The sequence below is a fragment of the Bizionia gelidisalsuginis genome, assembly GCF_008086185.1.
Classification (GTDB): domain Bacteria; phylum Bacteroidota; class Bacteroidia; order Flavobacteriales; family Flavobacteriaceae; genus Bizionia; species Bizionia saleffrena.
Map to the genome: position 1 here is coordinate 57,672 of NZ_VSKN01000002.1, position 190,314 is coordinate 247,985.

Sequence of the window (190,314 nt, forward strand, 5' to 3'; positions counted from 1 at the left end):
CCTTATAATACTATTATTAAAGCCTGAAGTTTAGTATAAACTTCAGGCTTTTTTTGTTTTTATAATTCGGCTCGTTTTACTAGTCTCATTTGTTACATTACTCATAATTAAATTATTACTCCACACTCTAACAAAACGTCTACAACAATTTCAAAAAGCTTATTTATAGCGCAACTTAAAGTATCTAGTCGTTGCCAAGTTAAAAAAAACTTATAGCAGTCCATTTAATTGGGTTAAACGAATCCATTAAATCATTAACTGCTTTACATTTATTACATAGTACTTTTATGGCAAGACTGACTCTCAATCAACTACAATAAAGCCTTTAAAGAAAGGTTTTTAACAATTATTTCACATTTACAATATAAATTGCTAAATTCGCAAGTAAAACTAAGAAAAAACCTACAAATTCTTAATTAATAAACCCAAATTATAAAACCTACTTATGAAAATTACTAATTTACTATGCGTATTTGTTATTATATTTAACAGCTGCGGGACTACTCAAAAAATCAATAAAGACAAAATAATAGGATCTTGGACAGTCTCGGATATTAAAAAATTTGATAAAGATTATTTAGAAATCACCGCCGATACTCCATTAGCGTCAGGAAGTGAGCAACTTAATAAAGGTTCTGTGCTGTATTTATTTCCAGACTCGACCTTTACACAATTGGTAGACCAAAAAGTTAAAATTGGACAGTGGTCGTTTCAAAATGACAATGAGATTAAATATAGCAATCAGAAGCTAACAATAGAGCGGTTTGAAGACTTAGAGACCGCTAGAAGCTTATTTGCAAGTATTCCAAGAGAGGATAAAACTGTAGAATCTGAATTAACCCTAGTCGAAGAAGTAATAAAAATAAAAGATTTTAAGAAAGATCCTTTTTATCCAGAGAACAATCAATGGAGAGAACGTCCTTTAAAAAGAGAAAGCAACGCGGAGATTATTAATCGACTATCTAATTACCTACTGCACAATGCCTACATTTTAAAAGCTGCGCACGAAAGAAATGAGAACTCAGTATCCTTTACGCATTCTAAGGGGATTATTAAAGTGTATCAAGGCGGAATAGGTATCGTTAAAGAAAACAGGATTCACCAAGTGTGGTTTGATTATTTTTATAATGAAAAAGATGCTATGAAAGCGTATCACTTATTTAATAGCTATCTTAACAATGAGGGGGTTTATACGAAAAAGTCGACAGGAGATTGGGTAAAGGATGATTATGAAATATTATTAACGCTACATTCTCAAATTAGTAAAACCGAAAAAAAGGACAACCGTAGGTTTATTGAAAAAAAGACCAGCTAAAAATATAGATTTAGAAACCACTTTAGCACGGTTTAATTTGTGCTAATTGTTAAAGAAACAAAAGCCTGAACAATAGCAATAATGTTTAGGCTTTTATTGTTTCTGCAAAAAAAACAGTATCATTTCAGTGTAATAGTCTAATCCTATTTACCTAAACCCAAAATAATATTCGGATCGGGGCAATTATTTTTATAGAACTCTAAATCCTTAATGCAAGTCACGCCAGGATAGTCTCCACTATTGCCTTGAAGGTCTCTAATAACTTGAAAATGTAAATGTGGTGCATATTCACCATTTACTTTAGCATCGCCTAAAATAGCAATCATTTCCCCTTGTCTTATTATATCCCCTACTTTTAATGACGGTAAAGATCCACGACTTAAATGTCCGTATAGCGTATAAAATGTCACCGTCTTAATAGTATGTTTTAAAATGATGGTGGGACCATAATCACCATAATTGGTATTGTCTTTAAAGCTGTGAATTTCACCATTAAAAGCGGCTAAAACAGGTGTTCCGGCTGCAATCCACAAATCTATTCCCAAATGAATATTACGTTCGGTTTCAGGATGTCGTGTGTTAAAATAAGCACTACGCGAATACATACCGCGTTGTTCTAAATAACCGCCATAAGCCACTTGTTTATTATGAAAACCAAGTGTACTTGTAATATAGTCGTGCCAAGCTATAGCTGAAGACATATCAAACTGTTTTAAATCGTCATTAGCTTCAGATAAATCTATGGGCATATACTGCGAAATATCAATGGAAGCATCTATAACAACGATAGGATTGTGAGCTATTTCAGCTAAAAATATAGAAAAGGTAGTGCTAGTCATATCTTAAAAGTAATCTTCAAATGTAAAAAAAGAAACGCATAAAATGATACTATTTTAAATAGATGTCCTAACCGTAAACATTCGGTAAAGAACAAAAAAAAGACTATCATTTCTGATAGTCTTTTTTAGTATATAATAGTTTATAATTTACTCTAAAGATGTTATGCTACTCTTGAGCAAATTCAACGCCATCTAATTTATCCCAACCACCACGAGTAAAATCTGGAATTTCAACAGGAGCCGAATTATTATCTAAAGACAATTCTGTTAACGGTCCTAAGCACGACCATTCTGCTAAATCGTACACGTCCATATCTAGAGGTAATCCTTTTTGAAGACAATGCATTAAACGGTAATCCATAATAAAATCCATACCGCCGTGGCCACCAACTTCTTTGGCTTTGTCTTCGATATCTTTTACAATAGGGTGTTTATATTTTTCCATTAACGCCTTTTTAATGTGATCTGGCGCAAATTGGTGTGTGGTAAAATTATCCGAAGGTTTTACAATATCACTTCCTAAATCTTCAGCATTTAAGGCATACCCTTCTAATGGATATTTGTTAGCATAACCTTTTGTACCGCTTAATTGAAACATTCTAGAATACGGACGCGGAGACGTTACATCGTGTTGAATCTGAATGGTTTTTCCTAATTCAGTTCTAATCATTGTCATAGTATGGTCGCCATTTCTAAAATCGGACACCACTTCTCCGGTTTTCTCTTTAATATAGGCCGGATTCCCCACTGCCTTTGTGTCCATAGACACTAAATAATTCATTTTATCACCACGGTGAATATTCAAAGATAAACACGCTGGCCCCATACCGTGCGTTGCATACACATCACCTCTGTGATCTCGGTTATAGTCCATACGCCAGTTATTCCAATACTCGCCCCAAAATGGTTGTAATTGGTGTATATAAGAGCCTTCAGCGTGTAAGACTTCTCCAAAGACACCTTGTTGTGCCATATTTAAGCTTGTTAACTCAAAAAAATCATAGACACAATTTTCTAACTGCATACAGTGTTTTTGGGTTTGTTCTGAAGTGTTTATAAGCTCCCAAATCTCTTCCATAGTTAAAGCGCCAGGCACTTCTATAGCGACGTGCTTACCGTCTTTCATTGCTTGCACACCCATTTTTGCGTGGTTCTTCCAATCGGTAGCAATATAAATCAGGTCTAAATTTGGTAAAGCGGAAAGGTCTCTCCACCCCTCCTCACCATAAAAGGCTTGTGCTTTTGGCAAACCTAAACTTTCTAAGTTCGCATTGACAGCTTCGGTACGGTCTTCCATAATATCGCAAATGGCAACAATCTCTACATTAGGAATATTAGTAATTCGCGAAACGGCACCTGAACCGCGCATCCCCAAGCCTATAAAACCAACACGAACTACCGGTATTGGTGCTGCAGTGAGTTTTAGCACGTCTTTTTGATCTGCAGGACGCACCGGAACAGTCGTTTTTAAAAGCATAGACGTGGTTGTATCCACCACTTGATTTGTCGTTTTGCAAGACCATACAGTCAGTGCTAATACTAGCAAAAGGACTACTCCTTTTTGAAATGGTAAGTGTTTCATTGTAATTGTTTTAAAGGATTAAATTTACAGAATATTAAACTGTTTATTAAGATAGTGTTTCACGTGCTTAAACAAGTGTAATTGTGTCCGTGTTCGCACTAAATTGTGAGTATCGTAACGCACATCGTAATAGATGTCGTTTCTTAAGTAGTCTTCTAAAAAGCGGCAGGCTTGTTCTAAAAGAATTAAAGGCAAACTAAAATGGATGGCGTTTAATTCTTCGGGCGTTAAAAACGATTGTCCTTCCTTTACATAAGCCATTATAAAAGCATCGTAAATTGCTGCGTTAAAACCGACTTTAGTTAAATCTTGCTCGTCTTCGGGTGCTGTGCTTGCGCCTGTTCGCAAGGCGTCGCCTATATCGTGTAAAACACTACCCGGCATTACCGTATCAAAATCTATGATGGTAAGCAGTTCTCCTGCTGTCGAAAATAAAAAATTACCGACTTTCGTATCGTTATGCACCACACGCTGCGGAATTATGTCTTTGTGAATTGCCTCTGCAATAGTGTGAATGCTTTCGAAGTTTTCTGTGATGTATTCCATTTCCCGATGTGCATTTAAGCGTCTTTCTTCTAAAGCTGAAGCACTACTCGCTAACAAATCGCTGTAGCGTTTTTCTGTATTATGAAAATCGGGAATGGTAATTTCTAGCTCTGAAACAGGAAAATCGGTTAATGCCGAATGAAATCGCGCCAAGTAACCTCCCAATTGCGAAGCCATTTTTGGAGAATCTATTTTATGCTGCACACACGACGAAATATAACCTGATATTTGCCAAATACCATCTTCGGTGTCTACATAAAAAGTGTCTGCTTTTGTCTTTAAAAACTGTATGGTTGAAAAATGATGCGCATTTAAATAGTTCACCACTTTAATTTTATTATTCAGGAGTTCTCCAATATTAGGAAACACCTCTTGATTTATTTTCTGAATAATAAAAGTACCCTGAGACGTTTCAGCCTTATAGGTGCTATTTATCAATCCACTTTGCAACGTATCTACAGTATTAATAATGATCTCATTAAAATAATACAAAAGAATATTATGAAGTCTCGCTTTCATTATAAGTCGTCGTAAATTCCGGTATTGTGTAACTGCTGTAATTGCATCTTCACCATTTCTTTATCCGTTTTGTACGTTACGCCCACCCAATGAGATTGCGTTGGGATAGCTTTTACTTCCATTAAACGGTGCTGTATCATCCTATCGATGACACTTGGTAGTTGGTATTCTAAGTTGGCGTTTTGTTTCCAATTCTCAATAAATTCTGAAATATCATTATCTATAAAACCGAAAATTTCGGGCGTTAATCCCCACATATTCATAGATACCAATGTTCGTTCAGGGAGTTCTTTTTCTCCTCCTTCAATCGTTGAATACACAATCTTACCCTCCTGTCTTCTAATCTTTTCGCGTTCTACTGTGGTTTGTAACCAACCGTTATCGATAGTCGCTTCTGCCCTATTTACCACACCATTACTACTCAATGTTTTATCAATAGGAAATAAAACAGCACAGCAATCACTTTGAGTTTGCAAATAATTAAAGGCTAAACGAAAGGACTCACGGCCATAAAAATCGTCGGCATTAATTAATACAAACGGAGTGTTAACGGCATCTTTTGCGCACCATAAGGCGTGCGCTGTGCCCCAAGGTTTTTCGCGATAATATTTATTATCTCCTATAGTAATATTGGTGTTTTGTATTGCAAAGGTTACTGGCCAGTTTCGGTTTGTTATATAACGCTCGGTTAACGTCGCAACCATAGACTCTTGTACCACCAAAACGACAGATGTAAACCCAATGTGTAAGGCATCGAACAGAGAATAATCCATTATAGAATGTGCGTTGGGCCCCATAGCGTCCAATTGCTTAAAACCACCATAACGCGAGCCTAAACCTGCTGCCAATACCACTAATGTTGTGTTCATCTTCTTTTTTTTGATGTTCAACAAATTTATTCTTTAATTATTGAAATAAACTCTAATTTCAGAATTAGCGTTATTTTTAGTAGTAATGCTTAAAAATTGTAAACTTTTTATTCATACTATTAATATGGTGTTAAATTATAATATTCTATGTAGTAACAAATAGGTTTTAAAGTATCTTTATACCTAAATAAATGCTATAAGTAATGAACACTTTTTTTAAATGGTTTATATTAGTTTTACTGGTTGTTGCAGCTGGTGTATTCTCCTATTCTTACCTTAACGACGGAATTTTTAACGAATCTTTAAGTCCGAAGAAAACAGTGGCCTTTGAAGTTGACGATATAGAACTTAAAGTGGTTTACAACCGCCCATCTAAAAGAAATCGCGATGTTTTTGGAGCGTTAGTACCGTACAATAAAGTATGGCGAACTGGTGCTAACGAAGCGACTACTTTCGAAACAAGTAAAAATCTAACAATCGATAATAAATTACTTCCTGCTGGGAAATATACGTTGTGGACGATTCCAAATGATACGTCATGGAATGTTATTTTCAACTCTAAAATGTATTCTTGGGGTGTGAATGAAACTATGGAAGCTATGCGCGAACCGCAATACGATGTGGCGACTATTAGGGCTGAACCTCAAAAAATAAGCACAACGGTGGAGCAATTTACCATCGCCTTTGATAATTCTACCGATAATTTGTTCTTAACCTTGGCTTGGGATACGACAAAAGTTGCCGTACCTTTGAAATAATTAGCATTAAATCATCTCATTTTTGACACCTTCTAAAAAATCGGCTTTAAAAGAAAACGATGGCGTTTCGCAACCAGAAACAACCAACGCACTATCGATTTCAAAAATTAAAGCAAGCAGAAAAAAAGAACGCTCTGTAGAATCGCTCGTTTCTGCAATTTTAGAAGGAAATATTACTGCTTTAAGTCAAGCAATCACTTTAGTAGAAAGCAAAAACCCCCAACATTTAGAAAAAGCAAACGCCATTATAAAACAGTGTTTGCCACACGCTAACACATCGGTCAGAATAGGAATTACGGGTGTTCCGGGTGTGGGAAAAAGTACGTTTATCGAAGCTTTTGGAATGCATCTTACTGCTATTGGTAAAAAAGTCGCTGTCTTGGCAGTAGACCCCAGTAGTTCGATTACTAAAGGTAGTATTTTGGGAGATAAGACCAGAATGGAAGATTTAGTAAAAAACAAAAATGCTTTTATTCGACCGTCGGCATCAGGGGCATCTTTGGGTGGTGTGGCGCGCAAAACACGAGAAAGCATTATTTTATGTGAAGCCGCAGGTTACAACAGTATTATTATAGAAACCGTTGGTGTAGGCCAAAGCGAAACCGCTGTACATAGTATGGTGGATTTCTTTTTGCTTTTAAAATTGGCTGGTGCCGGCGATGAACTTCAAGGTATTAAACGCGGTATTATTGAAATGGCCGATAGTATCGCTATTAACAAATCTGATGGAGATAATATTAAAGCCACAAAATTAGCGAAAGTAGAATTTAACCGTGCTTTGCATCTCTATCCTGAAAAAGCGTCTAACTGGCAACCTAAAGTAACAACGTGTAGCGCCATTAATGAGGAAGGAATTGATGAAATTTGGACGATTATTTCTGATTATGTTACGTTAACAAAAGGGAACCAGTTTTTTAATGACAATAGAAGAGAGCAGAATAAATTTTGGCTCATTCAAACTATTGAAGAACAACTTAAAAACGACTTTTTTAATAACACCGAAGTAAAAGTAGAACTCGCAAAACAGCTTCAGTTGATAGAAGATAATAAAACGACACCGTTTGTTGCAGCCGATTATCTATTAAAATTGAAAGTATAATACTTCATTTGAAACTCCAATTACAGAAAATTCTTGGTGTACCACGCCACTTGCTTTTCTACCGATTCTAGTAAGGTCGTTTTAGGATTGTAATTCAATAGTCGTTTTGCTTTTTCAATAGTTGCTTTCGTACGCAATTGATCGCCAGCACGTGCAGCGACTTTATTAATAGCAATGGATTGCCCAATCACTTTTTCTACCGCCTCAATCCCCTCTTGAGTGGTATGTTCTACTTCGGTTCCTAAGTTTATAATTTCACCATCTACAGCCGTTTCGCTACCAATAACACTTACAATACCATCTACAATATCGCCAACATAAGTAAAGCTACGCAGGTGCGTCGCACTACCTTGATATAACGGAAAAGCATTACCATTATACGCACAAGCAATGAGTTTGGTGTACATTTTCTCTGGGCGTTCGCGTGGCCCGATAACAGAATATAAACGTAGCGAACACGCTTTAAATAGCGTTTCTCTACTTTTTTGAAGCACCAATTGTTCGGCTGCTAATTTTGTAACACCGTAATGAGATGCTGGTTGTGGCGCCACATCTTCTGGGAACGTTGCTTCCAATCCGTAGATTGACGACGTACCGATGTTTACCAATAACTCTAACGTTTTAAGCTGTGATGCATAATCGATTAATTGCTTCGTTGCTAAGATATTGTTGGTAAAATAATCTTCGAACGTTGACGCTGCCGAAATACCTGGCTGCGCCGCAAAATGAAAGATATAATTAATATCTTGAGGTAAAATCGCACATAAATCATCCGTGCGTAAATCACCTTTTATAATGGCAATCCCTTTCTCACGCAAAGCCTGTTCGTTTAACTGCTTCAATTCTAGACTGTAATATGGATTAAAGTTATCTAAACCAATGACGTCGTGCCCCATTTCTTTCAGTCTTTCGCACGTATGCGATCCAATAAATCCTGCAGCTCCTGTTACTAATACTTTCATAAATTTCAAAATCGTAGTACAAAGAAACATATTTTATTTCATACTCATTTTCAATTCTTAAAAAAACAATACATTTGCAGTGTTAATACTTATTTATGAACTACGATTTTACAATAGTTGTACCGGTTTACAACGAAGAAGATAATTTATTACGTGTTGAAACCGAATTACTAGCGTACACCAAAAAAGCGTCGAAAAAAACTAAAATACTCTTTGTAAACGATGGTTCTAAAGATAAAAGCCAAGAGCTTATTGAACTCATTGCAGCTAGAAATCCTGAATTTTCTTTTATTTCATTCTATGAGAACCGCGGCTTAAGCGCCGCTATTAAAGCAGGTTTCGATTATACCAAAACACCTTTGGTAGGTTATATAGACTCCGATTTACAAACTGCTCCAGACGATTTTAATTTATTGTTAGCGCATATTGGCGATAACGACTTGGTAACGGGCGTTCGCGAGAATAGAAAAGACAGCTTTGTTAAAAATATGTCGTCTACCATTGCCAATGGCATCAGGCGCAGTTTTACGAGTGACGGCATGGACGATACCGGTTGCCCACTAAAAGTTATTAAAACTGATTATGCCAAACGTATTCCTATGTTTAAAGGTTTGCATCGTTTTTTACCGGCAATGATTTTATTGCAAAAGGGACGCATTAAACAAGTCCCTGTACAGCATTTTCCGCGTCTCGCTGGCGAAGCTAAGTTTGGAGTTTGGAACCGTTTGCTAGGGCCATTAATGGACTGTTTCGCCTATTTATGGATGAAAAAAAAGTATATTAATTATACCGTAGCAAAACAGGGATAATGAGCGACTGGATCATTTATAGTATAGGTTTCTTCGCGCAATTATTGTTCTCTGCGCGTTTAGTTGTACAATGGCTTACCAGCGAAAAACAAAAGCGCGTGATAACACCTACACTATTTTGGACCTTAAGCTTAGTCGCTTCGTTTCTACTTTTTATTTACGGATATTTACGTAATGATTTTGCCATCATGTTAGGACAAGGTCTTACCTACTTTATTTACATTAGGAATTTACAATTACAAAACCAATGGCAGAGATATCCCGCGATTATCCGTTATATTTTATTATTTATGCCTGGATTTATAACGATATTTTACTTTAACAATAATAATATTGACGTTACTCTATTGTTTAAAAATGAAAGTATACCTGTCTGGTTACTTATTTTAGGTATTGTATCACAAACTGTTTTCACCTTCCGTTTTGTGTACCAATGGTTATATTCCGAAAAACATAAAACGTCCTCTTTACCTTTCGGTTTTTGGGCCTTGAGTTTAGTAGGATCTCTTCTTATCTTAGCGTATGCCATCTTTCGAAAAGATCCTGTACTGTTAGTTGGTCATATATTAGGAGCGACCATTTATGTTAGAAATTTAATTTTATTAAAAAAACAAGATGCCCAAACTACTTAAAGAATATCCGATACTTACGATTTGTTTATTGGTAGCCTTAATGCTATTACCACAATTAGATGCCATTCAAGTATCTATTATGGAAGCACGAAATTTTGTCACCGCTCGCGAAATGGTTTTAAACGATAATTGGTTGCTAACGACTATGAATGGAGAACCTCGTTACCAAAAGCCTCCGTTACCTACTTGGCTTACTGCCTTCTCGGGATTATTTTTTGGCATTAAGAGTGTTTTTGGTATGCGCTTACCCGCTGTTCTCTTAGTAATGGTAACAGGATCTTTTATGTATAAGCTCTCGAGAAGCATGTTAAAAAGCAGAAGCCACGCTTTAATTAATGCCCTCATTGTTGTAACCTCTTTTTACGTCATCGGGATTGTTATTGAAGCCCCTTGGGATATCTTTACGCACGGTTTTATGTTGGTAGCCATTTTTCATTTGCACAAGTTATTTAAAGCCGAGGGCGTGGTGTGGAAACATACCGTAGTCGCCGGTTTGTTTATCGGTTTTTCTATTTTAAGTAAAGGTCCCGTCTCGTTTTACGCCTTATTATTACCCTTTTTAATCGCTTATGGCGTCACTTTTAAATATAAAAATGCTAAAGCAAAAGTATTCTCCTTTTTTAGTGTACTCGTTATTGCTTTAGTCGTTGGTGGCCTCTGGTATGTTTATGTGCGTTTAAACGATCCTACAACTTTTAATGCGATTACCGAAAAAGAAACTGGCAATTGGACGAGTTATAATGTTAGGCCCTTTTACTACTATTGGAGCTTTTTTATACAAAGTGGTTTATGGACTATTCCCGCATTTATAAGTTTACTTTTTCCATATTTAAAAACACGAGTTAGCAATTATAAAGCTTATAAATTTAGTTTACTATGGACTATTTTAGCCGTGGTCTTACTCTCGATTATTCCAGAGAAAAAATCGCGATACTTAATGCCCGTTTTAATTCCGTTAGCTTTTAATATTGGTTTCTATATTGAATACTTAATCCGTCGTTTTAAAGACATAAAAGACAAGCGCGAAACGTTACCTGTATATTTCAATTTCGGATTAATAGGCACTATCGGTATTGCGTTTCCCATTGTGTTTTATATTCTATTTAAATCGGAATTACAGCAGCATTGGTTACCGTTTGTTTTAGCATCTATCGTATTAGTGACTCTGGGCGTGTTTATTCTATTGCGACTAAAACAGAAAAATATGAAGCACGTTTTTTTATTAACAGTACTCTTTTTTGCTGCTGTGTTTGCTGTGGGATTACCGCTAATGCAATTATTTAAAAATGATAATTTCAATTCCATAGCCACGTTAAAAAATGATAACGATACGCGTGGTATTACTTTGTATTCCTTTAAATACGTCGCTCCAGAAACCATTTGGCAATATGGTGATATGATACCGCGAATTCCTTATAAAAATAACGCTTTTCAATTTCCTTTGGAATCTAAATTTGGAGTGCTGACTAATCTCTTATCGGCTGAAGATTTAAAGCTTTTAAAAGATAATTTTAACGTAAAAGAAGTAGAAACTTACGATTTAAACCAAGCCAAAGAAGGGACGCAACACTACAACGACCGTTTAACAAATACGTTTTATATTCTTAGTGAGAAGTAGAGGTTTTTACGTGTAGAATGCCCTAGGGAGCAGACAGGAATTTCATGTGGCGTTAATCAGCATTTTTGTATTCATTCTTGATAGTTAAAGGGATTATTTTTAATCTAAAGTTGTCAGCGCTGATTAATTAAATTCCTATTATACTTTCGGTAAAACAGTCTGATTTTCATTATCAATCAAATATCCGTTACTATAAATGTGATTGGTTTTATGTTGTCGAAAAACCTCAACTCTTTCTGAGTTCTACTTTCAAATTGGTTATCGATAGCTACATTAATAATTCCTTTATTTTGTTTTTGGCCAGAAACGCATTTGTAGCACTCAATATATATTGTTTAAAAGATAGTTAGTCCTGAAATATTTTCTGGTGGAATTTAGTTTTAGATATCAATACTTATGCTAATAGTAGCATTTATAATCAAAATTCGGCTTTCCAAAATGTAGTACAAACCCTTTATTAATTTGATTTTAACCGTGCATCCCGAATTAAAAGATAGAAGTATAAACACTGTTAATATTTATTTCATTCCATAATTTTCAGCATATAACTAACTACTTAGCCACCGTAAAGCGTTTTTGCACATAGCGTTCTAATCTATAAAACCCATACCCTGAAACTCCTCCGAAAACCATTCCGCTTAAAATATCTAAAGGAAAGTGTACCCCAATATACACACGACTGTACGCCATAAATAACGACCACACAATCATAATATAAATTAAGTATTTAAATCGGTATTGCAGCATTTTCCCTGTAAAAATAGCGACTGCCATACTATTACTAGCGTGTCCAGAGAAATAACCATATCGACCTCCACAATGCGATTTCACTAAACGCATTATATCTACCAAGCTTTCGTCTTGGCAGGGTCTAAGTCGTTTTACACCGTGTTTAAACAAATTGGTTACCTGATCTGTAAACGTGATCATTAATACGATGATGATTACGGTTAGTACAAACATTTTTGAATTCAATTTTTTGTACATTAAAAACACCAAAACGGCATACAACGGAATCCAATTAAATTTGGCAGTAAAAAACATCCAGAAAGCATCCCAATAGACGTTTCCCATTCCGTTTAAGTATAAAAATAAGTCTTTATCTAACTCTACAAGTTGTTCTAACATTTAAAATATTTTGGGCGTTACCATTAGGTCGGGCTTTTGGCAATTGCTTCCCGAAAAAACACGAGAGCATCAACTTCGAAGTAATCTCGAATACTTCTCTATAGTACTAAAATGAATATAATACTTATCGTATTAATCATCGTATCTTAAAACCTCTCTATCGTAAAAAGCAGTCGCTAATTCAATTAAGTTTTCGGTTTCTAATTCTAGTTCTTTCTCATCATCTTGGTCAAACTCTTCTAACCATTCCACCTCATCATCTTCTAAATTTATAATAAACATAGGGAATTCTGTATGTATCACAAAAATAGCATTCGGTAAATCGGTATTATCACCGAGTATAAATTTAGGCAGTTCCATAGATAATTTATTTTTGAGCAATTAATTTTTTTGTAAGGTAATTAAATCGAATATATAATAAAATAGAAGCGGTAGTTAATCCTGCAATTAATCCCATCCAGATACCAAAACTAGAAAAATACGCTTCGGTTCCAAAATAATAACTAATAGGAAACCCTATTAACCAATAAGAAATAAACGTCAAAATCGTCGGTATTTTCACATCTTGCAACCCTCGCAACGCTCCCAAAACGACGACTTGAATACTATCGCTAATTTGAAATACCGCTGCAGCCAACAATAATTTTGAGGCAATACTTACCACTTCCATGTTATCTTCATAGTTAATAACATCATCAAAATCGACATAAATTCGTGGTAAATATTCGCGAAATGCCAAAAATAGTAAGGCGAAAAAGAGCGCTAAGATAGTGCCTAATAAGAAAAGTGAAAAAGCGATACGTCTTAGCTCATAATAGTTTTTTAATCCCTTTTGGTTCCCCACCCGTATCATTGCCGCAACACTTAAGCCTGTAACCACCATAAACGTCATAGAACTTAAGTTTAAAGCAATTTGGTTCGCTGCTTGTGGGTTTTTACCCAGCAACCCACTTAACCATACCGCCGAGGTAAAGATACCGACCTCAAAAAACATTTGCATAGCACTAGGCGTACCTAGATTTATTATCTTTCTAAGCATTAATTTATCTAAAACAAATAATTTTATGTTGGTAACAAAGTAACGGCTTTTGTCTTTCTTCTTTAATAAATACCATAAGTACCACAACATCACGAAACGCGATATTAAAGTTCCGTAAGCTGCACCAACGATACCGTATTCTGGGAAGCCAAACTTACCAAAAATGAATAAATAATTTAAAACGATATTAATTAAGTTCCCAATAATAGACGCATACATTGGGTATTTTGTCATAGACATACCATCGCTAAACTGCTTAAAGGCCTGGAATACTATTAAGGGAATAAGGGAGAACGCCACCAAATCTAAATAAGGCAGTGCCAAATCCACAACCTCAACAGGCTGTTTCATTAAGTACATTAAAGGTTTTGCAAAAAAGATAAGTAAGAAAAGTAAAATGCCTAAAACCGTACATAAGACTAACCCGTGCTTAAATGCCGACTTACCGTCTTCTTTATTATTAGCCGAATCCGCCTCGGCAGCTAACGGCGTAATGGCGGTACTAAACCCGATACCAATAGACATTGCGATAAACATAAAACTGTTTCCTAAAGAAACCGCTGCGAGCTCGGCAGTACCTAACTGCCCAACCATAATATTATCTACAAAACTGACAAAGGTATGACCCAACATACCCAGCATAACAGGCGCTGCGAGTTGCCAATTGTATTTAAACTCTTTAGTGTACTTACTTAAAATCATCGTGCAAAAGTAATACTTAGCGTTGAGCTTTGAGTGATAATAAACAGAGATTTTAGCACTATAATTTAACGTTATCTATAAATCGTTGTTCACATTATAAATTAATAACGTTAGCTTTAGCTTTTTCGAATTCTGCAACCATATCTTCTACAATGGTTGCTACTGGTTTAATATCGTGAATGAGTCCTGATATTTGACCTATTTCTAATTCACCATCCTCTAAGTCTCCTTCAAACATTCCTTTTTTAGCTCGAGCACGCCCTAACAGTTTTACTAAATCGTCTACCGATGGCGAGGATTTATACAATTCTTGAAGCTCGTTATAAAACTTATTTTTTATTAATCGTACGGGTGCTAATTCTTTTAACGTTAATTGCGTATCGCCTTCTTTAGCAGTGACCACAACCTCTTTAAATTTTTGATGTGCTGACGATTCTTCGCTGGCCACAAAACGACTTCCCACTTGTACAGCGTCGGCACCAAGTACCATACACGCCAACATTGCCTTACCAGAAGCAATACCGCCAGCGGCAATTAACGGAATTTGTAACTGTTCTTTCACCATTGGTATTAGCGTTAGCGTTGTTGTTTCATCACGACCATTATGTCCGCCGGCTTCAAAACCTTCGGCTACAATAGCATCGACACCCGCCTCTTGAGATTTTAATGCAAATTTTACGCTGCTTACCACGTGCACAACAGTAATACCGCGTTCTTGTAACCATTTGGTCCACGTTTTAGGATTTCCCGCCGATGTAAAAACAATCTTTACCCCTTCCTCCACTATAATATCCATTATTTCGGTAATGTTGGGGTACAACATTGGCACGTTAACTCCAAACGGTTTATCGGTAGCTTTTTTACATTTCTGAATGTGTTCGCGTAACACTTCCGGATACATACTTCCAGCACCTATAAGTCCTAAAATCCCTGAATTACTCGCTGCTGAAGCTAATTTCCAGCCGCTATTCCAAATCATCCCTGCTTGAATTATTGGATACTTTATATTAAATAGTTGTGTGATTCTATTTTCCAAATCTATAGTTTTTTAGTATTATGATTGTGTTCTATGATGGCATAAACCGCTGAAAAAAAAGGTGATTATAGCATAATGCTTCAGCTTAATTAATTATTAGTTTGATTGTTTTTGAATAGGTTTCAGCTTCAATTTTTAATAGATACATTCCTTTAGAAAACTGTTCGACATTCAATTTTGATTGTGTTGTATTTATTTTAGCATCTAAAACCTTTCTTCCCAAAACACTATAAAGTTTAATCTGTGCTTTTTTAATTTCGGTAGGTAATTTAACGAACACAGTGTGCTTTGCAGGATTAGGATACAACTGAATTTTTGAGGTATTGAAGGTCACTTCTTCCACCGATAATCCGGTTTGTAAAGCCAAAGACAAATCGGGAATACCATACCCTAAAAAATAATCGGGAGTAGTGTATTGCGATGCCGATTCTCGAACCAACTGCATTATTTCGGCATTGGTTAGATTGGGCAATGCTTCCCATAAACACACCAAACCACCCGCTAAAATAGGCGAACTAAATGAGGTTCCGTTTGCTGTAGATAGGCCACCGCTTTCATTAATAACATAACTGGCCTGCCCTTGTGCAACAACGTCTGGTTTTAATGTGGGCTGAAACGTACTTCCTACCGAACTAAAACTCGCATACGTACCGTCGGCTTTTACGGCGCCAATAGTAAATACACCAGCAGCATCGGCGGGAGCAGCTATTCCGTTAGCCCCCGAATTTCCAGCAGAAGTTACGAGCAACATTCCTTTCTCGAACGCAATATTTGCGCCTTTTGTAATGTAGGTCGTATTACCGTCTAAGTCGGCATTGGTATGAGAATAATTAGGATTATCGTAGGTTTTATAGCCTAAAGAGGTATTTATAACATCGACACCTAAACTGTCGGCGCGTTCGGCGGCTTCTACCCACAAACTTTCTTCAATAGGGTTTTCGGTGGGTGCATTTTCAGAAATAAATAAATAATAACTCGCGTCTGGCGCTGTACCTACAAAAGTATTTTCGACGTAACCTGCCATATCACTAAATACTAAGGTACCGTGGTTACTCGTTGTATTGGTGTACACATCGGTATCGCGGTTTACGAAATCGTAAGTTCCCAAAATGTTTCCAGCGTTACGAACACGATCAAAACCGGGATTGGTATCCACACTCGGGAAACCAGCATCGATAACCGCAACGGTTTTACCTGATCCCGTATAATTGGCCAAATGCAAATCGTCACCATTAAACATTTCAATTTGATTGGCTGCATCACCATAATTAAAGGTCGTACTGCCACTTTCTAATTCAAATTTATTTACGATTGTTTCAACACTCGCCCCCTTAGCGTTCAAATTATTATCTGCAAAAATAATAACATCCACAAAAGGAAGGGTAGACACTACATTAATATCGGTTTCTAGGCCGCGAACGTGAACGGCATTAAACCATTTTGATTTTGCCAAAACAGTAATTCCTGATTGATTTTTTAATTGTGAAATATAATTTTCGTTAACAGGGACATCTCTTTCATCGATACCAATAGAGTGCGCCGCTTTACGATCGATAGCCTTTTGCGTTAAAATAGAAATAGGATTTGCTATAGACGTGGCTACATTCTCCTTATCTGTTAAATACACCCAAGCATCTTCTTGCGCATAAATACACAGTTGAAAACATAAAAAAGTAAGGACTAGTAATTTGTTTTTCATAAGACTACAGTTAGACTGCAATTTATGAAATAACTCCCGAACCTACTAATTCGTCTTCTAAATACCAGGCTACAAATTGCCCTTCGGTGATGGCAGATTGTTTATTTTCAAATTCAACATATAAGCCAGCATCGACCTTATGTAAAGTCGCTTTTTCTAAAGCTTGACGGTAACGAATTCTTGCTGAGACCTCTAAAGTTCCCCCCGATAGTAATTGTAAATCTTCACGTACCCAATGCAATTCTTCATTCGTTACAAATAAGGCTCTTTTGTATAATCCAGGATGTTTTTTACCCTGACCCGTATAAATTGTATTGGTATCTACGTCGGTATCGATAACGAATAACGGTTCTACTTTTCCGCCAACCGATAAGCCTTTACGTTGACCTTTAGTAAAATAATGAGCCCCTTGATGGGTTCCTACAATTTCGCCGTCGGTTTCTGAATAGTTTATTTTACGTGATAGATATTCAAGTTCTTCTACTTTAGAGCTGAAGTTGTTTCTCGTGTCTGTATACTCAGAAAATAATTCCGGAATTTCAATAATCTGACCTTGTTTAGGCTTTAATTTCTGTTGAAGAAATTCTGGCAATCTTACTTTTCCTATAAAACATAACCCTTGAGAGTCTTTTTTATCGGCCGTAATTAAATCGGCTTCTGCCGCAATAGCTCTTACTTCTGGCTTTTGTAATTCGCCAATAGGAAATATCGCTTTTGCTAACTGCTCTTGAGATAATTGACATAAGAAATACGACTGATCCTTATTATTATCTTTTCCGGCCAGTAATTTATAGGTTTCCTTTCCGTTTTCTATAAGCGTTCCTTTACGGCAATAATGACCAGTTGCAACATAATCTGCACCGAGATCTAAAGCAATTTTCATAAACACATCGAACTTAATCTCTCGATTACACAACACGTCTGGATTTGGCGTTCTTCCCTTTTCATATTCGTTAAACATATAATCTACAATACGCTCTTTGTATTGCGTGCTTAAATCTACCGTTTGAAAAGGAATTCCTAATTTTTCAGCAACTAACATCGCGTCGTTGCTATCGTCTAACCACGGACAATCATCAGAAATCGTTACAGAATCGTCGTGCCAGTTTTTCATAAATAGCCCAATAACCTCATACCCTTGTTCTTTTAACAAGTAGGCTGTTACACTAGAATCGACGCCACCTGAAAGCCCTACTATTACTCTTTTTTTCATTGTCCTTTTTTATCGCTGCAAAGATACTAACATTTTTGCTATTATGTGTCCCCTTAACACTCAGCAAACCGAAACACTAAGCAACTAAAAAACAATAAGTTAAAAATAATTTAACATAAATTTTAGTTATTTTGTTTAATGTTTTATTAATTTAGCTAAACAAAACAAAGAAATTAATTATTATGAAAACAATCAAAAAATCACCTTTACTGTATGTGCTTGTTGTTTTATTATTTTGGTCGTGTAATAGCGACGATGACAATAGCGCACCACTAAATCAAAATCCAGAAACAGGACTAAACATTGTTCAAACGGCGCAAGCTAATGCTAATTTAAGCAGTTTAGTCGCCGCAGTTATAGAAGCTAATTTGGACGTTACACTAAGCGGTTCAGGACCTTTTACAGTATTAGCGCCAAGCAATGCTGCTTTCGCCGAATTTTTGTCGGCAAACGGATGGGCGACAGTAGCAGATATTCCTGATACGGCTTTAGAACAAACGTTGTTAAATCACGTTATTTCAGGCACAATTACATCTTCAGATCTTGTAGGATTGGGAGCAGGATATACCAGCACGTTGGCTACAGGAGCTGGAGATAATGCAATGAGCTTGTATTTTGAAACTTCTTCTGGGGTCTTGTTTAATAATGTATCTACTGTAACAACAGCCGATGTAGAAGCTACAAATGGCATAATTCACGTGGTTGATAAAGTTATTACCTTACCTAGTGTTGTAGAGCACGCAGCGGCAAACACAAATTTTTCAAGTTTAGTTACGGCATTAGGCGCTGCCGATGGCGAATTAGTAAACGTACTAAGTGGTGTTGGACCATTTACGATATTGGCACCAGCTAATGATGCTTTTACAACGTATTTAAACGGAACAGCTTTAGCCGACGTACCCACAGATGTCTTATCTCAATTATTATTAAATCATGTAATTAATGGAGAATTATCTTCTACACTATTATCAGATTTAGGAAGTGGATACTCTAATACTAATGCCACAGGAGCTGGTAGCAACGCAATGAGTATTTATTACACGACAAATAATAATGTTATGTTTAACGGATCAGCGACTGTTACTACTGCCGATGTTATAGGAACAAACGGAATTATTCACGCGGTAGACACCGTTATTGAATTACCAACTTTAGCAACTTTTGCGACTTCAAACCCTGCATTATCGAGCTTAGTAGCTGCTTTGCAATTAGCGGATTCTGGAACGCCTACAGTACCTTATATAGCAACCCTATCTGATGCCACAAGTGGACCATTCACTGTGTTCGCACCAACAAACGATGCTTTTGCAGATGTACTTTTAGAATTAGATCCCTCAGGAAACACCACTCTAGCCGATGTCGATCCAGTAACTGTTGATGCCATTTTAACTTATCACATTGTTAATGCCAATGTACAATCGTCTCAATTAGTATCTGGAACTGTGACAACTTTAGGTGGAGATATTACGGCTAATGCCGGAACATTTACGTTAACAGATGCCAATTTAAGAGTGAGTACTATAATTCCAACATTAATAGATATACAAGCAACAAACGGAGTAGCCCATGCTATTGATACCGTTATTTTACCACCTCAATAATATTTAGATTACGACTAATAGCTAAAAACCCGCTTTTACATTAGCTTGTAAAAGCGGGTTTTTTATGTTTTAAAAAGGTGTGAAACCACAAGTCTTTTATATTATATTTAATAGAATGTTGCCTATTTTTGTTTGCTCTTATAAAGGTTCTGACTGCGTTTTGTAAAGTCTTTTTCTTTTACCAATTTCCCGTTTTCATAATACTTCCAAATGCCGTGTTTTAAATCGTTTCTATAAACACCTTCCATTGTAACATTCCCTTTAGAATCGTAAGATTTAGAAGGTCCGTCGAGAGCTCCATTTGTATAATTAAATAAACGAATTAGTGTGCCTTTGTCTGAAAACCACTGCGACACGCCATTTAAAACACCGCCTTTAAAAAGAGCTTGTTCTGCGATGCTTCCGGTTTTATAATACGTTTTCTTTTCACCTTCAATTTCGCCGTCGTCGTTATACACCTCTTCCATCATTACTTCACCACCATTGTTATGAAAATAAACCCATTCTCCTATTTGGATCTTATTTTTCATAACCCCTTTACTCACAATGTTTTTATTCCCATCGTAAAAAGTAACCTGAACGACATCATTATTCGGATTAAATTCTCGTGTCACTGAAAGCACCGCTCTTCCATCTACGTTTTTATAGAATTTAAAAGTTCCTAATTCTTTACCATGGTTAAATTCGCCTTCGTAACGTAAGATCTCGGATCCTTCATAATTTTTTGTCCATTTACCATGACGCGCTCCCTGATTATCAAATTGATTAATATCTTGAGCCGAAACAAAGACTGAAAAGGAACAAAAAATAAGTATAAATATAGTTTTCATAAAAACAGTAACGTTTAGATTGGTTGTTTTAGTATTAAAAAAAAAAGCTGCCTATCTTAACATTAAGAGGCAGCTTTTATAATTTTGAAAAATATTACTTTTTCTTATTTTTGTTTTGAGCACTTTTCTGTTGTTCTGCCTGCTCCATCATGTCTTTCATTTTCTTTTGAAAACGATTTTCTTTCTTAGGATTCTTTTTCTTCACTTGAATTTTAGCGTGAATTTTATTCTCATCTAAAACATAGTTCTTTATCACTAATAAAATACCAATACTAATAAGGTTAGAGACGAAGTAATATAAACTTAATCCTGACGCGTATTGGTTAAAGAAAATCATCATCATAATCGGAGCAAAATAGATCATGTATTTCATCATCTTCTGCATATCTGGCATCCCTTCTTGCGTTGGTGCAGACATAGTTTGTTGCCCAGTAGTTAACTTCATATAGAAGAAAATTGCAATTGCTGCTAAAATCGGGAATAAACTTACGTGATCACCATATAATGGGATATGAAAAGGCAACTCGGCGATAACATCGTAAGATGATAAATCGTCTGCCCAAAGAAAACTTTTTTGACGTAATGCAAAAGCCGTTGGAAAGAACATAAACAAGGCGTAAAATACTGGCATTTGAATTAATGCGGGTAAACACCCTGCTAACGGACTCGCACCTGCTTTATTTTGAAGTGCCATAGTTTCTTGTTGCATCTTCATTTTATTGTCTTTATACTTCTCGCGAATCGCATCTAATTCTGGTTTTAACACCTTCATTTTCATTTGCGATAAGTATTGTTTGTATTGCACAAAAGACATCGCTAATTTTATCAATATGGTCATTACAATAATAGCAACACCGTAAGGAAATATACCAGATAGGAAACCGAATAATGGAATAAACAAGTATTTGTTAATCCAACCAAAAATACCCCATCCTAAAGGTATACTTTTTTCCAGTCCTTTTTCGGCGGATTTTAAGGCCTTTACTTCTGTTGGCCCGTAATAGAAACCAAAGTTTTCGTTAAACTCATTTCCGCTTAATTCTAAGGCCGTTTTTGTGTTATACGCTTTGGTAAAAACAGTATCTATTTCTTCGTCTTGAACTAAGTTTCTAGACGTTATAGCTACTTTTTTAAACGCTTTATCGTTCGTTAAAATAGAACTAAAAAAATGCTGTCTGTAAGATAACCAGTCTACATCTTCTTCAATTTCGCTATCCTCATCGCTCTGTCCTAACTTTTCGATATTACCATCTAATTGGTACGTTAAACGGGTGTAACGATTTTCGTAAGCAATACTTTGGTCATGACGAATTGCTTTTAAACTCCAATCTAAATTAACTTCTTGCGCGCTGTTAATAACATCGTTTAACCCTTGAGATTTAACCGTGAAATCTATTAAATAATTATCGGGTTTAATAATGTATCTATATTCTAAAAACTTACTTTCAGAAACCTTCAGCTTCATAGATACCACCGTGTTTTCACCACTGCGGGTTACTTTAGGTTGAAATACTAAATCTTTTGTATTTAAAATGCGGTTGTCTGTTGTTCCAAAATTAATATTGAAAGACGCATTCTTATCTTTTACTAAATAGATAGGAATAGAATCGTAGTTGACGAACTTATTAAGTTTTACCTCAGAAATTTGTCCCCCTTTCGTATCGAATGTAATGGTTAAAAGATCTGTTTTAACTATAGGATTATCTGTATTTGCTGCTTGTGAAGCAGAATAGGCAAACGCACCAAATTTATTTTTTAAAGCTACTGTTTTTAAAGAATCTGGAAGCGTTTCTAATTGAGTGTCTGCAAACTCTTCAGTTTTAGAATTCTCTATTAAAGCATTTTGTTGTATTTTTTCAGCTTCAATTTGCTCTTGTTTAGCTTGCTCTTGTGCTGCTACTTCCTCATCACTTGGCTTACTTTGCCAAAGCATAAATAATAAAATTCCGAATATAATAATGAATCCTATTATCGATTTTAAGTCTAATTTTTTTTCTTCCATTTTAATATATTTAGACATTTAGCCCATTCAAGCTAAAACAATCTATTCGCTCTTTATAGTCAAAAATATGACCGTTAATGTATTTGTGCCAATGTGGCGTATTACTTTTTCTTCTTTGCTGTATGGTACTTTTTAGCAGCCATTACAAACGCCATAAATAAAGGATGTGGATTTGCTACTGTACTTTTATATTCTGGGTGATATTGTACACCAATAAACCAAGGATGGTTAGGCAGTTCTATAATTTCCACCAATTTAGTTTCAGGATTAAATCCTGTGGCAATCATTCCTGCAGCTTCAATTTGCGCTTTAAAATCACTGTTAAATTCGTAACGGTGTCGGTGACGTTCTTTAATCACTTTCTGCTTATAAACAGAACGTGCCAATGTATTCTCCAGCAATTCACAATCCCACTGTCCTAAACGCATCGTTCCCCCTTTTTCGGTAACGCTTTTTTGTTCTTCCATTAAATTGATGACTGGATACTTAGTATTTATATCCATTTCTGTAGAATTAGCATCTTTAAACCCTAAAACATTTCTTGAAAATTCAATTACCGCCATTTGCATTCCTAAACAAATTCCTAAAAAGGGAATATTATTCTCTCTTACATATTTTATGGCTTCTATTTTACCGTTAATACCACGCTCTCCAAATCCCGGAGCGACCAAGGCTCCATCTAAATGCGATAGTTTTAGTTTAATGTTATCTTCATTTAAATACTCAGAATGGATACACTCCACATTTACTTTAACTTCATTTTCTGCTCCCGCGTGAATAAAGGCCTCTAAAATAGATTTATAAGAATCTTGTAATTCTACATATTTACCAATTAAACCAATGGTAACTTCACTTTTAGGATTTTTATGACGTTTTAAAAAGGCGTTCCAATGTTTTAAATCTGGCGTTTCACTTTTTAAATCTAATTTCTTTAATACTATTTTATCCAAGCCTTGCTCCAGCATTAAATTAGGAACATCGTAAATTGTTTTCGCATCGATAGACTGTATAACAGAATCTTGCGTTACGTTACAAAAACGCGCTAATTTAACACGTAAGTCTTGCGGTAATTCGTGCTCGGTACGACACACCAAAATATCTGCCTGCACACCGCTTTCCATTAAGGTTTTAACACTGTGCTGGGTCGGTTTTGTTTTCAACTCTCCGGCAGCCGCTAAGTAGGGCACTAACGTTAAGTGAATAACAAGCGCGTTGTGATCTCCCAAATCCCACTTTAATTGTCTTACTGCTTCTATGTATGGTAAAGATTCGATATCACCTACTGTTCCACCTATTTCTGTGATCACGATATCGAAATCGCCTGAGTTTCCCAAAATTTGGATACGGCTTTTTATTTCGTCTGTAATATGAGGAATAATTTGAACTGTTTTACCTAAAAATTCGCCACGACGCTCTTTGTCGATTACGCTTTGGTAAATACGTCCTGTCGTTACGTTATTGGCTTGACTGGTAGGAACATTCAAAAAGCGCTCGTAATGCCCTAAATCTAGATCTGTTTCTGCCCCATCGTCGGTAACATAACATTCCCCGTGTTCGTATGGGTTTAATGTGCCTGGATCTATATTTATATAAGGGTCTAATTTTTGAATTGTAGTCCTATACCCTTGAGCTTGAAGTAATTTTGCTAAGGAAGCTGCAATGATTCCTTTTCCTAAAGAAGAGCTTACTCCTCCTGTTACGAATATGTATTTTGTTGTTGCCATAGTGCGTTGTTAAACGCGAGCAAATTTACAATATTAAGTTGATAAAATTAATCTTTAATGATTTATTTATTTTGGAAAATTTCGCTGTATGTTTCTTACAATATTCTCGAGTCCGTTAAGCTTTAATGTGTAAACAGTCTCCAACATTTGCCCTAATTTCCCTTTAGGAAAACCTTTGGTATTGTACCACACCACGTAGTATTCTGGTAAATCTATTAAATAACGATCTTTATATTTACCGTAAGGCATTTTGGTATGCGCCAATTGAATTAGAAATTTTTTATCAGGTTGTAGAGCTTCCATTTTATGGGGTTTTAAATGCGGATTGATTTTTTAATGCTGAAGCCACGTAATTTGACCAAAATAATTGTCCTTTTTTATCGATTGAGAAGTTACTCTCATCATCGTATTTAAGTTGGGTGATTTCTAAAGTCTTATTTATAGCGTCGTGTAGCATTTGAAGCTCCTTTACAATAGTATTTGAAGGTTTTAGCTGCTGTACTTGTGCTCTAAAATAGCGGGCGTGTAGTTCGGTAATGTCAAAATGAAGTTGTTCGTGCGCCAAGATATGATCTGTAACACTTTCTTTTTTGCACCAAGAATGTTCTGGATAAAAATCGGCCGAAATATCAACTTTAAATCCAACTATCTGATTATCTCTTTTATTCACCGAATACTTAAAACTTAAACCAGCCGCCGTTACGGCAGCTGCTTTTGTGTTATAACTTGGCTTCCCCTTAAAATCCGTCCACGATAATTTATAATCTTCAGACCACGACATCGTTTTGGTATCGCTATATAACATAGTAATACAAGCAAATATTAAAATATATTTAAACATAACCGATCGCTTTTAAATTATAAATCGTGCGTGGAGATTAACTTATTGCTTAACCTCTTCTATCTTTAAATTGTTATAATGCACAATGTAAACGGCGTCATTAAAATACCCTCCAAATAATTTCTTTTTATATGAAAACTTACTTTCTACGTGTTTAGTTAAAGGCGCATCGTTAACAGATAAATATAAATCGTCTGAAGTTAATAAGCGTAAAGCAACATCCATAGTCACATCAAAACCTCTTACTACATAAGCATTTGGTGTTAAACCATATTGCTTTTCGTAGGTGCGTACAAAGCTATTATTTTCATCTTCATTAACCACTTTAGAGACTGCTGGATACGTGAATTTTAAATTAGATAAGTGATAGTTAGAGACTATATCTGCTTCAAAAGGTTTATTCTGTCCAGAAGTTGCTAACGTAATTTCTCTTTTATCAGAATCGTTTAAAGAGTTTAAAATACTCGTTACGTTAGATATAAATCCTGAATTATCGGTTTCTAAAAACACCACATTTTTCCCCGGTTTTAAGGCTTTAATAATATCTTGGTCGAAAATATAAAAAGCGTCCTTTCCTGTCTTTTTATCGTTGCGCGAACTTACTGAAGAGGCACCAATAAATTCAGTTTTTAACGTATTAGCTTTCGCTCGGTGTTTTTGATCGGATACGAAAACAAAGTTAGTTGCCGGTTGATTTTTGAAATGATGAATAATTGCTTTTTCTAAATCGGCATCTGAAGCTCTAGACTGAAACACATTACTGCCTAAAGTTACCGTTTTGGTAATTGGAGAGACAACGGCAACCGTATCGTTCCTTAGGGCTGAAGCAACCGTATTAAAGTTCTTCGGCATTAGCGGTCCAATTACAGCATCGGTATTTTTAAAGTTGTTATTATCTAAAATAGAAAGCAATTCGCTATGCATATTCTTTGTATCGAAAACAGTCACTTTAAGATTAGCACCTAACTTTTTAAGGGAATCTAAAGCGATTAACGCTCCAGAATAAAAATCTAACGAGATACTTAAGGTTTTATCGTTTTTGATTAATTCTTTTGTATCGGCAGTATCTACATCCATTTTATGTAATCTAAAAGGAAGCATAATCGCTATTTCCTTCACCCCTGCTTTATTAACACCCAACTGCGATGCTAAATTCGTGCTTAATAACTCGTTTCCTGGCATTGGAATGCTTTCAGAATTATTTTCGGCAGCCAAACTTCTATCGTATGGCACTTTAAGCACCATTCCTTCCTTTAAACCCGTTTCAGCTAACCCTGGATTTAATTGCTCTAACACCGCTTGGTCTAATCCGGTTTTCACCTTTAATCTGTAAAATCCTTCTTTTGGCAAAACAGTATAATAACTATATTTTTCATCGACATTCTTAATCGCTTTCGTTTTAAGATTCGGAACTTTTATAGTTTCTCCAGGTTGCAGAATTTCTGGTAAACCGGGATTTAAATCTTCTAACTCTTTAACCGTAATATCATATTTGTAAGCGATTCGCCATTTTCCTTCTTTAGGCTGCACCACATAAGTATTTGTAGTCTCTGATGTGTTTTTTTCAGTCTCCACATTGGTGTTGGTTCTACCCTCTTCACCACCTACAGTTTCAGCAACTTTTTTAAGAACAGGAATTTGTAACTCGTCCCCTTTTCTTAAATTATTAGCATATAAAAAGGTATTGTATTTTTTAATTTCAGCTTGCGGAATATTGTAAGTTTTAGATAAGCTATATAGCGTTTCTTTTCGTTTTACTTTGTGTGAAATAAACTTTTCAACTTCATTGACTACGGCAACATTTCGAATAGGGCTACTAATTAAAGTGCCCTCTTTCGGAATTATTAAAACGGTATTGCTTTTTAATCCTTTTCTCGCGTCTGGATTTAATCCTAAGATAGCAGGAACAGACACTTTATAGTGTTTCGAAATACTTTCTAAGGTTTCTCCAGAAGTCACTTTATGTGTGGAATAGTCTTGTCCTTGCAATGAAGAACATCCTAAAAAACTCAATGCTATTAATGCTGTAACTATTATTTTTCTCATATACTTATTATACTTTAAAAACTACTATACTAACAACTTAACCTTCTTTCTCATTTTAATAATAGAGTTCAAAATGAAGCAAAAGAAAGCGCGCTCTTTAAGATAACGCGCTTACTAATACGATTGTTATAATTAGTCTCTTTAAACGCTATAAAACACGTTTTAATATTTATTCCCACTCAATTGTTGCTGGTGGCTTAGAACTAATATCGTAAACCACTCGGTTTACACCTTTTACTTTATTAATAATGTCGTTAGATGTTTTTTGCAAAAACTCGTAAGGTAAATTTACCCAATCCGCGGTCATTCCATCTGTACTTTCTACAGCACGTAAAGCGACACATTTTTCGTAGGTACGTTCATCGCCCATTACACCAACACTATTTACTGGTAATAGTATTGCACCCGCTTGCCATACTTTATCGTATAACCCTGCGTTTTTTAACCCGTTAATAAAAACGGCATCTACCTCCTGCAATAACCTTACTTTTTCGGGCGTAATATCTCCCAAAATACGAATGGCTAAACCTGGCCCAGGAAAAGGATGACGCCCTAATAAGGCTTTATCCATTCCCATTGAAGCACCTACGCGACGCACTTCGTCTTTAAATAATGCTTTTAATGGTTCAGCAATTTTAAGTTTCATAAAGTCGGGCAATCCGCCAACATTATGGTGACTCTTAATGGTTACACTTGGTCCACCAGTTGCCGATACACTTTCTATAATATCGGGGTAAATAGTACCTTGCGCTAACCATTTTACATCTTGAATTTGGTGCGCTTCGTCGTCGAAAACTTCAATAAACACACGACCGATAGCTTTACGCTTTAATTCTGGATCACTAATTCCTGCTAGCGCATCCAAAAAGCGTGCCGAAGCATCTACCCCTTTTACATTTAAGCCCATACCTTTGTATTGTTCTAATACGTCGGTGTACTCGTTTTTACGAAGTAGTCCATTATTTACAAAAATACAGTATAGATTTTCTCCAATAGCTTTATGCAATAACATCGCGGCTACACTAGAATCTACTCCACCCGAAAGCCCTAAAACCACCTTATCGTTTCCAATTTGTGCTTGAAGTTTGGCGACCGTTTCTTCCACAAAACTATCTGGTGTCCAATCTGGATTTAACTTCGCAATATGAATTAAGAAATTTTCTAATAATTGTTTTCCATCAGTAGTATGATACACTTCTGGGTGAAACTGAATAGCGTACGTCTCTTCACCTTTTATTTTATACGCCGCATTTTTAACGTCTTCGGTACTTGCTAAAAGCTCGCCATTTTCTGGAAGACTTTTAATAGTATCGCTATGACTCATCCAAACTTGACTGCCTTTTTGTATGTTTTTAAAAAATGTTTCTCCTTCCTTAACATAACTCAAATGCGCTCTACCATATTCTCTTGTGTCTGAAGGGGCTACCTCTCCACCTGAAAAATGGGCTAAATATTGAGCGCCATAACACACTGCTAACAGTGGCTTTTTGGCTCTAATCTCTGCTAAATCTGGATGAAAAGCTTCCACCGATCTTACAGACATTGGGCTACCAGAAAGTATGACCGCTTTATATTCTGAGACGTTTTTTGGAATTTTGTTAAATGGGTGTATTTCAGAATAGATGTTAAGTTCTCTAACTCTACGCGCAATAAGTTGTGTGTATTGCGATCCGAAATCTAATATTAATACCTTGTCGTGTTGCATGTGCAAAAATACTATTTAATTATAAAAAAATAAATGATACTCTAATAAAAATTAGTGCATCGAGTTTAATATTAATTCTATGTCTTTTTCTGTGGTGTCTGGATTGATAAAACAAAAGCGCGAAACGGTCTCGTAAGTATCGCCTGTTTTATATTTTGTTGGTGTAACTAAAGCAAACCCTTTTCGATGGTTTTCGTAAGTCCATTCCGTGTAATCTTCTGGCTCCCATCCTATTCTTCTGTATAAAACACACGATAAGCTTGGCGCTCTAACGAGTTCAACATCTGGATGTGCTTCAATCATTTTACCAGCTATTTGCGCTAATTCTAGTCCGCGTTCTACAGCTTTTTTATATCTATCCACACCGTGCATTGCTAAAGAAAACCATAAAGGCAATCCACGAACACGACGTGTTAATTGTATTTGGTAGTCGGCAGGATTAAACCCATGCGCACCTTCATCCTTAAAAATATCTAAATAAGAACCTTGTTGAGAGTGTGCATTTTTTGCTAATTGCGGCTCTCTGTAAATTACCGCTCCACAATCGTAAGGTGAAAACATCCATTTATGGGGGTCGATCGTAATACTATTGGCTCTTTCAATACCATTAAATAAGTGTCTTACAGAATCGGCTACTAAAGCGCCTCCGCCGTAAGCTGCATCCACGTGAAACCATAAATTTTCATCTTCACAGACTTGAGCGATCCCCTCTAAATCGTCAATAATCCCTGCATTGGTAGTTCCTCCAGTAGCTACAATAGCAAATAAGCGTTGGCGCTCTGTAATGGATAATTCTGAAATAGTTTGCTGTAAACTACCGCCTTGAAGTGCCTCCTCAGATTCCACTAAAAGTACGTCGACATCAATAACTTTCGCCATAGCTTTTACCGAAGAATGAGCACCGCTAGAGGTAATCATTAATCCTTTTCTACCTCTATTGCTTTCGTTTTCACGCCAATGTTCGCGAGCCGTAACTAAAGCCGACAGGTTTGCTGCTGTTCCGCCGCTAGTAAAAACGCCAAACGCCCCTTCTGGCAATCCCGTTAAGGAAACCATCCAGTGCATTGCTTCGTTTTCACAATAAATACCACCGGCGCCTTCCATCCAATATGCGCCATGAATACTCGACGCCGAAGTGACTAAATCGAACATTATTGCGGCTTTCGTTGGTGCCGCCGGAACAAACGCTAAATTTCTAGGGTGATCGACCGGTACATTTGCTGCGGCCAAATGCTGTTTCCATAAATTAAAGGCATTTTCGCCTCCAATTCCTTTATCGGTGATAGTTTCGCCAACTAATTTTTTTAATTCTTCAGCTTTTAAGGGTTTCCCTATTTTTCTGTCTGTTGCCGAAATACGATCTATGGCATATTTCATAACATCCATAGTCATTTCGACTAATCCTAAATCTATTTTGTGCATTTTTTTACAATTCTAATATTACGAAATTGTCGTTTAAAGGGTGAAGTTCTTGAAGGAGTTTCGGGATTAATGTATCGCCGAACTCTTCATATAACTGTGAAAAATTTGTAATTCTTTCTTGTAAATTTTCATTCGGGAATAACTCATTTTGAATCGCTGTTGCTCTTGAAATAGCATCTTTCAATTTGCGTTTTTGAGCAGTAAGTAATCGTTTTTCTAAATGTTGCAATCCGTTAATTTGTTTCTTTTCTTGTGCAGAGACAGCACCAACAAAAGACTTATCGGTGTGTTCGGCTACCGCATACAACTCTTTAAACTGTGTTTTTAAAAGCTGAATTTGCTCAGAAAAATCAATTTCAATATTCGATATTTCGCGCACACGCTTGTTTATAAAAGTATTGCGTTTTAAGAATAAATCTTGATTAGAAATAGCCAATTGCTGTTGCTTTTTAGATTGATTTACGGTTTTTATTACTGCCGAATTACGCATTAATAGCATTGGAAAAACAACCCCATTAGCTTTAAAATTATCATGTAACTGAAACCAATACGCTAATTCTCCCCCACCACCAATGTAACATAAATTTGGCAAAATAACTTCTTGATATAACGGACGTAAAATAACGTTGGGACTAAAATGCTCTGGATGTGTATCGACCTCCTTCAACAATTCCTCTTCCGTCCAACAAAGCTGAGTATTTAGCGCTTTATAACTGTCATTTTCAAAAATAATACGCTCCCGTACATTTTTTATGTTGTAGAATAAATTAATCTCTCTAGGAGTAACCTGAAGAGTATAATCGCTATCAACGGCACTCAAAGCCCCACTTGTTTTAGTCACTTCTTGAAAAGCGGTTTGCTTTAATAATTCTTGTTTTATATAAGGGGCAAACTCTTGCTTTAACGTTTTAGAATTAGCATCAATAATAACCAATCCGTAATCTTTAAATAATTCATTTGCAAGAAAACGGGTCGCCTCTGCTAAATTATCGTGCTCTAAATACGCTTTTTTAAAGAGATCGCGAAGCGTATTTGCGTTATCACCCAAACCTAATTCTTTAGAAAACAGGTTAAAAACAGGTTCTAAACCTTCAGTATTTAATTCTCCAACAGCACCGGAAGCGTCTTTATTCCATCGAATTTTTTTTCCATTGAAATTAAAATAATTGATTTCTTCAAAATCGTGATCTTCCGTTGCCATCCAGTAAACAGGCACAACATTGGCTTTAGGATATTCGGTTTTTAATTCTTTGGCCAAATTAATAGTCGATACAATTTTATATAGAAAATATAGCGGTCCCGTAAATAAATTAAGCTGATGCCCCGTCGTTACCGTAAACGTATTATTCTCTCTTAAAGCTGCTATGTTTTCTGAAACGGCAGACGTCGTTTCTGTATTTTTATATTGCGATTGGAGAGCATTTGCCAACACCAATCGTGTTTCGTTAGAAATTGTTTTTTGTTTCGCTTCCATTTGAAGCTTAAAATTTTCAAGTTTCGGAAAGTTATTATAAAACGGTCGAAGTTCTTCTTTTTCAGAAAGATAATCACCGATTAGTTTAGAAAAAAAACCGGTATCTTTAAATGAAATATAGTCTGTTGGCATAGTCAATATCAATTCTCCAACAAAGATAAGGCTCTTTGCATAAAGTCAGCTCTTAAAATTTGTATAAAAGATTACGAATGGAAAGCGTTTTTTTCGTAATTTATGAAGTGAAAAAATACTATTGTTATGAAAGTTCAACAATTTAAAGCGCGCCGCAATAAAGCGATAAAAATTCTCTTTTTTTTATTTTTAGTAGTCTGTATAAGCAGTGTGCAAGCTCAAAATATAGACACTATAAAAGGTGAAATTATAGACGCTCAAACCGACAACCCTATACCGCTAGCACGATTGCAGTTAAACATTTCGAATATTAGTACCGTGTCCAATTCCGAAGGTGTTTTTACTTTAAAATATCCTTCTGAAGCTACTCAAAACTTTGTTACCATTACTGCTTTAGGCTACAATAAACGAGTGATTACGATTGCCGATTTACAAGAAGACTTTACGACCATAAAATTAGACGTTTCTCCTACCGTTTTAGCTCAAGTTGATATAAACACCCCAAATAATGCTAGAAATTTAGTCAAAAAAATGTTATCATTAAAGGATGAAAATTATTTTAATAATGAAGTGATTATGACCGGTTTTTATAGAGAAACCATTAAGCGCCGAAATAGAAATGCGTCTTTATCTGAAGCTGTGGTGTCTATTTATAAAGAACCCTACACGAGTTATAAACAAGATGATATAACGCTTATAAAAGCTCGTAAACAAACTAATTACGCTAGACTGGATACTGTGGCTTTAAAACTTCAAGGCGGCCCTTATAGTGCGCTACATACCGACATAGTAAAATATTCTGAGTATGTTTTTAATGAAAACAATTTAGACAGTTATAACTTTTCATTCGAAAAATCAACACAAATTAATAACAATTTAGTCTATGTAGTCGCTTTTAAACAAAAAGAAAATAATACAGACGCTTTGTATTACGGCAAACTCTACATCGATGCCAATAGCTTCGCACTAACGCGTTCGGCTTTTAACTTAAATGTAGAAAACAGAGTACAGGCGACTAATCTATTCATTATTAAAAAACCACGAAAAGCTGTTGTGTACCCTACCGAAGCGGCATACGTTGTTCATTATAAAAATGACAATAACAAATGGCAGTTTGCGTATAGTAAGATAACATTAGCTTTTAAAGTAAAATGGAAAAACAGAATTTTTAATACCCGCTATACTTTACAAAGTGAAATGGCCATTACGAATTGGAAAGACAACACCGCTAAAAGCACGCTTAAAAACAGAGACAAGCTTAAAACAAATGCTATTTTACAAGATGAAGCGTCAGGATTTTCGGAACCCGATTTTTGGGGCAAATACAATATTATAGAACCCGATAAATCTATAGAGTACGCCATTAATAAAATTAATAAAGAACAAAAAAAAGAGTAATCTAATGGCTTAGATTACTCTTTAATACTATAGTGTTCAACGCGTTTTAGCTTACCACATCGGCATACAAATCAAAATCTGCAGCTTCGGTAATTTTAACCCGTGCAAACTCTCCCGTCTTTAAATACACTTTAGACGCGTTAATTAACACCTCATTATCTACATCTGGCGAATCGAATTCGGTACGCCCCACAAAGTAATCCCCTTCTTTTCTATCGATAACCACCTTTAATTCTTGTCCGATTTTCTCTTGATTCAATTCCCAAGAAATTTGAGATTGAATTTCCATAATTTCATTAGCACGGTCTTGCTTTACATCTTCCGGCACATCATCTTCTAAATTAAAAGCGTGTGTGTTTTCTTCGTGAGAATAGGTGAAACAGCCCATACGCTCAAAACGCATTTCGCGAACCCAGTCTCTAAGTTCTTCGAAATCTTCTTGTGTTTCTCCTGGATACCCCACTATTAAAGTGGTACGAATAGTCATTCCTGGTACGGTTTCTCTAAACGCTTTTAACAAATTTGTCGTTTTTTCCTTGGTCGTACCACGACGCATACTCTTTAAAATAGAGTCGGTAATATGTTGTAAAGGTATATCTATATAGTTACAGATTTTAGGCTCACGATTCATTAAATCTAAGACATCCATAGGGAATCCTGTTGGAAATGCATAGTGTAAACGAATCCACTCAATACCTTCAACTTTCACTAAGTTTTCTAACAGCTCAGCTAAATTTCGTTTCTTATAAATATCTAATCCGTAGTAGGTTAAATCTTGCGCAATCAAAATCAATTCTTTAACCCCGTTTGCTGCAAGCTTTTCAGCTTCAACAACCAAATTTTCTATAGGTGTACTTTTATGTTTTCCTCTCATTAAAGGAATCGCACAAAAACTACATGGTCTATCGCACCCTTCGGCAATTTTTAAATAGGCATAGTTTTTAGGGGTGGTCGTTAAACGTTCTCCTATTAATTCGTGCTTATAATCGGCACCCAATGCTTTTAATAATCCTGGAAGTTCTGTGGTACCAAAATACTGATCTACGTTCGGGATTTCCTTTTGTAAATCTGGTTTATAGCGCTCAGATAAACAACCGGTAACAAATACTTTATCTACTTCGCCATCTTCCTTTTTTTGCATGTACTCTAAAATAGTATTGACACTCTCTTCTTTGGCATTATTTATAAAACCACAAGTGTTAATAACCACAATATTTCCTTCCTCTTCATGCACCACATCTTTTCCGCTCGCTTTTAACTGTCCCATTAAAACCTCGCTGTCGTATACATTTTTGCTACAACCAAGAGTGATCACATTGATTTTGTTCTTCTTAAGTGATTTAGTACGCATATAATAATTTTGGATTGCAAAGATACAACGATATTTAAACCTTTTCGATGTTTTAAGATTTAAAACAAAATAGCACTTTGCAGACGTTTATTTTTTTTATTTTGGAGTGCCTTTGCCACACTTCCGACAGCTTTTTTTGACCGAAATATCTTCAGTTGCCCTAATATTGCTATTAAATTAAAACAAAAATTGAAGCTGTAATAGAGCTTCAATTTTTTATACTGTATTTACTATAGCATGTAAGTGGTGTTTTATTTGAAGAATGAATCTACAAATTCGAATTTATTAAAGACTTGTAAATCTTCAATACCCTCGCCAACACCTATATATTTTACTGGAATTTTAAACTGATCTGAAATACCTATCACCACGCCACCTTTTGCAGTACCGTCTAATTTTGTAACGGCTAGCGACGTCACTTCGGTTGCGGCAGTAAATTGTTTGGCTTGCTCGAATGCATTTTGTCCAGTAGAACCATCTAAAACTAATAACACATCGTGTGGCGCATCGCCAATCACTTTTTGCATTACCCGTTTTACTTTTGTAAGCTCGTTCATTAAGTTTACCTTATTGTGTAAACGTCCGGCAGTGTCAATAATAATAACATCGGCCGCTTGAGACACGCCTGATTGTAACGCATCGAACGCGACACTTGCAGGATCACTTCCCATATCTTGGCGTACCATTGGCACCTCCACTCTATCTGCCCACACCTGTAATTGGTCTATGGCAGCCGCCCTAAAGGTATCGGCAGCTCCAAGTACAACCTTTAAGCCTTTCTTTTTAAACTGATACGCCAACTTCCCAATAGTTGTTGTTTTACCAACGCCGTTAACACCAACCACCATTATAACATACGGTGTTTTTGCACCATTAGCTTGTGGCGCTAATTTTGGGATAGAATATTCTACTTCTTCTCCAGAATTGGTTTCAGATAATAGTCCGGCAATTTCCTCTCTTAAAATTTTATTAAGTTCGGCTGTTCCTAAATATTTATCTTTAGATACTCTTTCCTCGATACGACTAATCACTTTAAGTGTTGTGTTAACACCGACATCACTAGAGACTAAAACTTCTTCTAAGTTATCTAAAACATCTTCATCTACTTTAGATTTTCCAGCGACGGCTTTACTTAACTTTCCTAAAAAGGAGTTACTCGTTTTCTCAAGTCCTTTGTCTAAGGTTTCTTTTTTTTCTGAAGAAAATATTTTTTTAAAAAAACTCATATTGTTGTGTGTTGGCTAAGTAATTAAAGACAGTAATTCCCACTCTATTAAACAAACTGTCTATAGGCTCTATAACAAATTTTGAGCCTTATTTTTACAAACTGAAACTTTGTCATTAAAACTAACGTAAAGTAACACAATATTATATAAAAAACAAAAGCCGCTTTCTAAACGAAAGCAGCTTACTATAAATTGTATATAAGAAGTATAACTTATTTCTTTAAAAACTCGTCTACTAATTCTGGTGCCATAATGGACTCAATAAACATGTAAGCTCCTGTTTTTGGAGACTTTACCATTTTTATTGCTTTTGATAATCTTTTAGATCCTGTCTGTAATGATGCTACTGATTTCTTTGCCATGACTCAATTATTTTATTTCTTTATGAACTGTCATACGCTTAAGAACAGAATTAAATTTCTTAATCTCCATTCTATCTGGCGTGTTTTTCTTATTTTTTGTTGTAATATAACGAGACGTCCCTGGTTTCCCAGATTCTTTGTGCTCCGTACATTCTAATATTACCTGTACTCTGTTGCCTTTTTTTGCCATTTTCTTATGCTTTTAAACCGTATTGGCTATTATTTTAAAAATCCTTTAGATTTAGCATCTTTAATTGCTGCCGTAATTCCAATCTTATTGATTGTTTTTAATGCTGATGCAGAAACTTTTAAAGTTATCCACTTATCTTCCTCAGCAATGAAAAAACGCTTCTTTAATAAGTTCACGTTAAATTTACGCTTCGTTCTATTCTTTGCGTGCGACACGTTGTTTCCAACCATCGCTACTTTTCCTGTAAGTTCACAAACTCTTGACATTACTATATAACTTTAAAAATGATGTTATTAAAAATCGAGGTGCAAATATATAAAATGTTTTAGAAATCTCAATCTGTTTTTCATCAAATTTTAAATATTTCTTTTTGTAAAAGCTCTAAAGCCTTATTAACAGACTTGTTCACGACTCTTTCACGATTGCTTCCTAATTCAAATTTTTGAGAAAAAACACCGTTTTCTGTCGCTAAAGCAATAAAAACGGTTCCCACTTCGGCCTCCGAGTCGCCTTTTGCTGGTCCGGCATTACCCGTTGTAGACAGTGCAAAATCACTTTTATACAATACTCTTGCTTTTTGCGCCATCACTTCTGCAACTTCGGCACTCACCACCGAGTGTGTTGTGATTAGTATTTCTGGCACGCCTAAGATATCTATTTTACTTTGAGTAGCATATGTTACCACACCGCCTTTAAAGTAAGCTGAAGCTCCTGAATGCGACGTAAACAATTCTGCTATTTTTCCACCTGTACAACTTTCGGCCAAAGCAAGTGTTTTTCCTAATTTAGTCAGTTGTTTTGCAATCACCACTTCCAAATCGCCATCTTCTTCTTCAATACCAATATATTCGGTTTTTATTAAGGGTATTACTTTTTGTATCTCGGCATCAACGGCGCGTGTTATACTTTCAAGATCGGCTCCTATTGCCGATAAACGCAATCTCACTTTTCCGAAATTTGGCAAATACGCTAATTTTATAAAAATAGGTAAATTAGTCTCCCATTCTTCAATTTTTTCAGCAAGCATACTTTCTCCAATGCCGTAAGTTATTAGTGTTTTATGAAGAATAGACGGCCGTTTGTATTTATTTTTTAACTTCGGAATGACTTCATTTTCCATCAATAATTTCATCTCATAGGGCACACCAGGTAGCGAGATAAATACTTTATTATTTTTCTCTATCCACATTCCAGGAGCGCTCCCCACAGTATTCATTAAGACTTGTGATTGCGATGGCATTAATGCTTGATCTAAGTTTACTTGCTGCATAGGTTGCTTCACGTAATCCCGCCACAACCGTTCAATATTAATAGTCACCGCTTCATTTCTAACCAAGTGATCATTAAAATAATCGCAAATAGTGTGTTTTGTAATATCGTCTTTTGTAGGCCCCAAACCGCCCGTTACAATTATAATATCAGCATTCGCTTCTGCTGCGGCTAACGCTTTCAAAATATGCGCTCGATCGTCTTGAATGGAAGTGATTTGATAAACTGAAACACCAACGGAATTAAGTATTTTTCCAATAAATGCTGAGTTCGTGTCGACAATTTGTCCGATTAGAATTTCGTCTCCAATAGTTATAATTTCTGCTTGCATTAATTACAAATTAAAATCTGTTTTTAATTCTTCTGCTGCGGCATCAATAGCTTTTAATACCTTATGAAGTTGCATAGATACATCTTCATTTCTTTTTTCGTCTTTTCCCCAATCTTGAATATCGACAAGCTCGTTTAAAACCCCTAATTCGAACACATCGATAGTGGGTTTCATCTTGTGCGCCGTTTGATAGGTTAGCATATAATTTTCATTCTCTACCGCTTCTTTTAATGTATTTGCATCGGCTGGCACTTCCTCTAAAAAAGTCTGTGCTAAAGCCTCTAAAAATTCCTGGTCATTATCGGCTAACTCTCTTAGGCGATTTAATTTATAGTTATTCTCCATTATTTTACTGTAATTGAAAACATTTCGTTTTGTTCCATATAGCCTTTTAATTTATCGTTGTTTTTCACTCTACCAACGCCAGAAGGTGTGCCCGTAAAGATAATATCTCCAATCTTTAAAGTGAAATATTTAGAGACATATTCTATAATCTCATCAATTTTCCAAAGCATAAATTTTGTATTGCCTTTTTGTACAACCTCATCGTTTTTTTGAAGAGAAAAGTTAATATTGTTGAGATCTTCGTAGTCACTTTTAGACCTCCATTTGCCAATTACCGCAGCACCATCAAACGCTTTTGCTTTTTCCCACGGCAGGCCTTTGTCTTTTAATTTCTGCTGTACATCGCGCGCTGTGAAATCTATTCCCAATCCGATTTCGTCATAATATTTGGGAGCGAATTTTTTATCGATGTATTTTCCTACCTTATTGATTTTTACTAAGATTTCAACTTCGTGATGCACATCGTCTGAAAAATCCGGTATAAAAAACGGTTGTTTTTTTAATAAAATCGCAGTATCAGGTTTTAAAAAAACGACAGGTTCTGTGGGCTTTTCGTTTTTAAGTTCTGCTATGTGTTCGGTATAATTTCTACCTATACAAATTAGTTTCATAATTATTAAGAATTAGCAATACTATAGTGGTTTACTTATTTAAATTCAGTTCGTAGGCTTTAAGTGTAGAGACACGTTAACTCTAATAGTGTTAACTCGCCGTAGCTTAAACGCAATTAAAATAAAGCGTAAGTATCTTTTAAATTTTATTGTTGAATGCGCGTAATTTAATAGCCGTTAACACTTTTTTGGTATATAACGGAAAATCGGCATTTAATAACCACCCAAAATAACCAGGTTCTTTTTCTAAAACACTCACTACGGCTTTACCTTTATGTTTCCCAAAAGAGAAGCACTCCACGCCTTCTTTATTAAAATTTATAAAGCCTGCAAAATCTGCAAACTTTTTGTGTGCACTAAACTCTGATAAAAACGCCGTATCGTTTTCGACATCATCATAACGCTCTATTTGCGCTTTCAAAACTTCGTACGTTGCGTTTGTATCTGCCTCGGCAGAATGGGCGTTTTCTAAACTTTCGTTGCAGTAAAACTGATATGCGGCGCCTAAGGTGCGTTTTTCCATTTTATGAAAAATAGTTTGCACATCGATAGCGACTCTGTTTTTCATATTAAAATCGATATCTGCCCGAAGCATTTCTTCTGCTAAAAGCGGAATATCAAATCGGTTTGAGTTAAACCCGGCAAGATCACAATCTTTAATCATTGCATTAATATCTTTCGACAAGGCCTTAAACGTAGGTTCATTAGCGACTTTTTCGTTAGTAATACCGTGTATTTCGGTGGTTTCTGCGGGTATTGGCATTTCTGGGTTTACCAGCCACGTTTTACTTTCTTTATTGCCATTAGGAAACACTTTTAAGATTGAAATTTCTACGACGCGATCCTTAGAAATATTAACACCTGTAGTTTCTAAATCGAAAAAACAAATGGGCTTTTTGAGATTTAATTCCATGTAATTGTAATATGATTTCTGCAAATATAATTTTATTATGTTACTTTTACTTGTAAGCATTTTATAAATATGAAAACTTTAAGCTTATACTCTAAAAATTAATTGATAATGATAATTCGAAAAGCCACAAGAAAAGATTCAGATACCATCGCCACATTATTATTACTTGCAATGGAAGATATTACCTATAAACTAGTCACCGAGAATGACTACGATAAAGCGAGACGCTTTTTGAAATACTTTATTGAGCAAGAAAATAATCAATATTCTTACGAAAACTGTACTGTTGTTGAAGCCGACACGGTAATCATCGCGGCCGTAAACATTTATGATGGCGGACAATTAGAAACCTTGCGCGCTCCTATTATTAAATACATTAAAACGTTTTATAACTCGCAATTACACATTGAAAACGAGACCCAAAATGGAGAATTTTATATTGATGCGTTAGGTGTTTGTAAAACACACCAAGGTCAAGGTATTGGATCGAAGCTTTTACAACATTTAATACAAGAATATGTTGTAAATCGCAAAGAAACCCTAGGTTTGTTAGTCGATAAAAGAAACCCCAATGCTAAAAAGCTTTACTTAAAATTGGGTTTTAAGCCAGTAGGGGAAAAAGAACTTTTAAGTTACCATTTAGACCATTTACAAATAAGACATCAAGAATTACAATCTTAAAACGGCAAAAAACTAAGCCTAAAACGACTTAATTATGACTATAGAAGAACGCATAAAACATTCTGAAACCATTATTTTCAAAGCGGTTTTCCCAAACACAACGAACCATTACGACACCTTATTTGGTGGCACTGCAATGCAACTTATGGACGAAACTGCTTTTATTGCCGCCACTCGATTTAGCCGTCAGCGTATGGTAACGGTAAGTAGCGATAAAATAGATTTCAAAAAAGCAATTCCTGCAGGAACTATTATAGAATTAAAAGGAAAAGTAGCGTACTTAGGCAACACAAGCTTAAAAGTAAAAGTTGATATTTATGTCGAAGAAATGTACTCAGACTCTAGAGAAAAAGCAGTTTCAGGAGAATTTACGTTTGTCGCTATCGATAAAGACAAAAAACCTATAAAGATTATTTAAAATAGAATACATACTCTATTACATAAAAAAAGCACAGTTTTAAAACTGTGCTTTTTTTATGCAATTTCTTTGTTATACTAATCAGTATTACATTTCTCTTTTAGCATCCCATGCTTCTAAGTAATCCTTTACAGCTTTAACAAATTGTCCGCCAAGCGCACCATTTACAACTCTATGATCGTACGAATGCGATAAGAACATTTTATAACGGATACCAATAAAATCACCCTCTGGAGTTTCTATAACGGCAGGCACTTTACGTATGGCACCTAACGCTAAAATCCCTACTTGTGGCTGATTAATAATTGGAGTCCCCATAATACTTCCGAAGGTACCTACATTTGTTACTGTGTACGTCCCGCCTTGAATATCGTCTGGTTTTAATTTATTCTCTCTCGCTCTTCTAGCTAAGTCATTAACCTGTTTGGTCATTCCAACCAAATTAAGCTGATCTGCATTTTTAATTACCGGAACAATTAAATCGCCACTTGGCAAAGCTGCAGCCATACCCAAGTTAATATTTTTCTTCTTGATAATTTTGTCACCTTGAAGTGAAATATTCATCATTGGGAAATCGCGTAACGCTTTTGCAATCGCTTCCATAAATATTGGAGTAAACGTTAAGTTTTCTCCTTCGCGCTTCATAAAGCTATCTTTTACTTTCTTTCTCCAATTCCAGATTGTCGTCACATCGGCTTCAATAAAACTTTGCACGTGAGCACTTTTCTGAACAGATTCTACCATATAATGAGCAACTAATTTACCCATTCTAGTCATTTCAATAATTTCATCGTCACCACTTGCAACGACAGGAGCCACTTGTTTCGCTGGCGCTTGTTTTGGTACCGACGTTGTTGGTGCCGCAGCCGGAGTTGGTTTAGAGTCTTTATTTTCTAAATACGAAATCATATCATTTTTGGTAACACGACCCTCTTTTCCCGTTCCAGTAACCGCATCTAATTCTGATTGCGAGATACCTTCTTGTTTTGCCATATTTTTAACTAACGGCGAATAAAAACGACCGTCGTTAGAGGCTATTGGCGCGGCTGTTTCTTGTGCAGAAGTTACCGTTTGCTCTACGTCCTTAGTTTGCGCAGGCGCTTCTGTTGCAGTCTCTTTTGGCACTTCGGTAGTTGCACTAACCTCGCCTTCTGTTTCTATAATTGCTATGGTTTGTCCTACTTGAACAACATCGTCGACATTAAATAGTTTTTCAACTAAAACACCGTCCACCTCACTTGGGACTTCACTATCTACTTTATCGGTAGCGATTTCTAACACTGCTTCGTCTGCTTCAATAGTATCACCAACTTCTTTAAGCCAAGAGGTTATAGTTGCTTCCGCAACACTTTCTCCCATTTTTGGTAACTTAAGTTCAAATCTTGCCATATCAATAATTTATAGGTCTGTTTTCTTTTTTAGAGTGCAAAATTAATAAAAAATAGTCGATTTCTTTCACTATTCAATATAATTCTGCTGTTATAGTTTTGTTATTTTAGTATTTAAAAGCAATAACTTCCCCTCTAGATTTCGAAGAATTACTTCCGAGGATAAAATTAGAGTTTTTAGGTAGAATTTTAAAAGTGAAATTTTTATTCTTATCAGAACCCGAAATCACACTAATTATTTCACTGAAAGTCAAATAATTAGCATCAAAAATAATTTCAGAATTGGGCGTAGCTTGAGTAAGCTGTTCAATTTGTTTCACCGGAAACGGAAAGCGCGCAGTATAATCATTCTTACCATTTGAAGCGCAGACAAAAATGGCCTCCTTTTTTAATTCTATTGAAGGTTTTTCGGCATTTAAAAGACTTGCCATTTGGATACCCAACCACAAAAACCCATTAAAAACTAGATTACCTTTAAAGTGTTTTTTATAAAAAATTTGCATCGCTCCGTAAAAACGCTTGGCATACACCTTATCTTTTAACGTGCTTTCTCCTTTGTAATGTATTACCGTTGTTTTACCAAAATAGTAGTTAGTGTAACCTGCTTTTAGCACTTTATAAGACAAATCGATATCCTCGCCATACATAAAGTAATCTTCATCAAACCCATTAACTTCATTGTAAACCGCGTATTTCATGAGCATAAAAGCGCCGACAAAAACAGGCGTTTCGCCTACGGCATCTTGGCCTAAAGAATGCACATAATATGTGGTATCTCGTCCAAGCATTTTACTAATCGCCACTTTAGGCGTTGGAATATGGCGCTTACTCTCAGGAAGAAATTGCCCGCTACCATCTACCAATTTACACCCAACAATACCTAAATTAGTTTTAGTATTGGCGTACTCTAAAATACTACTGAACGTTGTTTCGCCAACCACCGTATCGGGATTTAGAATACAAATATACTCGCCTTTCGCTCTTTTAAATCCCAGATTATTGCCTTTCGAAAACCCTGAATTTTCCTTATTTTCAATTAAGATAACATTAGGAAATTTATCTCTCACTATGGCACAACTATCGTCTTGAGAATTATTATCGACCACAATAATTTCGGCGTCGATAGATGAAATAGCTGCTTCCACACTTTGTAGACACACTTCTAAAAAGTAACGCACATTGTAATTTAATATGATAATAGACAGCTTCAAATGCAGGTTATTGTTTTAATGAAGCCTCGAAAGGAATACGGTTTAATATGCTTCGTCCTAAGGTAATTTCATCGGCATATTCTAATTCATCTCCTACTGAAATTCCTCTGGCAATCGTAGACGTTTTAACCTCCAATCCTTGAATCTGTTTAAAAATATAAAAGTTTGTAGTATCGCCTTCCATTGTAGAACTCAGTGCAAAAATGAGTTCTTTTACGTGTCCTGCTTTTACTTTTTCGACTAACGTTACGATGTTTAAATCGTGCGGACCAACGCCGTCCATTGGCGATATCTTTCCGCCTAAAACGTGATAAATCCCCTTGTGAGAAGCTGTGTTTTCTATAGCCATTACATCGCGAATATCTTCTACAACGCAAATAATTTCTTTGTCGCGAAGCACACTCGAGCAGATCTCACAAATATCGACATCGCTTAAATTATGGCACGATTTACAGAATTTTAAATCGTTTCGCATAGCGCTTAAAGCTGTTGTTAACCCTTGCGTTTGCTCTTTTGGCTGACGTAATAAGTGCAACACCAAACGCAACGCTGTACGCTTACCAATACCTGGTAATTGCGATACTTCGCCGACTGCTTTTTCTAAAAGTTTAGATGAAAATTCCATGGTTGCGAATTTACTACTTTTTAAACTTTTGCCGTACAATAGCGGTCTATATTTTAATCCGTTTTTTAAAGCGGTGCAACCAACTTATTTGTATTTTTGGCGCACCGAAATTTATCTAAAACAATGTCTGCAACTCAAATTATACTTTTAATTGCCGCTTACTTTGGCGTTTTAATGTTAATATCGTATCTCACTGGAAAAGAAGATTCTAACGCTGCTTTTTTTAAAGCTAATAAATCGGCGCCTTGGTATTTAGTTGCCTTTGGGATGATTGGAGCGTCACTTTCTGGTGTCACTTTTATTTCGGTTCCTGGCGCAGTAGAAACGAAACAGTTTGGTTATTTTCAAGTTGTTTTAGGTTATTTTTTCGGATATATTGTTATCGCCTATGTTTTGCTTCCCCTGTATTACAAAATGAATTTAACATCCATTTACACGTATTTAAAAGAGCGGTTTGGCGTGACGAGTTATAAAACGGGTTCGGTTGCCTTTTTAATTTCGCGTACTGTTGGGGCAGCATTTAGACTGTTTTTAGTGGCTAAAGTATTGCAGTTACTTATTTTCGACCAGTTTGGAATTCCGTTTCCAATTACTGTTATTTTTACGATTGCTTTAATTTGGTTGTACACCTTTAAAGGTGGTATTAAAACCATCATTTTCACCGATACGCTTCAAACGCTGTTCATGCTTATTTCTGTGGTGGTTACTATTTCATTTTTAGCTTCTGCTTTAGATTTAAATAGTGTTTCAGCTATAATATCGAATGTAAAAGAGAGCGAAATGAGCAAAATCTTGTTTCTAGACGACGTTAATGATGCACAGTTCTTTATAAAAAGTTTTCTTGCGGGTATGTTTATTACTATCACTATGACCGGTTTGGACCAAGATATGATGCAAAAAAACTTAACCTGCCGAAACTTAAAAGACGCACAAAAGAATATGCTCGTTTTTAGTGTGGTGTTGGTTTTTGTGAATATTCTGTTTCTAGCTTTAGGCTTACTACTTACGCAATACGCGCAACAGAATGGTATTACAGCTAATAAAGACGATTTATTTCCTACCATTGCAATGCTCCCAGAGATTGGTTTGGTAACTTCTGCTTTCTTTTTACTAGGATTGATTGCAGCCGCATATTCTAGTGCCGATTCGGCTTTAACCTCGCTAACCACTTCTTTTTGTATTGATATTATTGATTTAGAGAAGAAGCCAGAGAATCAGCAGAAAAGAATAAGAAAGCAAGTCCATATAGTAGTCAGTATCCTTTTAATTATCGTCATCATTTTATTCGATACAATTTTCAAAGACGTTTCTGTTATCTGGGAATTATTTAAAGCAGCCGGGTATACTTACGGTCCGTTATTAGGTTTATTCGCCTTTGGTATTTACACCAAAAAGCAAATAAAAGACCAATACGTGTGGATTATAGCCCTTTTAGCGCCACTGGTTTCGTATGTTTTAAATAGCTACTCTATGCAATTGTTTAACGGGTACCAAATTGGTTTCGAAATTTTAATTGTAAACGGTGTAATTATGGCTTTAGGCTTATTACTTATTTCTAAAAAGAAGAACATTAAACCGATTTAATACTGATGCGTTGATAATAAGACGAGTGTACACGCTATTTCAACGTCAATATTATTGCGTTTCAAAAGATCGTAAAATTCCGGATTTTCTGTGCCCGGATTAAAAATAACGCGCTTAGGGTTTAAACCTATTATGTAGCGGTAATAGTCTTCTTGTCGATTAGGATTTAAATACAAGGTTACCGTATCTATATTTTTATAGTCTTTTAAATCGACATCTATGGAGACACCATTAATGTCGCCCCCTCGCAAACCAATAGCCACGGTCTCGTGTTTGTAATTGGTTAATTTCTGAATAGCCATATTAGAATATCTAATCGGTTTTAAAGAAGCACCTATTACTAGTGTTTTTTTGCTCATATAATATCTATTTAAATTAGGGTTCTTGGGTTTCACTATTTCAATGTAATAAAAAGAGTGTTACACCCACTAAATGTAATAGACTTTTGTAAAAAATCAAATAAAAAATTGTAAAAATATAATATCGGTTAATTAGCCTTAATTACCTGGTTGCAAAGTCATGGTTAGTGTTAAGTATGAGTATAGAAAAGGAAACCTAGAGCTTAATCGGCTTCAGATTTCTAATTTTTTGTAGACTTTTTAGTACTAAAGTAAACTTAATACTAAGTTAAACTTGTCCCAAACCTCTATAAATGAGAATACCACTCGTGTTTCTTACCTTATATTTGCAGTAATAATTTAAATCATACTTCGATTTTTTAATTATTGTTGATTAATAGCAAAAAAATCCTAGACTTATGTTCTAGGATTTTTTATTTAAAGTAATAACAAACAATTAAAACCTCCGACTGTCAAACCTCGTTAAAACCTAACAATCAATACAATAAAAATAAAAGACACACGTAGTATACCGATACAAAAAGCAGTTAACGAATTATATTTTATTTGAATTAGTCTTCCTTTATATTTCAATTCGCAATACAGTAAACGTAAAGTATATAACTTAAAAATCCCGAAGCAAGCTTCGGGATTTTTTGTTTTAATCTTTAAGTATTGTATATTTAGTGTCTTTAAAATTATTACCATTTAATAATAACGCTTCCCCAAGTAAAACCACTTCCAAAAGCCGCTAAAACCACCGTGTCGCCAGTTTTAATTTTTCCTTGCTCCCAAGCTTCAGATAACGCAATAGGAATTGACGCTGCGGTTGTATTTCCATATTTTTGGATATTATTAAATACTTGATCATCGTTTAGCTGAAATTTCTTCTGAATAAACTGAGAAATTCTCAAATTTGCTTGATGCGGAATTAGCATATCAATATGTTCAGGTTTCAGGTTGTTTTTCTGAAGTCCCTCCATAATTACCTCACTAAAGCGAACGACTGCATTTTTAAATACAAATTGTCCATTCATATGCGGAAAATAACTTTCGTCGTTGGGGTCATTATCAGCAATAATATCGTTTACCCATCGCTTGCCCATTCCTGGTGCAATTAGAGCTAATTCTTCGGCGTGTTCCCCTTGCGAATGTAAATGAGTCGATAAAATTCCTTTTGTAGTGTCTTCTTCTCTGCTTAAAATCGCCGCTCCTGCTCCATCTCCAAAAATGACAGAGACGCCGCGACCACGCGTAGTTTTATCTAATCCGTGAGAATGTAATTCGGCGCCTATTACTAAAATGTTTTTGTACATTCCAGTCTTTATAAAATTATCGGCCACAGAAATTGCATAGATAAAACCCGAGCATTGGTTGCGAATATCTAACGCACCAACCGTTTTTATTTTTAAAGCTTCTTGAACTTGCACGCCAGGTCCAGGAAAATACATATCGGGACTTAAAGTCGCGAAAATTATAAAATCGATCTCGTCTTTATCTATTCCCGCACGCTCAATCGCAATTTTTGCCGCTTTAACTCCCATAGAAGACGTGGTGTCTCCAGAATCTTTAACCCAGCGGCGTTCTTGTATTCCAGTACGTTCTTGTATCCACTCGTCTGTGGTGTCCATTAATTGAGATAGCTCTTCATTAGTGACAATATGTTCAGGTACAAAATGGCCTAATCCTATAATTTTTGAATTATACATAGTTTATTTAATCATAAAGGTTACCAATAACGCTTCAATTTAAGACGTTATTCTATCGCAATTTAGTCTTTTCAGTAGTAAGGTTTAAAAAATAAATTCTTATTTATTATGCATGCATAATAATTCAATATTGACAGTTTGTCACTTTTTATCTATTGGCATTTTTGTTGACTATTACTTTTCAAGAGTTCAACAACAAACAACTTCTCGAGATATCGAGAAAAAATAAATTAAATATTATGGCAAAAGGAAATATTAATGTTTCTGTAGAAAATATTTTTCCGCTTATAAAAAAATTCTTGTATAGCGATCACGAAATATTTTTAAGAGAATTAATTAGTAATGGTACAGATGCGACCCTAAAATTAAAGCACATAGCAAGCATCGGGGAATCTAAATCTGAATATGGTAATCCGTTTATTGAAGTAAAAATCGATAAAGAAGGAAAGAAATTACACATTATAGATCAAGGTATAGGTATGACTGCCGAAGAGGTAGAGAAATACATTAACCAAGTCGCGTTTTCTGGAGCTGAAGAGTTTTTAGATAAATATAAAGATGCGGCGAAAGATTCTGGAATTATTGGTCATTTTGGATTAGGTTTTTACTCGGCATTTATGGTTGCCGAAAAAGTAGAAATTCTTACTAAATCTCATAATGCTGATGCACCAGCTGCGCATTGGGTTTGCGACGGTTCGCCAGAATTCACCTTAGAAGAATGCGACAAACAAGATCGTGGAACAGAAATTATTTTACATATTTCTGAAGATTCTACCGAGTTTTTAGAAGAAGCTAGAATAAGCACATTATTACAGAAGTATAACAAGTTTATGCCTATTCCAATTAAATTTGGAACAAAAGAGGAAACGTTACCACTTGCTGAAGATGCTGAAGAAGATGCTACTCCAGAAAAAATTACAGTCGATAACTTTATTAATAACCCTAGCCCAGCGTGGACAAAACAGCCAACGGAATTAGAGGATAAAGATTACAAAAGTTTCTACAAAGAATTATACCCGTCACAATTTGAAGAGCCTTTATTTCATATTCACTTAAATGTAGATTACCCGTTTAATCTTACAGGAATTTTATATTTCCCTAAGATGAGTCAGGATATGGGTATTCAAAAAGACAAAATTCAATTGTACCAAAACCAAGTTTACGTTACCGATAACGTGGAAGGTATTGTACCCGAATTTTTAACAATGCTTCGTGGGGTAATAGACTCTCCAGATATCCCGTTAAACGTATCGCGTTCGTATTTACAAACTGATGGTGCGGTTAAAAAAATATCGTCTTACATTACGCGTAAAGTAGCTGATAAATTAAAATCACTATTTAATGAAAACCGTGAAGATTTCGAAAAGAAATGGAACGACATTAAAGTGGTTATTGAATACGGAATGCTTTCTGAAGATAAATTCTTCGATAAAGCTGATGCTTTTACTTTATACCCAACAGTAGACGGTAAGTATTACACTTACGAAGAGTTAACGACTAAAATAAAAGAGAATCAAACCGATAAAGACGGTAAATTAATACTTCTTTATACCAGTAATACTGATGCGCAACACACCTATATTGAAGCTGCTAAAGAAAAAGGTTACGAAGTGTTATTATTAGATTCTCCAATCATTTCGCATTTAATGCAAAAACTAGAAAGCACGAAAGAAAATATTTCGTTTGCTCGTGTAGATGCTGATTCTGTTGGTAACCTTATCAAAAAAGACGAGACTGCTATTTCTAAATTGAGCGAAGACGAGTCGAAAACGTTAGAAGATCTTTTAAAAGACGTTATTCCTTCTGAAAAATTTATGGTGCAGTTAGAAGCTTTAGATAGCGATGCTATTCCGTTTATGATTACACAACCAGAATTTATGCGACGTATGAAAGATATGCAAGCGTCTGGAGGTGGCGGTGGTATGTTCGGAATGGGTAATATGCCAGAAATGTACAATCTTGTGGTAAATACCAACTCGTCTTTAGTGAGCGATATTTTAGCCACTGAAGAAAAAGAGAGAAAAGAACAATTAATTACGCAAAGTTTAGATTTAGCTTGTTTATCGCAAGGCCTTTTAAAAGGAAAAGAATTAAGCGACTTTATAAAACGTAGTTACGAAATGATAAAATAATACCATTTCTTATTTCTATAAGAACGTTACCAAATAAAATCCACTTCAAAATTTTGAAGTGGATTTTTTTTTTATTTACTGTTCATTTTCTATAAAACACGAAAACCAATCTTATTTCTCGATTCTAAAAGTGAAGCGGTCTTATGTCTTTTATCGAACAATAATGTTTATTTTTACAGCTAATCCTTTTATTCAAAGCGTTACGATTTCGCGCACTGATACACCATCTTAAAAAGACTTTACATAAAATTCCTTTATAATGAAAAAACAAACTACAAGACTAATTGCATTTCTGCTAATTACATTTGTGTCGTTAACAACCACTGCACAAAACAAGATAAAACCCGTCTTCCAAGATGGCGAAGCACAAATAGTTAAAGCGTTTAGCTCACCAAAAGATTGGATTCGTCACGACCTTTGGGTAGAGACAAATACTAATACCGATAGCGATGACCTCCTAGACCGCGTTCACGTTTCGGTAACAAGACCGCAACAAACAGAAACCGAAGGTTTAAAACTTCCAATCGTTTATGTTACAAGTCCGTATTTTGCGGGTGTCGCACCAGATGTTCACGGTATTATGTGGGATGTAAAGCACGAGCTTGGTGAACCCGCTTCAAAAGAGCGCGTGCATCCCGAAGTTACACGTTTAGGAGAACGACCAATTATTTCTAATTCTCATATTTCGAAATGGGTACCACGTGGTTATATCGTGGTACATTCTTCGTCTCCTGGAACTGGCTTATCGCAAGGTGCGCCAACGTTAGGAGGAGAAAATGAAGCCTTAGCACCCAAAGCTGTTATCGATTGGTTAAATGGTCGTGTCGATGGTTACACAACGCCCCATGGTAACGAAAAAGTTACAGCCTATTGGTCTACTGGAAAAGTCGGTATGACGGGGACTTCATTTAACGGAACATTACCTTTAGCAGCGGCTACCACAGGAGTAAAGGGTTTAGAAGCGATTATCCCGATTGCGCCAAACACATCGTATTATCACTATTACCGATCTAACGGATTGGTACGTTCTCCGGGCGGTTATTTGGGTGAGGATATTGATGTTTTATACGATTTTATACATAGTGGTGACACAGCGAATAGAGCGCATAACAATAAAGTCATTAGAGACACTGAGTTGGTTCCAAATATGGACAGATTAACAGGTGATTATAATGATTTTTGGGCCAGCCGCGACTATTTAAATCAGATGAAACCAATGACAGCAGCCTTATTAATGTCGCATGGTTTCAACGATTGGAATGTGATGCCAGAACACAGCTACCGTATTTACAAGCAAGCGGAAGCGCAAGGTATTCCGTCGCAAATTTATTACCACCAACAAGGGCATGGGGGACCACCACCGATGACGATGATGAACCGTTGGTTTACTCATTATTTACACGGTGTTGAAAACGGTGTTGAGAACGATGCTAAGGCTTGGATTGTTCGTGAAAACGACAAAAATGATAATCCTACAGCCTACGCTAATTACCCGAATCCAAGTGCCGAAGATGTTACTTTATATGTGGGTAAAGGCGGAGAAACAAACGGAAGCCTAAACACTACCAAAACGACAAAGAATACTAAAGAAACGCTTACCGACGATTATAATTTTTCGGGTGGAGATTTAGCGCAAGCAACAACATCAAAACATAGGTTATTATACTCTACTCCTATTTTAAAAGAAGCGTTACACCTTTCTGGAGAAGCTAGGATTACTATAAAATTAGCGAGTAGCAAACCAGCAGCAAATTTATCGGTGTGGTTAGTTTCGCTACCTTGGAATCCGGCAAAAAAGGCGAAAATCACTGATAATATTATCACAAGAGGTTGGGCCGATCCTCAAAATCACAAATCAATAACAGAGAGTTCGCCCTTAAATCCAGGTGAATTTTACGAAATAACTTTTAACCTTATGCCAGATGACCAGATTATTCCTAAAGGTCAGCAAATAGGATTGATGGTTTTTTCTAGTGATTCTGAATTTACAATCTTGCCAAAACCGGGTACCGAATTAACTATAGATTTACAAGGCACTGCGTTAACCTTACCAATTGTTGGTGGTAAAAAAGCCTTAACAAAAGCAACACGCAACTAAACGCACTTCATTATTTAGTTTAAACCCACTTTAAGGCTTACCAAAAGCTTTGAAGTGGGTTTACGTTTTAAGATCTCTATACTTTTTTATTTATTTATTTTTGATAGTATACACACTTTTTAAAAATGGAATTCAACTATCTTTGTGGCACATTTTAAATTATGAATTTCAAATTATTGTCTTCACCTTTACAAGGTTTTACCGATTACCGTTTTCGTAACGCGCAACAAAAATATTTTGGCGGCATCGATACGTTTTATGCCCCATATATTCGTTTAAACGGAAAACTAAAAATTAAGTCGTCGTACGCGCGCGATTTATTACCTGAAAACAACACCACTTTGGAGGTTATTCCGCAAGTTATAACAAACGATGCCGAAGAGTTTTTATTTGTTGCCAAATACGTGCGCGAATTGGGTTATAAAGAATTGAATTGGAATTTAGGGTGCCCTTACCCAATGGTTACCAAGCGCGGAATGGGCTCGGGACTCATTTGCGACCCCAATAAAATTGATGCTATTTTAGAGCGTGCTCACAGCGAAACTGATATTTTGGTTTCTATGAAAATGAGAATGGGTTACGAAAATCCTGAAGAAATATTACACACCTTCCCTATTTTAGAAAAATATCCGCTTAAAAACATTGCGATTCACGCGCGCATTGGAAAACAATTATATAAAGGCGGGGTGAATTTAGATGCTTTTCAGAAATGTATTGAAGTGTCAAAACAGAAACTCTATTATAACGGCGATATCACAACTGTTAAAGGGTTTAAAGCAATGCAAGAACACTTCCCATCTATCGATCATTTTATGATTGGTCGTGGCTTAATTGCGGATCCTTTTTTGCCTAGTATGATAAAAAATAACACCACCGAATACCCTAAAAACCGCTGGTCCGTTTTTAAAGACTTTCACGATGAGATTTACCAGCAATACGATGCTGTACTTTCGGGGCCAACGCCTATAAAAATGAAAATGCTCGGTTTTTGGGACTATTTCTCGCAGTCATTTTCTAATCCGCAAAAAACGTATAAGAAAATCAAAAAAGCATCAAATCCCGTAAAATATCAACAAGCCGTTGCGGAGATATTGAATAATGAAAAATAATTATTAGAGAACGCTTTCTCATTCCCAGCAATTTGTAACATCACCAGATTCCAAATACGTATTTAGAGGTTTTTTAGAAATTGAAATAACACCTGTTTCTTTTCGATTATCTTTGCTTCATTCAACTTTAAACTATGCAAAAAGACCTTTTACTTATTACGCCACCTTTTACCCAATTAAATACGCCGTATCCTGCCACGGCGTATTTAAAAGGATTTTTAAATACGAAAGCAATTAGTGCCTTTCAGATGGATTTAGGTATCGAGGTTATTCTTAAATTATTTACTAAAGACACCTTTGCGCAACTCTTTGATTATGCTTATAAAAATGACACGATTGTTACCGCCAACGGGCAACGTATTTATAGCTTAAGACACGAATACTTACAACCTTTGGACGTGGTTATTCGGTTTCTACAAGGAAAAAACAGCACGTTTGCACGACAAATTTGCACTTTAAACTTCCTACCGCAGGCCTCGCGTTTTGAGCAATTAGACGATTTAGACTATGCTTTTGGTTTAATGGGAATGCAAGATAAAGCCAAGCATTTAGCCACTCTATATTTAGAAGATTTATCCGATTTTATTATAGAATGTATCGATCCTAATTTTGGATTTAGTCGCTATGCTGAACGATTAGGCCATAGCGCCAATGCATTTGATGAATTGTATAATGAGCTACAAAAAGAACGAACTCACATTGATACCATTACCGTAGATCTTTTAGAACGCCAATTACATAAGACGAAACCTAAACTCGTTTGTTTTTCGGTACCTTTCCCGGGAAATTTATATAGCGCTTTTAGATGTGCTCAGTATATTAAAACCCACTATCCAACTATAAAAATAGCGATGGGTGGGGGTTTCCCAAATACAGAATTACGCTCGTTAACCGATTCACGCGTTTTTGAATTCTTTGATTTTATTACTTTAGATGATGGTGAATTACCTATAGAATTACTTCACACAAATCTTAGCAAAACAGAAGAACCACAAGAGTATAAACGTACTTTTTTATTAGAAAATGATACGGTTACTTATAAAAACAATGCGGTTACACCCGATTATAAACAAGCGCAAGTAGGCACACCCGATTATAGTGATTTATTACTAACGGACTATGTTTCGGTTATTGAAATCGCCAACCCAATGCACAGTTTATGGAGCGATGGCCGATGGAATAAACTAACAATGGCACACGGTTGCTATTGGGGGAAATGTACCTTTTGCGATATATCGCTCGATTATATAAAAATTTACGAGCCTATAGCTGCCAAGTTACTCGTGGACCGGATGGAAGAGCTTATCGCCCAAACTAGCGAATATGGTTTTCATTTTGTAGACGAAGCCGCGCCACCAGCTTTAATGAAAGCGCTGGCATTAGAAATTATAAAACGAAAGCTCGTAGTGTCATGGTGGACGAACATTCGGTTTGAAAAAAACTTTACCAAAGACCTTTGTTTATTACTAAAAACATCGGGTTGCATTGCTATTTCTGGCGGATTAGAAGTCGCTTCCGATAGGCTTTTAAAATTAATAGACAAAGGTGTAACGGTAAAACAAGTGGCACAAGTTACCCGCAATCTTACCGAAGCCAATATTATGGTGCACTCCTATTTAATGTATGGCTACCCCACGCAAACCGAACAAGAAACGGTAGACAGTTTAGAGATGGTGCGACAGCTTTTCGAAATCGGTATTTTACAATCTGGGTTTTGGCATCAGTTTGCTTTAACAGCACATAGCCCCATAGGTATAAATCCTTCAGATTATGGGGTAACACCACATTACAACACAATTTCATTCGCTAATAACGATGTTCATTTTTCAGATATTACAGGAATTGATCATTCTAAATTCAGTTATGGATTAAAGAAGTCTTTATTCAATTTTATGCACGGTATTGGATTTGAATTGCCGTTACAAAATTGGTTTGATTTTGATATTTCTGAAACCTCTATTCCGCATCAATTTATTGAAGAATGTATCGAAAACGAACAACTATTCAGCACCAAACCTACCGCTAAAATTGTATGGCTAGGACAATGGCCGCTAGTTGAAGAAACGTCTAAAACTAAAAAAGGCCAGACATTTCACCAATTACAACTTACATTTCACTCCAAAACCGATGCGATTACCATTACCTTAAATAAAGATCACGGAGACTGGTTTTTAGATCAACTAGATCTTTTACTGCCGCACAATGCTAAACTGCCCACCTTTTCACAATTAAAAAAGAATTTTGAAACCACGTTTGAAGATTTTGAATTATTCTGGTATTCTAAACCGTTATTAAAACTAAGAGGCGCTGGTTTATTGGTCCTTTAACTACTGAAAGCAAAAAAGGATCACCTGTTTAAAATGATCCTTTTTTGTTGTATAATTCAATTACTATGGACTCCCCTATAGTTTAGAATACGAGGTCATCGCAATAATACACCGATTATTTCTTAGTGAGCGCGATTTTTAATCCCATTAGTATAAAAATAATTCCCGTACATTTATTCATCCAATAATCCGCTTTCGGGTTTTGCATTATTTTTTTTGAAAAGGTACCCGCAAAAAACGTTAGTATTAAATACCAAGCGATTCCAATGATAGCGAAGGTAACTCCTAAAATAATAAAAGGTAACGCACTTTCTAATTGCGCAGGACTTATAAACTGAGGAAAAAAGGCTAAGAAAAACAAAGCGACTTTTGGGTTTAGGGTATTAGTAATTAATCCTGAAATAAAGTTTTCTCGTCCCGTATTCATTTTCTGATCTGCAGCAACTGTTTTAACCATCCCTTTTTTACTAAAAAGACTTGAAATTCCTAAAATGATTAAATAGGCTGCCCCAATATATTTTATAATAGAAAAAGCCATTGCCGATTTTGCTACAATAATCGATAATCCTAAGGCTGCAAACAAGGTGTGGACTAAGATCCCAGTGTTAATTCCTAATGTGGAATATACGCCCGCTTTTTTACCTTGACCAATAGACTTATTTAACACAAAAATAGTGTCTATTCCCGGTGTCATCACAAAAAAAAGTGCCGTGATAATAAACGTCATAAAATTTTCTATTCCCATAATCTTAGTTTTAAATTATTAATAAAAACAGCCTACAAAAGTAAACTTAATTTTAAAGCTCATCCGCTCTTTTTTAAAGATTAACAAATTATTTAGATTCCTTTCTAATTCGGCCGTTATATTCTTTTCTATATAAATTAATTAAGCGACCTTAGAGTTGTATTTTAAAAAACGCCTTACCCAAACGTCCTGCTTTTAATCATAAATTAACATTGCGCTATTAAGCTCGCAAAACAATTAAACTATCTTTGCCATACAATGCAAAACAAGATAAAAAACAACATTAAAACCATAGAGTTATTTTTAAAAGGATCTAGCTTTTACAGAGGGATTGTGCTTACCATTGCGGTGGTCATTCCTTTATTTTTATTTAACTATATCGACATTTTTAAATATGCTCCCTCTATTGTTTTAGGAGCCTTTTTAAGCGCACCTAGTGATATTCCCGGTAGTTTAAAACGTAAAATAAATGGTGTTTTAATTACTATTCTTTTAAGCACGCTCGTCACCTTTATCATTTTAATTTGTAAACCCATTTTTATTGTATTATTACTCGTTATTGCCGCATTGAGTTTTTTAATTTCAATGATTTCTGTGTACGGTTTTAGAGCGTCGTTAATTTCCTTTTCTGGGTTACTAGCTATTGTTTTATCGCTTGCCGTTAGTAAACCCGATATGCAGTCGATACTTATTCACAGTGGTTTAATAGCCGTTGGTGGTATATGGTATTTAGTGGTGTCTTTATTAGCAGGATGGATTGCACCCAAAAAGGATGACGATCAGTTATTATCTGATACACTTCTGTTAACGGGAAAATATTTAAAAATTAGAGCTAAACTACTTTCGAAACCTCATAAACGCGACAAATTCTCGAAAAAAGCACTTATTATTCAAACGCAAATTAGTGAAAAGCACGAGACGCTTAGAGAGTTATTGTTAGAAGGCAGAAAACGTTCAGGACGTTCGCATTCTAACGAGAGACGCTTGCTTATTTTTATCTCTTCGGTAGATATTTTTGAACTGGCTTTAACAAACACCTTGGATTACTCAAAAATCGACACACTTTTCGGGGTTAATAGACAGCATTTAAAAGCCTTCAAAAAAATGAATAAAGTAATGGGAAACCATCTCATTACGTTATCTGAGTTATTAATAAAAAAAGGGCAACTTCCAGACGATACTATCTTAAACACAACGCTAGATGAAACCCTACAAGCTATTCAAGATTACAAGAACGAAATTACGCTACCCAAAGCGAGAGAAGGCGCTATAACATTAAGAAACTTAAACGAATACCAAAAGCAATTATTAGAAGAAATAAAAGCCATTCGTCGTGTTTTAGGCAAGGTTAAAAGCAGTTCTAAAGTACTGTTAAAGGATCAAGAATCGCAACAATTTTTAACCTTACAAGAGTATCGCTTCAATATTATCGTTCAAAATTTTAGCTTAAAATCGCCAATGTTTAGGCACGCACTTCGTATAGCTGTAGCCATCGTTTTTGGTTTTGCTGTTGGTAGTGTATTAGGCGTTAAAAATGCCTATTGGATAGCATTGACCATTATTGTAATTATGCGCCCAAATTATGGTTTAACTAAAGAGCGCTCTAAAAATCGGATTATAGGCACTTTAATTGGGGCCGTTATCGCTTCGGCGATTGTTATAATAACAGAGAACACTACCGTGTATATGGTCCTTGCTATTATCTCTTTAACTTTTGCCTTCTCCCTTATACAGCAAAGTTATAAAGCAGGTGCAGCATTTATTACATTAACCATTGTGTTCGTGTATGCACTTATGGACCCAAATGCGTTTGAGGTGATTCAATATCGTGTTATAGATACTATTTTGGGCGCCGGAATTGCCGTACTTGCCAATTATGCATTACTACCGAGTTGGGAGTATAAAAATTTAGACGGTGTTATTTTTGAGGTTATTCAGGCTAATAATAATTATTTACAAGCCACAAAAACTTTATATCACAAAAAAGGAACTAACCATTTAGAGTATAAAGTATATCGAAAAAAAGCGTTTTTAGCGATGAGTAATCTTAATGCCGCTTTTCAGCGCTTAACACAAGACCCGAAATCGAAGCAAAAAGAATCTGTGTTAATTTATGATATTGTAACGCTTAATCACACCATACTTTCAGCCATCGCTTCAATAGGAAGCTATACTATAAATAATAACACAACTAATCCTTCGGAAGAATTTGATATTCTTATCGCGGGTATTTCAACGTCTCTAAACAATGCGGCCTCCTTATTAAATAAAGACGAGATGCAAAAACTTTACAAGCCGAAACACATACAATGGGCTCAAGAAAAACTAATAGCGAATTACGATACTTTATCGCAGGCTAGAGATAAAGATATCGCAGCAGGTAATGTTGCTATTGATAGTGATTTTTTATTGCATTTGCGAGAAGCCCATTTAATTACCAATCAATTAATTTGGTTAAAAACGTTAAGTAGTAATTTACGAAAAGTTACGGTTAAATATAAAGCTGCTTTTAGTTAAAACGAGTACTGGTCACCGCTTCATTTCCTTGATGCTCTAAATGATCTAAGGCACAACCTACTAAATTTGCTGTACTAAAATAAATGTCACTAATAAAATAAGAAACCACAATCGGTTTTTTATTAGGCTTCCGCACCAATTTTTTCGTTTATCTTTGCGTTAAATATCCATTTATGTCATTTAAAGACTTACAGCTTAACAGACCGATTTTAAGAGCCATTGCCGAAAAAGGTTACGACAACCCCACGTTGGTTCAAGAAAAAACAATTCCTTTAGTGTTAGAAAACAAAGATGTTGTTGTTTCGGCACAAACAGGAACCGGTAAAACGGCTGCATTTGCATTGCCCATTTTACAACGGTTGTACGATAAGCAAGACGCGCCAAAAAAAGGAAAGAAAATTCGTGCGTTAGTTGTAAGTCCTACACGCGAATTAGCCATTCAAATTAATGAAAATTTTGAAACTTATGCGACGTACACCAATCTTAAAACTACAGTCGTTTTTGGTGGTACTTCAATAGAACCTCAAAAGGATATTTTAAAACAGGGAGTCGATATATTAATTGCTACCCCTGGGCGTTTATTAGATTTACACAAGCAAGATATTATCAATCTTGATTTTATTGAAACGTTAGTTTTAGATGAAGCCGATTTAATGCTGGATATGGGGTTTATAGACGATGTTAGAAAAATAGAACGTCTCTGTCCTAAGAATAAGCAAACGCTTTTATTTTCGGCTACGATTCCTTTTAAAGTTCAAGATTTAGCTAAGACTATTTTAAAAGATCCAAAACGTGTTGAAGTGGCTCAAAATTCTTCAACCTCTAAAAATGTCAATCAGGCGCTATATTACGTACCTAAACCTAAAAAAATAGAATTGTGTTTGCATTTGTTACGCAACACGATTAAAGGGCGCATCATTATTTTTCGACGTACAAAATTCGGTGTCGATAAATTAGAAAAAACCTTATTAAGAAATGGTTACAAAGCTAATAGCATACACGGTGATAAAAGTCAAACAGAAAGACAAGACGCCTTAAATAGCTTTAAGAAAAAGGAATTCAATATTCTTATTGCAACCGATGTCGCTGCTCGTGGAATTGATATTTTAAATTTAGACGCGGTTATTAACTTCGATGTGCCAAATGTACCAGAAACGTACGTGCATAGAATAGGGCGAACTGCTCGTGCCGGTAATACTGGTGGGGCGTATTCATTTTGTTCTGCAGACGAAAAAGATTATGTTACTAATATTCAGAAATTAATCCATTTACAGTTGGACGTAATAGACGAACACCCTTATCCTCTAGATCCAAAAGCCGAAGCTGTTATACACAAAAAACAAGGATCTAAACACAGAAAAGGGCGTAAAAGTGAAGGTTCTAAAAAGAAAAAGAAACGCTGGTATTAATTTATAAAGCTTAAATAGAGACGATTTAAAAGTATTTACTATTTTTAGCAGTATGAATTTTAATCACTACTTCTTTTTAGCGCTATTATATGTTCCGTTTTTTGGTTTCTCTCAGAATACAAGTATCATTTCTGAGACTCAAGAATCCGTTTCGTTTGCCTCTATTTCCTTTGGGAATGGTAACGGTATCTTTGCCGATGATGAGGGCAAATTCTATTTTACTAAAAAACTGTACAGCGATATCGATACCCTGTATATTTCTGCTTTGGGATATAAAGATCTTAAAATCACTACTAAAAACTTACCAAACACACTCGTTTTAGAAAGTAGAATTGATAAACTTCAAGAAGTTATCGTAAAAAATAAACCGTCGGGACCGTTTAAAATTGAAGAAATAAAACCAACCACACACGACGATTATTACCAATGTTGGTTACCCACAATAGAATCGGAAATAGCCGTATTCTTCCCCAATGAAACCCAACAAACGAAACGATTAACGACCCTGTATTTACCTATTAAAGTGGAAGCAAAATCTTGGCGAAAAAGAAAACGAGCAAATGCTGAAAAACGATCGTTTTCGACTTTATTTAGAGTTCAGTTTTACGAGAATAACGACGGATTGCCTGGCGACGTTTTAACTTATGATAAAGTCGTATTTATCGCTACTGAAGATTATGAAAAAATATACGAACTCGATATTAAAAAATACGATATTTTTGTTCCGAAATCGGGCGTTTTTGTATCTATTCAAGTTCTAGGTTACACCGACGATAAGGGCAAACTCCTACCTCATAAAAAATACCAAGAAGTAAAAACAACGCGCGGTACTGTAAAAGTATCGACAACCTTTAGACCTTTATTACCTTTTACAAATGCTATTAGTACGAAACAAACGTACGTAAAACGCGTGTTTTTAAATGGTGGGAAATGGGTGCTTTACGCTAAAGAAAACATTAAGAATTCTAATCTTTTATCGTCGGGATTAAATAATTATGGTATGGGTTTAGAAATGGAAGTATATTCTAAAAATTAAGAGCGCTAGTCTCATCTTATAAGCAGTGTTTCCTTCAAATTTGATAGTCTGATTCCTTTTAATGTCGCAGGTTAATTTCCATTACCCTATATTTTGTTTTTCAACGTATAAAAAAGGCTCTTGCACCTTTACGTTTCTATTGGTGAACCGCTTAAAATACTTCAATTAAAAAGTCAAAAAAGACATTGAAAATTTAAAATTTTATGTTATTTTTAAATATATGACAGAAATAGATATTGAGAAGGAAAATGCGGCTATCGCTAAGGCATACAAGAATTTATTAAAGGTTAGTTATACAACACTTTCGGATGACGACAAAAAACTAATTAGAAAAGCATTTGATGTTGCTGTTGATGCGCACAAAGACCAACGACGAAAGAGTGGAGAAGCCTATATTTTTCACCCTATTGCCGTGGCTAATATTGTTGCTTCGGAAATAGGATTAGATGCCACCTCCATTGCTGCTGCCTTATTACATGATGTTGTTGAGGATAGTGATGATTACCAAACCGAGGATATTGAACGCCTTTTTGGGGCTACCGTTGCCAAAATTGTTGACGGGTTAACCAAAATTTCGTCATTAAAAACAGATGCCGATGTTTCGCTACAAGCCGAAAATTTCAGGAAAATGTTATTAACTCTAAATGACGATGTACGCGTAATTATTATTAAAATCGCCGATAGACTCCACAATATGCAAACTATGGAATCTATGCGCCCTGATAAACAGGAAAAAATAGCTAGCGAAACTCTTTATATATATGCACCACTAGCACACAGAATTGGACTTTATAACATAAAAAGCGAACTTGAAGATTTAGGATTAAAATACACCGAACCAGACGTCTACTTCGATATTTTAACCAAAATGAAAGAAAGTAAGCAGGAACAAGATGTTTACATTAAAGAGTTTAATAATATTATTAAAAACTCTCTGGATAAAGAAGGCTTGAATTATGAGATAAAAGGCCGACCAAAATCTATTTTTTCAATTAAAAGAAAAATGGATAAACAAGGGGTGTCGTTTGATGAAGTGTACGACAAATTCGCCGTGAGAATTATCTATAAAGCGGATACCGATGGTAATGAGAAATTTATTGCTTGGAAAATTTACTCTGTAGTTACCGACCACTTCAGACCCAATCCAACACGATTAAGAGACTGGATTTCCTCACCGAAATCTACAGGTTACGAGGCGCTACACATTACTGTTATGGGCCCAAAAGGACGTTGGGTAGAAGTGCAAATTCGTAGCCGAAGAATGAACGAAATTGCAGAAAAAGGGTACGCTGCGCACTATAAATACAAAAACAATGACAAGGAAGACAGTTTAGACGTTTGGATTAATCGTTTGCAGGAAGCATTAGAAAATAATGAAACTAATGCCGTAGATTTTGTCGAGCAGTTTAAACTGAATTTATATTCCAAAGAGATTTTTGTTTTCACACCAAAAGGAGATTTAAAATCGTTGCCAAAAGGTGCGACACCTTTAGATTTTGCCTTTAGTATTCATACCGAAGTAGGAATGAAAACTCGTGGCGCAAAAGTAAACGGCAAGTTAGTACCTTTAAGTCACGAGTTAAAAAGTGGTGATCAGGTCGATATTTTAACTTCTGAAAATGTAAAACCAAATCCTAATTGGTTAGACTATGCAACCACGTCTCGAGCCCGTGGCAAAATAAAATCATTACTTAAAGAGAAAAATAAAGAAATAGCTGAAGATGGCAAGGAAATTTTAAGACGTAAATTAAAACAACTTAAAATTACACTTAACGAAAACTCGGTGAATGAAATGGTAAGCCATTTTAAACTTAAAACCAGTTTAGACTTATTTTATCGCGTAGGTATTGGCACTATTAGCAACCCGATGCTAAAAGAATATGCCGCGTCCAGAAGCAACGCGTTAATGAGTTTCTTTAAAAATAAAATGGCTAGAAAACCCTCTCTTAATAAAGAGGATGTTGAAAAAGATGAAATTACAGACAAGTACGATATGCTTGTTTTTGGTAAAGAAGAAGAAAAATTAGACTATAAATTAGCGACGTGTTGCAACCCTATTCCGGGCGATTCGGTATTTGGTTTTTTAACGATTAATGAAGGTATAAAAATCCATAAAAAGAGTTGTCCAAACGCATTAAGTATGCATTCTAATTATGCCTACCGCATTATGCAAGCCAAATGGATAGACTCTTCACAACAGGAATTCGCAGCTCAAATTATTTTATCAGGCATCGATAACTTAGGTCTTGTAAATGAAATGACTAAGGTGATTTCTTCAAATATGAACGTTAATATGACCAGTTTGAGTTTTAAAACCGAAGATGGTATATTTTCAGGAAAAATCAATGTTATTGTAAAAAACAAAACACTGCTTAAAAAAGTAATGGATAACCTAAAAAAAGTGACTGGTATAGACAAAGTATATCGCACTTAAATTACATTGGTTATAACAATTAATTAATACTATCTTTAAACTCTAAAATTATTAGAGTTCACCTAAAAAAAATATGTAAATTTGCGATGAAATTATGAGCATAGATACAGAAAATAAAAATCAAGAAATAGTTAAAAACGTTTTTACAACTTTTTTAGAGGGTAACGGGCATCGAAAAACTCCCGAACGCTACGCTATACTTCAAGAAATCTATAACAACAAAGAACATTTTGATATTGAGTCGTTATATCTCAGTATGAAAAACAAAAAATATAGAGTAAGTCGCGCAACTCTTTATAATACTATAGATTTACTTTTAGAGTGCGGTTTAGTACGTAAACATCAGTTTGGACAAAATCAAGCGCATTACGAGAAATCGTATTTCGACAAACAGCATGATCACGTTATACTTACCGACACAGGAGAGGTTATAGAATTTTGCGATCCGCGAATTCAATCAATTAAAAAAACGATTGAAGAAGTTTTTGATATTAAAATTAATAACCACTCGCTTTACTTTTACGGAACAAAAAACACAACAACAAAATAATTATATAATGGCAGTAGACTTACTACTAGGATTACAATGGGGAGATGAAGGCAAAGGAAAAATTGTCGACGTATTAACCTCCAAATACAATATCATTGCGCGTTTTCAGGGAGGACCAAACGCAGGTCATACTTTAGTCTTTAACGGAAAAAAACACGTTCTTCATACAATTCCATCAGGAATTTTCCATAAAGAAGCGGCAAATTTAGTGGGTAACGGTGTTGTTATAGATCCAGTTATCTTTAAGAAAGAGCTTGACAAATTAGAAGAGCAAGGTGTAGATTACAGAAAATCACTTTTAATTTCTCGTAAAGCACACATTATTTTACCAACGCACCGTTTATTGGATGCTGCTAGTGAAGCCTCAAAAGGAAAAGCCAAAATTGGCTCTACGTTAAAAGGTATTGGTCCAACATATATGGACAAAACGGGTAGAAATGGATTGCGTGTTGGCGATTTAGAATTAACCAATTGGAAAGAAAAATACAGAGCTTTAGCAGATAAACATGAAGCAATGATTGACTTTCACAATGTTGAAATACAGTACGACTTAGCAGAATTAGAAACTGAATTTTTTGAAGCTGTTAAAGTTTTAAAATCTTTAAAAATCATTGATTCTGAAGAATATGTTCACCAAGCTCAGAAATCAGGAAAAACTATTCTAGCTGAAGGTGCTCAAGGGTCTTTATTAGATATCGATTTCGGTACCTATCCCTTTGTAACCTCTAGTAATACTACCGCTGCTGGTGCCTGTACAGGTTTAGGTGTTGCCCCTAATCAAATTGGCGAAGTTTTTGGCATATTTAAAGCGTACACAACACGTGTTGGTTCTGGCCCCTTCCCTACTGAGTTATTCGACGAAGATGGTGCACAGATGGCTAAAATTGGTCAGGAATTTGGCGCAACAACAGGCCGCGCAAGACGTTGTGGTTGGTTAGATCTAGTAGCTCTAAAATACGCTTGTCAAGTAAATGGTGTAACGCAATTAATGATGATGAAAGCCGATGTTTTATCTGGTTTTAAAACTTTAAAAGTGGCAACTGCTTATACGTACCAAGGCGAAACAATAGAACATTTACCTTATAATATTGAGCCGGAAAACGTAACACCGCTTTACAAAGATTTTAAAGGTTGGAGTGAAGATTTAACGGGTATGGAAGATTCTTCAACGTTACCAGAGGCTCTAAATGAGTACATTGCGTTCCTAGAAAAAGAATTAGAAATCCCTATTACTATTGTATCTGTTGGACCAGATAGAAAACAAACTATTTTTAGGTAATTACTTATTATCAATAAAAACTGAACCTGCCTAGACCAAATCTTTGCAGGTTTTTTTTGTATTAAATTCCTCCTAATACCTCCTCACAAATTATAATTATCGTTATTTTTGTTTAAACTCATTATTGTGAAGATTAATAAAACACACTATATTTTACTCCTTATTTTATGCTTTTCAGTTGGACTAATTCACGCCCAAGAACGAAAAAGTATAGAAATAAAAAACTCTGGTGCTTTTGGTGAAAAAGATGAAAAGAATTTTCCCGGCGCTAGTATTTTAACACGAAGCGACCAAGGTCAAGTTCACGTTTATCACGATGGTATCGATATGTGGTGCGATCAAGCCGTGTTTTACGGAAAAGAAAACTTTATTGAAGCCTATGGAAACGTATTGATGAAACAAGGTGACACCATCCAAATGGTGGCTAAATACGCAGAATATAGTGGTAAAACGAGATTAGCATATGCCAAAGGTGAAGTTGTTTTAACCGAGCCAAGTTCGGTTTTAACTACCGATAAACTCTATTTCGATCGTGCGAAACAAGAAGCTTATTATAATGAAAATGGTAAAGTTGTAAGAGATTCTTCGGGCGTTATTACGAGTACTGTGGGGCGTTATTATATGAATGACAAAAAATACAGGTTTTTAAACACTGTAAAATTAGTAAATCCCGAATATGTATTAACAACAAATCAATTAGATTTTTATTCTGAAACTGGTCACGCCTATATGTACGGCCCGTCGACTATTGTTGGGGAAACGAGCACTATTTATTGCGAACGCGGATTTTATAATACTAGCGACGACACGGGGTACTTTATTAAAAATTCTAAAATAGATTACGATTTTCGTGAGGTTAAAGGCGATAGCATATATTTTGATAGAAAACGCGATTTCGCTTCAGCTTCAAATAATATAAAAATCACTGACACTATTAATAACAGTATTATAAAAGGTCATTATGCCGAAGTTTTTAAATCTAAAGATTCCACATTCATTACCAAACGTGCGTTAGCAATTTCATTACAAGAAAAAGACTCTATTTATATCCACGCCGATACGTTAATGATTACGGGTAAAGAAGATAATAGAATTACGCGTGCTTTTAGAAATGCGAAAATTTATAAATCAGATTTAAGTGCAAAATCCGATTCTATTCATGTGAATCATCACTCGGGATTAACGAAATTGATCAACCTTTCAAAATTGAAGAGCAAAGATGCATTTGCTGTGAAACGTCGACCAATTCTATGGAATTTAGGGAACCAATTAACCGGAGATACCATTCATTTAAAATCGAATGTAGAGACAGAAAAATTAGATTCTCTTATCGTTTTTGTAAATGCTTTCCTTATTAGTAAGGATACGTTAAGTAAAGAGGGGTACAGCCAAATTGCAGGGAAGCGTTTAATTGGACAGTTTAGCGATCAGAATCAACTAAAAAATGTAAATATTTATAAAAATGCCGAATCTATTTTTTATGTTAGAAATGAAGATAATGCTTTGGTAGGTATAGATGTTGGGCGATCGGCAAATATTGAAATAATTTTTAATGTTGGAGATATTGAAGAATACAGACGACTAATTAACCCTGAAGCCAAAACCTATCCTGAAAACGAATTACCAGAAACCTCAAGACGATTGAAGGGTTTCGATTGGCGAGAAGACGAACGCCCCTTAAGTGTTGCGGATTTATTTAGAGACGACCCGCCTTTAAATCTACCCATTATTAAAGGATTAGATCCTTTTGTTCCTGAAGAAGAATTTTTCGATGAAGATTTATTAAATCGCGTAGAACTAGCGGATGAAGAAAGCCGGCCGAAGACGCGATATTTAGATAAAAAACTAGAAAAAAAAACAGGAAAGGCATCACGCCAAATTCCGAAATCTTTCTTAAAAGATTCGCTAATACAAGCGATGCCTAATGCTACTTTAAAGAGAACACCCATTAAAAAACAAAAAAAAGACTTAAATCCTACATTTAAGAAACCCCTTGCTCCTAAATAAATGAAGAACGATTTTTTTCAGTATCAAGCGCAAACATCACCGCACCCTTTAGCTATTGAAATTTCACATGCCGAAGGTTCTTATATTTACGATACTAATAACAAAGCTTATTTAGATTTTGTTGCAGGCGTTTCTGCTTGTAGTTTAGGCCACAGACACCCCCGCGTTGTTGCCGCTATAAAACAGCAATTAGACAGCTATTTACATGTTATGGTCTATGGCGAATACATCCAGAAAACAACGGTAGACCTATGCAAATTACTAGCTAAACATCTGCCTAAATCACTGGAGAAAACCTATTTGGTAAACTCGGGCACAGAAGCCATTGAAGGGGCTATTAAATTAGCACGTCGAGCTACAAAACGTCAAGAGATAATTTCTGCACATAATGCTTACCACGGTAATACTTTGGGATCTTTAAGTTTAATGGATTTTGAAGAACGCAAGGCGCCATTTAGACCACTTTTACCAGAAGTAAATCATATTCGGTTTAATAATGAAAAGGACATCCAGCTTATTACAGAAAAAACAGCTGGTGTTATTTTAGAAACGATTCAAGGTGGTGCCGGTTTTATCGTGCCTGTAAACAATTATTTGACTAAGGTAAAACAGCGTTGCGAAGACGTTGGTGCTTTGCTTATTTTAGACGAAATACAACCCGGAATTGGGCGCACAGGCACCCTCTTTGGTTTCGAGAATTACAATTGTATCCCAGATGTTCTAGTTACTGGAAAAGGTCTTGGCGGCGGTATGCCCATTGGTGCTTTTACAGCATCAACTAAATTAATGGATACGCTTTCCAACACCCCAAAAATGGGACATATTACAACCTTTGGTGGTCACCCCATAATTGCCGCCTCGGCCTTAGCCACCCTGCAAGAAATCACAGAGAGTGACGTAATGGCAGAGGCTTTAAAAAAAGAAGTTTTATTTCGCAAGCACCTTCAACATCCTTTAATTACAGAGGTAAGAGGCAAAGGTTTAATGTTGGCAGCGCTAACGCCTTCCGCAGACATTACCACCAAACTTGTTTTGGAAGCACATAACGAAGGTCTTATTCTGTTTTGGTTACTTTTTGAAACTAAAGCTGTACGGATAACGCCTCCGTTAACCATTTCAAACGACGAAATCATTAAAGGCTGTGGCATTATTATTGCTGTCCTTAATAAAATACAAAAGCGTTTGCAATAATATAACCTTTTATAAATCAAAGTAGAACACCCAAAGCGAACATCATTTTTAAGGATGTTCATTACTTTGTTAAAAACATTTGCGTAAAAGACGCTTTAAACTACAATTGAGCGTTACATTTATTACTAGAATGGTAAACTATGACCTATGGAATTTAGCCAAGAAGAGAATAATAAAATACCGTTATCGAGATTTGAGTCTATGTTGAAAACAAATAATGTTTTGTTTTTTGATTCGAATGAGTTCGAAAATATAATTCACCACTATCTTAACCAAGGAAAAGTTGCTTTAGCAAAAAAAGCGATTAAACTTGGTTTAGAGCAGCACCCCACTTCTGTTAATTTAAAATTATTTAAAACGGAGGTTTTTATTTTCGAAAACGAACTAGATAAAGCAAATAACTTGCTTGATCAATTATATGTTTTAGAGCCTTCAAACGAAGAGATTTATATTCAGAAAGCCAATGTGCTCTCTAAAGAAAATAATCATCAAAAAGCAATTAATGTGCTCAAAAAGGCACTGACTTTAACCGATGACGCCGCCGATTTATATTCATTGATCGGTATGGAGTATCTTTTTCTAGATCAGTTTGAGAATGCCAGAGATCATTTTATGAAATGCCTAGAAGCCGATCCTGAAGATTACTCAGCATTATATAACGTTATTTATTGTTTTGACTTTTTAGAGCAAAGTGATGAAGCGATTGATTATTTAAATCTCTATTTAGAAACAAACCCTTATTGCGAAGTGGCATGGCATCAATTAGGTAAGCAATACGCGTCGTTAAAGGAATATGAGAAAGCATTAAGAGCGTTTGATTTTGCCATAATTTCTGACGATACTTTTGTTGGTGCTTACATAGAAAAAGGTCGCGTTTTAGAACGTTTAAAGCGTTTTAATGAAGCAATTGAGAATTATACCATAACGCTAACCTTAGAGGATCCTACATCGTTTGCACTATTGCGAATTGCTAACTGTTACGAGAAGCTAGGCGAAAAAAAATTAGCCGTTCAATATTATTTTAAAACAGTACATGAAGATCCTTTATTAGATAAAGGATGGATTGCTATTACGAAGTTTTATTGCAAATTAAAAAACTATCAAAAAGCATTATATTACATTAATAAGGCTATTAATTTAGACATGGAGAATGTAAATTATTGGAAGTTGTATGCGAAAATAAATTACCGTTTAAACTTTTTAGAAGAAGCTGAAATTGGTTATAAACGCGCTATAGAACTTGGTAATTATGAATTAGACACGTGGCTACAACGTTCAGATTTACTTAAAATGTTAGGGGAACCCGAAGCGGCAACCTTTAATTTACTCCAGGCTGGTCAGTTTTACCCTGAAAACGCAGAAATAGAGTTTAGATTAGCTGGTTTATATTTTTCACTGTTAGAATTTGAAAAATCAAGTTACCACTTAAATAACGCAATGCGTTTTGATGCGGATCAAATTATTATTTTAGAGGAACTTTTCCCTGATATATACCAGTCTATTGAGGTTAAGAACCTACTAAAAAAACGGTAATATCATAATCGGATACTTTAATTTACATACCTTTGATGGAGTTAAAATTAAAAAATGCAAAGACGATTATCCGATTATTTTATTATAGCGCTTAAAGGCGTAGCAATGGGAGCAGCCGACGCTGTGCCTGGGGTTTCTGGAGGTACCATAGCTTTTATTTCTGGTATTTACGAAGAATTAATTACGACGATTAGTAACATAAATCTATCGTTATTTAAAACACTTAAAAATCACGGTTTTAAAGCGTTTTGGAAACAGGCCAACGGTAACTTTATTTTAGCCCTATTAACAGGAATTATTATTAGTTTTATCTCCTTTATGCGATTGGCTAAGTATTTAATCGAGTACCATCCGGTGCTCATTTGGTCTTTCTTTTTTGGTTTAATAGTGGTGAGCATTTACTTTGTTGGTAAACAAATAACGCAATGGAAAGCCACTACTTTTGCGGCCTTAATAATTGGCGCAATCTCTGCTTACTATATTACTGGCTTACCCGCACTTGCCGGAAACAGCCATCCTTTATACTTATTATTTGCTGGAGCTATTGCCATCTGCGCCATGATTTTACCAGGTATTTCAGGATCTTTTATCCTTGTTATTTTAGGTGCTTATAAAACGTTAAGTGATGCTTTTTACGATTTCAATCTTAAAAAAATTGGTCTATTTGCTTTAGGTGCCGTTATTGGTTTATTAAGTTTTAGTCGTATTTTAAAATGGTTATTTAACAATTATAAAAACACAACGTTAGCTGTGCTAACTGGTTTTATTTTTGGTTCACTTAATAAAGTGTGGCCTTGGAAAAAAACAATGACCGTTATGGCCGACCAATCTGGTGAAGTTGTCTATTTCAGTACAGTTTCAAACCTTGGAACGTTGTCCGTGTTGCAAAAGAGTACCGATGATTTTGAGTCTTACAAAACCATTATTGAAAACAGCGTTTTTCCTATTGAATATTCAGAAATTAATAATCATATAGATCCACAAACTTTACCAGCAATAGGATTCATGATTGCCGGTTTTTTAACTATCTTCATTCTAGAAAAAATCGGTACAAGAGAATAAATGGAGAATACTAGAACCTTTTCAGATAAGTTTTTTCTAGTCTTAAAAGGGCTAGTTATGGGCGCCGCCAATAAAGTTCCTGGTGTCTCTGGTGGAGTGGTCGCGTTTGTTGCTGGTTTTTACGAAGAGTTTATCTATTCGCTACAGAAGGTGAATGGTAAAGCCTTTAAACTTCTAGTTTCGGGCCGATTTAAATCGTTTTACACTTACGTTAATGGCCGCTTTTTAGGTCTTCTGTTTTCAGGAATGATAATCAGTTATTTTAGCATTTCGAAATTATTAGATTATCTTATAAAGCATTACGAGCTCTATGTTTGGAGTGTGTTCTTCGGAATGATAATCGCTTCCATCTACTCTATTGGTAAAGAATTTAAAGATTGGAAAATAACAACCTATTTGGCATTGTGCATAGGTACTCTCATAGGGATAAGTATTAGTTTTTTAGACCCTGCGACCGAAAATGACAATCTATTATTCGTGTTTTTCTGTGGTATTATTAGCGTGTCAGGGATGACACTTCCCGGTTTTTCAGGCTCCTTTATATTAATTCTATTAGGCAATTATGTTTTGCTTCTTGTAGACTCCGTAAACGCCCTATTTGATACTTTCTACGAGATTTTTAGTGGCGATTTCAGTTTTACAAGTAACCTAGAACGTATTAAAATGCTTAAGGTATTAGCTGTTTTTACTTTGGGCTCCGTAGTGGGGTTGGTCACTTTTTCTCATATTCTAAACTATATTTTAAAACATTATAAGAGCATTAGTTTGGCCTCTATTTTAGGATTTATTGTTGGCTCTTTAGGCGTTGTTTGGCCATGGAAAAACACCGTTTTTAAAACAGATGATGCGGGAGTCTTAATGCAAGACACTAACGGTAAACATATTATTGAAAACTACGAACGCTATTTACCGGCACTCAATACCGAGTCAGCCATCGCCGTTTCGTATGTTATTCTAGGTATTATTATTGTTTTGGCGTTAGAGTACTATGGTCATAAAACTAGACAATCTAAACGTATATTTGGGTTAGTAGGAAAAAACATAGACTACTCCTTCTCTAGGACTTATTTTAAAAATAAATTTAAAGCTGAAGCTGTACGCGATGCTTCGTATGTAAACTTTGACATTGCAACTATTAGCGCCTTTGAAAACTCTGTAAAATTAACACCACATTTAAAAGGCTTGAATGTTACTATTCCGTACAAAGAAACGATTATTCCTTACTTGGGTGCGTTGAGTCCCGATGCACAACGTATTGGTGCTGTTAACACTATTAAAATTGATAAAAGCGGAAAATATATTGGTTATAACACCGATTTTTACGGCTTTAAAAAAGTATTGCAACCCTATTTGCAAACAGCACATTCTAAAGCGCTAATTTTTGGTACTGGAGGTGCAAGTAAGGCGGTTGCATTTGCTTTAGAAGAGCTTGGTATTAGCTATCAATTAGTGTCCAGATTAGCTTCAAATAGCGCTACATTAACTTACAAGACACTTTCCGAAGAAGACATTAAAAGCCATTTAATACTCATCAATTGCACACCTTTAGGCACGCATCCAAATACCGATGTTTGTCCAGATATTCCTTATAATAGCATCACAAAAACACATGTTTTATTCGATTTAATCTATAATCCGGAGAAAACAAAATTTTTGGCCTTAGGAGAGAAGCAAAACGCCACAATTATTAACGGTTTAAAAATGTTAGAATATCAAGCCGAAAAGGCGTGGGAGATTTGGAATACATAAACCTACATTAAAAAGTCTTTAATATTAATTACTTAGCCCTTTGTAAATACTGAACTTTTAGTATCTTTAAAGTCTAAAATATTATGTGATAACCCTTAACATTTTAAAAATGTCAGAGCAAGATAACCTGCAAAATGCAGATGGAAAAGAAGAAAATACAGACCAATTAGAGTCTCGTAATACCGTTGAATCTCAACAAGAAAACAACAACGAAAACGCTGTAAATGAAACAGATGTAGACGATGTTCTAAATGAAATCGATGCTTCCAATGCAGAAGATGCAGAAGATGTAGACAATAGTGAAAGGCATTCTATCGAATTGAAAGATTACCCAGAACTATCGTTAGACGAATTGGTTATCGAACTTGAGAACTTGCTTAAAAACCACAAAGTTCAAGCTATAAAAACACAGGTTGAAGGCATTAAAAGCGAATTTAATGACCAATTCAACACGTTATTAGAAGAAAAGAAAGAGGAATTTATTAGCCAAGGTGGCAACATAATAGATTTTAAATATTCTACACCCATAAAACGGGCTTTTAACGACGCTTATAAAGAGTACAGATCTCGCACTAGTGCTTATTATAATGGGCTTGAAAAAAACTTAAAAACTAATTTATCGACGCGTTTAGAAATTATTGAAGAGATTAAAGCATTAACTGACGATGCTGAAACTTCTATGAATTCTAAGTATAAAGCGTTTAAAGACTTACAAGACCGTTGGAAAACCGCTGGGCCAATTCCTAGAGACAAATACAATAATGCTTGGAATAGCTACCACTTTAATGTAGAGCGTTTTTACGAGTTATTACATTTAGATCGCGATTTACGCGATAAGGATTTCGAACATAATCTTATTCAGAAAATAAAAATTATAGATCGTGCTGAAGAATTAGCTACAGACGATAATACCAATCGCTCATTTAGAGAGTTGCAGGTTTTACATAAGTTATGGAAAGAGGATTTAGGTCCTGTAGCCAAAGAACATCGCGATTTAATCTGGGATCGTTTCAAACAAGCTACTAAAGTTATTAACGATAAACGTCAGGCTTATTACGACAAGCAAGATGAAGTATACGAGAAAAACCTTGTTGAAAAAGAAGAAATAATCACTAAAATTGAAGCCCTTTCTACTCAGGAAGTAAAATCGCATAGCGAATGGCAAAATAAAATTAAAGAAGTTGAAGTCTTAAGAAATGCCTTTTTTAAAGCAGGTAAAGTGCCTATTAAAGTTAATGAAGCCACGTGGACTAAGTTTAAAGAAGCGGTACGTGCTTTTAACAGAAATAAAAATGCATTTTACAAAAGTCTAAAGAAAGATCAATTTGATAATTTAAGTCAAAAACAAGCTTTAATTAAAATTGCCGAAGACAATAAAGACACTGAGGATTTCGATACGGTTACGCCACTAATGAAGAAAATTCAAGGCGACTGGAAACGTATTGGCCACGTACCAAGAAAAGACAGCGATAAAATCTGGAAACAGTTTAAAGCCGCTTGCAATCATTATTTTGACAGAGTTCATCATTTAAGAAATGCAGCAAGTGCAGAAGAAGAACAAGCACTTACTGAGAAAGAAGCTCTTTTAAACGAAGTTAAAAATGTTGAATTAAAAGGCATCCAAAAAGAAGATTTAACCACAATAACCGGTTATATCTCTCAATGGAAAAATATTGGTCGCGTTCCTGGTAAAAAACGTAAAATTGAAAATGACTTTAACGCTGTGTTAGATGGTTTATTCAATCATTTAGATATGAATAAAAAAGAAGTTGAAATGCTGAAATTTGAAAATAAACTTCAAGATTTATCGTCGGCTGAAGATTCTAGATTTTTAGACAATGAGCGTTCTTTTATTAGAAAAAAGGTAGATGAAATTAAATCTGAAATTATTCAGTTGGAAAACAATTTACAATTCTTTAATAACCCCGATAAAACGAATCCTCTGGTAAAATCGGTTTACGATAATATCAAAAAGCAAAAAGATGCTTTAGAAATTTGGAAATCAAAACTTAGAAAAATAAAAGACTTATACTAAATATAATACTTAGTTTAACTTATAAAGACTCACTCTGTGGGTCTTTTTTTATGTTTCACAATTAGAAACTATTTAGTTAATAATTTCAATTCTTACAATTGAGGTTACAAAACGTTATAAAAAATCAAATCCTGCTTATCTAAAACGACAAGCAGGATTTTGACTCCTAACTAAACTAACCAATTATTTCTTATATAAGAATAAGAGATAATATATCTATAAAAATGACATCTTAAAAGTTTATGCTATTAACCAATTATTTACCTATGAAAGATGATGTCATTTAATACTATATACGCAGCAAAAACAGTTTTGGATTTTTTAGGCCAAAAAAATTAAAGTTTTTTGGCTTCTTCCCAAAACACATCCATTTCTGCAAGTGTCATATCCTTCAATTCTTTACCTAATCCTTTCGCTTTCCGCTCTAAATACTCAAAGCGCGATTTAAACTTTTTGTTGGTGCGTTCGAGTGCGTTTTCCGGGTTAATTTTTAAAAATCTAGCATAATTAACTAAAGAAAATAAAACATCTCCAAATTCGCTTTCCATAGCGTCTGTATCGTTTTTAGCTATCTCGACTTTAAACTCCTCCAGCTCCTCCTCTACTTTTTCCCAAACTTGTTCTGGTTGTTCCCAATCGAAACCTACACCCGCCACTTTATCTTGTATTCGTGTTGCTTTTACCAAAGCTGGCAAGCTCTTCGGAACCCCCTCTAACACACTATTTTTACCCTCTTTTAATTTTAAATTTTCCCAATTACGCTTTACTTCGTCTTCATCTTTTACGGTAACATCGCCATAAATATGCGGGTGACGGTAAATTAATTTATCACAAATACTGTTGCAAACATCGCCAATATCAAAACTATTCTTTTCGCTTCCTATTTTAGAATAGAATACCAAATGTAATAGTACATCTCCCAATTCTTTTTTTACTTCCTCTAAATCGTTATCTAAAATAGCATCTCCTAATTCGTAGGTTTCCTCGATGGTTAGCGGTCTTAGGCTTGCCATAGTTTGTTTTTTGTCCCAAGGACATTGCGCTCTTAGCTCGTCCATAATTGTTAATAAACGATCGAATGCTTGTAATTGATTGGCTCTAGAATTCATAAAAATAAAGTTTTTGCAAAAGTACAACTAATAATAAAGTAGAAACAAAAAATCCAGCAAATTGCTGGATTTTTAAACGTTTTAAAAGGAGAGAATCTATTCTTCTTCGTCAGCCGTAACTGCTTCTTCTTCAAAATTCAATAAGTCATTTTTTTGTAGCATATTATACCATTGCATCACTTTTTTAATGTCGCTAGCATACACACGATCTTCATCGTAATCTGGCAATACTTCGAAGAAATACTCTTCTAATTTATCTTTACTTTCTTTATGGCTCACGCTCGTTTGTGCACCATTTTCTTTGTCTTTAATTTTATTAAGCACCTCTTTTAACGGTACCTCTGCTGTTAAAGTATAAATAGCGATTTCACTTAACACACTAACGTTTTGTTGTATTCCAACCGATATACGACGGTTATCGATTAATGATTCTGCTACAAAACCGCCTCTAGTTTGTGCGACTAACTTATATAATCCTGGCTTTCCAGAAACTGCTAAAATTTTATCTAATCCCATAGTCTATTATTTTTAAAGATTGCAAATATGAAGTGTTCGTCTCTTATTTACAAATTTTTATCGTTTCTTTTTCATATTTGGAAAACGCATACGGTAATCCACATTAATTTTCCCTTTTGAAATATTGAGTAATTTACTTTTTATAAGGCGTTTTTTTAATGACGACAACCTGTCGGTAAATAAAACACCCTCGATATGATCGTACTCGTGTTGAAATACACGCGCTGCCAATCCTGATAATTCTAAAGTATGCGGTTTAAAGTCTTCGTCTACATATTCCACTTTAATATTTGGTTTTCTAAACACATCTTCTCGAACGTCTGGAATACTTAAACACCCTTCGTTAAAAGCCCATTCGTCTCCAGATTCCTCTAAGATTACTGGGTTTATAAAGGTGTGTTTAAAACTTTCTAGAAATTTACGCTCCTCTTCTTCTAAAACCTCGTCGTCTGCAAAGGGTGAAGCGTCTACCAAAAACATACGTATTGGTAAACCTACTTGTGGCGCCGCTAGGCCAACACCGAATGCACCGTGCATAGTTTCTTCCATATTCGCTATTACCTCCTTTAAATTAGCGTAATCTTCTGCGATTTCTTTTGCTTTTTGTTTCAAAACTGGATCGCCATAAGCGACTATTGGTAGTACCATTACTTATAAATTTTAATATCTTATTCTATTTTTTTACTATATTTTCATCCCTTATCATCTCGATTGTCTTTGGGTCTCTTTTTACTTGTTATACAAGTAACTTTGTAAGATAATGGTGGCGCTAATTTCGTCTAATAACGCTTTATTCTGACGTTTTTTTTTCTTTAATCCACTATCGATTAAGGTCTGTACTGCCATTTTCGAAGTGAAACGCTCATCGATACGTTTTATTGGAATTTCAGGAAAAAAGGTGCGTAATTGACTAACAAAAGGTGCTATTAAAATTTCACTCTCGCTGGCTTCGTTATTCATTTGTTTAGGTTCGCCCACTAAAAATAATTCTACACTATTCTTTTTTGTATAGTCTTTTAAAAAATCAATGAGCTCTTTGGTAGGCACAGTGGTTAATCCCGAAGCGATAATTTGCAGATCGTCGGTAACCGCTAAGCCTGTTCTTACCTTTCCATAATCTATTGCTAGAATTTGAGCCATTTTGTATTTTTTTATGCAAATTTAAGGTTTATATCCTTATTAGATTAATTATTGCGCCAAATTTAAATGTAGTGGTTATATTTGCGTGAAGGATTGTAGTGGCATCCTTTTTAATTTTAACAAAAATTAAAAAGATATAACGAAAAGCCTGACCTTTAGGGCACGCCCAAAGTATTCAAAACGCCTTGCACTCCCCTTTTTACAGATTTACAAAATTATTTATAATGAAAGATTTACAACAAATTATAGAAAATGCTTGGAACGACCGCGCATTATTAAACGACAAACAAACCACCGATGCGATTAGAAAAGTGGTGCAATTACTAGACGACGGCGCGTTACGTGTCGCGGAACCTACAGATTCTGGGTGGCAGGTTAACGAATGGGTGAAAAAAGCTGTGGTATTGTATTTTCCGATACAGAAAATGGAAACAATGGAGGCTGGAATTTTCGAATATCATGATAAAATTCCATTAAAAAAGGGCTATGCAGAAAAAGGCATTCGTGTGGTACCAAACGCGATTGCGAGACACGGCGCCTATATTTCGGCGGGTGTGATTTTAATGCCGAGTTACGTAAATATTGGTGCGTATGTCGATGAGGGTACGATGGTAGATACGTGGGCCACGGTGGGAAGTTGTGCGCAGATTGGCAAAAATGTTCACCTTTCGGGCGGTGTTGGTATTGGCGGAGTTTTAGAACCTTTACAAGCGGCGCCGGTAATTATTGAAGATGGTGCTTTTATTGGTTCGCGCTGTATTGTTGTGGAAGGCGTTCGTGTGGAAAAAGAAGCCGTTTTAGGTGCTAATGTAGTCCTAACGATGAGCACAAAAATTATAGATGTTACGGGAGATGAGCCCGTGGAAACGAAAGGCCTTGTGCCGGCACGTTCTGTGGTAATTCCTGGTAGTTATACCAAAAAATTTCCAGCAGGGGAGTTTCAAGTACCTTGTGCTTTAATTATTGGAAAACGTAAGGAGAGTACAAATAAAAAAACCTCTTTAAATGATGCTTTACGTGAGTATAATGTGGCGGTTTAGAGATTTTTATAATATTAAATTTAGTATTTAAATCTTAGTAATGAGATTTTAAATTGGACGTATGAAAATTTTAGTTATACAGCAAAAAATGATTGGCGATGTGCTTACTACAAGTATATTGTTGGAATCGTTACGTAAAAGATATCCTGCTGCCGAACTGCATTATCTTATTAATTCGCATACTCTGGCCGTTGTAGACAACAACCCCTTTATCGATAAATTTATTTTTGTTACACCCAATATCGAAGCGTCTAAAATTGATTTTTATAAATTTTTAAAAACAATTAAAGCTGAAGACTATGATATTACCATTGATGCTTATGGAAAATTAAGCAGTACTCTTATTTCTTATTTCTCTAAAGCTAAAATGAGGATTGCTTACTATAAAAAATATACTGCGTTTTTACTTACACACCCTATTGAAAGAATTCAAACACCAAAACACCACAGCAGCTTAGCTCTAGAAAATCGCTTCAGGCTACTAGAACCTTTAAATATAAGTTTTAAGGACATACAACCACAAATATATTTAAAACCTAATGAAATTGAAGGAGCAAAAACACTATTAGCGGCATCTGGTATAGATTTGGAAAAACCTTTATTTATGATCAGTGTTTTGGGCAGTAATGCTACAAAAACGTATCCTTTTAAATATATGGCTACCCTTTTAAATACGATTGCACATACAGTCGAAAATGCGCAAATACTCTTTAATTATATACCAAGCCAAAGGGTACAAGCTGAAGCCATTTACAAGAACTGCTTACCTGAAACTAAAGCACATATTTTTTTAGATGTCTATGGCAAAAGTTTAAGAGAATTTTTAGCAATTACAAGTCTATGTACTGCTTTAATAGGCAATGAAGGTGGTGCCAACAATATGGCCAAAGCTTTATCTTTACCAACATTTACCATCTTTTCACCTTATTTAAATAAGAAGAATTGGTTTGGAGATAATGAAACAAAACAACATATCGCCGTCCACCTTTCTGATTATATAGCCTATGATATTAGTTTAGCAAAAAAGCAACCGCGAGAGTATTATTTAAAATTTAAACCTAATTTTATATCTGAGAAGCTTATTTCATTTTTAAAAATCAATATCTAATGCATTATAAATTTCTAATATACATATCGCACAGCTACTCAGTACCTATTGGTTTGCCTTTAGAAAAAGAGATTATAAAAAGAGGTTATAAAGTACAATGGTTTAGCGACATTAAAGAAGGGCACGTTGCTTTACATAGTAAAGAAAATGTATTAGAAAATATTAAAGACGTAATCGCTTATGAACCACATATTGTTTTAACGGCTACAAACGAGGTCCCCGATTTTATTAGTGGGATTAAAGTTCAGATTTTTCATGGGTTTCTTACCTATAAAAGACCTGAAAAGAAAAACGGAGATGCGCATTTTAGAATTCGAGGGTTTTTCGATTTATACTGTACGCAAGGGCCATCGACAACAACAGGTTTTAAACGGCAACAGAAACAAAATCCTTCTTTTGAAGTTATAGAAACGGGCTGGGCTAAGGTAGATCCTTTGTTTCCGTTGGAAGACGTTAGTACCACTAGTGATTTACCAACTATTTTTATAGCCTCCACCTTTACCCCGCGCTTAAGCTTGGCTTACAACGCTGCTGTTTTTAACGAAATTAAGAAGTTATCGAGCACTGGGCAATTTAAATTTATGATGGTTTTACACCCAAAACTTCCTGAGGATATTAAGCAAAAATGGCATGCGTTAAATAATGAACACTTTCAATATTATGACACGACAGACCTTGTGCCTTTATTTAAAAAAGCGGATATTATGTTTGCTGATACAACCTCGGCAATTCAAGAATTTTTATTACAAAAAAAACCCGTAGTTACTTTTAACCATACGTTTAATCATAATTATTTAATTAATATTAGTGAAGCATCTCAAATTAAAGAGAGTTTTAAAACGGCCCTCGCAAAACCTCAAAATTTAATTAAAAATATTGCTACTTTTGTTGCGGAATTGCACCCGTATTACGATGGAAAATCCTCAGAAAGAATTGTAGATACCACCATAGAATTCCTGCATAAAGACAAAAGCTATTTAAAAAGAAAGCCCTTAAATTTAATTAGAAAATACAAAATTAGAAAACGTTTAAACTATTTCACTTTTAAGAGTTATTCTAAACCTTATACTAAAAAGCGTAACCTGTGATTAAATTAACTGCTATTATACCCACTAAAAATGAGATCCACAATATTGAGGCGGTCCTTGCTACAGTTGGTTTTGCTGATGAAATTTTAGTAATTGATAGTTATAGCACAGATGGTACTTTTGAAAAAGCGCAAAGTCTTGCAACAACTGTTTTACAACGTAAATTCGATGCCTATAGTGCACAAAAAAACTATGCTATTTCTCAGGCAAAACACGAATGGATTCTTCTTGTTGATGCCGATGAGAGGGTCACTCCTGAATTGCAACAGGAAATACTTTCAGTTTTAAGTTTAAATAACATACCTCACGAGGCTTACAATATAAAACGTATTAATCATTTTATGGGTCAACGCGTGCAGTATAGCGGTTGGCGCAACGATAGTGTGATTAGACTATTTAAAAGAGATTTTTGTAAGTATAATAATAAACAAGTACATGAATCTCTACTCGTAAATGGCTCTACAGGCGTATTAAAGCAAAAGTTTTTACATTATTCTTACCGTAGTTTTAATCTTTATATGGAAAAGATGAATCACTACGCCACTTTACAAGCTAAAGATTACGATAAAAAAACTGGAAAGCTAACACCCTATCATTTTGTGGTAAAACCCTTTTGGGGATTTTTTAAACACTATATTGTTCAAAGTGGTTTTAGGGATGGTTTAGTTGGTTTTACTATTGGTAATGTACAAGCTTATGTTGTATTTATGAGATATGTAAAGCTTTGGTTATTACGCAAAGGAAGAGATTAAATCATTTATTTTTCCAAAACTTTATTTTTTTCTTTAGTCGTCTTCGTCTCTGAAAAGAGTCTTGAAAATCTTGTGTTTCGTACCACATTAAATTAAAAACTTTCTCATAATCTTCAGTGATTAATTTAGCGTATTCATCACTCATAATTTCAATTATACTTTTATGAATAGTCAGTTTTGCGAAGTTTTTAATACGCTTTTCGAAGGACATTGTTTCAAAATTCATTCGGTTTAAATCTACCAGGAAGAATTCGTAATCACCGTTATTATACTTAATTAGGGTATTGCCTGGAGAATGATCTAAAAAGTTAATGCCTTTTTCATGTAGTTGAAATGTAAAATGTGTGAACGCCCTAAGTATTGCTTCGTGATTTGGTATATCTAAATTTTTACACAATTCTCGATAGGTAATATCACAGTCTAATTGTTCACTTATATAATAACTTTTTTCGAAAATTAAATTATTGTTTAATTCATAAAAGGCCACAGGTTCTGGTGTGCCAATCCCTAACTCTTTCAACTTATTGGCATATTCAAAAGAACGTTGTGCTTTACTCTTCCTAAAATATTTATATACAATTTTATTTATAGCATTGGGTTTTTTAAACGACTTGGCATTTAGTGTTTTGTTGTTTAATTTAAACAGTCGCAAACTATTTCTTTCCTGATCTCCAAAAGGCGCACCCTCAGTCTCATAATTCAAAATAAAATAATCTATGGCGTCACTATGAGTTTGGTATGTTGGATTTATTACTCTATGCATTTTTATAATTTCTAACTGATGTTGCTTGAAGTTGATCTTTCGCTCAATACGGGTTTGATTTAGACTGTAAATTTAGTGTTTATTTAGCGTTCACTCATAAAAAGAGTCTATTTCAAATACTTATCTACCCCGTTATTCGTCCACGTTGATTTTTCGGTAATAGTATGCTGTTCTATTTTATCATTTATTTCCAATTTATTTCTCGATTTTTCATTGTGATAAATATGAAATACGATACCGCGATAGCGTAATCTTCTAGCATGTAATCCTATATTATGGTAGCGTAACATTAATTCTGAGTCTTCACGTCCCCAGCCAGAGATATCTTCGTTATATCCATTTACAGCGATAAAATCGGATTTATAATACGAGGTGTTGCACCCTCTAAATTTATTAGAGAAAGCATCACTTTCTTTATACAAAGCACTTAGTATAGGGATATGTAACGCGCGCGTACGTTTTTTTATACCTTGAGAAAAAGCATTAAATTGCACTTGTTTTTTAGAAAACAGTGTGCCTAAATACGGTTTTTGAATGTTTACTCGCGAACCGAACAAATAGGTGTTTGGATTCGCAAATTTTAAATGATCTTGTATAAAATTAGGATGCATTATACAATCGCCATCCACTTGAATAATATAATCGCCACTGGCCTTTGCAATGGCTTTATTTAAAATTTGTGCTTTGCGAAACCCATTATCCTCTTGCCATTCGTGATGCAACGGCATAGATAGTTCGCTTTTGAAACGATCGATTAAGGCTTTGGTTTCGACTGTAGAACCATCGTCGGCAATAATGATTTCGTTTGGTAAAATCGTCTGATTTTTTACACTAAGCAAAACAAGCTCTAGAGCTTCAGGCCAATTATAGGTCGCTATTATTAAGGTATTTGAAATGTATCGCATAATTTAAAAATAAGATTCGAAAGCTATTTTACTCTTTTTAAAAGGGCCTAAAAACTTAAACCATTGTCCGAAATTTTTCTTTAGCAAAAATGATGTAGAAGGCTGTAATTTAGGGTTGCTTTCAATTAAATATTTTATTTCAGTTACATTCTGAGTCGGAAAATAGTCTAAACTCTTCCAAATATGGGGATCTAAATAAAATAGATTTTTAAGCGTTTTATAATTGTCTTTGTTTGCCTTTTTCCATTTTGGAAAAAACTCTTTATTTACTTGGTGACTGTGGCCCCAATTTTCTAACTTAAACGTTAATTCGGCTTCTGTACGCGATAGACACTCGTGCAGCAATACATTATTAGTATAAATTATACGCTCTTTAGTATTTCGCGCACGCTTATAATTAGGGTAATTTGTAGCCAACATTACTTTTGTTGGGGCATCTACAAATAACAATCCGTCGTCTAAATATTTATATATATTGATTAAAAACCCTGCTATTTGTATGGGGTTTGCCTTGGGGTTTTCTAAAAAATGATTCTTTGATTTTAAAGTATCTACAAACTGCTTAAAATCGATAAAAACCTCATCGGCATCTACTTGAATAAACCAATTGCCTTCGCCCATTTTTAACGATAATAAATGGCGCTCTCGGGTATCGTTTTGTATGGTACTAAGTTCTGGTCTGTAAAAATCATCACGGTAAATTTCGATTTTATTATCGACATCCATATCTTCTAACCATTCGTAAAACTCGGGAACGACTGAAAAAGTCGTTCCTTTCCAGGTACGGTAGTCGTGATCTATCGCCAAGTAAATTTTATCCGCTTCATTATACACTGCTGGTATAGACTGTTTTAGTTTGTCGTAATCGTAAGACATTAAAAACCCAACTATAATATTTTTCATAAATTGATTAACTTAGTGCTTCAAAAATAACAAACAATTGCCGATATACTAAACATTATACTATTTTTGATATTAATTATAAAACCGACTAGATGCCTAAAAAAATATGTATTATCAGTTTTGATCATTGGGATTACGATAAACACATCGCTATTGCGCTTAAAAAAAAGGGTATAGATAGTTACCATATTAAAATTGGAAATTACAAACACGCCTCGGTCTTTGATAAAATTACAAACGCACTTAGTAAAGTGTTTTTGAATAAAAATTTAAAAAAACTAAGACGACAGGATTTTATAGTGCACGAATTAGACCGTTTAGGTTTTCAAGATCAGATACTAGTTATTAATCCAGAAGTAATTGATTTAGAACACCATTTACAAATAAAGAAACGCACGAATAAATATATTGCGTATTTATACGACAGTATGGAAAGGAATCCCATTACACACTTACTAGACGGTATTTTCGACTCTATTTATTCTTTTGATGCCAACGACGTTGCCCAATATAATTTTCTGCCTATTACTAATTACAATTATCTTACGGAAGTTATAGATACAGCCAATGAAGTTTACGATGCCGTTTATGTAGGCTCCTTAGATGATAGAGTGCCAAGGTTGATTGATGTGGCAGCACGGTTTAAAAAAATGGACGTCACTTTTAAGTGTCTGATTTTAGGCAAAAACAGAAAACTCGTGGCACTTAAAACAAAAGGGGCTCAATATATTGAATTTAAAGATGACTATATTTCGCAGGAACACTTGATAGAAGAATATAAAAAAGCAAAAGTTATTGTTGATTTTGTCCGCGAAAACCAAACAGGATTAAGTTTCCGTTTTTTTGAAGCTTTAGCCTTAAAAAAGAAAGTGATTACCAATAATAAAAATGTGCTTAATTATTCGTTTTACAACCCTAACAATATTTTTGTAATGGACGAAAGTAATACACTCCCAAGTAAAGATTTTTTCGCCAAAAATTACGAAGAACTAAAGCAGCAAACCTATAATAAATACACTATCGAGAAGTGGATTGAGAAGGTTTTCAACTTAAAATAAATCGCTTATTTTATTAAACTCAACACAGTATCTTCAGTGCTTTTTAAAGAAAAAGGTTCCAGGATATGTTCAGAAAAAGCACTTAAAGTCTCCCAACTTTCTTTATTAGTGTACACTTCAATTATTTTTGCAGCAATTTCTTCTTTGGTATTGGCAACCATTGTATTATGGTGTTTGCCAAAATTAAATCCTTCGGCTCCAATATCTGTAGTGATTAGCGGTAAACTGTATTCTAAGCTCTGCCCTATTTTACCTTTTATTCCGGCTCCATAGCGCAACGGCGCTATAAATAGTCTCGAATTATAAAAATAATCTTCAACCTTGTCTACAAAACCAATAATATTGAATTGATCTGAATGCAATGCTTTAATATCTTCGGTAGCATAACTCCCAATAATATCCACTTTTAATTCAGGAAGCGTTTTCCAAACAATCGGCATAATTTTATCGTGTAAAAACACAATAGCATCTTGGTTTGGTGTGTGTCTAAAATTACCTATAAATAACAAATTACACCTTTTTTCGAAGGGCTTAAAGTTAGCCGTTTTTGGTAAATATTGATGAATATTACTCAACACTTTTATTTGCTCTGGTTTGTTATAATGTTTTAAAAGTAAGCTTTTATCGGTATCTGAAATAGCAATAGTAACATCTGCTTTTTTACTATTACTAGTTTCTAGATTTAAATATTTCTGAGCCTCAATTTTATTATCTTCATTATTATTTAGCTCGTATTCACGCTGTAATCTAACATAATGAAAATCGACCATATCGTAAATTAACTTCACTTTCGGGTTTGCGTTTCTAACAATGCTTTGGTATTTCTCAAAAATATGCGGTCTGTGTAACCACGCATAATTTAATTTTGGAGCAATTAATTTTATAAAACCTTCAATCGTTAACACCTCATCCTTAAAAATAGCGGGTTGGTATACGTTAACGCCCATTTTTTTATAAACTCCAAAATAATCACTTTTATAACGATGCTGCCTGTAATCTGCCAATAAGAAAACACCTATATTATTTTTTAATAAAATTGAAATAATTTCCTTAAGTCTTCTAGAGCCCGAATCTTTATTAAATTCTGGTATAATTTCATCTATAATTAAAACATTCTTTTTTGAAAAAACCAGCGACTCCTCGTTAAAAAAAACACCCTCTTTTAAGAGTTTATTTTTTAATTTCACAAGTCTGATTTGTTTTTTAATATTTTTATACATGGAAATACCTTCGAATTTTGATTGTTTATTATTTTAATAGCACGCGCAAAAATAACACGATTATTCAATAAATGATTTTAAATAAAAATAAAATTTATTTATTATGCTTTTTGTTTCAATTCTATCGAAACCTGGAGCCATAAATGATATAATTTTTAAAAAACTGATAGTTTTGTTCTCTTTAGATACGTAAGGATACACAATTTCGACGCCGTGACGTTGCCATTTTTTTATGTTTTTTATATTCGCCTTGTCTTTAAGAAGAATAGCAACCTTATGGACTGTACAATCCTTAGCTTTTATTTCCGCTAATAATTTGGGAGTCAAGGCATCTTCTAGTACTAACACTTTCTCACCTATATAATTCTTATTGAGGTATTTCTGATTCAATCGTGTTTTATCGTATGGTGCTTTATCTAAAACGTTTTTCCACTTTTTGTAGAAGTTAATTTTATTTTTAGCGACGAGTTGTCGTTTTTTATCAGTGACCTCTTTACCATAGGATATACTTTCAAAATGAATTAATTTTGCAAAGGGTTGGTAATAAATATCCAATCCATAAGTATGACGTATCTGCATACACAAATCTGTTTCTTCGTAATAAGCAGGTAAAAAGAACTCGTCGAGCTGTACTAACGTTTTATCTGGAAAGAAACGTTTTATCAGCAAGCAATAGCCAGAACAATAATCAACTTTTTTAAGAAAATGATTTTTAGGATTTTCTAGACTGTTCTCTCGACCTATATTATCGACACCGCCATCGGAATAAATGGTAGCTCCTGCTTCTAGTAATACGCCGCTAGGATGAATCCCCATAGCACCGACTCCCCCAACATTTTTCCGGTTTTCAAAAACCGCTAACATTTCTTCTAATAAATGAGGCTCTACAATAACGTCGTTATTTAATAGCAAAACATAGTCCCCCTGAGATGCTTTTATACCTTTATTTATATTTTTTAAAAACCCTAGATTCTCTTCATTTGTAATAACTGTAATACCGTCAACCGTATCTAAACGCTCTAAAGTGTCGTCTGTGCTACAATCGTTAATAACGATAACCTCAACGTCGTTTTGCTCACAATCTTCTTTAATAGAATATAAGCAATTTAACGTATACACTATGTGATTATAAACGGGTATAATTATAGAAACCTTGGGTCGGGAAACGCGTTTAAGAGTTAAAGGGTTACTCTCAAAAAACGCTAATGGTTTCGGTTTTATCGTCTTAATATTTGTATTCATAGTCCAAAAATAGCAATTTTATCAGAACCTCTTTTAGAGTATTCTGTTTTAAACGATTTAAAAGTGTCATTATTTTAAAAAACTTACGTTTATTTCTTGATAACGCCTTTTTTATAGACTTACGAGTGTATATTCTTCAAATTAATTTAATTTAGCTGTTTTAAAATTATAACTTCATCTATGTCCAATCCTGTAGTGTCTATAATTGTTCCTTGTTATAATGTTAAGGATTTTGTTTCCAAAACATTAGAAAGTGTCCATTCTCAAGATTATAAGAACTGGGAATGTCTTATTATAAACGACGGCAGTCAGGATAACACCGCTTCCATTTGTAAGGAATGGGTAGCAAAAGACAGTCGATTTAAATATTTTTATCAAGAGAACCAAGGCCTTTCGGCAGCGCGAAATAAAGGGCTAGAAAAAGCGTCTGGTAGCTATGTTTATTTTTTAGACTCAGATGATTTAATTCCCGATAATACGCTTAGTAATTTATTAGCATTAACTAGTGAAGACACAGATATCGTTTATGGGAAATGCGCTATTACAGAAGGACAGAATAAAACAATAAAAGATCACTTATCGCACACGCCAAAACCGTTTACAGTATTTAAAAACGACTCTAAAAAACTATTAAGTAAGGCCATTGAAGAACCATTTATTTGTGTTGCTTGGAACCGTTTAATTAAAAAAACGTTTATCGATTTCCATAATTTAAACTTTAAAAGAGGAATTTATCACGAGGACGAACTGTGGTTTTTCGAAACGTTATTTCATACTAAAGGCATTATCTTTAATGATCAAGCGACCTATTTTTATAACGTCGCAAATACGGCTTCTATTACCAATAACTTCAACATAAAAAATTTAGAATCTTATCTTTTTATAATTGAGTATCTCTACAAGAACTATTATAAAAACGAAGAGTATAAGACAGATAAAAATATGGTATCTATGTACATTACTTATTTAAAAATGTTAACATTAAGACATTGTTACGAAAAACTAGATACTGAAACGAAACAACAAGCGACACCATTAATTAAAGCCACATTTAAAAACTCCTTTACAGCACGTTCTACTCCAATTTTATCTGAAGGTGAAGAAAAAATGCACTATCATTTTAAACTTGTCGAACTTTTTAGTCCAGAAGAAATATTAGATTATTTAACCTTTTATGGGAGTAAAAAAATTAAAAATAGACTAAAAAGACGATCGGTTTTAAAGCGCGCCAAATTATTAAACGCCACAGAAAACAGAACTGTTACAAAAGTCGTTTAAGATTTAGAAAATAAATGCTTAAAACTGAAAAACGGCTTTTTATTTAGCTTTTTTAATGCCCTTACTTTTTCTTTATATTTTTTATTTAGAGCTGTATTTGCCACTTTAGGTAAGTCTACATTATCTAATATCGGTTTTATTGTATTTATATCCATTTCCAGTCGCTGCTGCTCACTTGCTGAAGACCATATACCTTTATCGTGTATTCTATAAACACACATATAATCGTCAAGTTTCATTATTTTTTTATCTTGAACTTGAATAAAAAACAAAGGCCAATCGCCAACTGGCATCAAGTCAAACCATGGCGACAATTTAAAATCATTGCGCATAACAACAGTTGGAGTGGCTATATAATTATAGTCTGCCAAATCTACCGAAGTTGTTACATTAGGTACCTCTGCCGATGCTGTATTTATCTCAAAAGTATCCGTTCCTTGAAAATACTTTTTACTATTATGAAAACATAATGCAAAATCATTATTGGCTTCTAAAAAATCGACTTGCTTTTGTAGTTTTAAGGGGTCGGTCCAGTAATCATCCCCTTCGCATAACGCGATATATTTACCTTTTGCTTTTGGAAAGACAAAGTTCCTCCACGGTTTTATTTTTTTAGAATATTGGTTTTCATCTTGTAAAATGGTCACTATTCTATCGTCCTTGCTAGCGTATTCTTTAATAATATCTGCGGTTCCATCTGTAGATGCATCATCATGAATTATAATTTCGATAGGAAAATTAGTTTGTTGAGTCAAGAAACCTTCAATAGTTTCTTTAACATATTTTACATGATTAAACGTGGTACAACAAATACTTAATAATGGTCTCATTTTATTTTTTTATAAGTGGCTTAGCAGGGTTACCAATAAGCACAGTGTTATCGGGAAATGATTTTGTAACGTTAGCTTTTGCTCCTACAATACAATCGTCCCCCAATATTAATTTTAAGGGAATAACTAACGCATTCATCCCTAAAAGGACACGTTTCCCTAGTTTACAATACGAGCCAACCATAGATAATGAAGACAAATAACAGCCATTATCCAAGCGCGCGTGATGTGCTACTAAACTATTAAAATCAATGACACAGTCATTACCTAAGGTACAATTAGTACTAATCTTAGCGTTTAAATGTATAAAACATCCTTCTCCAATAACCGCCGATGGACTAATAAAAGCATTAGGATGGATTAAATTTGGAGTGTTAGCTCCTAATAATCTTAACTTCTCCGCAATTTGACATCGCAATTTATTTTCGCCCATAGTTACAGCAAAATTTAAATTACTTATGTCTTCTTTATACACCTCTTCTGTGCATCCAATAATAGGAACACCTAAAACTAACTCACCTATTCTTTCATTATTATAGTGATACAGTCCCTTGACGTCATAACCACAATCCTCAGCAAGCTCGATTATAACTTCTGTGTAATTTCCGACGCCTATTAAATAGATAATTGGTTTCAAAATTATTAAATTGTATTAGTAATTATTGATAGTATTAATTTCACTTCCTCTTCTTTAAGCTCATAATACAAAGGCAAACACAGAATGCGTTTTGAAATAGATTCTGAAACTGGCATTTCTTTATTAGAATGCACGTAGTCTAATGTATTTAAAGACGGATAAAAATAACGTCTGGGTACAATATCTTTATCTTCTAAGGCCTTCTTCACCTTTAAAAGAGTCCCTTCATCTTTAAAAATAACCGGCATATAAGAATAGTTTCGGGTCGCACCTTCTCGAAATCTCACTAATTGAATCCCTTCCAAACCTCTAAATACATTTTCGTAAATCTCCACTAACTGTTTTCTCTTTTCAATAATTGTTTTCATATACGGCAAAACAGCCAATCCCATTGCTGCTTGTAGCTCTGACGCTTTGGCATTAATACCTAGACCGTGAAATTTTTCGCGACCATTGTGTCCGAAATTGTGATGATAAAGAACTTTATCGTATAAAACTTTATCTCTCATAAACATAGCGCCGCCTTCACCAGTATGAAATAGCTTGGTGGAGTGAAAACTAACCGTACTTACATCGCCATAATTAAAAATTGATTGTCCTTTGTATTGCACATTAAAACAGTGCGCACCATCGTATATAACTTTAAGATTGTGTTTTTTAGCAAGTACTGCAATAGCTTCTATATCGCAAGGATTTCCAAAAACGTGAGTAACTAAAATAGCTTCGGTGTCACTCGTTATTGCTGCTTCAATTTTCGAACAATCTATAGTTAACGTTTCTTTTTCTATATCCACAAAAACAGGTGTACAGTTCTCCCAAACAATACTAGAAGTTGTTGCCACATAACTAAAAGGAGTCGTTATTATTTCCTTGGTTATTCCTAACGCTTTTATCGCTATTTGTAAGGGCAACGTACCATTTGTAGTGACAAAGAAATGTTCAACTCCCAAAACATCAGACAACTTAGCCTCCAATTCTATTAAAAGCTCTCCCCTATTGGTAATCCATTTATTCCTCCACGCTCTATTTAAAATGAGCGTATATTCCTCTATTGGAGGTAAAAAAGTTTGGGTTACATTAATCATAAATACAAATTAGCAACTATTTTTACTATTTAAACGACAAATTTAAAATTTAAATATCAATTACAATTACTTTTAATACTATTGAAACGTGTCGTATTAATAGAAAATTCAAGACCTTTGCAGAGATGAAAGAAGAAATATATAAAGTTTACGAAATTTTAAAGTCAGGTGGCATTATTTTATACCCTACAGATACGGTTTGGGGTATTGGTTGCGATGCAACAAATGCCGAAGCGGTAGAGAAAATTTATAAATTAAAGCAGCGTACCGAAAAAAAAGCGATGATTTGCCTTGTACACAATTATGGGTTGTTAGAAAAACACGTGGATAATGTCCCTAACGTCGCCTACGATATTTTAGATTTATCGGTAACACCCACCACTGTTATTTACGATAATCCTGCTGGCGTTGCCGAAAATTTAATTGCCGAAGACAACACACTTGCAATTCGCGTAGTTAAGCACGAGTTTTGCGAAAAATTAATTAGAAAATTGGGTAAACCGTTAGTCTCTACATCGGCTAATATTTCTGGTGATCCTACGCCAAAATCGTTTAAAGAAATAAGCGAGGTCATTTTAAAAGGTGTGGATTATATTGTAAATTCGCAGAGCGAAACTAAAAACACAAAACCGTCTAGTATTTTTAAACTAAGTACTAGCGGATCTATAAAAATTATTCGCGAGTAAGTGGGCAAGAAAGCGATGAATTACAAAGAAGCATTACAGCATACCATATTTAATACCATATCTAAATCTGCAGCCGAATTAAATTTAGACAGTTATGTCATTGGAGGTTTTGTTCGTGATTTTTTATTACATCGCGGCGACGCTAAAGACATCGATATTGTTGCTATTGGCAGCGGTATCGCTCTAGCAAAACAAGTTGCAAAAAATTTGCCTAATAAACCAAAAGTTCAGATTTTTAAAACGTATGGTACAGCAATGTTGCGTTTTCAAGAGATAGAAATCGAGTTTGTTGGTGCCCGTAAAGAATCGTATACACAAGACAGCAGAAACCCGGTTGTTGAAAACGGATCACTTCAAGACGACCAAGATCGTCGCGATTTCACAATGAATGCTTTAGCTTTAAACCTCTCTAAAACTCATTTCGGTGATCTTTTAGATCCTTTTAATGGTATTGAAGATCTTGACAATAAGATTATAAAAACACCTTTAAACCCGGATATAACCTATAGCGATGACCCTTTAAGAATGCTCCGCGCTATTCGTTTTGCTTCGCAATTAGATTTTGAGATTGAACACGAATCGTTACTAGCTATTACAAGAAACAGCGAACGCATTAAAATTATTACCAACGAACGCATTGTTGTCGAGCTTCATAAAATTATTGAAAGTAAAACACCTTCCAAAGGCTTTTTACTGTTAGAGAAAACCGGACTTTTAAAACATATCTTACCCGAACTTACGGCTCTAAAAGGTATTGACGAAGTTGACGGCCAAACCCATAAAGATAACTTTTATCACACCTTGGAGGTTTTAGACAATATAGCGGAACATACCAACGATCTGTGGTTACGCTGGGCGGCTTTATTACACGATATAGGAAAAGCACCGACGAAAAAATTTAGCAAAAAAGCAGGGTGGACATTTCACGCACACGAATTTGAAGGCTCTAAAATGATCTATCATTTATTTAAGCGTTTAAAAATGCCGCTTAATGAAAAAATGAAATTTGTCCAAAAGCTAGTATTTATGAGTTCGCGACCTATTGTTCTTGCTCAGGAGACGGTTACCGATTCCGCAGTAAGACGTCTGGTTTTTGATGCTGGCGAATTTGTCGATGATTTAATGACGCTTTGTGAGGCCGATATCACGACAAAAAATCCTAAAAAATTTAATAAATACCATAACAACTTTAAAATTGTTAGAGAGAAAATAGTTGAAGTAGAAGAACGCGACCAAGTGCGTAATTTTCAGCCGCCAGTTACCGGTGAAGAAATAATGAAAACCTTCAACTTAAAACCTTCTCGCGAAATAGGTGTTATTAAAGAGGCCATTAAAGAAGCTATTATAGAAGGAGATATCCCAAACGAACACGATGCAGCTTTCAATATAATGCTTAAAGTAGGAGAAAAACTGGGGTTAAAACAGATTTAAAATGCATAAAAATTTTAGAACGTTAGTAAAAACAGCATTAATTTTAGTCTATGTTGTAATTATCGCAGGGGCTGTTGTGCGCATGACGGGGTCTGGAATGGGCTGTCCCGATTGGCCAAAATGTTTTGGATACTACATTCCGCCTACCGAAGCTTCAGAATTAGAATTTAAACCTAATTTCGAATACAAAAAAGGCATTGTTATTATTAAAGATGAAGCCCTTTTGGTCGCTAAAACCAAATTCAGTTCTGGCAATGCTTTAAACTCTAGTAATTGGGAAGCGTACACAAAACACGATTATGCCGTTTACAACCCCGTGCATACTTGGGTGGAATATATCAACCGTTTGTCGGGCGCATTGTCTGGAATTCCTATTTTAATTTTTACAGTTATGTCCTTTTGGTTTTGGCGAAAAAATAGTTGGATCCCCATACTTTCAGTCTTAATTCTATTTAGCATGGGTTTCCAAGCTTGGCTAGGCAAAACAGTTGTAGATTCTAATTTATCACCCTACAAAATAACCATTCATATGGTAATGGCGCTCGTTATTGTGGCCCTTAATTTATATTTAATCTACATAACCAAAACCAATAAAAGACCGTTTAAATACAATGCTTTCTTTTATAAGCTACTCGTGTTTTCATCGGTATTAACACTTATTCAAATAGTTTTAGGAACGCAAGTAAGACAGTTTGTCGACGAGCAAATTAAAGCACTAGGTTATGGCACAAATGCCTTGTGGCTTAACGATGCTCCTATAACCTTTTACATTCACCGTTCGTTTTCTATTCTAGTCCTTGCTGTTAATTTCTTTTTACTGTATTTAAATAGAAAGCACCACTTAAAACACAACAAACTAAATGGGGTTATTGTGCTTTTAATTCTAGAAACAATAACGGGTATTGCGATGGCTAATTTCAATTTTCCGTTTGGCAGTCAATCGCTTCACATTGTATTAGCAAGTATTCTATTCGGTTTTCAGTTCTACCTGATATTAGAGGCGTCAAAACCTAAAAACAAAATTGAAACTTTGTAACTTTGCACCTTAATTAAAGATTATGATTTATAGATTTAGAGTCATCTTAGATAACGATACGAAAGAGGATATTTTTCGCGATTTAGAAATACGTGAAACAGACACTTTAGAAGATTTACACAATATTATTACACAATCGTTTGGATTTGATGGTACAGAAATGGCGTCCTTTTACTTAAGTGATGAGCAATGGAACCAAGGTGAAGAAATATCGCTTTTTGATATGAGTGAGGGTGGCAGTGACGTCCGATTAATGAATGAAACCAACCTTTCGGATACTATACACGAAGAACAAACAAAATTAATTTATGTGTACGACTTTTTTAGTTTGTGGACGTTTTTTGTGGAGTTAGCTGAAATTGCTGAAGAAACTGAAGGTGTAGATTACCCTAATTTAATGTTCGTTAAAGGGCAAGTACCAGATGAAGCACCTGATAAAGTGTTTGAAGCTGAAAACTTAGATGAAGATGAAGACGATGTTTTCGATGAATTTGACGACGATTTCGATGTTAATGATTACGATAATCTAAATTTCGACGAAAACTGGAATTAGTCTAACACATTACACTATATTTAAAGTCTTTAAAAGACTGAAAAGCTAAAATAAAGGAGCACATTGTTTTTTTATTTTAGCTTTTTTTATGGCCAATTGTTAGCAATAAAAAGTCTAGAAAGAGTACTTTATAAAAATATAAAATCTATTTTATTAGAAAACGATGTAACAAAAGGCTTATAGTATCGTCTTATTTTTAACGCACCAAAAACCAATTATCTTGAGCACTATTCTTACCATTAATAATCTAACTAAAAAATACGGACTACTTACCGCCGTAAAGAACTTATCGTTTACCATTGAAAAAGGTAATGTCTATGGCATTTTAGGACCTAACGGAAGCGGGAAATCGACCACCTTAGGTATTGCTTTAAATGTAGTCAATAAAACCAGTGGGGATTTTAAATGGTTCGACGGTAAAGTTACCACGCATAACGCTCTTAAGAAAGTAGGTGCTATTATAGAAAGGCCAAATTTTTACCCGTACATGACGGCATACAAGAATCTAGAACTGGTTTGTAAGATAAAAGGTATCGATACTTCTAAAATTTTAGAAAAGTTAGAGTTAGTCGATTTAATAGAACGAAAAGACAGTAAGTTTCAAACCTTCTCTCTGGGAATGAAACAACGTTTAGCCATAGCATCTGCGCTTCTTAACGATCCCGAAATTTTAATTTTAGACGAGCCCACAAATGGCTTAGATCCGCAAGGCATTCATAAAATAAGAGCCTTAATACAGCAAATTGCAAGTAACGGCACCACTATTCTATTAGCGTCTCATTTGTTAGATGAAGTCGAAAAAGTATGCACACACGTTGTCGTACTTAGAAAAGGTGAAAAATTATATTCTGGACGTGTAGACGAAATGATTTCTAGCCACGGTTTTTTCGAACTTAAGAGCGAAGACAGCGCTAAGCTTATCACATTTTTAGAAGCCCACCCTTCTATTAACAAAACAGTAAAGAAAGACGATATGGTTACTGCCTTTTTAAAAGAACCTCTGTCTGCTTCAGAATTTAATAAGCAGCTTTTTAATTCTGGTATCTTCCTCTCGCATTTGGTTATGAGAAAAGAAAGTTTAGAAGAACAATTCTTAAAACTAACCGACAACCCTTCCGCTTAAAACTAAAAAACCTTCTGAACAGGCTTCAGTAAAACTCTTATATATGTTACGACTTTTAAATATAGAATTTATAAAATTATGGAATAATAGAGCGAGCAAAGTACTTATCCTTGCCTATTTTATTCTTTTATCATGTATTGCGCTTATCTCAGCTATAAAATTTGATTTCGGCTTTTTTAGATTTCATTTAGCAGAACAAGGCATTTTCAATTTTCCGTTTATCTGGCATTTTAACACCTATGTTGCTGCGGCCTTAAAATTCTTTTTAGCCATAGTTATTGTAAGTATGATGGCCAACGAATACAGCAATAAAACTATAAAACAGAACTTAATAGACGGTTTAAGTAAAAAGGAGTTTATTCTTTCAAAATTTTTAACTGTTGCCGCTTTTGCGCTTATTTCTACAATTTTCGTCTTTATTATCTCTTTAATTTTGGGTTATATTTTTTCTAGCTTTACAGAAGCCAGTATTGTATTTAGCGATTTAGATTATTTATTCGCCTTTTTTATTAAGCTATTAGGCTTCTTTTCTTTCTGTTTGTTCTTGGGGATTTTAATAAAACGTTCTGCGTTCGCTTTAGGCTTTTTGTTTGTGTGGTATATGGTAGAAGGTCTAGCAAGAATCGTTTTAAACTTATGGGATAAAACTACAGAATACGCCGATGCTATTACGCAATTCTTCCCCTTACAATCCATGTCTAATTTAATTAAACAGCCCTTTTCAAGATTAGGAGCGGTTAAAGAAATGGCTAATCAAGTTGGAGAGCAATTCGATTTCGACTATGCCGTACATTGGTACGATATCGTTATTGTACTATTTTGGACCACCTTCTTTATTGTGTTTTCTTATAAACTATTGCAAAAAAGAGATTTATAATACTGTTAACTGGCAAGCATCTTAAATAACTGCCCCTTTTTAATAATAGTACAGTTAATGTTTTATTTTTAAAATGATACCTTTGATAGGTATTGTTATATTATAAAAATGAAAAGAAATTTTTTACTATTATTTTTGTTGAGTTTTGTATTTACTTACGGACAAAACGAAGCGTCTAACTGGTATTTTGGAGATAATGCTGGAATAAATTTTGATATAAACACAAGTACCATTACCGCTTTAAGTGATGGGCAGTTAGCGACCGTTGAAGGCTGTACAACCATATCTAATGGTAATGGAGATTTAGTTTTATACACAGATGGAACAACGGTTTACAACGCCGCTCACAACACAATGACGAACGGCACAGGTCTTTTTGGGGATGCTTCAAGTTCGCAGTCGGCGATTATTGTACCTAAACCAGGTGATCCTGATATTTACTATATTTTTACGGTGGGCTCTAACCAAAATCTTACAGGTTTAAATTATTCTGTTGTTGATATGACCGCCGACAATGGCAATGGTGCAGTCACTGATAAAAACATAAACTTATTAGCTGCCTGTTCCGAAAAAATTTCAGCAGTTTTAAAAGATTGTGTTACCGGAAATATTTGGGTTATCGCCTTCTCTAGCAGTAGCGGGTATAACACAACGGGAATGAATACCTTTCACGCTTACGAAGTCTCCAATACAGGCGTAAATAGTACAGCGATTACCTCTAGTTTGAACGTTAACGTAAATGATGCGCGTGGCAGTTTAAAGTTCTCGCCAGACGGCAACCGATTAGCTTGCGCAAATGTTAAAGACGGTTTATTTATTGCTGATTTTGATAAACAATCGGGACTTGTCTCTAACCGTCAGAACCTTCAAATAAATACTCAAAATAGTAACAAACCGTATGGTGTAGAATTTTCCCCAAATAGTCAATTACTGTACGTAACCTCTTCTAACGATTTTTTTCAAAGTCCATCGGAAAACAACATTCCCAGTAATCACAAATCATCTCTTATTCAATACAATTTAGCAATTAATAATATTTCTGCAAGCCAAGTCGTTCTTGACGATCGCACACTGTATCGCGGTGGTTTACAATTAGGTCCAGATGGAAAAATTTATCGTGCTTTAAGCTCTACCTACGACGTCGGGCTTCCTTTTTTAGGCGTCATAGACGCGCCAAACATTTTAGGAGTAGATAGTAATTACTTACACAATGCCGTAAGTTTAAATGGTAGAAATGCCCGCCAAGGTTTACCTCCATTTATCACCTCTTTTTTTAGTCAGACTATCGATATTATTCAAAATAATGTTAATACTGTAAGTCTACCATTATGCGATGGAGACACTTACATATTAACAGCCGACAATGTGCCAGGTGCAACGTACAGCTGGACTAAAGATGGCAATGCCATTCCGCCAACAAACCCCGCTACACCTTACGAATTAGAGATTACCGACAACGGCACCTACGAAGTGGTTATCGACTTACAAAACGGAAACTGTAATACGTTGGAAGGTCTTGCAATTGTAACTTACTACGGTATTCCTACTGCTAATCCACCCAACACCATTTCAATTTGTGATGTCGATAATGATAATTCTGAAGCTTTCAATTTAACCCTTTTAAATCCGGAGATTCTATTAACACAAGATCCAACAGCCTTCAGTGTAAAATATTTTAACACGCAAATTGATGCTGATGCCAATGAGAATGAAATTCTAGGTGACTACACCGTAATAACACCAATTGAAACTTTAGTCGCTCGAGTAGAAAATAATGAAAACCCTAAGTGTTACCAAACGACAGCGGTTACTATAACAATGACAACTACCCCAACGCTCTCAAGTTTAGTCGATTTTAATAATTGTGATACCGATGCAAACCCTACAGACGGCTTTTCTGAAACCGACCTAAGTAATTTTAATGCTACTATTTTAAGCGATCAAAATGCTTCCGATTATACAGTGTCTTACCACAGCTCACAAACAGATGCCGTCAACAATACAAACGCATTAACTAATAATTACACAAACCAAACAGCATTTACAGAAACTATTTTTGTTCGTGTTGAAAATATAAATAATATAGTGTGCTTTGTAACGGGTTCATTTGTGCTGAATATAAACCCAATTCCCGATGTTGTAGCGAGTAGCTTATTTCAGTGTGATGAAGATGGCATAAACGATGGAATTACCACTTTTAATTTAACTGAAGCGGATAATACAATTCTAAACAACCAAACAGACACTATTGCAGTTTCGTATTTTTTAACCAACGATAATGCGCAAAACAATGCAAATCCTTTAAGTGCTGATGCCTATAATAATATTGAAAATCCGCAAACACTTTTTGTGCGCGCATCAAACACAGAAACAGACTGTGTTAATTTCACTACCTTAACAATTGAAGTTAGTACGACACAAATTAGTGATTATGTTGCCGACCCTGTGTGCGACACTTTAGATTCGGAAGACGGTATCCACATGTTCGACCTCAGCACGTTTACAGATACTATTCTAACTGGACTACCTCAAGATTTAACTATAAATTATTACGAAAGTTATACGGATGCTTTATTAGAAGTTAATCCTATTATTGAAACGGGCGCCTCAAATTCTAGTTACGAAAACACCGTACCCTACTCACAAACCATTTATGTACGCGTAGAAAATGATAATGCGTGTTATGGAATTAGTGACGTGTTATTAACTATAACCCCATTACCACAATTAGCGAACAATGAATCGTTATTGTATTGTCTTAACGATTTCCCTGAAACAGTAACCATAAATGGCGGCGTTATAAATGCCAACCCAAATAACTTTTTATATGAATGGTCTACAGGCGAAACCACTCAAAACATTGATATAAATGAAATAGGAACCTACACGGTAACCGTTACTAACCCGAACACCAACTGCTCGAAAACACGAACAATTGAAATAGAACCCTCAAACATTGCAACTATAAATGCCGTAGAGATTACAGATAATAGTATTCGTAATAATACAGTAACCGTGCTCACTTCTGGTGAAGGCGATTATGTTTACGCGCTAGTTAATGAAGCGGGAGAAACGACTTCTTTCCAAGAAAATAATACCTTTACACAAGTGTCTCCAGGCATTTATTCGGTAATCGTTACAGATGTAAAAAATAATTGTGGTAGTATTGATCAAACTATTTCGGTCGTTGGTTTCCCGCTTTATTTTACACCTAATGGCGATGGTGTAAATGATACGTGGCAAGTCTATGGTATTAACTCACAATTTCAATCGAGATCTGATATAAAAATATTCGATCGTTTCGGGAAATTTATTACTCAAATAAAACCGTCAAGCCGGGGTTGGGATGGTACTTATAATGGAAAACAGATGCCGACAAGTGATTATTGGTTTTTTATCACTTTAGAAGACGGTCGTAGTTACAAGAGTCATTTTACATTAAAAAGATAATATGAAACACTTTATTTACAGCTTTTTTTTAGCTCTTATTTTGAGTCTAACCAGTGCAAATCTTAGCGCTCAAAATGAAAGTGCTTTTTGGTTTTTCGGTCAAGGTGCAGGCTTGAATTTTAATACTGGATATCCCGTTCCTGAGTTAAATGGAGAATTAAACACCGAGGAAGGCTGTGCTACCATATCTTCAAAATTGGGCGAATTATTATTTTATACCGATGGTGTTACTGTTTGGAATAAGAATCATCAAGTAATGAATAATGGAACGGGATTAACCGGAGATGCCTCTAGTACGCAATCGGCTATTATTATTCCAAAACCAAATAGCGCTTCTATTTATTATATTTTCACCGTAGATGGGCGAGCAGGATCGGATGGCTTGCGTTTTTCGGAAGTTGATATGACGCTTGATAACGACTTAGGCGCTATAACCTCTACTAAAAATGTAATGTTAATTAGCTCGTCTACAGAAAAAATAACAGCCGTTGAAAGTGCCGATGGCGAAAGCGTTTGGGTAATTGGTCATAAATGGAACAGTAATGAATTTGTGTCCTATTTAGTAGGTGCTACTGGCGTAAATACAACACCAATAATTAGTGCGATAGGGTCTTTCCATCAAGGTATTTTAAACAATAGTATTGGCTATTTAAAGGCGTCTCCCAATAAAGAAAAAATAGCTTCTGTAAAATCTTATACTAATGGTATTGTAGAAATTTTCGACTTTAATCCAACCACTGGAGTATTAACAAATCCTTTAATTATTGATAATTTCACCTCTGATGATTTAGGGCCTTACGGTTGCGAATTTTCTCCAGATAGTAGAATACTGTATGTCACCGAAATTATAAGAGATGGTGATAATTTCTCGAAGATCCACCAATATGATCTTACCGCAGGCAGTGCACTACAAATCATTGATTCTGATACAATTATTATTGAAGAAGAGGGGCTTTTAGGCGCTGTACAACAAGCCATAGACGGAAAAATATATGTTGCCAAATCAGGTTCTAACAGTATTGGCGTTATTAATTCACCGAATATTTTGGGCTTAGAGTGTAATTATAGTCCTGAAAGCGTTAATCTAGGACAAAACAACATTTCGTCTTTAGGATTACCGCCTTTTATTCAATCCTATTTCTTTGCAACCAATGTATTTAATAACACTTGTTTTGGAGATACCACACAATTTAGTATCGATACGGCATCTACTATTACTAGTATTTCTTGGGATTTCGGCGACCCAGCTTCAGGCGTAAATAATATCTCAAACAGTATGAATCCTAGCCACGTTTTTACCGCTCCAGGTAATTACAACGTTACTATTACTTTTGAAGTTGAAGGTGAAACACAAATTTTATACCGGATGTTAAGCATTGATAACGAACCTCCCGTTTTAGACTTACCGCCTTTAGTAATTTGTAATCCTGACGATTCTAGCACTACGAGTTTTAATTTAATTAATGCTATTCCTACAAGTATTCAGAATAATCCTGATCTCAATTTTAGTTTCTTCACCACCGAAAACGATGCGATAACGACTACGAATCCTATCTTAAATCCTTTAGCGTTTACAACGACTAGTAATACTACTATTTTTGTAAAATTAGATACGGCGAACGGAAACGGATGTTATAGCATTAATGAACTCGACATTCTACTTTTAGACCGTCCCGATATTGAAGAGTTTGAAGCAGTATTCTTTTGCGATAACGGCAATACCTCTGTTATTTTGGATGTTGGAAATTTACCGCTGCCAATGAGTAATTATTCTTTTATATGGTCTGTTGCGGGAGAAACAAGCTCACAAATCACTGTCGATATGGCCGGAACTTATACTGTAACAATTACCCAAAACGCGTCCATAACCACTGAAAATCCTGACGGGTGCTCGGCAATAAGAACCGTTATTGTAAGCGCTTCTAGCTTAGCCACAATAAATGCCGTAGAAACGACAGGAACTAATGCCCTTATTATTATATCGGGATTGGGTGATTATGAATTTTCTTTAGACAACCCCAATGGGGGCTATCAAAACTCTAATTATTTTTCGAACATAAGTCCTGGAATTCATACGGTTTACGTTCGCGATAAAAATAGTTGTGGTCGCGCAGAAATTTCGTTTTCCATTATAGATTTCCCGCCTTACTTTACACCTAATGGAGATGGCGTTAACGATTTCTGGCAAGTCTATGGTGTTTCTGCTACCGAAGAGCCCAATACCGTTATTCATATTTTTAACCGTTTCGGGAAATTTATTACCGAAATAAAACCGTCAAGTCGCGGTTGGGATGGTACTTACAACGGGAAACCGATGCCAACAAGTGATTATTGGTTTTTTGTAACTTTAGAAGACGGACGCCGTTTTAAAAATCATTTCACTTTGAAACGTTAACAATAAAGAAAAATAAATTGTACTTTTAGGGAAGACTTTTACCAAAATGTTACGAACCGTTTGCTTCTTTATACTGTTATTAGGCGTTAATAATGAAATGTTTAGCCAAGACATCTCGTTATTTCAGCAATTTAACGGGCGTTACGATTACACAGCTATTGGCAACACTTTAAATCCTGCCGAAAATAATATTGTACAAGATTTCTGCGAGATACTTCCGGCCTCCCAAGCCGATTTATACCTGGACACCGACTGCTCTATTATTGCGGCTTATTTATATTGGGCAGGTTCTGGAACTGGTGATTTAGAGGTGAGTTTTAACGGCTCCTCAATCACCGCCGACAACACGTATATTACAGACTATTTAGATTCTAATTACGGTACTCTTAATTATTTTTCCTGTATGGCCGATGTTACCGATCAAATTCTGGCTGCTGGAAATACGTCGTACACGTTTTCAGATTTAGACATTGCCAATTCCCTAGCCAGCAATCCTGGCTATTGCGAAAACCGGACTAATTTTGCTGGTTGGAGTCTCTATGTCGTTTATGAGAACCCCACACTACCTTTAAATCAAATTAATTTATTTCAAGGTCTCGAAATTATAAATCGGAATGTACAGGAAAAAGTAATTCTCTTAGAAAACGTAAACGTTTTAGACAATGAAGATGCAAAAATAGGATTCCTAGCTTGGGAAGGCGATAATGCGTTAAATTATGGCGAAAGCTTATCTATTAATGGCAATATTATTGCTAATCCGCCGTTAAACGCTGCCGATAATGCTTTTAATGGCACCAATTCCTTTACCAATTCAAACACTTTTTATAATGGCGATTTAGATGTCTATAACATTGAAAATAATATAGCTATTGGTGATACCTCGGTTTCCATAAAACTAACGACTGGCGGATTAGACGCTAATGGTTTTTTTCAAGCGGATTTAATTCTACTAAATAACATTATTACCGTTTTAAATAGTCAGTTGCCAGATGCCACAATTACTATTGATGCCTATTATATAAACTGTGGAAACCGCACTCTAGAAATTGACTACACCGTTTACAACCTAAATAGCACTGATATTTTACCAACAAACACGCCCATTGCTTTTTATGCGAATAATACACTTATTGACACTTCATCGACACTAAATACCATCGCGATTGGTGCTTCGGAAACGCATAGTATTAACATTCAAATTCCCAGTACTATTCCAGACAACTTTACCTTAACAATTGTGGTAGACGATAACGGAAGCAGTACTGGAAACGTTGTCGAAATCATTGAAAGCAATAACACAACAACTCAGGAGATAACTCTTATTCCGTTACCTGAAATAAAACCCCTTCAGCCCTTAATGGCGTGTGATATTTCAAACAATACCGCTGTGTTCGATATTACAGCCATTCAAAATCAAATTAATGAGTCGTATTTCAATTTTTATTATTTCACTTCTATTGAAGATTTACAGGCTCACACCAACGTGATCACTTTACCAAATTACTATCAGTCGTTAACAACACCACAAACCCTTTATTTGAAAGCGGAAACTGAAACCTGTTTCGATATCTATACTTTCAACGTACTCACAGAAAACTGTCCGCCATTTATACCTGAAGGCTTTTCGCCAAACAATGATGGTATTAACGATCATTTTAATATTGCAGGCCTTTACACCATTTTCGAAAAACACGAACTTTTGATTTATAACCGCTGGGGGACGTTAATTTTTATAGGAAACAATGACTTAAAATGGTATGGAATTTCCAATCGAGGTTTCAATAAAGGATACCTCGTACCTACGGGAACTTACTTTTACGTCTTACATTTAAATGATGCCAACTATAAATCTATGACGGGTTGGGTCTACTTAAACTACTAATTATAATGTATTTCATCTAATTTATTGGTAATTCAACTATAAAACGGTAAATTCGCACCGTTAGTCGGTTAATATTTAATCGATTTAAGACTAACTTAACACAATGCCCCTTACTTATGTTAAGAAAACTTACTTACTTCACCAGTCTTTTTATTTGTTTTATAACGCATCTAAATGCCCAACAGATAGCCGTAGATAATTCTTTATCTGCGCAACAACTTATTGAAACTAATTTAGCAGAAGGCTGCGTGCAAATTTCGAATGTAACCTCCTCTGTAAATGGTAGTATAAACGGTTTTGCTAGTTTTGGTTATTTTGAACAAGAAGCCTCAAATTTCCCCTTCCAAAACGGTATTGTTTTATCCACTGGAAATGTAAGCTCGGCTGGTGGTGTTAGTAATACTAGCCCTTTAAATGAAGGTGAATCTGATTGGTTAACAGATCCCGATTTGGAAACGGCCTTAGGCATTTCGAATACATTAAATGCAACTTCCATAGAATTCGATTTTATCTCTGCTTCAAGTGCCATTCAGTTTAATTATATTTTGGCTTCCGAAGAATATTTCAGAGAATATCCGTGTATGTATTCTGATGGTTTTGCTTTTTTAATTAAAGAAGTAGGCACCACTAGCCCGTATCAAAACATCGCAGTAATACCTGGTACAAGTACTCCTGTTAACACCAATACCATTCACGATGACATTGTAGGATTTTGCCCTGCGGAGAATGAACAGTATTTTGAAGGTTATAATATTGGTGATACTAATTTTAATGGCCGTACAACGGTACTGTCGGCAACCGCAAACATTACACCAAATACACAGTACCACATTAAGCTTGTTATTGCCGACCAAAACGATAGAAATTTTGATTCGGCAGTCTTTATAGAAGGCAATAGTTTTACAGATAGTATCGATTTAGGTGCTGATATTTTAAGCTGCAGTGCTTCAGCCATTTTAAATGCGGAAACTAATAATCCGCAAGCGGTGTATTCGTGGTATGAGGACGGTGTACTTTTATCCAATGAAACGACTAGTACTTTAGCGGTAAATACCTCAGCCAGCTATATGGTAGAAATCACGGTTCCATTTAGTAACGCAACCTGTAATTTTAACGATACAATTCAAGTGACTTTAAACACGGTGCAAGCGGGCCCAGAAATTAGTGATTTTGAATTGTGTGACGACAACAGTAATGATGGCTCAGAAGTCTTCGAGTTAACCACTAAAGACAACGAGATGCTTGCGGGTTTACCGAATGCTAATTATACGATTTCGTATCATAATTCGCTTCAAGACGCCGAAAGCGGCAGTAATTCTGTGAGTACTATAACAAATGCAACAAACCCAGAAACGGTATTTATTAGAGCGGTCGACACCTCTAGCGAATGTGTTTATATTTCTACAGTAAATCTTATCGTAAATAGTTTGCCAATTATAACAGACCCGGACAATTTGGATGTCTGTAATAACGGTAGCGGAGACGTTTATCTAACCGATAATGACACGACCATTACAAATAACAATGCGCAATTAAGTGTTACATACCATTATATCCAAAACGATGCCACCACGGGAAGCAATGCTATTGCTTCGCCCTACACACCACAAAATACTACCGAAACATTATTTATTCGTGTAGTGAATGTAAACTCTGGTTGTACCGCATTTACAACTATAACTTTAGAACTGCTAGAGAGCCCAAGTGTAAATAACGGCACCCAACAAATTAGCGCTTGCGAACTTGATGATGATGGTTTTGAGTCCTTCGATTTAACGTCTGTTTTAGAGGCCATTATTACCGATACCACAAACACAATAATAACGTATCACATTACTATTGAAGATGCTAATAGCGGTGAAAACCCTATAGATAACCCGTCGGATTTCACTAATACCATACCAAACGTTCAAACCGTTTACGTTAGAATTCAAAACGATTCTAACTCTTGTTACGAAATTGTGGCTATAGAATTACATACCAATATTTTAGAAACGGGTACGAATATTCGAGATTTCAGCACGTGTGATGAAGCTCCCGATGATGGGGCTGCTCCTTTTGATTTAGTGTCAATTACAGATATTATTGCCAACGGACTCCCGGATATTACCATTACTTTTTACGAAACTCAAGAGGATTTAGATAACAACACAAATCCTATAGATAGCTCAGTGTCTTACACGGTACTGACTTCTCAAACGTTATTTATCGCTATAGAAAACCCAGATTGTTTTCACTATGCAAACATTGAGCTTTTTGTAAATCCGTCGGTACACATAATAAACACAGACACATTAACCTTTTGCGATACAGATAACGATGCGCTAACAGCAATAGATTTAGATAGTTTTAACGGCATTCTTAGCGAAGGGATTGCAATGCCATCCGTACGTTATTTTAATTCTGAAACAGATGCCGAAACAGATGTAAATGCTTTACCATCAATTTTTAATAACACGCAGAACCCAACGCAATTGTTTGTTCGTGTTACCAATGACACAACAGGTTGCTACGCTATACAACCTGTAACTATTAACGTGCTTCCGGCACCAGCTACTAATGCTATTTCGGATATTATTATTTGTGATGACGATCAAGACGGGCTTTCGACGGTTAATTTAGAAAATTTAAACACTTCTATTTCCACGGATGATGACATAGAAATAAGTTATTTCCCTACAATAAACGATGCGAATAGTAGCGAGAACGAAATTACAAACACGCTAAACTACCAAGCGCAAACAACGACTATTTATGCAAAAGTAAGTTACACTGCGACAGGATGTTTTGCACTAGTTCCGATTACTTTTATTGTAAATACGTTACCAGAATTTATTCCTATTACAAATTTTATACACTGTGAAAGTGATGGTAACCAAATTGCAGATTTTTTGTTCTCTGAAAAAGACAACGAAATTTTAAACGGACAACAAGGTAAAGAAGTGTTGTATTTTGAAACTGAAAACAACGCCATAAACAACGTTAACCCTATTGATAAAACGGTACTCTATAACAACACGTCGCAAACGCAAACAATCTATATTCGTGTTGAAAATACAACGGACACTTCGTGTTTTGGAGTATCGTCTTTTACTATTGAGGTCGGTTCTATTCCGGTGTATAACACACCTATAAGCGTATTTTTATGTGACGATATTTCTAACGATGCTGTTGCCGAATTTTCACTGTCCGATATCGCTTCGCAAATCGCCTTAAACTCACCTCAAAATCTAGACATCACCTTTCATATAACACAAGAAGATGCCGAAAACCAAGAGAATACTTTACCTGACAACTTTACCAATACTGTAAATCCGCAAGAGCTTTTTGTTAGTGTTGATAATAGCACGTATTGCAAAGGCATAGCGTCCTTTACATTAAATGTTGTACAATCGCCAGAAATAAATCCAGCACCCGATATGCAAGTTTGTGATACAAATAGCGATGGTAGTGTTAGTTTTGATTTAACGGTTGCTGAAGTTGAAGTACTTCAAATACGTCAAGATAATAGTGTCATCACCTATTATGAAAACGCAACAGATTTAGAAAATAATGCGAATCCTATCACCGACCCTACAAATTACAGTAATACGTCAAATCCGCAAACGGTTTATATAGAAGTTACTAATACCGTATCTAATTGTGCAGTGTCAGTGCCTATTGCATTGATAGTTAATCTACCTCCAACTATTGCAACACTTCCGCTTATTGAAGAGTGTGAAAACACCGATAATACTTTCGATTTGAACGCTATGATTCCTGAATTAATAGGTAACCAAGAGAATGTAGCCGTTTCTTTTTATACCTCTCAAGAAGATGCCGTTCTAGAAACCAATCCGTTAAGTACATTTTATATATACCCCACAAACTACGAAACCATTTATGTTCGTGCCGAGTTTATTGCAACGCAATGTGTGTCTTTTAACAATTTCAGCTTTAGAGTTAATCCATTACCAATAGCGAGTTTCGTTCCTGATTTAGAAGCTTGTGATGATGATTATGATGCCCTTTTAATATTCGATTTATCGCAACAAACACCTCTAGTTTTAGGGAGTTTAAATACTAACGACTATACCGTATCTTATTTTGAAACAGAAGACAACGCCGAAAGCAATACAAATGCTATTAGTAGTACTTTGTACCCCGCATCACACAATCAATCCATTTATATTCGCTTAGAAAACAATTCGACGCACTGTTTTACTACCACTCGTTTTACCACGATTATTCACCCGAAACCTATTGTCGATATTACCGATCAAGTTATTTGTTTAGATAATTTACCACTTACCGTTACTGCAGAAACGGGGTATTCAACAGATACTTATTTATGGTCTACTGGAGAAATTACTCCTAATATTATTATTGAAAATATTGGTAGCTATTGGGTAACTGTAACGACAGATTTTGGTTGTATTACAACAGCACCTTTTAATGTTCTAGAATCTGAAAGCGCCGAAATAACCTTCACCGAAACGATCGATTTTAGTAACCCAAACAACATTACGGTTAGTATCTCTGGAATAGGAAATTATCTGTATCAATTAGATGAGCAAAACCCTCAAGAGGCTAACGTTTTCACCAACGTCGCTTTAGGACCGCATACCATTACCGTTATCGATTTATACGGTTGCAACTCGACCACAAAAGATGTTGTCATTATTGATGCGCCGCAATTTGTTACCCCAAATGGTGACGGGTATTTTGATACGTGGCACATTACAGGTGTCAGTCAGTTGCCAGGAACAGTAGTCACTATTTTTGATCGTTACGGTAAATTATTAAAAATACTTAAACACAATTCGAGAGGTTGGGATGGTAATTACAACGGTAATGCGATGCCAGCAACCGATTATTGGTATCTCGCAAAAGTGGTAAAAGGCGCTATCTCGTTTGAAGTGAAAGGCCATTTTGCCTTACGCCGATAACATAACGCTTTAACAGATCTTTTTTAATAACTATTAAGGAGTTACTTATCTTTGTATACTAATTGCTAAAGATGAAAAAGCTCCTTATTATAATTCTGACAGTATTAACCACTTCGGTAAAATCTCAGACTATTACAGCTAATAAACCAACAGACTCCCAGCAACACTGTATTAAAAACGTACTATTTGGAAACAATTACTTTACAAATGTTAAAGTAACCAATACTGCAGTCCGAAATTTTAATGGCACGGACAGAAGCTTAGGTCATTTAGAGGATACTATGCCTTCCTTTTTGTTTAAAAACAGGAGTGCTTTAAACACGGGTAAACTTTATAATGTACAAAACCCGATTAAAGCTTTAAGCGATGACACTGCGCCTAGTTGGAGAGGTGAAATTGATTTAGAAAACAACCTACAAGAACCGAAGACCACGGTTATAGATAGAGACTTTAACCAACAAACAATTAAAACACCATCAACCACGGCACCTAACGAAACATATTTTAATAATTGGAGTTATGCAGACGCACAGCATCACCTCTACAGTTCTCCTATTTTTTTAGGACCTGGCAGTTCTGAGTTGAACCCTAATTTCGATTGTGATAAAATGCTTACTACCAGAAATCCTTTAGGTAGCAATACCGAAAGTAATACACGTATAAAAATTCTTATTTTTAATCGTTATGGCAAACTTCTTGCACTGCCAAACCTAATTAAAGATTGGCTCGGCATATTAGAAGGTTTGTCGCCACCAAACAACAATTATTGGCACATTACAACACCTCCAAATGCGACGTAATATCGCGGATACATTTCACTAGTGAGATAGACTAAAAAATTATGAAATTTAAAATACAATCTGAATTTAGTCCCACGGGCGATCAGCCTTCAGCAATTAAACAACTTGCCGAGGGTCTAAATACAAATGAGAAATACCAAACATTATTAGGCGTTACCGGCTCTGGTAAAACATTTACCGTAGCCAATGTTATTGAAGAGGTGCAAAAACCGACCTTAGTGTTGGCTCATAACAAAACATTAGCAGCCCAATTGTATTCTGAGTTTAAGCAGTTTTTTCCCAATAATGCGGTAGAATATTTTGTGTCGTATTACGACTATTATCAACCAGAAGCTTACATCCCTTCTTCAGGTGTTTACATCGAAAAAGATCTTTCGATAAATGAAGAAATAGAAAAAATGCGTTTAAGCACAACGTCGTCTCTATTATCAGGACGTCGCGATGTTATTGTCATTGCTTCTGTATCGTGTTTATATGGTATAGGAAATCCCGTGGAATTTCAAAAAAACGTGGTCACTTTAGAACGCGATCAAGAGATTTCCCGCACCGAATTATTACACAAATTAGTACAGAGTTTATACTCTAGAACCGAAGCCGATTTTAAACATGGTAACTTTAGAATTAAAGGCGATACCGTAGATGTTTTCCCGAGTTATGCAGATGATGCTTTTCGTATTCACTTTTTTGGAGACGAAATTGAAGAAATTGAACAGTTTAATGTGCAGACCAATGAAGTTATCGACACCTACGACAGACTAACTATTTATCCTGCCAATATGTTTGTAACCTCTCCAGACGTGTTACAAAATGCCATAAAAAGTATTCAAGACGATTTGATGAAACAACACGATTACTTTATTGAGATTGGCAAACATCTTGAAGCGAAACGCTTAAAAGAACGAACCGAATTCGATTTAGAAATGATTCGGGAATTAGGGTATTGCTCTGGTATTGAAAACTATTCACGCTATTTAGATGGTCGTGAACCCGGAACACGCCCCTTCTGTTTATTAGACTATTTCCCAGACGATTTTTTAATGGTGGTCGACGAAAGTCACGTTACCATTTCGCAAGTACACGCCATGTACGGTGGCGACAGAAGTCGTAAAGAAAATTTAGTCGATTACGGATTCCGGTTGCCGGCAGCGATGGATAATAGGCCATTAAAATTTGAAGAGTTTGAAGCGCTTCAAAATCAAGTCATTTATGTGAGTGCGACGCCGGCAGATTACGAGTTACAAAAAACAGACGGTGTGTATGTCGAGCAATTAATAAGACCGACAGGACTTTTAGATCCTATAATAGAAGTCCGCCCCAGTCTGAATCAAATTGATGATTTAATTGAAGAAATTCAGATTCGTGTAGAAAAAGACCAACGTACTTTAATTACAACGTTAACGAAACGTATGGCCGAAGAATTGACTAAATATCTCTCGCGAATTGACATAAGAGTTCGTTATATACACAGTGATGTAGACACTTTAGAGCGTGTAGAAATTATGCAAGATTTACGTAAAGGTATCTTTGATGTGCTAGTTGGTGTAAACTTATTGCGTGAAGGTTTAGATTTACCTGAAGTGTCCTTAGTTGCTATTCTAGATGCCGATAAAGAGGGTTTTTTACGTTCGGCAAGATCATTGACGCAAACCGTAGGAAGAGCCGCCAGACATCTTGAAGGAAAAGCGATTCTGTATGCGGATAAAATAACGAAAAGTATGCAAAAAACGATGGACGAAACGGAATACCGCAGAGCGAAACAAATTGCATATAATACCAAACACAACATACAACCCACAGCACTTAATAAAAGTCTTAATAGTGCGCTTTCTAAAAACTCGGTAAGTACGTATAGCTACCAACTGGAAGCGTTAAAGGCTGCAGAACCAGAAAATGAATACTTATCTAAACCAGAATTGGAAGAGAAAATTAGACAAAAAAGGAAAATAATGGAGCAAGCCGCTAAAGCTTTAGATTTTATTATTGCGGCACAATTACGAGATGAAATTAAAGTGTATCAAGGAAAATTAGAGAAACTTAAAGTTTAATTATATTGCACTTTTGCAGCATCTATTAAGACTTCTTTAGGCACTCTTCTATTCGGAAAACTTTCTATAAGATACAATACTTTAGTTACCAATTCGTGACTGAGGCACATTTTTAAGCCGAATGTAAATAGTTTTTCTAATTCTCTTTGTGAATATTCGATAGGTAATAAAGATACCAAATTGTAAAAATGAAGAATTCTATTGTTAAAATTGTTTGTTTCTGTTCTATAGATAGCATTTGTGATAGCATAGTCAAAATCTTCTTGCGACACTTTTAAAAATTGGGCAATATCAAGTATAAACTCAAAGTCTATACTTTCTATAATCTTATCAGACTTTATGAAAGCCATAATATCAGACAACAAACATATTTTCTCTATTCTATTAGACATATTATCACCTATTTAACAAGTGAGTAAAGTTAGAATAAAACAAAAATATATAATCGTTGAAACAATGTAACTTGTCGAAAAATATGTAGATTTACACCGTGTTTTAAATACTTTTTATCGGTTTTACTTATTAAAAAATACAAAAACCACTCATTATCAAATAGTTAAACAATGACAAATAACGATATTTTTAAAAAATTAAGAGTTGCTCATCAATTAAGAGACGACGATATTATTAAAATTTTAGAGCTTGTAGACTTTAGGCTTTCTAAAAGTGAGTTAGGCGCTTTTTTTAGACGCGAAGACCACCCAAACTATATGGAATGTGGCGATCAAGTATTAAGAAATTTCTTAAATGGTTTAGTCATTCATCTTCGTGGCCCTATGCCTCCAAAAAACAAAGCAAAACCTTCTACTAGAGATAACAAGAAAAGTAAGCCGAAGGTAAAACCAGACATTACATCACAAAAAAAGAGCAACCTTTAAAAGTTGCTCTTTTTTTTGTAACTATTTGTTACACTATATATTTTTAAAGTACTATGCTAAAACAGCTTGAACCTTATCTGCAGCTTCTTGAAACTCTGTTGCACTCATAACATCTAATCCAGAATTATCAATTAATTCTTTTGCTATATCTGCATTTGTTCCTTGTAAACGTACAATAATTGGCACATTCATAGCGTCTCCCATATTCTTGTAAGCCTCTACAATACCTTGAGCAACACGGTCACAACGTACAATACCTCCAAAAATATTAACTAAGATTGCTTTTACGCCTTTATCTTTTAATATAATTCTAAAAGCAGCTTCTACACGAGCAGCATCAGCAGTTCCACCAACATCTAAAAAGTTTGCTGGCTCACCACCTGCTTGCTTAATTAAATCCATAGTCGCCATTGCTAAACCAGCACCATTTACCATACAACCAACGTTTCCTTCAAGGTCTACATAGTTTAATCCTAGTTCTCCTGCTTCCACCTCGATAGCACTTTCTTCACGTAAATCTCTTAACGCTGCTAAATCTTTATGTCTGTATAATGCATTATCATCTAAAGATACTTTAGCATCTACAGCCATTATTTTGTCATCACTAGTTCTTAAAACGGGATTGATTTCAAATAAAGAAGAATCAGACTCTACATAAGCTTTATATAAAGAAGTAACAAATTTTGTCATTTCTTTAAAAGCCATTCCGCTTAAACCTAAGTTAAAAGCGATACGACGTGCTTGAAAAGCTAAAATACCTGTTGAAGGATCTATTTCTTCAGTAAAAATTAATTCTGGAGTTTCTTCAGCGACTGTTTCAATGTCCATTCCACCTTCAGTAGAATACATAATCATATTACGACCTGTACCACGATTTAATAAAACAGACATGTAATATTCTTTTGGTTCGTTAGCCCCAGGATAATAAACATCTTCAGCAACTAAAACTTGGTGCACACGCTTCCCTTCAGCCGAAGTTTGAGGTGTTACCAAATCCATTCCTATAATTTGTCCTGCTATTTCTTTAACTTGGTCTAAGCTTTTTGCTAACTTAACTCCACCACCTTTTCCGCGTCCTCCTGCGTGAACTTGTGCTTTTATAACGTGCCAGCTTGTTCCTGTATCTTCAGTTAATTTTTTTGCAGCAGCTACAGCTTCGTCTGCATTTTGGGCAACAATACCACGTTGAATACGTACGCCAAAGCTGCTTAATAGTTCTTTCCCTTGATATTCGTGTAAATTCATCTTTTAAGAATAAAAAAATTAGTTTTTCTTCGTTATAATATGGTGAAGAGTTTTAATGTCACAAAAGTAATTAACCTTAAGCTTTTTACCAATATTTTTTAGAGTTGTTTATGCACAGCGTCGCATTTTAAAGAAAATGCTCTCTTTATATCGCAAATGAAGATGTCTATTTCTCAATTTCTATTTTCTACAACTTGAAGCGCTTCCTTTTTATAACCAAAAGAGGGCTGCATATAGTCTATAATTCGGCATTTATTCTGAGTACGCTCCCGAAGAATAGGTTAATTCATAACTATGGGTGTAGACCTCGAAAACAATACCAAACGGATCTTCGACATAACACATTTTATACGGTTTCTCGTTGGGATAATACGACCTTATAGGCATACGCTGTTTACCTCCATAAGAGATAATTTTATCTATTAACGTTTCTATATTTGGATCTTGAATACAGAAATGAAAAAGACCTGTGTTAAAAGGATTAAATTCTGGAGCCTCTTTTACCCCATTTGGAAACGAGAATAATTCTATGCCTATCCCATCGGAAGTTGATAAATGAGCAATTTCAAATTCCTCCCAATCGTCTCCAAAAACATCAATACACATTTGCCCAATGGCAGTATCGCTCTCTTTTTTCACTTTTGAAGGTTCCATAATAACGTACCACCCCATAACTTCAGAATAGAAGGAAACGGCTTTTTTAATATCGGGAACTGTAATACCAATATGCGAAAATGATTTTGGATAATTTTTAGTTGTCGTCATAATTATGTTATTTATACTGCAAAATAAAACTATATTTGTCTAAAATACAATAACTTACCTAAAAGTACTATAGTTACCAAAAAGAGTAAACAGAATAATATCAAGTAGTTATACAATAAAATGAATCAAAATAATCCTTGTCCGCTTCACTATACAATGAATTTAATAGGCACAAAATGGAAACCTCTGGTTTTATTCCATTTATTAGAGGGTGCCGCTCGCTCTGGAGTGCTGCAAAAGAGAGTCTCCGGAATTTCTAATAAAATGTTTACGCAAACAGTACGAGAATTACAAAAAGATGGACTCATTTATAGAGAGATTTTTCCTGTTGTTCCTCCAAAAGTAGAATATAAACTGAGTGAGCGCGGACAATCGTTAGAGCTCATTTTGCGACATTTGGACCACTGGGGATTACAAGACTCTGATAATTAATAGTGTGAAAAGCACATTTTTTGCATTTAATTTTATAAATTGGTAGACTGAATATTGTTATTTCATAATTATGTTTGTATCCCTTAATAAAAAAAAACAGAATATTATATTCTGATAACAATAAACGGACTCCCTTAGCCAATGAAAGATTTTTATAAAAAACTATTGTCCATAGATGATGGTTTAAATACTCCGAGTGATACCACAACTTTTTTAAATGCAATTCAAGAGTCCATCACTATAGGCGCTTGGGAAGTAGATTTAGAAACGTTGCGTGTATATTGGAGTCCGATGACAAAACAGATCCACGAAGTAGACCCCGATTATGTCCCAAAGCTTGATGCCACTCGAGATTTTTACACCTCGTTTAAAGACAGAGATCTATTAGATGATCTCTTTAAAACAGCGATCAACACTGGAAAAAAATACGATATAGAATATCAATTAACTACTGCTAAAAATAATTGTAAATGGGTACGCTCTATAGGCTATCCTGTTTTTAAAGAGGGAATTTGTATTAAAGTTATGGGTATATTCCAAGACATAACTGCTAAAACAAATATCTTTAATGAGACCATTCAAAAAGAAAAAGAAATAAGGACTATATTAACACATTCTCCTAACGGAATGGCTGTAGTCGGGTTACATGGTGGTTTTTTATCCGTAAATAAAAGTCTTTGCGATTTTTTAGGCTATTCGGAAAAAGAACTTCTAAGTATTGAATGTAAAACAATAACGCATCCTAAAGATCACGATAAAACTGAGACACAGATTTCAAAATTGCTGGATGGGCATTTTTCTAATTTCCAATTAGAGAAAAGGTATATTCATAAAAGCGGAAAAAAGGTTCACGGTCTTCTATCGACCTCGCTTTTAAGAGATGAGAATAATGTGCCGCTATATTTTATTAAAAGCGTTATAAATATTGGGCCAATGAGAAAGGCTAATAAAACAGTTAAAAAATTACTTAAAACCACAGAAGATCAAAATTTAAGACTTTTAAATTTCGCTCATATTGTTTCTCATAATTTACGATCGCATACTGGAAATTTATCCATGCTTTTAGAATTATTACAAGAAGACATCCCCTCAGCAACCAATAATGAGTATTTCCCACTTATTCAGCAAGCCGTAAATAACTTGGCAGACACCGTAGGGAATTTAAACGAAATCTCGTTAGTAAACAGTAAGAAAGACACCCGTTTAGAGTCTTTAAATCTTCTTGACTTTACTAATAAGGCGGTAAACAGTTCGATAGCTAAAATTATAGAAACCAACACGGAGATAAATCTTAATATTGATAGCTCTATAATTGTCTTAGCTTTACCAGCTTATTTAGATAGTATCTTATTAAACATAATTACCAATGCTATTAAGTACCGAAGAGAAAATATTGCCCCTAAAATAACCATTTCAGCCAGTATTGAGAAAAAACACATTAAATTAGACATTTCTGATAATGGTTTAGGCATAAATTTAGATCTACACAGACATAAAATGTTCGGTCTGTATAAGACATTTCACAAACATGAAGATTCTAGAGGTTTAGGTTTATTTATTACAAAAAACCAGGTTGACGCCATTGGAGGAAAAATTGACGTTATAAGCGAAGTTAATAAGGGCACAACATTCACTGTATATTTTAAATATGAAAACAATTAATTTAATTTGTATCATAGACGATGATCCAATATTTATTTTTACCGCAAAAAAAGTATTGAGGTTATCTGATTTTGGTGGGGACTTTTTAGTCTTTAACGATGGTGAAGATGCTTTCAATCATCTTAAACCACTTTATATAAACGATTCGGAAGTGCCGGATCTTATCTTTTTAGATCTTAATATGCCTATAATGGACGGTTGGCAATTTCTAGATGAATTTATAAAACTAAAATTAAGTAAAGTGGTAACCTTATATATTGTAAGTTCTTCAATAGATCCGGTAGATATCGAAAAAGCTAAAGAATATGAAAAGATTAGTGGTTTTATTATAAAACCTATAGATAAAGCGTCACTAAGACAAATAACTAAAAAATTTATATTGAAAAAATAAATCTCAACTATTTATTAATTGCCATAAAATGTAAGTCTGTTTTGGTGCTTGTTTAGCTCTTGGCAATAAAACAGACTCCCCAATTACCCTATAAACATATCTTAAATCTATGTTTTTGGTTCACACATTCTTCATTTAAACTCTTTATTCACCACCTCTCTAGCTTAAGGAACGATAGCTGAGACTGATCTTACAGTGAAGAGTTCTCACTCTAAAACCGCGTGCTAGTATAACCAAATATTAATAGTACACATTAGTTTACCATGTAGAGCTGTTACTTACAATCGTTTATAAAAGCAATAGAAACAATCCCAATATTACCTTAAAACTCACCGCGCTTCGGCACCATTTTGTACAATAAAACCTCCTATATTTTATACATTATAGTAGAACTGCTAATTTATTTTTTTACTGTTCCTGTAAAATGATTAACCCTTGCGCTAATAGGATTTTTGGTAACACGACGAAAAGTAGCTAATTGTCCGCAATGCCAAACAGCATCTGCTATAGGGCCATTAATGGCATTCCAAAACTCATATTGATGGTCTTCAAAAATGATTTTATACTGAGAAATATCCTCACTTTCTTTAAGTATATCGGAAGCTTTTTTTAGGTTATGCAGGGTTTCACTTCTTAAAACCTGATATGATAGTGAGTCCGTTTCGATTTTAGACTGTGGTTCTTGCATTGTGGCGTTTAAAAGAACACGACTTAAATCGAAAATATGTGCTATGGTTTTAAGCGCCGTCCTTGACACGTCTGACGGTTTATAGTCTAAATCGCTTGTATTTAAATCTTTAGAAGCCCAATAAAACCTAAAACCCAATGCATCCACTTGTCGTGCCGCGACTGTTCCTGCTGTAAATGTTTTTGCAGCTTCGGGTAATTGGTAATACGGTAATTCGTTGTCGCTTTCTTGAGAAAAGGCTACTATTGAAAGGAGTATTGTAAGCAGCGTTATTATTTTCATTGTTTATTTGCGTTAGCGGTTGCAGTGGTATCCTTTTTTTGCTTTAGCAAATGGCAAAAAAAGATATAACGTAAAACGCGACCTTTAGGTAACGCCCAAAACCAACTTAGGTTTAGCGTTATGCACATCGCTATTCTATTTTTAGCCTTATTTTTTGTTTTTCGCGCTGTTTTGTTCGTGGTTTAACTCGTTTTTATAAGCATCGATATTGGCTTTCGTTTTCGCGTCTAATTCCGGTTCTTCAATATCGGTGTAGGTTTTTAAGGTGTCGTATAGAATTTTGGCTACGATATAACGTGCCGTTTTTTTATTATCTGCGGGAATTATAAACCAAGGGGCGTTGGGTTTAGATGTATTATTTATAGCTTTTTCGTAGCACGTCATGTAACTATCCCATAGTTTGCGTTCCTCTAAATCGCCGGAAGAGAATTTCCAGTTTTTTTCTTTTTTATTTAAGCGGCGTAACAAGCGATTTTTCTGCTCATCTTTCGAAATATTTAAAAAGAATTTAAAGATGATTGTACCGTTGGCTGCTATGTGCTTTTCGAAATTATTAATTTGCTCGAAACGCTGAGACCAAAATGCTGGCGTAATATCTTCCAAATTATTAACGTCTGGCAGCTGTTCGCCCAGCAAATACTCAGGGTGTACGCGGGTTACAAGTACATTCTCGTAATGGGTGCGGTTATGCACTCCAAATTTACCTCGCGCCGGCAACGCAATGTAATGACGCCACAAATAATCATGATCGCGCTCTAAACTGGTGGGCACTTTAAAACTATGCACCACGACACCACGCACGTTAAAATCTTTAAATACCTCGCGAATTAAACTGTCTTTTCCTGCCGTGTCCATACCTTGTAAACACACTAAAACGGCATATTTATCGTGAGCATAAAGCGTGTCTTGCAATTTGCCTAGCTTTTTACGAACGTCTTTTAATTCTTTTTTTAAGATAGCGTCATTGGCTTCCATATCGATAGCCGTTAAACGATTTTTGAGATCGATAGTCTCTGTGATTTTAAAGTCGGAAATCGAGATGTTTTTCATAGTAATAGAATCTTATTTTGAAGCAAACAATTTAACGTCTTGCTCGCTAACTTCTTTACCACCAAGAATAATTAAGCGCTCTACCACATTGCGAAGTTCTCTAATATTTCCTGTCCAATCGTATTCTTGCAGCAACTGTATTGCTTTTGGTGAAAACGTTTTTATGGCTGTACCTTGCTCGCTAGATATTTTTGAAGCAAAGTGTGTAATTAGTAATGGAATATCGTCGCGTCTCTCGTTTAAAGCGGGCACTTTAATTAAAATCACTGCTAAACGGTGGTATAAATCCTCTCTAAAAGTTCCTTTTGCTATTTCGGCTTTTAGATCCTTATTGGTTGCTGCAATAATACGAACATCAACTTTTATGTCTTTGTCACTACCCACCCGTTGTATTTTGCTTTCTTGCAATGCACGCAACACTTTAGCTTGCGCCGATAAGCTCATATCACCGATTTCATCTAAGAAAATAGACCCGCCGTTTGCGGCTTCGAATTTTCCAGCGCGCTCTTTTATAGCGCTGGTAAAGGCTCCTTTTACGTGCCCAAATAATTCGCTTTCTATTAATTCGCTAGGTATTGCGGCGCAGTTTACCTCAATCATATTACCTTTAGCCCGGTCGCTTTTTTCGTGTAACCAATGCGCAACGATCTCTTTTCCTGTTCCGTTAGGCCCAGTAATTAATACGCGGGCATCTGTAGGAGCTACTTTATCTATAATTTGTTTTATTTGCGCAATGACATCGCTGTCACCAATCATTTCATATTTTTTGCTCACCTTCTTTTTTAGAATTTTATTCTCTTTTACAAGTTCTTTTTTATCTAAGGCGTGGCGCACGGTGTTTAATAAACGGTTTAAATCTGGCGGTTTCGAGATATAATCGAAAGCACCCAAACGCATTGTATTTACGGCAGTATCTAAATCGCCGTGTCCCGATATCATAACAATAGGGATTTCTGGTTTTATCTTTTTAATCGCCTCCAAGACTTCGACACCATCCATTTTTGGCATTTTAATATCGCAAAGCACGAGGTCGAAATCTTCTCTCTTTATTTTTTCTATTCCCACAAGTCCATCTTCGGCTTCTTCTAATTGGTATTTATCATTTTCTTCGGAAAGAATTTTTACCAAAACGCGCCTTATAGCTGCTTCGTCTTCTATTACTAATATTTTAGACATTATATTTTTAGTTTAATTCCAGTTCGTAAATAAAGCGCATTATCATTATCTAAATTATAGACATCCTCCCGGTCTTTATCTCGTAATCTGTTATTCATTTTTAAAGAATACCCTGCATAGGCATACCATACTATATGATCTGTAAAACAATGCTCGTAACCCAACCCTGCAACAATAATAGACAGAGATACGCTTTCGGCTACTTTGCCATCAATTAACAAAGCCTCTTGTGCATTCGCAAAATAACCGTCGATACTGGCATAGGTTTGAATAATATTTTTCTCGTTAAAAAAGTATTTTACGTTTGTTTTAGGAACACCCAAGTTGTACGACCAGTTGTCGTTTACACGCCTAAAATAGCTAACAAAGGGCAATGGTAGGGGAATTCCCGTTGTACTGTTGTAGGTTAACCCAATTATTAATCGATAGGGCTTATTTAACGATTCATCATCTCTACGATCGGTAATCGCATAAACACCACCATTTAAAAATAAGTCGTTCGCTGTTATTTCATGCCGTAACGTAGAGGCTATTCTCGGTGTTATTTTAGCGCCCAAACGCCATTGTTCTGAAACTTTAAATGTATATGCCAGACTAAAATCTATAATGTGTAAGCGTTTAAAGTTTGACGTATCAAACGGATATTTATCCTCCAAATCTAAAGCAATACGACTGTACTCTCCTCCAATAACTAAATAAGTGTCTTCTTTTAATTTAATAGGATAATTGATTAAACCCCGAAAACGGTTGAAACTGTCTTCAGATTTTGACTTTGGAAGATAGGTATACTCTAATCGCGCCAAATCGGTTAATTGTGCATGGGCAAACTGAAGAGCGAAAAACGCCAAAAAAACAAACGGATATTTAAGTAAAGAATTACTTTTTATAGGTTTTAGCATATGCTTATTTAATTGTTAAAGTTATTTATTCTGTTTTATTGGTATCAGATTCTGAAACGTTCATTCTAAATTTAATATTCTGATCTGGTTTTTGAATAATATGAATATCGCGTTGTGGGTAAGCAATATTAATATTATTTTCTCTAAACAATCTATTGATCTCAAAGCGAATATCACTTTTTGGTATTCTAGCATTAAAACTGTCTTCTAACGTAAACGCTACTCTAAAATTAAGCGTACTCTCTCCAAACTCAATAAATGTAACTTTTGGGGGTGGTGATTTAAATACTAAATCTATAGATTCTGCTGCTTGCATTAGTAATTTTTCTACCAGTTGGATATCGCTGTTAAAACCAACGCCAACATCTACCCACTCTCTGGTGTTTGTCCCATTTTGAGTCCAGTTATACAAACTGTTTGTTAAATATAAATGATTGGGTATAATAAGCACTTTATTATCGAATGTCACCGCTCTAGTTGTTCGCAGTTTTATTTCTTCTACACGCCCTACTTTACCTTCTAACTCAATAATATCTCCTACGTGCACAGATTGATCAATTAGTATAAACACACCCGAAATAAAGTCTTGAAAAAGGGTTTGTAACGCTAGTCCAACACCTATTAAAAGTCCCGCTGAAGCAGCAATAATTGCCGTAACATTAACGCCTATTCCTGATAATGCTATTATTAAAACGATTACATAAATAAACCATCTTGTAAATGAAAATACAGTATTAAATTTAGCTTTATCTTCTTTAGGCAACCGTTGTGATAATAATCGTTTAAAGACTGCTAAAATAAAACTGGTTAGAATTAAAATAACAACAACTACCAATAACAATCCTACCGTTAATGTAATAGTATTATCGTCACTTTGTAACAGCTTTATTTCTAGAAGATTAATAAATTGTTCCCAAAAAGAACTACCGGTTATCGCGTCTTCAATCCTATCTAAGTTTTCAGCTCCTTTATCTTGCATATTAGTATTTCATCCATTTTAATAATTCGCGATAACTAGGTTTCTTTCCATACATTAAAATACCAACCCTATAAATTTTCGCTGCAAACCATACCGTTACTATAAAAGTAGTGATTAAAATAATTAAAGAGACAACTTGTTGCCAAATTGGCACTCCAAACGGAATACGCATTAACATAACAACGGGCGACGTAAATGGTATAAACGAGAATAATGTTGAAATAGTACCGTGTGGGTCTTCGATTACAGTGAAAAACCCAACATAAACAGATAGAATTAAAGGCATTAAAATAGGAAACATAAACTGTTGTGTATCGGTTTCGCTATCCACAGCAGCCCCAATAGCAGCGTACAGCGAACTATACAGTAAATAGCCACTAATAAAGAACAGAAAAAAAGCAATAATTAAGTTCACTAATGGTAGACGTTGAATGGCTGCTAGCCCCAATTCAACCTGCGTATTTATATCTGAATCTGATAGCGATTGTTGAAGCAATTGTTGCTGTGGTGTTTGTAATTGCGACAAATCAATATCGAAAATAAGTGTGACCAACGTAAATAGCACACCGCCTAAAATAATCCAAATAGCAAATTGAGTGACCCCCGCTAAGGAAGTACCTATAATTTTACCCAGCATTAATTGTATTGGTTTTACCGATGAAATAATAACTTCGATAATACGACTTGTTTTCTCTTCTATAACCGAACGCATAATCATATTACCATAAATAATGATGAACATAAACAGTAAATACCCCGAGGCACCACCAAATATAAGTTTGAAAAAACTATCTAATTTTGATGTTCTTTCGCCATCAAAATTTTCCTGTTTAATCGTTATATCGATAGTTGATGATTTTATTAATGAAATATCAACTTCTTTTGCTATTAAATTTAAATCTGTTAATCGCCTTTCGATTTTCATTTCTAAATCTGAAATCACCGAAATAGAAGCAGATTCTTCCGAATAAAACGCGATACCTTTCGTTATATTTTCGGGCGTATCGAAAGCAGAAATATGTAACAAACCATAATCTTCTTGTTCTTTAACAACTACTTTAGCAGCGTCCAAAGACATATTATTAATAATATTATATTTGGTAAACTCTGAATCTTCAAACACATCGTACACCAATCCAGACGTATCTAATACAGAAATATGGCGAACTTTATCGTTATTTATTTGTGATAAATACGCTACTAAAGTCACCAAAGCAATCATAATAATAGGACTTAAAACGGTCATTATTATAAACGATTTATTTCTAACCTTAGTAAGATATTCACGTTTAATTATAAGTGGTAAATGATTCATAAGGTGTTAATTACTTTTTACGGTTTTAATAAATATGTCATTCACACTAGGGATAACCTCAACGAAATGCGAAACGTCGCCTTTACCTGTTAAATAACTTAACAATTCGTTCGACGATCCGTTTTGAGACAGTTTAATATTTAATTTTAATTCGTTACCAAGTGTTCTAAATTCGGCGGGACTAACAATAAATCTCTCTGAAAGACTTTTTCGTACTTGCTCAGGATTATCGGTATTTAACCCCACCTCAAAGGTGTTGGTTTTATATTGTTTTTTTATATCGATTAAATTGCCATCTAAAATTTTATTAGATTGATGTAGTAATGCAATATGATCGCAAAGCTCTTCAACAGATTCCATTCTGTGGGTCGAAAAAATAACAGTGGCGCCTTCATTTTTAAGTCTTAAAATCTCATCCTTAATAATATTTGCGTTAATAGGATCGAAACCTGAAAAAGGCTCATCGAAAATTAACAACTTTGGCTCGTGTAGTACGGTAACCACAAATTGTATTTTTTGTGCCATTCCTTTAGATAGCTCTTGGATTTTTTTATTCCACCAATCCCCTATTTCCAAACGCTCAAACCATTCGTGAAGTTTCTTTTTGGCTTCGGCCTTTGGCATTCCTTTAAGCTGTGCTAAATACATCGCTTGTTCACCAACCTTCATCGTTTTATACAACCCGCGTTCTTCGGGTAAATAGCCAATATCTTTAATATGTGCATTTTTTAAAGGTTCACCATCCAATAAAACGTGACCAGTATCTGGCATTGTTATTTGATTGATAACTCTAAGCAGCGTCGTTTTCCCAGCACCGTTTGGCCCTAAAAGTCCAAAAACACTACCTTTAGGTACCGCTATAGACACATTATTGAGAACAGTATGCTCCCCAAACGATTTGGACACTGAATGCACCTCTAATAAATTGTTCATATAATTATATTTCTATGATTTTCACATTGTAAATATAAAAAAAAGGAATGATTGCTGTTTAGCTGTATAGCGTATTTTAATCTGTTCTATCAAAATAGTTGAAAATTATAAAATAGTTACAAGTAATACGTTCTTAATATCAATTTAGAAAACGACCTAAAAACAAAACCCACCCTTAAAAATAAGGATGGGAAAAAATTGCTATGAAAAAGAAAAAATATTACTGGCGCAATACCAGCAATATACCAAATATACTATTTTTTACTATATTAATCTTTAAAGTGGCTAATAACTTCCTTAAAAACAAAAAAACCCTGAAAAACAGGGTTTTTTTTATATACCATAAAAAATAATTTCTTAACTTAATTTCTTAATTAAGAAAACATATCCTTTACTTTCTCAAAAAATGATTTGTCTGAGTTTTCCGGTTTAGGTTCGAAATGCTCATCATCTTTCATACTTTCGAAAAATTCTTTTTGTGTATTATTTAATGTTTTAGGCGTCCAAACATTTACATGAACCAGTAAATCTCCTGTACCATAACCGTTAATACTTGGTATTCCTTTTCCGCGTAAGCGTAAAATTTTACCAGATTGCATTCCGGCTTCAATTTTAATACGCACTTTACCGTTTACAGTATCAATTTCTTTAGAATTTCCTAAAACCGCATCTGGTATGCTCACATATAAATCGTAATGTAAGTTATCACCTTCACGCTGTAAGGTGGCGTGCTCTGCTTCTTCAATCGCTACTAACAAATCTCCCGAAACACCGTTACCTGGGGCCTCGTTACCTTTACCAGACACTTTAAGCTGCATCCCTTCGACAACACCTGCTGGAATTTTTACAGGAATCGTTTCTTCTTTTATTTTAAAACCTTGTGCATCGGCATCGTCGGGTTTTTTGTCGATAATTTGTCCTGCTCCACCACATGATGTACACGTACTTGCCGTCTGCATACGCCCTAAAATAGTGTTTGTAACACGCATCACTTGGCCAGCGCCATTACATGTAGAACAGGTTTTATATGTTGTACCTGGGGCTTGAACTTTACGTTTTACTTTTATTTTTCTCTCTACACCATTAGCAATTTCTTCTAAGGTAAGTTTTAAGCGCACACGAAGGTTACTCCCTTTAACACGTCGTTGGCCGCCACCGCCTCCAAAACCGCCGCCGCCACCGCCAAAGCCGCCACCGAAAATATCACCAAATTGGCTAAATATGTCATCCATATCCATACCACCGCCACGACCGCCGCCAAAACCGCCGCTACCATCGAATGCTTGGTGACCAAATTGGTCGTAACGCGCTTTTTTATCTGCGTTACTTAAAACTTCATAAGCCTCAGCTGCATCTTTAAACTTACTTTCGGCTTCTGTATCATCAGGATTTTTATCTGGATGAAACTCTATCGCTTTTTTTCGATATGCCTTTTTAACTTCAGCTGCTGTAGCACCTTTCTGTATGCCTAGTATTTCGTAATAGTCTCTCTTTGCCATCGTTTTGTTTTATTGGCCTGTCACCACCTTTGGGAAACGAATTATTTTGTCTCCTAATTTATATCCTTTCTCTAAAACGTCCATAATTTTCCCCTTAAGCTTATCGCTTGGTGCTGCCACCTGCGTGATCGCCTGGTGCACATCGGCATCAAAATTATCTCCAGATTTAACCTCAACTACAGCTAAGCCTTTTTGTTCTAAAGTGTTTTTTAATTTTTTACTAATCAATTCCACTCCTTTTAAAAGGTCTTTTTCTTTAGTCTTAGACATTTCCAGATATGCACGGTCAAAATCATCAAGAACAGGAAGTAGTGACAGTATTACATCTTCACTTGCTGTTTTAAACAACTCTACACGCTCTTTCGACGTTCTTCGTTTGTAATTTTCAAATTCTGCAAAAAGACGTAAAAATTTATCTTTTTCTTGATTTAATTCTTCGGTAAGCTTTTCTTCTATAGAAAGCGCTTCGTTTTCAATAACTTCAGCTGTATTCTCATCCATTGGATGCTCTACCGCTTCTTCGTTTTTATCTATGTCTTCACTCATATTTGTATCCTTTTTAAACACAATGTACTTGTGGCAAAAGTGCTGCCATTCTTATAAAAATGTCATAATGTCACTTTTTAACTTTAAGATTTATTTTGTAAAACTAATAGTCTTATTAATTATATTTGAACTCACTAATCATTTAATACAAATTAAAATTATGAAGAAAAATTTTTTAAATATTTTCGCCGTTGTTGCTATTGGCTTAGCTGTTGTTGGATGTAAAGAAGGGAAAGAAGCTAACACAACAGAACCTGAAGCTGCCGCAGTAACTGAAGTAACGGCTCAAAAATATAAAGTGCTTACAGACGATTCTACTATCGAGTGGAAAGGATTTAAGCCTACAGGAACGCATTACGGAACTATTAAATTAGAGAAAGGTATGCTTAACCTGGAAGATAATGTAATCCAAAGTGGTAGTTTTTTAATCGATATGACGTCTATTACAGTTAACGATTTAGAAGGTGACGATAAAGCAGATCTTGAAGGCCATTTAAAAGGAAGTATGGAAGGTAAAGAAGACCATTTCTTTAATGTTGAAAATTTCCCTACCGGTGCTTTTGAAGTTACAGGCACATCGACTGATGCCGATGGCAAAATGATGTTATCTGGAAACTTAGCTTTAAAAGGAAATAAAAATAATATTACTATTCCTGTAAGTGTTGCTACAAGCGGTGACGATTTAACTTTAACAAGTGAAGCCTTTACTATTGATAGAACAAAATGGTCTGTAAATTATAGTTCTAAATCTGTATTTGAAGATCTTGGAGATAAATTTATTAATGACGAAATTGAATTAAAAATCATTATTAAAGCAACAAAAGCGTAATACTTTATTGTTAATACACACCAAAAAAAAGCCATTCTTAATTTAAGAATGGCTTTTTTTTTATACCGTCGCTATTACTTTTATCTAGATCAGTTCATTTAACGCCGCACTCAAATTGTGGTACTTGAAATGAAATCCTTTATTCTCGATTTTCTTAGAACACACACGCTGACTTTCGAACAGCAGAATATGCATTTCGCCTAACACTAATTTCATTACAAATTTTGGAATGTTTGGTAAAAACAATGGCACATCCAATTGGTTTGCGATTGCTTTTGTGATTTCGGCATTGGTTTTTGAATTTGGAGCAACACCATTATACACCCCTTCTAATTTATGCTCTGTAATATAAATAAATAGGCGCGCTAAATCCTGAATATGAATCCACGAATTCCATTGTTCGCCCGAGCCCATATTTGCGCCCAGTCCGTATTTTATTGGTTTTTTCAATTCTGGAAAAGCACCTCCGTCGTTAGACAGAACTAGTCCAATTCGTACTTTAGACACGGTAATGCCCAAAGAAGAAAAATTATCGACTGCATTTTCCCATAGGGAAACGACCTTACCTAAAAAAGAAGTGCTTACTTGCTCCTCTTCTTCCGTGTAATAATTCGTTAAAGAATCGGGGTATATACCAATTGCGCTCGCCGAAACTATATGTTTAATAGAATGCGCATTATTGGCTAATGCTTTATGTAATAATGCCGTTGTTTTAACACGGCTATCTATAATAATTTTTTTTTGTTCGGTAGTCCATCGTTCAGAAATGCTGGCACCCACTAAATGAATAATGGTGTCCACATCCTTTAAACAATCAACGTCAATTTCTTCAGTTTTAGGATTCCATAAATAACCGCGATAGTTATCATCTTTAGATATTTTGGAAGTACTCGTCGTTAAATAACTCACTAATAAATCCTTATCATGACATTGTTTAACGATTTCACTTCCTATTAATCCAGTAGCTCCAGTAATTAGTACGCGCATTTCTTTTTTTATTTAAAGTACAAAATATCGCACCATCATTCTTTATGTTTAAGTTAGGTTTAACATATTGCTATCACTACTCTTTATGCGCTCTAAGCATATGTCGTTTTCCAGGTGGACCTTCAAGTTTTTCTACAGTAAAACCAGCACTTATCATAGCACGTCTTGCGTGTCCTTGTACACAATACGTTACCAAAACGCCATTTGTTTTCAAGGCGGTGTACATAGTTTTAAAAACGGCTTCGGTCCATAATTCTGGTTGTACTCTGGGTCCAAAAGCATCAAAATAAATAACATCGAATTCTGCTATAGCATCAATCTCTAGAAAACTCTTTTTTTGTTTTTTAAGCTGAAAGACTTCACAAATTGTTTCAAAAGTCTCCCAAGGTACCGAATGCATTGTATTAAACAGTTCTGATGTATTGTCTGAAGCGACCTCTGAATAATTAAGCGACTGAAGCTCTTCAGCCGTAATGGGGTAGGCTTCTACTCCAACATATTTAATCGCTAACTGATGCTTTTCGGCATATAACAAGGTTAAAAAAGCATTCAACCCAGTACCAAATCCTATTTCTAAAATCGATACGTTTGGAATGCTTCCTTGATGTTTATCAGAAGATAAAAACCCTATTAATCCTTTGTCGAGATACACATAATTAGCCTCTTGTATGGCGCCGTGTTTAGAATGGTACTGCTCATTCCATTCTGGAATATGAATAGTTTTAGAACCATCATCGGTGGTTATTATTTGGCGTTTCAAATTACTTTTTTAAAAGTACGCCGTCAGCTTCAAAAGAATAGGTGCGTTTTGGCTCTGTAATTGCGGCGATAGCTTCTGGAGATTCTCCTGCATCCTCAGCATAATGACGCTGTTCCTCTACAGACACTTCTTTAACATACGCTTTTCCGTTAATAATTACTTCTTTTCCCTTACTGTCTTTTGGCATAAAGAAAGCGTAATCTTTAAATTTAACCATTGCTTGTTCTTCATCTCCTAAATCTAATTTCATCCAGCATCCTTTTGCCTGACAAACTTCGTCTATTTTAGCAATAATTTTAGAGTCGATGCTATCACCAATTTTCATTCCTTTATAATGTTCTGCCATAGAAGATGCAGCAATAGCATCGTCTGCTACAATTTCTTTACCGAAAGATTCGTAATCACCTTTCGTCACATTTTCTGGAATTACCATTTCGGTTACGGTCTCTACAACCGCTGCATCTGTAGCTTTGTTTTCCTCTTTACAAGAGACTAAGGCAATAGCTAAAACTGGAATAAGTAAATAGTTTTTCATATTAATTATATTGAATTGTGTTTTATTTAACACGTGTAAATATACTATTTTAAGTGTAAAATCCCTTTTTATACGCCTTAATTCTGTATTTTCGCAGCTGAAAATAATGAATCATGAACACAGAAAAAAAACATAATTTAGAAATAACTAAAGCTAAAGAGTCTAAAATTGATAGCGTAGATTTTAATAATTTATCGTTTGGACGCTCTTTTACCGATCATATGTTCTCTTGTGACTTTAAAGATGGTAAATGGCAAGTAGGAAAAGTAATACCTTATAGTCCATTAACACTTGACCCCTCTGCAAGAGTTTTTCATTACGGCCAAGCGGTTTTTGAAGGAATGAAAGCCTTTAAAGATCAAGATAACCAAGTTTGGTTATTTAGACCGGAAGACAACTTTAATCGTATTAATATTTCGGCTGCGCGTTTAGCTATGCCCGAATTTCCAAAAGAAGTTTTTTTTGAGGGTTTAACAGAACTTTTAAAACTAGACGACGCTTGGATTAAAAACACAAAAGGAAGTGCTATGTACATAAGACCTTTTGTTATTGCTACCGAGCCTGCTATTTCTGCATCGCCAGCAAGCGAATATAAGTTTATGATTATTATGTCGCCCGCTCAAGCCTATTATGCTGGAGAAGTTCGCGTACTTATTGCAACGGAATATAGCCGTGCTACAGATGGCGGTGTTGGTTTTGCTAAAGCTGCCGGTAATTACGCTGCACAGTTTTACCCAACGAGCTTAGCGCATAAAGAAGGTTACCAACAAATTATTTGGACAGATTCTAGCGCTCACGAATTTTTAGAGGAAGCCGGAACAATGAATATATTCTTTAGAATAAACGACACCCTAATTACGGCACCAACTAGTGATAGAATTTTAGATGGTATTACTAGAAAAAGTGTGATTCAGTTAGCTAAAGATAATAATATAGACGTTGAAATTAGACCTATTAAAGTTGAAGAAATTAACGACGCTGCTCAAAACGGAAGTTTAAAAGAAATTTTTGGTTCTGGTACTGCGGCAGTTATAAACCCTATATTAGGATTTAAGCATAAAGAGTTTAAACACGAATTACCAAAACAAGACGCTCCTTACTCTGCTTTCTTTAAAGAGAAATTAAATGCCATACAATATAATTTGGCAGAAGATCCACACGGATGGAGATATAAAATATAATTAAAAAAGGGAATAATTTTTAAATTATTCCCTTTTTTTTATGTAATCTTCTCGCTAACATTGTAGGAGACAATCTGCATTATTCTTAGCATTATTTAAGATCTAAAATCTTAGCAATATTAGGTTTAAAGTAGTCGGGGCCTTTAAGTACTTTACCATCTTCTCGATAGATAGGCTCACCATTTTTTCCTAATTTACTCATATTACTGCGTTGTATCTCATTAAACACGTCTTCAATTTTATATTGCATTCCGTGTTCTATAATGGTACCACATAAAATATAAAGCATATCGCCCAAGGCATCGGCAACCTCAACGATATCGTTATTATTGGCGGCTTCTAAATACTCTTCATTTTCTTCTTGCATTAAATTAAATCGCAACGTATTTTTTGCCTCACCTAAATTGGCTATTGGTGTCTCGCGATGTCCAATTTTAAAGGCGGTATGAAAATCGGTTACTGCTTTTATTTTATTTTTCATAGTTAAAAAAGTAAATTAAGATTGTAATGGTTATTTTTGCATAAAAATAAGAATATGTTTAGTAGAGGACAATTAGTTTTTGGTGTTTTATTTGCAATCGTGTTTATCTGCGCAATTATTTACACTTACAGAAAAGACTTTAAGTTACACAGACAACACTATAAAGGCACACTATGGGTACTACTCGCATTTATAGGTTTTATTAGTTTTATTGCGGGCATAAAATTTATATTTACTTAGTAGTTACTTTATAACTCTACTAATACTCTTATCATTTTTAAAACACTGAAAATACTTATTTAATTTTAGTAAATTTGATAACTAACTCACACCAAATTATGAAAGCTTTCAAATACATTTTCTTTCTCTTACTTATTGCTATAATAGCTCTTTCTATTTACATTGCTGTACAACCAAATTCCTATAACGTTTCGCGTACCCGCACAATTAATGCACCAGCTGCAGTAATTTATGATAATGTTATCGATTTTAAAAACTGGGAATCTTGGTCGTCGTGGGCTGAAAAAGAGGAAAGCTTAAAAATTATGTTACCAGAAAACACAAACGGTGTTGGCGGCTCTTATTCTTGGGAAGGTGATGATGGTATTGGAACAATGCGAACAATTGCAGCATCTCCATATACCTCTATTACACAAGAAATGGAACTTGATGAAGACTACCCAAAATCAAATGTCTCTTGGACATTTGCTCCAAATGCTGAGGGCACAACTGATGTTACTTGGGCTATCTCTGGCGATAACCTTCCATTTATGTTTAAAGCTTACACAGCGTTCTCTGGATCTATGGACGAACAAATTGGCTCAGACTACGAACGAAGTTTAGAAAAATTAGACAGTATTGTGGTTACAGCAATGAAAAAATACAGTATTACAACCGACAGTGAAACAACATCACACAGTGGTGGTTACTACCTCTATAATACAACCTCTACTAAATTAAGTGACTACGTTTCTAAAATGCAGGAGATGTTACCCACAGTAATGGCTTATGCTAAAACAAACAATATTACAATGGCTGGTGCCCCTTTTATTTTATATCACAAAAGAGATGTAGAGAACAATGCCGTTATGTTTTCGTCTGCAGTACCAACTACGGCAAAAGTAATTACTACGGAAACCGATATATTAACCGGACAACTTATTCCATTCACCGCTGTAAAAACGACCTTAAAAGGTGACTATAGCAATTTAAAAGCGGCTTGGGATAGTACGTTTAAATTTATTGAAGCTAACGGATTAAAACCCGATGAAAACGGCCCAATGTTAGAATCGTATTTAAACAACCCCCTGAATACTCCTAACCCAGCAAATTTAGTTACCGAAATTTATATTGCTGTTAAAGAACAGGAACAAGAAATCGAATAATATACAATAGAAAATATAGGTGTAAAAAAGCAGTTCTTTAATGAGAACTGCTTTTTTTATAATTCTATTTTAAAAAACAGCTGCTCACAATTTAATTTAAGGTATTCAATCATTTAAAAACTTAGAAGGATTCTACCCGATTTTACGACCAGATTAAAAAAAATTAAATACTATTGTAGTGTTATAGGGTAATCTTAGAAGAATTATAGCGTATGAAAAACTTAATACTTGTTTTTATTGGAGGTGGTTTTGGCAGCGTTTTACGTTATACCATTGGGAAGCATCTAAACAATCAGTCCACAGGAATTCCTTATGGTACCTTTGCTGCTAATATTATTGGAAGCTTAATTATTGGTATTATTCTAGGCTTGGCGGCTAAAAATGTATTATCAGAAAACCAAATAGTACTTTTAGCAACGGGTTTTTGTGGCGGCTTGACCACCTTTTCTACTTTTGCTTACGAAAATCATGTGTTTTTAAAATCTGGAGACTTTACCAGTTTTGCTCTATACACCATTGCGAGTTTTATTATTGGTTTCTTAGCCGTTTTTGGCGGCGTATTTATAGCTAAAAGCTTCTAATGTTTTTTGTATTTTTTTACTCCAGCTTCAACAATGGTTTCTAAATAGTTTATACTAGGCACTAACGGACAAGAGTACGTTTCGTTATAAGCGCAATAGGGATTGTAGGCCGAATTGAAATCGATAATTAGTGTATCGCTATCCGGTATTTCTAAATCAATGTAACGTCCGGCGCCGTACGTCGCCTCGCCATTAGTTTCATCTAAAAACGGAAGCAATAAGTAATTTTCAAAACCTTCGGTCGTCATTAATACTTTATCTTGATACACGTTAAGTTGGTAGGTGCTATCCTTCAGTTTAAAAGTTAACACGCCGTAAACACGACTTTTAGTCAAGCGGTCGGTAGTGGTTTTCATGTTAAAAAATTCTGAATCTGGTGTTCGTTTTACTGTTGCCGAAACCACAAAATCGTTATCATAGGTATAAAAGTCTAAACTTCTAAACGTCTTTCTATCCTTTGCTTTTAAAGGCGATGTTGTTGCATCTTTAAATTCGGAATTTATCTTTTTCTGAAACGGTGTGTCGCCCATAACAGGTGTTTTATTTTGCGAACAACTTAAGACAAAGACAACTATAACGATAAGGGCACTCAGGTTTTTCATTTGGATTTTTTTTCGATTCACAAATACAATATAAACTTTTTTTGCTTAGTTTTACTTCTTCGAAAGTACAAATATAATGCGATTAGAATTTAGGAATTATAAGCAGATTACCTCTTGTATAAATACAACGCGGACTACTTATGTGCACTGATGCTTTTAAACGTTTAAAAAATACATTTTAAAAAGTCCAGCACCATTGTTGGACTTTCTTATTTCTAAAAATTAAGCGAATGCTTTGGTAAACACACGTAACAATGAAAATTTATAACCTTATTGTACATAAGATCTGGAACCCTTATTTGGACACCTTTAACGGACTGTCTAAAGAAGTATGGTGGCTTGCTCTCATTACACTTGTAAATAGAGCTGGTACAATGGTTATTCCGTTTCTCTCTATTTACTTAACCGAAGAGTTGCATTTCAGTTTTAAAGATGTAGGAAGCATTCTTTCTGCATTTGGTTTAGGTTCGGTAGTAGGTTCTTGGCTTGGCGGTAAATTAACTGATAAAATTGGCTATTACAAAATAATGGTTTTTAGCCTTTTAACTTCTGGTTTTATGTTTATTGGTCTGCAATATCTTAATACGCTTACTTCTATTTGCATTGGTATCTTTTTATTAATGGTCGTTGCCGATATGTTTAGACCGGCTATGTTTGTGGCGTTAAGCGCTTACAGTAAACCTGAAAACAAAACACGAAGTGTAACCCTTATTAGATTAGCAATAAACTTGGGCTTTTCGGCAGGACCAGCAATAGGCGGCTTAATTATTACCACAATAAGTTATGGTGGTTTGTTCTGGATTAACGGTATCTCTTGTATTTTAGCCTCGCTACTATTAGTACGTGTATTGCATCCTAAAAAAACAACAGTACAAGACCAAATCACGGTCCGCAATCCCATATCTGTTTATAAAGATTTCCCATTTCTAATTTTCTTTGTTGCTATGGTATTATTTGGCGTTATCTTTCTTCAATATTTCTCTACGATGCCTATCTATTACAGAAGAGAGCACGCCCTTAGTGAATTCGAAATTGGATTATTAATGGGCTTTAATGGTTTCTTTATTTTTCTATTCGAAATGCCTTTAATTGCCTGGTTAGATAAAACAAAATTTAAAAAAGCAACGCTTATATTGTTTGGAGCCCTATTAACCGCAAGCAGCTTTATTATTCTGATTATGACAAATTGGGTAGGTATATTAATTGTCGGGATGCTATTAATGACGATTGGCGAAATGATTGCTTTTCCGTTTTCTAACGCTTTTGCTTTGCAACGTGCTAAAAAAGGAAACCAAGGGGAATATATGGCGATGTACTCTATAGCTTTTTCATTTTCGCACATTTTTGGTCATAATGCAGGATTACGACTGGTAGATGGCGTTGGCTTTAATAATACCTGGTTGGTGATGACTGGTTTAGGAGCGTTGTGCGTATTGCTACTGATATTTTTGAATAATTATATGAAGAAAACTAGCGACCTATAATCCTTTACTTTAGATTAGAGTACTTAATACAAACACGCTAAGCTGAAGCTTTAAAAACGAGCCTTCTTAAGGTTTACGAAAGCAGGTGTTGCAGAATATATTTGTGTTAATAGCCTGCTTTTTTTATGGTATTATTTTTAACCACGTGCGACAAAACAATTTGGGTTTTGGTCTCACCATAACTAATAAGTTGGTCGATAAATAACTCTAAATGCTTTTGGTTTTTTAAAACAACCTCCATTACAAAGTTTTCATTTCCGGTAATGCGGTAGCAGTTTACAACCTCCTCGTACGTTTTAACCTTCTCTAAAAAAGGCTTCAATTTCCCCATAAAGGCGCGTAAAGTAATTAATGCTTTAAGTTGGTAGCCTGCCTCAAATGACGAGATTGTTGCATTGTAGCTTTCTATAACCCCTAAGTCTTGCATTTTCTTAATACGCTCCGAGACCGCAGGAGAACTCACCCCTACGCGTCGTCCAATTTCGGCATTGGAGAGCCTAGCATTTTCCTGTAAACAGTTTAAAATCTTCCAGTTGAGGGAATCGATGCTCATATTAAAGAATATTAGTATAATTTAGTTAAATATTAAAGCAAATATAATGTTTTGCTTTAATATAAAAAGTATTTTCCGCTTACTTGTGCCTATTTTTGAGTAAAATTGATATACGAATTATGTCTACTATAATGCCTACTTACCTTTCTGAATTGCCTGTTTACAAAAAGGCATTAGAAATTTTTGTCTTATCAAGAAGTATTTCGTCGTATTTAAATCAAGATTTATCGTACTTAAAAGCAGATGGGTCTGAAGACGAGCACATTTATTTTAGCGGTGATATTGTACAGCAGTCGGTATCTTTGGCTCCCGAAATTATTAATGTAGAATTAGAATTGTGTGCCTTAAAAAAGCAAAAACACATTGCCTCTTTAGAGCGCATTACAAATGCATTGTATAGAAATTGTAAGCGTTTAGAAACATCTAAAAGTAATGGAAAGGACTATTTACCAATTTTAAGAAAAGAACTACGAAAGTTTAAAGCTATAAAGAACCACTGGATGTTAACGCTTTAATGCGCACAGACCTTACAATCTGCTTTTTCTTGTAGTTCGCCTACTAGGTACCCTTCATCATTAAGTTTAAACCCGCAGCAATCCATAAACCCTTTAGCAATGAGTGTTCTTGCGCGCTGTATTTGCGACTTTACCGTTGGCAATGGCAATTGTAGCTGTGTTGCTATATCGGCTTGCTTCATCCCTTTTATATCTGCTAAGAATAACGGTGTTCGGTATTTTTTAGGCAGATTTTTTATTATGCCTCGTAAGCAGTCTTTTTCGGTATGCTCATTATCTTCATTATTTTCTGCTAGAAACTCATTATCCGCGATATCGATTGTTAACTTGTTTTGTCTAAAATAATCGTAAACCGTATATCTGGCAATCGAGAACACCCACGATTTCAGCTTGCTTTCATCATTTAAACTCTCGCGTTTGGTGTGTACTTTTATAAAAGTGTCTTGGAGCAAATCATCGGTTACGGCTTCATCCTTCACTTTACTTTGTATAAAGTGTTTAATGGCTTCTGCATATAATTTCCAAATGGCTTTTGTGGTCATAGATAAGGACTAAAAACAGCGTTTACTTTAGCATAAAGCTACTAAAATAAACGCTGAAGTGCATCATTTTAAATATAACTTAACAGTTGCAATTTGCACACGTACAATTCTCGCAAGTACAGTTCGCACAGTTTCCTTCTTTACAATTGGTACAGTTACACGTACATTCGGTAGTTTTCATGGGTATAAAATTTTAAGTTCATATAATAGACGTTGATATCTTTAAAAAGATGCCTTTTTATAGCATTATTTTTTCAGCATTAAAATTTCGCCCCGATAACCTTCTTATACCGTATAAGCTCTTCTTTCACTTTATTACGCAGAATAAACAAACCAATCATGTTAGGAATTAGCATAGCAAATATCATCGCATCAGCAAAATTAATAACTGCTGAAAGGCTCACTGCTGACCCTATTACGGTACTCACACAGAATAAAATTTTATAAGTGTACTCTGTTTTCTTACCTCTTCCGAATAGGAAGCTCCATGACTGATACCCATAATACGACCATGTAATCATAGATGAAAACGCAAATAACACAACAGCAACAGCCAAAACATAGGGGAACCAAGAGACTCCACTTTCTAATGCCGATGCGGTTAAGAGTACACCTTGTTCGAAATTAATCTCCATTCCTGTGGTTACTTGCCCTGTAATAATTAAAACTAAAGCAGTCATAGTACACACCACAACCGTATCTATAAACGGTTCTAAAAGGGCAACTAAACCTTCACTTGCTGGATAATTTGTTTTTACGGCACTATGCGCGATCGAGGAACTACCAATACCCGCTTCGTTGCTAATTGCTGCACGTCTAAATCCTTGAATAATAACCCCCACTAAACCACCTGCCATACTTGAAGGGTTAAAAGCACCATCCCAAATTGCTAAGAACGCATTAGGGATTTTGGTAAAATTAAGAACTAAAATAGTAATAATGGCAAGTAGATAAACAAGCACCATTAGCGGTACTAATTTATCGGTAACATTGGCAATTTTTTTAATACCGCCTAAGATAACAATACCCACAAAAAAGGACATAATTAAACCAAACACCCAAGCATTACCGTGTAGAACACTGTTTTCTCCTCCGGTAACATACTCCACGAGTTTGTAGGCTTGATTAACTTGAAACATATTACCGCCACCAAAAGAGCCGCCAATACACATAAACGCAAAAATAACAGCTAATACTTTCCCAAGCTTAGCGAAACCTTTCTCTTTGAGTCCGTTTTTTAAGTACGACATTGGACCGCCATATATTGTACCGTCTGCAGCGACTTCTCGATATTTTACACCGAGCGTACATTCTACAAATTTCGAAGACATCCCGAAGAGACCAGCAATAATCATCCAGAACGTTGCTCCTGGCCCACCTATGGTTAACGCAATTGCCACACCGGCGATATTACCTAAACCTACCGTAGCAGAAATAGCAGCAGTTAAGGCTTGAAAATGAGTAACTTCACCATTATTTTTATCTTTAGGAGCCTTTGCAGTGTTGCTGCTATTATTTTCGGGAGATTTGAGTTCTTTGTCTTTGGAAGACACCTCGTCTATAGCATCGTATTTACCTTTTACTACATTAATAGCGGTCCGGAATCCTTTTATGTTAACAAACTTAAAGAACACCGTAAAATAAAGCGCTCCCAAAATAAGGATAATTACTGCCCACGGTACACTAACACCGTCGGTAATAGGGATTTCGTAAAAAACAGCATCTACAAACCATTGGGTTGCATTGCCAAAATAGTAGTTTATAGTATCGTCTAGAGAATTCTGCATTACTAAAAGTGGCTGCATTCGTTTTTTTTACCAAATTGAGATAAACCATCGCAAGCAGCAAGGTTAACCAATGTTTAAATTTAGGTTAACGCTACTTAAGCATATGGTTAAGTAGCGGGGTTTTGGTCTAAATTAATGCGAAGATTTTGTACTAAGGCGTAGGTAATTAGCTGCTCCTTACCTGCATTCCCACTAATATTTAATATTTTTTTAACTTGATAAATATGGGTTTGAAATCCGTCGACACTAATGTTCATTATTTCTGCTATTTCACCATACGATTTTGTGGTGCCGTAGTGTGCTAAGTACGCTAAAACTTCTTTTTGGCGTTCGGATAATACTGTTTTTTGAGCTTCACGTAGGCCTGTAATTTCCTTTTTTATCGTTTTTATGGTATCTAAATGACTTTCGCTTGCTATTTCAAAGTGATCTAACTTAGAATACAGTGCTTTATTTTCGGCAGTTAACCTATTAACCTGACTTTCTTGTTGTTCATTTTCAGATAAAAATTTCCAACTATATAATAAGATCGAGAATAGAAATATGAATAAAAACTTAAACGAAATAGCAGTAATGGTCCCCATTAAAGACCAAAATTCCTGATCGACGATAGCAACAACACGGTCTTGTGGAATAATGCGTTGCAAAACCGCAATCATTATAAGTGTAAACAAGGCAAACGTTGGCAAATACATAAACTGCATTTGTCTGCTTTTAAAAGCTTTATTTAATTCAAAGAATAACGATAATGCTACAAACACCGAAATAGGGATATCGATTAGCCAAATAAAATTATTACTAATGGCACTATTGCTATATGATGCGGCCACAAACACAAAGGCAATCATTCCTAGAACTGCACAATATAATCCTACAAATTCTCGGGTTGAAAAACGTTGCACCACCCTAACAATTAAACTCCGTTTTGAGTCGTGTTCTATAGATTGTAAAGACAACAAGATAAATAGGGAATTCGCTAACGAAATAATCACCCCTAAATATATAAGGATTTTGTTTGACGTTTCCCAATTAAATAAGGTAATACACAACACGTTTATAAACGCACCCAATCCCCAAAAAAAGATGGCTAACCCAAACCATTTTATACCTTCAATCTCTTCCTTATCCGTTCCACGACGCAATTCTTTTATAAAAATACGCTGAATAATGACAGCGGAAATTAAACACACGATAGCGGTAACGTTATTTTCTATAAGGGGTAACATAACTATTGTTTTAAGCCGATAAAGATACTGCTAATTTTGGTGTCGCTTATACAATTACCTCTTGCTATTAAAGTATCCGCTATATTGGCACATTTTTTTATTTTAAGTTAATTTTAAGAATAACCCACCTCCTTTCTTTTTAAATCAGGAAATATAAAGCCACCATTAACGCCTTATAAGTCTCTTACTATCAATCTAAAAACGCACTTTCCCTATTACTATTTAAAATAAACATTTTAATCATGCTGCGCTGGCGTTGTAAATATTTAACGCTATTTATGGATAACAGTACATAAGTGTGTTGCTAAAGTGTTTTATAATCTTTAAATTGCTTTGAATTAAAATCAAAAATTATGAAACAAAAAATAGTACTTTTAGCAGTGTTATTTATGAGCACAATGTCTTATGCTCAATTTGAAATATCTGCTAGTACAGGTTACGCAATGGGTAGTGCGGGTATGAAATTAGGCGAAACGGTTACAGCCTCTGAAAGAGAAAACTCTTATGGCAGTTACGGTGAGGGCGCTAATGTTCAAATAAGAGGGACTTACTTTTTCAACGATTCATTTGGGGCAGATATCGCTATGGGGTATCTTCATGGTACGGACCAAACTATTTCTGAAGTGAATGTACCAGGTCAACAGGTAGATGCAGTTGCTAGAGCACGTGCTTTTGGAGCATCAGCTTCTATAGTTTACAAATTTACAAATAATCTTTACGGTCGTTTTGGAGCGTTAATTAAAGTTGGGGGTAAAACTGAAGCTGTAGTTAACCAAAGATCTACATTCTCTCCTGCAGAAGCAAATGCTCAAGGCCTGCCAGAAGGTTCGTATTCTGAAACGGATTACGTAGAAGATTTTCACGGCCAATTTCCTTTAGGATTTGTTGGAGCGCTTGGGTATAAATTTGACTTAGGCAATAACTTTGGTTTATTTGTGGAAGCAGAATACTATGGTATTAGCTTAAAACGTAAAGATTCTGAAATTACAGAGTTTAATACAGACATCAAATTACCAGACGGTACCGTTGCTCAAAGCGGATTTTACAGCTTAGATAATTTACCAGCAGGCTATGTTAAAAAAACAACTTACGTAGATGAGTTATCGAATGACAACACTGATCCTTCTAAAAAATTAGCTGAAAAAGTACCTTATTCTTCTTTCGGAATTAATTTTGGTGTGACTTACAAATTCAACTCAGCAACAAAATAAAACAGTCTCTTAAAAAAAAAGCTGATAATTATGTTTTCCAACATTCTTATCAGCTTTTTTTTTTGTTTTTTAACGCCCCCTATTTCCTTTGTTTAAACCAATTAAACTCGTTACTTTTTATAACGTAACCTAAGCGAATTATACTTCGCGATTGTTGGTAATCTAATAAAGTTTCGGCCTGGCCCAAATACCATTCTAACATTATATATTGATTGGATAGATTACGTTTAAACGGATTATAATAAATACGCGATCTCACAACTCCTTTGCCATTAAAATTTAAACCTTTACGCACCATCACCTCCGCATAAAGTTTATTCCTTTTTATTTCGTGGGAGATATTAATCTCTCCTAGCCCCACATATTCCAGCAAATCAGCATTATTTTCTTTATACATAAATGGCAGCCACACCTCAAAACTTGCGGTCGTATTTTTTAAAATAGTTGTGGTATAATTTGCCGTTAATCGGTTCCAACTTCTAGATGCTATACTATCTCTACCATTAGATTCGTGCTCCAGAGACAGTCCCAAAATACCTTGCAATTCATTATTTTTATTGAATATAGCTTTACCAACGTCCACTGAAGGGTTAAAATTAATATCGCGAAACGGAAGCGACTCTTTGTAAATATCCCAAAAGGCCTTTTGCGTATAAGTTATAAATAAATAAGCGTCCCACGGCAGGGCGTCTCGAGAGATCATTTGTTTAAAACTTATTTGGTATTTTGCATTTGCCGTATTGCGGTCAATATGTTTATTGGTGGGCACACCCGAAATAAAGTAATTGTTTTTGTGAATAGAAAAATACGGTAGTTTACGTATGGAATCGTTATACTCTTCTTTCAAAATAGACTGCGCACTACAAAGAGTAGATGAAAGCACAACTATTACTAGCGCAATAACAAAACGACTTGAGTGTTTAACTTTATTTTTTTTCATATAATATGGAGACTGTTTTATTTATAATGCAGAAGTTTTTAAGTACTTATTTATTTTTCAAGCACTCTTTTTAGATAGTTATAACTATGCAAAAAATAACACAACAAAACTATTGATTTAATCTAATGGAAAAAAATAAATTTTTATATACTTAAACTACTTATATCACACCGTAAATTTATAATAACCACAACCACATTTAGTCCATAAACGAGTAAAGAAGCGACAATTGCGATTTTACCATTATTAGAGACGACAGAGAAATGCCCTATGAGTACAACTGCTAGATTATCCTGAAACAGTCTTTCTATTATACACCGCATAAAATTTCTTTATTATACTTAGTATTGGTATATTACTGTATAAAAAATATCTTATATGCTAAAAAAGACGGTATTAATTGAACGAAAAAGTAAAGTCTCATGTAAAAACCTTCAACTTATAATAAAAAACGAGACTCGAGAAGGCAGTATACCCATTGAAGACATTGGGTTTATAGTTATAGATAGCCCAGAAGTTTTTATTAGTATTCCCACCTTAAATTTACTCATTGCTAATAACGCTGCCGTTATAATATGCGACGCTTCTCATTTACCAAATGGTTTATTCTTAAATTTAAATAGCCACCACAAACAACAACAGCTTTTTAGACATCAAATTATGGCTAGTCTTCCCTTAAAAAAACAACTTTGGCAGCAAACAGTGATCGAGAAAATTAAAAACCAGGGATTTCTTTTAGAACAAATAACACAACAGAATAATAAATTCGATTTTATTGCAAGTAAAGTATTAAGCGGAGACACTAGTAATATGGAAGGCGTTGCTGCTAACTTTTATTGGAAATCGTTTTTTGAGCAAGACTTTAAACGTGAGCGTTATGGTAATTACCCCAATAATTTTCTGAATTATGGTTACGCTATTTTAAGAGCAGCAACAGCGAGAGCTTTGTCAGGAAGTGGATTATTAAACACCTTAGGCATACATCATAAAAACAAATATAATGCCTTTGCTTTGGCAGACGATATTATGGAACCCTTTAGACCAATAGTGGATGAAGCGGTCCATTTTATAATGGAACATTATGATGAGCAAGAGCTAACTACGGATATTAAATCGGAACTACTAAAAACACTTACGCGAACCGTATTTTTTAAAAATGAAAAAAGCACAGTAATGGTAGGCTTGCAAAAAACAGCGAGTTCGTTGCAGCAATGCTATACCGGACATAGAAAAAAAATTAAGTTTCCACAGTTATGGAATTAAACGCTTATAGAATTATGTGGTTATTTGTTTTTTTTGATTTACCTACCGAGACTATTAAAGACAGACGTAATGCGTCAGGATTTAGAAAAAACCTTTTAAAAGACGGGTTTACAATGATGCAATATTCTGTATATATGCGACATTGCGCCAGTAGTGAAAGTGCTGATGTGCATGAAAAACGAATTAAACGCTTATTACCGCCGTTAGGTAAGGTTAGTATTTTGCGTATTACAGATAAACAGTTTGGAAACATTATGAATTTTTGGGGTAAAGCTGCAGTCTCTAAAGACCCTTTACCCACGCAACTGGAGTTGTTTTAACGATTTATTTTTTTTTCATTCTAGAACGATAATAGACATGAGACCGCTGTACTCTTAGAACCAAGAACAATACTTGATACTAACTAACAAATAGGATAGACTTTAAAAGAAAAAACACCTTCAATATCTTCTCAAAATAATTTACTAAAAGCAAGATGTTATTTTAAAAAGTAAGAGACATCTTTTATTTTGAAAGGGGGCTAATAAAATTAAACTCTTTTTAATTATACACTACTATTTTTTAAAAAATAGCACTTAAAAAACTGTTTAAAACTAAAAAATGCCTCAAGAGTGCCTTATCAGAACAAAAAAGAAGCATTTTTTAAAACAATATCCTTACCTAAACAGCTTACTATAAGTCGATAACAAGCCGACTAATATCGTGTTTTCTAATCTTTAATCAAACCACAACAGGATTACTCGTGCCGTGTGTAGTAAAAGAAATATCGTGTTTTCTAATCTTTAATCAAACCACAACTGGCTCATTTGGTGGTATTTAGTTGGTGTGAATATCGTGTTTTCTAATCTTTAATCAAACCACAACTTGTGGTCTTCTACAGTTAAAAAAGTTGTTAATATCGTGTTTTCTAATCTTTAATCAAACCACAACAAGGCGAAAAGAATATGGCTATCGAGAAAGAATATCGTGTTTTCTAATCTTTAATCAAACCACAACTCTTTTCCTTGACGCTTATAAACACTCTCAAATATCGTGTTTTCTAATCTTTAATCAAACCACAACTAATCCCCTGATACTGATAAAGTAAAATCAAATATCGTGTTTTCTAATCTTTAATCAAACCACAACTTAATAAGGCTTTGGCGCTGCTTTTCTATTAATATCGTGTTTTCTAATCTTTAATCAAACCACAACCTTCCTTGAGGTTCTCTATCTGGAGCCTGAAATATCGTGTTTTCTAATCTTTAATCAAACCACAACCTTTGACTCTTACGTATTCCGTCGGTTGTTAATATCGTGTTTTCTAATCTTTAATCAAACCACAACTGAAAAGATACAAGATGTATGGTTTAGATAAATATCGTGTTTTCTAATCTTTAATCAAACCACAACTGCACCTTATCAATATCAAACACCTCAATCAATATCGTGTTTTCTAATCTTTAATCAAACCACAACGACGCACCGACAACATCAATAACAATGTAAATATCGTGTTTTCTAATCTTTAATCAAACCACAACATATTCAAAGGCTGTGTATCTAACTCTTCAATATCGTGTTTTCTAATCTTTAATCAAACCACAACCCTAAATTAATAAGTGGGGTTTAATAATTAATATCGTGTTTTCTAATCTTTAATCAAACCACAACAGACTTGACGAACTTAAGCTCCAGAAAAAAAATATCGTGTTTTCTAATCTTTAATCAAACCACAACCAAACAGTTAGAGAGTATCTAAGAGCGTGTAATATCGTGTTTTCTAATCTTTAATCAAACCACAACTATATCGTATAAAAATATGAACAAACTAATAATATCGTGTTTTCTAATCTTTAATCAAACCACAACCTCACGGTTATTTTAACAGAAAGCCCAAAGAATATCGTGTTTTCTAATCTTTAATCAAACCACAACAGTAGAAGAACGCGAAAACTTCTCTAAAAAAATATCGTGTTTTCTAATCTTTAATCAAACCACAACTCAAATAGCAAACACAAAAAATGGGATTGGAATATCGTGTTTTCTAATCTTTAATCAAACCACAACCAGACGGGTTTGCTGAAGAGTTCGCTGTTAAATATCGTGTTTTCTAATCTTTAATCAAACCACAACCCGCAATCGCTAATACAACTTTTACGGTTAATATCGTGTTTTCTAATTAAACCACGAGGCACAATGCTTATACTAATCATAATAATGGCGATTTGTTCGCTTTGCCTGCTTCGAATCTCGTACCTCATTTTCCAATCTTTATCGAAGACAACTAAAAACGAAATGAACTCGACACATTTTCTAGTAACTTATAAATGTTTTAAAAAACTTAGTTTTCCTGCAGGCGATATTTTAAAATCATAACCTTCCACTAAGCAATCAAAACTATTAACACCAACTTTTAGCCAAGGAAATTTTTTATATTCACCTATATTTTTACCGCCTTTCATACCAGATTTCAAACCCATAAATGATGTTATCACCTTCTTTTCTCTAGCTTCCGTATGGTGCAAAAGTTTAATACAGGAAGCTTCAACATCCAACTGTGTAATTTTAAATAAATGTTCCAGCAATTGTTGTTGCTCCATTTCATACAATTCCTTAGGGGTTTTATCATAAATAAGCACCATTTTACCTTTTGTTAAAATATATTTTAAAGGATTATTATTCTCATCTTTTTCTGGGACTATTGGGTAAATCTTATTATCAGTATTACTCTTTTTAAAATAGCTTCCTGCATCTAGATTATTAACTAAAGTATTAGAACGCTCCACTTTATCTTTTGGATTAACACCTTCATAAATGGCCATACAATAATTACTGTCGTTTTTAGTGAAATAATGTTGCTTATGCTCGTGTCTTGAAATGTCACGATGTTTTTTAATTTCTAGAGGAACTTTTACATCGGTTGTAAAATATCTGATTTTTTTTATTGGAACTGGATCCCCTTTTTGATTAGGCAAAACATAAAGTTCGTTTTCAATTATGTTTGTGAATGCTTCTATTTGTGTTATTAAAATCGCTTCTTCAGTGTCATCTACTTTATTAATCTGCTTTTTTAATGCCTCAATTTCTTTCTTTAATAGTTTTTCTTGTTTACGGCCACTAATAACAATTTCTTTAACTGTGTCGTCTACAATATTCTTTAAATCTGTATCAGAAAAATCTTCTAAAGGTTTTCTAAATACATATTTTATAACCTCTTGTACTTCCCCTTTTTTATTTTTTTCTTCTCGTTTTATTGCACCATAAAAACTTTCTTTATGCAATGCACCTCTTACAGTGTCTCCTTGTTTGTATTTTATTTCCCCGTTTTCATTTCTTTGTATAATACCTCGCTTACGTATTGCTTTTTTACTTTGAATTGGTAAAACATCTGAAGTATGATGGCTAATTAACGTATTATCATCAAAATTATTGACATCGTTATTAAAACCTTTCCATGGAATTCTGTGCTTAAACGATGGCTTTGGTTTGCCATAAAACTTATAATCTTCGTAATTATGATAGTATTCTGCCAAAGCATCATTTATATCTTTAGAACAACATGCTACTACAACCGCATCTTTGGCATGATGTGCGTGATTTATTCGCTCCTTTTTATCTAATCCCCAAACCTCTCTAAGATTGGATGTTGTTTTTCCTTTTACTGGGTATACTTGTGCAAACAAAGACTTTAAAAATAAATTACCATATTTGCTAATGATTCCAATATCTACAGATTGACTATTTTTAAACCCTCTCGGGACTTCTACCATTGTAAAAGTTTTATATTTATTACGATAGTAGTTGTACTCAAAACGTAATTTTGCTCTTTTTTGAATGTTAGTATCTCTATTCTCTTTTGTAGTAGAGGCTCTTACCTTTTTATTAATATCTCTTATTTGATTTTCTAAACCTTTGTATTTTGCATACCAATGTTTTATTCTTGGTAAAATTTCGTTATGGTTATTACATTCGGAAGGTATTTTGTTCTTTTTAATATCTCTGTTATACACCGAACAACAGAGTGTTTTATTATTTTGTGAATTATCTAAACTTTTACTTCGAGGAATAGTGTGTTCAATATCAAATTTTGGATTTGCACCAATAAAATCACAAATACTAATATTCTTTCCCGTATACAAACAAACTTTATTTTGCTCTATCCACAGTTGAAATTTTAAAACCTCATCTTCAGAGGGCTCTATGTCTAATCCGCAATCTTCTTTATAAAGCTTTTTTATGTCTTCAATATAATAGTTTCTATTGTTTTGTAAACCGTTCTGCCATTGCCTTATAGCACCTCTCTCATTGGCACTCTTTAGTTCCCTTGCCATCTCTATACGAATGGTTGTATTCTCATCTATAACATCATCATTTATAAGTTGGTTAATCACTTTTCGTAATTGATGCAAAGCGCGCATTGCCATTGGATTTTTAATTGCTGATATTAATGGACTACCCAAATAGAGTTTACCGTCTTTATCGCTACGTTTTGCTTTATTATAAACTTCAATTGCAGAGGGATGATAAAGGCTTTTAAGTTTTTCTTCATCAACGTTAAAATTATCACGCAAAAAAATTTTTACGCGTTCGTCTAAGGTTTCTTTTTTATGAATTCTCCTTGACCAGAGTTTAATTTCATTTGTTTTGAAAAAAGTTCGAAATTATCTTTTAAAACAACTTCCTTATCATCTTCAGAAAAAGAATCCCATCGTTTTAAACCATAATAATCTTCTATAACAGTGTTTAGGTCTTTTTTATAAGCCTCTATTACAAAAGCATTTGAACTGTTCCAAGTTTCTTGGTTAGTCTTTACATTTTTAATTAAACCGTTTACAATGTTAATCGTGTTTTTATAATTTGTATAGTTGTCTATTATTGAAAACACTTCTTTGTTAATAATCTCTCTATCATTTTTATTACTCCAAATATCCTTTGGAAGTACAGATTTCATATTAGCTAAAAATACTGCGTGAGAATAGAGTAAGCCTGTTTCTAGATAGGGTAAAATATTACGTATCGCTTTTAAACTTAACGAACCATAATCTTGTTTCAATTTTATTTTTGAAAATTTTGAAGCCGTTTCTTCATCGCAATCCAAATTATCTCTTACAAACTGTTTTAGTTTTTCGGTATTATCAAATCTAAAAAGCACATGCCAAATAGCATCAATAATCTGATGGTCAGATTTATTAGAATCATCCTTGTTTTGTTTATTAAAATTATTAATTAAATACGTTTTCCAGTCCTCACCAAATACATACCTCAAATTTGCAATCGTAGGGCAACCACTAACATTTGCATAGTTTCCAAAATTGAATAACACATTAAAATCCTTTGCATTTTTATCTTTGTAGTATCCGTAGATTAAATGTTTTGGCGTTAACTTTTTTGCTATCTCTGAAAAATCAAAATTAGGTTTAGATTTTCTAAAAAAGAGTGGTTCAATAATTGCTCTTTCCTGAAAATTTAAAACTCTTAACTTATCGTCTTCTAACGTTCTAATTTTAATGGTATTCAAAAAACTTAACATTCTAAATACTTCGAAATCAGGATGAGAAACAGGCATGCAAGCTTTGTCATTTTCTAACGGGCATTTTGCCACTAGTCCTTTTTGAGATTTTAAAGGTCTTTGATAAAATATGGCATTTTCAATATCTTTTTTTAAGGCCGTTGGAAGATTTTGTTTATCGCAAATGGTGTTAAACTCATGCAGATAATGTTCTTCTCTATGCGTGTAATTATTTCTAATTCTTTCTCCTTCTTTATGTAAACCATAAAAATATTCACCTAAAGTATTACAATTGGTGTCTTCTATTTTAGCAGATAAATCGCTAATAGCACTCTTAACTTTACCAAGAAATTCTTTACGGTTTAATCTTTCGGTCAGTTTTTCTTTTACATTTTCAAAAGCTTCCTCACTATTCTCTTTCAAAATAGATTTAAATGCTCTGCCTAATGTAAATAATGCTTTACTGTTAGTATCTGCCTTATCATAAGATTCCAAAAAATCCTTGTAAACTTCAAGCAACTCTTCAGAGGAATTAGAGTGCCGAATAACATCTTCAATTTCCGCATTTTTTTCCTCAATAATTGAATTATCTGATGTATCCAGTCTATTACTTAAAAAACCACGTCTTTGTGCTATGTGGTAAAAAGCTCTACCTAACTCTTGCTTGTCAATTATTTTATTTAAATCTAATTTTTGTGTTGAAGCTTTAAAACGAAAAGCATATGGGTTTTTATTTCGCTGCTTTCTATCTAGCTTATCGTCTTGATTATCAGTACGTAGCCACAATCTAAATTCATCATTATTAGGATAAACTTTTTTATACCTCCAAAGTTTTAGTTCTTCAGAGGATAACTCAGGACATAAATTATTATCAGATAAAACTTTTAACACTTCTAATTTCCTCAGCTTTCTTCTGTATTTTAGTTTTCTGCCACTTCTATAATCTGTTCGTTGCGCAGCTTTTGAGCTTTCACTACTTGTCTTCGCCTCTATATTTACTCCTTCGGTAAATATCCTAACCCCTTTATCAATTAATGAATATTCTTTTTCGCTTTTTTCCTTTTCTACTACTGCCCAACCAATCGAGTTGGTTCCTAAATCTAATCCTAAAATCTTCGCCATAAATACATTTTGTTATTTCGAACCCTAAAGCTACAAAAAACATAATTCTCCACATTACGGTTTTCCACATTGTATATTTAAAACTTATTCACTATATTTGTAACTGATTAAAATTTCTAATCTTTAATCTTATCACAATAAGGCTATATGCCGTAGATGAAAATCTTTAGTCCTGCTTCGGTAGGACTTTTTTTTGTTTAAAAGAATATTACAACCCCACCGCACAATTATTATTGTGGTAAAACACACAACAACTCTCATTAAAATAATCCCTAAACTTCTATTATCACAAACTAAAACAGTGTATACAGCGTAGTAACGATACTTCCTTTACCTTCTTTTAAAGTGATAGATAACAATTGTTTTTCGGCTGTTATCTTTAAATTAAAGGGTGGAGCTAATACATTTAAACCACTATGTTTTTTCAGTCTAGTCCCTTGTCCCGAAATAATGTCTGTATTACATATAAAATCGCCATCGGGGAGATGTTCTGTTATAATAACATATTTAAAGCCGCTTAACTTACACAGTATATTTTGCACCTCTGCATTCGATAAATGCTGGAGCACTTGTCGCAATAAAGCACAATCTCCCAAAGGCAATTCGTCTACGGCAATATCCAAACAGTAAAATTCTAAATTTTCTGCTTTAAACTGTTTTTTATTATGCTCTATTAGGTCTGTTACAATATCTACCGCAGTATAGCTCTTGGTATACTTTACCAATTTTTTTCCCACATTAAAATCCCCGCAACCCAAATCGCACACTACTATCGGACTTTCAAAAGCTGTTAAAAATGAGGTTACCGCATCTATATATGGATTTACTATTTCTGGCGCATGCGATCCTGCACCAGAATAGAAACTAGCACTATTACCACCCCAAAGTTTCATTTCGTAAACCTGCGCCATTGCCATTTTGGTTGGCCAGGCCGTCTTTATTTTTTTAGTCTCACTCTCTTTCTTTTTCATAAATACTTTAGCGTTATTTGTAAACTATAACGGTATAATTACGCGTTTATAAATGTAATATTAATACAATCTACTACATAATATGCAATAAAGTATTATGAGGTTTAACCTCCTGTTTTATGCGTATTTTATAGCTTATAAAACTATGGTGATGCTTTGTTACAAACCTCAAGGTTGGTAAGCTTCCTATTTACTCGCCCCCCCTCAGCAACGCCTTTATCAGTATTTTGAAAAATGCACACTCTTCTTCATATCATTTTTAGCGCTCGTAGTAATTGGTCTTTTAGTTCCGCAGAATTTAAAAATGCCAGTAAACGGTGCTACCACTTCCGACTTTAATTCGAAATCGTATTGGTGTTATCCTTGGAGGAAATCGGTAACTCATAAAGGGGTGGATATTCTTGCTAAAAAGGGAACTAAGATTAGCGCTGCCACGTCAGGTCTTGTTTTATGTTCTGGCACAATAAGAATGGGTGGAAATATAGTGGTTATACTAGACCCCAAATGGCGTTTACATTATTACGCGCATCTAAACGATTTAAAAACAAGCACACTATCTATGGTTACCAAAAAACCAACCATTGGAACCATTGGAACTAACGGAAATGCAGCCGGAAAATCACAACATTTACATTATGCAATAGCACCTATTATCCCTTATATTTGGCGCATAGATACGGATAGACAAGGTTGGCGTAAAATGTTTTATTTAAATCCTATTGATTTTTTAAAAGGTGCTTAACACTACCATATTTGAAACCAAGAAATTCACAAGATTAAATATAGAAAATGAACTCCTTTTAATTAGTTTAGCCTACTTATGAAGTATTATTTACTCTTATTTTTATGTGTAACCAGCATTTCTATGCACGCGCAAAGTGTTTACAAAACACCTTCCGGCAAGAAATACCATTTATCATCGTGTAGAATGGTTGAAAACGTCTCGAAACAACTTTTAGGAGCGAACGACATTTCAAAATCCAACTTAGCGCCTTGCAAAATTTGTAAACCTTCCGTTTTATCTTATCGTTCGCGCACTTATTCCGCTTCAAACAAAGCGGTAGAACAATCGGAATCGGAGAGATGTAGAGGCTTTACTAAAAAAGGCTCCAGATGCAAACACAACACCAGAATTGCAAACGGATATTGTTATCAGCATACAAAACAAAACAACTCTTCTTCTATTAAAGCTTCTAAATACCCCAACACTACAACTGCTACTTGTGGCGCGCGTACCCAAGCTGGCAACTCCTGTAAAAGAAAAGTAAAAAGCGGCGGACATTGCTATCAGCATCAATAAAAAACACTTTTAATATCCTGAATTATAGTTGTTTAAGCTGAAAGAGAGAAAACTATCAGATTTTTCCTCAAATACAATAAGATTAAATCTAAAACCAACTGAAGCCATAAGGATTAAACCTAATTACTTATTTTTGCGCAATAATTAACGTACCACGAACACGCTATGCCCAATAACACCCTTACCATTCTATTTCTATCACTTTATGTTTTAGGAATAATTACTATTGGAATACGAAATAGGAAAAGTAAAAACAGCGAAGATTACTTTTTGGGTTCTCGAAAATTACCGGCTTGGCTACTTGCCATTACATTTATTGCGTCTTGGTGGGGTGGTGGTTCCGCGATAGATTTGGTCGATCACGCCCACCAAAACGGATTGAGCTCTTTCTGGATTTACGGTGTTCCCGTGCTTATTGCCACCGCATTAATGTTTCTGTTTGCCAAAGGTATTAGAAATATTGGCAGTCTCTCGCAACCGCAGTTAATGAGGGAGCGCTACAACGATAATGTTGCCCTATTATTAACCGTATTTATTATTATCTTTATGGTAATCGCTTCCGCCATTCAAGTCATTGTTATCGGGAAGTTTTTTAATGCTTTTTTTAATATTTCTTACGAAATGGGCGCGCTAATAGGCACCGTAATCGTATTAACGTATTCTTTATTTGGTGGATTTCGAGGTGTTGTTATTACCGATTTCCTACAGTTTATTTTCTTTCTCTTTACAGGAATTTTTCTGTTTTATCTTACCTACACACAATCGGGAGGGATGGAAGCTGTAAAGTCTACTGCAATAGCCAACGGTAACACGGGCTACACTTCATTTTTTAATAAAGTATCAGATAATCTAGCTTATGTGATCACTTTTGGAACCTCGTGGATGATTCAAGCGAATATTTGGCAACGTATTTCGGCAGCAAAAAAAGCCTCCGATGCAAAAAAAATGATGGTTATTAGCTTTTTGGCCTTTATCCCGCTATACCTTATGGTTACTTACACAGGAATGTTTAGTAGTGTCATTTATGATACTGTTCCTCAAGTTGGTATTGTACCAGATCTTATTAGTAAAATAGAAAACCCATTACTTAGTGCTCTGCTTTTTTTGGGTTTATGCTCGGCGATGATGTCTACGATGGACTCTTTAATTAACACGGGGGCCTTATCGCTTACTGTCGATATTCATAAAAAATACATAAATCCCGAAGCCACAGAGAACCAAAGTGTAAAAATTGCGCGCTGGTCCACCTTAATAATGTGTACCATTGCATTATTTATTGCACTTAAAATTAAATCGGTATTAACCATTTCTTGGATTGGTTCCGACTTTCTTACTAGTGGGGCATTTGTACCTTTAATTTTCGGCTTTTTATGGGCTCGAGGAACTGCAAAAGCCGCAACTATTTCTATGGTTTTCGGACTCTTATTCTCGACATACAACCTCTTGGTTGCTTTAGGTGTAGATTTGCCCGTCGATTGGGACATTGCATCAGCAAAACAAGCGATTATCGGACTTTCAGCATCGTTAATAGTGTACGTGGTTTGTAGTCTTTTTACAAGTCCCGATTTTGAAAGAAGCAGACGTTTTATTCAAAAAGCTAATATTTTAAACCGAAAAACAGTCGTATTGAAAAAGTATAATTAATTTGTTTTCTTCGGAAGTAATCCTTCTAATTTAGAGCGTATTTACGACTATCTCCGGCTGAATTTCAATCGGAAAATTACAAGAATTAGCAATAAAACACAAGTGATGTGCTTTCTCGTGCAATTGTATCGCCAAGTCTTTTTTTGAAGCCTCTGTAATAGTTACTAATGGTTTTAAAATAGCGCGATTAAAGAACCCGCTTCCAGAAGGGTTAACTTTTAAAAAAGCTTCGGCATTATCGGTGTAGTGTATCACTTCAATACCATTTTGCGTACAAACATATAAATAAGACATCATATGACAAGAAACTAAAGCCGAAAGTAACAAATCTTCAGGATTGTAACACGAGTCGTCACCTCGAAACGCTTTGGCAGCAGAAACCGACAAATCTGGCTTAAAATCTGAAATATGAACACTATGATTCCGACTGAAAGTTCTTGGTTTACTAGTACTTTCTCCTTCTTTTAGTGTCCAAACTACGGTGGCTTTAAAAGTATGATTTAAATGCATATTTATTTTTAAAGCTAAAGATAATGAAATGCGCTGCCATAAAAGAGGTGTGCTCTTGTTAACGTCTTTGAAAAACCAAGATCAATAAAACAGATACTCTAGAACCCATAATTAAGACGTACTATAAAAGGTGTCTTCATATCATTTCTCAGGATTTTTAGGACTATAATTTGAAATATTCCGATACCCTTTTTGATCTCTAATAATAGCATCGTGAAAAGAGCGCTGCCATTTAAATGCACTAAAACCAGAAAGATGAATGTGTTAAGATGTCGATGTTTTAAAAGCACCGACTACACTTGACAACGATTTTATTTTAACCTCTTTTCCAGAAGCTTTCAAGCTGTCTATCTCTATAATAACGTGTACGTGATTTGGCATTACCACACTAGCGTGAAACACAACATATTCCTATTGGGTTGGTAGCCATTGCAAGCGTTCTAAAACTATTTTGCCATACGCCTTTAAGTACATTACGATATTAGATTTTTCAAATGAAGAAATATTCAAAACCTCAGCAAAACAACATACTTTATCTTGCACACAGATCGTAACGCAATTAAATTATCTCGCTAATAATTATACGCTTCTAATCTATTCCGTTTTCTATTTTTCATATTCCATCCGTAAATATAAGAAAATTCTGGATAGATTAAATTCGAGATTTCTGAAGCAATTTCGAGCGCAATTTCTAGAAGAAAGAAAGAAAGAAAGAAAGAAAGAAAGAAAGAGAGAGAGAGAGAGAGAGAGAGAGAGAGAAGAGCTACGGAAAGCTCGCGAACTGTTCTATGCCATCGCGAGAATTATCACGAGAACCCAACGCAGCCCCACCAACGACTCGCAGCAAAATATTCCATCAGAGAATTAAATCCAAAAAAAAAGACAGCCCTAAGGCTATCTTTTTAATAGTTATATGAGAAAATAAATCTCTAATTTAATTACATATTTCGTCTATACTGCCCTCCAACTTCGAATAGTGATGACGTGATTTCTCCAAGAGAACACACTTTACACACCTCCATTAAGGCTTCAAATATATTCTCGTTATTAACCGCTCTATCTTGAAGGTCTTTTAATAACGCTGAAGTATCATTTGATTCTTGTAAATTACGAAGTGTGTTAATCTGAGATTCTTTCTCTTCTTCTGTAGCTCTAATAACTTCCGCTGGCACCACCGTTGGTGATCCTTTAGAACTTAGGAACGTATTTACACCAATAATTGGGAATTCGCCATTATGTTTCAGTGTTTCATAATACAAACTTTCTTCTTGTATTTTACTACGTTGGTACATTGTTTCCATCGCCCCTAGAACACCACCACGCTCGGTAATTCTATCAAACTCTAATAAAACCGCTTCTTCCACTAAATCGGTTAACTCTTCAATAATGAAAGAGCCTTGAATTGGGTTTTCGTTCTTCGCTAAACCTAATTCTTTATTAATAATTAACTGAATAGCCATGGCACGACGCACAGACTCTTCTGTTGGCGTTGTAATCGCTTCATCGTAAGCATTTGTATGCAACGAGTTACAGTTGTCGTAAATTGCGTATAACGCTTGCAGTGTTGTACGAATATCGTTAAAATCAATCTCCTGAGCGTGCAAACTACGTCCAGACGTCTGGATATGATATTTAAGCATTTGTGCTCTTGCATTGGCGCCATATTTATGCTTCATAGCTTTAGCCCATATTTTACGAGCCACACGACCGATTACCGCATATTCTGGATCGACACCATTAGAGAAGAAAAACGATAAGTTTGGTCCGAATTTATTAATATCCATTCCGCGACTTAAATAATATTCCACGTAAGTAAAACCATTAGATAACGTCAATGCTAATTGTGTAATAGGATTGGCGCCAGCTTCGGCAATATGGTACCCAGAAATAGATACCGAATAGAAGTTACGCACATTATTCTCAATAAAATACTCTTGCACATCTCCCATTAATCGCAATGCGAATTCTGTAGAAAAAATACAAGTATTTTGTGCTTGATCTTCTTTTAAAATATCGGCTTGCACTGTACCACGAACTTGAGCGATAGTATTCTTTTTAATCTCTGCATAAACCTCTGCCGGTAACACTAAATCTCCGGTAACCCCTAAAAGCATCAAGCCTAAACCGTCGTTAGTTTCTGGTAATTCGCCGCGGTATTGCGGGCGTTCTTTACCTTTATATATTTCAGTTATTTTAGCTTCGACGTCTTCTTCTAATTCGTTTTCTTTAATATAAAGCTCACATTGCTGATCGATAGCTGCATTCATAAAGAACCCTAATAACATAGGAGCTGGACCATTAATAGTCATACTCACCGATGTTAATACGTGTGCTAAATTAAATCCTGAATACAGTTTTTTAGCATCGTCCAAACAGCAAATACTAACCCCTGCATTTCCAATTTTACCATAAATATCCGGACGTAAATCGGGATCGTTTCCGTACAGCGTTACACTATCGAAAGCGGTAGACAAGCGTTTTGCAGGTAAACCGGCACTTACATAGTGAAAACGGCGATTTGTACGTTCTGGCCCACCTTCTCCGGCAAACATACGTGCTGGATCTTCTCCCGTTCTTTTAAACGGGTATAATCCTGAAGTGTACGGGAATTCTCCTGGCACGTTTTCTTGTAAACACCATCTTAGGATATCGCCCCAAGCCTTGTATTTAGGAAGCGCTATTTTTGGTATTTGTGTGTGTGATAGCGACTCTGTATGCGTTTCAATTTTTATCTCTTTATCACGAACTTTAAACGCATAAATAGGGTTTTTATATCTATTTACTTTATCGTTCCACCCGGTAATAATTTCCCAGTTATAAGGATCTAAATTTAATTTGACCCGGTCGAATTCTGCAATAAGTAATTTTACAAAATCTTTTGATTCTTCTGTTACCTCTTTATTAATCTCATCGTTAATTCCAGATTTATCTAAAACCGGTGCAGTACCGACCACAGACTGTATGGTTTTACATAAGCCGTAAAGTGTTTGTGCGACTTCAACTTGCGTATTCGCTGTTTTATCGTAGGCACGGTTGCTCTCGGCAATTTCAGAAAGGTAACGCGTACGACTCGGTGGAATTACAAATATTTTCTCACTCATTTCATGCGCCACCTCAAAAGTAGATTTCATTTCTGAGTCTGTTTTCTCCACTAACTTATCCATAATCGCTTTGTAAAGCGTGTTCATTCCTGGATCGTTAAATTGAGACGCAATAGTGCCATATACTGGTAACTTATCTTGAGGGATATCCCAAAGATTATTGTTACGCATATATTGTTTTTTAACATCGCGAAGCGCATCTAGCGAACCGCGTTTGTCGAATTTATTAATCGCTACTAGATCGGCAAAATCTAGCATATCAATTTTTTCTAATTGCGTTGCGGCTCCAAATTCTGGAGTCATAACATATAAAGCAACGTCTGAGTGCTCCATTATCTCGGTATCCGATTGCCCGATACCTGAGGTTTCTAATATAATTAAATCGTATTCTGCAGCTTTTAACACTTGTACTGCTTCGTTTACGTATTTTGATAAGGCTAAGTTAGATTGACGCGTTGCCAAGCTACGCATATATACTCTCGGTGAATTAATGGCATTCATACGAATACGATCCCCTAAAAGAGCACCTCCAGTTTTACGTTTTGAAGGATCTACAGAAATCAACCCTACTGTTTTTTCTGGAAAATCTATTAAAAAACGGCGCACAAGTTCATCCACTAAACTCGATTTCCCTGACCCGCCGGTTCCCGTGATTCCTAGAACTGGTGTTTTAGAGGTTTTATTTTTAATATGAATTTTATCTAATGCGTCTTTTGCTACTTCCGGAAAGTTTTCAGCCGAAGAAATAACACGAGCAATGGCTTGTGAATTTTTCTCTGCTAATTTATCTACTTCATTATTTAAAACATCTCCAATAGCATAATCCGATAGTTGTACTAAATCGTTAATCATACCTTGAAGACCCATGGCACGACCATCGTCTGGCGAGTAAATTCGTTCAATACCGTAATCCATTAATTCTTTAATTTCTGAAGGCAAGATAACACCTCCACCACCTCCGAAAATTTTAATATGCTCTGCTCCCTTTTCTTTTAAAAGGTCGTACATATACTTAAAATACTCATTATGTCCTCCTTGGTACGACGTTAAGCAAATAGCATTTGCATCTTCTTGAATTGCTGTATTGACCACTTCTTCTACACTACGGTCATGACCTAAATGAATCACTTCTACTCCTGTAGACTGAATAATACGACGCATAATATTTATGGAGGCATCGTGGCCATCAAATAAAGACGCTGCGGTTACTATTCTAACTTTATATTTTGGTTTGTATGGTGTTGCTTGTTTCATTGGTGTTATAATCAAAAATTAAGTAGGCGCAAATTTACGGAATATTAAAAAAATACAGGCTATTATCTTTAAATATCTAATGATAGGGCACACTATTGATTTGTAGAAGCACAAAATATGGCATTCGTTTTGTAATTTGTAATCCACAATTAATCGGTGTTATAAATAAATACCGTTTTGCAGTAAAAAGTAAAAACGGCTTTCAAGGCAAAAAAAGAACGATAAGCATCACTTTTATACAGATAGCTTATCGTCTTTTTTATAAATAAAAAATATTTTGCTCTATTGTCTTAGCAAGCTTGGGTCTATAGTAACTCCTAAACCTTTAGCTACTCCCATTCCTAATTCTACATTTGCTCTAAACCAGTGGCATAATTGTCTATTAATAATTTCATCTTTTTTATCGCCCTCAATACCACTCATAGCCCCCACAATATTACTAATTGTATTGGCTTTTTGTTCTGGCGTAAATATTCTAAACAAATCTCCAGGCTGTGTATAATGATCATTCTCGTTTCCATCAAAATACCCTACTAAATTACTTTCTAACGCATAGTTAATACCTTTTGCCTGGTCATCGACTTCAATATCATCAAAACTATTTGGGAAGTAATTTGGAGCGCTTCCCCCATTTCCATCACTACGCATTGCGCCATCTCTATGGTAATTATTAACCATAAATGGGCATTTATTTACTGGTAAAGCATCAAAATTAACGCCTATTCTATAACGGTGCGCATCGGCGTAAGACAATATTCGACCTTGTAACATTTTGTCTGGAGAAAACCCTATTCCATCCACTAAATTAGAAGGTGCAAAAGCAGATTGTTCTACGTGAGCAAAATAATTATCGGGATTTTCATTGAGTTCTATCACCCCTACATCTTGTAACGGATAGTCGTTATGCGACCATACTTTTGTAACATCGAAAGGGTTCCATTTAAACGTTTTTGCCTCCTCTAAAGTCATTACTTGAATTTTTAATGCATACTTTGGAAAATTCTTTTCATCTATAGATTTTACTAAATCACGCTGAGCGTGGTCGGGATCTATTCCTCGCATTTCGGTCGCTTCAGCATCGGTAAAATTCTCGATACCTTGCATCGTTTTGTAATGAAACTTAACATACACTCGTTCGTTATCGGCATTAATCATAGAAAAAGCATGGCTTCCGTAGCCATTCATATGTCTAAAGGTTTTTGGTGTTCCTCTATCGCTCATTAAAATTAAAACCTGGTGCAAACTTTCTGGATTTAGCGACCAGTAATCCCATACCATTGTTGCCGATTTACAATTTGTATAAGGATCTCTTTTTTGTGTATGGATAAAATCTGGAAATTTTTTAGCATCTTTTATAAAAAACACAGGAGTATTATTCCCTACTAAATCCCAGTTTCCGGCTTCGGTATAAAACTTTAAAGCAAAACCTCTTGGATCTCTCTCTGCATCTGCCGACCCCTTTTCGCCACCTACAGTAGAGAAACGCGTAAACATTTTAGTCTGCTTCCCAATTTCTGAGAATATTTTTGCTCGGGTATATTTTGTAATGTCGTGTGTTACCGTAAACGTTCCATAAGCGCCAGAACCTTTTGCGTGTACAACACGTTCCGGAATGCGCTCTCTATTAAAATGCGCTAATTTTTCCTGTAAAAAATAATCTTGCAATAAAAGAGGCCCTCTCTCTCCTACGCTTTGAGAATCTTCATAATTATTTACAGGCGTACCTGCTTGTGTGGTAAGTGTTTTTTTAGACGACATAATCAATTATATATTAGTTACTAGTGTTTAATTTATTGATTGCAAATCTAATTAAACACTGTAAAACTAATCTATAATTATAATTGATTGACTGTATTCAATAATAACAATAAACTATCGTAAAAGAATTATTCATACCTAAAAACTATCCTTTTTACATTAATTTTGAATGGACATATAAAACTATATATAATGAAAAGAGGACTTATTATTTGCATCGCGCTATTTACCTTAAATTCTTGTGCAGAATTACAACAGGTGGTTAACCAATATCCGCAACAAACTGGCGGCATTTTAAGTAACACAGATATTGCTGCCGGTTTGCGCCAAGCTTTAGATTTAGGAATTGATAAGCAAGTCTCTAAACTAACGTTAGAAAACGGTTATTATAATAATGACTTAGTAAAGATTCTATTACCAGAAGAATTGCAGAAAGTCGATAAAGCTTTGCGCGATATTGGTTTAGATAACCTTGCAGATGAAGGACTAAAAGTTTTAAATAGAGCGGCTGAAGACGCTGTTGGTGAAGCGACCCCAATTTTTATTACTGCTGTAAAAGGCATCACATTTAACGATGCCAAAACTATTTTATTAGGTAATGATACTGCTGCAACACTCTATCTAACTAGTAAAACACAGACTGAATTATACAACAAGTTTAACCCTATCATTAAAAAATCTTTTAGTAAAGTAGGTGCCGATAAAATTTGGGCAAACTTAATTAATAAGTACAATAGCATTCCTTTTACAAGCACTGTTAATCCTGATTTAACCGATTATGTCACTAATGAAGCTTTACGGGGCGTTTATAAAATGATTGCTATTGAGGAACAAGACATTAGAAATAAAGTTGGATCTAGAACTACAAGCTTGTTAAAACGTGTTTTTGCACTACAAGATTAGCGTAACAATTATCACTATTTGATTACAATAATTTGAAGTATTAAGATTCTCTTTCGAAACAAAGTAATTAGTACGTTAGTTTACAAAACGGACTCTGTTAAAGTTTCATTGACCCTTTAAATTAGAGTAAGTCGGAGACATTATTATTCAATATTTTACGTATATTTATGAACGTGAATTCCCTAAAGATAGTTGATAATGAAACAAAAGAACATTTCTAAAAATCGAATAAAACTCGACTTAAGATATAATCAATTAATGGAGCAGGCTTATAATTTACGCCAAACAGACCACGCAATGAGCGATGTCTCTGAGTTTAGAGCCTTAAAAACGCTTAATAAACTGAATCGTTTAGAGTTTTTAGCTCGAGGAGAAAGCTCACAACCTATTTCTTAGCGTTCTAAAATAATCGAATGCACCAATTAATCGGGATCCGTACCAAGAGAAATACTCTCCATCTACAAACACTGTTTTTGAGTGATGAGAAAATCGGCCCAATTCAAAAGCATGCTCATCTTTAAACGGATACGGCTCGCTAGAAAGTAATACCAAATCTGGATCGCCTTGTTGTTGTAATTTATTTATTTCGACCTCTGGATAGCGTTCTAAATTAGCATAAATATTCTTGAAGTTATTAAGTTCCAATAAATGGTTTATAAAGGTGTTATTGGCAGCTACCATCCAGGGCTCCCTCCAAATAAAATAGGCCACTTTTAACACTGGTTTATCTTTTATAAACTCTTTGAACTCGTTTAAATTATATTCAATTTTAACACTGATTTTCAGCGCTTCCGTGCGTTTATTAAATAAAACACCGTATTCTTTAACCAATGCTATTGTGTCTTCAAGAGTGTACAATTCTGAAACGTGAACTTTGCAGATTTCGGAGCACGCTTCCACGATCTCTTTCGTGTTTTCCTCTTTATTACAAAGAATAATATCAGGCTTAAGTGCTTTTATTTTTTCAATTTTAATTTGTTTCGTTCCGCCAACACTCTTTTTTGTGTTTTTAAAGTGAATAGGGTGCACACAGAATTTAGTAATGCCCACAATATTATCTTCTAAACCTAAATCGTATAACAATTCCGTTTGGGACGGTACCAAAGAAACGATACGTAATGGTGTTTGTTTTACTATAATCATAACCTCCGTTTAAAAAATTAGCTTCTCATTTCTAGGAAAGCGTCAATAAAACAGCTTCCATTTCTTGTTGTAATTGTAGCGCTTTACTTGCCGCTTCAGAAGCAAAATCTTTGTCATTTGAAGCGTAAATAATCCCACGAGACGAATTTATAAGCAAACCGACTTGGTCGTTCATACCGTATTTACAAACGTCCTGCAAGTTTCCGCCTTGAGCGCCAACACCAGGAACGAGTAGAAAACTATGAGGCACTATTTTTCTAACATCTGTAAAATATTCGGCTTTGGTTGCCCCAACTACATACATTAAACGCTCTGAATTCTCCCATTGTTTAGAGGTTTCCAAGACGTGTTTGTACAACGCTTTATCGTCAATTTCTTGAGTCTGAAAATCGAAAGCTCCTGTATTTGACGTTAGTGCCAACATAATAGTGTGCTTATTGTTAAAAGCTAGAAACGGTTCGACAGAATCTTTACCCATATAAGGAGCGACCGTAACACTATCGAAGGCTAAATCCTCGAAAAAAGCCTTAGCATACATCGTACTTGTATTACCAATATCGCCACGTTTCGCATCAGCGATTGTAAAAATCTCCGGATAATTAGCATTTAAGTATTCTATCGTTTTCTGTAACGCTTTCCATCCTTTTAAACCGTAAGCTTCATAAAAAGCAGTGTTGGGCTTATAAGCGACACACAAATGGTGAGTAGCCTGTATTATGGCTTTATTAAATTCGAAAATAGGATCTTCTAGTTCTAATAAATGTTTAGGAATTTTATCTAAATCGACATCTAATCCAATACATAGAAACGAGTTTTTTTTGCGTATTTCGCTAGTGAGTTGTTGTGTAGTCATTACCGATTCCCCCAAAAACAGGGTGTTTTTTATCTGTTTATTTTTGAAGTAAGCATAGGTAATCTATGCTTATATGTTATTAAAAAAAGCCTCAAAATAGAGGCTTTAGTATTAAATTGTATTGCTATTAGCTTTCAGTTTCTGAGTGTTTTCAGCTAACATTAATTCGTCTAGAATTTTTTGTATGTCTCCATTTACGATGTTAGACAGATCGTAAAGTGTTAAACCAATTCTATGATCGGTAACACGACCTTGCGAGTAGTTATAGGTTCTAATTTTAGCACTACGATCCCCAGAAGTTACCATTGTACCGCGCAAAGCGGAGTCTTCTTCTTGTTTTTTTGCTAATTCCATATCGTAAAGTCTAGAACGTAATACTTTAAACGCCTTTTCTTTATTTTTATGTTGCGATTTTTGATCCTGACATTGCGCCACTAAACCAGTAGGAATATGTGTTAAACGCACCGCAGAATATGTTGTATTTACTGATTGTCCTCCTGGGCCAGAAGAACAGAAAAAATCTACACGAACCTCTTTCGGATTAATCTCTACATCAAATTCTTCAGCTTCCGGGAATACCATTACTGTTGCTGCACTAGTATGAACACGACCTTGTGTTTCTGTTTGTGGTACACGCTGTACACGGTGCACACCAGCTTCAAACTTTAATATACCGTAAACGTCGTTTCCAGTAACTTCAAACTGAATCTCTTTAAAACCACCATTTGTTCCTTCACTATAATCTACTGTACTTACGGTCCAACCTCGACTTTCACAGTACTTTGAGTACATTCTAAACAAGTCTCCAGCAAAAATACTTGCTTCATCTCCTCCAGTTCCTGCACGTAATTCAACCACAGCATTCTTAGAATCCTGAGGATCTTTAGGGATTAATAACACTTTAATTTCTTCATCTAAAGCTGGAATTCCTTCTTTAGCTTCGTCGTATTGCATTTTAGCCATCTCTACCATTTCAGGATCGCTACTTTCGGAAATAATGGCCTCCGCTTCAGCTAAATTACCATTCAATTCTAAATACTGCTCACGCTTATCCATTAGGAGACGCAAATCTTTATATTCTCTAGTAAGTTCTACATAACGTTTTTGATTTGAAATAATATCCGGTTGAATAATTAAATCACTAACCTCATCAAAACGTTGCTTTACTATTTGTAATTTCTCTAACATTTAAATTTCTATTGTGTAACAAAAATACGATAATTTATTAATTCGCAATATGTATTAGGTATTTAGAGTTTGAAAAATTTTCATCTTTTTGTTATTTTACTTACTATACGCTACCGTGATTTAAAACAGTTTTATTAACTAGAATACTTTTGGAAACCGTTATATTTTTGAATTTTTATTTCGCTTTCTCTTCTAAAAAAGATTCGTCTTCAAAAACAACTTCTTCCCCAAAATCTGAAATTGAATACCAAACTAACATAGAAGTGCCTAATAGATAAAAAATACGATTTGGAAAATAGAAGATTTCGAAGTCTAAATAATAGGCCATTAACACAAAGATATCAGATAAGAATAATCCTAAAACAAAGTATACACATAGTGTAGATTGTAAAGAGTAATATCTAAAATTATAGATACTCACTAAAATTAGCATAAAAATAATAGCAATCCCATAAATATAAAATAGCAGTTTATGAATAATACCACTGAGCTTAAAATCTACCACATCGATAATTGTTACTAACATAATAGTCAGTGCTGTTAAACTAACTGCAACCACTAGAAATAAGCCTTTTTTAGTTTTAATTTTATTAATTTTAAGAAATATGTGAAGCGAAATAAAACTATAACCAATGATAATAGACAAAAGGGTAAGGTTTTTATTTATAATGTTTTCAAAGTTCAACATTAATATATCTCCAAGTATTAAAAATAAAAATGCTATTAGTAATTTCTTATTTTTAAAACCTCTGTACGCTAAAAAGAAACACAGTAATACTAAATTACTAATTAAGCACGCTCTTCTACTAACATCTAACCCATAAAATTGAATGACGTAAATATTTACTAAGAATAATACTATAGTTATCGCAAATAAAAGATGTTTCTTCAAATCTTAATGTTTGAAGCAAAATACAAACAAAGAGTTAAAAAGCGCTTATTTTAATATAAATATTATGAAATCTTATAGAAAGCGTAATTATAACTGTTTTAAAAATCGAAAATAACCCCTACACCAAGAATCTGTTTCCATTGCATTTTTGGACCTTTCTCTACTTGCATACCATCGATTTCTTGGTAAGTACTAATATCATCATCGTAAATAAGATGCGAACCTAAAGCCGTTTTTACGTAATCATTGACTTTAAAATTAACCAAAAGCTCCCAGTTTACATCTACATTCCCAAAGCTATTTACATAGTCTGTATACAATTCTATTAGACTTTTAAAGTCAATATTTTCGAATAAATTAGTCTCGTAAGCACTCGTTATTAAAATCCCAAGTTCCGACCGCACACGTTCTCCCTCTCTAATAGTATTCCCATTATCGTCGTAAACTGCTGGCTCCACTCCAAAAGACCCTGCATTAGATAAATCGCGATCTAATACAATGGTACCTTTATACGTTAATGGCGATAAGTATAGCGACATTTTCTCTATATTTTTACCGTACTCTGCGCCCGCACCAACAAAGCTATAACCAGGTGCCATAAATTTAGAAATGGGATTATCGCGATTGGGGTAACTATACCCGTGGAGAAATTGTGATTTGAAATTAAATCGTGCTGAATAATACCAGTTAGACAATGTATCTTTCTGATAACCAAATTTAGAAGAAATCTCTAAAACATCGTCTGTTTTGCGCAGTTTTTGAGACTCTTGTTTATTGCCGCCCAATCTAATAACAGCTCTATTTTTCCAGGTAATTTTATCTTTCTTGTAATCTAAATTGGTTATAAAACCACTTAAAGCCGAAATAGAATTACTCCCTCCTGCATTCCAGTTTACAAAGGTTACTTCACTTAAATCCAGACCCACTTTATTTTTATTAGTCCACGTTTTAATTGAATCTTTTTGAACTATAGAATCTTGTTCTTGCTCACTTTTAACAGTAATAATGTTTTCTTGAGCACCTACATTTATGCTAATACATAACGTAAGTAATAAAATAAAAACTCTCATACGACAATAAAATATTTGCATTTAATAGGTAAACGTACCAAATTCACTTTTAATTGTAAGCTTTTTATCTTCGGAAGCTTCCACGCGCCCAACAATCTGAGCATTAACATTATAACTTTTAGATATTTCTATAATTTCGGTTGCAACCTCTGGACTAACATACAATTCCATTCTGTGCCCACAGTTAAACACTTGGTACATTTCTTTCCAATCCGTTTTAGATTGTTCTTGTATTAATTTAAAAAGCGGTGGTACGGGGAATAAATTATCTTTTACAATATGAAATTGATCTACAAAATGAAGAATTTTTGTTTGTGCACCACCCGAACAGTGAATCATTCCATGAACATCTTCACTTGTATATTTCGACAATATATTTTTAATAATGGGCGCATACGTTCGCGTCGCAGATAATACTAATTTTCCGGCATCTATTGGCGAATCTTCAACAGTATCTGTTAACATCATTTGTCCGGAATACACTAAATCACTTGGTACTGCAGCATCAAAGCTTTCTGGGTATTTCTTAGCTAAATAGTTATGAAACACATCATGTCTGGCCGACGTTAGCCCGTTGCTTCCCATTCCTCCGTTATACTCTTTTTCGTAAGATGCTTGTCCGAAACTCTCCAATCCAACGATAACGTCACCCGCTTTTATATTAGCATTATCAATAACATCGCTACGTTTCATTCTGGCTGTAACTGTAGAATCTACGATAATAGTTCTTACCAAGTCACCAACATCGGCAGTTTCACCACCAGTAGAGTGGATTGTAACCCCGAAGGTTTTTAATTCTTCAATGAGTTCTTCCGTTCCGTTAATAATTGCTGAAAGCACTTCCCCTGGAATCAAATTTTTATTTCTCCCAATGGTAGACGACAGCATAATATTATCGGTAGCACCGACACAAAGCAAGTCGTCAATATTCATTATTAAAGCATCTTGCGCAATACCTTTCCAGACAGAGATATCGCCTGTTTCTTTCCAGTACATATAGGCTAAGGCACTTTTGGTACCTGCTCCATCGGCGTGCATTATTAAGCAATAATCGTCGTCGTTGGTTAAATAATCTGGAACGATTTTACAGAATGCTTTAGGAAACAATCCTTTATCGATATTTTTTATGGCATTATGAACATCTTCTTTTGAAGCTGACACTCCTCTTTGACTGTAACGTTTACTTATTTCAGAACTCATAGTATGTTGTTGAATTGCAAATATATTTATAAATAAAAAGCACACAAGTATATTGTGTGCTTTTAGGTTTAAATTGTGAAAAAAGTGGCTTTTATTTCCAGTCGGGCATAGAACCCGCGCTAAATAATTGCTTTTCTTCTATTGTGGTATCAAACTGTAATTTAAAAACACTAGGAATAGCTCCTATATTATTACCAACTCTAGTAAAAATAACAGCACCTTCATTCGGCGCGTATTTTACATCTAAATCGTTTTCACCTAGTGCCGCATCTGTTGATAGTTGAGCCCCAACCATTGATGGTATATCGAAAACAAACATACGACTCTCAAAAATTCGATAATTTAGATTTTCGCTTCCAGAAACATCGCGCGTATAAACCACTCTTTGCCCATTTGCAGTAATATCTATACCGCCTAAAGCGCCAGGCACCCCTTGCGTTACAATCGTCTCTTCTGTATTTAAAGATAATCGATAGGTAAAAATTCTTGCATTGTACCCACTATAATCATTCGTTTTTATAAGCAATAAATCGGTATCGAATGCGGCCTCTTCAACTTCCGTTATGAAAGATCCATCAGTTGTTTGATACATTAGAACCGTACCGCTTCCATCTGCATTTACTCTGTACAACTTATCGAGGTTCGGGTAATATAACTGACTCCCGTTTTGTGCCCAGCAAAAATCGGCCTCATCTATTCTAAATCCATTAACTGGGATTACTGAAGTTATCTGTGTTTTATTTCCACCACCAGTGTCCATAGTGAAAATCTGTGTATTCCCTCCCACATTTCGTAGATACGCAACTTTATTAATTACGGGGTTTGAACGAGGTCTAAAGCTATTATTCGCAGCACTCGTCAACTTTAACACACTAATATCAGCTTCTGATTCGTTACCATTTAGGCCATCTTCATTGCCGGAATAAATAACACTATTTCCTTCCTCTCTCTTAACAAAAAAGTAAGGATTGTTAGGTAAAGCAATTGTTGTAAACTGACTGATTTGAGAGACCACATCGTCATTAACGCCATCATTTACTTTTACTTGCCAGAAATACGTTGTTGCTAAATCCAAGTTAGATGCTAAATAAAAAGTGTCTTGAGCAGTTTCATAAAGTTCTATATTGTTTGTTGCACCATTTCTCAACTCCAGTATGTAACTTAAATCATCATCTGTATCTGGATCAGACGATTCCCAAGTAAATTGTACCTCGAAAGGAACGTCTGTTTGTAAATCTTCAGGAAACACTAAAACTGGCACACTAGGTGGTTGGTTATTCGCGTTACTTAAGGCTAACTCAAATGCTACTACAGCTACTGTATTCTCCAACACTGCAACCGACTCAAAAGCTGTGACATAGCCCGCTAACTCAGCTTGAACAGCGTACGTATTTACTACCGCATTCTCAATCATAAAGTTTCCTTCCTCGTCGGTGAAAACAGTACTAGACACAGGATTGGTTGATACTTTTACGTTCTCTAAGGGTGCATTGGTTCCTTTTGCCACAACTTTACCGTTGATTGTTCCAATGCGATCACCATCTATTTGTTCTTCACTACATGTTGTAAATACTAGTAACAAAAGTGGTAAGAATACTAAGGTTTTTAAATGTTTCATCATCACATCTTTTATATTAGTTACTATCATTGCTTACCGGTTTTAATTCACTTTCATTTGTTTCTTCTTTATAAAAACTTTTCTCAATATTATTCCTTTTTATTCTTCTTAATTCTTTTTTACGTGCTCTTTTTTCTTGTTTTTTAGGATCGTTATTTCCTAAATAAAAATTTAAACCAACTCCTGCTCGTAGATACATATCATCTCTTTCCCCTCTAACAACACCGTCCAAATCATCGCTAAACACAAAATTATTATCTAAAAATAGGGAAATACCAAGATTATTTAGAGCTAGATACTCAAGACCTCCGCCAAAAAACAATTTGGGGTGGATGCCATTAAAATCGTTAGAAATATTTGTTCCCGCGCCCGCAAAAACAAAAGGCGATAATTTATCGAATGGTAAAATAGTGTATTCTAAATTTGCATCTAAAGCATAAAAACTCTGATTAAAGATATTCTCGTTAGCGAGATTAAATCTGTTAAGGTTTAAGTTTAAATTAAAATGATTATTGAGATAGCGCTTATATCCTATTCTCGAATTTAACTTCCATTGAGAATTCACGTAGTCTCCGTTAATAAGCGCACCCCCCAAAGACAATTGAATGGCACTAATTGGCCGTCTCTTATAAAGTTTACGGTTATAAAGATCCGTTAATTTAGAGTCATCTAATTCTGCTACATAGTTTTCGACTAATTCTTTGTCTATTTCCGGTCCGGCTTTAGTAGACCAATAGCCATCTTTAATACCTTCAAGTATTAAATCATGAACTGCTTTCTCCACGGCATCTTTTACAGCTAACTGAACGGGCTCATTTCGAGTAAATCCAGTCTCGGCTTCTAGTAGTCTTTGAAACTTTACAAAGCGAAACAAGCTAACATCTACCGCTTGAGATAAAATCGTTTTCGAAACATAGATGGTCTTCAAAATCTCTCCATTACTCGTAGAAACAGCTCTTAAATAGACCGTAATACGATCTTGTCTATACTTGGCGGAACCTCCAACACCAAAATAACGCGCTCCTGCACCACCTGTAATAATATTTGTATCATAAGAGACTATTCCACCCTCAAGCATTAATCCCGCATAAAGCAATGGCGGCAATGGCGGCTCGTTAGGATTCAATCCTTTAATATATTCTTGTTTTGTGTTTCTAATAATATTTCTTTCGGTAGAAAGATTACTTAAATTTTCTCTTTCAATAGGTACAAACCATCCCGAATCTCCTAAAGCTTTTATTAAAATTGTGGTTGCTCCTTGAGTCACAGCTGTACTAAACGTACTTCCGTTTTCTACGGCTTTATATTGACCTGTTTGATCACTAAAATTATACACCGCAACCTCTACAGGTGTTTTTGCCGGAGGTAAATCTAGAAGAATGTTAGTAGACTTCGAGTCTTCTCCTATCCTAGCAGCTTCTTGAGTAAATGGCTGATTGAAGTATGTTCCACAAGAACACATTAGCATACAAATAGATAAGTAGGCAATACATTTGTGATTAGTTAGCATAGAATATTATTCTTAAATTATGGATTTGGAACAATTACTTGGGTTTGCTCACCATTTGAGGTGTCTAAAATATTAATAACTAAGCCTTCGTCAGACTCAAAAACCTCAACGTTCAGCGTTCCAAAAGTAAAGGTTCCTTCTTCATCGAAATTCCCAACAGCTTGGACTTGTTGCGCCAGTAGCACTCTCGAAATCTGACTTAACACTTGTTGATTTAGTCTATTTCCAAATTGATCCAACTCAGATTGCTGAGTGCTTTCTGCTCTTGGCGCTGTAAAACCATTTTGAGCAGATGCAGAACTAAGTAACCAATTATAATTAAAGGTGTCTCCTCCAAATGCAGGATTTAAAGGCTTATAACTAAACTGCTGAGAGAACGAGCACATTATTACACCAAAAAATAGCAGGATAAACAGTTTGAATTTCATAATTAATAGCGTTTTAATGACTCTTTTTGTTGTGCTAATTGCTGTAAATACATAATACTTCTATCTAAAGCTCTATCTGCCATATCTTTTAAAAACTCTTTTTGTGGTCTTGAAAAAAACTGCCAAACGAGCTGACCATCTACTTTCACTGATATTCTTGTGCTACGTCGTTGTCCTGGCACTTCTTCTATAAGAATATTCTTTCCTGTCTTAATTTGTTTATTATAATACTCTGAATAAAAATACCTATAGAAATCTCTTCCCGGTTTCGTCAATGTTTTTTGAAGAACTAGTCCATTTAAAAAAAAGCCATCTTTTGCTGAAGTATCTTGATCTTCAGGCTGTTCTTTTACATTTACCTTTTGTTCATTATCCAACTCAATCTTCAAACCTCCTTGTCCATCATTATAAACCACTAGGCGATCCTTTCCTATCGCTCCTTGATTTTTATCTGAGGATTCTAATGGATAGATTAAAAGTAAGAGAATAGATTTATCATCGGAGTTATTATTTATTGTTACTGAAGATAGTATTTTTTTTTCATTTCCTTTTAAAAAGAAACGATTAGCCTGTGAAGTTTTCGATGAATTGTTATTTCCATCGACTTTAAACACCATAAATTCATATCGCAAACTAAAATCTGAAAAGTCTAAGTTTTCAGCTGTTGCTGTAAAGGTTACAAATTCACTTGTTCTTTCAATATTAATTTGAGCTTTAACTTCTTGATTATATATTTCTTGCGCCAACAAGCTTGTTGACAACATAAAAAAAACAATCAAAGAGCACACGCTCTTAATCACCATTTTCATTGTGCTACTATTATTCGAAACTCCTAATAATAATTGTAGGAGAAGCGTCAGTTTGAGTAAATTTAATATTTTTTGTGATTTCATTACTTCCAAAACGTTCGAATTTTAAATTATCACCATTCTGAATTAAATCTAAGGAAATTTCTGCATTTCGATCTAAAACATAATCTTTAATGTTATTATTATTTCCTATTTGCTTTAAATCTGCAACTACCTTATTAACTTCATAATCTAACTGCACCTTATTTAAATCTCCGTTTTGAGCAATTCTAATTTCACTAGCATTAGATGTAACATCTGCCGCTATGGTATTATAAGCGCCTATCTGAGTAACAAACACTGAATTACCCTGAACTATTGATAATTTAGGATTAACAGTTGTAGTAAAAAAGGAGCTAAAAATCTCTGGGGAGACATTTTCTCCATTTAACTTTGTTACCGTGGTTTCACTTTCTGTATTTTCTTTATTATAGTTTTGACAAAAACTTATTTGAAAAACAGTCATGAATAAAACAGAAGCAAAAACTACTTTTAAATTTATTGTTGTTTTCATTGTTATTTATTTTAAAAAAAAAGAGGGCAACCTGCTATATAGTGCACCCTCTTTTAATATTAGATTATTTTAATATTTCAACTTTTTATTATTAATAAAAAACTGAAATTAGATATTAACATCCATCACATGGTGCATCAATATTAAATGTTGGCACTGGAACTGGACAGCTAGGGTCTAATTCTGTCTCAAAACCACAATCTATACCATCTGTTGCAAAGTTACCGTTAGGACCTAATTGCAATACATCAATTACGTTGTTACCGTTAGACCAAGCATCATTTAAGTTCTGCTCAGCTACATAGCTTTGTCCATCTCTTTGAACAATTAAGATTTGGTTATCGTGACCTCTTTGAGCACTTGTTACAGCGTTCTTATCACCCATTTGCCATGTATTTAATAAATTAGCAGTTCCTCTTTGTGTCGCCATTGCATAGTTTTTATCACCATGTTGTTCTTGTCTAGCTTTGTTGTCATTACCTAATTGAACTAATCCAGCCTCGTTCTTGTCACCATCTTGACGTTGTTTCGCATAGTTATTACCACCTGCTGAAGTACCCCAATTGTTTTGAACAATTAAAGCATCGTTATTGTCACCGTCAACATCTTGCTCTGCATAATTACCGTCTGTTGGAGCATCTGCACCGAATTGGAAAATTGATGATTGATTAGATTCACCATTTTGATTTTGAATAGCTAATGCATTGTAAGAACCTGGACCGTTAAAAGTTCCAACTCCAACAACAGCATCAAGAGCAGATACATCTCCGTAAAGAGCTGTCGCATCTTGAGCAATCGCACCGTCATTACCAACTGTACCCTGATTAATAAAAGCCTCGTTAGCATTCGCGCCACCACCACTTGCAGTATTCACTTGCGTTTGATGAGACTCATTACCGTTACCAGTCTGAGTTGAAGCAGATCTATTACTAGCACCGGCACCACTTTGTGTTACATGACTCTCGTTAAAGTCTCCATACTGCTCTACTAAAGCTGAATGACCACTAGAGTTATTAGGCCCTGCATTTTGGTTAATGTTAGCTTTGTTGTTATCTCCTTCTTGAACAGTTCTAGCCTCACTGTTATCGTAAGTCTGTAGAGTTAACGCCTTGTTGTTAGCCCCATCTTGCTCAATCGAAGCGTAATTTTTCTCCGCTTGTTGTCCAGTACCTTGACGTATTTTAGCTCTGTTGTTTTCAGACACACCTAAAGTACCTTCTTTTAAACCTTGTTGAGTCACAGCGTGGTTTTTATCACCTTCTTGCTGAGTCGTCGATTGGTTATTTGTACCTAGCTGTTTAACCATAGCAGCATTTTTGACACCACTAGTAGCTTGAACAGCTCCTGTTTGCCAAATACGTGCAGCGTTGTTACCTGTACCTAATCCATTATCTTGTTCAGTATATACAGATTGTTTAGTCCCAGCTTGACGAACCCATACTTTGTTGTCATTACCATTTTGGTAAGATTCCCCAGCATTCGCTGATGAAGGTGCTTGTGATAAAGGTGTTGCGATAGTCGGACTAATCGCACTTCCATCCTTGTTATCTAACATGGTAGATGGATTCTGGGCCATCATAGCGCCCGTAAATAATAGTGCCGAAGCACAAAGAATTACTTTTTTCATAATTAAATATATTGATTAATAGCATTGTAAAGATATGTTTTATTTTCAATGAAACATATTAACTAACGTAAAAACCAAGCTTTTTAACACTTTATTCGACTACTAGAGTCCAAAAATCGTTAAAGCGCATTTTTGTGTAAGAAGAAAGCTACTAATTTGTTGTGACACAAAAAAGGCTTCGATTTCTCGAAGCCCTATATACACTGTCTTTATACGTATATCTACGTAGTAAAGAGTAATTCTCTATATTTAGTTAATGGCCAAAGTTCGTCGTCCACCAACAATTCTAATTTATCACAATGATACCTAATTTCATCTAACATTGGTTTCACCTCATTACAGTATACGGTAGCCTTTGTTTCTAAATCTTCAATAGTATTGGCGTCTTTACGTTTATTAATCATTTTGGTAACTGTTGTATTAATAACGTCTACGTGCTCCGAAATATCTTCAATCAATTCTAATTGCGCGTGTGCCACCCTTTTAAAATCGGCTTCATATATCGCTTTTAAACCTTGCACATTACTAATTAACGTATTTTGATACTTAATAGCGGTTGGTACAACATGATTTCTAGCTAAATCGCCTAGAACACGTCCTTCAATTTGAACACGTAAAATATAGTCTTCCATCTCTATATCGTAACGCGATTGTACCTCAACACAATTCATAACCCCAACACTCTTGTACAACGCGATGGTTTTCTCAGATATTTTAGCTTTTAAGGCTTCCGGTGTTGTTTTATTATTACTTAACCCTCTTCTAGCCGCTTCTTTTTCCCAAGCTTCACCATAACCATTACCTTCAAAAAGAATATTAGATGATTTTTTAATATACTCTCGTAATATATTAAAGATTGCTTCATCTTTCTTCAATTCTTTTTTAGAGATTAGCGCATCCACTTCACTTTTAAAATCCACTAATTGTTTTGCTACTATAGAATTAATTACAGTCATTGGGTTAGCACAATTTGCTAAAGACCCTACGGCTCTAAATTCAAACTTATTACCTGTAAATGCAAATGGAGAGGTACGGTTTCTATCTGTGTTATCTAATAGAATCTCTGGTATTTTACCAACCACGTTTAATTTAAGATCTGTTTTTTCTTTTGGAGATAATTTACCATTGGTAACATTTTCTAATTCCTTTAAAACGCTGGTTAATTGCTCTCCTATAAATATCGATATTATTGCTGGCGGTGCTTCATTCGCTCCCAAACGATGATCGTTACTCGCCGAAGCAATTGTTGCTCTTACTAATTCTTCGTTATCGTGTACTGCTTTTATTGTATTTATAAAAAAGGTTAAAAACTGAAGATTACTCATTGGCGTTTTACCGGGACTTAATAAATTAACTCCTGTGTTTGTACTTAAACTCCAATTGTTGTGTTTTCCAGATCCGTTTACGCCTTTAAATGGCTTCTCGTGGAAGAGCACTTTAAAGTTATGACGCTCTGCAACTTTGTTCATAACATCCATTAATAATGAATTATGATCGACTGCTAAATTTGCTTCTTCATATATAGGTGCTAATTCAAACTGATTTGGCGCAACTTCATTGTGTCGTGTCTTTAAAGGAATCCCCAATAACATACATTCTATCTCCAAGTCTCGCATATAAGCGTTTGCACGTGATGGAATGGTTCCAAAATAATGATCGTCTAATTGCTGACCTTTGGCCGAAGAATGCCCTAATACGGTTCTTCCGGTTAATAAAATATCTGGTCTCGATGACACTAAAGCACTATCTATTAAAAAATATTCCTGCTCCCAGCCTAGAGACGCATTTACCTTTTTAACATTTTTATCAAAATATTTACACACGGCCACCGAAGCATTGTCAATAGCAGCCAATGCACGCAATAACGGTGTTTTATTATCTAAAGCTTCCCCTGTATAAGACACAAAAACGGTGGGTACATACATAGTAGTGCCAAAAATAAATGCTGGAGATGTGGGATCCCAGGCACTGTAACCTCTAGCTTCAAAAGTGTTTCTAATCCCCCCATTTGGAAAACTAGATGCGTCTGGCTCTTGCTGCACTAGCTGACTACCTCCTAATTTCTCGATTGCACCACCATCATCAATAGTTTCAAAAAAGGCGTCGTGCTTTTCTGCAGTCGTACCTGTTAAAGGCTGAAACCAGTGTGAGTAATGCGTAACCCCTTTTGATAAAGCCCAATCTTTCATAGATTGCGCTATTTGATTGGCTATATTTCTATCTATTTTCGTCCCTTTCTCAATAGCACTATTTACACTGTCAAACGCATCTTTTGTCAGTGATTGGCGCATCGTTTCTTTATTAAATACGTTTTCTCCAAATAACTCAGAGCGCCGTTTTCCTTCTATAATTTCAACCGGTTTTCGATTTAAAGTTTCTTTAATTGCAAAAAAGCGTAATGTAGACATAGATTCTATTTATTTTTTTACAAATATATAAAAAAAATGATTTTATCTGACAGTTTTTATTTTCACCCCTATAAAATTTAGGGGTAAAACCCTATTTAATCAGAAAAACGAACTTTTAATTGTGTTTTTTCATAGTTAAAACCAAAATCGCATATATTTGCAGCCTTAAATGATAATACTATAAATGATGAGTAAATCTAAATTAGAATACATCTGGCTCGATGGTTACGAGCCTACTCAGAATATGAGAAGCAAAACTAAAGTAGAAGATAACTTTAGTGGAAAATTAGAAGACTGCCCCTTATGGTCTTTTGATGGCAGCTCTACCCGGCAAGCTGAAGGCACCGCGTCTGACTGCTTATTAAAGCCGATTGCTATTTACCCAGACCCCGCACGAAAAGAGGGTTATTTAGTAATGACAGAAGTTTTAAATCCTGACGGCACCCCTCATATTTCTAATGGTAGAGCACTAATAGATGACAACGAAAACGATTTCTGGTTTGGTTTTGAACAAGAATACTTTATAATGGACAGAAAAACGCTGTTACCACTTGGTTTTCCAATTGGAGGCTACCCTGCACCTCAAGGTATGTATTACTGCTCGGTAGGTGGCAGAAATACGCACGGTAGAAATGTCGTTGAAGAACACGCTGATTTATGTATTGCTGCGGGTTTGAACTTTGAAGGTATTAATCAAGAGGTGGCTTCTGGACAATGGGAATTTCAATTATTTGCTAAAGGTGCAAAAAAAGCTGGAGATGAAATTTGGATAGCGCGCTATTTACTAGATCGTTTAACCGAAAAATATGGTTACTATATAGAGTACCACCCAAAACCACTTGGTGACACCGATTGGAATGGCTCTGGAATGCACGCTAATTTCTCTAACCACACACTGCGTACTTGTGGAAGCAGAGAGACTTACGAAAAAATATGTGAAGCATTTAGGCCCGTTGTAAAAGAACATATTGCTGTCTATGGTGAGTTTAACGAACAACGTTTAACAGGAAAACACGAAACGGCTTCTATTGACGATTTTAGTTATGGCATTTCAGATCGTGGCGCTTCAATACGAATTCCAATTATTACGGTTCAAAATGGCTGGAAAGGATGGCTTGAAGATAGAAGGCCCGCTTCTAATGGTGATCCTTATAAAATTGCAGGACGCATTATAAAAACAGTAACTTCTGCGAACATTACATAATTTACAGATTGATAATTCCGCAAAAAAGGCTTTCAACATACCATTGAAAGCCTTTTTTGTTACTATAATACTATTAATTTTTATACAAAAGCAAGATAGATAAATGCGATATACGCTACGACCAGAAACAATCCTTTATAGCGACTAATTTCTAAGCGCTTCGGAATCGCAATTAAAAGGATTAAAATAGCAGAGAAGCCAATCATCCAAAAGATATCGCTATTAAGTATTTTGGCATCCGTAATTGGAATTTCTTTTATAATTGCTGTAACTCCTAAAACGGAGCCAATATTAAAGATATTAGAGCCAATTAAATTTCCTAAAGAGATTGCTTTCTCTTGTTTCGCAGCTGCAATTACAGAAGCTGCCAACTCCGGCACGCTAGTACCAATTGCGATAACTGTTACCGCTATAACGGCATCGCTAACACCTATGGCAGCTGCTAATTCTTTTGCCCCATCGACTAACCAAACAGAACCAAAATAGAGGGCTAAGGCCCCTAAAATTAACCAGGCAAAAACCTTTCTATTACTAACCATTGCCAAAGCCTCGTCTACCTCCTCAGGAATTTCAGTTTTTGAAGCTTTATTTACTTTTCTAGAATCGCGAACAAGCACAACTAAAAACACCATTAAACCTACCAATAAAATCACCCCTTCCATTCGAGATAACAAGTTATCGTTGTACATAAAGTAATATAAAACGACAGAAAAAATCATCATTGCAGGCCAGGTTAGTCTGTAAAATGTTCTATCTACCGTCATTGCCCCAATCACTGCAGTAATACCGAGCACTAATCCTATATTAGCAATATTAGACCCCACCACATTATTAATAGCAATGGCTGGTGACCCTGATAACGCCGCGTTTAAACTTACTAATAATTCTGGTGCAGAGGTTGCAAAGGACACCACCGTCATACCAATAACCAATTTAGAAATACTAAACTTGAGAGACAGGCCTACTGATGCTTTTACTAAGAAGTCACCCCCAATTACAAGTAGTATTAGTCCTGAAATCACCCAAAATATGCTCATTGTTCTATTTTTTCAGCGAAGATACTATAAGATTTAATAAGGACTATTTAGACCTGATTATTTTATTAACGACAATTAATAAAAACGACTAAACCAGTTATATAACTATAAAAATAGTTGTGTAACTAGAATTATAGTTATATGTTTGTAACTATAAACCAAAAAACTATGCAAAAACTAACTAATAAAGAGGAAGAAATAATGCACATATTATGGGCCTTAGAAAAAGCATTTGTAAAAGAAGTTCTAGCAGAAATAAAAGACGAAAAACCACATTATAACACACTTTCTACTATTATTAGAAATCTAGAAGAAAAAGAATATGTTGCTTATAACGCCTATGGAAAAACCCACCAATACTACCCTATTATTTCGAAAGAAGCGTATAAAAAACGTTTTATGACAACCGCCATAGAAAATTACTTTAACAGCTCGTATAAAAATATGGTATCCTTTTTTGCTAAAGAAGAAAAAATTAGTGTAAACGAGCTTAAGGAAATTATTGATTTAATTGAAAATAAAAAATAATTATGGACTACATCGTTAAAGCAAACGTTCTACTAATTATTTTCATTCTGTGTTACAAGCTATTTTTACAGAATGACACTTTCTATCAAGCCAATCGTTTCTTTTTATTCTTTGGATTAGTTTTATCGTTAACCACGCCTTTTATAATTATCCCCATTGATGTTGAAATGATTGCTAATAGTAATGGTATTGATTTTGCAGCATTTAACACCTTGTCACAAGAGACTGAATCCGTTTCTAAGGCCTTTAGTTTTTTTACCATTTTAAAATGGAGCTACAGTGCGGGAGTGCTTTTCTTTTTAATTCAATTTTTAATTGAATTAGTTTCGGTATTCAAAATTATTAAAACGCATAATACACTAAAAGAAGAGAGATTCACTTTCATTAAAACAGATAATAACTATACTGCTTTTTCATTCTTTAAATATATTGTTTACAATCCAAATCACTTTAAAAACCAAGAGCTCACTTCCATTTTACTACACGAAAAAATTCATGCGAAACACTGTCATTCTATAGATGTTTTATTTGTTAAACTTATTTCTATCTTCTTTTGGTTTAATCCTATGGTTTGGGTTTACAAAAAACTTTTGCATCAAAATTTAGAATTTATTGCCGACGATATAACGGCTTCTCAAATCGAAAATACTTCCAGTTATCAAAACTTACTATTAAAAACCTTTTTGTCTAATCCGCAATTAACGGTGGTTAATACTTTTTATAATTCATCAATCAAAAAACGAATCATTATGTTACAAAAATCAAAATCAAATCCAGTTAGCGCTTTTAAGTTCGCCATTGTTTTACCTTTTTTAGCTCTTTTTTTAATGAGTTTTAATACTGAAGACGTTTATGTGCTTTCAAAAACAGATCAGACTACAAAACTATTAAGCGATCAAAAGGAATTTTTAGTCACTCCCAACACTTCGGATGATGAACTCTCTATCATCGAGGATTACTTTAAACCAACAGAAAGAATATTAAAATTCAAAACCGTAAAAAGGAATACTAATAATGAAATAACACATTTAATTTTAGCTAGCAGAAGTCCTTCAAACAAGACACTTATAGACCATCTGAATATGAGTGATGATGCTTCAAAAGAGCCTATCAAATCGTTCAAATTAGCATTAAGCAATGACGGCAAAGGAATAAAATTCGCTAGTTTATTGCCTGGGGGAATTGAAGAGTTAATTATAACAGAAAAGGTGACTGTAACAAAGTTTAGTCCTAACAACGAGAAACAAGAAACAAGCAGTACTGAAAAGAAAGAAAAAAAGGAAATCATCACCTATTATTTGGAAAACAAAGGCGATGATTTAAAATTAGACTCAAAGAAAGAAGAAAACACAAACTATACCTTTAAAATAAACACCGCAAAACACCTCAGTAAAAAGAGCAAAGTGAAAATTACTGAAACAGGAGAAACACCTTTATATATAATAGATGACAAAGAAGAGACTAAGGAAAAGGCAGACCACCTAAACGCAGAACTAATTGATTCAATTAATATTTTAAAAGGAAAACAAGCACTTACGAAATATGGCGATAAAGGTATAAATGGCGTTGTCATTATCACCACCAAAACGTATGCGAACAAAAAAAATGCAAGCGTATTTATAACGTCATCGAAAACAGAAATCACTCCGAAAGACATTAAAGCGCCACTCTTAATTTTTATTAATGACAAAGAAAGTAGTCAAGAGCAACTAGACGCGATAAACCCTAATTCTATTGAAAGCGTAAACGTACTAAAAAAAGAAAAAGCATTATCTCTTTATGGTAAAAAAGGAAAAAACGGCGCTATTATAGTTAAAACAAAATAAGATAATAGTCTAAAGCCATACTTTTAACCAACTAAAGAAAGCCCAAACATTTAAAAGGTTTGGGCTTTTACATTGCTTTCTTAAATAACTATTTCACTATAAGCTTCTTTATTACCGAATTAGTTTCAGCATCTATTTTTATTACATACATACCCGCAGGTAAATTGAGCTCTAAATAGGTATTGCCAGAATAGTTTTTGGACGCTATTTTTCGGCCTTGAGCTGTAAAAACAGACAGCATATACTTGTTTTTAATTCCAGCAATATAGACTCCATTGGTTGCAGGATTTGGATACATTTTTACACTTATAGAAGTAAAACTATCTACAGTTAACGTTGCGTTCCAAACATCTCCGCTATTATCTCCCCAAATATATTCGACTAAATCTGGATGATCTATAAATGGATTTCGGTTGATTTGCCACGTGTAAACGACGTTATTTCTATTCATTTCAAAATCGTCTGGCGGATCATTTCTGTGCCAGTCTAAAAGTGTTGCTAAATCCCCCATTTGCCCTGTTACCGAAGGATAGCCGTTAACCACCTCTAGGCCATTATAACGCAGCGCTAAAAACAAAACGCTCCGCGCCACATCGCCTTTAAAACTACTTAAATTCCCTGAAGGGCCATTGTATTGTCCGTAATGCTGATTCCCTCGACTACTATTTTCCGGACCATCGGCAGCACGTAAAGCATGTGCATCGGAATTAGCGTGACGCAATGAATCTGCATTAGTAATCCAATATACATCTTTACCATCGGCAATCTCATCCAAATCGATACTTCCGAAACCGCCTAAAGATCGCGGAAACGTATGTTCTCTATTCCATTTACCAGTACTACTACCCAGCACTTGATAATCTAATTTTGGTCTTCCTTGCTCTCTGTAAACCAACCAGACCTCATTACTATTTGCTGGATTCACGTCGGCTTCTTTTAATATTTCGATAACATCTGTATACGTTTGAGCCCGCACCGTTGATTGGTCTGCAACTATATTTTGTAACGCCTGACGTAAATCTACGCCCGAGAAACCGTTTGCACTATCATAATACCCATCAGGTTGTGTGCTTTGCACAATTAAAGGATTTGGTGCTGGGTTTGGATATGGGCTGGCCGTTGGACTACCATAATTAGTAATAGTAAAATCGTTATCTACAACGCGCCGCAACATATAATTATTGGCAATATATGGCAGTTGAAGGTCTAAAAAACGCACTACAAGTTCCTCATCACCTTCATCTAAAGTGTCTTCTATAATCGTCAGTGGCACACTGACTGTCGTTTGGCCACTTAGCATAGTTACCGTTGTATTTCCTGTAAAATCGGAAACATCAAAAGTGCCATTATCTAAAGAAATACTAAAGGTTAGATCGCCATCGATAGGCATTTCGGTTGTAAAAACAATAGTGATACCATCGCCTTCGTTATACTGCTCTTGCGCTGTAGAAATGGTAATTGGGTTATGCACATTTCCTGAATTATCATTTAACACGCGAGGAGTTGGTACACCGATTGCATAGCTTATGCCATCGTTATTTAACTGAATAGAATTCGTATTATTACTAGCGCCTTCACTTACCTGGATCGTTTCACCTAAAAGCGCTAAAAGCCCATTGTCGTCTGCATCATTTGTACTGTAAACCAAAACATCAATTAAATTAGTTGTGGTTGCAAGCGTACCCTCTATAAAATCGTCCATTTGTGCTTGGTAAATCGCCACGGCATCGGCGCCATTTTGAATAACGTTAGGCGGAATAATTAACTGTGGAAGAGGTGTAACCGTCTCACTTCCTATTAAAAGCAATCCGTTATCATCGGTGATACTTCCGTTTAAATCAATTCTGAAATAGCTAGAATCGCCTCCCGAATTCGAACCATTAAACAACACAATAATATAGCCGTCTAAAGAAAAATTGGGTACAATCTCTAAACTTGACGGATTGATAGACTTAATTTCTATAAACTCCTTATCGTCCAAACCCGTATTATCGCAGTCTAATTCGTTAATTACGAGTTGCGCTATTCCATATTGTGACCATAGCAGTAAAAGAAATAGAATCGCATTTTTTTTCATAATTAAATGTATTACAAGGTTAATTAAAAGGCCTATGTCTTTTACTTTAAATAGGGTAACCCATAGACTTATAACGGTTTAGTAATATACTCAATTATTGGCAATACTAGAAAAACACTTTTTTTACACTTTTTTGAAATGATAAGTCGTCAGTTATTAAAAACACCATAAAAGAAAGGTACGGCAAAAGCACTGTTCTCTATACTTTAATTAATAAAAGGCCTTATTGAAACGCTCTATCTTTTAAATATAACCGAAAAGATTTATAATTTCGGCTTATTGCTCTTGTCTTTGCAAGAGCTGATGAGCGATAAAAACCAATTAACTAACAATAGTAAAACAGAAATAAATGATTAGATTGTGTTACAATTATATCGAAAATGGCTTAAAACACACTCTAAAAATGAATTTAGAAGACATTTTGCACTATTTAAAAGCTAATAGATGATTGCAAGGGAACAATTAATACTATAATTTTATCACTAAATTAACACCACCAACGCATAATACCGTATTGCAACTATGAGGAAAACACTATTTAAACTACTTGCAAAAATTAATAAAAGCGTATTGCCGAGCTACACTAAAAAGCGCCTAGATTTAAGCAAAGCTACTAAATTACAGATGGTTATAATGGGATGGAAAGTCTACGTCACTAAGAACGCTTTAGATTAAATAAAATAATCTTACTTTTCTATTGAAAGTTCTATAAAAAAGTAATACATTTGCACCCGAAACAAGCTATTTATGGCATTATTGTTTCAAAATGGCCTCGTGGCGCAACTGAATAGCGCACTTGATTACGGCTCAAGAGGTTACTGGTTTGAATCCAGTCGAGGTCACTACTAAAACCAACACTTTACAAAGCTTTTGTAAATGTTGGTTTTTTTATTTGCCCACGTTTTGCCCACAATTCCCGATTTAATTAGAGCTTTCGCAATGAATTATAAACCCCCAATTCATTTAAAGGTTTGACCTCTACACCTCTCCTATTTTTTAGAACCATAGCTCTGTTAGCTCAAACTTTAATTAGTTTAAAGCAACTACACCTTCTACCTTCTGTTAACTAACTCGGAAAGCAAATAGTTATTTACGGCAAACCATAATGGCAACTCAATATATATTACTATTTTTAAAGATTAAATAAACATATAGCTATTAATGTCATTATTTCAAACCTCAGTATTAAAGCAACATTTAAGTTTACAAGATCAAGATGTTGTTGCCAAAGCCTATAAAAAATATACTAAGTATTTCTTAAACCCAACCATTCAAGAAAATATCCGTGGATCTAAAGAAGAAGAATATCAAGGAATATTTTTAACAGAGTTATTTGTAAACATATTAGACTACACATTAAAACCTAAAGCCGATTTTAACCTTGTAGCAGAATATAAAAACCAAAACAACGCACGTAAAGCAGATGGCGCAATATTAAATAACGATGTTGCAATTGGTGTAATAGAATTAAAAGGAACAAACACTAAAGATTTAGAGAGCATACGTAAACAAGCATTCGATTATAAAGCCAATCAAAAAGGATGCGTATATGTAATAACCTCAAACTTCGAGAAACTACGTTTTTACATAAACGATGCTACCGAGTTTGAAGAGTTTAACCTTTTCGAATTATCTCCAGAGCGTTTCGCCATATTTTATTTATGCCTGCAAAAAGACAATGTTTTAAATAATAATCCCTTAAAAATAAAGGAAGCGTCTGTAGTTGTAGAAGAACAGATTACTAAGCAATTTTATAAAGATTACTCCTTATTTAAAAGAGAGCTATTTAGAGATTTAGTAAAGCGTAATGTAAAAAGAATTAAAACCGAAGCGTTATCGCGTGCAAACCAATCGCAGTTAACAGAAGTAGAAAACGAAGACGAAAAAGCAGAACAGCTTAAACTAGAAAAAAATGTTAAACTAACATTATTTAAAAAGTCTCAAAAACTAATAGACCGTTACCTCTTTATTTTCTTTGCAGAAGATCGTGGTTTATTACCGCCAAACAGCACACAGCAAATATTAGACAAATGGAAACGCGATGTCGATTTTGGAGACGAAAGACCGCTTTACATACTCTTTAAACAATACTTTAATTTCTTAGATCAAGGAAGAAAAGGCACAACTAGTAGAGCCGAAATATACGCCTACAATGGTGGTTTGTTTAAAGAAGACAAAACATTAGATAATTTAGAAATTGATAGCGCCTTATTATACAAACACACCAGTAAATTAGCAGCTTACGATTTTGAAAGCCAAGTAGATGTTAATATTCTTGGGCATATTTTTGAAAACTCATTAAACGAAATTGAAAGCGTTAATGCCGAAATTGAAGGTGGCGATTTTGATAAGCAAACATCCAAACGAAAAAAAGATGGCGTATTCTACACCCCAAAATACATTACAAAATACATTGTAGAAAATACAATAGGTAAACTTTGCGACGAAAAGAAAATTGAACTCGGTTTTAAAGAAGAAGAATATTTTAAAGGTAGAAAAAACAGAAACAAAGCTACAATAACCAAGCTAGTAACAACTCTAGACGATTATAGAGATTGGCTATTACAACTAACCATTTGCGATCCTGCGTGTGGATCTGGGGCATTTTTAAACCAAGCCTTAGACTTTTTAATAAAAGAACACACTTACATAGATGAGCTTAAAACCAAAGTATTAGGTGGTGGTTTACAGTTTCCAGATATAGAAAACACCATCTTAGAAAATAATATTTACGGAGTAGACCTTAACGAAGAATCTGTAGAAATTGCAAAACTATCCTTGTGGTTACGTACCGCACAACCAAGACGTAAATTAAACGATTTAAGTAGTAATATTAAATGTGGTAACTCTTTAATAGATAGCAAAGCCGTTGCAGGAGATAAAGCTTTTAATTGGGAAGAACAATTCCCGAAGGTTTTTGAAAAAGGTGGTTTTGATGTGATTATTGGCAATCCGCCTTATGTTAATTTAGAAAGAATGAAAGAAGTTTCTATAGCTCTGCAAAAGCAAGGTTATGAAACCTACAATAAACGAGGTGATTTATATATTCTGTTTGTTGAAAAAGCATTTAGTTTAACAAAAGAAAAAGGCTATTGTTCTTATATTATGCCGAACAAATGGCTTCAAGCGGGGTATGGCGAAAATTTAAGAGCATTTTTTCTAAATAAGGAATTACAGCAATTAATCGACTTTGGTGACATTCAAATTTTTGAAGGAGCAACAACATATCCTTGTATTTTTATTGCAAAAAATAATGAGCCAAAGAAAAAAATTAATGTTTCAGTTTTGAAATCAACAAACGTATTTGACTTTGAAACTATTGTAAATAGTAGTAATGAAGTTTTTGAAATTACAGATTTCAGCAAAGATACTTGGATTATCTCTTCTAAATTAGAGAAGAACCTTTTAACTCGTTTATCTACAAATAAATCATTAGAAGAATTTGTAAATGGTGAAGCAAATTATGGAATAAAATTTGGTTTAACCGAAGCTTTTTTAATAGACAAACAAAAAAAACAAGAATTAATTAATGAAGATTTCAATTCACAACAAATAATTGGTTCAATTTTAAGAGGAAGAGATTTAACAAGATATGGCAAACCTGTAAGCGAAAATCTTGATAGTATTATTTTGGCTGGTTTTGGGAGTTATAAATTCATTGAAGATAAGTATCCTGCTATTTATAATCACCTTATTCAATATGAACAAAAACTAAAGAAAAGAGGACAATGTAACGGTAGTAAAATGACTGATGAAAAACCATTCACAGGTCAACATCATTGGCTTGAGTTAGATAATAATCCATCGGAATCCTATTTGTCTTTATATAAAAAGCCAAAAATAATGTATCAAAAATTTCAAGTAAAACCTTGTTTTATATTTGATGAACAAGAATTGTATTGTAATGATTCTATGTGGATAATACCAACAGATAACAAAGCGCTTTTAGGTGTTTTGAATTCTAAAATGGGTTGGTTTTTAATTACAAAATATTGTACCCAAATACAAAATGGTTGTCAATTAATTTGGAAATATTTTGGTAAAATACCTGTTCCTGTATTAAATAATTCTGATTTAGATTTAGCGGTTGATGAAATGCTTTCTATAAATGAAGATTTTCAGAATATTTCTAACAAATTTCAAAATTATCTCAAACATAAATTTAGTTTAGAAAAGTTATCAAAAAAACTACAAAACTGGCACGAGCTAGAATTTGGAGACTTTATAAAACAACTAAACAAGGCCATAAAAGCAAATAATAAACTTCGTATTAAAGAAGGTTTAGAAGAAGTGTCAACACTAACCAAAAAAGACGAGTTTGAGTGGTTAGACCTCTTCGAAGACAACAAACAAAAAGCACAAGCCTTACAAGCTCAAATAAACCAAACAGATAAAGAAATAGATGCCATGGTTTATAAGTTGTATGGGTTGACTGAGGATGAAATTGCAATTGTAGAGAATAGTTAAGACATGGGAAAATTTGCAATTCCAATTCCAGAACAAATAAAAAAATTCGAATCGAGGGGTTTGAGCCTTGATTGTTATAGTGAAGATAAATTGAAAGAAATATTACTAGACATTGGTTATTACCGTCTTGGTTATTATTGCCATCCTTTTATAGATAAAAAAACGGATAAATTTAAGGAAAATATTAAAATATCTGATATTGTTACTTTATATTATCTAGACTCCGATTTAAAACATTTGCTTTTAAAATATATTAACAGAATAGAAGTGAATTTTAGGACTAAAGTGATTTATTACACTTCAATGAAGTATAAAGAAGACCCTAAGTGGTTTGTGAATAGAAATGTAATGAACACTCGATTTATAAAAGATTTTGATAAAATTTATAATGTAAAATTTAAAACAGACAATCTAACCATAAAAAAACATCACAAGAAACACCCTAATGATGACTTTGCTCCCGTTTGGAAGACATTTGAATATTTAACTTTAGGAGCAGTGATAACAGCTTATGCAAATATCAAAAATGAAGATATAAGAATTAGAATATCAAATTGTTATCAAATTAGAGATTTAGATAAATTTATGCGTTTAATTCATACAGTAAGACAAATGAGAAATATTTGCGCTCATGGAGCCGTGTTATTTGATTTTCACTTACCTCAAAGTATTAATTCTATTCCTCAGATTACATTCAACAAAGGGGATAGAAACTCTGTAGACGCTTGTATAAAAGTTATTAGTTTTTTTACGAAATGTATCTCTACTAATAGACATGCTGATATAGAAGAAGAGGTTGGATGTGCTAATTTAGCGGACAGTACAAGTTAAGCATAAAGTCTTACATTTAACTTATGACACAAGAGCGAAAGAAATATGATCCAGCTTTTAAACGACAAGCTGTAGAATTAAGTAAGGACAGAAAGAACCTGTCAGAACTAGCAAGAGAACTAGGTATCAAGGTTACTCTTTTATACAAGTGGCGTAAAGAATTTGAAGCTTTTGAATCGGGAAGTTTCCCAGGCAATGGTAATT

General features: G+C 34.8%; 159 protein-coding genes, 1 tRNA gene, 1 pseudogene and 1 CRISPR repeat array. Of the genes and pseudogenes, 71 read left to right on the forward strand and 90 right to left on the reverse strand.

The window, feature by feature from the left end:
- The first annotated feature begins 445 nt into the window (after nucleotides 1-445).
- Nucleotides 446-1,315 (forward strand): hypothetical protein, encoded by an 870-nt coding sequence (locus ES677_RS02275; protein ID WP_148380317.1) that lies wholly within the window; start codon nucleotides 446-448, stop codon nucleotides 1,313-1,315.
- Between the two features lie 143 nt (nucleotides 1,316-1,458).
- On the opposite strand, the gene ES677_RS02280 is transcribed toward ES677_RS02275, so the two are convergent.
- From ES677_RS02280 to ES677_RS02295, 4 genes are all read right to left on the reverse strand, one after another.
- Nucleotides 1,459-2,154: a peptidoglycan DD-metalloendopeptidase family protein gene (locus ES677_RS02280; protein ID WP_148380318.1), complete on the reverse strand. Its 696-nt coding sequence runs from the start codon at nucleotides 2,152-2,154 to the stop codon at nucleotides 1,459-1,461.
- A gap of 166 nt (nucleotides 2,155-2,320) precedes the next feature.
- Nucleotides 2,321-3,736 (reverse strand): Gfo/Idh/MocA family protein, encoded by a 1,416-nt coding sequence (locus ES677_RS02285; protein ID WP_148368074.1) that lies wholly within the window; start codon nucleotides 3,734-3,736, stop codon nucleotides 2,321-2,323.
- A 24-nt stretch (nucleotides 3,737-3,760) separates the two neighbouring features.
- Nucleotides 3,761-4,801: a phosphotransferase enzyme family protein gene (locus ES677_RS02290; RefSeq protein WP_148368075.1), complete on the reverse strand. Its 1,041-nt coding sequence runs from the start codon at nucleotides 4,799-4,801 to the stop codon at nucleotides 3,761-3,763.
- On the reverse strand, nucleotides 4,801-5,670 hold the full coding sequence (locus tag ES677_RS02295) for a glycosyltransferase family protein (protein ID WP_148380319.1): 870 nt from the start codon (nucleotides 5,668-5,670) through the stop codon (nucleotides 4,801-4,803). Before ES677_RS02295 ends, ES677_RS02290 begins: the two co-directional genes overlap by 1 nt.
- A 203-nt stretch (nucleotides 5,671-5,873) precedes the next feature.
- Between ES677_RS02295 and ES677_RS02300 the strand changes: the two genes are divergently transcribed.
- On the forward strand, nucleotides 5,874-6,428 hold the full coding sequence (locus ES677_RS02300) for a DUF2911 domain-containing protein (protein ID WP_148368077.1): 555 nt from the start codon (nucleotides 5,874-5,876) through the stop codon (nucleotides 6,426-6,428).
- Between the two features lie 22 nt (nucleotides 6,429-6,450).
- Entirely contained in the window at nucleotides 6,451-7,527 is a 1,077-nt protein-coding gene (gene meaB / locus ES677_RS02305; protein ID WP_148368078.1) for a methylmalonyl Co-A mutase-associated GTPase MeaB, read from the forward strand.
- 20 nt (nucleotides 7,528-7,547) lie between these two features.
- Here the strand turns inward: meaB and ES677_RS02310 are convergent, their stop codons facing one another.
- Complete coding sequence (locus ES677_RS02310; RefSeq protein WP_148368079.1) at nucleotides 7,548-8,489, reverse strand: NAD-dependent epimerase/dehydratase family protein; 942 nt, start codon at nucleotides 8,487-8,489, stop codon at nucleotides 7,548-7,550.
- Nucleotides 8,490-8,584: 95 nt separating this feature from the next.
- On the opposite strand from ES677_RS02310, the gene ES677_RS02315 reads away from it, so the two are divergent.
- The 3 genes from ES677_RS02315 to ES677_RS02325 are packed head-to-tail and all read left to right on the forward strand — an operon-like array spanning nucleotide 8,585 to nucleotide 11,548.
- Nucleotides 8,585-9,298, forward strand: a complete 714-nt coding sequence (locus tag ES677_RS02315) for a glycosyltransferase family 2 protein (RefSeq protein ID WP_148368080.1) — start codon at nucleotides 8,585-8,587, stop codon at nucleotides 9,296-9,298.
- On the forward strand, nucleotides 9,298-9,930 hold the full coding sequence (locus tag ES677_RS02320; RefSeq protein WP_148368081.1) for a lipid-A-disaccharide synthase N-terminal domain-containing protein: 633 nt from the start codon (nucleotides 9,298-9,300) through the stop codon (nucleotides 9,928-9,930). The genes ES677_RS02315 and ES677_RS02320 overlap by 1 nt, the downstream gene beginning before the upstream one ends.
- Nucleotides 9,914-11,548: an ArnT family glycosyltransferase gene (locus ES677_RS02325; protein ID WP_148380320.1), complete on the forward strand. Its 1,635-nt coding sequence runs from the start codon at nucleotides 9,914-9,916 to the stop codon at nucleotides 11,546-11,548. The genes ES677_RS02320 and ES677_RS02325 overlap by 17 nt, the downstream gene beginning before the upstream one ends.
- Before the next feature lie 552 nt (nucleotides 11,549-12,100).
- Here ES677_RS02325 and ES677_RS02330 read toward each other — a convergent pair.
- The 6 genes from ES677_RS02330 to mnmA all read right to left on the reverse strand — a co-directional run bounded on the left by ES677_RS02330 (nucleotide 12,101) and on the right by mnmA (nucleotide 18,365).
- Nucleotides 12,101-12,676 (reverse strand): phosphatase PAP2 family protein, encoded by a 576-nt coding sequence (locus tag ES677_RS02330; protein WP_148368083.1) that lies wholly within the window; start codon nucleotides 12,674-12,676, stop codon nucleotides 12,101-12,103.
- 132 nt (nucleotides 12,677-12,808) lie between these two features.
- Entirely contained in the window at nucleotides 12,809-13,036 is a 228-nt protein-coding gene (locus tag ES677_RS02335) for a hypothetical protein (RefSeq protein WP_148368084.1), read from the reverse strand.
- A 7-nt stretch (nucleotides 13,037-13,043) separates the two neighbouring features.
- Nucleotides 13,044-14,417: an MATE family efflux transporter gene (locus ES677_RS02340; protein ID WP_148368085.1), complete on the reverse strand. Its 1,374-nt coding sequence runs from the start codon at nucleotides 14,415-14,417 to the stop codon at nucleotides 13,044-13,046.
- 94 nt (nucleotides 14,418-14,511) lie between these two features.
- The gene (locus ES677_RS02345; protein ID WP_148380321.1) at nucleotides 14,512-15,453 is read right to left on the reverse strand and encodes an NAD(P)H-dependent flavin oxidoreductase; all 942 of its coding nucleotides are present in this window, start codon (nucleotides 15,451-15,453) and stop codon (nucleotides 14,512-14,514) included.
- 85 nt (nucleotides 15,454-15,538) lie between these two features.
- On the reverse strand, nucleotides 15,539-17,152 hold the full coding sequence (locus ES677_RS02350) for a S8 family serine peptidase (protein WP_148380322.1): 1,614 nt from the start codon (nucleotides 17,150-17,152) through the stop codon (nucleotides 15,539-15,541).
- A 22-nt stretch (nucleotides 17,153-17,174) separates the two neighbouring features.
- Nucleotides 17,175-18,365, reverse strand: a complete 1,191-nt coding sequence (gene mnmA / locus ES677_RS02355) for a tRNA 2-thiouridine(34) synthase MnmA (RefSeq protein ID WP_148380323.1) — start codon at nucleotides 18,363-18,365, stop codon at nucleotides 17,175-17,177.
- A gap of 182 nt (nucleotides 18,366-18,547) precedes the next feature.
- On the opposite strand from mnmA, the gene ES677_RS02360 reads away from it, so the two are divergent.
- Entirely contained in the window at nucleotides 18,548-19,966 is a 1,419-nt protein-coding gene (locus ES677_RS02360) for a fasciclin domain-containing protein (RefSeq protein WP_148380324.1), read from the forward strand.
- A gap of 122 nt (nucleotides 19,967-20,088) precedes the next feature.
- Here the strand turns inward: ES677_RS02360 and ES677_RS02365 are convergent, their stop codons facing one another.
- The 9 genes from ES677_RS02365 to bshC form a co-directional block, all read right to left on the reverse strand.
- The gene (locus ES677_RS02365) at nucleotides 20,089-20,796 is read right to left on the reverse strand and encodes a toxin-antitoxin system YwqK family antitoxin (RefSeq protein ID WP_148380325.1); all 708 of its coding nucleotides are present in this window, start codon (nucleotides 20,794-20,796) and stop codon (nucleotides 20,089-20,091) included.
- Between the two features lie 94 nt (nucleotides 20,797-20,890).
- On the reverse strand, nucleotides 20,891-22,798 hold the full coding sequence (yidC, locus tag ES677_RS02370) for a membrane protein insertase YidC (protein ID WP_148380326.1): 1,908 nt from the start codon (nucleotides 22,796-22,798) through the stop codon (nucleotides 20,891-20,893).
- A 101-nt stretch (nucleotides 22,799-22,899) separates the two neighbouring features.
- A complete protein-coding gene (locus ES677_RS02375) occupies nucleotides 22,900-24,522 on the reverse strand; it encodes a CTP synthase (RefSeq protein ID WP_148368092.1) in 1,623 nt (540 codons plus the stop codon).
- Nucleotides 24,523-24,588: 66 nt separating this feature from the next.
- Nucleotides 24,589-24,825, reverse strand: coding sequence for a DUF3820 family protein (locus tag ES677_RS02380; protein WP_148368093.1), 237 nt, complete (start codon nucleotides 24,823-24,825; stop codon nucleotides 24,589-24,591).
- Nucleotide 24,826: 1 nt separating this feature from the next.
- A complete protein-coding gene (locus tag ES677_RS02385; RefSeq protein WP_148380327.1) occupies nucleotides 24,827-25,363 on the reverse strand; it encodes a DUF922 domain-containing protein in 537 nt (178 codons plus the stop codon).
- A gap of 42 nt (nucleotides 25,364-25,405) precedes the next feature.
- A complete protein-coding gene (locus ES677_RS02390) occupies nucleotides 25,406-27,409 on the reverse strand; it encodes a LysM peptidoglycan-binding domain-containing protein (RefSeq protein WP_148380328.1) in 2,004 nt (667 codons plus the stop codon).
- A gap of 169 nt (nucleotides 27,410-27,578) precedes the next feature.
- On the reverse strand, nucleotides 27,579-29,114 hold the full coding sequence (gene guaA, locus ES677_RS02395) for a glutamine-hydrolyzing GMP synthase (protein ID WP_148380329.1): 1,536 nt from the start codon (nucleotides 29,112-29,114) through the stop codon (nucleotides 27,579-27,581).
- A 51-nt stretch (nucleotides 29,115-29,165) separates the two neighbouring features.
- Nucleotides 29,166-30,536: a pyridoxal phosphate-dependent decarboxylase family protein gene (locus ES677_RS02400; protein ID WP_148380330.1), complete on the reverse strand. Its 1,371-nt coding sequence runs from the start codon at nucleotides 30,534-30,536 to the stop codon at nucleotides 29,166-29,168.
- 4 nt (nucleotides 30,537-30,540) lie between these two features.
- A complete protein-coding gene (bshC, locus tag ES677_RS02405) occupies nucleotides 30,541-32,142 on the reverse strand; it encodes a bacillithiol biosynthesis cysteine-adding enzyme BshC (RefSeq protein ID WP_148380331.1) in 1,602 nt (533 codons plus the stop codon).
- Nucleotides 32,143-32,268: 126 nt separating this feature from the next.
- Between bshC and ES677_RS02410 the strand changes: the two genes are divergently transcribed.
- Nucleotides 32,269-33,540, forward strand: coding sequence for a carboxypeptidase-like regulatory domain-containing protein (locus tag ES677_RS02410; RefSeq protein ID WP_148380332.1), 1,272 nt, complete (start codon nucleotides 32,269-32,271; stop codon nucleotides 33,538-33,540).
- Between the two features lie 46 nt (nucleotides 33,541-33,586).
- Here the strand turns inward: ES677_RS02410 and rimO are convergent, their stop codons facing one another.
- From rimO to ES677_RS02455, 9 genes are all read right to left on the reverse strand, one after another.
- Complete coding sequence (rimO, locus tag ES677_RS02415) at nucleotides 33,587-34,891, reverse strand: 30S ribosomal protein S12 methylthiotransferase RimO (protein WP_148380333.1); 1,305 nt, start codon at nucleotides 34,889-34,891, stop codon at nucleotides 33,587-33,589.
- 251 nt (nucleotides 34,892-35,142) lie between these two features.
- The gene (gene ftsY, locus ES677_RS02420; RefSeq protein WP_148368101.1) at nucleotides 35,143-36,117 is read right to left on the reverse strand and encodes a signal recognition particle-docking protein FtsY; all 975 of its coding nucleotides are present in this window, start codon (nucleotides 36,115-36,117) and stop codon (nucleotides 35,143-35,145) included.
- A gap of 212 nt (nucleotides 36,118-36,329) precedes the next feature.
- Nucleotides 36,330-36,479 (reverse strand): DUF4295 domain-containing protein, encoded by a 150-nt coding sequence (locus ES677_RS02425; protein WP_148368102.1) that lies wholly within the window; start codon nucleotides 36,477-36,479, stop codon nucleotides 36,330-36,332.
- A 7-nt stretch (nucleotides 36,480-36,486) separates the two neighbouring features.
- Nucleotides 36,487-36,669, reverse strand: a complete 183-nt coding sequence (rpmG, locus tag ES677_RS02430; RefSeq protein WP_148368103.1) for a 50S ribosomal protein L33 — start codon at nucleotides 36,667-36,669, stop codon at nucleotides 36,487-36,489.
- Nucleotides 36,670-36,698: 29 nt separating this feature from the next.
- Nucleotides 36,699-36,935, reverse strand: coding sequence for a 50S ribosomal protein L28 (rpmB, locus tag ES677_RS02435; RefSeq protein WP_148368104.1), 237 nt, complete (start codon nucleotides 36,933-36,935; stop codon nucleotides 36,699-36,701).
- An 83-nt stretch (nucleotides 36,936-37,018) separates the two neighbouring features.
- Nucleotides 37,019-38,269: a CinA family nicotinamide mononucleotide deamidase-related protein gene (locus ES677_RS02440; RefSeq protein ID WP_148380334.1), complete on the reverse strand. Its 1,251-nt coding sequence runs from the start codon at nucleotides 38,267-38,269 to the stop codon at nucleotides 37,019-37,021.
- Between the two features lie 3 nt (nucleotides 38,270-38,272).
- Nucleotides 38,273-38,614, reverse strand: coding sequence for an Hpt domain-containing protein (locus tag ES677_RS02445; RefSeq protein WP_148368106.1), 342 nt, complete (start codon nucleotides 38,612-38,614; stop codon nucleotides 38,273-38,275).
- Entirely contained in the window at nucleotides 38,614-39,225 is a 612-nt protein-coding gene (locus tag ES677_RS02450; protein WP_148380335.1) for a fumarylacetoacetate hydrolase family protein, read from the reverse strand. Before ES677_RS02450 ends, ES677_RS02445 begins: the two co-directional genes overlap by 1 nt.
- 139 nt (nucleotides 39,226-39,364) lie before the next feature.
- Nucleotides 39,365-40,138, reverse strand: coding sequence for a 3'-5' exonuclease (locus ES677_RS02455; protein WP_148368108.1), 774 nt, complete (start codon nucleotides 40,136-40,138; stop codon nucleotides 39,365-39,367).
- Between the two features lie 108 nt (nucleotides 40,139-40,246).
- On the opposite strand from ES677_RS02455, the gene ES677_RS02460 reads away from it, so the two are divergent.
- Together ES677_RS02460 and ES677_RS02465 are read left to right on the forward strand one after the other, a co-directional pair.
- Entirely contained in the window at nucleotides 40,247-40,819 is a 573-nt protein-coding gene (locus ES677_RS02460; RefSeq protein WP_148380336.1) for a GNAT family N-acetyltransferase, read from the forward strand.
- A 34-nt stretch (nucleotides 40,820-40,853) separates the two neighbouring features.
- A complete protein-coding gene (locus ES677_RS02465) occupies nucleotides 40,854-41,237 on the forward strand; it encodes an acyl-CoA thioesterase (RefSeq protein ID WP_148368110.1) in 384 nt (127 codons plus the stop codon).
- An 87-nt stretch (nucleotides 41,238-41,324) separates the two neighbouring features.
- Here the strand turns inward: ES677_RS02465 and ES677_RS02470 are convergent, their stop codons facing one another.
- The 3 genes from ES677_RS02470 to recR form a co-directional block, all read right to left on the reverse strand.
- Nucleotides 41,325-42,626 (reverse strand): dihydrolipoamide acetyltransferase family protein, encoded by a 1,302-nt coding sequence (locus ES677_RS02470; RefSeq protein WP_148380337.1) that lies wholly within the window; start codon nucleotides 42,624-42,626, stop codon nucleotides 41,325-41,327.
- Between the two features lie 106 nt (nucleotides 42,627-42,732).
- On the reverse strand, nucleotides 42,733-43,836 hold the full coding sequence (locus ES677_RS02475; protein WP_148380338.1) for a glycosyltransferase family 2 protein: 1,104 nt from the start codon (nucleotides 43,834-43,836) through the stop codon (nucleotides 42,733-42,735).
- 7 nt (nucleotides 43,837-43,843) lie between these two features.
- Nucleotides 43,844-44,461, reverse strand: a complete 618-nt coding sequence (recR, locus tag ES677_RS02480; protein WP_148380339.1) for a recombination mediator RecR — start codon at nucleotides 44,459-44,461, stop codon at nucleotides 43,844-43,846.
- Nucleotides 44,462-44,584: 123 nt separating this feature from the next.
- Here recR and ES677_RS02485 point away from each other — a divergent pair, with 123 nt between their 5' ends.
- The gene (locus ES677_RS02485) at nucleotides 44,585-46,045 is read left to right on the forward strand and encodes a sodium:solute symporter (protein ID WP_148368114.1); all 1,461 of its coding nucleotides are present in this window, start codon (nucleotides 44,585-44,587) and stop codon (nucleotides 46,043-46,045) included.
- Here ES677_RS02485 and ES677_RS02490 read toward each other — a convergent pair.
- Together ES677_RS02490 and ES677_RS02495 are read right to left on the reverse strand one after the other, a co-directional pair.
- Nucleotides 46,042-46,404: a CoA-binding protein gene (locus tag ES677_RS02490; RefSeq protein WP_148380340.1), complete on the reverse strand. Its 363-nt coding sequence runs from the start codon at nucleotides 46,402-46,404 to the stop codon at nucleotides 46,042-46,044. The genes ES677_RS02485 and ES677_RS02490 overlap by 4 nt on opposite strands.
- Nucleotides 46,405-47,084: 680 nt before the next feature.
- Nucleotides 47,085-48,092 carry a 3-oxoacyl-ACP synthase III family protein gene (locus ES677_RS02495; protein ID WP_148368116.1) on the reverse strand — a complete coding sequence of 336 codons (1,008 nt, stop codon included), beginning with the start codon at nucleotides 48,090-48,092 and terminating at the stop codon, nucleotides 47,085-47,087.
- Between the two features lie 239 nt (nucleotides 48,093-48,331).
- Here ES677_RS02495 and htpG point away from each other — a divergent pair, with 239 nt between their 5' ends.
- The 4 genes from htpG (at nucleotide 48,332) to ES677_RS02515 (ending at nucleotide 55,758) form a co-directional block, all read left to right on the forward strand.
- Nucleotides 48,332-50,224 (forward strand): molecular chaperone HtpG, encoded by a 1,893-nt coding sequence (gene htpG, locus ES677_RS02500; RefSeq protein ID WP_148380341.1) that lies wholly within the window; start codon nucleotides 48,332-48,334, stop codon nucleotides 50,222-50,224.
- 259 nt (nucleotides 50,225-50,483) lie between these two features.
- Entirely contained in the window at nucleotides 50,484-52,322 is a 1,839-nt protein-coding gene (locus ES677_RS02505; protein ID WP_148380342.1) for a Xaa-Pro dipeptidyl-peptidase, read from the forward strand.
- A 161-nt stretch (nucleotides 52,323-52,483) separates the two neighbouring features.
- A complete protein-coding gene (locus ES677_RS02510) occupies nucleotides 52,484-53,431 on the forward strand; it encodes a tRNA dihydrouridine synthase (RefSeq protein ID WP_148368119.1) in 948 nt (315 codons plus the stop codon).
- Between the two features lie 134 nt (nucleotides 53,432-53,565).
- On the forward strand, nucleotides 53,566-55,758 hold the full coding sequence (locus tag ES677_RS02515) for a B12-binding domain-containing radical SAM protein (protein WP_148368120.1): 2,193 nt from the start codon (nucleotides 53,566-53,568) through the stop codon (nucleotides 55,756-55,758).
- Nucleotides 55,759-55,873: 115 nt separating this feature from the next.
- On the opposite strand, the gene ES677_RS02520 is transcribed toward ES677_RS02515, so the two are convergent.
- Nucleotides 55,874-56,503 carry a LysE family translocator gene (locus tag ES677_RS02520; protein ID WP_148380343.1) on the reverse strand — a complete coding sequence of 210 codons (630 nt, stop codon included), beginning with the start codon at nucleotides 56,501-56,503 and terminating at the stop codon, nucleotides 55,874-55,876.
- A gap of 258 nt (nucleotides 56,504-56,761) precedes the next feature.
- Between ES677_RS02520 and ES677_RS02525 the strand changes: the two genes are divergently transcribed.
- From ES677_RS02525 to ES677_RS02580, 13 genes and pseudogenes are all read left to right on the forward strand, one after another.
- On the forward strand, nucleotides 56,762-59,020 hold the full coding sequence (locus tag ES677_RS02525; protein WP_211357856.1) for an FUSC family protein: 2,259 nt from the start codon (nucleotides 56,762-56,764) through the stop codon (nucleotides 59,018-59,020).
- Between the two features lie 173 nt (nucleotides 59,021-59,193).
- Complete coding sequence (locus ES677_RS02530; protein ID WP_148368122.1) at nucleotides 59,194-60,429, forward strand: DEAD/DEAH box helicase; 1,236 nt, start codon at nucleotides 59,194-59,196, stop codon at nucleotides 60,427-60,429.
- Between the two features lie 52 nt (nucleotides 60,430-60,481).
- Entirely contained in the window at nucleotides 60,482-61,465 is a 984-nt protein-coding gene (locus ES677_RS02535) for a carboxypeptidase-like regulatory domain-containing protein (protein WP_148380344.1), read from the forward strand.
- A 220-nt stretch (nucleotides 61,466-61,685) separates the two neighbouring features.
- On the forward strand, nucleotides 61,686-63,899 hold the full coding sequence (locus tag ES677_RS02540) for a RelA/SpoT family protein (protein ID WP_148380345.1): 2,214 nt from the start codon (nucleotides 61,686-61,688) through the stop codon (nucleotides 63,897-63,899).
- Between the two features lie 94 nt (nucleotides 63,900-63,993).
- The gene (locus ES677_RS02545) at nucleotides 63,994-64,449 is read left to right on the forward strand and encodes a Fur family transcriptional regulator (protein ID WP_148368125.1); all 456 of its coding nucleotides are present in this window, start codon (nucleotides 63,994-63,996) and stop codon (nucleotides 64,447-64,449) included.
- A gap of 7 nt (nucleotides 64,450-64,456) precedes the next feature.
- The gene (locus tag ES677_RS02550; protein ID WP_148368126.1) at nucleotides 64,457-65,728 is read left to right on the forward strand and encodes an adenylosuccinate synthase; all 1,272 of its coding nucleotides are present in this window, start codon (nucleotides 64,457-64,459) and stop codon (nucleotides 65,726-65,728) included.
- A 126-nt stretch (nucleotides 65,729-65,854) separates the two neighbouring features.
- Nucleotides 65,855-67,735: an OstA-like protein gene (locus ES677_RS02555; RefSeq protein WP_246124333.1), complete on the forward strand. Its 1,881-nt coding sequence runs from the start codon at nucleotides 65,855-65,857 to the stop codon at nucleotides 67,733-67,735.
- Entirely contained in the window at nucleotides 67,736-68,926 is a 1,191-nt protein-coding gene (locus ES677_RS02560) for an aspartate aminotransferase family protein (protein WP_148368127.1), read from the forward strand.
- A gap of 147 nt (nucleotides 68,927-69,073) precedes the next feature.
- Entirely contained in the window at nucleotides 69,074-70,459 is a 1,386-nt protein-coding gene (locus ES677_RS02565) for a tetratricopeptide repeat protein (RefSeq protein ID WP_148368128.1), read from the forward strand.
- A gap of 54 nt (nucleotides 70,460-70,513) precedes the next feature.
- Nucleotides 70,514-71,521, forward strand: a complete 1,008-nt coding sequence (locus ES677_RS02570) for an undecaprenyl phosphate translocase family protein (protein WP_148380346.1) — start codon at nucleotides 70,514-70,516, stop codon at nucleotides 71,519-71,521.
- A pseudogene (locus tag ES677_RS15595) lies at nucleotides 71,522-72,532 on the forward strand (DUF368 domain-containing protein); the annotation flags it as partial. It abuts the gene before it with no gap.
- Between the two features lie 6 nt (nucleotides 72,533-72,538).
- Nucleotides 72,539-73,270, forward strand: a complete 732-nt coding sequence (locus ES677_RS15600) for a shikimate dehydrogenase family protein (protein WP_246124351.1) — start codon at nucleotides 72,539-72,541, stop codon at nucleotides 73,268-73,270.
- Between the two features lie 109 nt (nucleotides 73,271-73,379).
- The gene (locus ES677_RS02580; RefSeq protein ID WP_148368131.1) at nucleotides 73,380-75,305 is read left to right on the forward strand and encodes a DUF349 domain-containing protein; all 1,926 of its coding nucleotides are present in this window, start codon (nucleotides 73,380-73,382) and stop codon (nucleotides 75,303-75,305) included.
- Between the two features lie 335 nt (nucleotides 75,306-75,640).
- Here ES677_RS02580 and mazG read toward each other — a convergent pair whose 3' ends face one another.
- From mazG to ruvX, 4 genes are all read right to left on the reverse strand, one after another.
- A complete protein-coding gene (gene mazG / locus ES677_RS02585) occupies nucleotides 75,641-76,414 on the reverse strand; it encodes a nucleoside triphosphate pyrophosphohydrolase (protein WP_148380348.1) in 774 nt (257 codons plus the stop codon).
- Between the two features lie 96 nt (nucleotides 76,415-76,510).
- On the reverse strand, nucleotides 76,511-76,930 hold the full coding sequence (locus ES677_RS02590) for a DUF5606 family protein (protein ID WP_148368133.1): 420 nt from the start codon (nucleotides 76,928-76,930) through the stop codon (nucleotides 76,511-76,513).
- A gap of 57 nt (nucleotides 76,931-76,987) precedes the next feature.
- On the reverse strand, nucleotides 76,988-77,578 hold the full coding sequence (def, locus tag ES677_RS02595) for a peptide deformylase (RefSeq protein ID WP_148380349.1): 591 nt from the start codon (nucleotides 77,576-77,578) through the stop codon (nucleotides 76,988-76,990).
- Between the two features lie 81 nt (nucleotides 77,579-77,659).
- Entirely contained in the window at nucleotides 77,660-78,070 is a 411-nt protein-coding gene (ruvX, locus tag ES677_RS02600; protein ID WP_148368135.1) for a Holliday junction resolvase RuvX, read from the reverse strand.
- Nucleotides 78,071-78,294: 224 nt separating this feature from the next.
- Between ruvX and ES677_RS02605 the strand changes: the two genes are divergently transcribed.
- The 4 genes from ES677_RS02605 (at nucleotide 78,295) to ES677_RS02620 (ending at nucleotide 82,058) form a co-directional block, all read left to right on the forward strand.
- Nucleotides 78,295-79,110: a 2,3,4,5-tetrahydropyridine-2,6-dicarboxylate N-succinyltransferase gene (locus ES677_RS02605; RefSeq protein WP_148380350.1), complete on the forward strand. Its 816-nt coding sequence runs from the start codon at nucleotides 78,295-78,297 to the stop codon at nucleotides 79,108-79,110.
- 61 nt (nucleotides 79,111-79,171) lie between these two features.
- Nucleotides 79,172-80,218 carry a glycosyltransferase family 9 protein gene (locus ES677_RS02610; RefSeq protein ID WP_148380351.1) on the forward strand — a complete coding sequence of 349 codons (1,047 nt, stop codon included), beginning with the start codon at nucleotides 79,172-79,174 and terminating at the stop codon, nucleotides 80,216-80,218.
- The gene (locus ES677_RS02615) at nucleotides 80,218-81,306 is read left to right on the forward strand and encodes a UDP-N-acetylglucosamine 2-epimerase (protein ID WP_148368138.1); all 1,089 of its coding nucleotides are present in this window, start codon (nucleotides 80,218-80,220) and stop codon (nucleotides 81,304-81,306) included. The genes ES677_RS02610 and ES677_RS02615 overlap by 1 nt, the downstream gene beginning before the upstream one ends.
- Nucleotides 81,303-82,058 carry a glycosyltransferase family 2 protein gene (locus ES677_RS02620; RefSeq protein ID WP_148368139.1) on the forward strand — a complete coding sequence of 252 codons (756 nt, stop codon included), beginning with the start codon at nucleotides 81,303-81,305 and terminating at the stop codon, nucleotides 82,056-82,058. The genes ES677_RS02615 and ES677_RS02620 overlap by 4 nt, the downstream gene beginning before the upstream one ends.
- A gap of 1 nt (nucleotide 82,059) precedes the next feature.
- On the opposite strand, the gene ES677_RS02625 is transcribed toward ES677_RS02620, so the two are convergent.
- From ES677_RS02625 to ES677_RS02635, 3 genes are all read right to left on the reverse strand, one after another.
- The gene (locus tag ES677_RS02625; protein ID WP_148368140.1) at nucleotides 82,060-82,821 is read right to left on the reverse strand and encodes a lipopolysaccharide kinase InaA family protein; all 762 of its coding nucleotides are present in this window, start codon (nucleotides 82,819-82,821) and stop codon (nucleotides 82,060-82,062) included.
- A gap of 107 nt (nucleotides 82,822-82,928) precedes the next feature.
- Nucleotides 82,929-83,726 (reverse strand): glycosyltransferase family 2 protein, encoded by a 798-nt coding sequence (locus tag ES677_RS02630; RefSeq protein ID WP_317130602.1) that lies wholly within the window; start codon nucleotides 83,724-83,726, stop codon nucleotides 82,929-82,931.
- A gap of 3 nt (nucleotides 83,727-83,729) precedes the next feature.
- Nucleotides 83,730-84,629, reverse strand: coding sequence for a hypothetical protein (locus tag ES677_RS02635; RefSeq protein WP_148380352.1), 900 nt, complete (start codon nucleotides 84,627-84,629; stop codon nucleotides 83,730-83,732).
- A gap of 92 nt (nucleotides 84,630-84,721) precedes the next feature.
- Between ES677_RS02635 and ES677_RS02640 the strand changes: the two genes are divergently transcribed.
- Nucleotides 84,722-85,687 (forward strand): CgeB family protein, encoded by a 966-nt coding sequence (locus tag ES677_RS02640; RefSeq protein ID WP_148368142.1) that lies wholly within the window; start codon nucleotides 84,722-84,724, stop codon nucleotides 85,685-85,687.
- Nucleotides 85,688-85,692: 5 nt separating this feature from the next.
- On the opposite strand, the gene ES677_RS02645 is transcribed toward ES677_RS02640, so the two are convergent.
- Both ES677_RS02645 and ES677_RS02650 read right to left on the reverse strand, forming a co-directional pair.
- Nucleotides 85,693-86,874, reverse strand: coding sequence for a glycosyltransferase (locus ES677_RS02645; protein WP_246124335.1), 1,182 nt, complete (start codon nucleotides 86,872-86,874; stop codon nucleotides 85,693-85,695).
- Between the two features lie 93 nt (nucleotides 86,875-86,967).
- A complete protein-coding gene (locus ES677_RS02650) occupies nucleotides 86,968-88,149 on the reverse strand; it encodes a glycosyltransferase family 2 protein (protein WP_148368144.1) in 1,182 nt (393 codons plus the stop codon).
- Nucleotides 88,150-88,329: 180 nt separating this feature from the next.
- Between ES677_RS02650 and ES677_RS02655 the strand changes: the two genes are divergently transcribed.
- Nucleotides 88,330-89,427: a glycosyltransferase family 2 protein gene (locus tag ES677_RS02655; RefSeq protein WP_148368145.1), complete on the forward strand. Its 1,098-nt coding sequence runs from the start codon at nucleotides 88,330-88,332 to the stop codon at nucleotides 89,425-89,427.
- Here ES677_RS02655 and ES677_RS02660 read toward each other — a convergent pair.
- The 3 genes from ES677_RS02660 to ES677_RS02670 are packed head-to-tail and all read right to left on the reverse strand — an operon-like array spanning nucleotide 89,424 to nucleotide 91,979.
- Complete coding sequence (locus tag ES677_RS02660) at nucleotides 89,424-90,257, reverse strand: glycosyltransferase family 2 protein (protein WP_148368146.1); 834 nt, start codon at nucleotides 90,255-90,257, stop codon at nucleotides 89,424-89,426. The two genes, ES677_RS02655 and ES677_RS02660, sit on opposite strands and share 4 nt — an antisense overlap.
- Nucleotide 90,258: 1 nt before the next feature.
- A complete protein-coding gene (locus ES677_RS02665) occupies nucleotides 90,259-90,894 on the reverse strand; it encodes a NeuD/PglB/VioB family sugar acetyltransferase (RefSeq protein WP_148368147.1) in 636 nt (211 codons plus the stop codon).
- A 5-nt stretch (nucleotides 90,895-90,899) separates the two neighbouring features.
- Nucleotides 90,900-91,979 (reverse strand): DegT/DnrJ/EryC1/StrS family aminotransferase, encoded by a 1,080-nt coding sequence (locus ES677_RS02670; protein ID WP_148368148.1) that lies wholly within the window; start codon nucleotides 91,977-91,979, stop codon nucleotides 90,900-90,902.
- Between the two features lie 125 nt (nucleotides 91,980-92,104).
- On the opposite strand from ES677_RS02670, the gene ES677_RS02675 reads away from it, so the two are divergent.
- From ES677_RS02675 to uvrB, 12 genes are all read left to right on the forward strand, one after another.
- Entirely contained in the window at nucleotides 92,105-92,665 is a 561-nt protein-coding gene (locus ES677_RS02675; RefSeq protein ID WP_148368149.1) for an L-threonylcarbamoyladenylate synthase, read from the forward strand.
- A gap of 15 nt (nucleotides 92,666-92,680) precedes the next feature.
- On the forward strand, nucleotides 92,681-94,096 hold the full coding sequence (locus tag ES677_RS02680) for a CCA tRNA nucleotidyltransferase (RefSeq protein ID WP_148380353.1): 1,416 nt from the start codon (nucleotides 92,681-92,683) through the stop codon (nucleotides 94,094-94,096).
- Between the two features lies 1 nt (nucleotide 94,097).
- Nucleotides 94,098-95,132 carry a COX15/CtaA family protein gene (locus tag ES677_RS02685; protein ID WP_148380354.1) on the forward strand — a complete coding sequence of 345 codons (1,035 nt, stop codon included), beginning with the start codon at nucleotides 94,098-94,100 and terminating at the stop codon, nucleotides 95,130-95,132.
- A gap of 22 nt (nucleotides 95,133-95,154) precedes the next feature.
- Nucleotides 95,155-95,685: an IS1096 element passenger TnpR family protein gene (locus ES677_RS02690; protein ID WP_148368152.1), complete on the forward strand. Its 531-nt coding sequence runs from the start codon at nucleotides 95,155-95,157 to the stop codon at nucleotides 95,683-95,685.
- 220 nt (nucleotides 95,686-95,905) lie between these two features.
- Nucleotides 95,906-96,808 (forward strand): ABC transporter ATP-binding protein, encoded by a 903-nt coding sequence (locus ES677_RS02695; RefSeq protein ID WP_148380355.1) that lies wholly within the window; start codon nucleotides 95,906-95,908, stop codon nucleotides 96,806-96,808.
- Between the two features lie 43 nt (nucleotides 96,809-96,851).
- On the forward strand, nucleotides 96,852-97,685 hold the full coding sequence (locus ES677_RS02700; RefSeq protein ID WP_148380356.1) for an ABC transporter permease: 834 nt from the start codon (nucleotides 96,852-96,854) through the stop codon (nucleotides 97,683-97,685).
- A 108-nt stretch (nucleotides 97,686-97,793) separates the two neighbouring features.
- On the forward strand, nucleotides 97,794-101,135 hold the full coding sequence (locus ES677_RS02705) for a T9SS type B sorting domain-containing protein (protein WP_148380357.1): 3,342 nt from the start codon (nucleotides 97,794-97,796) through the stop codon (nucleotides 101,133-101,135).
- A 1-nt stretch (nucleotide 101,136) separates the two neighbouring features.
- On the forward strand, nucleotides 101,137-103,530 hold the full coding sequence (locus tag ES677_RS02710; protein ID WP_148380358.1) for a T9SS type B sorting domain-containing protein: 2,394 nt from the start codon (nucleotides 101,137-101,139) through the stop codon (nucleotides 103,528-103,530).
- A gap of 46 nt (nucleotides 103,531-103,576) precedes the next feature.
- On the forward strand, nucleotides 103,577-105,412 hold the full coding sequence (locus ES677_RS02715) for a T9SS type B sorting domain-containing protein (protein WP_148380359.1): 1,836 nt from the start codon (nucleotides 103,577-103,579) through the stop codon (nucleotides 105,410-105,412).
- A gap of 116 nt (nucleotides 105,413-105,528) precedes the next feature.
- Nucleotides 105,529-110,340, forward strand: coding sequence for a T9SS type B sorting domain-containing protein (locus tag ES677_RS02720; RefSeq protein WP_148380360.1), 4,812 nt, complete (start codon nucleotides 105,529-105,531; stop codon nucleotides 110,338-110,340).
- A 71-nt stretch (nucleotides 110,341-110,411) separates the two neighbouring features.
- Nucleotides 110,412-111,140, forward strand: a complete 729-nt coding sequence (locus ES677_RS02725; RefSeq protein WP_148380361.1) for a hypothetical protein — start codon at nucleotides 110,412-110,414, stop codon at nucleotides 111,138-111,140.
- Nucleotides 111,141-111,181: 41 nt separating this feature from the next.
- Entirely contained in the window at nucleotides 111,182-113,185 is a 2,004-nt protein-coding gene (gene uvrB / locus ES677_RS02730; RefSeq protein WP_148380362.1) for an excinuclease ABC subunit UvrB, read from the forward strand.
- On the opposite strand, the gene ES677_RS02735 is transcribed toward uvrB, so the two are convergent.
- Complete coding sequence (locus tag ES677_RS02735) at nucleotides 113,182-113,577, reverse strand: TerB family tellurite resistance protein (protein WP_148380363.1); 396 nt, start codon at nucleotides 113,575-113,577, stop codon at nucleotides 113,182-113,184. The genes uvrB and ES677_RS02735 overlap by 4 nt on opposite strands.
- Before the next feature lie 171 nt (nucleotides 113,578-113,748).
- Here ES677_RS02735 and ES677_RS02740 point away from each other — a divergent pair, with 171 nt between their 5' ends.
- Nucleotides 113,749-114,063 (forward strand): DUF1456 family protein, encoded by a 315-nt coding sequence (locus ES677_RS02740; RefSeq protein ID WP_246124338.1) that lies wholly within the window; start codon nucleotides 113,749-113,751, stop codon nucleotides 114,061-114,063.
- A 51-nt stretch (nucleotides 114,064-114,114) separates the two neighbouring features.
- Here the strand turns inward: ES677_RS02740 and sucC are convergent, their stop codons facing one another.
- The gene (sucC, locus tag ES677_RS02745; RefSeq protein WP_148368163.1) at nucleotides 114,115-115,308 is read right to left on the reverse strand and encodes an ADP-forming succinate--CoA ligase subunit beta; all 1,194 of its coding nucleotides are present in this window, start codon (nucleotides 115,306-115,308) and stop codon (nucleotides 114,115-114,117) included.
- 252 nt (nucleotides 115,309-115,560) lie between these two features.
- The gene (locus tag ES677_RS02750; protein WP_148380364.1) at nucleotides 115,561-116,073 is read right to left on the reverse strand and encodes a VOC family protein; all 513 of its coding nucleotides are present in this window, start codon (nucleotides 116,071-116,073) and stop codon (nucleotides 115,561-115,563) included.
- Between the two features lie 120 nt (nucleotides 116,074-116,193).
- Between ES677_RS02750 and ES677_RS02755 the strand changes: the two genes are divergently transcribed.
- From ES677_RS02755 to ES677_RS02765, 3 genes are all read left to right on the forward strand, one after another.
- Nucleotides 116,194-116,505 carry a winged helix-turn-helix transcriptional regulator gene (locus tag ES677_RS02755; RefSeq protein WP_148380365.1) on the forward strand — a complete coding sequence of 104 codons (312 nt, stop codon included), beginning with the start codon at nucleotides 116,194-116,196 and terminating at the stop codon, nucleotides 116,503-116,505.
- A 141-nt stretch (nucleotides 116,506-116,646) separates the two neighbouring features.
- Entirely contained in the window at nucleotides 116,647-118,167 is a 1,521-nt protein-coding gene (locus ES677_RS02760; protein ID WP_148380366.1) for a PAS domain-containing sensor histidine kinase, read from the forward strand.
- On the forward strand, nucleotides 118,154-118,558 hold the full coding sequence (locus ES677_RS02765; RefSeq protein WP_148380367.1) for a response regulator: 405 nt from the start codon (nucleotides 118,154-118,156) through the stop codon (nucleotides 118,556-118,558). Before ES677_RS02760 ends, ES677_RS02765 begins: the two co-directional genes overlap by 14 nt.
- Before the next feature lie 400 nt (nucleotides 118,559-118,958).
- Here the strand turns inward: ES677_RS02765 and ES677_RS02770 are convergent, their stop codons facing one another.
- The 9 genes from ES677_RS02770 to ES677_RS02810 form a co-directional block, all read right to left on the reverse strand.
- Nucleotides 118,959-119,528: a hypothetical protein gene (locus tag ES677_RS02770; protein WP_148380368.1), complete on the reverse strand. Its 570-nt coding sequence runs from the start codon at nucleotides 119,526-119,528 to the stop codon at nucleotides 118,959-118,961.
- Nucleotides 119,529-119,675: 147 nt separating this feature from the next.
- Entirely contained in the window at nucleotides 119,676-120,578 is a 903-nt protein-coding gene (locus ES677_RS02775) for a PPK2 family polyphosphate kinase (protein WP_148380369.1), read from the reverse strand.
- 12 nt (nucleotides 120,579-120,590) lie between these two features.
- Nucleotides 120,591-121,754: a sigma-54-dependent transcriptional regulator gene (locus tag ES677_RS02780; protein ID WP_148368170.1), complete on the reverse strand. Its 1,164-nt coding sequence runs from the start codon at nucleotides 121,752-121,754 to the stop codon at nucleotides 120,591-120,593.
- Nucleotides 121,754-122,653: a DUF6268 family outer membrane beta-barrel protein gene (locus ES677_RS02785; RefSeq protein WP_246124345.1), complete on the reverse strand. Its 900-nt coding sequence runs from the start codon at nucleotides 122,651-122,653 to the stop codon at nucleotides 121,754-121,756. Before ES677_RS02785 ends, ES677_RS02780 begins: the two co-directional genes overlap by 1 nt.
- A gap of 25 nt (nucleotides 122,654-122,678) precedes the next feature.
- Complete coding sequence (locus ES677_RS02790; protein WP_148380370.1) at nucleotides 122,679-123,632, reverse strand: mechanosensitive ion channel family protein; 954 nt, start codon at nucleotides 123,630-123,632, stop codon at nucleotides 122,679-122,681.
- A gap of 1 nt (nucleotide 123,633) precedes the next feature.
- On the reverse strand, nucleotides 123,634-124,947 hold the full coding sequence (locus ES677_RS02795) for an ABC transporter permease (RefSeq protein ID WP_148368172.1): 1,314 nt from the start codon (nucleotides 124,945-124,947) through the stop codon (nucleotides 123,634-123,636).
- A gap of 6 nt (nucleotides 124,948-124,953) precedes the next feature.
- Nucleotides 124,954-125,880: an ABC transporter ATP-binding protein gene (locus ES677_RS02800; protein WP_148368173.1), complete on the reverse strand. Its 927-nt coding sequence runs from the start codon at nucleotides 125,878-125,880 to the stop codon at nucleotides 124,954-124,956.
- Nucleotides 125,881-126,254: 374 nt separating this feature from the next.
- The gene (gene dnaJ, locus ES677_RS02805) at nucleotides 126,255-127,379 is read right to left on the reverse strand and encodes a molecular chaperone DnaJ (RefSeq protein WP_148380371.1); all 1,125 of its coding nucleotides are present in this window, start codon (nucleotides 127,377-127,379) and stop codon (nucleotides 126,255-126,257) included.
- Nucleotides 127,380-127,388: 9 nt separating this feature from the next.
- Nucleotides 127,389-127,925, reverse strand: coding sequence for a nucleotide exchange factor GrpE (locus tag ES677_RS02810; RefSeq protein WP_148368175.1), 537 nt, complete (start codon nucleotides 127,923-127,925; stop codon nucleotides 127,389-127,391).
- A gap of 160 nt (nucleotides 127,926-128,085) precedes the next feature.
- Between ES677_RS02810 and ES677_RS02815 the strand changes: the two genes are divergently transcribed.
- Nucleotides 128,086-128,754 (forward strand): YceI family protein, encoded by a 669-nt coding sequence (locus ES677_RS02815; protein ID WP_148380372.1) that lies wholly within the window; start codon nucleotides 128,086-128,088, stop codon nucleotides 128,752-128,754.
- Between the two features lie 84 nt (nucleotides 128,755-128,838).
- On the opposite strand, the gene ES677_RS02820 is transcribed toward ES677_RS02815, so the two are convergent.
- The 3 genes from ES677_RS02820 to ES677_RS02830 all read right to left on the reverse strand — a co-directional run bounded on the left by ES677_RS02820 (nucleotide 128,839) and on the right by ES677_RS02830 (nucleotide 131,036).
- A complete protein-coding gene (locus ES677_RS02820) occupies nucleotides 128,839-129,741 on the reverse strand; it encodes a TIGR01777 family oxidoreductase (protein WP_148380373.1) in 903 nt (300 codons plus the stop codon).
- A gap of 76 nt (nucleotides 129,742-129,817) precedes the next feature.
- Nucleotides 129,818-130,501: a tRNA (5-methylaminomethyl-2-thiouridine)(34)-methyltransferase MnmD gene (mnmD, locus tag ES677_RS02825; protein WP_148380374.1), complete on the reverse strand. Its 684-nt coding sequence runs from the start codon at nucleotides 130,499-130,501 to the stop codon at nucleotides 129,818-129,820.
- Nucleotide 130,502: 1 nt separating this feature from the next.
- Nucleotides 130,503-131,036: a DUF4920 domain-containing protein gene (locus ES677_RS02830; RefSeq protein WP_148368179.1), complete on the reverse strand. Its 534-nt coding sequence runs from the start codon at nucleotides 131,034-131,036 to the stop codon at nucleotides 130,503-130,505.
- Between the two features lie 113 nt (nucleotides 131,037-131,149).
- On the opposite strand from ES677_RS02830, the gene ES677_RS02835 reads away from it, so the two are divergent.
- Nucleotides 131,150-132,217: a branched-chain amino acid aminotransferase gene (locus ES677_RS02835; RefSeq protein ID WP_148368180.1), complete on the forward strand. Its 1,068-nt coding sequence runs from the start codon at nucleotides 131,150-131,152 to the stop codon at nucleotides 132,215-132,217.
- Between the two features lie 91 nt (nucleotides 132,218-132,308).
- Here the strand turns inward: ES677_RS02835 and ES677_RS02840 are convergent, their stop codons facing one another.
- A complete protein-coding gene (locus tag ES677_RS02840; protein WP_148368181.1) occupies nucleotides 132,309-132,698 on the reverse strand; it encodes a pyrophosphohydrolase domain-containing protein in 390 nt (129 codons plus the stop codon).
- A gap of 338 nt (nucleotides 132,699-133,036) precedes the next feature.
- On the opposite strand from ES677_RS02840, the gene ES677_RS02850 reads away from it, so the two are divergent.
- On the forward strand, nucleotides 133,037-134,083 hold the full coding sequence (locus ES677_RS02850) for an SRPBCC family protein (RefSeq protein WP_148380375.1): 1,047 nt from the start codon (nucleotides 133,037-133,039) through the stop codon (nucleotides 134,081-134,083).
- Nucleotides 134,084-134,295: 212 nt separating this feature from the next.
- On the forward strand, nucleotides 134,296-134,664 hold the full coding sequence (gene crcB / locus ES677_RS02855; protein ID WP_148368184.1) for a fluoride efflux transporter CrcB: 369 nt from the start codon (nucleotides 134,296-134,298) through the stop codon (nucleotides 134,662-134,664).
- Here crcB and ES677_RS02860 read toward each other — a convergent pair.
- The gene (locus tag ES677_RS02860) at nucleotides 134,661-135,266 is read right to left on the reverse strand and encodes a DUF1684 domain-containing protein (protein WP_148380376.1); all 606 of its coding nucleotides are present in this window, start codon (nucleotides 135,264-135,266) and stop codon (nucleotides 134,661-134,663) included. The two genes, crcB and ES677_RS02860, sit on opposite strands and share 4 nt — an antisense overlap.
- Nucleotides 135,267-135,520: 254 nt before the next feature.
- On the opposite strand from ES677_RS02860, the gene ES677_RS02865 reads away from it, so the two are divergent.
- Complete coding sequence (locus ES677_RS02865) at nucleotides 135,521-136,750, forward strand: MDR family MFS transporter (protein ID WP_148380377.1); 1,230 nt, start codon at nucleotides 135,521-135,523, stop codon at nucleotides 136,748-136,750.
- 106 nt (nucleotides 136,751-136,856) lie between these two features.
- Here the strand turns inward: ES677_RS02865 and ES677_RS02870 are convergent, their stop codons facing one another.
- A complete protein-coding gene (locus tag ES677_RS02870) occupies nucleotides 136,857-137,303 on the reverse strand; it encodes an Lrp/AsnC family transcriptional regulator (protein WP_148368187.1) in 447 nt (148 codons plus the stop codon).
- A 119-nt stretch (nucleotides 137,304-137,422) separates the two neighbouring features.
- Here ES677_RS02870 and ES677_RS02875 point away from each other — a divergent pair, with 119 nt between their 5' ends.
- On the forward strand, nucleotides 137,423-137,818 hold the full coding sequence (locus tag ES677_RS02875) for a hypothetical protein (protein ID WP_148368188.1): 396 nt from the start codon (nucleotides 137,423-137,425) through the stop codon (nucleotides 137,816-137,818).
- Here ES677_RS02875 and ES677_RS02880 read toward each other — a convergent pair.
- The 3 genes from ES677_RS02880 to ES677_RS02890 form a co-directional block, all read right to left on the reverse strand.
- Nucleotides 137,815-138,360 carry a sigma-70 family RNA polymerase sigma factor gene (locus tag ES677_RS02880; protein WP_148368189.1) on the reverse strand — a complete coding sequence of 182 codons (546 nt, stop codon included), beginning with the start codon at nucleotides 138,358-138,360 and terminating at the stop codon, nucleotides 137,815-137,817. The genes ES677_RS02875 and ES677_RS02880 overlap by 4 nt on opposite strands.
- 260 nt (nucleotides 138,361-138,620) lie before the next feature.
- A complete protein-coding gene (locus ES677_RS02885; protein ID WP_148380378.1) occupies nucleotides 138,621-140,165 on the reverse strand; it encodes an alanine/glycine:cation symporter family protein in 1,545 nt (514 codons plus the stop codon).
- A gap of 89 nt (nucleotides 140,166-140,254) precedes the next feature.
- Nucleotides 140,255-141,373 carry a helix-turn-helix domain-containing protein gene (locus ES677_RS02890; protein ID WP_148380379.1) on the reverse strand — a complete coding sequence of 373 codons (1,119 nt, stop codon included), beginning with the start codon at nucleotides 141,371-141,373 and terminating at the stop codon, nucleotides 140,255-140,257.
- A gap of 353 nt (nucleotides 141,374-141,726) precedes the next feature.
- Between ES677_RS02890 and ES677_RS02895 the strand changes: the two genes are divergently transcribed.
- The gene (locus ES677_RS02895; RefSeq protein WP_148380380.1) at nucleotides 141,727-142,584 is read left to right on the forward strand and encodes an outer membrane beta-barrel protein; all 858 of its coding nucleotides are present in this window, start codon (nucleotides 141,727-141,729) and stop codon (nucleotides 142,582-142,584) included.
- 79 nt (nucleotides 142,585-142,663) lie between these two features.
- Here the strand turns inward: ES677_RS02895 and ES677_RS02900 are convergent, their stop codons facing one another.
- A complete protein-coding gene (locus tag ES677_RS02900) occupies nucleotides 142,664-143,524 on the reverse strand; it encodes a phospholipase A (protein WP_148380381.1) in 861 nt (286 codons plus the stop codon).
- Between the two features lie 378 nt (nucleotides 143,525-143,902).
- On the opposite strand from ES677_RS02900, the gene cas1 reads away from it, so the two are divergent.
- The gene (cas1, locus tag ES677_RS02905; RefSeq protein WP_148368194.1) at nucleotides 143,903-144,787 is read left to right on the forward strand and encodes a type II CRISPR-associated endonuclease Cas1; all 885 of its coding nucleotides are present in this window, start codon (nucleotides 143,903-143,905) and stop codon (nucleotides 144,785-144,787) included.
- Entirely contained in the window at nucleotides 144,778-145,107 is a 330-nt protein-coding gene (gene cas2, locus ES677_RS02910) for a CRISPR-associated endonuclease Cas2 (protein WP_148368195.1), read from the forward strand. The genes cas1 and cas2 overlap by 10 nt, the downstream gene beginning before the upstream one ends.
- Nucleotides 145,108-145,483: 376 nt before the next feature.
- Nucleotides 145,484-146,902: direct repeats of the CRISPR family, unit length 36 nt; unit sequence AATATCGTGTTTTCTAATCTTTAATCAAACCACAAC.
- Nucleotides 146,903-147,090: 188 nt separating this feature from the next.
- Here cas2 and cas9 (ES677_RS02915) read toward each other — a convergent pair.
- The 3 genes from cas9 (ES677_RS02915) to ES677_RS02925 form a co-directional block, all read right to left on the reverse strand.
- Nucleotides 147,091-149,340: a type II CRISPR RNA-guided endonuclease Cas9 gene (cas9, locus tag ES677_RS02915; RefSeq protein WP_148380382.1), complete on the reverse strand. Its 2,250-nt coding sequence runs from the start codon at nucleotides 149,338-149,340 to the stop codon at nucleotides 147,091-147,093.
- 20 nt (nucleotides 149,341-149,360) lie between these two features.
- Nucleotides 149,361-151,400: a type II CRISPR RNA-guided endonuclease Cas9 gene (gene cas9 / locus ES677_RS02920; RefSeq protein WP_148380383.1), complete on the reverse strand. Its 2,040-nt coding sequence runs from the start codon at nucleotides 151,398-151,400 to the stop codon at nucleotides 149,361-149,363.
- Nucleotides 151,401-151,693: 293 nt separating this feature from the next.
- On the reverse strand, nucleotides 151,694-152,371 hold the full coding sequence (locus ES677_RS02925) for a class I SAM-dependent methyltransferase (RefSeq protein WP_148380384.1): 678 nt from the start codon (nucleotides 152,369-152,371) through the stop codon (nucleotides 151,694-151,696).
- Between the two features lie 304 nt (nucleotides 152,372-152,675).
- Here ES677_RS02925 and ES677_RS02930 point away from each other — a divergent pair, with 304 nt between their 5' ends.
- The 3 genes from ES677_RS02930 to ES677_RS02940 all read left to right on the forward strand — a co-directional run bounded on the left by ES677_RS02930 (nucleotide 152,676) and on the right by ES677_RS02940 (nucleotide 155,315).
- Entirely contained in the window at nucleotides 152,676-153,113 is a 438-nt protein-coding gene (locus ES677_RS02930) for a M23 family metallopeptidase (protein ID WP_148380385.1), read from the forward strand.
- Nucleotides 153,114-153,236: 123 nt separating this feature from the next.
- On the forward strand, nucleotides 153,237-153,671 hold the full coding sequence (locus tag ES677_RS02935; RefSeq protein ID WP_148380386.1) for a DUF5763 domain-containing protein: 435 nt from the start codon (nucleotides 153,237-153,239) through the stop codon (nucleotides 153,669-153,671).
- A 165-nt stretch (nucleotides 153,672-153,836) separates the two neighbouring features.
- Complete coding sequence (locus ES677_RS02940) at nucleotides 153,837-155,315, forward strand: sodium:solute symporter family protein (RefSeq protein WP_148380387.1); 1,479 nt, start codon at nucleotides 153,837-153,839, stop codon at nucleotides 155,313-155,315.
- 30 nt (nucleotides 155,316-155,345) lie between these two features.
- Here the strand turns inward: ES677_RS02940 and ES677_RS02945 are convergent, their stop codons facing one another.
- The 3 genes from ES677_RS02945 to ES677_RS02960 all read right to left on the reverse strand — a co-directional run bounded on the left by ES677_RS02945 (nucleotide 155,346) and on the right by ES677_RS02960 (nucleotide 161,938).
- The gene (locus ES677_RS02945; protein ID WP_148380388.1) at nucleotides 155,346-155,825 is read right to left on the reverse strand and encodes an OsmC family protein; all 480 of its coding nucleotides are present in this window, start codon (nucleotides 155,823-155,825) and stop codon (nucleotides 155,346-155,348) included.
- Nucleotides 155,826-156,763: 938 nt separating this feature from the next.
- Nucleotides 156,764-160,180: a methylmalonyl-CoA mutase family protein gene (locus tag ES677_RS02955; RefSeq protein ID WP_148380389.1), complete on the reverse strand. Its 3,417-nt coding sequence runs from the start codon at nucleotides 160,178-160,180 to the stop codon at nucleotides 156,764-156,766.
- 282 nt (nucleotides 160,181-160,462) lie between these two features.
- Complete coding sequence (locus ES677_RS02960) at nucleotides 160,463-161,938, reverse strand: catalase (protein WP_148380390.1); 1,476 nt, start codon at nucleotides 161,936-161,938, stop codon at nucleotides 160,463-160,465.
- Between the two features lie 192 nt (nucleotides 161,939-162,130).
- Here ES677_RS02960 and ES677_RS02965 point away from each other — a divergent pair, with 192 nt between their 5' ends.
- Both ES677_RS02965 and ES677_RS02970 read left to right on the forward strand, forming a co-directional pair.
- Nucleotides 162,131-162,841 carry a DUF4197 domain-containing protein gene (locus ES677_RS02965; protein ID WP_148368204.1) on the forward strand — a complete coding sequence of 237 codons (711 nt, stop codon included), beginning with the start codon at nucleotides 162,131-162,133 and terminating at the stop codon, nucleotides 162,839-162,841.
- A 198-nt stretch (nucleotides 162,842-163,039) separates the two neighbouring features.
- On the forward strand, nucleotides 163,040-163,237 hold the full coding sequence (locus ES677_RS02970) for a Lacal_2735 family protein (protein WP_148368205.1): 198 nt from the start codon (nucleotides 163,040-163,042) through the stop codon (nucleotides 163,235-163,237).
- Here ES677_RS02970 and ES677_RS02975 read toward each other — a convergent pair.
- The 13 genes from ES677_RS02975 to ES677_RS03035 all read right to left on the reverse strand — a co-directional run bounded on the left by ES677_RS02975 (nucleotide 163,220) and on the right by ES677_RS03035 (nucleotide 178,140).
- Nucleotides 163,220-163,984, reverse strand: coding sequence for an ABC transporter substrate-binding protein (locus tag ES677_RS02975; RefSeq protein ID WP_148380391.1), 765 nt, complete (start codon nucleotides 163,982-163,984; stop codon nucleotides 163,220-163,222). The genes ES677_RS02970 and ES677_RS02975 overlap by 18 nt on opposite strands.
- Before the next feature lie 31 nt (nucleotides 163,985-164,015).
- Nucleotides 164,016-164,837 carry an orotidine-5'-phosphate decarboxylase gene (gene pyrF / locus ES677_RS02980; RefSeq protein WP_148380406.1) on the reverse strand — a complete coding sequence of 274 codons (822 nt, stop codon included), beginning with the start codon at nucleotides 164,835-164,837 and terminating at the stop codon, nucleotides 164,016-164,018.
- Nucleotides 164,838-164,948: 111 nt separating this feature from the next.
- Entirely contained in the window at nucleotides 164,949-166,025 is a 1,077-nt protein-coding gene (gene prfA, locus ES677_RS02985; protein WP_148380392.1) for a peptide chain release factor 1, read from the reverse strand.
- A gap of 175 nt (nucleotides 166,026-166,200) precedes the next feature.
- Entirely contained in the window at nucleotides 166,201-166,917 is a 717-nt protein-coding gene (locus ES677_RS02990) for a hypothetical protein (RefSeq protein ID WP_148380393.1), read from the reverse strand.
- A gap of 98 nt (nucleotides 166,918-167,015) precedes the next feature.
- Nucleotides 167,016-167,987, reverse strand: a complete 972-nt coding sequence (locus tag ES677_RS02995; protein WP_148368209.1) for a DUF3078 domain-containing protein — start codon at nucleotides 167,985-167,987, stop codon at nucleotides 167,016-167,018.
- 21 nt (nucleotides 167,988-168,008) lie between these two features.
- Nucleotides 168,009-169,187, reverse strand: coding sequence for an AIR synthase related protein (locus tag ES677_RS03000; protein WP_148368210.1), 1,179 nt, complete (start codon nucleotides 169,185-169,187; stop codon nucleotides 168,009-168,011).
- Nucleotides 169,188-169,278: 91 nt separating this feature from the next.
- Complete coding sequence (locus ES677_RS03005; protein ID WP_246124347.1) at nucleotides 169,279-170,835, reverse strand: carboxypeptidase-like regulatory domain-containing protein; 1,557 nt, start codon at nucleotides 170,833-170,835, stop codon at nucleotides 169,279-169,281.
- A complete protein-coding gene (locus ES677_RS03010; protein WP_148368211.1) occupies nucleotides 170,822-172,315 on the reverse strand; it encodes a CsgG/HfaB family protein in 1,494 nt (497 codons plus the stop codon). The genes ES677_RS03005 and ES677_RS03010 overlap by 14 nt, the downstream gene beginning before the upstream one ends.
- Before the next feature lie 17 nt (nucleotides 172,316-172,332).
- Nucleotides 172,333-172,743 carry a curli production assembly/transport component CsgF gene (locus ES677_RS03015; RefSeq protein ID WP_148368212.1) on the reverse strand — a complete coding sequence of 137 codons (411 nt, stop codon included), beginning with the start codon at nucleotides 172,741-172,743 and terminating at the stop codon, nucleotides 172,333-172,335.
- Nucleotides 172,744-172,745: 2 nt separating this feature from the next.
- Entirely contained in the window at nucleotides 172,746-173,636 is an 891-nt protein-coding gene (locus ES677_RS03020; RefSeq protein ID WP_148368213.1) for a CsgE family curli-type amyloid fiber assembly protein, read from the reverse strand.
- Nucleotides 173,563-174,105 carry a hypothetical protein gene (locus ES677_RS03025; RefSeq protein ID WP_148368214.1) on the reverse strand — a complete coding sequence of 181 codons (543 nt, stop codon included), beginning with the start codon at nucleotides 174,103-174,105 and terminating at the stop codon, nucleotides 173,563-173,565. The genes ES677_RS03020 and ES677_RS03025 overlap by 74 nt, the downstream gene beginning before the upstream one ends.
- A 115-nt stretch (nucleotides 174,106-174,220) precedes the next feature.
- On the reverse strand, nucleotides 174,221-175,732 hold the full coding sequence (locus ES677_RS03030; RefSeq protein ID WP_148368215.1) for a curlin: 1,512 nt from the start codon (nucleotides 175,730-175,732) through the stop codon (nucleotides 174,221-174,223).
- Nucleotides 175,733-175,953: 221 nt separating this feature from the next.
- A complete protein-coding gene (locus ES677_RS03035; protein ID WP_148368216.1) occupies nucleotides 175,954-178,140 on the reverse strand; it encodes a glutamine synthetase III family protein in 2,187 nt (728 codons plus the stop codon).
- A gap of 187 nt (nucleotides 178,141-178,327) precedes the next feature.
- Between ES677_RS03035 and ES677_RS03040 the strand changes: the two genes are divergently transcribed.
- Nucleotides 178,328-179,344, forward strand: a complete 1,017-nt coding sequence (locus ES677_RS03040) for a glutamine synthetase beta-grasp domain-containing protein (RefSeq protein ID WP_148368303.1) — start codon at nucleotides 178,328-178,330, stop codon at nucleotides 179,342-179,344.
- An 80-nt stretch (nucleotides 179,345-179,424) separates the two neighbouring features.
- Here ES677_RS03040 and ES677_RS03045 read toward each other — a convergent pair whose 3' ends face one another.
- On the reverse strand, nucleotides 179,425-180,381 hold the full coding sequence (locus tag ES677_RS03045) for a calcium/sodium antiporter (RefSeq protein ID WP_148368217.1): 957 nt from the start codon (nucleotides 180,379-180,381) through the stop codon (nucleotides 179,425-179,427).
- Nucleotides 180,382-180,549: 168 nt separating this feature from the next.
- Here ES677_RS03045 and ES677_RS03050 point away from each other — a divergent pair, with 168 nt between their 5' ends.
- Both ES677_RS03050 and ES677_RS03055 read left to right on the forward strand, forming a co-directional pair.
- Nucleotides 180,550-180,909, forward strand: coding sequence for a BlaI/MecI/CopY family transcriptional regulator (locus tag ES677_RS03050; RefSeq protein ID WP_148380394.1), 360 nt, complete (start codon nucleotides 180,550-180,552; stop codon nucleotides 180,907-180,909).
- A 2-nt stretch (nucleotides 180,910-180,911) separates the two neighbouring features.
- Complete coding sequence (locus tag ES677_RS03055; protein WP_148380395.1) at nucleotides 180,912-182,735, forward strand: M56 family metallopeptidase; 1,824 nt, start codon at nucleotides 180,912-180,914, stop codon at nucleotides 182,733-182,735.
- Nucleotides 182,736-182,823: 88 nt separating this feature from the next.
- On the opposite strand, the gene ES677_RS03060 is transcribed toward ES677_RS03055, so the two are convergent.
- Complete coding sequence (locus tag ES677_RS03060) at nucleotides 182,824-184,812, reverse strand: endonuclease (RefSeq protein ID WP_148380396.1); 1,989 nt, start codon at nucleotides 184,810-184,812, stop codon at nucleotides 182,824-182,826.
- A gap of 768 nt (nucleotides 184,813-185,580) precedes the next feature.
- On the opposite strand from ES677_RS03060, the gene ES677_RS03070 reads away from it, so the two are divergent.
- The 4 genes from ES677_RS03070 to ES677_RS03085 all read left to right on the forward strand — a co-directional run.
- Nucleotides 185,581-185,654, forward strand: a tRNA-Arg gene (locus tag ES677_RS03070).
- Between the two features lie 319 nt (nucleotides 185,655-185,973).
- Nucleotides 185,974-189,279 (forward strand): Eco57I restriction-modification methylase domain-containing protein, encoded by a 3,306-nt coding sequence (locus ES677_RS03075; protein WP_148380397.1) that lies wholly within the window; start codon nucleotides 185,974-185,976, stop codon nucleotides 189,277-189,279.
- Between the two features lie 3 nt (nucleotides 189,280-189,282).
- Nucleotides 189,283-190,110, forward strand: a complete 828-nt coding sequence (locus ES677_RS03080) for an Abi family protein (RefSeq protein ID WP_148380398.1) — start codon at nucleotides 189,283-189,285, stop codon at nucleotides 190,108-190,110.
- A gap of 23 nt (nucleotides 190,111-190,133) precedes the next feature.
- A partial coding sequence (locus ES677_RS03085; RefSeq protein ID WP_148380285.1) for a transposase occupies nucleotides 190,134-190,314 on the forward strand: 181 nt, incomplete at its 3' end.

Coding starts and splice junctions, on each gene's coding strand:
- ES677_RS02275 (WP_148380317.1), top strand. CDS start 446: ATGAAAATTACTAATTTACTATGCGTATTTGTTATTATATTTAACAGC.
- ES677_RS02280 (WP_148380318.1), bottom strand. CDS start 2,154: ATGACTAGCACTACCTTTTCTATATTTTTAGCTGAAATAGCTCACAAT.
- ES677_RS02285 (WP_148368074.1), bottom strand. CDS start 3,736: ATGAAACACTTACCATTTCAAAAAGGAGTAGTCCTTTTGCTAGTATTA.
- ES677_RS02290 (WP_148368075.1), bottom strand. CDS start 4,801: ATGAAAGCGAGACTTCATAATATTCTTTTGTATTATTTTAATGAGATC.
- ES677_RS02295 (WP_148380319.1), bottom strand. CDS start 5,670: ATGAACACAACATTAGTGGTATTGGCAGCAGGTTTAGGCTCGCGTTAT.
- ES677_RS02300 (WP_148368077.1), top strand. CDS start 5,874: ATGAACACTTTTTTTAAATGGTTTATATTAGTTTTACTGGTTGTTGCA.
- ES677_RS02310 (WP_148368079.1), bottom strand. CDS start 8,489: ATGAAAGTATTAGTAACAGGAGCTGCAGGATTTATTGGATCGCATACG.
- ES677_RS02315 (WP_148368080.1), top strand. CDS start 8,585: ATGAACTACGATTTTACAATAGTTGTACCGGTTTACAACGAAGAAGAT.
- ES677_RS02320 (WP_148368081.1), top strand. CDS start 9,298: ATGAGCGACTGGATCATTTATAGTATAGGTTTCTTCGCGCAATTATTG.
- ES677_RS02325 (WP_148380320.1), top strand. CDS start 9,914: ATGCCCAAACTACTTAAAGAATATCCGATACTTACGATTTGTTTATTG.
- ES677_RS02330 (WP_148368083.1), bottom strand. CDS start 12,676: ATGTTAGAACAACTTGTAGAGTTAGATAAAGACTTATTTTTATACTTA.
- ES677_RS02335 (WP_148368084.1), bottom strand. CDS start 13,036: ATGGAACTGCCTAAATTTATACTCGGTGATAATACCGATTTACCGAAT.
- ES677_RS02340 (WP_148368085.1), bottom strand. CDS start 14,417: ATGATTTTAAGTAAGTACACTAAAGAGTTTAAATACAATTGGCAACTC.
- ES677_RS02350 (WP_148380322.1), bottom strand. CDS start 17,152: ATGAAAAACAAATTACTAGTCCTTACTTTTTTATGTTTTCAACTGTGT.
- mnmA (WP_148380323.1), bottom strand. CDS start 18,365: ATGAAAAAAAGAGTAATAGTAGGGCTTTCAGGTGGCGTCGATTCTAGT.
- ES677_RS02360 (WP_148380324.1), top strand. CDS start 18,548: ATGAAAACAATCAAAAAATCACCTTTACTGTATGTGCTTGTTGTTTTA.
- ES677_RS02365 (WP_148380325.1), bottom strand. CDS start 20,796: ATGAAAACTATATTTATACTTATTTTTTGTTCCTTTTCAGTCTTTGTT.
- yidC (WP_148380326.1), bottom strand. CDS start 22,798: ATGGAAGAAAAAAAATTAGACTTAAAATCGATAATAGGATTCATTATT.
- ES677_RS02375 (WP_148368092.1), bottom strand. CDS start 24,522: ATGGCAACAACAAAATACATATTCGTAACAGGAGGAGTAAGCTCTTCT.
- ES677_RS02380 (WP_148368093.1), bottom strand. CDS start 24,825: ATGGAAGCTCTACAACCTGATAAAAAATTTCTAATTCAATTGGCGCAT.
- ES677_RS02385 (WP_148380327.1), bottom strand. CDS start 25,363: ATGTTTAAATATATTTTAATATTTGCTTGTATTACTATGTTATATAGC.
- ES677_RS02390 (WP_148380328.1), bottom strand. CDS start 27,409: ATGAGAAAAATAATAGTTACAGCATTAATAGCATTGAGTTTTTTAGGA.
- guaA (WP_148380329.1), bottom strand. CDS start 29,114: ATGCAACACGACAAGGTATTAATATTAGATTTCGGATCGCAATACACA.
- ES677_RS02400 (WP_148380330.1), bottom strand. CDS start 30,536: ATGCACAAAATAGATTTAGGATTAGTCGAAATGACTATGGATGTTATG.
- bshC (WP_148380331.1), bottom strand. CDS start 32,142: ATGCCAACAGACTATATTTCATTTAAAGATACCGGTTTTTTTTCTAAA.
- ES677_RS02410 (WP_148380332.1), top strand. CDS start 32,269: ATGAAAGTTCAACAATTTAAAGCGCGCCGCAATAAAGCGATAAAAATT.
- rimO (WP_148380333.1), bottom strand. CDS start 34,891: ATGCGTACTAAATCACTTAAGAAGAACAAAATCAATGTGATCACTCTT.
- ftsY (WP_148368101.1), bottom strand. CDS start 36,117: ATGAGTTTTTTTAAAAAAATATTTTCTTCAGAAAAAAAAGAAACCTTA.
- ES677_RS02425 (WP_148368102.1), bottom strand. CDS start 36,479: ATGGCAAAGAAATCAGTAGCATCATTACAGACAGGATCTAAAAGATTA.
- rpmG (WP_148368103.1), bottom strand. CDS start 36,669: ATGGCAAAAAAAGGCAACAGAGTACAGGTAATATTAGAATGTACGGAG.
- rpmB (WP_148368104.1), bottom strand. CDS start 36,935: ATGTCAAGAGTTTGTGAACTTACAGGAAAAGTAGCGATGGTTGGAAAC.
- ES677_RS02440 (WP_148380334.1), bottom strand. CDS start 38,269: ATGCAAGCAGAAATTATAACTATTGGAGACGAAATTCTAATCGGACAA.
- ES677_RS02445 (WP_148368106.1), bottom strand. CDS start 38,614: ATGGAGAATAACTATAAATTAAATCGCCTAAGAGAGTTAGCCGATAAT.
- ES677_RS02450 (WP_148380335.1), bottom strand. CDS start 39,225: ATGAAACTAATTTGTATAGGTAGAAATTATACCGAACACATAGCAGAA.
- ES677_RS02455 (WP_148368108.1), bottom strand. CDS start 40,138: ATGGAATTAAATCTCAAAAAGCCCATTTGTTTTTTCGATTTAGAAACT.
- ES677_RS02460 (WP_148380336.1), top strand. CDS start 40,247: ATGATAATTCGAAAAGCCACAAGAAAAGATTCAGATACCATCGCCACA.
- ES677_RS02465 (WP_148368110.1), top strand. CDS start 40,854: ATGACTATAGAAGAACGCATAAAACATTCTGAAACCATTATTTTCAAA.
- ES677_RS02470 (WP_148380337.1), bottom strand. CDS start 42,626: ATGGCAAGATTTGAACTTAAGTTACCAAAAATGGGAGAAAGTGTTGCG.
- recR (WP_148380339.1), bottom strand. CDS start 44,461: ATGGAATTTTCATCTAAACTTTTAGAAAAAGCAGTCGGCGAAGTATCG.
- ES677_RS02485 (WP_148368114.1), top strand. CDS start 44,585: ATGTCTGCAACTCAAATTATACTTTTAATTGCCGCTTACTTTGGCGTT.
- ES677_RS02490 (WP_148380340.1), bottom strand. CDS start 46,404: ATGAGCAAAAAAACACTAGTAATAGGTGCTTCTTTAAAACCGATTAGA.
- ES677_RS02495 (WP_148368116.1), bottom strand. CDS start 48,092: ATGTATAATTCAAAAATTATAGGATTAGGCCATTTTGTACCTGAACAT.
- htpG (WP_148380341.1), top strand. CDS start 48,332: ATGGCAAAAGGAAATATTAATGTTTCTGTAGAAAATATTTTTCCGCTT.
- ES677_RS02505 (WP_148380342.1), top strand. CDS start 50,484: ATGAAAAAACAAACTACAAGACTAATTGCATTTCTGCTAATTACATTT.
- ES677_RS02510 (WP_148368119.1), top strand. CDS start 52,484: ATGAATTTCAAATTATTGTCTTCACCTTTACAAGGTTTTACCGATTAC.
- ES677_RS02515 (WP_148368120.1), top strand. CDS start 53,566: ATGCAAAAAGACCTTTTACTTATTACGCCACCTTTTACCCAATTAAAT.
- ES677_RS02520 (WP_148380343.1), bottom strand. CDS start 56,503: ATGGGAATAGAAAATTTTATGACGTTTATTATCACGGCACTTTTTTTT.
- ES677_RS02525 (WP_211357856.1), top strand. CDS start 56,762: ATGCAAAACAAGATAAAAAACAACATTAAAACCATAGAGTTATTTTTA.
- ES677_RS02530 (WP_148368122.1), top strand. CDS start 59,194: ATGTCATTTAAAGACTTACAGCTTAACAGACCGATTTTAAGAGCCATT.
- ES677_RS02535 (WP_148380344.1), top strand. CDS start 60,482: ATGAATTTTAATCACTACTTCTTTTTAGCGCTATTATATGTTCCGTTT.
- ES677_RS02540 (WP_148380345.1), top strand. CDS start 61,686: ATGACAGAAATAGATATTGAGAAGGAAAATGCGGCTATCGCTAAGGCA.
- ES677_RS02545 (WP_148368125.1), top strand. CDS start 63,994: ATGAGCATAGATACAGAAAATAAAAATCAAGAAATAGTTAAAAACGTT.
- ES677_RS02550 (WP_148368126.1), top strand. CDS start 64,457: ATGGCAGTAGACTTACTACTAGGATTACAATGGGGAGATGAAGGCAAA.
- ES677_RS02560 (WP_148368127.1), top strand. CDS start 67,736: ATGAAGAACGATTTTTTTCAGTATCAAGCGCAAACATCACCGCACCCT.
- ES677_RS02565 (WP_148368128.1), top strand. CDS start 69,074: ATGGAATTTAGCCAAGAAGAGAATAATAAAATACCGTTATCGAGATTT.
- ES677_RS02570 (WP_148380346.1), top strand. CDS start 70,514: ATGCAAAGACGATTATCCGATTATTTTATTATAGCGCTTAAAGGCGTA.
- ES677_RS02580 (WP_148368131.1), top strand. CDS start 73,380: ATGTCAGAGCAAGATAACCTGCAAAATGCAGATGGAAAAGAAGAAAAT.
- mazG (WP_148380348.1), bottom strand. CDS start 76,414: ATGAATTCTAGAGCCAATCAATTACAAGCATTCGATCGTTTATTAACA.
- ES677_RS02590 (WP_148368133.1), bottom strand. CDS start 76,930: ATGGGATTAGATAAAATTTTAGCAGTTTCTGGAAAGCCAGGATTATAT.
- def (WP_148380349.1), bottom strand. CDS start 77,578: ATGGTACTACCAATAGTCGCTTATGGCGATCCAGTTTTGAAACAAAAA.
- ruvX (WP_148368135.1), bottom strand. CDS start 78,070: ATGGCTCAAATTCTAGCAATAGATTATGGAAAGGTAAGAACAGGCTTA.
- ES677_RS02605 (WP_148380350.1), top strand. CDS start 78,295: ATGAAAGATTTACAACAAATTATAGAAAATGCTTGGAACGACCGCGCA.
- ES677_RS02610 (WP_148380351.1), top strand. CDS start 79,172: ATGAAAATTTTAGTTATACAGCAAAAAATGATTGGCGATGTGCTTACT.
- ES677_RS02615 (WP_148368138.1), top strand. CDS start 80,218: ATGCATTATAAATTTCTAATATACATATCGCACAGCTACTCAGTACCT.
- ES677_RS02625 (WP_148368140.1), bottom strand. CDS start 82,821: ATGCATAGAGTAATAAATCCAACATACCAAACTCATAGTGACGCCATA.
- ES677_RS02630 (WP_317130602.1), bottom strand. CDS start 83,726: ATGCGATACATTTCAAATACCTTAATAATAGCGACCTATAATTGGCCT.
- ES677_RS02635 (WP_148380352.1), bottom strand. CDS start 84,629: ATGAAAAATATTATAGTTGGGTTTTTAATGTCTTACGATTACGACAAA.
- ES677_RS02640 (WP_148368142.1), top strand. CDS start 84,722: ATGCCTAAAAAAATATGTATTATCAGTTTTGATCATTGGGATTACGAT.
- ES677_RS02650 (WP_148368144.1), bottom strand. CDS start 88,149: ATGAATACAAATATTAAGACGATAAAACCGAAACCATTAGCGTTTTTT.
- ES677_RS02655 (WP_148368145.1), top strand. CDS start 88,330: ATGTCCAATCCTGTAGTGTCTATAATTGTTCCTTGTTATAATGTTAAG.
- ES677_RS02660 (WP_148368146.1), bottom strand. CDS start 90,257: ATGAGACCATTATTAAGTATTTGTTGTACCACGTTTAATCATGTAAAA.
- ES677_RS02670 (WP_148368148.1), bottom strand. CDS start 91,979: ATGATTAATGTAACCCAAACTTTTTTACCTCCAATAGAGGAATATACG.
- ES677_RS02675 (WP_148368149.1), top strand. CDS start 92,105: ATGAAAGAAGAAATATATAAAGTTTACGAAATTTTAAAGTCAGGTGGC.
- ES677_RS02680 (WP_148380353.1), top strand. CDS start 92,681: ATGAATTACAAAGAAGCATTACAGCATACCATATTTAATACCATATCT.
- ES677_RS02685 (WP_148380354.1), top strand. CDS start 94,098: ATGCATAAAAATTTTAGAACGTTAGTAAAAACAGCATTAATTTTAGTC.
- ES677_RS02690 (WP_148368152.1), top strand. CDS start 95,155: ATGATTTATAGATTTAGAGTCATCTTAGATAACGATACGAAAGAGGAT.
- ES677_RS02700 (WP_148380356.1), top strand. CDS start 96,852: ATGTTACGACTTTTAAATATAGAATTTATAAAATTATGGAATAATAGA.
- ES677_RS02705 (WP_148380357.1), top strand. CDS start 97,794: ATGAAAAGAAATTTTTTACTATTATTTTTGTTGAGTTTTGTATTTACT.
- ES677_RS02710 (WP_148380358.1), top strand. CDS start 101,137: ATGAAACACTTTATTTACAGCTTTTTTTTAGCTCTTATTTTGAGTCTA.
- ES677_RS02715 (WP_148380359.1), top strand. CDS start 103,577: ATGTTACGAACCGTTTGCTTCTTTATACTGTTATTAGGCGTTAATAAT.
- ES677_RS02720 (WP_148380360.1), top strand. CDS start 105,529: ATGTTAAGAAAACTTACTTACTTCACCAGTCTTTTTATTTGTTTTATA.
- ES677_RS02725 (WP_148380361.1), top strand. CDS start 110,412: ATGAAAAAGCTCCTTATTATAATTCTGACAGTATTAACCACTTCGGTA.
- uvrB (WP_148380362.1), top strand. CDS start 111,182: ATGAAATTTAAAATACAATCTGAATTTAGTCCCACGGGCGATCAGCCT.
- ES677_RS02735 (WP_148380363.1), bottom strand. CDS start 113,577: ATGTCTAATAGAATAGAGAAAATATGTTTGTTGTCTGATATTATGGCT.
- ES677_RS02740 (WP_246124338.1), top strand. CDS start 113,749: ATGACAAATAACGATATTTTTAAAAAATTAAGAGTTGCTCATCAATTA.
- sucC (WP_148368163.1), bottom strand. CDS start 115,308: ATGAATTTACACGAATATCAAGGGAAAGAACTATTAAGCAGCTTTGGC.
- ES677_RS02750 (WP_148380364.1), bottom strand. CDS start 116,073: ATGACGACAACTAAAAATTATCCAAAATCATTTTCGCATATTGGTATT.
- ES677_RS02755 (WP_148380365.1), top strand. CDS start 116,194: ATGAATCAAAATAATCCTTGTCCGCTTCACTATACAATGAATTTAATA.
- ES677_RS02760 (WP_148380366.1), top strand. CDS start 116,647: ATGAAAGATTTTTATAAAAAACTATTGTCCATAGATGATGGTTTAAAT.
- ES677_RS02765 (WP_148380367.1), top strand. CDS start 118,154: ATGAAAACAATTAATTTAATTTGTATCATAGACGATGATCCAATATTT.
- ES677_RS02770 (WP_148380368.1), bottom strand. CDS start 119,528: ATGAAAATAATAACGCTGCTTACAATACTCCTTTCAATAGTAGCCTTT.
- ES677_RS02775 (WP_148380369.1), bottom strand. CDS start 120,578: ATGAAAAACATCTCGATTTCCGACTTTAAAATCACAGAGACTATCGAT.
- ES677_RS02780 (WP_148368170.1), bottom strand. CDS start 121,754: ATGTCTAAAATATTAGTAATAGAAGACGAAGCAGCTATAAGGCGCGTT.
- ES677_RS02785 (WP_246124345.1), bottom strand. CDS start 122,653: ATGCTAAAACCTATAAAAAGTAATTCTTTACTTAAATATCCGTTTGTT.
- ES677_RS02790 (WP_148380370.1), bottom strand. CDS start 123,632: ATGCAAGATAAAGGAGCTGAAAACTTAGATAGGATTGAAGACGCGATA.
- ES677_RS02795 (WP_148368172.1), bottom strand. CDS start 124,947: ATGAATCATTTACCACTTATAATTAAACGTGAATATCTTACTAAGGTT.
- ES677_RS02800 (WP_148368173.1), bottom strand. CDS start 125,880: ATGAACAATTTATTAGAGGTGCATTCAGTGTCCAAATCGTTTGGGGAG.
- dnaJ (WP_148380371.1), bottom strand. CDS start 127,379: ATGGCAAAGAGAGACTATTACGAAATACTAGGCATACAGAAAGGTGCT.
- ES677_RS02810 (WP_148368175.1), bottom strand. CDS start 127,925: ATGAGTGAAGACATAGATAAAAACGAAGAAGCGGTAGAGCATCCAATG.
- ES677_RS02815 (WP_148380372.1), top strand. CDS start 128,086: ATGAAGAAAAATTTTTTAAATATTTTCGCCGTTGTTGCTATTGGCTTA.
- ES677_RS02820 (WP_148380373.1), bottom strand. CDS start 129,741: ATGCGCGTACTAATTACTGGAGCTACTGGATTAATAGGAAGTGAAATC.
- ES677_RS02830 (WP_148368179.1), bottom strand. CDS start 131,036: ATGAAAAACTATTTACTTATTCCAGTTTTAGCTATTGCCTTAGTCTCT.
- ES677_RS02835 (WP_148368180.1), top strand. CDS start 131,150: ATGAACACAGAAAAAAAACATAATTTAGAAATAACTAAAGCTAAAGAG.
- ES677_RS02840 (WP_148368181.1), bottom strand. CDS start 132,698: ATGAAAAATAAAATAAAAGCAGTAACCGATTTTCATACCGCCTTTAAA.
- ES677_RS02850 (WP_148380375.1), top strand. CDS start 133,037: ATGAAAGCTTTCAAATACATTTTCTTTCTCTTACTTATTGCTATAATA.
- crcB (WP_148368184.1), top strand. CDS start 134,296: ATGAAAAACTTAATACTTGTTTTTATTGGAGGTGGTTTTGGCAGCGTT.
- ES677_RS02860 (WP_148380376.1), bottom strand. CDS start 135,266: ATGAAAAACCTGAGTGCCCTTATCGTTATAGTTGTCTTTGTCTTAAGT.
- ES677_RS02865 (WP_148380377.1), top strand. CDS start 135,521: ATGAAAATTTATAACCTTATTGTACATAAGATCTGGAACCCTTATTTG.
- ES677_RS02870 (WP_148368187.1), bottom strand. CDS start 137,303: ATGAGCATCGATTCCCTCAACTGGAAGATTTTAAACTGTTTACAGGAA.
- ES677_RS02875 (WP_148368188.1), top strand. CDS start 137,423: ATGTCTACTATAATGCCTACTTACCTTTCTGAATTGCCTGTTTACAAA.
- ES677_RS02880 (WP_148368189.1), bottom strand. CDS start 138,360: ATGACCACAAAAGCCATTTGGAAATTATATGCAGAAGCCATTAAACAC.
- ES677_RS02885 (WP_148380378.1), bottom strand. CDS start 140,165: ATGCAGCCACTTTTAGTAATGCAGAATTCTCTAGACGATACTATAAAC.
- ES677_RS02890 (WP_148380379.1), bottom strand. CDS start 141,373: ATGTTACCCCTTATAGAAAATAACGTTACCGCTATCGTGTGTTTAATT.
- ES677_RS02895 (WP_148380380.1), top strand. CDS start 141,727: ATGAAACAAAAAATAGTACTTTTAGCAGTGTTATTTATGAGCACAATG.
- ES677_RS02900 (WP_148380381.1), bottom strand. CDS start 143,524: ATGAAAAAAAATAAAGTTAAACACTCAAGTCGTTTTGTTATTGCGCTA.
- cas1 (WP_148368194.1), top strand. CDS start 143,903: ATGCTAAAAAAGACGGTATTAATTGAACGAAAAAGTAAAGTCTCATGT.
- cas2 (WP_148368195.1), top strand. CDS start 144,778: ATGGAATTAAACGCTTATAGAATTATGTGGTTATTTGTTTTTTTTGAT.
- cas9 (WP_148380383.1), bottom strand. CDS start 151,400: ATGGCGAAGATTTTAGGATTAGATTTAGGAACCAACTCGATTGGTTGG.
- ES677_RS02925 (WP_148380384.1), bottom strand. CDS start 152,371: ATGAAAAAGAAAGAGAGTGAGACTAAAAAAATAAAGACGGCCTGGCCA.
- ES677_RS02930 (WP_148380385.1), top strand. CDS start 152,676: ATGCCAGTAAACGGTGCTACCACTTCCGACTTTAATTCGAAATCGTAT.
- ES677_RS02935 (WP_148380386.1), top strand. CDS start 153,237: ATGCACGCGCAAAGTGTTTACAAAACACCTTCCGGCAAGAAATACCAT.
- ES677_RS02940 (WP_148380387.1), top strand. CDS start 153,837: ATGCCCAATAACACCCTTACCATTCTATTTCTATCACTTTATGTTTTA.
- ES677_RS02945 (WP_148380388.1), bottom strand. CDS start 155,825: ATGCATTTAAATCATACTTTTAAAGCCACCGTAGTTTGGACACTAAAA.
- ES677_RS02955 (WP_148380389.1), bottom strand. CDS start 160,180: ATGAAACAAGCAACACCATACAAACCAAAATATAAAGTTAGAATAGTA.
- ES677_RS02960 (WP_148380390.1), bottom strand. CDS start 161,938: ATGTCGTCTAAAAAAACACTTACCACACAAGCAGGTACGCCTGTAAAT.
- ES677_RS02965 (WP_148368204.1), top strand. CDS start 162,131: ATGAAAAGAGGACTTATTATTTGCATCGCGCTATTTACCTTAAATTCT.
- ES677_RS02970 (WP_148368205.1), top strand. CDS start 163,040: ATGAAACAAAAGAACATTTCTAAAAATCGAATAAAACTCGACTTAAGA.
- ES677_RS02975 (WP_148380391.1), bottom strand. CDS start 163,984: ATGATTATAGTAAAACAAACACCATTACGTATCGTTTCTTTGGTACCG.
- pyrF (WP_148380406.1), bottom strand. CDS start 164,837: ATGACTACACAACAACTCACTAGCGAAATACGCAAAAAAAACTCGTTT.
- prfA (WP_148380392.1), bottom strand. CDS start 166,025: ATGTTAGAGAAATTACAAATAGTAAAGCAACGTTTTGATGAGGTTAGT.
- ES677_RS02995 (WP_148368209.1), bottom strand. CDS start 167,987: ATGAGAGTTTTTATTTTATTACTTACGTTATGTATTAGCATAAATGTA.
- ES677_RS03000 (WP_148368210.1), bottom strand. CDS start 169,187: ATGAGTTCTGAAATAAGTAAACGTTACAGTCAAAGAGGAGTGTCAGCT.
- ES677_RS03005 (WP_246124347.1), bottom strand. CDS start 170,835: ATGATAGTAACTAATATAAAAGATGTGATGATGAAACATTTAAAAACC.
- ES677_RS03010 (WP_148368211.1), bottom strand. CDS start 172,315: ATGCTAACTAATCACAAATGTATTGCCTACTTATCTATTTGTATGCTA.
- ES677_RS03015 (WP_148368212.1), bottom strand. CDS start 172,743: ATGAAATTCAAACTGTTTATCCTGCTATTTTTTGGTGTAATAATGTGC.
- ES677_RS03020 (WP_148368213.1), bottom strand. CDS start 173,636: ATGAAATCACAAAAAATATTAAATTTACTCAAACTGACGCTTCTCCTA.
- ES677_RS03025 (WP_148368214.1), bottom strand. CDS start 174,105: ATGAAAACAACAATAAATTTAAAAGTAGTTTTTGCTTCTGTTTTATTC.
- ES677_RS03030 (WP_148368215.1), bottom strand. CDS start 175,732: ATGAAAAAAGTAATTCTTTGTGCTTCGGCACTATTATTTACGGGCGCT.
- ES677_RS03035 (WP_148368216.1), bottom strand. CDS start 178,140: ATGTCTACATTACGCTTTTTTGCAATTAAAGAAACTTTAAATCGAAAA.
- ES677_RS03040 (WP_148368303.1), top strand. CDS start 178,328: ATGAGTAAATCTAAATTAGAATACATCTGGCTCGATGGTTACGAGCCT.
- ES677_RS03045 (WP_148368217.1), bottom strand. CDS start 180,381: ATGAGCATATTTTGGGTGATTTCAGGACTAATACTACTTGTAATTGGG.
- ES677_RS03050 (WP_148380394.1), top strand. CDS start 180,550: ATGCAAAAACTAACTAATAAAGAGGAAGAAATAATGCACATATTATGG.
- ES677_RS03055 (WP_148380395.1), top strand. CDS start 180,912: ATGGACTACATCGTTAAAGCAAACGTTCTACTAATTATTTTCATTCTG.
- ES677_RS03060 (WP_148380396.1), bottom strand. CDS start 184,812: ATGAAAAAAAATGCGATTCTATTTCTTTTACTGCTATGGTCACAATAT.
- ES677_RS03075 (WP_148380397.1), top strand. CDS start 185,974: ATGTCATTATTTCAAACCTCAGTATTAAAGCAACATTTAAGTTTACAA.
- ES677_RS03080 (WP_148380398.1), top strand. CDS start 189,283: ATGGGAAAATTTGCAATTCCAATTCCAGAACAAATAAAAAAATTCGAA.